At 69.6% G+C, this 230,686-nt stretch carries 203 protein-coding genes, 6 pseudogenes and 1 riboswitch (2 of these 210 running past the window's edge); of the genes and pseudogenes, 114 read left to right on the forward strand and 95 right to left on the reverse strand.

The annotated features are described in order from the left end of the window. The 3 genes from F4553_RS23960 to F4553_RS23970 all read left to right on the forward strand — a co-directional run. On the forward strand, positions 1-1,384 hold the 3' portion of the coding sequence (locus F4553_RS23960) for a glycosyltransferase family 2 protein (protein ID WP_221469994.1). The gene continues 179 nt to the left of window position 1, outside the view; only the last 1,384 of its 1,563 coding nucleotides appear in the window; the start codon falls outside the window, past its left edge; the stop codon is at positions 1,382-1,384. Positions 1,385-1,490: 106 nt separating this feature from the next. Continuing rightward, positions 1,491-3,575, forward strand: a complete 2,085-nt coding sequence (locus tag F4553_RS23965) for an acyltransferase family protein (protein ID WP_184839482.1) — start codon at positions 1,491-1,493, stop codon at positions 3,573-3,575. A 149-nt stretch (positions 3,576-3,724) separates the two neighbouring features. Continuing rightward, the gene (locus F4553_RS23970; RefSeq protein ID WP_184839485.1) at positions 3,725-4,606 is read left to right on the forward strand and encodes a glycoside hydrolase family 16 protein; all 882 of its coding nucleotides are present in this window, start codon (positions 3,725-3,727) and stop codon (positions 4,604-4,606) included. On the opposite strand, the gene F4553_RS23975 is transcribed toward F4553_RS23970, so the two are convergent. Next, positions 4,591-5,367 carry a DUF3109 family protein gene (locus F4553_RS23975; RefSeq protein WP_184839486.1) on the reverse strand — a complete coding sequence of 259 codons (777 nt, stop codon included), beginning with the start codon at positions 5,365-5,367 and terminating at the stop codon, positions 4,591-4,593. The two genes, F4553_RS23970 and F4553_RS23975, sit on opposite strands and share 16 nt — an antisense overlap. Positions 5,368-5,428: 61 nt before the next feature. Between F4553_RS23975 and F4553_RS23980 the strand changes: the two genes are divergently transcribed. The 3 genes from F4553_RS23980 to F4553_RS41150 all read left to right on the forward strand — a co-directional run bounded on the left by F4553_RS23980 (position 5,429) and on the right by F4553_RS41150 (position 8,367). Continuing rightward, complete coding sequence (locus F4553_RS23980) at positions 5,429-6,340, forward strand: Ppx/GppA family phosphatase (protein ID WP_184839488.1); 912 nt, start codon at positions 5,429-5,431, stop codon at positions 6,338-6,340. Positions 6,341-6,450: 110 nt separating this feature from the next. After that, positions 6,451-7,185, forward strand: coding sequence for a sugar phosphate isomerase/epimerase family protein (locus F4553_RS23985; protein ID WP_184839490.1), 735 nt, complete (start codon positions 6,451-6,453; stop codon positions 7,183-7,185). 111 nt (positions 7,186-7,296) lie between these two features. Next, entirely contained in the window at positions 7,297-8,367 is a 1,071-nt protein-coding gene (locus F4553_RS41150; protein ID WP_184839492.1) for a proprotein convertase P-domain-containing protein, read from the forward strand. Positions 8,368-8,415: 48 nt separating this feature from the next. Here the strand turns inward: F4553_RS41150 and F4553_RS23995 are convergent, their stop codons facing one another. Further along, on the reverse strand, positions 8,416-9,387 hold the full coding sequence (locus F4553_RS23995; RefSeq protein WP_184839494.1) for a LysR family transcriptional regulator: 972 nt from the start codon (positions 9,385-9,387) through the stop codon (positions 8,416-8,418). Positions 9,388-9,528: 141 nt separating this feature from the next. Here F4553_RS23995 and F4553_RS24000 point away from each other — a divergent pair, with 141 nt between their 5' ends. Continuing rightward, positions 9,529-11,895 (forward strand): ATP-binding cassette domain-containing protein, encoded by a 2,367-nt coding sequence (locus F4553_RS24000; RefSeq protein WP_184839496.1) that lies wholly within the window; start codon positions 9,529-9,531, stop codon positions 11,893-11,895. A 73-nt stretch (positions 11,896-11,968) separates the two neighbouring features. On the opposite strand, the gene F4553_RS41155 is transcribed toward F4553_RS24000, so the two are convergent. After that, positions 11,969-12,436, reverse strand: a complete 468-nt coding sequence (locus tag F4553_RS41155) for a YybH family protein (protein WP_184839498.1) — start codon at positions 12,434-12,436, stop codon at positions 11,969-11,971. A gap of 252 nt (positions 12,437-12,688) precedes the next feature. Here F4553_RS41155 and F4553_RS24010 point away from each other — a divergent pair, with 252 nt between their 5' ends. From F4553_RS24010 to F4553_RS24020, 3 genes are all read left to right on the forward strand, one after another. Then, on the forward strand, positions 12,689-13,741 hold the full coding sequence (locus F4553_RS24010) for a lysylphosphatidylglycerol synthase domain-containing protein (protein WP_184839500.1): 1,053 nt from the start codon (positions 12,689-12,691) through the stop codon (positions 13,739-13,741). A gap of 170 nt (positions 13,742-13,911) precedes the next feature. Then, a complete protein-coding gene (locus tag F4553_RS24015; RefSeq protein WP_184839502.1) occupies positions 13,912-14,910 on the forward strand; it encodes a glycosyltransferase family 2 protein in 999 nt (332 codons plus the stop codon). Positions 14,911-14,975: 65 nt separating this feature from the next. Next, positions 14,976-15,899: an oxidoreductase gene (locus F4553_RS24020; protein ID WP_184839504.1), complete on the forward strand. Its 924-nt coding sequence runs from the start codon at positions 14,976-14,978 to the stop codon at positions 15,897-15,899. A 38-nt stretch (positions 15,900-15,937) separates the two neighbouring features. Here F4553_RS24020 and F4553_RS24025 read toward each other — a convergent pair whose 3' ends face one another. From F4553_RS24025 to F4553_RS24035, 3 genes are all read right to left on the reverse strand, one after another. Then, entirely contained in the window at positions 15,938-17,734 is a 1,797-nt protein-coding gene (locus F4553_RS24025; RefSeq protein ID WP_184839506.1) for an AfsR/SARP family transcriptional regulator, read from the reverse strand. A gap of 206 nt (positions 17,735-17,940) precedes the next feature. Beyond that, a complete protein-coding gene (locus F4553_RS24030; RefSeq protein WP_246466508.1) occupies positions 17,941-18,963 on the reverse strand; it encodes a glycosyltransferase family 2 protein in 1,023 nt (340 codons plus the stop codon). A 191-nt stretch (positions 18,964-19,154) separates the two neighbouring features. Next, a complete protein-coding gene (locus F4553_RS24035) occupies positions 19,155-20,321 on the reverse strand; it encodes an endonuclease/exonuclease/phosphatase family protein (protein ID WP_184839510.1) in 1,167 nt (388 codons plus the stop codon). A 285-nt stretch (positions 20,322-20,606) separates the two neighbouring features. On the opposite strand from F4553_RS24035, the gene F4553_RS24040 reads away from it, so the two are divergent. Genes F4553_RS24040 through F4553_RS24050 form a run of 3 tightly spaced genes read left to right on the forward strand, consistent with a single transcriptional unit; the run spans position 20,607 to position 23,821 of the window. Then, a complete protein-coding gene (locus tag F4553_RS24040) occupies positions 20,607-21,638 on the forward strand; it encodes an NAD-dependent epimerase/dehydratase family protein (protein ID WP_184839512.1) in 1,032 nt (343 codons plus the stop codon). Between the two features lie 42 nt (positions 21,639-21,680). Further along, positions 21,681-22,646 (forward strand): UbiA prenyltransferase family protein, encoded by a 966-nt coding sequence (locus F4553_RS24045; protein WP_184839514.1) that lies wholly within the window; start codon positions 21,681-21,683, stop codon positions 22,644-22,646. A gap of 29 nt (positions 22,647-22,675) precedes the next feature. Continuing rightward, positions 22,676-23,821 carry a glycosyltransferase family 4 protein gene (locus F4553_RS24050; protein ID WP_184841148.1) on the forward strand — a complete coding sequence of 382 codons (1,146 nt, stop codon included), beginning with the start codon at positions 22,676-22,678 and terminating at the stop codon, positions 23,819-23,821. 7 nt (positions 23,822-23,828) lie between these two features. Here the strand turns inward: F4553_RS24050 and F4553_RS24055 are convergent, their stop codons facing one another. Further along, the gene (locus tag F4553_RS24055) at positions 23,829-24,386 is read right to left on the reverse strand and encodes a CGNR zinc finger domain-containing protein (RefSeq protein WP_184839516.1); all 558 of its coding nucleotides are present in this window, start codon (positions 24,384-24,386) and stop codon (positions 23,829-23,831) included. A 102-nt stretch (positions 24,387-24,488) separates the two neighbouring features. Between F4553_RS24055 and F4553_RS24060 the strand changes: the two genes are divergently transcribed. From F4553_RS24060 to F4553_RS24100, 9 genes and pseudogenes are all read left to right on the forward strand, one after another. Continuing rightward, entirely contained in the window at positions 24,489-25,409 is a 921-nt protein-coding gene (locus F4553_RS24060) for a proline dehydrogenase family protein (protein WP_184839518.1), read from the forward strand. 137 nt (positions 25,410-25,546) lie between these two features. Continuing rightward, the gene (locus tag F4553_RS24065) at positions 25,547-27,244 is read left to right on the forward strand and encodes a hypothetical protein (RefSeq protein WP_184839520.1); all 1,698 of its coding nucleotides are present in this window, start codon (positions 25,547-25,549) and stop codon (positions 27,242-27,244) included. Between the two features lie 68 nt (positions 27,245-27,312). Next, positions 27,313-28,626, forward strand: a complete 1,314-nt coding sequence (locus F4553_RS24070) for an efflux RND transporter periplasmic adaptor subunit (protein ID WP_312875328.1) — start codon at positions 27,313-27,315, stop codon at positions 28,624-28,626. Further along, positions 28,623-29,306 (forward strand): annotated as a pseudogene (locus F4553_RS24075) (ABC transporter ATP-binding protein); the annotation flags it as partial. The gene F4553_RS24070 and the pseudogene F4553_RS24075, both read left to right, overlap by 4 nt. Continuing rightward, positions 29,306-30,490 carry an ABC transporter permease gene (locus F4553_RS24080; protein ID WP_184839526.1) on the forward strand — a complete coding sequence of 395 codons (1,185 nt, stop codon included), beginning with the start codon at positions 29,306-29,308 and terminating at the stop codon, positions 30,488-30,490. The pseudogene F4553_RS24075 and the gene F4553_RS24080, both read left to right, overlap by 1 nt. 166 nt (positions 30,491-30,656) lie before the next feature. Then, on the forward strand, positions 30,657-30,866 hold the full coding sequence (locus F4553_RS24085; RefSeq protein WP_184839528.1) for a helix-turn-helix domain-containing protein: 210 nt from the start codon (positions 30,657-30,659) through the stop codon (positions 30,864-30,866). Between the two features lie 184 nt (positions 30,867-31,050). Continuing rightward, positions 31,051-31,152: a 30S ribosomal protein bS22 gene (locus F4553_RS24090; protein WP_007465623.1), complete on the forward strand. Its 102-nt coding sequence runs from the start codon at positions 31,051-31,053 to the stop codon at positions 31,150-31,152. A gap of 82 nt (positions 31,153-31,234) precedes the next feature. Continuing rightward, positions 31,235-32,281, forward strand: coding sequence for an NAD-dependent epimerase/dehydratase family protein (locus F4553_RS24095; RefSeq protein WP_184839530.1), 1,047 nt, complete (start codon positions 31,235-31,237; stop codon positions 32,279-32,281). Beyond that, positions 32,278-33,135 (forward strand): lysophospholipid acyltransferase family protein, encoded by an 858-nt coding sequence (locus F4553_RS24100; RefSeq protein WP_184839532.1) that lies wholly within the window; start codon positions 32,278-32,280, stop codon positions 33,133-33,135. The genes F4553_RS24095 and F4553_RS24100 overlap by 4 nt, the downstream gene beginning before the upstream one ends. Before the next feature lie 103 nt (positions 33,136-33,238). On the opposite strand, the gene F4553_RS24105 is transcribed toward F4553_RS24100, so the two are convergent. From F4553_RS24105 to F4553_RS24120, 4 genes are all read right to left on the reverse strand, one after another. Next, entirely contained in the window at positions 33,239-34,351 is a 1,113-nt protein-coding gene (locus tag F4553_RS24105; RefSeq protein ID WP_184839534.1) for a hypothetical protein, read from the reverse strand. Positions 34,352-34,379: 28 nt separating this feature from the next. Then, a complete protein-coding gene (locus F4553_RS24110) occupies positions 34,380-35,183 on the reverse strand; it encodes an HAD family hydrolase (RefSeq protein WP_312875329.1) in 804 nt (267 codons plus the stop codon). A gap of 99 nt (positions 35,184-35,282) precedes the next feature. Next, positions 35,283-36,314 (reverse strand): DUF5667 domain-containing protein, encoded by a 1,032-nt coding sequence (locus F4553_RS24115; RefSeq protein ID WP_312875330.1) that lies wholly within the window; start codon positions 36,312-36,314, stop codon positions 35,283-35,285. Between the two features lie 169 nt (positions 36,315-36,483). Beyond that, complete coding sequence (locus tag F4553_RS24120) at positions 36,484-37,461, reverse strand: ECF subfamily RNA polymerase sigma factor, BldN family (RefSeq protein WP_184839538.1); 978 nt, start codon at positions 37,459-37,461, stop codon at positions 36,484-36,486. 405 nt (positions 37,462-37,866) lie between these two features. Between F4553_RS24120 and F4553_RS24125 the strand changes: the two genes are divergently transcribed. The 8 genes from F4553_RS24125 to hemB all read left to right on the forward strand — a co-directional run bounded on the left by F4553_RS24125 (position 37,867) and on the right by hemB (position 46,219). After that, positions 37,867-39,489: an AMP-binding protein gene (locus F4553_RS24125; RefSeq protein WP_312875331.1), complete on the forward strand. Its 1,623-nt coding sequence runs from the start codon at positions 37,867-37,869 to the stop codon at positions 39,487-39,489. After that, entirely contained in the window at positions 39,476-39,706 is a 231-nt protein-coding gene (locus F4553_RS24130; protein WP_184839540.1) for a glutaredoxin family protein, read from the forward strand. The genes F4553_RS24125 and F4553_RS24130 overlap by 14 nt, the downstream gene beginning before the upstream one ends. A gap of 9 nt (positions 39,707-39,715) precedes the next feature. Continuing rightward, entirely contained in the window at positions 39,716-40,354 is a 639-nt protein-coding gene (locus tag F4553_RS24135; RefSeq protein ID WP_184839542.1) for an HAD family hydrolase, read from the forward strand. 311 nt (positions 40,355-40,665) lie between these two features. Then, positions 40,666-41,382 (forward strand): redox-sensing transcriptional repressor Rex, encoded by a 717-nt coding sequence (locus F4553_RS24140; protein ID WP_184839544.1) that lies wholly within the window; start codon positions 40,666-40,668, stop codon positions 41,380-41,382. Beyond that, positions 41,379-42,656: a glutamyl-tRNA reductase gene (locus F4553_RS24145; RefSeq protein ID WP_184839547.1), complete on the forward strand. Its 1,278-nt coding sequence runs from the start codon at positions 41,379-41,381 to the stop codon at positions 42,654-42,656. Before F4553_RS24140 ends, F4553_RS24145 begins: the two co-directional genes overlap by 4 nt. Beyond that, positions 42,653-43,612 (forward strand): hydroxymethylbilane synthase, encoded by a 960-nt coding sequence (hemC, locus tag F4553_RS24150; protein ID WP_184839549.1) that lies wholly within the window; start codon positions 42,653-42,655, stop codon positions 43,610-43,612. The genes F4553_RS24145 and hemC overlap by 4 nt, the downstream gene beginning before the upstream one ends. Further along, complete coding sequence (locus F4553_RS24155) at positions 43,609-45,189, forward strand: bifunctional uroporphyrinogen-III C-methyltransferase/uroporphyrinogen-III synthase (RefSeq protein WP_184839551.1); 1,581 nt, start codon at positions 43,609-43,611, stop codon at positions 45,187-45,189. The genes hemC and F4553_RS24155 overlap by 4 nt, the downstream gene beginning before the upstream one ends. A 55-nt stretch (positions 45,190-45,244) precedes the next feature. Then, positions 45,245-46,219 (forward strand): porphobilinogen synthase, encoded by a 975-nt coding sequence (gene hemB, locus F4553_RS24160; protein WP_184839553.1) that lies wholly within the window; start codon positions 45,245-45,247, stop codon positions 46,217-46,219. A 100-nt stretch (positions 46,220-46,319) separates the two neighbouring features. Here hemB and F4553_RS24165 read toward each other — a convergent pair whose 3' ends face one another. The 3 genes from F4553_RS24165 to F4553_RS42545 form a co-directional block, all read right to left on the reverse strand. After that, on the reverse strand, positions 46,320-46,541 hold the full coding sequence (locus F4553_RS24165; protein WP_184839555.1) for an FmdB family zinc ribbon protein: 222 nt from the start codon (positions 46,539-46,541) through the stop codon (positions 46,320-46,322). Between the two features lie 9 nt (positions 46,542-46,550). Next, on the reverse strand, positions 46,551-47,570 hold the full coding sequence (locus tag F4553_RS24170; protein WP_184841154.1) for a GNAT family N-acetyltransferase: 1,020 nt from the start codon (positions 47,568-47,570) through the stop codon (positions 46,551-46,553). A gap of 77 nt (positions 47,571-47,647) precedes the next feature. Beyond that, positions 47,648-48,649 (reverse strand): lytic murein transglycosylase, encoded by a 1,002-nt coding sequence (locus F4553_RS42545; protein WP_184839557.1) that lies wholly within the window; start codon positions 48,647-48,649, stop codon positions 47,648-47,650. A 280-nt stretch (positions 48,650-48,929) separates the two neighbouring features. Here F4553_RS42545 and F4553_RS24180 point away from each other — a divergent pair, with 280 nt between their 5' ends. Beyond that, positions 48,930-51,659 carry an ATP-binding protein gene (locus F4553_RS24180; protein WP_184839560.1) on the forward strand — a complete coding sequence of 910 codons (2,730 nt, stop codon included), beginning with the start codon at positions 48,930-48,932 and terminating at the stop codon, positions 51,657-51,659. Here the strand turns inward: F4553_RS24180 and F4553_RS24185 are convergent. The 3 genes from F4553_RS24185 to F4553_RS24195 form a co-directional block, all read right to left on the reverse strand. Continuing rightward, the gene (locus tag F4553_RS24185; RefSeq protein ID WP_184839562.1) at positions 51,640-52,164 is read right to left on the reverse strand and encodes a phospholipase; all 525 of its coding nucleotides are present in this window, start codon (positions 52,162-52,164) and stop codon (positions 51,640-51,642) included. The two genes, F4553_RS24180 and F4553_RS24185, sit on opposite strands and share 20 nt — an antisense overlap. 135 nt (positions 52,165-52,299) lie before the next feature. Next, positions 52,300-53,340, reverse strand: a complete 1,041-nt coding sequence (locus F4553_RS24190; RefSeq protein ID WP_184839564.1) for a 2-oxoacid:ferredoxin oxidoreductase subunit beta — start codon at positions 53,338-53,340, stop codon at positions 52,300-52,302. Continuing rightward, positions 53,333-55,177: a 2-oxoacid:acceptor oxidoreductase subunit alpha gene (locus F4553_RS24195; RefSeq protein ID WP_184839565.1), complete on the reverse strand. Its 1,845-nt coding sequence runs from the start codon at positions 55,175-55,177 to the stop codon at positions 53,333-53,335. The genes F4553_RS24190 and F4553_RS24195 overlap by 8 nt, the downstream gene beginning before the upstream one ends. Before the next feature lie 121 nt (positions 55,178-55,298). Between F4553_RS24195 and F4553_RS24200 the strand changes: the two genes are divergently transcribed. The 3 genes from F4553_RS24200 to F4553_RS24210 all read left to right on the forward strand — a co-directional run bounded on the left by F4553_RS24200 (position 55,299) and on the right by F4553_RS24210 (position 56,887). Next, a complete protein-coding gene (locus F4553_RS24200; protein ID WP_184839567.1) occupies positions 55,299-55,670 on the forward strand; it encodes an NADH-quinone oxidoreductase subunit A in 372 nt (123 codons plus the stop codon). 102 nt (positions 55,671-55,772) lie between these two features. Next, a complete protein-coding gene (locus F4553_RS24205; protein ID WP_221469998.1) occupies positions 55,773-56,429 on the forward strand; it encodes a DivIVA domain-containing protein in 657 nt (218 codons plus the stop codon). Further along, positions 56,426-56,887: an SRPBCC family protein gene (locus F4553_RS24210; protein ID WP_184839569.1), complete on the forward strand. Its 462-nt coding sequence runs from the start codon at positions 56,426-56,428 to the stop codon at positions 56,885-56,887. The genes F4553_RS24205 and F4553_RS24210 overlap by 4 nt, the downstream gene beginning before the upstream one ends. Here the strand turns inward: F4553_RS24210 and F4553_RS24215 are convergent. The 3 genes and pseudogenes from F4553_RS24215 to F4553_RS24225 form a co-directional block, all read right to left on the reverse strand. Further along, positions 56,882-57,088, reverse strand: a pseudogene (locus tag F4553_RS24215) (hypothetical protein); the annotation flags it as partial. The gene F4553_RS24210 and the pseudogene F4553_RS24215 overlap by 6 nt on opposite strands. A gap of 81 nt (positions 57,089-57,169) precedes the next feature. Next, the gene (locus F4553_RS24220; protein ID WP_184839573.1) at positions 57,170-57,964 is read right to left on the reverse strand and encodes an enoyl-CoA hydratase-related protein; all 795 of its coding nucleotides are present in this window, start codon (positions 57,962-57,964) and stop codon (positions 57,170-57,172) included. Between the two features lies 1 nt (position 57,965). Beyond that, positions 57,966-58,757 (reverse strand): PaaX family transcriptional regulator, encoded by a 792-nt coding sequence (locus F4553_RS24225; protein WP_184839575.1) that lies wholly within the window; start codon positions 58,755-58,757, stop codon positions 57,966-57,968. 258 nt (positions 58,758-59,015) lie between these two features. On the opposite strand from F4553_RS24225, the gene F4553_RS24230 reads away from it, so the two are divergent. From F4553_RS24230 to F4553_RS24255, 6 genes are all read left to right on the forward strand, one after another. Next, on the forward strand, positions 59,016-59,183 hold the full coding sequence (locus F4553_RS24230; RefSeq protein ID WP_084556858.1) for a DUF3117 domain-containing protein: 168 nt from the start codon (positions 59,016-59,018) through the stop codon (positions 59,181-59,183). A gap of 115 nt (positions 59,184-59,298) precedes the next feature. After that, a complete protein-coding gene (locus tag F4553_RS24235; protein ID WP_184839577.1) occupies positions 59,299-60,768 on the forward strand; it encodes a leucyl aminopeptidase family protein in 1,470 nt (489 codons plus the stop codon). 73 nt (positions 60,769-60,841) lie between these two features. Next, positions 60,842-61,435, forward strand: coding sequence for an O-methyltransferase (locus F4553_RS24240; RefSeq protein ID WP_184839579.1), 594 nt, complete (start codon positions 60,842-60,844; stop codon positions 61,433-61,435). A gap of 196 nt (positions 61,436-61,631) precedes the next feature. Further along, the gene (locus tag F4553_RS24245) at positions 61,632-62,834 is read left to right on the forward strand and encodes a S1C family serine protease (RefSeq protein ID WP_184841156.1); all 1,203 of its coding nucleotides are present in this window, start codon (positions 61,632-61,634) and stop codon (positions 62,832-62,834) included. Positions 62,835-62,942: 108 nt separating this feature from the next. Continuing rightward, positions 62,943-63,359: a twin-arginine translocase TatA/TatE family subunit gene (locus F4553_RS24250; protein ID WP_184841157.1), complete on the forward strand. Its 417-nt coding sequence runs from the start codon at positions 62,943-62,945 to the stop codon at positions 63,357-63,359. A gap of 221 nt (positions 63,360-63,580) precedes the next feature. Continuing rightward, entirely contained in the window at positions 63,581-64,723 is a 1,143-nt protein-coding gene (locus tag F4553_RS24255) for an Mrp/NBP35 family ATP-binding protein (RefSeq protein ID WP_184839581.1), read from the forward strand. Positions 64,724-64,981: 258 nt separating this feature from the next. Here F4553_RS24255 and F4553_RS24260 read toward each other — a convergent pair whose 3' ends face one another. Beyond that, positions 64,982-65,545, reverse strand: a complete 564-nt coding sequence (locus tag F4553_RS24260; RefSeq protein WP_184839583.1) for a DUF1003 domain-containing protein — start codon at positions 65,543-65,545, stop codon at positions 64,982-64,984. Then, positions 65,538-66,776, reverse strand: coding sequence for a magnesium transporter MgtE N-terminal domain-containing protein (locus F4553_RS24265; RefSeq protein ID WP_184839585.1), 1,239 nt, complete (start codon positions 66,774-66,776; stop codon positions 65,538-65,540). Before F4553_RS24265 ends, F4553_RS24260 begins: the two co-directional genes overlap by 8 nt. 30 nt (positions 66,777-66,806) lie before the next feature. Between F4553_RS24265 and F4553_RS24270 the strand changes: the two genes are divergently transcribed. The 10 genes and pseudogenes from F4553_RS24270 (at position 66,807) to F4553_RS24315 (ending at position 75,932) form a co-directional block, all read left to right on the forward strand. Then, positions 66,807-67,655 carry a PhzF family protein gene (locus F4553_RS24270; RefSeq protein WP_184839587.1) on the forward strand — a complete coding sequence of 283 codons (849 nt, stop codon included), beginning with the start codon at positions 66,807-66,809 and terminating at the stop codon, positions 67,653-67,655. 133 nt (positions 67,656-67,788) lie between these two features. Then, the gene (locus tag F4553_RS24275) at positions 67,789-69,435 is read left to right on the forward strand and encodes an ABC-F family ATP-binding cassette domain-containing protein (protein ID WP_184839589.1); all 1,647 of its coding nucleotides are present in this window, start codon (positions 67,789-67,791) and stop codon (positions 69,433-69,435) included. A gap of 330 nt (positions 69,436-69,765) precedes the next feature. Continuing rightward, the gene (locus F4553_RS24280) at positions 69,766-70,263 is read left to right on the forward strand and encodes a helix-turn-helix domain-containing protein (RefSeq protein ID WP_312875332.1); all 498 of its coding nucleotides are present in this window, start codon (positions 69,766-69,768) and stop codon (positions 70,261-70,263) included. 7 nt (positions 70,264-70,270) lie between these two features. Then, positions 70,271-70,379: riboswitch (TPP riboswitch) on the forward strand. Further along, entirely contained in the window at positions 70,372-70,968 is a 597-nt protein-coding gene (gene thiE, locus F4553_RS24285) for a thiamine phosphate synthase (protein WP_184839593.1), read from the forward strand. Its footprint overlaps the riboswitch before it by 8 nt. A gap of 11 nt (positions 70,969-70,979) precedes the next feature. After that, positions 70,980-72,068, forward strand: coding sequence for a glycine oxidase ThiO (thiO, locus tag F4553_RS24290; protein WP_312875333.1), 1,089 nt, complete (start codon positions 70,980-70,982; stop codon positions 72,066-72,068). Beyond that, entirely contained in the window at positions 72,065-72,262 is a 198-nt protein-coding gene (thiS, locus tag F4553_RS24295; RefSeq protein ID WP_184839597.1) for a sulfur carrier protein ThiS, read from the forward strand. The genes thiO and thiS overlap by 4 nt, the downstream gene beginning before the upstream one ends. A 5-nt stretch (positions 72,263-72,267) precedes the next feature. After that, positions 72,268-73,020, forward strand: a pseudogene (locus F4553_RS24300) (thiazole synthase); the annotation flags it as partial. A gap of 93 nt (positions 73,021-73,113) precedes the next feature. Further along, positions 73,114-73,902 (forward strand): bifunctional hydroxymethylpyrimidine kinase/phosphomethylpyrimidine kinase, encoded by a 789-nt coding sequence (gene thiD / locus F4553_RS24305; protein WP_184839601.1) that lies wholly within the window; start codon positions 73,114-73,116, stop codon positions 73,900-73,902. Further along, positions 73,899-75,425, forward strand: coding sequence for a phosphomethylpyrimidine synthase ThiC (gene thiC / locus F4553_RS24310; RefSeq protein ID WP_184839603.1), 1,527 nt, complete (start codon positions 73,899-73,901; stop codon positions 75,423-75,425). Before thiD ends, thiC begins: the two co-directional genes overlap by 4 nt. Before the next feature lie 291 nt (positions 75,426-75,716). After that, entirely contained in the window at positions 75,717-75,932 is a 216-nt protein-coding gene (locus tag F4553_RS24315; RefSeq protein ID WP_184839605.1) for a procyclic acidic repetitive family protein, read from the forward strand. Positions 75,933-76,484: 552 nt separating this feature from the next. On the opposite strand, the gene F4553_RS24320 is transcribed toward F4553_RS24315, so the two are convergent. From F4553_RS24320 to F4553_RS24345, 6 genes are read right to left on the reverse strand one after another with little or no spacing between them, the layout of a single operon-like run. After that, a complete protein-coding gene (locus tag F4553_RS24320; protein WP_184839607.1) occupies positions 76,485-77,603 on the reverse strand; it encodes a hypothetical protein in 1,119 nt (372 codons plus the stop codon). A 55-nt stretch (positions 77,604-77,658) separates the two neighbouring features. After that, a complete protein-coding gene (locus F4553_RS24325; RefSeq protein ID WP_184839609.1) occupies positions 77,659-78,744 on the reverse strand; it encodes a uroporphyrinogen-III synthase in 1,086 nt (361 codons plus the stop codon). After that, on the reverse strand, positions 78,741-79,073 hold the full coding sequence (gene nirD, locus F4553_RS24330) for a nitrite reductase small subunit NirD (RefSeq protein ID WP_184839610.1): 333 nt from the start codon (positions 79,071-79,073) through the stop codon (positions 78,741-78,743). The genes F4553_RS24325 and nirD overlap by 4 nt, the downstream gene beginning before the upstream one ends. Then, positions 79,070-81,541: a nitrite reductase large subunit NirB gene (gene nirB / locus F4553_RS24335; RefSeq protein ID WP_184839612.1), complete on the reverse strand. Its 2,472-nt coding sequence runs from the start codon at positions 81,539-81,541 to the stop codon at positions 79,070-79,072. The genes nirD and nirB overlap by 4 nt, the downstream gene beginning before the upstream one ends. Then, entirely contained in the window at positions 81,538-82,962 is a 1,425-nt protein-coding gene (locus F4553_RS24340; RefSeq protein ID WP_184839614.1) for an FAD-dependent oxidoreductase, read from the reverse strand. Before F4553_RS24340 ends, nirB begins: the two co-directional genes overlap by 4 nt. Further along, complete coding sequence (locus F4553_RS24345) at positions 82,959-85,040, reverse strand: molybdopterin oxidoreductase family protein (protein ID WP_184839616.1); 2,082 nt, start codon at positions 85,038-85,040, stop codon at positions 82,959-82,961. Before F4553_RS24345 ends, F4553_RS24340 begins: the two co-directional genes overlap by 4 nt. A 321-nt stretch (positions 85,041-85,361) precedes the next feature. Here F4553_RS24345 and F4553_RS24350 point away from each other — a divergent pair, with 321 nt between their 5' ends. Both F4553_RS24350 and F4553_RS24355 read left to right on the forward strand, forming a co-directional pair. Continuing rightward, positions 85,362-85,631: a DUF6364 family protein gene (locus F4553_RS24350; RefSeq protein ID WP_246466512.1), complete on the forward strand. Its 270-nt coding sequence runs from the start codon at positions 85,362-85,364 to the stop codon at positions 85,629-85,631. Continuing rightward, the gene (locus tag F4553_RS24355; protein ID WP_312875396.1) at positions 85,621-85,914 is read left to right on the forward strand and encodes a type II toxin-antitoxin system PemK/MazF family toxin; all 294 of its coding nucleotides are present in this window, start codon (positions 85,621-85,623) and stop codon (positions 85,912-85,914) included. Before F4553_RS24350 ends, F4553_RS24355 begins: the two co-directional genes overlap by 11 nt. A gap of 66 nt (positions 85,915-85,980) precedes the next feature. Here the strand turns inward: F4553_RS24355 and F4553_RS24360 are convergent, their stop codons facing one another. The 3 genes from F4553_RS24360 to F4553_RS24370 form a co-directional block, all read right to left on the reverse strand. Further along, entirely contained in the window at positions 85,981-86,484 is a 504-nt protein-coding gene (locus F4553_RS24360) for a MarR family winged helix-turn-helix transcriptional regulator (protein ID WP_184839620.1), read from the reverse strand. Between the two features lie 149 nt (positions 86,485-86,633). Further along, complete coding sequence (locus tag F4553_RS24365) at positions 86,634-87,224, reverse strand: malonic semialdehyde reductase (protein ID WP_184839622.1); 591 nt, start codon at positions 87,222-87,224, stop codon at positions 86,634-86,636. Positions 87,225-87,438: 214 nt separating this feature from the next. Further along, positions 87,439-88,803 carry an MFS transporter gene (locus tag F4553_RS24370; RefSeq protein WP_184839624.1) on the reverse strand — a complete coding sequence of 455 codons (1,365 nt, stop codon included), beginning with the start codon at positions 88,801-88,803 and terminating at the stop codon, positions 87,439-87,441. 290 nt (positions 88,804-89,093) lie between these two features. On the opposite strand from F4553_RS24370, the gene rplM reads away from it, so the two are divergent. The 3 genes from rplM (at position 89,094) to glmM (ending at position 91,498) form a co-directional block, all read left to right on the forward strand. Then, complete coding sequence (gene rplM, locus F4553_RS24375) at positions 89,094-89,537, forward strand: 50S ribosomal protein L13 (protein ID WP_184839626.1); 444 nt, start codon at positions 89,094-89,096, stop codon at positions 89,535-89,537. Between the two features lie 20 nt (positions 89,538-89,557). After that, a complete protein-coding gene (gene rpsI / locus F4553_RS24380; RefSeq protein WP_184839628.1) occupies positions 89,558-90,034 on the forward strand; it encodes a 30S ribosomal protein S9 in 477 nt (158 codons plus the stop codon). 135 nt (positions 90,035-90,169) lie between these two features. Then, positions 90,170-91,498: a phosphoglucosamine mutase gene (gene glmM / locus F4553_RS24385; RefSeq protein WP_184839630.1), complete on the forward strand. Its 1,329-nt coding sequence runs from the start codon at positions 90,170-90,172 to the stop codon at positions 91,496-91,498. Here the strand turns inward: glmM and F4553_RS24390 are convergent. Further along, the gene (locus tag F4553_RS24390) at positions 91,495-92,067 is read right to left on the reverse strand and encodes a hypothetical protein (protein ID WP_184839631.1); all 573 of its coding nucleotides are present in this window, start codon (positions 92,065-92,067) and stop codon (positions 91,495-91,497) included. The two genes, glmM and F4553_RS24390, sit on opposite strands and share 4 nt — an antisense overlap. 152 nt (positions 92,068-92,219) lie before the next feature. Further along, complete coding sequence (locus tag F4553_RS24395; RefSeq protein WP_184839633.1) at positions 92,220-92,795, reverse strand: hypothetical protein; 576 nt, start codon at positions 92,793-92,795, stop codon at positions 92,220-92,222. 130 nt (positions 92,796-92,925) lie between these two features. Between F4553_RS24395 and glmS the strand changes: the two genes are divergently transcribed. Next, complete coding sequence (gene glmS, locus F4553_RS24400) at positions 92,926-94,806, forward strand: glutamine--fructose-6-phosphate transaminase (isomerizing) (RefSeq protein WP_184839635.1); 1,881 nt, start codon at positions 92,926-92,928, stop codon at positions 94,804-94,806. On the opposite strand, the gene F4553_RS24405 is transcribed toward glmS, so the two are convergent. From F4553_RS24405 to F4553_RS24415, 3 genes are read right to left on the reverse strand one after another with little or no spacing between them, the layout of a single operon-like run. After that, a complete protein-coding gene (locus F4553_RS24405; protein WP_184839637.1) occupies positions 94,793-95,359 on the reverse strand; it encodes a Uma2 family endonuclease in 567 nt (188 codons plus the stop codon). The genes glmS and F4553_RS24405 overlap by 14 nt on opposite strands. A 58-nt stretch (positions 95,360-95,417) precedes the next feature. Then, positions 95,418-96,992, reverse strand: coding sequence for an alpha/beta hydrolase (locus F4553_RS24410; RefSeq protein ID WP_184839639.1), 1,575 nt, complete (start codon positions 96,990-96,992; stop codon positions 95,418-95,420). Further along, positions 96,989-97,285: a hypothetical protein gene (locus F4553_RS24415; protein ID WP_184839641.1), complete on the reverse strand. Its 297-nt coding sequence runs from the start codon at positions 97,283-97,285 to the stop codon at positions 96,989-96,991. The genes F4553_RS24410 and F4553_RS24415 overlap by 4 nt, the downstream gene beginning before the upstream one ends. Before the next feature lie 124 nt (positions 97,286-97,409). Between F4553_RS24415 and F4553_RS24420 the strand changes: the two genes are divergently transcribed. The 5 genes from F4553_RS24420 to tsaE are packed head-to-tail and all read left to right on the forward strand — an operon-like array spanning position 97,410 to position 101,971. Then, complete coding sequence (locus tag F4553_RS24420; protein WP_184839643.1) at positions 97,410-97,784, forward strand: holo-ACP synthase; 375 nt, start codon at positions 97,410-97,412, stop codon at positions 97,782-97,784. Between the two features lie 14 nt (positions 97,785-97,798). Further along, on the forward strand, positions 97,799-99,238 hold the full coding sequence (locus F4553_RS24425) for an NAD(P)H-hydrate dehydratase (RefSeq protein ID WP_184839645.1): 1,440 nt from the start codon (positions 97,799-97,801) through the stop codon (positions 99,236-99,238). A 9-nt stretch (positions 99,239-99,247) separates the two neighbouring features. After that, entirely contained in the window at positions 99,248-100,369 is a 1,122-nt protein-coding gene (gene alr / locus F4553_RS24430; RefSeq protein WP_184839646.1) for an alanine racemase, read from the forward strand. Further along, positions 100,362-101,513 (forward strand): alpha/beta fold hydrolase, encoded by a 1,152-nt coding sequence (locus F4553_RS24435; RefSeq protein ID WP_184839648.1) that lies wholly within the window; start codon positions 100,362-100,364, stop codon positions 101,511-101,513. The genes alr and F4553_RS24435 overlap by 8 nt, the downstream gene beginning before the upstream one ends. Further along, positions 101,510-101,971: a tRNA (adenosine(37)-N6)-threonylcarbamoyltransferase complex ATPase subunit type 1 TsaE gene (gene tsaE / locus F4553_RS24440; RefSeq protein WP_184839650.1), complete on the forward strand. Its 462-nt coding sequence runs from the start codon at positions 101,510-101,512 to the stop codon at positions 101,969-101,971. The genes F4553_RS24435 and tsaE overlap by 4 nt, the downstream gene beginning before the upstream one ends. A 134-nt stretch (positions 101,972-102,105) precedes the next feature. Here tsaE and F4553_RS24445 read toward each other — a convergent pair whose 3' ends face one another. From F4553_RS24445 to tsaB, 6 genes are all read right to left on the reverse strand, one after another. Further along, positions 102,106-102,309 (reverse strand): DUF397 domain-containing protein, encoded by a 204-nt coding sequence (locus F4553_RS24445; protein ID WP_184839652.1) that lies wholly within the window; start codon positions 102,307-102,309, stop codon positions 102,106-102,108. 129 nt (positions 102,310-102,438) lie between these two features. Next, on the reverse strand, positions 102,439-104,745 hold the full coding sequence (locus tag F4553_RS24450; protein WP_184839654.1) for a CBM35 domain-containing protein: 2,307 nt from the start codon (positions 104,743-104,745) through the stop codon (positions 102,439-102,441). Positions 104,746-105,034: 289 nt separating this feature from the next. Further along, positions 105,035-105,289, reverse strand: a complete 255-nt coding sequence (locus tag F4553_RS24455) for a hypothetical protein (protein WP_184839656.1) — start codon at positions 105,287-105,289, stop codon at positions 105,035-105,037. A gap of 58 nt (positions 105,290-105,347) precedes the next feature. Beyond that, positions 105,348-106,400 carry a tRNA (adenosine(37)-N6)-threonylcarbamoyltransferase complex transferase subunit TsaD gene (tsaD, locus tag F4553_RS24460; protein ID WP_184839658.1) on the reverse strand — a complete coding sequence of 351 codons (1,053 nt, stop codon included), beginning with the start codon at positions 106,398-106,400 and terminating at the stop codon, positions 105,348-105,350. Then, positions 106,390-106,827 (reverse strand): ribosomal protein S18-alanine N-acetyltransferase, encoded by a 438-nt coding sequence (gene rimI / locus F4553_RS24465; protein WP_184839660.1) that lies wholly within the window; start codon positions 106,825-106,827, stop codon positions 106,390-106,392. Before rimI ends, tsaD begins: the two co-directional genes overlap by 11 nt. Next, positions 106,824-107,492, reverse strand: a complete 669-nt coding sequence (gene tsaB, locus F4553_RS24470; RefSeq protein WP_184839662.1) for a tRNA (adenosine(37)-N6)-threonylcarbamoyltransferase complex dimerization subunit type 1 TsaB — start codon at positions 107,490-107,492, stop codon at positions 106,824-106,826. Before tsaB ends, rimI begins: the two co-directional genes overlap by 4 nt. Positions 107,493-107,568: 76 nt before the next feature. Between tsaB and F4553_RS24475 the strand changes: the two genes are divergently transcribed. From F4553_RS24475 to F4553_RS24485, 3 genes are all read left to right on the forward strand, one after another. Beyond that, on the forward strand, positions 107,569-109,449 hold the full coding sequence (locus F4553_RS24475; RefSeq protein ID WP_184839664.1) for an ABC transporter transmembrane domain-containing protein: 1,881 nt from the start codon (positions 107,569-107,571) through the stop codon (positions 109,447-109,449). Between the two features lie 5 nt (positions 109,450-109,454). Continuing rightward, positions 109,455-111,194, forward strand: coding sequence for an ABC transporter ATP-binding protein (locus tag F4553_RS24480; RefSeq protein ID WP_184839666.1), 1,740 nt, complete (start codon positions 109,455-109,457; stop codon positions 111,192-111,194). A gap of 132 nt (positions 111,195-111,326) precedes the next feature. Beyond that, on the forward strand, positions 111,327-112,298 hold the full coding sequence (locus tag F4553_RS24485; protein WP_246467362.1) for a glycosyltransferase family 2 protein: 972 nt from the start codon (positions 111,327-111,329) through the stop codon (positions 112,296-112,298). Positions 112,299-112,428: 130 nt separating this feature from the next. Here F4553_RS24485 and F4553_RS24490 read toward each other — a convergent pair whose 3' ends face one another. The 6 genes from F4553_RS24490 to F4553_RS24515 all read right to left on the reverse strand — a co-directional run bounded on the left by F4553_RS24490 (position 112,429) and on the right by F4553_RS24515 (position 118,678). After that, positions 112,429-113,607, reverse strand: coding sequence for an ROK family transcriptional regulator (locus F4553_RS24490; protein WP_184839670.1), 1,179 nt, complete (start codon positions 113,605-113,607; stop codon positions 112,429-112,431). A gap of 37 nt (positions 113,608-113,644) precedes the next feature. Then, complete coding sequence (locus F4553_RS24495; RefSeq protein WP_184841161.1) at positions 113,645-114,793, reverse strand: sugar ABC transporter permease; 1,149 nt, start codon at positions 114,791-114,793, stop codon at positions 113,645-113,647. A 44-nt stretch (positions 114,794-114,837) separates the two neighbouring features. Beyond that, a complete protein-coding gene (locus F4553_RS24500) occupies positions 114,838-115,623 on the reverse strand; it encodes an ATP-binding cassette domain-containing protein (RefSeq protein WP_312875334.1) in 786 nt (261 codons plus the stop codon). Between the two features lie 79 nt (positions 115,624-115,702). Next, on the reverse strand, positions 115,703-116,788 hold the full coding sequence (locus tag F4553_RS24505) for a sugar ABC transporter substrate-binding protein (protein WP_184839675.1): 1,086 nt from the start codon (positions 116,786-116,788) through the stop codon (positions 115,703-115,705). A gap of 228 nt (positions 116,789-117,016) precedes the next feature. Continuing rightward, positions 117,017-117,493: a Cys-tRNA(Pro) deacylase gene (ybaK, locus tag F4553_RS24510; RefSeq protein WP_184839677.1), complete on the reverse strand. Its 477-nt coding sequence runs from the start codon at positions 117,491-117,493 to the stop codon at positions 117,017-117,019. 18 nt (positions 117,494-117,511) lie between these two features. Further along, positions 117,512-118,678: a class I SAM-dependent methyltransferase gene (locus F4553_RS24515; RefSeq protein ID WP_312875335.1), complete on the reverse strand. Its 1,167-nt coding sequence runs from the start codon at positions 118,676-118,678 to the stop codon at positions 117,512-117,514. 322 nt (positions 118,679-119,000) lie between these two features. On the opposite strand from F4553_RS24515, the gene groES reads away from it, so the two are divergent. Continuing rightward, positions 119,001-119,309: a co-chaperone GroES gene (gene groES, locus F4553_RS24520; RefSeq protein ID WP_512698873.1), complete on the forward strand. Its 309-nt coding sequence runs from the start codon at positions 119,001-119,003 to the stop codon at positions 119,307-119,309. Positions 119,310-119,378: 69 nt separating this feature from the next. Continuing rightward, on the forward strand, positions 119,379-121,034 hold the full coding sequence (groL, locus tag F4553_RS24525; protein WP_184839683.1) for a chaperonin GroEL: 1,656 nt from the start codon (positions 119,379-119,381) through the stop codon (positions 121,032-121,034). A gap of 69 nt (positions 121,035-121,103) precedes the next feature. Here groL and F4553_RS24530 read toward each other — a convergent pair whose 3' ends face one another. Further along, complete coding sequence (locus F4553_RS24530; protein WP_184839685.1) at positions 121,104-121,997, reverse strand: septum formation family protein; 894 nt, start codon at positions 121,995-121,997, stop codon at positions 121,104-121,106. 143 nt (positions 121,998-122,140) lie between these two features. On the opposite strand from F4553_RS24530, the gene F4553_RS24535 reads away from it, so the two are divergent. Next, the gene (locus F4553_RS24535; RefSeq protein ID WP_184839687.1) at positions 122,141-123,637 is read left to right on the forward strand and encodes a molybdopterin-dependent oxidoreductase; all 1,497 of its coding nucleotides are present in this window, start codon (positions 122,141-122,143) and stop codon (positions 123,635-123,637) included. 6 nt (positions 123,638-123,643) lie between these two features. Here F4553_RS24535 and F4553_RS24540 read toward each other — a convergent pair whose 3' ends face one another. Beyond that, positions 123,644-123,997, reverse strand: a complete 354-nt coding sequence (locus F4553_RS24540) for a WhiB family transcriptional regulator (RefSeq protein ID WP_184839689.1) — start codon at positions 123,995-123,997, stop codon at positions 123,644-123,646. Between the two features lie 272 nt (positions 123,998-124,269). Between F4553_RS24540 and F4553_RS24545 the strand changes: the two genes are divergently transcribed. Beyond that, on the forward strand, positions 124,270-125,121 hold the full coding sequence (locus tag F4553_RS24545) for a response regulator transcription factor (protein WP_312875336.1): 852 nt from the start codon (positions 124,270-124,272) through the stop codon (positions 125,119-125,121). A 99-nt stretch (positions 125,122-125,220) separates the two neighbouring features. On the opposite strand, the gene F4553_RS24550 is transcribed toward F4553_RS24545, so the two are convergent. Then, positions 125,221-125,616 carry a DUF5319 domain-containing protein gene (locus F4553_RS24550; protein WP_184839691.1) on the reverse strand — a complete coding sequence of 132 codons (396 nt, stop codon included), beginning with the start codon at positions 125,614-125,616 and terminating at the stop codon, positions 125,221-125,223. A 125-nt stretch (positions 125,617-125,741) separates the two neighbouring features. Between F4553_RS24550 and guaB the strand changes: the two genes are divergently transcribed. The 8 genes from guaB (at position 125,742) to F4553_RS24590 (ending at position 136,565) form a co-directional block, all read left to right on the forward strand. Further along, on the forward strand, positions 125,742-127,256 hold the full coding sequence (guaB, locus tag F4553_RS24555) for an IMP dehydrogenase (protein WP_184839693.1): 1,515 nt from the start codon (positions 125,742-125,744) through the stop codon (positions 127,254-127,256). 10 nt (positions 127,257-127,266) lie between these two features. Next, the gene (locus F4553_RS24560; RefSeq protein ID WP_184839695.1) at positions 127,267-128,391 is read left to right on the forward strand and encodes a GuaB3 family IMP dehydrogenase-related protein; all 1,125 of its coding nucleotides are present in this window, start codon (positions 127,267-127,269) and stop codon (positions 128,389-128,391) included. Positions 128,392-128,455: 64 nt separating this feature from the next. Continuing rightward, complete coding sequence (locus F4553_RS24565; protein ID WP_184839697.1) at positions 128,456-129,895, forward strand: M1 family metallopeptidase; 1,440 nt, start codon at positions 128,456-128,458, stop codon at positions 129,893-129,895. Positions 129,896-129,927: 32 nt separating this feature from the next. Further along, positions 129,928-131,646, forward strand: a complete 1,719-nt coding sequence (locus F4553_RS24570) for an FAD-dependent oxidoreductase (RefSeq protein WP_184839699.1) — start codon at positions 129,928-129,930, stop codon at positions 131,644-131,646. 28 nt (positions 131,647-131,674) lie between these two features. Continuing rightward, a complete protein-coding gene (guaA, locus tag F4553_RS24575; RefSeq protein WP_184839701.1) occupies positions 131,675-133,228 on the forward strand; it encodes a glutamine-hydrolyzing GMP synthase in 1,554 nt (517 codons plus the stop codon). Positions 133,229-133,329: 101 nt separating this feature from the next. After that, positions 133,330-134,304, forward strand: coding sequence for an NUDIX domain-containing protein (locus tag F4553_RS24580; RefSeq protein WP_184839703.1), 975 nt, complete (start codon positions 133,330-133,332; stop codon positions 134,302-134,304). Between the two features lie 4 nt (positions 134,305-134,308). Then, complete coding sequence (locus tag F4553_RS24585; RefSeq protein ID WP_184839705.1) at positions 134,309-135,250, forward strand: NUDIX hydrolase; 942 nt, start codon at positions 134,309-134,311, stop codon at positions 135,248-135,250. Between the two features lie 412 nt (positions 135,251-135,662). Beyond that, on the forward strand, positions 135,663-136,565 hold the full coding sequence (locus tag F4553_RS24590; RefSeq protein WP_184839707.1) for a CDP-alcohol phosphatidyltransferase family protein: 903 nt from the start codon (positions 135,663-135,665) through the stop codon (positions 136,563-136,565). Between the two features lie 63 nt (positions 136,566-136,628). Here the strand turns inward: F4553_RS24590 and F4553_RS24595 are convergent, their stop codons facing one another. From F4553_RS24595 to F4553_RS24605, 3 genes are all read right to left on the reverse strand, one after another. Continuing rightward, entirely contained in the window at positions 136,629-137,867 is a 1,239-nt protein-coding gene (locus tag F4553_RS24595; RefSeq protein WP_184839709.1) for a phosphatidylserine decarboxylase, read from the reverse strand. A gap of 261 nt (positions 137,868-138,128) precedes the next feature. Next, a complete protein-coding gene (locus F4553_RS24600; protein WP_184839711.1) occupies positions 138,129-138,317 on the reverse strand; it encodes a hypothetical protein in 189 nt (62 codons plus the stop codon). After that, positions 138,314-139,621 carry a PspC domain-containing protein gene (locus F4553_RS24605; RefSeq protein WP_184839713.1) on the reverse strand — a complete coding sequence of 436 codons (1,308 nt, stop codon included), beginning with the start codon at positions 139,619-139,621 and terminating at the stop codon, positions 138,314-138,316. Before F4553_RS24605 ends, F4553_RS24600 begins: the two co-directional genes overlap by 4 nt. Before the next feature lie 180 nt (positions 139,622-139,801). Here F4553_RS24605 and F4553_RS24610 point away from each other — a divergent pair, with 180 nt between their 5' ends. Further along, the gene (locus tag F4553_RS24610; protein ID WP_184841165.1) at positions 139,802-141,001 is read left to right on the forward strand and encodes an ATP-binding protein; all 1,200 of its coding nucleotides are present in this window, start codon (positions 139,802-139,804) and stop codon (positions 140,999-141,001) included. Then, complete coding sequence (locus F4553_RS24615) at positions 140,998-141,651, forward strand: response regulator (RefSeq protein ID WP_184839715.1); 654 nt, start codon at positions 140,998-141,000, stop codon at positions 141,649-141,651. Before F4553_RS24610 ends, F4553_RS24615 begins: the two co-directional genes overlap by 4 nt. Before the next feature lie 60 nt (positions 141,652-141,711). Here F4553_RS24615 and F4553_RS24620 read toward each other — a convergent pair whose 3' ends face one another. Both F4553_RS24620 and F4553_RS24625 read right to left on the reverse strand, forming a co-directional pair. Then, complete coding sequence (locus F4553_RS24620) at positions 141,712-142,020, reverse strand: chorismate mutase (RefSeq protein WP_184839717.1); 309 nt, start codon at positions 142,018-142,020, stop codon at positions 141,712-141,714. 259 nt (positions 142,021-142,279) lie between these two features. After that, positions 142,280-143,995, reverse strand: coding sequence for a bifunctional metallophosphatase/5'-nucleotidase (locus F4553_RS24625; RefSeq protein ID WP_246466514.1), 1,716 nt, complete (start codon positions 143,993-143,995; stop codon positions 142,280-142,282). A gap of 280 nt (positions 143,996-144,275) precedes the next feature. Here F4553_RS24625 and pcrA point away from each other — a divergent pair, with 280 nt between their 5' ends. Next, positions 144,276-146,663: a DNA helicase PcrA gene (gene pcrA, locus F4553_RS24630; RefSeq protein ID WP_184839721.1), complete on the forward strand. Its 2,388-nt coding sequence runs from the start codon at positions 144,276-144,278 to the stop codon at positions 146,661-146,663. A 105-nt stretch (positions 146,664-146,768) separates the two neighbouring features. On the opposite strand, the gene F4553_RS24635 is transcribed toward pcrA, so the two are convergent. Further along, entirely contained in the window at positions 146,769-147,632 is an 864-nt protein-coding gene (locus F4553_RS24635; RefSeq protein ID WP_184839723.1) for a bifunctional methylenetetrahydrofolate dehydrogenase/methenyltetrahydrofolate cyclohydrolase, read from the reverse strand. A 434-nt stretch (positions 147,633-148,066) separates the two neighbouring features. Between F4553_RS24635 and F4553_RS24640 the strand changes: the two genes are divergently transcribed. From F4553_RS24640 to F4553_RS24660, 5 genes are all read left to right on the forward strand, one after another. Then, positions 148,067-149,701 carry a peptide ABC transporter substrate-binding protein gene (locus F4553_RS24640; RefSeq protein WP_184839725.1) on the forward strand — a complete coding sequence of 545 codons (1,635 nt, stop codon included), beginning with the start codon at positions 148,067-148,069 and terminating at the stop codon, positions 149,699-149,701. 139 nt (positions 149,702-149,840) lie between these two features. Next, positions 149,841-150,764 carry an ABC transporter permease gene (locus tag F4553_RS24645; protein ID WP_184839727.1) on the forward strand — a complete coding sequence of 308 codons (924 nt, stop codon included), beginning with the start codon at positions 149,841-149,843 and terminating at the stop codon, positions 150,762-150,764. Further along, positions 150,757-151,722 (forward strand): ABC transporter permease, encoded by a 966-nt coding sequence (locus F4553_RS24650; RefSeq protein ID WP_184839729.1) that lies wholly within the window; start codon positions 150,757-150,759, stop codon positions 151,720-151,722. Before F4553_RS24645 ends, F4553_RS24650 begins: the two co-directional genes overlap by 8 nt. Positions 151,723-151,729: 7 nt before the next feature. Continuing rightward, positions 151,730-152,773, forward strand: a complete 1,044-nt coding sequence (locus F4553_RS24655; protein WP_184839731.1) for an ABC transporter ATP-binding protein — start codon at positions 151,730-151,732, stop codon at positions 152,771-152,773. Then, complete coding sequence (locus tag F4553_RS24660; protein ID WP_184839733.1) at positions 152,757-153,767, forward strand: ABC transporter ATP-binding protein; 1,011 nt, start codon at positions 152,757-152,759, stop codon at positions 153,765-153,767. The genes F4553_RS24655 and F4553_RS24660 overlap by 17 nt, the downstream gene beginning before the upstream one ends. Before the next feature lie 90 nt (positions 153,768-153,857). On the opposite strand, the gene purH is transcribed toward F4553_RS24660, so the two are convergent. Both purH and purN read right to left on the reverse strand, forming a co-directional pair. Further along, positions 153,858-155,447, reverse strand: coding sequence for a bifunctional phosphoribosylaminoimidazolecarboxamide formyltransferase/IMP cyclohydrolase (purH, locus tag F4553_RS24665; RefSeq protein WP_184839735.1), 1,590 nt, complete (start codon positions 155,445-155,447; stop codon positions 153,858-153,860). Then, a complete protein-coding gene (gene purN / locus F4553_RS24670) occupies positions 155,440-156,060 on the reverse strand; it encodes a phosphoribosylglycinamide formyltransferase (protein WP_184839737.1) in 621 nt (206 codons plus the stop codon). The genes purH and purN overlap by 8 nt, the downstream gene beginning before the upstream one ends. A gap of 136 nt (positions 156,061-156,196) precedes the next feature. Between purN and F4553_RS24675 the strand changes: the two genes are divergently transcribed. From F4553_RS24675 to F4553_RS24685, 3 genes are all read left to right on the forward strand, one after another. After that, the gene (locus F4553_RS24675) at positions 156,197-156,718 is read left to right on the forward strand and encodes a DUF4190 domain-containing protein (protein ID WP_184839739.1); all 522 of its coding nucleotides are present in this window, start codon (positions 156,197-156,199) and stop codon (positions 156,716-156,718) included. 104 nt (positions 156,719-156,822) lie between these two features. Then, positions 156,823-157,110 carry a CD225/dispanin family protein gene (locus tag F4553_RS24680; protein ID WP_184839741.1) on the forward strand — a complete coding sequence of 96 codons (288 nt, stop codon included), beginning with the start codon at positions 156,823-156,825 and terminating at the stop codon, positions 157,108-157,110. 164 nt (positions 157,111-157,274) lie between these two features. Further along, complete coding sequence (locus F4553_RS24685) at positions 157,275-157,499, forward strand: hypothetical protein (protein WP_184839743.1); 225 nt, start codon at positions 157,275-157,277, stop codon at positions 157,497-157,499. Here the strand turns inward: F4553_RS24685 and F4553_RS24690 are convergent. Then, positions 157,496-158,893: a cell division protein PerM gene (locus F4553_RS24690; RefSeq protein ID WP_184839745.1), complete on the reverse strand. Its 1,398-nt coding sequence runs from the start codon at positions 158,891-158,893 to the stop codon at positions 157,496-157,498. The two genes, F4553_RS24685 and F4553_RS24690, sit on opposite strands and share 4 nt — an antisense overlap. 179 nt (positions 158,894-159,072) lie before the next feature. Between F4553_RS24690 and F4553_RS24695 the strand changes: the two genes are divergently transcribed. Further along, positions 159,073-159,348 (forward strand): hypothetical protein, encoded by a 276-nt coding sequence (locus F4553_RS24695; protein ID WP_312875337.1) that lies wholly within the window; start codon positions 159,073-159,075, stop codon positions 159,346-159,348. A gap of 57 nt (positions 159,349-159,405) precedes the next feature. Here the strand turns inward: F4553_RS24695 and sucD are convergent, their stop codons facing one another. From sucD to icmB, 3 genes are all read right to left on the reverse strand, one after another. Continuing rightward, complete coding sequence (sucD, locus tag F4553_RS24700) at positions 159,406-160,293, reverse strand: succinate--CoA ligase subunit alpha (RefSeq protein ID WP_184839747.1); 888 nt, start codon at positions 160,291-160,293, stop codon at positions 159,406-159,408. Between the two features lie 4 nt (positions 160,294-160,297). After that, positions 160,298-161,476 carry an ADP-forming succinate--CoA ligase subunit beta gene (sucC, locus tag F4553_RS24705; RefSeq protein WP_184839749.1) on the reverse strand — a complete coding sequence of 393 codons (1,179 nt, stop codon included), beginning with the start codon at positions 161,474-161,476 and terminating at the stop codon, positions 160,298-160,300. Between the two features lie 495 nt (positions 161,477-161,971). Continuing rightward, complete coding sequence (gene icmB / locus F4553_RS24710; protein ID WP_184839751.1) at positions 161,972-162,376, reverse strand: coenzyme B12-dependent isobutyryl CoA mutase small subunit; 405 nt, start codon at positions 162,374-162,376, stop codon at positions 161,972-161,974. Between the two features lie 504 nt (positions 162,377-162,880). On the opposite strand from icmB, the gene F4553_RS24715 reads away from it, so the two are divergent. The 4 genes from F4553_RS24715 to F4553_RS24730 all read left to right on the forward strand — a co-directional run bounded on the left by F4553_RS24715 (position 162,881) and on the right by F4553_RS24730 (position 166,513). Further along, on the forward strand, positions 162,881-163,450 hold the full coding sequence (locus tag F4553_RS24715; RefSeq protein WP_312875338.1) for a M23 family metallopeptidase: 570 nt from the start codon (positions 162,881-162,883) through the stop codon (positions 163,448-163,450). Between the two features lie 304 nt (positions 163,451-163,754). Beyond that, the gene (locus F4553_RS24720; protein ID WP_184839755.1) at positions 163,755-164,522 is read left to right on the forward strand and encodes a M23 family metallopeptidase; all 768 of its coding nucleotides are present in this window, start codon (positions 163,755-163,757) and stop codon (positions 164,520-164,522) included. Positions 164,523-164,751: 229 nt separating this feature from the next. Then, a complete protein-coding gene (gene mdh / locus F4553_RS24725) occupies positions 164,752-165,702 on the forward strand; it encodes a malate dehydrogenase (RefSeq protein WP_184839757.1) in 951 nt (316 codons plus the stop codon). A gap of 136 nt (positions 165,703-165,838) precedes the next feature. Beyond that, positions 165,839-166,513, forward strand: a complete 675-nt coding sequence (locus F4553_RS24730) for a uracil-DNA glycosylase (protein WP_184839759.1) — start codon at positions 165,839-165,841, stop codon at positions 166,511-166,513. Here the strand turns inward: F4553_RS24730 and F4553_RS40225 are convergent. Together F4553_RS40225 and F4553_RS40230 are read right to left on the reverse strand one after the other, a co-directional pair. Next, on the reverse strand, positions 166,500-167,405 hold the full coding sequence (locus F4553_RS40225) for a biliverdin-producing heme oxygenase (protein WP_221470459.1): 906 nt from the start codon (positions 167,403-167,405) through the stop codon (positions 166,500-166,502). The two genes, F4553_RS24730 and F4553_RS40225, sit on opposite strands and share 14 nt — an antisense overlap. Next, positions 167,397-168,050: pseudogene (locus F4553_RS40230) on the reverse strand (DUF3159 domain-containing protein); the annotation flags it as partial. The gene F4553_RS40225 and the pseudogene F4553_RS40230, both read right to left, overlap by 9 nt. Positions 168,051-168,203: 153 nt before the next feature. On the opposite strand from F4553_RS40230, the gene F4553_RS24740 reads away from it, so the two are divergent. Beyond that, entirely contained in the window at positions 168,204-169,421 is a 1,218-nt protein-coding gene (locus F4553_RS24740; protein ID WP_184839763.1) for an NADP-dependent isocitrate dehydrogenase, read from the forward strand. A gap of 156 nt (positions 169,422-169,577) precedes the next feature. Continuing rightward, on the forward strand, positions 169,578-171,122 hold the full coding sequence (locus tag F4553_RS24745) for an FAD-dependent oxidoreductase (RefSeq protein WP_184839764.1): 1,545 nt from the start codon (positions 169,578-169,580) through the stop codon (positions 171,120-171,122). Here the strand turns inward: F4553_RS24745 and galT are convergent. From galT to F4553_RS24765, 4 genes are all read right to left on the reverse strand, one after another. Next, positions 171,119-172,201, reverse strand: a complete 1,083-nt coding sequence (gene galT, locus F4553_RS24750; protein WP_184839766.1) for a galactose-1-phosphate uridylyltransferase — start codon at positions 172,199-172,201, stop codon at positions 171,119-171,121. The genes F4553_RS24745 and galT overlap by 4 nt on opposite strands. Next, the gene (locus tag F4553_RS24755; protein WP_184839768.1) at positions 172,198-172,980 is read right to left on the reverse strand and encodes a DeoR/GlpR family DNA-binding transcription regulator; all 783 of its coding nucleotides are present in this window, start codon (positions 172,978-172,980) and stop codon (positions 172,198-172,200) included. Before F4553_RS24755 ends, galT begins: the two co-directional genes overlap by 4 nt. Further along, positions 172,981-173,277 carry a Beta-galactosidase C-terminal domain gene (locus F4553_RS24760; protein WP_184839770.1) on the reverse strand — a complete coding sequence of 99 codons (297 nt, stop codon included), beginning with the start codon at positions 173,275-173,277 and terminating at the stop codon, positions 172,981-172,983. Positions 173,278-173,411: 134 nt separating this feature from the next. Then, entirely contained in the window at positions 173,412-174,254 is an 843-nt protein-coding gene (locus F4553_RS24765; protein ID WP_312875339.1) for a WecB/TagA/CpsF family glycosyltransferase, read from the reverse strand. Positions 174,255-174,327: 73 nt separating this feature from the next. On the opposite strand from F4553_RS24765, the gene F4553_RS24770 reads away from it, so the two are divergent. From F4553_RS24770 to F4553_RS24780, 3 genes are all read left to right on the forward strand, one after another. Next, positions 174,328-175,305, forward strand: a complete 978-nt coding sequence (locus F4553_RS24770; RefSeq protein WP_184839772.1) for a sulfotransferase family protein — start codon at positions 174,328-174,330, stop codon at positions 175,303-175,305. Further along, positions 175,302-176,216 (forward strand): glycosyltransferase family 2 protein, encoded by a 915-nt coding sequence (locus tag F4553_RS24775; protein WP_184839774.1) that lies wholly within the window; start codon positions 175,302-175,304, stop codon positions 176,214-176,216. The genes F4553_RS24770 and F4553_RS24775 overlap by 4 nt, the downstream gene beginning before the upstream one ends. 158 nt (positions 176,217-176,374) lie before the next feature. Then, complete coding sequence (locus F4553_RS24780) at positions 176,375-177,277, forward strand: endonuclease domain-containing protein (RefSeq protein ID WP_184839776.1); 903 nt, start codon at positions 176,375-176,377, stop codon at positions 177,275-177,277. Positions 177,278-177,377: 100 nt separating this feature from the next. Here F4553_RS24780 and F4553_RS24785 read toward each other — a convergent pair whose 3' ends face one another. From F4553_RS24785 to F4553_RS24815, 7 genes are read right to left on the reverse strand one after another with little or no spacing between them, the layout of a single operon-like run. After that, positions 177,378-178,382 carry a glycoside hydrolase family 26 protein gene (locus F4553_RS24785; protein ID WP_312875340.1) on the reverse strand — a complete coding sequence of 335 codons (1,005 nt, stop codon included), beginning with the start codon at positions 178,380-178,382 and terminating at the stop codon, positions 177,378-177,380. After that, positions 178,379-179,248, reverse strand: a complete 870-nt coding sequence (locus tag F4553_RS24790; RefSeq protein ID WP_246466519.1) for a class I SAM-dependent methyltransferase — start codon at positions 179,246-179,248, stop codon at positions 178,379-178,381. Before F4553_RS24790 ends, F4553_RS24785 begins: the two co-directional genes overlap by 4 nt. 23 nt (positions 179,249-179,271) lie before the next feature. Continuing rightward, positions 179,272-180,792: a lipopolysaccharide biosynthesis protein gene (locus tag F4553_RS24795; protein WP_184839778.1), complete on the reverse strand. Its 1,521-nt coding sequence runs from the start codon at positions 180,790-180,792 to the stop codon at positions 179,272-179,274. Then, the gene (locus F4553_RS24800) at positions 180,789-181,667 is read right to left on the reverse strand and encodes a sulfotransferase (RefSeq protein WP_184839780.1); all 879 of its coding nucleotides are present in this window, start codon (positions 181,665-181,667) and stop codon (positions 180,789-180,791) included. The genes F4553_RS24795 and F4553_RS24800 overlap by 4 nt, the downstream gene beginning before the upstream one ends. Further along, on the reverse strand, positions 181,664-182,920 hold the full coding sequence (locus tag F4553_RS24805; protein WP_184839782.1) for a hypothetical protein: 1,257 nt from the start codon (positions 182,918-182,920) through the stop codon (positions 181,664-181,666). The genes F4553_RS24800 and F4553_RS24805 overlap by 4 nt, the downstream gene beginning before the upstream one ends. Continuing rightward, positions 182,917-184,368, reverse strand: a complete 1,452-nt coding sequence (locus F4553_RS24810; RefSeq protein ID WP_184839784.1) for an O-antigen ligase family protein — start codon at positions 184,366-184,368, stop codon at positions 182,917-182,919. Before F4553_RS24810 ends, F4553_RS24805 begins: the two co-directional genes overlap by 4 nt. After that, a complete protein-coding gene (locus F4553_RS24815) occupies positions 184,365-186,137 on the reverse strand; it encodes a tyrosine-protein kinase domain-containing protein (RefSeq protein ID WP_184839786.1) in 1,773 nt (590 codons plus the stop codon). Before F4553_RS24815 ends, F4553_RS24810 begins: the two co-directional genes overlap by 4 nt. A gap of 281 nt (positions 186,138-186,418) precedes the next feature. Between F4553_RS24815 and F4553_RS24820 the strand changes: the two genes are divergently transcribed. Then, positions 186,419-188,491: a glycoside hydrolase family 26 protein gene (locus tag F4553_RS24820; RefSeq protein ID WP_184839788.1), complete on the forward strand. Its 2,073-nt coding sequence runs from the start codon at positions 186,419-186,421 to the stop codon at positions 188,489-188,491. On the opposite strand, the gene cysC is transcribed toward F4553_RS24820, so the two are convergent. From cysC to F4553_RS24850, 6 genes and pseudogenes are all read right to left on the reverse strand, one after another. Beyond that, positions 188,454-189,911 carry an adenylyl-sulfate kinase gene (gene cysC / locus F4553_RS24825; RefSeq protein WP_184839790.1) on the reverse strand — a complete coding sequence of 486 codons (1,458 nt, stop codon included), beginning with the start codon at positions 189,909-189,911 and terminating at the stop codon, positions 188,454-188,456. The two genes, F4553_RS24820 and cysC, sit on opposite strands and share 38 nt — an antisense overlap. A gap of 73 nt (positions 189,912-189,984) precedes the next feature. After that, a complete protein-coding gene (ppc, locus tag F4553_RS24830; RefSeq protein WP_184841173.1) occupies positions 189,985-192,762 on the reverse strand; it encodes a phosphoenolpyruvate carboxylase in 2,778 nt (925 codons plus the stop codon). A 122-nt stretch (positions 192,763-192,884) separates the two neighbouring features. Beyond that, positions 192,885-196,454, reverse strand: coding sequence for a transcription-repair coupling factor (gene mfd, locus F4553_RS24835; RefSeq protein ID WP_376776247.1), 3,570 nt, complete (start codon positions 196,452-196,454; stop codon positions 192,885-192,887). Positions 196,455-196,573: 119 nt separating this feature from the next. Next, positions 196,574-198,175 carry a DUF885 domain-containing protein gene (locus F4553_RS24840; protein WP_184839794.1) on the reverse strand — a complete coding sequence of 534 codons (1,602 nt, stop codon included), beginning with the start codon at positions 198,173-198,175 and terminating at the stop codon, positions 196,574-196,576. A 67-nt stretch (positions 198,176-198,242) separates the two neighbouring features. Continuing rightward, positions 198,243-198,944: pseudogene (locus F4553_RS24845) on the reverse strand (MazG nucleotide pyrophosphohydrolase domain-containing protein); the annotation flags it as partial. Between the two features lie 2 nt (positions 198,945-198,946). Then, positions 198,947-199,816 (reverse strand): hypothetical protein, encoded by an 870-nt coding sequence (locus F4553_RS24850; RefSeq protein ID WP_184839798.1) that lies wholly within the window; start codon positions 199,814-199,816, stop codon positions 198,947-198,949. Between the two features lie 109 nt (positions 199,817-199,925). Here F4553_RS24850 and F4553_RS24855 point away from each other — a divergent pair, with 109 nt between their 5' ends. Next, positions 199,926-201,047, forward strand: coding sequence for a hypothetical protein (locus F4553_RS24855; RefSeq protein WP_184839800.1), 1,122 nt, complete (start codon positions 199,926-199,928; stop codon positions 201,045-201,047). Further along, positions 201,044-202,009, forward strand: coding sequence for a GNAT family N-acetyltransferase (locus tag F4553_RS24860; RefSeq protein WP_312875341.1), 966 nt, complete (start codon positions 201,044-201,046; stop codon positions 202,007-202,009). The genes F4553_RS24855 and F4553_RS24860 overlap by 4 nt, the downstream gene beginning before the upstream one ends. Before the next feature lie 87 nt (positions 202,010-202,096). Here F4553_RS24860 and F4553_RS41165 read toward each other — a convergent pair. Beyond that, positions 202,097-202,540, reverse strand: a pseudogene (locus F4553_RS41165) (gamma-glutamylcyclotransferase family protein); the annotation flags it as partial. 91 nt (positions 202,541-202,631) lie between these two features. On the opposite strand from F4553_RS41165, the gene F4553_RS24870 reads away from it, so the two are divergent. Continuing rightward, positions 202,632-204,035, forward strand: coding sequence for an NAD(P)H-quinone dehydrogenase (locus tag F4553_RS24870; protein ID WP_184839804.1), 1,404 nt, complete (start codon positions 202,632-202,634; stop codon positions 204,033-204,035). Positions 204,036-204,152: 117 nt separating this feature from the next. On the opposite strand, the gene F4553_RS24875 is transcribed toward F4553_RS24870, so the two are convergent. Both F4553_RS24875 and F4553_RS24880 read right to left on the reverse strand, forming a co-directional pair. Beyond that, on the reverse strand, positions 204,153-205,592 hold the full coding sequence (locus F4553_RS24875; protein ID WP_184839806.1) for a GuaB1 family IMP dehydrogenase-related protein: 1,440 nt from the start codon (positions 205,590-205,592) through the stop codon (positions 204,153-204,155). 84 nt (positions 205,593-205,676) lie between these two features. Further along, positions 205,677-207,431, reverse strand: a complete 1,755-nt coding sequence (locus F4553_RS24880) for an acetyl/propionyl/methylcrotonyl-CoA carboxylase subunit alpha (protein WP_184841191.1) — start codon at positions 207,429-207,431, stop codon at positions 205,677-205,679. A gap of 138 nt (positions 207,432-207,569) precedes the next feature. Here F4553_RS24880 and F4553_RS24885 point away from each other — a divergent pair, with 138 nt between their 5' ends. The 4 genes from F4553_RS24885 (at position 207,570) to F4553_RS24900 (ending at position 211,319) form a co-directional block, all read left to right on the forward strand. Further along, a complete protein-coding gene (locus F4553_RS24885) occupies positions 207,570-208,187 on the forward strand; it encodes a PadR family transcriptional regulator (protein ID WP_312875342.1) in 618 nt (205 codons plus the stop codon). A 46-nt stretch (positions 208,188-208,233) separates the two neighbouring features. Continuing rightward, on the forward strand, positions 208,234-209,184 hold the full coding sequence (locus F4553_RS24890; RefSeq protein ID WP_184841197.1) for an ATP-binding cassette domain-containing protein: 951 nt from the start codon (positions 208,234-208,236) through the stop codon (positions 209,182-209,184). A gap of 3 nt (positions 209,185-209,187) precedes the next feature. Next, complete coding sequence (locus F4553_RS24895; RefSeq protein WP_184839808.1) at positions 209,188-209,943, forward strand: ABC transporter permease; 756 nt, start codon at positions 209,188-209,190, stop codon at positions 209,941-209,943. An 86-nt stretch (positions 209,944-210,029) separates the two neighbouring features. Next, the gene (locus F4553_RS24900) at positions 210,030-211,319 is read left to right on the forward strand and encodes an MFS transporter (protein ID WP_184839810.1); all 1,290 of its coding nucleotides are present in this window, start codon (positions 210,030-210,032) and stop codon (positions 211,317-211,319) included. Positions 211,320-211,382: 63 nt separating this feature from the next. Here the strand turns inward: F4553_RS24900 and F4553_RS24905 are convergent, their stop codons facing one another. From F4553_RS24905 to F4553_RS24915, 3 genes are read right to left on the reverse strand one after another with little or no spacing between them, the layout of a single operon-like run. After that, positions 211,383-212,045: an O-methyltransferase gene (locus F4553_RS24905; RefSeq protein ID WP_184839812.1), complete on the reverse strand. Its 663-nt coding sequence runs from the start codon at positions 212,043-212,045 to the stop codon at positions 211,383-211,385. Continuing rightward, positions 212,042-212,680 carry a Maf family protein gene (locus F4553_RS24910; protein ID WP_184839814.1) on the reverse strand — a complete coding sequence of 213 codons (639 nt, stop codon included), beginning with the start codon at positions 212,678-212,680 and terminating at the stop codon, positions 212,042-212,044. The genes F4553_RS24905 and F4553_RS24910 overlap by 4 nt, the downstream gene beginning before the upstream one ends. Positions 212,681-212,685: 5 nt before the next feature. After that, positions 212,686-212,892 carry an acyl-CoA carboxylase subunit epsilon gene (locus F4553_RS24915; protein ID WP_246466521.1) on the reverse strand — a complete coding sequence of 69 codons (207 nt, stop codon included), beginning with the start codon at positions 212,890-212,892 and terminating at the stop codon, positions 212,686-212,688. Between F4553_RS24915 and F4553_RS24920 the strand changes: the two genes are divergently transcribed. Beyond that, a complete protein-coding gene (locus tag F4553_RS24920; protein WP_246466523.1) occupies positions 212,891-214,288 on the forward strand; it encodes an HNH endonuclease signature motif containing protein in 1,398 nt (465 codons plus the stop codon). The two genes, F4553_RS24915 and F4553_RS24920, sit on opposite strands and share 2 nt — an antisense overlap. A 4-nt stretch (positions 214,289-214,292) precedes the next feature. On the opposite strand, the gene F4553_RS24925 is transcribed toward F4553_RS24920, so the two are convergent. From F4553_RS24925 to F4553_RS24935, 3 genes are read right to left on the reverse strand one after another with little or no spacing between them, the layout of a single operon-like run. Beyond that, positions 214,293-214,814 carry a hypothetical protein gene (locus F4553_RS24925; RefSeq protein ID WP_184839817.1) on the reverse strand — a complete coding sequence of 174 codons (522 nt, stop codon included), beginning with the start codon at positions 214,812-214,814 and terminating at the stop codon, positions 214,293-214,295. Between the two features lie 8 nt (positions 214,815-214,822). Then, on the reverse strand, positions 214,823-215,953 hold the full coding sequence (locus F4553_RS24930; protein ID WP_184839819.1) for a S8 family serine peptidase: 1,131 nt from the start codon (positions 215,951-215,953) through the stop codon (positions 214,823-214,825). Then, positions 215,950-217,215, reverse strand: coding sequence for a coiled-coil domain-containing protein (locus F4553_RS24935; protein ID WP_184839821.1), 1,266 nt, complete (start codon positions 217,213-217,215; stop codon positions 215,950-215,952). The genes F4553_RS24930 and F4553_RS24935 overlap by 4 nt, the downstream gene beginning before the upstream one ends. 121 nt (positions 217,216-217,336) lie before the next feature. Between F4553_RS24935 and F4553_RS24940 the strand changes: the two genes are divergently transcribed. Next, complete coding sequence (locus tag F4553_RS24940; protein WP_184839823.1) at positions 217,337-217,984, forward strand: hypothetical protein; 648 nt, start codon at positions 217,337-217,339, stop codon at positions 217,982-217,984. A 34-nt stretch (positions 217,985-218,018) separates the two neighbouring features. On the opposite strand, the gene F4553_RS24945 is transcribed toward F4553_RS24940, so the two are convergent. Continuing rightward, positions 218,019-219,596 carry an acyl-CoA carboxylase subunit beta gene (locus F4553_RS24945; RefSeq protein WP_184839824.1) on the reverse strand — a complete coding sequence of 526 codons (1,578 nt, stop codon included), beginning with the start codon at positions 219,594-219,596 and terminating at the stop codon, positions 218,019-218,021. Positions 219,597-219,671: 75 nt separating this feature from the next. On the opposite strand from F4553_RS24945, the gene F4553_RS24950 reads away from it, so the two are divergent. Continuing rightward, positions 219,672-220,481, forward strand: a complete 810-nt coding sequence (locus F4553_RS24950; protein ID WP_184841199.1) for a biotin--[acetyl-CoA-carboxylase] ligase — start codon at positions 219,672-219,674, stop codon at positions 220,479-220,481. Between the two features lie 36 nt (positions 220,482-220,517). After that, entirely contained in the window at positions 220,518-221,048 is a 531-nt protein-coding gene (locus tag F4553_RS24955; RefSeq protein WP_184839826.1) for a PH domain-containing protein, read from the forward strand. A 104-nt stretch (positions 221,049-221,152) separates the two neighbouring features. On the opposite strand, the gene F4553_RS24960 is transcribed toward F4553_RS24955, so the two are convergent. The 3 genes from F4553_RS24960 to F4553_RS24970 all read right to left on the reverse strand — a co-directional run bounded on the left by F4553_RS24960 (position 221,153) and on the right by F4553_RS24970 (position 224,936). Next, a complete protein-coding gene (locus F4553_RS24960; protein WP_184839828.1) occupies positions 221,153-221,785 on the reverse strand; it encodes a GtrA family protein in 633 nt (210 codons plus the stop codon). Positions 221,786-221,846: 61 nt separating this feature from the next. Then, a complete protein-coding gene (locus tag F4553_RS24965; RefSeq protein ID WP_184839830.1) occupies positions 221,847-222,377 on the reverse strand; it encodes a GtrA family protein in 531 nt (176 codons plus the stop codon). A gap of 9 nt (positions 222,378-222,386) precedes the next feature. Then, a complete protein-coding gene (locus tag F4553_RS24970) occupies positions 222,387-224,936 on the reverse strand; it encodes a sigma-70 family RNA polymerase sigma factor (protein ID WP_184839832.1) in 2,550 nt (849 codons plus the stop codon). 337 nt (positions 224,937-225,273) lie between these two features. Between F4553_RS24970 and F4553_RS24975 the strand changes: the two genes are divergently transcribed. From F4553_RS24975 to F4553_RS24995, 5 genes are all read left to right on the forward strand, one after another. Further along, positions 225,274-227,115: a phosphoenolpyruvate carboxykinase (GTP) gene (locus F4553_RS24975; protein ID WP_184839834.1), complete on the forward strand. Its 1,842-nt coding sequence runs from the start codon at positions 225,274-225,276 to the stop codon at positions 227,113-227,115. 78 nt (positions 227,116-227,193) lie between these two features. Next, positions 227,194-227,649, forward strand: a complete 456-nt coding sequence (locus F4553_RS24980; protein WP_184839836.1) for an RrF2 family transcriptional regulator — start codon at positions 227,194-227,196, stop codon at positions 227,647-227,649. Positions 227,650-227,682: 33 nt separating this feature from the next. Continuing rightward, positions 227,683-228,453, forward strand: coding sequence for an isoprenyl transferase (locus tag F4553_RS24985; protein WP_184839838.1), 771 nt, complete (start codon positions 227,683-227,685; stop codon positions 228,451-228,453). A 64-nt stretch (positions 228,454-228,517) separates the two neighbouring features. Further along, complete coding sequence (gene phoH2, locus F4553_RS24990) at positions 228,518-229,843, forward strand: RNA 5'-3' helicase PhoH2 (protein WP_184839840.1); 1,326 nt, start codon at positions 228,518-228,520, stop codon at positions 229,841-229,843. A gap of 189 nt (positions 229,844-230,032) precedes the next feature. After that, on the forward strand, positions 230,033-230,686 hold the 5' portion of the coding sequence (locus F4553_RS24995) for an aggregation-promoting factor C-terminal-like domain-containing protein (RefSeq protein ID WP_184839842.1). The gene runs 15 nt beyond the window's last position; 654 of the gene's 669 nt are visible here — the first part of the coding sequence; its start codon is at positions 230,033-230,035; its stop codon lies off the right edge, out of view.

The following is a 230,686-nucleotide window of genomic DNA, read 5'->3' on the forward strand; positions in this document are numbered from 1 at the left end:
GCTCAACATCGTGGCCTGGAGCATGTCGCTCGTGGACGGTCAGAAGCAGCGCCGCCTGACCCGGCAGTCCCATGAGCTGCTCGTGCGGTCCTGGGACCCGGTCGACAAACCGAGCATCGACGTCTTCCTGCCCAGTGCCGGGGAGCAGTTGGGGATCCTGCGGAACACGTACACCCACGTCAGCAAGCTGGAGTGGGACGGCCCGCTGGTGATCTGGGTGCTGGACGACGCGGCAAGCTCGGAGGTTCGGGCGCTCGCGGCCGAGTTCGGCTTCGAATATCGCACCCGGCCCGATCGGGGGCACCTCAAGAAGGCGGGCAATCTCAACTTCGGGTACGCCGAGTCGACCGGCGACCTCATCGCCATCTTCGACGCGGACTTCTGCCCTCGGCCGGACTTCCTGCGGCACCTCGTGCCCTACTTCGAGGATCCGACGGTCGGGATCGCGCAGAGCCCGCAGTGCTTCGACACCAGGTCGGAGATGACCTGGGTGGAGCGGGCGGCCGGTGCGGCGCAGGAGATGTTCTTCCGCTGGCTGCAGCCGTCGCGCGACGCCGACGACGCGGCGATCTGCTGCGGCACCAACGCGATCTACCGCCGGACGGCGCTCGCGGCGATCGACGGCTTCCCGAAGCTGTCGCACAGCGAGGACATGTTCACCGGCATCGAGATGCGCAAGGTCGGGTTCCGTACGCAATACGTCCCGGTCCTGCTCGCCAAGGGCCTGAGCCCGGACACGCTGACGGCGTTCGTCAACCAGCAGTACCGCTGGTGCATGGGCAACCTGGAGCTCATGGTCAACCGGGACTTCCACCGGATGAGGCTGCCGTGGCGGGTGCGGCTCGCGTTCTGGAACGGCTTCACCAGCTACTTCGTCAACGCGCTCAACGTCTTCACCGTGCCGCTGCCTGCGGTCATCATGCTCTGGTTCTACCCCGGCGACATCCGGCCGTGGCACATGGTGCCCTTCCTCGCCCCGGCGTGGATCTGGTTCGTGCTGCTCCCGGCCGTCTCCAAGACGCGCTGGCGGTTCGAGGTGACGCGGGCGCAGCTGCTCTACAGCATCGTGCACGCGGTGGCGATCGTGCACCTGATCCGGCGGCGGACAGCCGCGTGGGTGCCGACCGGCGCCGCAGCGGTGAAGTCGCCGCTGGCGCGGACGACGAGCAAGCTCGCCATCGGCTGGCTCCTCGCCAGCAACGCCGTGGCCTGGGGCGGGCTCGCCTACGCCATCGCGCTGCACGGGTGGGCCAACCTGTGGGCCGCCGGCGGCTTCATCCTCGCCAACACCTATCTCGCACTGCCCCTGATCCGTGACGCCGTGGTCACGCTGCTTCCTGATCGTCCACGTAGGACGCTGCTGACCGCGGAGGTCTCCTCATGAACCACTCGCTGAGCTGGCCGGATGCTCTCGCCATCACCGTCGCGCTCGCCCTCGTGGGCCTCGCCGCCTCCGGCTGGGTCGACGCGATGCTGCCCTGGGCGAAGTGATGTCGCGTCATCCCTTCCGGACCGACATCGAGGGCCTGCGGGCCGTCGCACTGCTCACCGTTCTCGGCTTCCACGCCTCGGTGCCCCTCCTGACCGGCGGCTACATCGGCGTCGACGTCTTCTTCGTCATCTCCGGCTTCCTCATCACCGGGCTGCTGCTGCGGCAGCTGCGCGAGGACGGCCGGATCTCGCTCGCCGAGTTCTACGCCCGCCGGGCCCGGCGCATCCTGCCCGCCGCCGCGGTGGTGCTGGTCGCGACGGGGGTGGCGAGCTGGCTGCTGCTGCCGCCGCTGCGCCAGCGTGACGTGGCGTGGGACGTGATCGCCGCCGCCGCCAACGTCGGCAACTGGCGCTTCATCGCCGCGCAGACCGACTACCTCGCGGCAGGGCAGGCGCACAGCCCGCTGCTGCACTACTGGTCGCTCGCGGTCGAGGAGCAGTTCTACCTGATCTGGGCACCGCTGCTGCTGCTCGTTGCGCTGGCCTTCCGGCGCCGGATCGCTATCCCGATCGTGATGGGCCTGGTCACGGCGGGCTCGTTCGCCCTGTCGCTGCACTGGACCCAGACGAGTGAACCGCTGGCCTACCTTGCGTCGCCCGCACGCGCCTGGCAATTCGGCCTCGGCGGCCTGGCTGCGGCGGCCGTCGCCTGGTCACGCTCCGCGCCCGGGTCACGCTCCGCATCCCGGTCACGCCCCGCGCCCTGGTCACGTTTTGCAGCAAAACGTGGCCTCGGCGCGGGAAATGGGCACGCTTTGCTGCAAAACGTGACCGGGGTCGCGGGGGTGCTCGCGATCGGGGTCTCGGCCGTGGCCTTCACGGCGGAGACCGCCTTCCCGGGCACGGCGGCACTGCTGCCGACCCTCGGCGCCGTCGGGGTCGTCCTCGCCGGTCCGCTCTCGGCCGTCGGCCGTGCGCTCTCCATCGGATGGGTACGCCGCATCGGCCGCCTCTCCTTCGCCTGGTACCTCTGGCACTGGCCGGTGCTCGTGCTCACCGAGGCACGCCTGGGCGAGCAGCCGTGGCCGGTCAAGCTGGCCCTGGTCCTCGCCTCGGCACTCCCCGCGTGGATCACGATGCGCCTCGTCGAGCGCCCGCTGCGGTTCTCCGCCGTGGTGAGCGCCCTCCCGAGGAGGGGCCTGTCGATCGGGCTCACCTCGATCGTCGCGCCGCTGGTCGTGGCCCTGCTGCTCGGCACGGCCGCGCTCAACGCGCTGAAGTCCAGTCCACCGCAGGCGGCCGTCAACGCGCTCACCGGCGCGCTCGACGGACCCAACCTCACCGTCACCCCGATCCTCACCGGCGTCTATCCCGGTCCGCTCCAGGCCCGCGACGACCTGCCGCCGGTCGGGGACTGCCAGGTGGACCCGGCCGCGACGACGAGCCCGGCCTGCCGCTTCGTGACACCGTCGGCGGCACCGGCGGACCGGATCGTGCTCTTCGGCGACTCGCACGCAGCCCAGTGGTACCCGGCCGCCGAACGGATCGCCGCAGCCCGGGGCTGGGCCGTGGAGGTGCTGACGAAGTCGGGCTGCCCGATCGCCACCCTGGAGATCACGAATCCGCAGCTGGGCCGGGCCTATCACGAGTGCGACGAGTGGCGGGAGAACGCGCTGCGCCGGATCGAGTCGGGCCCCGCGCCGAAGCTGGTCGTGGTGTCGTCGCTCAACCGGTACGAGGGCGACCCCGTGGCTCTGCTCGCCGCCTGGGACGGGCCGATGCGACGGCTCACCGCGACGGGAGCGCCGGTGGTCTATCTGCGGGACACGCCGTTCCCGGCGACCGACGTGCCGACCTGCCTGTCGGGGCACATCGCCGCACCGCAGGAGTGCGCTTTCGCCAGGTCGTCGGGGCTGTGGACGGATCCGCTCGCCGATCAGATCCTCGCGGGCAAGCGGCCGGGTGCGTATGTCGTGAGCGTCGACGACGTGCTCTGCCCGACGCCGAGCTGCCCGACGGTCCTCGACGGCGTGCTCCTCTACCGCGACGACGCGCACCTGACCAACACGGCCGCGACCCTGCTGGCTCCCCGGATCGAGCAGACCCTCATCAAGTACGGCGTCCTCCCGGGGAGGCTCGCATGACATGGGACCAACTCTTGAAGAGTTGCGGGGATCTTGTGCGGCGGTTTCGGCAGGGGCGCCCCTCAAAGCACCAACTCTTCAAGAGTTGCGGCGATCTTGGGCGGCGGGTGCTTGCGGTGGGCGTACCCGTCGGATGGGGGTTGGCTCTGGTGAGCGGGTGTGGCGCGCCTGCCGCGACCACGGCGGACCCGGTGCCGAGCAGCGCCGGGCAGCGGTGGGAGCTGGTCTTCCGGGACGACTTCGACGGGGCCGCCGGAGAGCGGCCGGCCGCCGCGAACTGGCGGTTCGACCTGGGGAAGTGCTACCCGGGGTGCTACGCGCCGGGGTGGGGGACCGGCGAGATCGAGACGGTGACGGACGACCCGCGCAACGTCTCGCTCGACGGAGCCGGCCACCTCGCGATCACGCCCCGGCGGGCGAAGGACGGCAGCTGGACCTCGGGGCGGATCGAGTCGCAGCGGTCCGACTTCGCCGCACCCGCCCACGGCACCCTGCGGGTCGAGGGCGCGCTGCGGCTGCCCGACGTCGACCCGCGCACCGGGGCGGGCTACTGGCCGGCGGTCTGGATGATGGGTGAGCCGATCCGGACCAAGGGCTACACCGGCTGGCCGCAGTGGGGCGAGCTGGACCTGGTCGAGCAGGTCAACGGCGCGGAGGGCTACCACTCCGCGATGCACTGCGGCTCGCTGCCCGACGGGCCGTGCCGCGAGGCGACCGCCGGGCTCGGCTCACCGGAGCTGCCGTGCCCGGGCTGCCGGGAGGGCTTCCACACCTTCGCGGTGGAGCTCGACCGCAGCGTCTCACCGCAGGAGGTGCGCTTCTCCCTCGACGGAGTCGTGCGCCACCGGGTGAACGAGGGCCAGATGGGCGCGCAGGCGTGGCGCGACGCGACCGATCACGGCTTCTTCCTCATCCTCAACGTGGCGATCGGAGGGCACCTCCCCAACGTTCGGGGAGGTGGGCCCAACGCCGCCACCGTGGACGGGCGGCCGCTGCTCGTGGATTACCTGGCTGTCTACGAGCGCGGCTGACCAGCGGGCGAGGCAGGGTGAGGGGCGATCAGGCCCCTCCTCTGCCTCGCTTGGCACAGCTCCGCCAGCTTGGCGTACGCCTTCTCGCCGATCAGGGCGATCAGCTCCGGCTCGTAGGAGTTGTAGACGGCCGTCTTGCCGATGTGCGCCTCCGGCGACGACGTGCACCACCAGTTGAGGTCGTGCCCGCCCGCGCCCCAGCCCCGCCGGTCGAACTCCGTGAGCACGGTGAGCTGCATCTCCGTGTCGTCGGGCCGCTTGATCGTGTCCATGTCGCGCCGGATCGGCAGCTGCCAGCACACGTCGGGCTTATATTCCAGCGGGTGTACGCCGTCGCGCAGCGCCTGCCCGTGCAGCGCGCAGCCACCCCCACCGGCGAAGTCGGGATCGTTGAGGAAGACGCACGGCTTGCCCGGGCCCGCCGTCGCCGTGCGCCGAGCCGGTGACTCGTCGTGCAGCTCGTCGAGCTCGGTCCACTCCTTGAACTTGGGCCGATAGTGCTGCCACGTCTCCGGGGAGAGCTTCTTCACCGCCGCCTTGACCCGCTTCTGGTCATCGTCGTCGGTGAAGAAGGCGCCGTGCGAGCAGCAGCCGTCGACCGCACGGTCCTTCAGGATCCCGTGGCAGCCCTGGCCGTAGATGCAGCTCCAACGGGACAGCAGCCAGGTCAGATCGGCACGGATCAGATGGCCGGGGTTCGATGGGTCGACGAACTCGATCCACTCGCGGGGGAAATCCAGGCCGACCTCAGTCTTCAGCACCTGCCGAGACTAGCTCCGCCACCGGACATGACAAGTGCGACGCGACGGATATGGTGACGGAATGCGGCTCGGCGTACTCGATGTCGGTTCCAACACCGTTCACCTGCTGATAGTGGACGCCTATCCGGGCGCCCACCCATGGCCCGCACATTCGGAGAAGAGCATGCTGCGCCTCGCGGAGCAACTCGGGCCCGACGGTGCGCTCACCAAGGCCGGTGAGACCTCGCTCGTCGAGGCCGTCGGCGCGGCCCGCGAGTCCGCCACCCGTCTCGGTGTCGACGAGCTGCTCGCCTTCGCCACCTCGGCGGTGCGGGACGCGACCAACTCCAGCGAGGTGCTCACTCGCGTACGCGAGGCGACCGGCGTCTCCCTGCGCGTCCTGCCCGGCGCCGACGAGGCGAGGCTCACCTTCCTCGCCGTGCGGCGCTGGTTCGGCTGGTCGGCGGGGCGGCTGCTCGTGCTCGACATCGGCGGCGGCTCGCTGGAGATCGCCTGCGGGATCGACGAGGAGCCGGGGCTCGCCATCTCGCTGCCGCTCGGCGCCGGGCGGCTCACCCGCGACCGGCTCCGAGGCGACCCGCCCACCGCCGCCAACATCGCCGAGCTGCGCGATTACACGATGTCTCACCTCACCAAGACCGACTTCTCGGTGGTGGAGGGTTGGGACCGGGCCGCCGCCACGTCGAAGACGTTCCGGTCGCTGGCGCGGCTCGCCGGTGCGGCGCCATCGGGCAAGGGTCTCTGGGCGCCGCGGATCCTGACCCGGACGGCGCTCTCCCAGGTGCTGAGCTTCATCTCACGGATCCCGTCCGATTCGCTCGCGGAGCTCGACGGGGTGAGCCCGCAGCGGTCACACCAGCTCCTCGCGGGCGCGGTGGTGGCGCACGCCACGATGACGCATCTCGGCGTGGATGTCGTGCACATCTGCCCGTGGGCGCTGCGGGAAGGACTCATCCTCGAGCACATGCGCTAGCGCGCTGAGATGCTTGTTTAGGAGGGCAGGGCTACCCTGGGGTCGTGTCAGTGCCTGTGTTGCTATCGAGTTCGTCCGTTTTTCCGGAGCCGACGTCGGCTGCGTTCGAGATGGCGGCCTCACTCGGTTACGACGGGGTCGAGGTCATGGTCTGGACCGACGCCGTCAGCCAGGACGCCGGGGCGCTGCGCGGCCTCGCCAAGCACTACGGCGTGAAGGTCGGCTCGATCCACGCGCCCTGCCTGCTCGTGACGCAGCGGGTGTGGAGCCCGGACCCGTGGGAGCGGCTGCGCCGGGCCGCTGAGCTGGCTCGTTCGCTCGACGCTTCGACCGTGGTCGTGCACCCGCCGTTCTCGTGGCAGCGGGATTACGCGCGCACCTTCAGCGACGGCATCTCGCGGCTGGGGGAGCAGTATTCGGACCTCAAGTTCGCGGTGGAGAACATGTTCCCGGTGCGCATGGCGGGGCGGGACTTCGTGCCCTACACGCCGGGCTGGGATCCGACGCTGACCGGGCACGACGCCTACACGCTGGACATCTCGCACTGTGCCGCCGCACGGGTCGACACGCTGCAGATGGCCGACTCGATGGGCGCCCAGCTCTCGCACGTGCACCTCGGCGACGGGACCGGTGAGGGGCGCGACGAGCACCTCGTACCCGGTCGCGGGAACCAGCCGTGCGCGGAGCTGCTCTCGTCGCTGGCCGGACGCGGATTCACCGGGTCGATCGCGGTGGAGGTCTCGACGCGGCGGGCCAAGAGCCGCGACGACCGGACGGAGGCGCTGGCGGAGGCGCTCGCGTTCGCCCGGCAGCACCTCGACAAACCCGCGGTGCCATCCCGATAGGAGAGCGCGGGCGCTCTGCGCATCGATGGTATGACGGCTTCGGGACTATGAGGACACTCGTCCCGGGGGCTAGAAACGGTTCAACCGTTCCCCTGCCCCCCGGGAGTGTCCATGTCCACCCCGCACCGCACCGCCTGGCTCATGGCGGCAACCCTCGCGCTGGCCGCGACCGCCACGGTGGTCGGGCTCGGCGTCGCGCAGCCCGCTCAGGCGGCCACGATCACGAAGCCGCTGCGTACGCTCATCGCCGACCTGCCCGTCGCCACCGAGGTCCGGACCGGCTACAACCGGGACCTCTTCCCGCACTGGATCGACGCGGACGGCGATGGCTGCAACACCCGTTACGAGGTGCTGATCGCCGAGGCGGTCACCGCCCCGACCGTCGGATCCGGATGCAGCCTCACCGGTGGCCGATGGTTCTCCTACTACGACGGCGTCTACTGGACGCTCCCGGCCGACCTCGACGTGGACCACTTCGTCCCGCTCGCCGAGGCGTGGGACTCGGGCGCGCGCAACTGGACCACGGCTCAGCGGCAGTCCTACGCCAACGACCTCGGCGACGCCAGGACGCTCGCGGCGGTGACCGACAACGTCAACCAGTCCAAGGGCGACAAGGACCCGGCCGAGTGGATGCCGCCGTTGACCAGCGTCTACTGCCGCTACATCGCGGAGTGGGCGGCGGCGAAGACCCGCTGGGGCCTCACCGTCGACACGGCCGAGAAGAGCTCGCTCACCTCGCGGGCGGCCGCCTGCACCAACGTCACGATCACCGTCGTGACCGTGCTCGGCGGCGGTGGCGGGAGCACCCCGACGCCCACCGCCTCGGCACCGGCGGCGTGCACCGGCACGAACGGCACCAACGTCACGATCCCCGACACCGGGGCGACCGTGAGCAGCACCATCACGATCTCCGGCTGCTCGCGTCCGGCCTCGGCGACGGCGACGATCGAGGTGCACGTCGTCCATGCGTATCGGGGCGACGTCGTCATCTCCCTCGTCGCGCCGGACGGGACGGCGTACTCGCTGAAGGCCTATGACAGCGCGGACAGCGCGGCGAACGTCGACACCACCTATACCCGGAACCTGTCGTCGGAGACCGCGGCGGGCGCCTGGAGCCTGCGGATCTACGACGCCTACACGGGCGACACCGGCTACCTCGACACCTGGACGCTCCGGGTGTGATCGCGGGGTCGATCGCGTGAGGTGGTGGTGCGGATCCGCACCACCACCTCACGCGGGGACCGTGGACTGCGCGCCGAGTTCGGGGTGGTCGCGGAGCCAGTCGGCATACCAGGGCCGGCTGCCGACCGTCTCCAGGTACGCCGTGGTCGCGTGCCCCAGCACGTCGTCGGCGACACCGGCCTCCACGCCGTCGCCGCGGTAACCGAGCAGATGGCGCCAGGTCAGCGGGGTCCCGGCGATGGGAACCATCGTGATCCCGGGGACCTGCCGGAAGGTGCCCTGGCAGAGCACCACGGCGGCGCCGCTGGTCAGCAGATCGATGCAGCCGCCGACATCGGTCTCGAAGACGTGCCGGGGGGTGAAGCCGGACCGGGCGCAGGCGGCGGCGAAGCAGTCGCTGAAACAGCTGTCGCCGGGTGCGTTCGCCCACTGCTCCCCGGCGAGCTCCCCGAGGTCGACCTCCGGCAGCCCGGCGAGCGGATGCTGGTCGGTCATGAGGATGAAGACCGCGTCGAGGGAGATCGTGCGCCAGATCAGGCCCTGCCCGGCCGGCGGCGCCGCATCGCCGCAGACACCGACGACCCCGAAATCGAGCTTGCCCGCCAGCAGCATCTCGGCCAGCTCCTCCGCCGACCAGCTCGCGTAGGTCGACACGTGCGCCTGCGCGTGCGCGAGGTTGAGCTGCTGGACCAGGCCGCCGACGATGGGCCCGTTGGTGGCGCCGATCCGGTAGCGGCTCAGCGTCTCACCGGTGGCGGCGAGCCGGTTGGCCTCGTCCTGGAGGTCCCGGACCGCCGGGAGCAGCACCCGGGCCCGCGCGAGCACGAATTCGCCGAGCGCCGTCGGCCGGGTCCCGCGCCGATCGCGGTCGAAGAGCACGCCGCCGACGGCCCGCTCGATGCGCTGCAGCTGGGCGGTGAGCGCGGACGGTGCCATGCCCAGAGCGGCGGCTGCCTTGGTCACGCTACCCATCTCCGCGATCACGCAGATCGTACGAAGGTGACGCAGCTCGATGTCCATAACGTGAAGGTAGGACCAAATAGGCGTGCGTGGAAGGCGCTGCCGGTAAACTTCCCGGGCCGATCAGCAATCGAGAAGCGCCGGTCACCGGGGTCACTTAGAGTGACCGACAACGGGCGGCCCCGGCCAGCGGATGGAGACATGATGAGCAAGTCTGAGATGCACGTCGCCGACAGCCACGGTCTGATCCGTGTGCACGGCGCCCGTGTGAACAACCTCAAGGACGTCAGCGTCGAGATCCCGAAGCGGCGGCTCACGGTCTTCACCGGCGTCTCCGGCTCGGGCAAGAGCTCGCTGGTCTTCGGCACGATCGCCGCGGAGTCGCAGCGGATGATCAACGAGACTTACAGCGCCTTCGTGCAGGGGTTCATGCCGACGCAGGCGCGGCCGGACGTCGACGTGCTGGAGGGCCTGACCACCGCGATCATCATCGACCAGGAGCGGATGGGCGCCAACGTCCGCTCCACGGTCGGCACCGCCACCGACGCCAACGCCATGCTGCGCATCCTCTTCAGCCGCCTCGGCAAGCCGCACATCGGCTCGCCGCAGGCGTTCTCGTTCAACGTCGCCTCGATCAGCGGGGCGGGTGCGGTCTCCATCGAGCGCGGCGGGCAGACCGTCAAGGAGCGCCGCAGCTTCAGCATCACCGGCGGCATGTGCCCGCGCTGCGAGGGCATGGGATCGGTCAACGACATCGACCTGACCCAGCTCTACGACGACAGCAAGTCGCTCAACGAGGGCGCCCTGACGATCCCCGGTTACAGCATGGACGGCTGGTTCGGCCGCATCTTCTCCGGCTGCGGCTTCTTCGACCCGGACAAGCCGATCCGCAAGTTCACCAAGAAGGAGCTGCACGACCTGCTCCACAAGGAGCCCACGAAGATCAAGGTCGACGGCATCAACCTGACCTACGAGGGACTGATCCCGAAGATCCAGAAGTCGATGCTCTCCAAGGATGTCGACTCGCTGCAGCCGCACATCCGCGCCTTCGTGGAGCGGGCGGTCGCCTTCAGCGTCTGCCCCGAGTGCCAGGGCACCCGGCTCAGCGAGGCGGCGAGGTCCTCCAAGATCAAGAAGATCAGCATCGCCGACGCCTGCTCGATGCAGATCAGCGACCTCGCGGAGTGGGTCCGCGGCCTGGACGAGCCGTCGGTGGCCCCGCTGCTGGAGACCCTGCAGCAGACCCTCGACTCCTTCGTCGGCATCGGGCTCGGCTACCTGTCGCTCGACCGCCCGGCGGGTACGCTCTCGGGCGGCGAGTCGCAGCGCACCAAGATGATCCGGCACCTCGGATCGTCACTCACCGATGTCACCTATGTCTTCGACGAACCGACGATCGGGCTGCACCCCCACGACATCCAGCGGATGAACGAGCTGCTGCTGCGGCTGCGCGACAAGGGCAACACGGTGCTCGTCGTCGAGCACAAGCCGGAGACGATCGTGATCGCCGATCACGTCGTCGACCTCGGTCCCGGCGCGGGGACGGCGGGCGGCACCGTCTGTTTCGAGGGCACCGTGAAGGGGCTGCGGACCAGCGGCACCATCACCGGACACCACTTCGACGACCGGGCCACGCTCAAGGAGAAGGTGCGTACGCCCTCCGGCGCGCTGGAGATCCGTGGCGCGACGGCGAACAACCTGCGCAACGTCGACGTGGACATCCCGCTCGGCGTGCTCGTCGCCATCACGGGCGTCGCCGGTTCGGGCAAGAGCTCCCTCGTCCGCGGGTCGATCACCGCCGGCGAAGGTGTCGTCCTCGTCGACCAGGGTGCGATCCGCGGCTCGCGGCGGAGCAACCCGGCGACCTACACCGGGCTGCTCGAACCGATCCGCAAGGCGTTCGCGAAGACCAACGGCGTGAAGCCCGCGCTCTTCAGCGCCAACTCCGAGGGCGCCTGCCCGACCTGCAACGGTGCCGGGGTCATCTACACCGACCTGGCGATGATGGCCGGCATCGCGACCGTCTGCGAGGAGTGCGAGGGGAAGCGGTTCCAGGCGTCGGTGCTGGAGTACCACCTCGGCGGCAAGGACATCAGCGAGGTGCTGGCGATGTCGGTGACGGAGGCGGAGGAGTTCTTCGGTGCCGGCGAAGCGCGTACGCCCGCCGCGCACGCCATCCTCGACCGGCTCGCCGACGTGGGGCTCGGGTACCTCAGCCTCGGACAGCCGCTCACCACGCTCTCCGGCGGCGAGCGGCAGCGCATCAAGCTCGCCACCCACATGGCCGAGAAGGCGACCGTCTACGTCCTCGACGAGCCCACCACCGGCCTGCACCTCGCCGATGTCGAGCGCCTGCTCGGCCTGCTCGACCGGCTCGTCGACTCCGGCAAGTCGGTGATCGTCATCGAGCACCACCAGGCGGTGATGGCGCACGCGGACTGGATCGTCGACCTCGGCCCCGGCGCCGGCCACGACGGCGGCCGGATCGTCTTCGAGGGCACGCCGGCCGACCTCGTCGCCGCCCGCTCCACCCTCACCGGGGAGCACCTCGCGGCGTACGTCGGCTGACCCGGCGCCCGACAGAGCACGACCCGCCACCCACCGGCGTACGGCCGGGCGGTGGCGGGTCGGGTGACGAGGGTCAGACGACCGGCAGCGGCGAGCTGACGTCCAGGACGATCTTCCACTTGCCGTGCTCGCGTACGAAGGTCAGCGCGTTGTAGAAGTGCTGCTTGACGTTGACCGACGGGATGGTCAGCGTGAAGTCGACCACCAGGGTCGCGGTGTTACACCCCTCGATAACCTTGACCTCGGGAAACGTTGCGATGAAATCAAAGGTGAAGAGGCGGCTGAAGTTGGCCTCGATCGCTGCCTTGTTCGGCCGGTAGGTACCGGCGGCGCCGATCTGCACTGCTTCGTCGTGATAGTAGGACATGACTGCGGGCAGGTCCTTGGCCAGGAAGACGGCATCGAAGTGAGCCACCGCCCGGTCGAAGTTCCGCTCGCATCCGCGCGCCGTGTATTCGCCATGCGCGCCCGCCGTGCCAGGCACCACGAGCAGTACCGCCAGGCTGAGCGCCGCCATTGCCCCCGCATACCACTTACGCACAGATCCTCCAGTAGTCAGGCGGGACCGGGTGGGTCCACATAGAACACGATCATACGAAGGCGTTCGATGCGAGCGGGCCGGATGATCGGCTGATCAATGCCGGACGGTCGGGGTACGAAACCGGTGGCTCGCCCGCCTCGCCGCACCTCGCTGGGCGGTTCGGTGCCGGGGCGAACCAAGGACTCGCCAAGCGGTCGCCCGCTAGCGTCGACCGCAAGGGTCCAGCCTCACAACGGATCGGGTCGGTGTGGAGTGTCGGCGATCGAACTGCAAGACGGCGGCGAACCCGACCTCGGCGGTGCCGAGGCCGGCGGCGCCGAGCCGGAGCGGCGCTGGCGGGTGCTGCGTCGCCGGGCGGTGACGGTGTTCTTCCTGGTGGCGACGGCGGCTGCGATCGCGGCGGTGCTGCACAGCCAGGACTGGTCGGTGCTGGCCACGACGATGCGCGATCGACCGGCCGGCTTCTTCGCGGTGATGGTGGGGTTGGCGCTGCTGGCCAACGGGGCCGCGCTGCTGGCGTCGATGCGGGCGTGGCTGTCGATGCTGTCGGGGGTCACCGGCGACGTGGCGGCCACGGACTCGGCGCGGATCTTCTTCGCGGGCCAGTTCGCCAAATACATGCCGGGCAAGATCTTCGGTTACGTGGTGAGCGTCCGCATGGGTAAGACCCTGGGCGTGTCGACCGTCCGGATGACATCGGCGTGGATGTTGACGCTCGTGATCGGCCTGCTGACCGGCGCCACTGTCGGGCTGCTGGCCGGGCCGCAGGTCCTGGGCGGCTCGGTGGCGTGGCTGGCACTGGCGGCGCTGCCGATCGTGGCGGTGCTGATCCGTCCGGACCTGATCTCCTGGGCCGCCGTCGTGGTGGCGAGGCTGCTGCGGCGCCCACCGCCGACGGTGCGCCTGCCGGGGTCGGTCATCCGCCGCAACGTGGTGATGCAGCTGATGTCGTGGCTGCTCGGCGGGGTCCAGTTGTGGTTTCTCGCGATCGCCATGGGTGCGCCCCCGGCGGGGTCGTTGCTCCTGTGCGTCGGCGCGTTCGGCCTCGGCACGGTGGCGGGGGTCTTCGCGGTGTTCGCCCCCGAGGGGCTCGGCGTGCGGGAGTTCGTGTTGCTGACCGCGCTCAGCGTGACCCTGTCCCTGCCCGCGGCGGGCGTGGTCGCGCTGGTCAGCCGCCTGGTGGTGATCCTGAGTGAGCTGGCGACGGCCGGCGTGGGCCTGCTGGTGATAGAGGTCCTGCGTCGGCGGCGGGCGCGTCGGCCCGGCGAGCGGCATCTGCTCGTGCCCGCGCCGGACTCGCTGTAACTCCGGCAATCGATGCCGAAGAGCACGATGAAGTACCAAGAATTGAACAAGGCAATGGCGCCGTTCGACCCACTAAATTCGTCACCATCGCATCCATCGACGCAGTGATGTCGATGAGGTGCAGTGCACATGCCCAACAAAGCAGATAGCACGAGCTGATCGGAGTAGCGATGCCAGAGCAACCGCTGGTCTCGGTGATCATTCCGAACTACAACTACGACCGGACGCTGTCGGCGTGTATAGAGGCGATCCAGCAGCAGACATACCCCTCGATCGAGATCATTGTCGCCGACGACTGCAGCACCGACGACTCGGTCGCCGTGGCCCGGCGTCTCGGCGTGACAGTGCTGGAGAGCGCCGTCAACAGCGGGGTGTCCACGGCGCGCAACCTCGGTGCCGAGCACGCTCGCGGCGAGGTGCTGTTCTTCGTCGACTCCGACGTCGCGCTGGAGCCCGACGCGGTCGCGAAAGCGGTGGAGGTCCTGCAGGCCGAGCCGGGACTCGGTGCGATCTGCGGGATGTACCAGCCGGAGCCGATGTTCCCCGACAGCCTGGTCAAGCGCTATCGTGCCATTCAGCAATACGTATGGTTCAATGAGATCGACGGGCCCATTCCGGGACTGCACTCGGCCCTGTTCGGCATCCGCGTGGAGGTGTTCCGTGAGATCGGCCCGTTCAACAGCCGGCTGCGGTGGACCGAGGAGCAGGATTACGGATTCCGCCTCAACGCCCGCTATGAGGTGCGCGCCGCCTCGTCGATCCGCGGCCGCCACGACCACGACGGCACCCTGCGCGTCATGATCACGAAGGTGTTCCAGCGGACGCGCCTCGGTGCCCCCAACTGGGTGCGGCTCAAGGCGCTGCCCGGCGGCGCGGGGACGAGCTATCGGGCACTGGGCAGTGGTTTCGTCCTCTCGGCGGTGCTGGCCCTGCTGTCGGCGGTCGTGCTCGGCCCCTGGGCGCTGGCCGCAGCGGGCGTGTTCGTCGGCATCGGCATGGCGCTGGACTGGCGGACCTACGCCTACGCCTACCGCCACCACGGTGTCCTGTTCGGACTACAGTTCACGGTGCTACACCTCCTGGTGACGCTGACGTCCGCGGTCGCCGCCGGCATCGGGATCCTGCAGGGACTGCTGTTCCCTGCCCGGATGCGGCGGCTCTACGTGTAGCAACGCCCCGACCTCCCACCGATCCACGGCGTTGGCCGACCTTGCCCGAAACCGGAGAGTTGAAGATGACCACACCACAGCCCGCTTTCACGATCGACAACACCGCCACCGACGTGCTTGCCGGCATCGACCTGCACGGCAAGCTGGCCATCGTCACCGGCGGCTACTCGGGCCTGGGACTGGCCACGACGCGGGCGCTTGCCGCAGCGGGCGCGCACGTCGTGGTTCCGGCCCGCCGCCCCGACAGCGCCAACCAGGCCCTCGCCGGGCTGGCCAACGTCGAGGTCGACGAGCTCGACCTCGGTGACCTGGAGAGCGTGAACAAGTTCGCCGACCGGTTCCTGGCGTCGGGCCGCACGATCGACATCGTGATCAACAACGCGGGGATCATGGCCTACCCCGAGACGCGGGTCGGGCCCGGGTGGGAGGCGCAGTTCGCCACCAACCACCTCGGTCACTACGCACTGGTCAACCGGCTCTGGCCGGCGATCGCGGCCAGCGGCGACGCGCGCGTGGTCGTCGTGTCCTCCGGTGTCAGCCCGGACGGCACCATCAACTGGGACGACGTGCACTTCGAGCACACCGAGTACAACAAGTGGGCCGCCTACGGGCAGTCGAAGCTGGCCAACGCCCTCTTCGCGGCGCACCTCGACCTGCTCGGCCGCTCGGCCGGAGTGCGCGCGTTCTCGGTGAACCCGGGCTACATCCTCACTCCGCTGCAGCGTCACCTCACCAAGGAGGAGATGGTCGGCGCCGGGTGGATCGACGAGGAGGGCACGCCCTTGCTGCCCGAGTTCCGGGCACCGGAGCAGGGCGCCGCGACCCAGGTGTGGGCCGCGACCTCGCCGCAGCTGGCCGGCACGGGCGGCTCCTACCTCATCGCCTGCGCTGTGGCGAGGCCCTTCGACACCGAGACGGACCGGGAGCAGGCGGCGCGGCTGTGGGCCTACTCCGCTGAGCTGACCGGGGTCGACGCGTTCGCCGCATAGGTGCGGCCCCACCGCGATGTTCGCCGCCGCACCCGGAGTCAATTGCCCTGTGGTGCGGCGTAGCGTTCTCGCGCATACAACCGCATCAGGTCGCCCATCCGATAGGTGCCCGGCGCGGAGGTCTCCAGCAGTTGGGCGTCGACGAGGCGCTCAAGGATGCGCTCGGCGCACGCCTCGGACTGAGCCAGCAGCCGAGCGGCGGTCGAGCGGCTCAGCTCCGGCTCGCCCGACGCGCCGAGCAGCGCGAACGCGGCGGCGGCGGCCCGTGCCGCCGGGTCCTTGCTGTCGGACAGCTGATGGTAAGAACCGGCCAGGCTCGCCCGCAGCCCGATCCCGTCGGCCTCCAGGTTGTCCAGCCGCTGGTGCTCGTCGGCCAGCCGGTCACGCAGCTCCGCGAGGGGCCAGCCGGGCCGGGCGACCAGGCGCGCTGCGGCGATGCGTAAGGCCAGCGGCAGGAATTCGCACCACTGCGCGATGGCGGCGGCGGCCTCCGGCTCGGCGGCGACCCGATCGGCTCCCTCGAGCTGGCCGAGCAGCGTCACGGCCTCGTCGACCGCGAGCGGGCCGACGGGCACCTGGCACACGTCGCCGAGGCCGGTCAGCGGCTGGCGGCTCGTCACCAGCAGACCGCAGCCGGTCCCGCCCGGAAGCAGCGGACGCACCTGGGTCGCGTCGGCGGCGTTGTCGAAGACCAGCAGCATGCGCCGCCCGGCCATCAGCGACCGGAACTGTGCCGCAGCCTCATCGACCTGCATGGACGCCGACGGCAGGTCGACGCCGAGCGCGCGCAGGAGCCGCGCCAGCGCGTCCATCGGGCTCAGCGGCGCGGTCCCGACACTGCAGCCGCGGAGTTCGAGATAGAGCTGTCCATCCGGGTACGCGTCGACGAGCTGATGCGCTGCGTGCACCGCCAGCGTGGATTTACCGACGCCGACTGCGCCATAGATCCCGACGATCGGCGTCAGCCCCTGCTGGCGGAGGGGCATCAGCCCCTCGTGGATGCGGGACAGCTCTCGGGTGCGCCCGACGAACCGCACCACGTCGGTGGGGAGTTGACGGGGCACCGGCGAGGCCGAGACCGCGGGGCTGACGACGCTTCCGGCGTAGGTGCCGTCGAGCTCGCCGCGTAGCACTGCCACGTGCAGGTTGCGCAGCTCCGGACCGGGTTCCATCCCGAGCTGCTCGGCGATCTGGGTGCGCCCGACCGCGTAGCACTGCAGTGCCTCGGAGGTGCGGCCCAGCGCGCACAGCGCTCGCATCTGCAGTGCTACCAGCGGCTCGGCGAGCGGGTTGGACTCGATGATGCGGGCCAACCGGTCCGCGACGACCTCGGCGTTGCCCAACCGCAGCTCCTCGGCTGCCCAGGCGGCGGCGACGCCGAGCAGTTGCGATTCGGCACTGCGACGGATCTTGACCGCCCAGTATCCGGCCAGGTTGGACAGGGGCTGCCCGCGCCACAGGTCCATCGCCTGGCGCAGAGCGACGATGCGCGTGTCGTTGTTCGGGACGGGTGCGACGCGGCATGCCTCCACGAGCTGCGTGACGCGGTGCAGATCCACCTGCTGGCGGTCGATGTTGAGCACGTAACCGTCGGCGTGGCGGCTCAGGCGTACCGGTTGGATGTCCCGGTCGGCGGTGGCCAGAAACCGTCTCAGCCGGGCGACGTGGGCGTAAAGCGCGCTGCGCGGTGCTTCGGGTGTCTGCGCACCCCAGACCCGTTCGGTTAGGGCGTCCAACGACACCGGATTGCCGGCGTCGACCGCCAGGGCTGCCAGGACCGCGCGGCGCTGCAGCGGTCCTATGTCCAGCGAACGCCCATCTGCCTCTACGTCCACTGGACCAAGGAGTCGAACTCTCATGCTTCCCCCTGCATGCTCGTCCCCCGCCGAACCATGCATGGGAGCGTTCCCATACTAAGAGCTCGGATTGATTTCCATATCTGTCGAACGGATAGACCGTAACGACTCTTATGATTGCGCGGGTGCCCGTTGGCGCGGCGGCCCGCAGCCGTTGTGCGCGTCCGGGCGAGCCGGCTCGATGATCACGACACGGCCACCGCACTCCGGTAGCGGCGCCGGAACCGCGGATCGATCAGGTATCGCACGGCACCGCTCACGCCGCCCAGGCCGACCGCCAGGCCGTAGACGTAACTGAGCACCATCGTCGCCGCGGCCACCCGCCAGCCCGCGTTGCGGCGCACGAAGCTCAGCAGCGGCAGGTTCTCCCAGACGAACCAGGCGAGGAACACCGCCGGGACCACGGCCAGATAGGGCGAGAGGATCGGCAGCGGAGCGCCCGCCGCGGCCAGCAGGATAGCGGCGATCTCCGGCGGCCGGTGCAGCGCCTCCCGCTCCGGCTTCAGATCGCGCTGCTTGAGGATCAGCGGCATCAACGACACCGCCCGGCCGAACCGCTTGCGCACGACCGGCCACATCTTGTCGTCGTCGTCGTGATAGCCGACGACGCCCAGCGCCCGCGTCACCGGGAAATTCTCGGCGATGCGCAGGCCGAACTCGTGGTCCTCGTTGGTCCACTGCCCGAACAGCCGCTCGTCGAACGCACCGATCGCCTCGACGACCCACCTGCGGACCGCACCGACCGCGAAGTGGCCGGTGTGGACCGGACTCGGCTGAATCTGGCGGTAGTGGCCGAAGAGCACCTGGACCTGCTCCACCACGCCGTCGTCGACCAGCGGCCGGTCACCATAGATGCCCCAGGCCGCGCCGTAGGTGGGATTCGCCTCCAGGACGCCAACCGCGTTCTCGACCGCCTGTGGCGCCAGCGCGACATCGGAATCGAGGAAGAACAGGATGCTGCCGTGGCTGGACTCGATTCCGCGGTTTCTCGCGATCCCCGCACCGACGTTGTCGGCCAACGGGACGACGGTGCAATCGTAGGCACCGGCGATCGCAGCCGTCTCATCGGTGCTGGCATCATCGACGACAATCAGTTCTATATGAGGATAGGTCTGCGCCAATACCGATTCGATGCATAGGGAGATGGTCTTCTTGCTGTTGTGGCAAGGCACGATCACCGACACAAGTGCAGGTCCCGCTTCAGTCATCGACACTCCAGAGGTCTGACGAATGCGACATGGGATGATGCGCGACTCGACCGGTTGCCCAACGCGGTCGAGTCGACTGTAGATGGACAGTGTTTCTGCGCCGTTATCTAATGTGGTCGATCAGCCGACGCCGTCGTCATCGACGTACGCGAGTGCGCTATGCGGCGGATGGATCCGGGCGCGGGTGGGCTTCAGTGAGCCGACAGCAGGACCTGCTGGACCTTGTGATCCGACAATCCCGCCGGCTCCAGCAGGTCATAGCTGGACACTTCGATGTCAGGCGTGGTGAACAGCCAGTCCAGGCGCCACGCCCGGTTGGTGGCCGGCCACGTCACCGGGTAGATCGACGACAGCGCCCGGGTCTGATCGACCAGGCGGTCGGGGATCATCGACAGGATGCCCATCGACGGCGAGGTGTTGAGGTCGCCGCCCATCACGATGCGGTTGGTGTTCTGCGCCATGTCCGCGGCGATGGCCCGGTAGCTGGCGCGGCGGATCTCGAAGTTGAACCGGTCGATGTCGAACATGCTGCGGTCCGGGTCGTTGCGCAACCGGAAGATCCGCTGCGGCGGCTGGTAGATGTGGGAGTTGTAGAACGACACGACCTGGCCGTTGACCCGGATGTCGGTGCGCAGCGTCTGCGATTGGTAGAACAGCGGCCGCTCGCGCAGGCCCGCCGGGACGGCTTTGAACTCCTCCGGCAGAAATGTGGTCGAGTCCAGCCAGCGGTGCCCCAGCACCGGGAGCCGTGACAGCGTGATGTCGCGCCCGGCGATGACGATCTCGTAGCCCGGGAACGCCGCGCGCAGCTGCGCCTCCTGGTCGATGGCGAGGGCCTGCGACGCCGTGTCGGCCAGCGTGAAGTCGACGTGGGCGTACTCCTGGAGCATGTAGACGTCGGCGTCGTGCCGGCGGAGGAAGGCGTAGAAGTCCTCGGTGCTGCGCGGCGCGCCGCCCTCCAGGTCCTGATCCCAGTACTCGGTGTTCCAGGTGATCAGCTTGATCGCGTCGGTCGGAGCCGCCGGCGGGGAATACCACAGGGTCGCGAAGTTGATCCCGCTGTAGCCGATGCCCAGCACCAGGGCCACCGCCACCACCGCGCTGAGGCGCCAGCGCACCGGTCGTGCCAGCAGCGCGACGACGAAGAGCGCCACCGGGACCGCCGCGAAGGCCAGCGGCGGCAGCAGGTCGATCGGCCCCCACCAGTAGGCCCGTCCGCTCAGGACGCGATGCGCGGTGACCAGGAGCAGCCAGAAGGTGCATGCGAACACGGCCAGGCGCACGAGCCAGCGCTTCCACCACCGCGGTTTCACGACGGGAGTCGGCTCGACGGCCGCGACGGGCTCGCTGACGATCAACTGGGCAACCGTGGCTTTCCCCACAACGGCACACCTCAATTCCCCGTATTGCTTTTGATCAACGACCGCCAATAGTGATCGGCTTGAAAAGTGTTCCACCGCGGTCTTGGCGGATTCTTGGTGCGATCACCAAGAGGTCGGCAATCGATGATCGGTAGGGTCCTATGTGTCGAACATTGGATCTTATCCGGGAGCCGATGTCCGCCGACGGCGCAATGTCCATTCGAAAGACAGCCGCATTCGGCTGTCGGCAGCAGCGTAGGGCGCCATGAATGGGAGGGCAATATGCACATCGTCGTTACCGGCGCGGCCGGCATGCTCGGCACAGCCCTGCTGACCCGGCCCTGGCCGGGCGTGACCTGGACCGGCATCGACGTGCGACCGCTCACCGCCCAGGCACACGCGCGGGCCCGGTTCATCGAGGCCGACGTCCGCGACACCGACACCATGACCACCGCCTTCGACACCGCCGACGTGGTCATCCACTCGGCCGCCGCGCTGCCCAGCCACCGCTCCGCCGAGATCCGGTCCGTCGATGTCGACGGCACGAGGTCGGTGGTGACGGCCGCGCAGCGTGCCGGTGTCGGGCGGCTCGTGCACATCTCCTCCACGGCCGTCTACGGGCTGCCGCGCCTGTGTCCCACCACCGAGGACTACCCGTGCGAGCCGGTCGACGCCTATTCGGCGGCGAAGCTCGCCGCGGAGTCCGCCGTCCTGCTCGGCCGCGGACAGGGCCTGTGCGCACCGATCCTGCGGCCCAAGACGTTCCTGGGCCGCGAGCGCCTCGGGCTGTTCGCGATGCTGTTCGAGTGGGCCGACGAGGGCCGGCACTTCCCGCTGCTCGGCGGCGGTCGCGTGGCCACGCAGATGCTCGACGTCGAGGATCTGTGCGACGCCGTCCAGCTCGCCTGCGAGCAGCCCGACTACATCGTGAACGACACCTTCAACATCGGCGCCCGCGAGTTCGGGACGCTCCGCGAGGACTTCCAAGCCGTCCTCGACGCGGCAGGCCATGGCAAGCGGATCGTCACCGTGCCGGTTGGGCCTGCCGTCGCGGCACTGCGTGTGCTGGCCGCCCTGCGGCTGTCGCCGGTCTACCGGCGGCTGGTGCACAAGCTGACCCGCGACTCGTACGTCTCGATCGACAAGGCGTGTGACCGGCTCGGCTTCAACCCTCAATTCAGCAACAAGCAGGCGCTGCTCAAGACGTATGACTGGTGGCACGAAACCGCCGGCGCGGCACGGCGCAGCACCGGGCGTACCCATCGCGACCCCTGGAAGCAGGGCGCACTCCGGCTCGCCAAGGCGCTGTTCTGACCGCACGTCGCTGGTAAGGAGAGGCTCCTCATGGATCAAGCCTTGAACAGACAGGCTGCCGTCATCTACGCATCACCGGACGCCGTCACCGTCGACAGCCCGACCGTCACCCGCGAGACACGACCCCTTCACCAGATCAGCGCCCACGTGGCGCTGCTCCGCCCCCGCCACTGGATCAAAGGCAGCCTGGTGCTGGTGGCGCCGCTGATCACCGCACCGGTCGCGTCGCTGTCGCACATCGCCACGATCGGGCTGACCCTGCTGAGCTTCCTCATCGCGGCCTCCACGGTGTATGTGGTCAACGATCTGCGCGACCGCGAGTCCGACCGGCTGCATCCGGTCAAGCGGCTGCGTCCGCTGGCCAGCGGACGGGTCAGCGTGCCCGCTGCGGTCGCCGTCCTGGTCGTCCTGCTGGTCGTGACGCTGGCGCTGCTCGTCACCGTGCCACCGCTGGTGGCGGCGATCATCGGCGTCTACCTGGTGATGAACCTCTGGTACAGCCTCTCGCTCAAACATCAGCCCCTGGTCGACGTGTCCGTCGTGGCCGGCGGTTTCGTCCTGCGGGTCCTCGCCGGGACCATCGCCGCCGGGCTGGACGTGCAGCCGATCCTGCTGATCTGCGTCTACTGCGCATGCGTCGCCCTGTCTCTGGGCAAGCGCCGCCACGAGTTGGCGGGCCTGGCCGCCGACGAGACGGCTGCTCGGCACCGGCCGGTGCTGGCGGCCTACTCCGTGCAGTTCCTCGACCACGTCGTCGTCGTCAATCTCGTCGCCGCCCTCGTCTGCTACGTGGCCTCGATGTCGCAGCTGCAAGCCCCCTACGGAGCGGCCGCCGCCGGGCTGACATTCCCCTTCGCCGCCTTCACCGTCTACCGCTACCTGCAGATGCTCATGGTGGAGCGGTCCGGCGGCGACCCCGTCGAGGATCTGATCCGCGATCGCTCCATGCAGGTCAACCTCGGCCTGTGGGCGGCGATCCTCATGCCGATCCTGATCCTGAGCTCGTAGAAACCGCCCGTGGAGGGACCTTCGTGAGCATGCCGGAAGCCCGCGACTACGACGTCTGCGTCGCGGTCAACTACTACACCCCCTATGTCAGCGGGCTGACCGAGGTCGCTCGGACCGTCGCCGAAGGCCTCGCCGATCGGGGCTGGCGGGTGGCCGTCGTGGCTGCCCGGCACGACCCCGCGCTGCCGCTGCGCGAACAGATCCGCGGCGTCGACGTGTACCGCTGCCCCGTCGTCGCCTCGATCAGCCGAGGACTGGTCAGCCCGTCGTTCGCCGCCACCGTGCGCCGTGTGGCCCGCCGCTCGCGGGTGCTCAACCTGCACCTGCCGATGCTCGAGGCGGGACTGATCACCGCCCGGCGGCTGCCGACACCGGTCGTGTCCACCTATCACATTGACCTGTGGCTGCCGCCCAGCCTCGTCACCCGGGCTGCGATGGCCGCAGTGAAGATCTCCTCCAGGATGGCCCTCCGGCGGTCGGCAGCCGTGGTCGTCAACAGCGACGACCAGGCCGAGCACTCGCAACTGTGGCCCGTGCTGCGCCAAGCACGGCGCTCGGCGATCTCGGCGCCCTGTGTGGACCGCCGCGGCGGTGAGCCGGCCTACCGGCAGAGCTCCGGGCCGCACATCGGCTTCCTCGGGCGCATCGTGCCCGACAAAGGCCTGGAGTACCTCATCGCCGCCTTCGCCGGGATCACCGACCCGCAAGCGCGCCTGCTCGTGGGCGGCGACTACCTCACCGTCGCGGGCGGCAGCGTGATCGACCAGGTCCGCCAGGCCGCGCAGCGCGACCCCCGGATCCAGATCCTGGGTCTGCTACGCGGCCGGCAGATCGACGACTTCTACGCCTCGATCGACGCGTTCGCGCTGCCGTCGATCGCCGAATCGTTCGGCATCGTGCAGGTCGAGGCGATGATGTGCGGCATCCCCTCGGTCACCACCGACCTGCCGGGCGGCCGCTACCCGGTGCTCGCCACCGGCATGGGCGCCATCGTGCAGCCACGTGATCCGGTCGGGTTGCGCGACGCGCTGCTCGACGTGCTCGGCTGGGACGACGTCACCCGCGCGCACGGGGCCAAGACGGCGAGGGAGCTGTTCGGCGCCGAGGGCTGCCTCGACCGATACGCAGCGGTCTTCCTCGAACAGTCGGAGGCCGCCGCGACAGCGCGCGGATGACGATCGATCAGCCGACGGGTGCCAGCTGCGTGAGCGTCTCGTCGACCGCCGCGCGCTTGCGGGCGCGGTGCGCCGCCACGTGCGACCGGGTGGCGCACCGCTCGGAGCAGAAGCGCCGGCAGTTGTTGGAAGACGTGTCGAGGTAGACGTTGCCGCAGCGTTCGTCGGCACAGACGCCGAAGCGGGCGCTGCCGTATTCGCAGAGCCAGACGGCGAGGCCCCAGGCCGCACCGGCGAGGTACTCCGCGCTGACCGAGGCGCCCCGGCTGGTCACGTGCATGTGCCAGTCGCCGGAGTCGTGCCCGGAGATCCGTGGCTGGATGGGGTAGGTCTCCAGCAGGATGTTGAGCTCGGCGACCGCCTCGGCGTCCCGTCCGGCCGCGCCGGACTCGAAGACGTCCCGGAGCCGCTTCTGGGCGCGTCGGAAAACGGCCACGTCCCGCTCCACCGCCTCCTCGCGCATCCAGCTGCGCTCATCGATGAAGACGGCGCGCAGGTCGTCCAGGTGCTCCAAGGGAGCGTTGACAAGGTCAACGGCGGTCTTGGCGTACGCGTCGAAGTCCACCCGATAAAGGTAGACGAATCGTCGCGTTCTTACACCTCCAGCGTGGGCCTAATCCGGATAGCTCGGCACATCGACCAACTGAGCGAGCGTTAGGCTGGGGTCATGCTCCGTTCGGTGATCCTCGCAGCGTCGCGATCCGCCAAGGTAGAGAGGGCTGTCGGCTCCGCGCCGATCAGCCGGGACGTCGTCCGGCGGTTCGTCGCCGGCACCACGACCGATGATGCCCTCAGGGCAACCAGGGAACTCCTCGACGACGGTCTCACCGTCACGCTGGACCATCTCGGTGAGGACACTCTCAACGAGGATCAGGCCAACGCCACCCGTGACGAATACCTCAATCTTCTCGCCGCCCTCGGCGAGCAGGGCCTCAGCCACGGCGCCGAGGTGAGCCTCAAGCTCTCCGCGCTCGGCCAGGCCTTCGACGAGGAGCGGGCCGAGTCCAACGCCCGCGCCATCTGCGCCGCGGCGGCCGCGGTCGGCACGACGGTGACCCTCGACATGGAGGACCACACCACCACCGACTCGACGCTGGCGATCCTGGCCCGGCTGCGCAAGGACTACCCGACCACGGGTGCCGTGCTCCAGGCCTACCTGCGCCGCACCGAGCAGGACTGCCGGGAGCTCGCGGGCAGCGGATCCCGGGTCCGCCTCTGCAAGGGCGCCTACAAGGAGCCGGAGCACGTCGCGTTCCAGGCGGCCCTGGATGTGGACAAGTCATACGTCCGCTGCATGAACGTGCTGATGGCGGGCGAGGGCTACCCGATGCTCGCGACGCACGACCCCCGGCTCATCGCGATCGGTGAGGACCGGGCGCGCTGGTTCGACCGGTCGCCCGACGAGTTCGAGTTCCAGATGCTCTACGGCGTGCGCCCGGAGGAGCAGCGGCGGCTCGCGGCGGCGGGTTACACCGTGCGGGTCTATGTGCCCTACGGCACGCAGTGGTACGGCTACCTCATGCGTCGTCTCGCCGAGCGCCCCGCCAACATGATGTTCTTCGCCAGGGCACTGACCTCGAAGAAGTAGCCCATTTTGGGACGAACGGGGGAGCTGGGGCCCGCCCGAATCGCGTAGCCTCGTCGCCTGTGCACACAGGGGACGAATATGGCTCGCCGGACCGTACCGAGACTGATCCATCGGTAACTCCGCATCAGCGGCCCCCGGTGGATCCGCCGGCGTACCCGGCCTATGCCCAGCCCTTCCCCGGTGCGCTGCCGCCGCCGACCGAGAACCCGCCGCCGGCGGCATCACCGGTACCGCCCTACGGCGCTCCGGTGTCGCCCTATGCACCGCCCCAGCAGCCGACCGCGCCGACGTGGCAGCCCGGTGCGCCCCAGGGCTATCCGCCGGTCCAGCCGGGCCATCAGGGGCAGCCCGGTTACCCGGCCCGGCCCGGCTACCCGCCGCAGCCGGTGTATCCGCCGCAGCCCGGCTACCCGCCGCAGCCCGGCTACCAGGGCCCGCCGACGTATCCGGGTCCGCCGACCTACGCGGGGGTTCCGCAGCAGTTCGGGGGTACGCCGTACCCGTACCCGCCGCCCCTGCCCCCGCAGCCGCCGCGCAGCCGCTGGAAGTTCTGGCTCTTCTCGGCGCTCGCCGCCGTGCTCGTGCTCTGCGTGCTGCCCGCCGCCGGTGCGATCGGCTTCTACTACTACAACGAGAGCACGAACCTCGACACCGGCAGCCCCCGGGCGTCGGCGACGAAGGGTTCGGCGCGCAGGCCGGTCGCGGGTGATCGCTGGGACGTCTACCGCGACTGGATGGTGGATCGGGTCAACGAGGCGCTCGCCGTCCGCGACAAGGCCCTGGTGCAGCACGACCAGGCCGCCTATCTCGCCTCCGGTGACGCGGCCAAGCCGCAGGCGATCGCCGTCCTCAAGCGGCAGTTCGCCTCGCTGCAGCAGCTGAAGGTCGCCTCGTGGCGCAGCGAGGTGAAGGGCCTGCCGATCAAGGAGTCCGGTGAGGGCTTCGACGCGGTCTGGAAGATGGATGTCGTCTCGCACCCCTGCTTCGGCACCGCGGTCTGCGAGGAGTCGGTGTCGACGCGGACGGAGCTGTGGCGCCTCGTCGCCGACAAGCCCCGGGTCCAGGAAATCAAGATCAGCGGCAAGGACCAGCTCGGCCCTCGCCCGTGGGAGGTCGCCGACCTGCAGGCCGTCGCGGGGGAGCGGACGATCGTGGCGACCACCCCGACCTACGCGAAGAACCTGGCCCAGCTCGCCGTCGACGCGGAGAAGGCGGCGAAGGTCTCCGACCGCCTCGCCTTCGGCAAGCCCCCGAGCCGCTACGTGATCTTCTACGCCAGCCCGTCCGAGTGGAACTCCTGGTACTCCTGGGCTCCGCCGACCTGGGCCGCCGGTGTCTCGATCTCCACCGGTGACCTGCGGACGGAGATCGTGCTCAACGCCGCCGTCGTCAGCAAGTCGCTGATCGACAACACGTTGCGCCACGAGATGACCCACGCCAGCACCGTGCCCGGCCGATCGGGCGACGTGAAGTTCTGGTGGCTCGAGGAGGGCATCGCCGAGTACGCCGAGATGGACGGCTCCCCGGTCCGCCTCTACGGCGAGCTCTACTACGTGCGCAAGTACGTCGGCGCGAGCAAGTGGGACGGCAAGGTCGCCGTGAAGGCACCCCGCGACAGCGACCCGGACGCCGATGTGGGCGCGAAGTACGGCATCAGCTTCCTCGCCGTCCGGCAGCTCGCCGAGCGTTACGGCGAGGCGAAGATGCTGCAGTTCTACACCTCGGTCGTGCACGACGGCGCCTCGGAGACGGCCGCTTCGCAGGAGGCCTTCGGCAAGTCGTGGTCCATTGTGGAGGGGGACCTCGTCTCCTACATCCGTTCCACAGTGAGATAACTAACAGCAATATCGACGACAGTCCCACTCCCTGGGCAGGGCAATAATGCAGTGTGCGCCGACCCCTCGTGTTGCTCACCGCATTCGTCTTCCTCACCGCCGCCTCCTGTGATGCGGAGGCGACCGGAATCGTCGTCGCCGATGTCACGCGTACCACCGTGACGGAGGTGGTGGACGCGCCCGCGGCGGTGGCCGCGCGTGCCGCGGCGACGATGACCGCGGCCGCCGACGGCACGCTGGCGAAGCTGCTGGTGGCGCCCGGCGCACAGGTCAAGAAGGGCCAGGTGCTGGCGGTCGTCGACTCGCCGTCGGCGCAGGCCCGGCTGGCGCAGGCGAAGCAGGCGCTCGCCGCCGCGAAGCGCTCGGGCGGTGGCGGGGTGAGCCTCAACCTCGGCGGTGCCACCGGCCGACTCGATGACGCCGCCGCGGACGCCTTCGCGCACGCGCGGGCCGCCGCCGGGCACATCGCGGATCCGGCGCTGAGAGCCGCGCTGCTGGCCCAGATCGCCGCGGCCGAGCAGAACTACCGGGCGGCGGCGAAGGCGGTCGCATCCGCCGTCAACGGCGTCGGCAAGGGCCTGTCGTCACTGGGTTCGGCGATGAGCGCGCTCGGCGCGGCACAGAAGCTCCAGGCGCAGCAGGCCTACGACCTCGCCAAGTCGACTGTGGACGCATTGACGCTGCGGGCGCCGATCCCCGGAGTGGTGCAGCTCGGCGGCGTCTCGGCAGCGCCGAGCGGTTCGAGCCTGACCGATCTGCTGGGCGGCCTCGCCGGTGGCGCGGTGCCGTCGGCGGGTGGTGCGCAGGGTTCGACTCCGGCGGGTGTCGAGCAGTCGGTTCCGGTGGGCGGCCTCGTCACGGCCGGTGCGGCGATCCTCACCGTCGTCGACGTGAGCGCGCTGAGCCTCGTGGCGGAGGTGGACGAGACCGACATCCTGCTGGTGAAGGCGGGGATAGCCGCCGAGGCGGAGCTCGACGCGGCGACCGGGGCGGTCTACGCCGCGACGGTGCAGTCGATCGATGTGCTGCCGACCGCCAACAGCCGGGGTGCCGTCGCCTACCGGGTGCGGCTGTCGCTGGGGGAGGGCAAGTTCGCCGACGGGTCGGTGGCGCCGACCCCGCGGCCGGGGATGAGCGCGGTGGCCCACCTGAAGGTCCGGGAGGCGCCGGACACCGTGGCGATCCCGTCGTCGGCGATCTTCAGTGCCGACGGTCGGGACGCGGTGTGGCTGGTCGACCCGGACGGCAGGGCGGCCCGGCGCGACATCCGCCTCGGCGTCGCCGGGACGCAGTCGGTGCAGGTCCTCGACGGGCTGAAGTCCGGCGACCGGATCGTCGTCAAGGGCGTCGACAAGGTCCACGCCGGGGACGCGCTGCCGTGACGGAGCCCGAGGTCCAGCTCGCGATCGAGGCGGTCGACGTCACCCGCTCCTACCAGCTCGACGGGGTGACGGTCGAGGCGCTGCGAGGCGTCTCGCTCACCATTCCCCGCGCCGACTACCTCGCCATCATCGGGCCCTCCGGTTCGGGCAAGTCGACGCTGATGCACCTGCTCGGCGGGCTGGACCAGCCCACGTCGGGGCGCCTGTCGATCGGCGGTCGCGATGTCTCCCAGCTCACGGCATCGGAGATGGCGGCCCTGCGCAACACCGAGATCGGCTTCGTCTTCCAGGCGTTCCACCTGCTGCCGAGGACCAGCGCCGTGGACAACGTCGCGCTGCCCCTCGTCTACCGCGGCCTCGGTGCCCGCGAGCGGCGGCGGATCGCCACCGAGACGCTCGCCAAGGTCGGCCTGGCGCACCGGGTCGACCACCGGCCCAACCAGATGTCGGGCGGCGAGCAGCAGCGGGTGGCGATCGCCCGCGCGCTCGTCACCGCCCCGGCCGTGCTGCTCGCGGACGAGCCGACCGGCAACCTCGACACGACGACCGGCGCTGCGGTGCTGGAGCTGCTCGAACGGCTCAATCGCGAGGACGGGGTGGCGGTGGTCCTGGTCACCCACGACCGCGATGTCGCGGCCCGGGCCTCGCGCCAGATCGCGATGCGCGACGGGGTGATCGTGTGAGGTTCGCGGAGGCGTGGCGGGTCGCGGTCGACGCGCTGCGGGCAAACCGGATGCGCAGCGGCCTGACGATGCTCGGCATGGTGATCGGCGTCGGCGCCGTCGTGGTCCTGGTCGCCCTCGGCACCGGTACGAAGAACGAGGTCGAGGCCCAGGTGGAGGGGCTCGGCTCCAACCTGCTGATCGTGGTGCCCGGCCAGGTCTCCTTCGGGGCTGCCCCGACGCAGTCCCGGCTCGACATGGACGACCTCGACGCGGTGACCCGGATCGTGGGGGAGCGGGACCGGGTCGCCGTCACGCTCGCCTCCGGGGAGACCGTCGCGGCCGGCACGTCGAGCAAGTTCACCAGCGTGCTCGGCGTCATCGAGACCACGCCGAAGGTCTTCGTCCGCGAGGTACGCAGCGGGCACTACCTGACCCGTACCGATGTCGACACCGCCCGACGGGTGGCGGTGCTCGGCGCGAGTGTCGCCCGGACCCTCTTCGGCGAGCGGGACGCCGTCGGCCAGCAGGTCACGATCGCGGGCGTGCGGTTCCGCGTCATCGGCGTCTTCCAGTCGGTCGGGCAGAGCCTCGGCGTGGACCGGGACGACGAGGTGCACATCCCGATCACCACGGCACACCGCCTCTACGCCACCAGCCGGATCGACGCCTTCGCGGTGAAGGCACCCGAGCGGGAGACGATCGCCGACCTGGGCGATCGGATCATCGCCGACCTGCACAAACGGCACCCGGAGTCGGAGTTCAGCGCGGTGACGCAGGAGCAGATCCTCGGCGTGCTCGGCGACATCCTGGGGGTGCTCACGAGCGTGCTGGCGGCGATCGCCGGGATCTCGCTGCTCGTCGGCGGGGTCGGCGTGTCGAACATCATGCTCGTCTCGGTCCGGGAACGGATCCGGGAGATCGGCCTGCGCAAGGCGGTCGGCGCCCGGCCCCGGGACATCTCCGTGCAGTTCCTGCTCGAGGCCATCCTGCTCACTACGCTCGGCGGGCTGCTCGGGATCGCCCTCGGGGTGGGATCGTCGCTGATCATCGCGGCGCTGACACCCGTACCGGCCGCTGTCACCTGGTGGTCGCTGGCGCTCGCCTTCGGCGTCTCGGCGGGAGTGGGGATCATCTTCGGGGTCGTGCCCGCGCAGCGGGCCGGCCGCCTGGACCCGGTCATCGCGCTGCGTTCGGAGTGAGACGGCTCCGCGCCAGGAATGGAGTGATATCGCGGGGGTGTTTCGCGAAGGAGTCGCGGCTGCCCCAACCGTCCCGTTACCGTACTAGTAACACGCGCGTCGCCCAGCAGCCGCGGAGCACCCCTTCGGCTGGGTCGCGCAGGAGACGGGATTGGGTGGCGGACCAATGCGCGGAACACCACATGACAGCGCTCTCGCCGAGGTGCGCTTCCTGACGGTCGCCGAGGTCGCGACGCTCATGCGGGTCTCGAAGATGACCGTCTACCGGCTCGTGCACTCGGGTGACCTGGCAGCGGTCCGGGTCGGTCGATCGTTCCGGGTGCCGGAGCACGCGGTGCACACCTACCTCCAGGATGCGCTCTCCAAGGCTGCCTGACCGGGCAGGACAGCCCTCGGTTTCACGATCACGTATGGGTACGGTTACCCTGGACACCGACTCTGACCGTGGCCGCCGCGTGGTTCTTACACGCCAGCGCTGGTAACGACCAGGGACTACTGTCCGAATGCCTGGCGCCCGACGGTGCCGGTGCAAACCGATGTTCATCTGAGAGGGCTGCCGTATGGGCTCCGTGGTCAAGAAGCGCCGCAAGCGCATGGCGAAGAAGAAGCACCGCAAGCTGCTGCGCAAGACCCGCGTCCAGCGTCGTCGCCTCGGTAAGTAATCGCATGACCGCCGCCCGGGCCAGTGCGATGTCGGTTCGGGCGGTTCGGTCATGATCGGCAATTGATGAGCCGGGGAGTGGGATGACGGCGACGCCCGAGGTTGTCTTCGTCACCGGCGTGAGCCGGTTCCTCGGCGCGCGGCTGGCCGGTCGGATCGCCGCTCACCCGGGGGTGAAGCGGGTCATCGGCCTCGATGTCCACCCCGTGCCGGAGCCGCTCGCGGCCGACCTGCACCGGGTCGAGCTCGTCACCGCCGACATGCGGACCCTCGCGGACATCATCGCCGACTCCAAGGCGCAGGCGGTGGTGCACCTCGCGGTCGTCTCGGCGCCGGAACCCGGCGGCCGGTCCGCGATGAAGGATCAGAACGTCATCGGCACGATGCAGCTTCTCGGCGCCTGCCAGCAGGTCCCCACGCTGCGTACTCTCGTCGTGCGCTCCTCCACGGCCGCCTACGGCGCCTCCTTCCGCGATCCTGCGGTCTTCACCGAGGACGCGGAGCCGCGCGAGGCTCCCCGGGGCGGGTTCGGCAAGGACATCCTCGACATCGAGGGCTACGTCCGCGGCTTCCGCAGGCGCCGTCCCGATGTCACCGCGACCGTGCTGCGTTTCGCACCCTTCATCGGCTCGGGCACCGAGACCGCACTCCTGAGATATTTCTCCCGCCCGATCGTGCCGACCGTGCTCGGGCGCGATCCCCGGCTGCAGTTCGTCCACGTCGACGACGCGCTGGAGATCCTGACCCGCTCGGTGTTGGAGCAGCATCCGGGCACATACAACGTCGCCGGACCTGGCGTACTCACCCTGTCCCAGGCGATCCGCCGGGCCGGGCGCCTCGCCGCGCCGATCGTGGAGCCGGGGCTGATCGCCGCCTCGGTCGTCGGCCGCGGCGTCATCAGCAAGGACCAGGTCGACCTCTTCGTGCACGGCCGCGTCGTCGATGTCAGCAAGCTGACCAGGGAGTTCGGCTTCACGCCGCGCCCCACGGCCGAGGCGTTCCGAGCCTTCGTGAAGACACACGAGACCGGTGCCGCATTCACCCCCGAACGGATCGCCGCCGTCGAGCAGACGCTGCTCGACATGATCGCCTCGGTCCGGTCCCGCGCGACGACAGGCGGTGGCGCATGATCGACGAACACGACGACGTCTGGGACCGGCGGGTCGCGGGCGGGCTGGCGTTCCTGCGTCGGCGGCTGTCCGGCGGCTACGAGGTCGACGAGTTCGGCTTCGACGAGGAGCTCACCAAGGCGCTCTTCCATCCCGGCCTGCGCAAACTCCAGCGCGACTGGTTCCGCACCGAGATCATCGGATCGAAGAACCTGCCGGAGGTCGGTGGCGGCCTCGTCGTCGGCAACCACTCCGGCACGGTCGCGCTCGACGCGCTGATGCTCGCGATGGCCTGCCACGACGAGTCGGTGGGCCACCGCCACCTGCGGCTGCTCGGCGCCGACTTCGTCTTCAAGATGCCGTTCCTCTCGGAGCTGGCGCGCAAGTCCGGCGGCACGCTCGCCTGCAACCCCGATGCCGAGCGCCTGCTCACCAGCGGCGAGTTGGTCGGGGTCTTCCCCGAGGGCTTCAAGGGTGTCGGCAAGCACTACCGCGACCGTTACAAGCTGCAGCGGTTCGGCCGGGGCGGGTTCGTCTCGGCGGCGCTGCGGACCGGTGTGCCGATCATCCCGGCCGCGATCGTCGGCGCCGAGGAGATCTACCCCCTGATCGGCGACATCAAGCCGCTGGCCCGGGTGCTCGGCGCGCCCTACTTCCCGGTGACGCCGACCTTTCCCTGGCTGGGGCCGCTCGGCATGATCCCGCTGCCGAGCAAGTGGCTGATCGAGTTCGGCGAGCCGATCCACACCGAGGAGTGGGCCGACCACGCCGACGATCCGATGGTCGTCTTCAACCTCGCCGACCAGGTTCGCGAGACGATTCAGTCGATGCTGCACGCCCTGCTGGAGAAGCGCCCCGACCCCTTCGGCGCCTAGTACTCGGCCGGTGGTGCGCAAGATCGTGCAGCTTCCCGGAAGCGAGCCCTACCGATCCCCTCCGAGGGGACTGTTTCCGCGAAACAGCGCGATCATGCCCCCACTAAGCAAGCCTGTGCAGGTCCAGGGCGTGCCAGGTGAGTGTCTCCTGCTGGCCGCTGGACCAGAAGAGCACCCCGGCTCGGCAGAGCACCTGCCCGACCCCGTCGGCGACCACGATCAGCCGGTGTGTGTCCAGGTCATAGACGAGCAGTTGCTGGCTGCTCAGCTCCGACCCGCCGATGCCCGGCCGCGAGTAGATCTCCCACCGATCGAGCACGCCGACATCCACCAGCGCGGCGGTCACCGCTCCGGCGGCGGCCCGCACCCGACCCGACCCGTCCGGGTGCATCACGTCGATCCTGGTGGCTCCGCCGTCGCCGCCGAGCACGAGCGCCCGGCACCACGCCGGTGAGCAGGTGATCAACTCGCTCGGCTGAGCATCGACCGTGATCCGAGTGGTGGTGACGACGTGGCGCAGCTCGGTCTGGTCGGTCTGGCCGGTGATCGCGCTGACGAGCCAGTCGCCGCCCGCCAGGGCGTACCCCCCATCGACCGTTGTCACGCTCACCGACCCACCGCCGAGCGGGACCGACCGGATCTCCGTGCGCGGCGTCTCGGTCGGTGCCGCGGCGGCCCAGAGCAGCCGGTCCCCGTTGATCACCATGTCGTTCATCGAGTTGAAGAAGACGAAGTCGCCGACATCGCCGGTGAGCACCCGCGCGGCACCGCCGATCTCGGCGGTCCAGATCTTGACATCCCCGCTGCCGTCGGCGCCCGCGGTCTGCTCCAGCCAGGCGATCCGCCGACCGTCGGTGACCACCCCGCCGAACTGCACCGCGTCGGACTGCCGCAGCGTGCGCAGGGTCCGCTCCCGGCCGTCGGCACCGAGCAGCACGAGCTTCACGACGCTCGCGTCGGGCGCGGTCGCCGCGCCCAGCGAGCTGCCGTCACCCAGGAAAACCATCGGCTGGTACGCCCACCCGCCCCCCACGAACCCCGCCACGTCCCGTGGCACGACGCCGGGGTAGGCCTCGCCGAGGGTCCACTCGGCACCGGGCGCCCGGGGTGGCGTGGGCTCGGGCAGCAGCAGCAACATGCCCACGGCGCCGAGCGAGACCAGGAGTGCCACGAGCGCCCCGAGCCGGGGAATGAAGCGGCGATGCCGACCGGTCACACGGCCAACCCTAGTGGCCGAGGGGCGCTCAGAGCCGGTGACGGCGCCGGTTGAGCGCGACACCGGAGATGACGGCACCGGCCACGACCCCGGCGGCGAGGGTGGCGGGGACGGCGACCTTGACCGCCTTGCGCCCGGACCGGAAGTCCTGGATGTCCCACTGGTTGGCACGGGCGTGGCGGCGCAGCGCGGCGTCGGGGTTGACCGCGACGGGGTGCCCGACCGAGCCGAGCATCGGCAGGTCGTTGACCGAGTCGCTGTAGGCGTAGCACTCGTCGAGGTCGAGCTGCTCGGCGGCGGCGAGGGCGCGGACGGCGACCTCCTTGGCCGGCCCGTGCAGCATGTCGCCGACGAGGTGCCCGGTGTAGAGGCCGTCGCGGATCTCGGCGACGGTGCCGAGGGCGCCGGTGATGCCGAGGTGCTCGGCGATGACCATCCCGAGCTCGACGGGCGCGGCGGTGATCAGCCACACCCGCTCGCCCCGGTCGAGGTGCGCCTGGGCGAGGGCACGCGTGCCGGCCCAGATCCGCTCCTTCATCAGCTCGTCGAAGATCTCCTCGCTGAGGCGGCGGACATCCTCGACCCGCCAGCCCTGGATGAAGGCGAGGGCGGCGGTGCGGGCCTCGGAGATGTCACCGGCGTGCTCGTTGGCGCTGAGGCGGAAGCGGAGCTGCTTCCAGCCGAACTTCACGAGGTCTCCCGTGGTGAAGTAGCGCCGCGCGGCGAGACCGCGGGCGAAGTAGTAGAGCGACGCACCCTGCATGACCGTGTTGTCCAGGTCGAAGAAGGCCGCCGAGGAGAGCCGCACCGGTGCCTCCGTCTGACTTCTCACGGGTCGAGATTAACCGCCCCATGCATCAGTTGCGCATACGAACAGATGAGAAACGGCCCCGCCCGAGGTGCGGGCGGGGCCGTCGAACGCTGTCGGACTCTAGCCGCCGAGCAGGTCGCCGAGGATGCGGCCGAGCCCGTCGAGCAGGCCGCCCTCCTCGGTGGGAGCCGGGCTGGGCTGCGGTGCCGTGCTGGCGGCCGGAGTCGCACCCGGTGAGGCTGCGGTGCCGGCCGATGGAGCGGTCTGAGGCTTCGTCGGAGCCGTCCCCGGCACCGACGGTGTGTTCTTGCTCTCGGTCACCTCGGCCGTCGAGCAGGCCGCCGCGATCGGACCGATCGAGTCGACCGCACCGGTCGAGCCCGCGCCGCAGCTGAGCGCCGTACGCAGCCCGTGCGAACGGTTGCCGATCGCCGTGAGCAGCGAGAGCGACACGTTGACCCGCTCGGCCGAGGTGCTGTCGACCCCGACCCCGAGCTGCCGGACGAGGTAGCGCTGGTCCTCGACGAACTTGTCGACGGTCGTGAGCGTCGAGGCGTCCCGGCGGTCGACGGCCGAACCGAGCAGGAGTTTGACACCCTGCAGCGTGTCGGCGTCCATGTCGCCCAGCGCGCTGACGAGGCCGAGACTGTCGGTCCGCACGGCGTGCGCCTCACCGACGCGGGTCCGGGCGAATTCGAGATAGAGCTGGCCACGACCGAGGTCGGAGCTGGCGAGCGCCAGCTGGGCCCGCTCGGTGGAGCGTTTGAAGCCGTAGAGCGTGTCGCCGGGATTGGCGTCGCCGCTCGCCACGGACATGGACGAGATCGCCAGGGCGCCGACTGCGACGCCTGAGAAGATCGCGATCCGGGCCCGGGACGGCCGGGTCGGCAGATGGTCTGGTTCGGGGTCGACGGCGGTGATGCCGATCCCCTCGCGCTCTGCGGTCGCCATGAGCTGTGCCCGCAGGTCACGCCGGAAGTCCGGCCGGACGCCGCCGGGCAGCGGAACGCTGCCGAGCTGCTGACCGACCGTGACGAGCTCGGTGAGCTGCTCGTCGATCCGGCTGCGGGTGTGATGACGACGGCCGCCTTGGACCTCGTCGATGAGCTGGGCGAAACGCTCGGCGCGCCGTCGGTCAAAGATCGTGTTCACCGCGGGCACCCCCATTCGCTGGTCGCGATGTCGAGCGCGAACGGGACATCGATGACGAGACCCCTGTCAGGGAGGGGTCCCGAGAATCCCGGTCGCACTTCGACAAACTGCGGTCGGGCACTATCGGTTACGGGGCCGAACGGTCGCTCCTGAGGAGTTGTGAGCGAGGTCACGGCTGGAATCCCTCCGGGAGCAGCCGTGCGAGCGCGCGGACGGCGCGGTACTGCAGGGCCTTGATCGCACCCTCGTTCTTCCCCATCGCCTGTGCCGTCTCGGCGACGGAGAAGCCCTGGAGGAAGCGCAGCACGATGCACTCCTGCTGCTCCGGGTTGAGCTGTTTCACCGCCGTGAGCAGCGCGACGTTGGTGATGTGGTCGACGACCGCCGCCTCGGGGCTGCCCTCGGGGCCGCGGTCCTCCCGGTCCGCGTCGAGCACATCGCCGGTCGTCACCTCCAGGCGGTAGCGCCCGGACTTGAAGTGGTCGGCGACGAGGTTGCGGGCGATCGTCACGAGCCAGGCGCCGAGGTCGCGGCCCTGCCAGGTGAAGCTGCCGATCCGCTTGAGCGCGCGCAGGAAGGTGTCCGAGGTCAGGTCCTCGGCGAGCGGGCGGTTGCCGACCCGGAAGTAGATGAAGCGGAACACCGTGTCGACGTAGCGGTCGTAGATGAGCCCGAACGCCGCGGATTCACCGGCCTGCGCCCGCTCGACCAGCCCCCACACCTCCGCGGCCGCGTCGCCGGGATCGGGCCGGCTCGGATAGCCGGTGCCGCCGGGCGCGCCGCCGCCGGTGGCGGGCTCCTCGGTGATGACCGGCAGCACCGTGGTCTCGGTCGCGTCGGGCGCGACGAGGGTCCCCGCGGGTCCCTGCTGGGTCGGCATACCGGGCCGCCCGTTGACCCGCCCGCCGACCGGTTTGAGCGCCGTGGTGGGGGAGTGCCGCCCGGCTGCGTCGTTCTGAGCCTTCGTCGTACGCGTGCGCTGGGTGCCCTCCCGGTCACCCGGCGAGCCGTCCCGGCTGCTACGTACCGCTACCGCATATAGATCGTTGAGTGAGGTGCGCAGGGCGGAGAGGCCATCGGTGAGCGCCCTTCGGGCGGCGAGCACCTCCGGACTCACAGGATCTGTCGCAAAAAACGCGCTGGTCATGCCGTCACCTCCGGGTCCCCGCAGAAAGCGCAGCGGATGTCCACGCAAACGGGGTATGTCCCACCATAAGCCGACAGATGCCCGTAAAACACGGGTTCGGTCGAAGAACGGGCACAAGTGCCTCCTCCGGTAGAGGGGTGTCGGATCATGCCAAAACGGGTGACCCGACCCTGAGATGATAGGGCCAACGTCACCCGGGTGTGTGGACTCCGTTACACAAGGCTGAAGTATTTCCGGTCCGCAAGGGATCTCGTCGCACAGCATGTGCGCTGCCCACGCCCGTGTTTCTCGGCGTGTCGGCAGGTGACACGCCGATTCTCTCGACACGCCACGGACAAACCGCGCATAGCGCACATTCATCCTGGCGGGTGACGTCACGGCTACAACATGGGAGACTCAGCGACCGTGCAGGATGCCAAAGCCAGCGCCACCGATGTGACCAACATGGCAGAGTTCGTCCGCCGTGCCGCGCAGTCGGGTGCCCAACGCCCCGCGCTCCACCACGCCGATCGCGTGATGACGTGGGGCGAGCTCGACGCCGCCGTGGACAGCGTCGCCGCCGGGCTGCGCGGGCTCGGCGCTCCCGCCTCCGACGGTCAGCCCGCCCGGGTGGCGATCGCCCTGCCCAACATCCCCGAGTTCGCGATCGCGTTCTTCGCCGCGCTCCGCGCCGGGCTCGTCGCCGTGCCGGTCAACCCCACCTTCACCGCTCCCGAACTTCGGCACGTGCTCGCCGACTCCGGCGCGTCGGTGCTGATCGCCACCGACGGCGTCGCGATGACGGTCTCGGGTGTCGCGGCCGAGCTGACGGCGCTCAAGTGGTCTTACACGTGCAGCGGCGAGGGTGCATCCATGCTGGCCAGAGGGCTTGCCCGGGATGCCACGACAGCGGTGCCGCCGCCGCTGGCGCCCGCCGGGGGCGAGGATGTCGCGGTGCTGCTCTACACGTCCGGCACCGAGGGGCGGCCCAAGGGCGCGATCCTGTCGCACCGGGCGCTCATCGCCAACCATCTCCAGCTCGACGCCATCGAGCCGCCGGTGCTCAGCGCCGACGACGTGGTGCTGCTCGCGCTGCCGCTCTTCCACGCCTACGGGCTCAACAGCGGTCTCGGTGCGATCGCCTACTACGGCGCGGCCGGGGTCATGCACGAGCGCTTCGACGCCGACGAGACACTCGCGCTCATCGAGCGCCACGGCGTGAGCGTCGTGGTCGGCGTACCCCCGATGTATGTGGGGTGGACGCAGAGCGACGCCGCCGCGCGGGCCTTGCGCACGGTGCGGCTCGCGGTCTGCGGCGCCGCGCCGCTCGACCCGGCCGCCGCCAAGCGCTTCACCGCGATCACGGGTCACCAGGTCTTCGTCGGGTACGGGTTGACGGAGACCGCTCCCGTCGTCGCCTCCACCGTGGCGAGCCCGGTGGCGAAGGTCGGCTCGATCGGGCGCCCCCTGCCCGGCATCGAGGTGCGCCTCGTCGGCGTCACCGGCGACATCGTCTGGGAGTCCGACGGCGCGGAGCAGGACGAGCACGCCTCCGACACGCTGGAGACCGAGGCGCCGGACAGCCCCGGCACCGACCCCGGCGAGATCGTCACCCGGGGCGCCAACCTCTTCTCGGGCTACTGGCCCGACGGCCGGGGCGGTCCCGACGCGGACGGCTGGTGGGCGACGGGCGACGTCGCCTACGCCGACGGTGACGGTGATCTCTTCCTGGTCGACCGGATCGGCGAGCTGATCCTCGTCAACGGCTTCAACGTCTACCCCCACGAGGTGGAGCTGGTGCTCGCCGCGCACCCGGGGGTGGCCGAGGCGGCGGTGCTCGGCGCGCCGCACGAGCGGACCGGGCAGACGCCGCAGGCCTACATCGTGCGGGCTCCCGGCACCCCGGTGACCGAGGCCGACCTCGTGAAACACTGCGAGCGCAATCTCGCCCGCTTCAAGTGGCCCACGCGATACTCGTTCGTGGCGGAGCTGCCGCACTCGGCGACGGGCAAGGTGAGAAAGGTCGTGCTGCGCGATGAACGAGCCTAGGGTCGGGCTCTACACCAGGTCCGGTTGCCACCTCTGTGAGAACGCGGCGGCCGAGCTCGACGCGGCGGAGATCGCGTTCACCGAGATGGACATCACAGGTGATCCGGGCCTCGAGGCGGACTACGGCGACCGCATCCCGGTGATCATGCTGGACGGGCGCGAGCACGGATTCTGGCGCGTGGAAATCGCTCGACTCCGGGCGGACCTCGCCAAGTAATCTGGCCGGATGGCAGCTAAACACCTGGTCTGGGACTGGAACGGCACCCTCCTCGACGATCTCCCCCTCGTTGTCACCGCGACCAACGCCGCCTTCGCCAGCATCGGCGGCCCCATCGTCAGCGCGGACGAGCACCGCCGTGATTTCCGTCGCCCGATCAGCGACTACTACGGCAGCGTGCTGGGCCGACCGGTCGACGATGCTGAATATCTCGTGCTCGACCGGGCTTTCCACGACGCGTACCGGGGCGGGGTCGCCGAGTGCCGGCTCACCGCGGACGCCCTCGCCGCGATGGAGCTCTGGACCGGCTCGCAGTCGCTGCTGAGCATGTGGTTCCACGCGGAGCTGGTGCCGACCGTGACGAGATACGGCCTGACCAGCTACTTCGCTCGGGTCGACGGGCTGCGGGCGGAGGTCGGCGGCGGTTTCAAGAGCGAGCACCTCATCGCGCACCTCGCCGAGCTCGGCATCGACGGCGCTGACGCGGTGCTGATCGGCGACTCGATCGACGACGCGGACGCGGCCGCCTCGGTCGGTGCCCGGTGCATCCTCTACACCGGCGGCTTCACCCATCCGGAGCAGCTCCGGGCCTCGGGTCGGGAGTCCGCCGACTCCCTCGTCGACGCCGTCCGGATGGCACTGGCCTGACTCCCGCACCACTTATCGATTCGTGCGCGACCTTCGTCGCCCAGTTGCGGCTTGTGTGGCTCTTTGGTCGATATGGTCGCACGACGCCGACCCGCCCGATGCAGCCCGTGAGAATGAGGGGAGTCGCTGCCGCGAGGGCATCTCTCGCCGGTCAGCGTCGGGCGGGTGCGCGTTCGCCACGCGGTCGACGCTCAAGATCGCGATTTGTGCACGTCTTCACAAGCGCATACTCTGTTGAAGCGATGGGCCCCGGTAGCACAGCCACAAAGGCGCTATGCAGCCAGGGGCACGCTTCTTCCGCACGGAGTCTCATGAGTCAGCAGCGATCCGGATCAGAATCCGGACTTACCACCCGCGACGGCGCGGCTCCGGATTTTCCGGATCTGCCCGAAGCGACGGTGGCACGGCTGCCCGAGTACCTGAGAGCTCTGCATCACCTCGCGGAAGCCGGCCACGACACCGTTTCGAGCGAGGCCCTCGCCGCCGCTGCGGGCGTCAACTCGGCGAAGCTGCGCAAGGACCTCTCCCACCTCGGCTCCTACGGGACCCGGGGCGTCGGCTATGACATCAGTCACTTGATCGCCCAGGTCGAGCACATCCTCGGCCTGCACCTGAGCCGCGCCGTCGCCCTCGTCGGCGTCGGCAACCTCGGCCACGCGCTCGCCGGTTACGGCGGCTTCGCCAGCCGGGGCTTCAAGATCGTGGCGCTCTTCGACGCCGACCCGACCCGCGTGGGCGAGCAGATCAACGGGCTCGACGTGCGGCACATCGACGAGCTCGCCACGACGGTCACCACGGAGCGGATCACGATCGGTGTGATCGCCACCCCCGCACCCGCCGCGCAGATCGTGGCGGACCTGCTGGTGAAGGCCGGCGTCACGAGCATCCTCAACTTCGCGCCCTGCGTGCTCAACGTCCCCGAGGGCGTCGACGTGCGCAAGGTCGACCTCGCGATCGAGATGCAGATCCTCTCCTTCCACGAGCACCGCAAGTCGGCGGCGCTCGCGAGCGGGGAGGCCGCAGCATGAACCTGATCGTCGTCGGCGCCTCCTACCGCAGTGCCTCCGTCTCCCTCCTCGAACGGCTCAGCGTCCCCGCCGCCGAGCAGGGTGCCGCGCTCTCCGCGCTCGTCGCCGGACAGCATGTCGCCGAGGCCGCGATGGTCTCCACCTGCAACCGGGTCGAGATCTACGCCGCGGTCCCCGCCTTCCACGCCGGGCTCGCCGAGATCGTCGCCATCCTCGCCCAGCGGGTCGGCGTCAGCGCCGACACCCTCGCCGAGGGCCTCTACGTGCACCACGGCGCCGAGGCGGTCAGCCACGTCTTCCGGGTCGCCGCCGGGCTCGACTCGATGGTCGTCGGGGAAGCGCAGATCCTCGGCCAGCTACGCGAGGCCTACGCCACCGCCACCGACGCGGGCTCCGCCGGACGCCTCCTGCACGAGCTGCTCCAGCAGGCCCTCCGGGTCGGCAAGCGGGCGCACGCCGAGACCGGTATCGACGCCGCACCCCGCAACATGGTCACCGCCGCGCTCGGCCTCGCCGGGCAGGTCGCCGGTGCCCGGGCGCTGGTGATCGGCGCCGGTGCGATGGGCTCGCTCGCCGCCGCCGCGCTCACCCGGGCCGGTGTCGCCTCGCTCGCCATCGCCAACCGCGATCTGCAGCGTGCCGGCCGGCTCGCCGACAACTACGGCGCCACCGCGCACGACCTCGCCGACCTGCCCTGGCTGCTGGAGGAGGCGGAGATCGTCGTCTCGGCCACCGCCTCGACGGGCTACGTGCTGACCCCCGAGGTGGTCAGCGGGCCGCTCACGATCATCGACCTCGCCGTGCCGCGCGATGTCGCGCCCGGCGTCGCCGACCTGCCCGGCGTCACCCTCATCGACGTCGAGCGGATGGCCGCCCTGCTGGACGGCGAGATCGCCGAGGTCGCCGCCGTCGACCGGATCGTCACCGCCGAGGTCGCCGGGTTCCTCGCCTGGCTGCGCGGTGCCGAGGTCGGTCCGACCGTGGCCGCGCTGCGCGCCCGCGCCGACGAGCTCGTCGCCGTGGAGCTGGCCCGCCTCAATCGGCGGACCGGCTTCTCCGACGAGGAGCGGGCCGAGGTGGCGCACGCCATGCACCGCATCGTCCAGCGGTTGCTGCACGAGCCCACGGTCCGCGCGCGGGAGCTCGCCGCCGGGCCCGACGGTGAGGCGTACCCCCGGATGTTGCGTGAGCTTTTCGGCCTGGCCGTGCCCGCGGAGACCCGGGTTGACCGAGTGCGTGAGATTTACGGCCCTCAGATCGTTGGTGAAGCATGACGCTAAGGCTTGGCACGCGCGGCAGTGCCCTGGCACTCGCCCAGTCGCAGATGGTCGCCGACGCGCTCACACGCGCGACCGGACGGCTCGTCCAGCTCGTGGAGATCGTCACTCCGGGTGATCGCAGCCTGGCCCCGGTGGCGCAGCTCGGCGTGGGGGTCTTCGTCTCGGCGCTGCGCGACGCGCTCGCCGACAAGGAGATCGACTTCGCGGTCCACTCCTACAAGGACCTGCCGACGGCACCGATGGACGGCCTCGTCATCGCCGCGATCCCGGAGCGGGCCGACGCCCGTGACGTGCTGATCGCCCGCGACGGGCTGACCCTGGCGGAGCTTCCGGCGGGCAGCACGATCGGTACCGGCGCTGTCCGGCGAATCGCCCAACTGCACGGGCTGGGTCTCAGTTTGAACACGGTGCCGATTCGTGGCAATATCGACACCCGGCTACGGAAAGTGACCGACGGCGAGCTGGATGCCGTCGTCCTCGCCCGAGCCGGCCTCGTCAGGCTCGGCCGAGCCGACGAGATCACAGAGACTTTGGACCCGATGCTGATGCTGCCCGCACCCGCCCAGGGGGCGCTCGCGGTGGAGTGCCGGGCCGACGATTTGGACCTGATCGAGGCGCTCAGCGTTCTCGATCATCGCGCCACCCGTGCGGCGGTCACCGCCGAGCGGGCTCTACTGGCGGCTTTGGAGGCTGGATGTTCAGCCCCGGTCGCCGGCATGGCGGAAGTCGCCGACGATGACGACGGCGGCGAAGAGATCTACCTGCGTGGTGCGGTCTTCAGCGAAGACGGCCAGCAGGCCGTCCGGCTGTCCCGCACGGGCACGCTGGCCGACGCCGAACAGATCGGCCGGCTTCTCGCCGCTGACCTGCTCGAACTCGGCGCCGACCGCCTCTTCGGACCGACACACGTCGGTTCGGAGGACGAGAATGTACCTGGGAGTGCACGATGACCCGCACCCGCAAGGCCCCTGGCCACATCGCGTTCGTCGGGGCAGGCCCCGGCGATCCGGGCCTGGTGACCCGTCGCGCCTATGACGCGCTGGCCGAAGCCGACCATGTGATCTTCGATCGGGGCGTACCCGAAACGTTGCTCGCCGCCCTGCGCGAGGAGGTGCGCCCGGAGACCGAGTGGTCCCCGGCCGAGGGCGCCTCCGGCGACGTGGCGAAGGTCCTGCTCACCGAGGCCCGCGCCGGACGCAATGCCGTTCACCTCGTCGGAGGTGATCCCTTCGGACACGAGTCCGTCGTGCGCGAGGTGCAGGCAGTGGCACGCACCGCTGTGCGCTTCTCCGTTGTGCCCGGCGTCGGCCAAGCCGCCGGTGTCGCCACCTACGCCGGTGTCCCGCTGCCCGGTGTGCGCACCGCCGCCGACATCGAGGACATCGCCGACGTCGACTTCACCGCGCTCGCCGCCGGGCTCCGACGGGGCTCCGTCGCGCTCGCCGTCGACGCCGGTGACCTCGCCTCGGTCCGCGACGGGCTGCTCGCCTCCGGTGTCGAGGGCTCGACCCCCGTCACCATCACCGGCGACGGCACCGGCGAGACGCAGTACACCACGGTCTCCACCGTCGACAGCTTCGTCGCCGCCGCGCTCGGCTTCACCGGCCGCGCCGTCCTCGCGATCGGCGTCGGCGTGCAGCACCGCGACAAGCTGGGCTGGTGGGAGAACCGCCCGCTCTACGGCTGGCGGGTGCTGGTGCCGCGCACCAAGGAGCAGGCCGGCGCCATGAGCGAGCGGCTGCGCGCCTACGGTGCCATCCCGTGCGAGGTGCCGACGATCGCCGTCGAGCCCCCGCGTACGCCGGCCCAGATGGAGCGCGCGATCCGCGGCCTCGTCGACGGCCGCTACGCCTGGACCGTCTTCACCAGCGTCAACGCGGTCAAGGCGGTGTGGGAGAAGTTCGCCGAGCACGGCCTCGACGCCCGCCACTTCGGCGGCGTCAAGATCGCCTGCATCGGTGAGCAGACCGCCGACGCCGTCCGCGCCTTCGGCATCCAGCCCGAGCTCATCCCGGCCGGCGACCAGACCTCCGAGGGCCTGCTCGCCGAGTTCGCGCCGCACGACGAGCTGCTCGACCCGGTGGGCCGGGTGCTGCTGCCCCGCGCCGACATCGCCACCGAGACGCTCGCCGCCGGCCTCACCGACATGGGCTGGGAGGTCGACGACGTCACCGCCTACCGGACCGTCCGGGCCGCGCCGCCGCCAGAGGAGATCCGCAACGCCATCAAGCAGGGCGGGTTCGACGCGGTGCTCTTCACCTCGTCGTCCACGGTGCGCAACCTCGTCGGCATCGCAGGCAAGCCGCACCAGCGGACCGTCGTCGCGGTGATCGGGCCGAAGACGCACGACACGGCGATCGAATTCGGCCTGCGGGTCGACGTCCAGCCCGAGCACGCCAGCGTGCCGGACCTGGTCGAGGCGCTCGCCGCCTATGCGGTGGAGTTGCGGGAGAAGCTGGCCGCGATGCCGGCGAAGCAGCGGCGTGGTTCCAAGGTGCAGGGTCCGACGGCGCTTCGGTTCCGTTAAGCGGAGTGGGGCCGCTACTCGTGGCGGCCCACACACCGACCTCAGGAGGGGCGAGATGCAGATCCGGATGAGGCGACTGCGGCGGACGGCCGCGCTGCGACGGCTGGTCAGCGAGGTCGCGGTCAGCCCGTCCGACCTGGTGCTGCCCCTGTTCATCCGGGAAGGGCTCGACGAGCCCCGGGCGATCGGGTCCCTGCCCGGTGTCGTCCAGCACTCCCGGGACTCGCTGCGCAAGGCGGTCGTCGAGGCGGTCCAGGCCGGTGTGGGCGGGGTGATGCTCTTCGGCGTACCGGAGACCCGGGACGCTGTCGGCTCCGGCGGCATCGACCCGGGCGGGGTGCTCAACCGCGCCATCCGCGACGTCATCGCCGAGGTCGGCGACTCGACGGTCGTCATGTCCGACCTCTGCCTCGACGAGTTCACCTCGCACGGCCACTGCGGCGTGCTGCGCTCCGACGGCACCGTCGACAACGACGAGACCCTCAAGGTCTACGGCGAGATGGCGCTCGCGCAGGCCGCCGCCGGTGCCCACCTGCTCGGCCCGTCCGGGATGATGGACGGCCAGATCGGCTACGTCCGTGAGGTGCTCGACCAGCACGGCCACGCCGATGCGGGGCTGCTCGCCTACGCCGTGAAGTTCGCCTCCGCGTTCTACGGCCCCTTCCGCGAGGCCGTGGAGTCGCAGCTCGACGGCGACCGGCGCAGCTACCAGCAGGACCCGTCACGCGTCAGCGAGGCGCTGCGCGAGGCCCGGCTCGACGTGTCGGAGGGCGCCGACCTCGTCATGGTCAAGCCCGGCCTGCCCTATCTCGACGTGATCTCCGCCGTCGCCGCCGAGGTGGACGTGCCCGTCGCGGCCTACCAGGTCTCCGGGGAGTACGCCATGGTCGAGGCCGCCGCCGAGCGTGGCTGGATCGACCGCGACGCGGTGATGCTGGAGACCCTGACGTCGCTGCGCCGCGCCGGTGCTCAGATCATCCTGAGCTACTGGGCAGTCCCCGCGGCAAGACTCCTCCGCGAGCGCTACTAGCCCTCCGCGCCGTCAAATTCGCGTTGATCAAGGGAAGACTCACCATGTCGGGTGTCCGATATGCGGCGAGTCTTCCCTTGATCAACGCGAATTAGGGCTGTCAGCTGCAGCAGCCTCCGCCGCAGCAACCGCCGCCGCCGGCAGGGGCGGGGACGCCTGCGCCGGTGCTGCCGGCCCGGCCGGAGCTGCCCGCCGTCGTCAGGAGCTTCACCGTGTCGGAGTGCCCGTCCGGGCACAGCGCCGGCTCGGTGGCGGCCTCCATCGGACGGTCGACATCAAAGGTGTCACCGCACGCGCGGCAGCGGAACTCGTACCTCGGCATGGGTGAAGGTTATCTCAGGCCCAGCCGGGCAGCGAGATCCGCGACGTCGGCCTCGTACTCCAGCCACTCGCGGTCGGGGATGAAGCCCAGCTCCTGATTTACTTTGATCATCGGTTCGTTGATCGCCGCGTTCCAGGTCTGGACCTCGGTGAGGCGCGGTTCGTGTGAGCGCAGCTCGAAGAGCATCAGCGCCTTGATGGCTCGGCCGACACCGTATCCGCGGTGCCCGGGGACCACGATCGTGTCGTACTGGTCGGCGCGGGACGGGTGCTGTGCCGGGACGACGACCTCGGTGAGGCCGACGACGTCGCCGGTCGGCTCGTGCACGGCGACCACGATGTAGGGGCGCAGGCCGCGGGCGTGCAGCGTGGCGAGGCTCGCCCGCAGCCGGTCCGGCTCGTGGGAGCTGGGCTTGAGGTCCAGATCGCCGAGATCGATGTCCTGCACCGAGGCCTTCGCCGAGGCGTAGGCCTCGATCAGGTCCTCCGGCGGGGCGTCCGGGCAGAACTGCAGCCTATAGCCTGCGGCGACACCGCTGGCGAACTCGCCCAGCGTGAACCAGTCGACCTTGTCGAGCTGCAGCACGCTGCGGATCTCGGTGAAGGCCCGCACGAATCCGAACGACTCGTAGAACGGCACGGCGTCGGTCTTGCCGGGCACCTCGACACCGAGCGCCGTGAAGCCCTCGGCGTGTGCCGTGGCCACCACCGTACGCAGCAGCTCGCGACCCAGACCCTGCTTGCGGGCGCTGGGGTGCACGATGATCTCCACGACGCCGATGTCACCCAAAAGGAGCATGCTGGCCATGCCGAGAATGGGTTCGCCCCGGGTGATGTCTCCCTCGTGCTCCTCTGCAATCCAACTCAGCTTTCGGGCGCCGGGCATGATCACCGACAGGTATTCGCGCATTAACGCATCGCGCCACGGAGGATCGTCCGGTAAATCAACCGCCATGCAATCGTTCAGCGTGGCGACCAGAGTGGTGATCTCCCTAGCGGTCGCGATCCGGGGATCCCATTCGCGAACCATCACCCGTTCAGCTTGCACCGTGCAAGCGTCGGAGGGAAGTGCCTGTTTCTCCAGAGTGTGGAGACCATTACTCTGAGTTATCCGCGACTCTTCTGCCCGTAGGTGTTCGCGGCGGCGTAAACATCCAGCAAATATTGAGAAACGTTGTTGTAACCGAGGATCGCCGCTTTCCAGTTGGCGATCACGGTCAAGTCCTTCGCCGAGGCGCAGAGTTGATTCGCGGCGGCGAGCGCGGCGTCGTCGATATCGGACGGATCGATGATCCCGTCACCGTCGGCGTCGGTGCCCAGCGCGCGCCAGGTCTTCGGGATGAACTGCATCGGTCCGACCGCGTGATCGAAGGCCCGGTCGTTGTCGAGAGCGCCCGCGTCGGTATCGGTGATCTTCTTCCGGCCGCCCTTGCCGTCCAGCGGCGGCCCGACGATCGGCGGCAGCGCCCGGCCGTCCGCGCCCAGCGTGGAGGCGCCGGTACGGCCGTGGTTGGACTCCACCTTGCCGATGGCGGCCAGCGTGGTCCAGGAGAGCTTGCAGGTCGGCTTGCGCTGGCCGAGGACCCATTCGGCGTACCCGTAGGCGCGGAGCGCCACCGGGGGGATCTCGACCTTCGTCGCGAGCCGGTCGGCCCACTCGGTCAGGCCGGAGTTGGCCGTGACCGGCGAGGCACTGGCCGTCGGTGACGACGAGGGCGAGGGGAGGAAGGCCGACTCGCTCGGCGTGGGCTCGATCGTCGTCGTCTCGCTCGCCTGCGCGGCCGGGCGCGGCGTGGCGCTCGCGGGGACGAGGATCGCGCCGAGCAGGGCGGTGATCCCGACGATGACGACGATCATCGCGCCGCCGACCGCGAGCTGGCCGTGCGGCTTACGGGCGGCCGTGGCGATCTTGGTCGCGGCGGCCGTCGCCGAGGCGGCGGTCGCACCGACCGCGGACACGCCGGCCGGCCGGATGCGGTGCTTGGCCGGTCCGCCCGGGGCGGTCGGCGCAGTCGCGGCCGTCGGCTGGGTCGCGGCGGTCGGCGAGGTTTCGGTGGTCGGACTCTCCACGGCGGGCGCGGTCTCGGGCTCGGGGGTAGGGGCCGTCACGCGATCGAGTATTGCTCAATCGGTGTGATCCTGCGAACCAACATCCGACTGGCTGGCCCCGGAGGTGATCTACATGTGACCATTTGGACCACATCGAGGAAGTCCGGGTCATCGTTACGTCACGCAGACAACCAGTTTCGACCTCGATCGTTAGCCGGTTCTTCACCTGTCTTGGCGGGTCAGGACCAAGGTCTGCGCTTCCTAAGCCGTTTCGGGGATGCAATCTTCCAGGTACATGCGACAGCATGAACCCGCGACTTCCAGGGGGTGGGGGTTAGGCGTGACGGCAGGGATGCGTCTGCCCAGTGGGCTGGTGACGTTCGTCTTCACCGACATCGAGGGCTCAACGCGGTTGGCCCAGATGCTCGGCCGGGACTACCGACCGGTGCTCAACGAGCACCGGCGATTGTTGCGGGCCGCGTTGGTCGACGGCGGTGGTGCGGAGCTCTTCACGGAGGGCGACTCGTTCTTCTTCGCCTTCGCCGATGCGTGGCGCGCCGTCGCCGCGTGTGCCGAGGCACAGCGGCTGCTCGCCGCCCACCCGTGGCCCAGCGAGGACGCGCGGCCGCGGGTCCGCATGGGCCTGCACACCGGCCACGCACAAGCACACGCCGGGGAGTACGCCAGCGCCGAGGTGCACCGTGCCGCCCGGGTCGCCGAAGCCGCACACGGCGGCCAGGTGCTCCTCTCCGGCGCCACGGCGGAGCATGCCGCACCCCTGCCCGACGACGCGTGGCTGCTCGACCTCGGCCTGCACCGCCTGCGTGGCTTCGATGGTCGTGAGCGCCTCCACCAGCTCGTCGCGCCCGGTCTGGAGCGCCAGTTCCCGCGGCCCCGCACGCTCGGCTCGGCCCCGCACAACCTGCCGGTGCCGGTGACCGGTTTCGTCGGGCGCGAGCGCGAGACGGCCGAGCTGCACAGCCTGATGTCGCATAACCGGCTCGTCACCGTGGTGGGTGCGGGCGGTGCGGGCAAGACCAGGCTCGCGGTCCGCCTCGCCGAGACGATCGCCGAGTCCTACTCGGACGGTGTGTGGTTCGTCGATCTCGCCCTGATCGGGATGGAGCTGGCGGCCCAGGGTCCGGTCACCGACCCCGGCATGGTCACGCTCGCCGTCATCGACGCCCTCGGCATCCGGCCCGAGCCCGGCCGCCCGGTCATGCAGACCCTGCTCGACCACGCCTCCACCCGCAAGATCCTGCTCGTCCTCGACACCTGCGACGCCCAACTCGGCGGCGTCACGCCCGTCGTCACCGCGCTGCTCGCCTGCGGCCTGGGTGTCAGCGTGCTCGCCACGAGCCGTGAGCCGCTCGGCGTCGCGGGTGAGGTGGTCTGGCGCATCCCGCCGCTCGGCCTGCACGCCGCGCCCGGCGATGCCCACTCCGACGCCGTCTGCCTGCTGCTGGAGCGCACCGCGGCGGCGCGTGGCGGCCGCCCCCTCATGCCGCACGAGGCCCGGCACCTGACCCGGGTGGCGGTCCGCCTGGACGGCCTGCCGCTCGCGCTGGAGCTCGCCGCGGCCCGGCTGCGGGTCCTGGACGCGAGCGAGCTCGCCGAGCGCCTCGAAGCGGAGCTCGACGGCCGCCAGCCCGATCCGCTGGGCGCCCTCGACGCCGGCCGCGGTGCCTCCGCCGACGCGATGGACGCCTCCTCGCGGCACGCGACGATGCAGGCGACCGTGATGTGGTCCTATCGCACGCTGAGCGCGGAGTCGGCCCGGCTGCTGCGCGCGCTCGCCGTCTTCGCGGGCCCCGTCGACCTCTCCACCGTCGAGTGGCTGATAGCGGGCGATCCCCTCGACGCCCTCGCCACCCTCGTCGACAAGTCGCTGATCCAGGCCTCCAGCGGCCCCAACGGCACCACCTATCGGCTGCTCGACCCGATCCGCGCCTTCGCCGCCCGCCGGCTCGTCACCGACGGGGAGGAGCGCTCGGCGCGGGACCGCCACGTCACCTGGGCACTGCACCGCCTGCAGCGGGTGAGCAGGGGCGCCGACGGCCGGGCCGTGACGCTCTCGATGTACGCGTTGGACCCGCTCGCCGCCGAGCTGCGGGCCGCCCTGCGCTGGTGTGTCACCGGCGGCAGTGCCCGAGTCGGTCTGACCATCGCCGCCGGTCTCGACCAGTGGTGGCGCGAGCGCGGCCTGGCCCGTGAGGGACGGCTCTGGCACTTCCGGCTCTACTCCCGACAGGCGGAGACCGGCGAGCAGATCCCCGACAGCGAGCTCGCCCTGGCCTACTACTCGCACTCGGTGCACTCGTGCGCCGACGGCGAGGTCGCCGAGGAGCTGCGCTTCGCCAAGCAGGCCGAGACGGCCGCCCGGCGCAGCGGCGACAACGGCACGATGGCCCGGGTGCTCGCGGGGCAGGCCGGTCCGCTGGTCTCGATCGGCAAGGCCGCCGAGGCCGAGTCGCTCTGCCGGACCCTGCTGACCTGGGCCGCCGCGCACAACGTGATGGCCGACGCGCTCTTCGCCGTCTACAACCTCGCCGAGCTGCTCTGGCTGCGCGGTGCCTATGACGAGGCGGCGGAGCTGCTCGCCAACGCGCGTCCGACGGAGGCGTTGCGGCCGGCGGAGCGGGGTCGGCGTACGGTCGACCTGCTCCTGGGCATGGTGGCGCTCGGGCGGCGGGATGTCGTCGCGGCGCACGACCACCTGTCGGTCGCCCTGCGCTCGCGGATGTCCTACGGCTTCCACTCGCGCGCCTGTGTCGCCGTCAACGCCATGGCGGTGCGCTGCCTCATCGGCGGCGATGCGCTGATCGCGGCGAAGCTCTTCGGCGCGGCGGCGGCCGCCAAGGCACGGCTCTGCCGCGGTTCCGGCCTCTTCGGCTCCTACTGGGCCGAGCAGCAGGACGCGATCAGGGCCGCGCTCGGCGACGCGGTCTTCGACGAGGCCTGGGCGCAGGGGTCGGTGATGTCGCTGGACGAGGCGGCGGCGCTGGCGCTCACGGTGGAGCACCCTGATCTCGCCGCCGACTCGGCCCGGTTCAGCGCGCTGAAGAAGTAGCCGGCAGCAGCTTCGCGGCCCGGTCGATGTCGGCGGGGGTGACCGAGGCGAGCGAGCCGAAGTTCTTGACCGCCTGGTAATAGGTCCAGGCGAGGCTGGTGCAGGCCGGCCGGACGAAGGCGTTGTAGGTCGAGCACTTGCGCTTGAGATCCTCGTAGAAGGCGCTGTCGATGCGGGCCTTGTTGGCGGGGAAGATCCCCAGCTCCTTGTGGTTGCGGTAACCGAAGTCGTGCCGCGCGCAGGAGAGCTTGAAGTCGAAGCCGAGCGGGTTGTCCGGCGAGGTGGAGCAGAGGTCGGTCGACCAGTTGAAGGCGTATGCGGCCCACGCGCCCTGGTTGTTGCGCGCGCTCAGCCAGGAGTTGTAGCTCGCGGCGCTGGTCTGGGTCCAGCTGGAGAGCACGGCGGGCTTGTCGGCGGGGACGGCGGCGGCGGCGGGCGCGGCCAGGGCCGCGACGAAGAGCGCGGCCAGGGGAAGGGCGAGCAGCACGGAGCGGGTGCGGGTCATCGCGTCACCTCAGGATCTAGGGGGTACGCCAGAGTGTCCGGGCCGATGCCGCCGAGGCTGTAGAGGTGCGCACACGATTTCGCGGGGACCGCACGAAACGGCGATCCCCGCGAAATGATGATAAATATAAATCTATTAGATAATCGTCCAGGTGTCGCCCGCGTTGAGCAGCGAGGTGAGCTGCTCCTCCTGGGTGGTGCTGGCGGCCTTGGCCTTGGCGCCGTCGACCTGGGCGCGGACCACGTCGTCATAGGTGTCCTTGACGACGCTGCGGAAGACGCCGATCGGGGTGTTGCGCAGCGTCAGCCCCGGCAGCCGGGAGAGTGCGAACGCGTAGGCCGGCTCCTGCACCGTCGCGTCGTGCACCACGATCTCGTCGGGCGTGACCGAGGAGGTCGCCCGGACCTCCAGGCCGAAGGCGCCGGGCGGGTGCACGACGCACCATTCCCGGTCCTTGCCGAAGGTGATCGGCTGCCCGTGCTCCAGATTGATCAGGTAATCGTCCCTGGTCTCGGAGTCCTTCAGCACCTCGAACGCGCCATCGTTGAAGATGTTGCAGTTCTGGTAGATCTCGACGAAGGCCGAACCGTTGTGCTCCGCCGCCGCCCGCAGCACCGACTGGAGGTGCTTGCGGTCGGAGTCGATCGTGCGGGCCACGAAGGTCGCCTCGGCGCCGAGCGCCAGCGAGATCGGGTTGAAGGGCGCGTCGGCCGAGCCCATCGGGGTGGACTTCGTGATCTTGCCCACCTCGGAGGTGGGGGAGTACTGCCCCTTGGTCAAGCCGTAGATCCGGTTGTTGAAGAGCAGGATCTTCAGGTTGACGTTGCGGCGCAGCGCGTGGATCAGGTGGTTGCCGCCGATCGAGAGCGCGTCGCCGTCGCCCGTCACCACCCAGACGTTGAGGTCGGGGCGGCTCACCGACAGGCCGGTCGCGATCGCCGGCGCGCGGCCGTGGATCGAGTGCATGCCGTAGGTGTTGAGGTAGTAGGGGAAGCGCGACGAGCAGCCGATGCCGGACACGAAGACGATCCGCTCGCGCGGGATGCCCAGCTCCGGCAGGAAGCTCTGCATCGCGGCGAGGATGGCGTAGTCACCACACCCCGGGCACCAGCGCACCTCCTGATCGGACTTGAAGTCCTTCATGGTCAGCGCAACGGGAACGGCTGTGTCAGACATTCTTCACGACCTCTTCCAGCATCGTGGCGAGCTCCGACGAGGTGAAGGGGAGCCCGCGTACCTGGTTGTAGGGGATGACATCGACGAGGTAGCGGCCGCGGAGGAGCTGGGCCAGCTGGCCGAGGTTCATCTCGGGGACCACGACGCGGTCGTAGCTGCGCAGCACGGCTCCCAGATTGGCGGGGAGCGGGTTCAGGTGGCGCAGGTGCGCCTGGGCGATCTTGTGTCCCGACTGGCGCAGCGCACGGGACGCGGCACCGATCGGGCCGTAGGTCGAACCCCAGCCCAGGACGAGTACGCGAGCCTCGCCCGACGGGTCCTCGATCTCGATGTCGGGCACCGGGATGCCCTCGATCCGCGCCGCCCGGGTGCGGACCATGAAGTCGTGGTTGGCCGGGTCGTAGGAGATGTCGCCGGTCTTGTCGGCCTTCTCCAGACCGCCGATCCGGTGCTCCAGACCAGGGGTGCCGGGGACGGCCCAGGGGCGGGCCATCGTCTCCGGGTCCCGCAGATAGGGCAGGAACTTGCCGCCCTCCGCGTTGGGCTCGGTGGCGAACGTCACCTGCAGGTCGGGCAGATCGTCGACCTCCGGCAGCAGCCACGGCTCGGAGCCGTTGGCGATGTAGCCGTCGGAGAGGAGCAGCACCGGCGTGCGGTAGGTGATGGCGATCCGGCAGGCCTCGATCGCGGCGAAGAAGCAGTCCGACGGCGACCGGGGCGCGATCACCGCGACGGGCGCCTCGCCGTGCCGGCCGTGCAGGGCCATGTTGAGGTCGGCCTGCTCGGTTTTGGTCGGCAGACCCGTCGAGGGGCCGGCCCGCTGCACGTCGACGATGACGAGCGGCAGCTCCAGCGCCACGCCGAGCGAGATCGTCTCGCTCTTGAGCGCCACGCCCGGTCCGCTGGTGCTCGTCACGCCGAGCGCACCGCCGTAGGAGGCGCCGAGCGCGATGCCGACCGCGGCGATCTCGTCCTCGGCCTGGATCGTCGTCACGCCGAACTTCTTGTGCTTGCTCAGCTCGTGCAGGATGTCCGAGGCCGGAGTGATCGGGTAGGCGCCGAGGACCACCGGCAGCTTCGCCCGGACACCGGCCGCGACCAGCCCGAGGGCGAGCGCGGTGTTGCCGGTGATGTTGCGGTAGTTGCCCGGCTTCATCTTGGCCGGCTTGACCTCGTAGCGGACCGCGAAGCCCTCCGTCGTCTCGCCGAACGACCAGCCGGCCTCGAAGGCGGCGATGTTGGCGGCGACGAGCTCGGGGCGGGCGGCGAACTTCTTGCGCAGGAACTCCAGGGTGGAGCCGTGCGGACGCGAGTAGAGCCAGCTCAGCAGGCCCAGCGCGAACATGTTCTTGGCCCGCTCGGCGTCCTTCTTGCTGACCGGGTGCTCCGAGAGGGCGCCGACGGTCATGCTCGTCAGCCCGACCGGGTGCACCGAGTAGGCATCCAGGGATCCGTCATCGAGCGGCGAGACCGCGTAGCCGACCTTGACCAGGTTGCGCTTGGTGAACTCGTCGGTGTTGACGATGATCGTCGCGCCCCGCGGCAGGTCGTCGATGTTGGCCTTCAGCGCCGCCGGGTTCATCGCCACCAGGACGTTGGGCGCGTCGCCCGGCGTCAGGATGTCGAAGTCGGCGAAGTGCACCTGAAAACTGGAGACTCCGGGAAGGGTGCCCGCGGGTGCGCGGATCTCGGCCGGGAAGTTCGGCAACGTCGAGATGTCGTTGCCGAGCTGCGCCGTTTCCGAGGTGAACCGATCGCCGGTGAGCTGCATGCCGTCGCCCGAGTCACCCGCAAACCGAATGACCACGCGATCGAGCTGCTGTATCTCCTTGGCCACCATCTACCTCCAAGCACGCCTATTAACGTGTCCGTCATGAAAAGCCTACGTCGTCACCATGAAGATCGATGACCCCAGGTGCGCCTGTCCCACCGTGCGGATCAAGGCATAGTCTGAGGCCGTGGACGGTTATCTCAGCACCTATGCCACCCTGGGTCTACTGCTGCTGGCGACGGGCCTTGTCTTCGTCGGTGCTTTCGGTGCCAACCGCCTGCTGCGACCTTCCTCCCCGGCGAGCCCGGCGGGCAAGTTCGAGACCTACGAGTGCGGCCTAGACCCTGTTGGGGGCGGCTGGGCACAGGTGCATATCCGTTATTACCTCTACGCATATCTCTACCTCCTCTTCGCGGTCGAGGCGGCGTTTCTCTTCCCGTGGGCAGTCGTCTATCTCGAGCAGGGCTCGACCACGGTGGTCGAAATGGCAATATTTGTCGGAGTCCTCGCGCTGGGTCTTCTCTATGCCTGGCGGAAAAAGGCTCTCACCTGGAGTTGAGCGGATTCGCCGAGCGCTGATCCGAGACGGATTAAGCGGGCCTTAGGCCTGATTTATCCTCGCTACTTTGCCAGCGCGGTTAATTCTGCCAGGATCGACATCATGGCCCAGTTGCTGCTCCTGCTCGTCGTGGCACTCACCGTCGGTGCCGTCGTCTTCGGCGTGATGGTGCTGGTCGGCGGCTCGGATCCCGGTTTGCGCGGGGTCGAGCCGGACGGCCGCTCGGTTCCGCTGCCGGGGAGCCGGCCGCTGGTCGAGAGCGACGTCGTGCAGACGACCTTCGACTCGGCGTCGGGATTCTTCGTCGCCCGCGGCTACCGGATGGCCCAGGTCGACCAGGCGCTGCGGCGGGTCGCCTATGACATCGGCTACAAGGACGAGCTGATCGGCGTGCTCTCCGCCGAGGTGGAGGCCCTGCGCGAGGGCCGCCTCGACGACGCGGACGCGCTGCGCACCGCTCGCCTCTCCGCTCTCGGCGAGGCGACGCCCGCCGAGCCCGGCGACGAGCTGCCGCTCGACCGGGGCGCGGCCGCCCCCGTGATCGACCTGGGCGAGGTGGCCGCTGCGCCGACCGCCGAAGCGGAGCCGGTCGAGGTCCAGGAGCCCGACACGAGCGTGCCCGACGGCCCGTTCGCGCCGTGGCCGGCCGAGGCGAAGGCCGACGATGAGGCCGACCACCCCGCTGACACCGAGGCCGACCCGGCTGTCACCGCCGAGAGCACCGACGCACCGGCTCAGAAAGTGACGACCCGCGGGTGACCGACACCAGATCCACCGGCGAGGTGACCGCGACCGTCATCGTCAACGCGCCCGCCGACAAGGTCTTCGCGGCCTTCGTCGACTGGGAGCGCCAGAGCGAGTGGATCCCGATGACCAAGGTCAGGGTCGTCTCGGGCGACGGCGGCGTGGGCAGCATGGTCGAGGCGGTGACGAAGCTCGGCCCCGGCGTGCTCCTCGACGAGATGCGGATCGAGCGGATCGACGCGCCCTACGAGGTGCGGGTGCTGCACTGCGGCAAGGTCCTGCGCGGCCCCGGTGTCGTCCGCTGCACCTCGATGGAGAACGGCCGCACCCAGGTCGTGCTGCACGAGTGGTTCGAGCTGCCGGGCGGCTGGGCGGGCAAGGCGATGTGGCCGCTGCTCTGGCCGGGATCCAAGCTGGGCTTCCGCCATGCGCTGGGCCGGTTCGCCCGGATGGTCGAGCGCGACGCGCTATAGCTCGCCGTCCTCCTCCGGGTCGAGGTTGGTCGGCTCGTCCAGCAGATAAGCGGTCATCGCGAGCTCGTCGCCGACCGGCGAGACGAAGGCGGGCAGCCCGGCGCTGCCGAGCTGCTCCACGTATTTCCAGTATTCGCGCACGGCATCCGCGGCCGAGGTCGCCTCGATGGGCAGCGCGACGCTCACCAGCCAAGCACTCTTCATGCTTTCATCCCACCACGAGCTGTATCTCCGGCGCGCCCTGCGGGGCTCACTCGCTCACTCCTCGTGCCGGCGCGAAGCTCATGCACCGACAAACCTCGGTGTGCGCTTCTCCACAAAGGCCATCGTCGACTCCACGTGGTCCTGCGTACCCCCGCAAAGGGCCTGCTCGGCGGCCTCGGATGCCAGCGCCTCGGCGAGCGTGCCCACCGACCCGATCGCGAGCTCTCGCTTGATCGCGCCGAAGGCGACCGTCGGCCCGGCGGCGAGCCGCGCGGCGAGCTCCTGCGCGGCCGGAAGGATCTCGTCGTCGGTCTCGGCGACCCGCGTCAGCAGCCCGAGCCGGTGCGCCTCGGCCGCGCCGACCGGCTCCGCGAGCAGCAGCAGCTCCAGCGCCTTCGCGTGGCCGACGAGGCGCGGCAGGGACCACGAGATGCCGCTGTCACCGGCGAGGCCGACCTTTGCGAACGCCATCAGCAGGCTCGTCGACGGCCCGCCGATCCGGAAGTCCGCGAGCAGCGCCAGCGAGGCACCCGCCCCGGCGGCGGCACCGCGCACCGCCGCGATCACCGGCACGTTGAGCTCGGCGAGCGCTGTGACCAGCGGGTTGTAGTGCTCGACCACCGTGCCCAGCGGCGACGGATCGCCCGACTTCAGGAAGCCGAGGTGCTCGCGCAGGTCCTGGCCGACGCAGAAGGCCCGCTCGCCCGCGCCCGTGATCACCACCGCGCGCACGCCGGGCTCGGCGTTGAGCTCGATCACCGCGTCGCGCAGCGCCTGCTTGAGCGCGACGTTGAGCGCGTTCATCGCCTCGGGTCGGTTGAGCGTCAGCGTGGCGACACCGTCGGTGTGGTCGATGAGCAGTGGGTCGGCCATGTCATGACTCCTCAAGGCAGGTGGCGACGAATCGGTCGGCTGCCGGTCGCAGCCGAGCCGCATGGCGATCGAAGAAGCTCGCTGCCGTCGCGCCCGGCCAGTCGTCGGGCAGCAGCGCCGCGGGCAGTTGCGGGTCGCGAAAGAGAAAACTACGCCACTCGTGTACGAGCACGAAGCGCGCCGCATAAGCCTGATCATCCGGCGATCGGCCGTTGACCGGGGCGACGACGGGCCGCATCCGCTCGACGAAGTCGGTGTAGGCGGCCCCGACCGCGGCGAGGTCCCAGGCGCTGCGGACCAGGGCCATCGAGCCCGGCACGCCGCGGTGGTGGCTCGCCGAGAAGCGCTCGGCCGGGATCCCGGCGTCGATGAGGAGCTGATCGACCTCGGCGGAGGGGCGCGCACCGACCCAGGTCTCGTCGCCGAGCCGGCCGTAGCCCAGGAAGGTCAGGTCGTCGGCGAGGCGCTCGCGGGCCCGGCGGTCGGCGGGCGGCACGACGATCAGCAGGTCGAAACGCCCGTCCCAGGCGGCCCGGGCGGTGCGATAGATCCGGCTGGCCGCCTCGTCGAGCCGACGGGATGCTTTCGGCGTCAATTGGTACCCAGGGCCACCGGTGAGTCGCGCGGGCGCGAGCCAACCTTGCCGTACCATCCGCGACACGGCGGTGCGCACAGCCGGTGCGGCGATCTTGACAGGTGCGAGCAGACGAACGAGCGCGGCGACGGGTGCGCGTCCACCGCGAACGCGGAGGTGATCCCCGTAGAGATCGAAGAGAGCCGACCGGGCCTGCATGACCGATTATTGTGACAGTTTGTAGGCATTTTTGCCAGGCACTGTCACATCCTAGGCGGCCCGGTTTGGGAAGTGTGGCCAGCATCAGGGAAAATCATTAATCGGCGCGGTGTGTCGGCCGACCCAGCCGGTCACGCCGCCGCCTAGACCACACGATTGCGCAGTGCCGCCAGCCCGTTCGCGGGGGCACCGCGATGCCGCGTGGTCGACCGTGGCGGGGCGAGCCCGTAACGGTGGGAAGTCTGAGGGGAGACAGAGATGGCGGCGATGAAGCCGCGGACGGGCGACGGTCCGCTGGAGGTCACCAAGGAGGGCCGGGGCATCGTCATGCGGGTGCCGCTGGAGGGCGGCGGTCGCCTGGTGGTCGAGATGACCCCCGACGAGGCCACGCGTCTTGGTGAAGCCCTCAAGGAAGCCGTCGGCTGACGACCGTTCCAGACACACAACTTGATCGAGCGCACTGGCACGGGTGAGTGGCGGCCCCCCGTGCTGGTGCGCTTGGCCGTTCTCTTTGGATCATCCCGCCCACTAAGGTGGGTGCATGCTCGATATCGCCTTCACCGCCGGTCCCGACGAACCCATCATCGGAGCCGCGCCCGGCGTGGTCGCGTTCCCCGTGTCGAAGCCCGAAGGCTCTGCCTCGGCAGCCGTGGTCGCCACCTCCCTTCCCGACGATCTCCGAGCCGAGGCCGAGGCCTTTCTCGCCCAGGTCGCGCACTCCGGTAAAGCCGGTGAAGTCCATATTCTGCACCGTCCGCTCCAGGAGACATCCAAAGTCCTGTTTGTGGGCATCGGCGAGGGCGACGAAGCCGGTTGGCGGTCCGCCGGAGCCGCTGTGACCAGGTCATCAGTAAAAGAGACCTCCGTCACGATCGAGATCACCTCGGCCCGGGAGCCGGCCGCCGCCGTCCGCGGTTTCGCCGAGGGCGCCTGGCTCGCCGAATACAAATTCCGCCTCGTCGAGCCAGGTCCTGACGACGGCCCCAAGCTGACCGGCCTGCGTCTGCACGCGCCCGGCGTGGACCAGCGGGCCATCGACACCGCTCGCATCGTCGCCACCCACACGCGCTTCGCCCGGGACCTCACCAACATGCCCTCCGGTGTGAAGACCCCCGAGTGGTTCGTCGACCAGGTCACCGAGCGGGGCGGCCGGATCGAGATCAAGGTCTGGGACCCCGCCGAGCTCGCGGCCGACGGCTTCAACGGCATCCTCGCCGTCGGTTCGGGCTCCTCCCGGGGTCCGCGCCTGCTCCGCCTCGACTACGCGCCCGAGGGTGCGACCCGGCACGTCGTGCTCGTCGGCAAGGGCATCACCTTCGACACCGGCGGCATCGACATCAAGCCCGCCGACGCGATGGCGCTCATGCGCAAGGACATGGGCGGCGGTGCCGCGGTCGTCGGTGCCACCCTCGCCGCCGCCGAGCTGGAGCTGCCGGTCCGGGTCACCGCCCTCGTCGCGCTCGCGGAGAACCTCGTCTCCGGCACCTCGTGGCGGCAGGGCGACGTGATCAAGCACTACGGCGGCCTCACCACCGAGGTGCGCAGCACCGACGCCGAGGGCCGCGTCGTGCTCGGCGACGCCCTCGCCTACGCCGTCGAGACCTACGACCCCGACTACCTGATCGACCTGGCGACGCTGACCGGCGCCTCCCGGGTCGCCCTCGGCAAGCGGATCGCTGCTCTCTTCTCCGAGGACGACGCACTGGTCAAGGCGCTCAGCGAGGCCGCCAAGGCGGCGGGGGAGTCGGTCTGGCAGCTCCCGCTCCCCGGCGACTACCGCGCCGCGGTCGTGAGCGAGATCGCCGACCTCTACAACTCGACCGAGGTCTCCGCGGCGGGCACCATCACCGCCGCGCTCTACCTGCGCGAGTTCACCGGTGAGCAGCACGACCGGTGGGCGCACATCGACATGTCGTCGCCGTCCTGGGCCGACTCCGCCAACGGCGAGCTCGCCAAGGGCGCGACCGGCTGGGGTGTGCGAACCCTGGTGCGCTGGTTCGAGTCCCTGTAACGCGCTTATCGCGTTCGCCTGGGTGGTCGGTCAACTACTACTCTCTCCGATCAGGAACGATCGGAGAGAGGTCATGATCAGGCAGTTCGGCCAGTCCATAGTGTCCGGCCAACAGGCCGAGTCCTTCGCGACGGAGGATCTCGTCCTGCAGACCGCTCGTGGCCTGGCCGGGGAGCTCGGTCTCACCACCGTCTCCGCCGCGACCGGTGCGCTGCTGCGCGTCCTCGCGGCGGCCTCCGGCGCCAAGTCCGTCATCGAGATCGGCACCGGTACCGGCTACAGCGGGCTCTGGCTGCTGCGCGGGATGCGCCCCGAGGGCGTGCTCACCACGATCGATCCCGACGCCGAGCACCAGCGGATGGCCCGGCGGATCTTCCTGGAGGCCGGGTTCGCCTCGGGCCGCAGCCGGGTCATCGCGGGCCGCGCGCTCGAGGTGCTGCCCCGCCTCTCCGACGGCGCCTACGACCTGGTCCTCGTCGACGGCGAGCCGACCGAGCGCGCTGCCTGCGTGGCCGCCGCCGCCCGCCTGCTCCGCCCCAGCGGCACCCTGGTGGTGATCGGCGCGGGCCGAGGCACTCTCGCCGAAGACGTCCGCGCCGACGACCGCACCTGGACCGCAGCCCTCCTCCCCAGCATCGACGGAGTCCTCACCGCAGTCCGCCGCTAACCCCTCCCCGCCCGCCCCCCGCCCCCAAAATTCGCGTTGATCAAGGGAAGACTCGCCGCAAATCGGGCACCCGGGATGGTGAGTCTTCCCTTGATCAACGCGAATTTTGGGGGTTACCTCGGCAATGCCGTGAAAAAACGTCGTGAAAGTCGCTTTCGTGTAATTGTGGACGGGAGAGACGAGAGGCGTTCACGTGATGCAGAGCAGCGGCAATGAGCGCGATGGCGCGCACTGGTGGAGCGACGCGGCCAATGATCCGTGGCGCGACCCGGAGTCGCCCGCGACCATGTACGCCGTCCCGGCCGCACCGGGCCAACCGGCTCCCGAGCAGCTGCCCGGACCGGCGTACCCGCGAAAGCGTCTTGTCGCCCTGGTGGCGCTCGCCGGAGTGATGACGCTGACCGCTGGCGCGCTCGGTGCCGCGATCGGGATCGGGCTGAGCAGCCCCGCCGAGCAGCGGGAGAACCTTCTCGGCGCGACCCACATGGCACCGGCGATCGCTCAACGTGCACCCGATTCCTACGCGGCCGTGATCGGCCGGGTGCTGCCGAGTGTCGTGACGGTACGCGTACCCGTTGCCGGCGGCACCGCGCTCGGCTCCGGGTTCGTGGTGAGCAAGGACGGCTACGTGATCACCAACGATCACGTCGTCTCGGGCGGATCCAACGTCACCGTGCTCTTCAACGACGGGAGCACGGCGCCTGCCAAGGTCGTCGGTACCGATCCGGAGTCGGACGTCGCCGTGATCAAGGTGAGTGCCGACGGGCTGACCCCGGTGCAGCTCGGCGACTCGGATCAGGTGGCGGTCGGCGATCCGGTGCTCGCGATCGGATCACCACTGGCCCTGACCTCGACGGTCACCTCCGGCATCGTCAGCGCGCTGGACCGGACCCTCGTCGCGGGGGATGCCGGGCAGCAGCGGTATTACGCGGCGATCCAGACCGATGCCGCCATCAACCACGGCAACTCCGGTGGCCCGCTGCTCAACAGCGGTGGTGAGGTGATCGGCATCAACTCGGTGATCAAGTCGCTGGCGACGGACGACGCGTCGTCGGGCAACATCGGCCTCGCCTTCGCCATCCCGATCAACCAGGCGAAACGGGTCGCCGAGGAGATCATCAAGACCGGGCACGCCCGGCGTACCGTCATCGGGGCGCGGCTGGAGGACTCGCACAAGGGCGTACGCCTCGCGACCGTCGACCCGGCCGGACCGGCGGCGGGGGCCGGCCTGCGCGGCGGCGACGTGGTCGTCACGATCGACGGGCACCAGCTCGCCGAGTCGGCCGACCTCATCGCCATGGTGCGCAAATACGCTCCCGGGACGGCGGTGACGGTGGAGTTCCTGCGGGGCTCCGATCGTCAACGGGTGACCGTCACGCTCGTCGCCGACGCCAAATAGCTGCGGAAGCCAACCTCTCGGTCGATAAGCGCAGTAGCCGCGGGCGGCAAGCGTGCGTACGCTGGGTCTGCCGGTCTGCGGCGCTGGTGACGAGAGGCAGTGATGGGGATCTTCGAGAATCTGAACGGTTGGGAGTTCTTCGCTCTCCTGCTGATCGCTCTGTTGATCTTCGGCGAGAAGCTGCCCAACGCCATCGCCGACGGCATGCGCATGCTGCGCAATCTGCGCAACATGGCCCGCAACGCCACGGGTGACCTGAGCCGCGAGCTCGGCACCGACATCTCGCTCGAGGACCTCAACCCCAAGACCTTCATGCGCAAGCACCTGCTCAGCGAGGAAGAAGAGGCAGCGCTGCGCAAGCCGCTGCAGGGGATGTTCGACGACGTCCGCAACGATGTCCGGTCGATCGCCGACGACGTGAAGTCGACGGCGGGTGAGTTCGACCCCCGCAAGGTCTCCTCCACCGCGCCGACCACGCCGGAGCCGCCGGCTGTCTCGGGAAGCCGGTTCGTCGACGCGACCTGATCGGCCGTTGAGCTGATCGCCGTACCCTCCTAGCAGCCAGTACTTCGCCGAAACCTGGACGGCGCCGGACGGCCATGCGACGATGTCCATAGATTGACCGCGCGCCCTGCCCCTTGCGGCGCGCGGTTTTTCGCGTTCGGGGGCGCCATCCGGTGGGGAACGTCTCACACCGGGCGCTGCGACTGCCGGTCCCGGGCCGGCCTGGACGTAGCATGGGGTCCATGTCCGCGCCTGTCACGACGCTCACCGAAGCGATCACCGCCAACCTGGCGAAGGTCAACGATCCCGAGATCCGCCGTCCCATCACCGAGCTCGGGATGGTCGACTCGGTCACCGTCGACGACGGCGTCGCCACGATCCGCATCCTGCTCACCGTGGCGGGCTGCCCGCTCAAGGACAAGCTGCGGACCGACATCACCGAGGCCACGATGCAGGTGGCCGGGGTCAGTGCCGTGGTGATCGACTTCGGCGTGATGAGCCCCGAGCAGCGGCAGGGACTCCAGGCCACCCTGCGCGGCCCCAAGGCGGCCGAGCCGGTCATCCCGTTCGCGCAGCCGGGGTCGAGGACCCGGGTCTACGCGGTCGCCTCCGGCAAGGGCGGCGTCGGCAAGTCCAGCGTCACGGTCAACCTCGCCGCCAGCCTCGCCGCCCGCGGCCTGAGCGTCGGTGTCATCGACGCCGACATCTACGGCCACTCGGTGCCGCGCATGCTCGGCGCCGACGGCCGCCCCACCCAGGTCGAAGACATGATCATGCCGCCCCAGTCGCACGGGGTGAAGGTCATCTCGATCGGCATGTTCACCGCGGGCAACGCCGCGGTCGTCTGGCGCGGCCCCATGCTCCACCGGGCCCTCCAGCAGTTCCTCGCCGATGTCTACTGGGGCGACCTCGACGTGCTCCTCCTGGACCTGCCGCCCGGCACCGGCGACGTGGCGATCTCCCTCGCCCAGCTCCTCCCCAACGCCGAGATCCTCATCGTCACCACCCCCCAGATGGCGGCAGCCGAGGTCGCCGAGCGCGCCGGCTCCATCGCCGTCCAGACCCACCAGCGCATCGTCGGCGTGGTGGAGAACATGTCCTGGCTGGAGCTCCCCACCGGCGAGCGCATGGACATCTTCGGCTCCGGCGGCGGCCAGACCGTGGCCGACTCCCTCACCACCCTGCTGGGCGCCAAGGTTCCCCTGCTGGGTCAGATCCCCCTGGACACCCTGGTCAGGGAGTCCGGCGACGCCGGCAACCCGGTCGTCCTGGCCGCTCCCGACTCCCCGGCGGCCAAGGCCCTCACCCAGGTGGCCGACCGCCTGGCCCTCCGCAAGGAGTCCCTCCTGGGCAAGTCCCTAGGCCTCAAGCCAGCAGGCCGCTAACGCGCGCATAACACCAACTCTTCAAGAGTTGCGACGATCAAGGATCGGCCGTGACAGGTGGTCAAGCGCTGGAACGCGACCACGATTCTGTCGAACCCAACGGAACACGGGCACCGTCTGTGCGGTTGATCCCGAACCGTAAGAGGCGCCCCCACCAGCAACTCTGGTCAAGCGGAGGTGTGGGGCGGGGACGACCACGACGGGATCAAGCCTGACCGCCCAGAGTGGTCGTCCCCGCCCCACACCGCCCCCACAAGATCACCCGTCAGTATCCGAGAAGTCGTCGAATGAATCACGCCGAGCAGCCTTCAGCTCCCGCTGATGATGCTTGCGATCCAACTGCTGACGCCGATGAGCGGCCTCATCCAACTCCTCGGCCAGCCGCGACAGCTCCGACCGCAGGAAGTCGCGAGTGGCGACCTCGCCCAGCGCGATCCGCAGCGACGCGATCTCCCGCGCCAGGAACTCCGTCTCGGCCTTCTGCATCGCCGCCCGCCGCCGGTCCTCCTCCATCGTCAACCGGTCGCGGTCCGCCTGCCGGTTCTGCGCGAGCAGGATCAACGGCGCCGCATAGGAGGCCTGCAGGGACAAGAGCAAGGTCAAGAACGTGAAGGTGTACGGGTCGAACTGCAGATCCGACGGCGCCAGCACGTTCCAGGCGAGCCACGCCAGGATGAAGACGGTCATGTAGACGAGGAACCGAGCCGTCCCCATGAACCGGGCGATCTGCTCCGACCAGCGGCCGAACGCCTCCGGGTTGAAGCGAGGAAGGGTCAGCCGCCGGGGCTCCCGGGGCTGGTCGAGGCGGCGGAGGTCACTCACGGTGCTCTCGCCAGTCGTCGGGGAGCAGATGGTCGAGCAGGTCGTCGACGGTGGCGGCGCCGACGAGCCGTCCCTTGTCGTCGACGACGGGCATCGCCACCATGTTGTAGGTCGCCATTCGCCGGGTGATCCCCTGCAGCGTGGTGTCGGGGTGCAGCGGGTCGACGTCGTTCTCGACGATGCTGCCGACCAGCGAGGCGGGCGGCTCGCGGAGCAGCCGCTGGAAGTGCACCATCCCGAGATAGCGGCCGGTCGGCGTAGCCATGGGCGGACGGGTCACGAAGACCTGCGCGGCGACGCACGGGGAGACCTGCGGCTCGCGTACCCGAGCCAGGGCCTCCGCCACCGTCGCGTCGGGGGTGAGGATGACGGGTTCGCTCGTCATGACCGCGCCCGCGGTGCCCTCGGCATAGATCATCAGCGCTCGGACCGGGCGGGATTCGTCGGGGTGCATGAGGTCCAGCAGCACCTCCTGCTCCGGCGGGGGCAGCTCGGCGAGGAGGTCGGCGGCGTCGTCGGGGTCCATCTCCTCCAGCACGTCGGCGGCGCGTTCCCGGTCGAGCGTGCCGAGGATCTCGACCTGGTCGTGCTCGGGAAGCTCGGACATCACGTCGGCGAGCCGCTCGTCGTCGAGCGCCTTGGCGACCTCGTTGCGCCGCGCATCCGACATCTCCTGCAGGGCATGGGCGAGGTCGGCGGGGCGCATCTTCTCCAGCACCGCCAGGAGGGACTCGGTGCCCTGGTCGGCGGGGGGTGCGAGGAGGCCGCTCACCTCGTACCAGTCGACTTGGTGTAACTGGCCGCGGCGGCTGAGGCGGCCGGTGACCTCGCGCACCGCGAGCCTGCCGAGGGTCCACTCGCCGCTGCGATCGGACTCCATCGCCACGTCGATCACGACGCCGGGGGAGCCGTCGTCGACGAAGGACACGCGGCGGTCGAGGAGCTCCTCCAGGATGAGCATCTCGCCGGCGCGCTTCTCGAAGCGGCGCAGGTTGAGGGTGCCGGTGTTGAGCACGACGCTCTCGGCGTCCAGTGAGGTCACCCGGCCGATCGGCAAAAAGATGCGGCGGCGCATGGGCATCTCCGCGATCAGCCCGACCACGAGCGGGGGTCGTCCGGCCGCGCGGACACGCGCCACGGCATCTCGCACCCTGCCCACCTGATCACCATTGGGATCGAAGACGGTCAGGCCGGCGAGACGGGCGACATATACCCTGTTCGACGAGGCCACCCACACAGCGTAATGGCCTACGGTGTCTGAATGATCAGCTTGGCGTACGAGATAGTCGACGTATTCACCGATCGACCCTTTGCCGGCAATCCATTGGCCGTGGTCTTCGGCGCCGACGACCTCTCCGGCCAGCAGATGCTCGTGCTGGCGAAGGAGTTCAACCTCTCCGAAACTATCTTCGTGTTGCCTTCGTCGCAGGCGACCTATCGAGCGCGGATCTTCACCCCGGACCGGGAGTTGCCGTTCGCCGGACACCCGAGCGTCGGGGCGGCGGTGATGGTGACCCGGCGCGGGCTCGCCGAGCCGGGCACGCTGACGCAGGAGTGCGGCGCGGGCATCCTCCCGATCGCGGTCGTCGGCGGTGCGGCGACGCTGACCGGCGGGGCGGCCACGGTCGGCGATCCGCTGGACCCGGCACCGCTGCTGGAGATCACCGGCCTCACCGGCGCCGATGTCGTCGGCGTGGTGCGCCGGGCGGGCTGCGGTCTGGAGTTCCCGTTCCTGCCGGTGACCGCGGAGGCGCTGGCCAGGGCGTCGGTCGACGGTGCGGCCGCCCGCCGCCACGGCCTCACCGATGTCTGCGCCTTCGCCTGGGACCCCGATTCCCGGTCCGCGCAGTCCCGGGTCTTCTGCCCGGGCCTCGGCGTACCGGAGGATCCCGCGACCGGCTCGGCCGCGCTGGGGCTCGGCGTCTGGCTCGTCACCTCGGGGCTGCTCCCGGCCTCGGGGACGGCGCGCTACACGGTCCACCAGGGCACCTTCATCGATCGGCCGTCGCTGCTGTCGTGCACGGTGACCGCGGTCGATGGCGTAGTGACGAACGCGACCGTCTCGGGCGAGGTGGTCCCGATCGCCACGGGCACGATCCGTGTTCCCTAGGCCAAGATCGTCGCAACTCTTCAAGAGTTGTGCTTAAGGCCTGGCGGCCTGAAGCCACAACTCTTGAAGAGTTGCGACGATCTTGGCGCAAAACGAGTCGCGGGATGGGTGCCTGATCAGGCAGGATGCGGCCGTGGGTTATGTGGATGTCTCGGGTGTCGGCTACGTGCTGCCGGATGGTCGCCAGCTCTTCTCGGAGGTCTCGTTCCGGGTGGGCGAGGGCGCCAAGATCGCGCTCGTCGGTCCCAACGGCGCGGGCAAGACGACGCTGTTGCGGATGGTCGCGGGCGACCTGCCGACCAAGACCGGCGGCATCGCGCGCGCCGGTGGCCTCGGTGTCATGCGCCAGTTCATCGGCATGATCGGTGACGACACCACGCTCGCCGACATGGCGCTGTCGCTGGCTCCGCCGACGGTCCGGGCCGCGGGCGAGCGCCTGGCGAAGGCCGAGCGCGCGATGCAGGCCGACCCGACCGAGCGGGCCCAGATCGCCTACGCCAACGCGCTCACCGCGTGGGGAGAATCCGGGGGGTACGACGCCGAGGTGCTCTTCGACACCGTGAGCATCCTCGTGCTGGAGCTGTCGTGGGACGCCTGCCGCGATCGCCCCGTTCGCACCCTCAGCGGCGGCCAGCAGAAGCGGTTCGCCCTGGAGATGCTGCTCCGGGGCCCCGAGGAGGTGCTCCTGCTCGACGAGCCGGACAACTTCCTCGACGTGCCCGCGAAACGCTGGCTGGAGCAGCGCCTGCGCGAGTCGACCAAGTCGGTGCTCTACGTCTCCCACGACCGGGAGTTGCTCAATCAGACCGCCGACCGGGTCGTGGCGGTCGAGGGCGGTTCGGCCTGGATCCACCCCGGTGGCTTCGCCAGTTGGCACGACGCCCGCTATGTCCGGCACGAGAAGATGGAAGAGAACCGTAAGCGCTGGGATGAGGAGCACGAGAAGCTCCGCCAGCAGATGCTGATGTACAAGCAGAAGGCCGCCTACAACTCCAAGATGGCCTCGCGCTACCAGTCGGCGATGACGAAGCTGGAGAAGTTCGAGGAGGCCGGTGCTCCGTCGCTGCCGCCGAAGGACCAGGAGATCAAGATGCGCCTCGCCGGCGGACGGACCGGCAAGCGCAGCGTCATCTGCGAGCAGCTGGAGCTCACCGACCTGACCTTCCCCTTCGACCTGGAGCTCTGGTACGGCGACCGCCTCGCCGTCCTCGGCGCCAACGGCACCGGCAAGTCACACTTCCTGCGGCTGCTCGCCCGGGGCGGGACCGACGGAGTCGAGTCGTCCGTCGACGGCGGCAAGCACACCTTCGTCCGGCACGAGGGCAACGCGCGGCTCGGCGCCCGGGTGAAGCCCGGTCACTTCTCGCAGACCCACGACCGGCCGGAACTCGTCGACCGCACGCTGGTGGAGATCCTCTGGCGCGGCGACGACAACCGGCAGGGCATGGACCGGCACGAGGCGATGCGCAAGCTCGACCGCTATGAGCTCGCCACGCAGGGGGACCAGAAGTTCGGCACGCTCTCCGGCGGTCAACAGGCCCGGTTCCTGGTGCTCATGCTGGAGCTGTCGGGGGCCACGCTGCTGCTGCTCGACGAGCCCACGGACAACCTCGACCTCGCCTCGGCCGAAGCGCTGCAGGAGGGGTTGGCGAAGTTCGAGGGCACGGTGATCACGGTGACGCACGATCGCTGGTTCGCGAAGTCGTTCGACCGGTTCCTGCTCTTCGCCACCGATGGTGAGGTCACCGAGACCCCGCAACCGGTCTGGGATGTCCGCTAGCCGGACCTGACGGCACCGCCAACCTTCATCGGCCTCGGGTCGGTCGTCGTTCACGGCGATCACCCGGGGCCGATCGCCGTCCACAGCCGGCAACGGGTTGTCCACATGCGGCGCGAGGGAGCGCACGCCCATCACCTAGCTCGCGCGACGCTTTGCTCTGCTTACACCTGCGCATCACCGGGAATGTCCGGACTTAGCCGGTGATGCGTCCGTGTAAGCAGAGCAAAGCGCGGCGCAGACTTACCCGGAGACCGCCGGGTGAGCTGTGGATATCTCCTGAGTTATCCACAGCCGATGGTGAACCTCCGCAAATATGGCGATGCTGTTGGCGTGCCGAGAAGCCAGCCCGCGATTCCGATCTGCCCGCCCTTCCCGATCTCCGGGATCCTGCGGGCGGCGCGGCGGCGCTCCGACCTGAGCCAACGCGAGCTGGCCCGGGCCGCGAAGGTCTCCGCCGCGACCGTCGGCCGGTCCGAGTCGGGCACGATCCTGCCGAGCATCAACACCTTCGCCACCCTGCTGGCAGCGGCCGGGTTCTTCCTGGCGGTGGTCGATCCGGACGGCAACGTCCTGCAGCCGATGAAGACGAGGGACGACCTGCGCGACGGCGCCGAGCGGCTCTACCCCGCGCACCTCGACGTCATTCCTGATCCCGAGCCGGGCGAGTGGTGGGCCGACATCTACGGGCTGGCCAGACCGCCCGAGACCTTCTACCGCGACCGGCGCAGGCGGGACTATCAGCGGAGGTTGAGCCAGTGGCAGGTCCGAGTCTCGAAGCACCGACACCTGCCGGAGCCACGGTTGCATCATTACCGCGATGCGCCGTAGGCTCCGGCAGGTAACCCACGGGAGTCCGGTGCACCGGGCTGAGAGGGGGCTCTGTAGCCCCGACCGTCGAACCTGATCCGGATCATGCCGGCGCAGGAAGGATTCTCGATGGATATTCCGCGGCTTCATGTCGTCACCGACTCGCTGGAGATAGCGCGAGCGGCGCTCTCCGCAGGTGCCCCCCTCATCCAGGTGCGCGTGGCTGACGACGTCACCGACCGGGAGGCGTTCGAGCTCTCCGTCAAGGTAGCGCACGAGTGCGAGGCCCGCGGTGCCGTCTGCCTGATCAATGACCGGCTCGACGTTGCGCTCGCGGTGGGGGCGACCGGTGCCCACGTCGGTGCCGACGACCTGCCGATCGAGGTGAGCCGCCGCATCCTCGGCGATCGGGCCGTCCTCGGTGCGAGCGCGCGTCGGCCCGGACGGGCGGCCGAGGTGCTGGAGCACGCCGACTACCTGGGGTGCGGGCAGGTAAATCCGAGCTTCACCAAGGACGTTGCGGCTGCCGTGATCGGGCTGGCCGGGCTTGCGGAGGTGGTGGCGGCTGCCGGGCGTACCCCTGTGATCGCCATTGGGGGACTGACCGTGCGGGACGTGCCGGCGGTGCTTGCGGCGGGCGCGCACGGGCTGGCCGTGATCGGCGCGATCCGCGACGCGGCCGACCCGGCGCGCGCGACCGCCGAGCTGCTCCGGGCACTGGGGTGACGGGCTCCGGCGTGACCGGGGTCGATGTCGTGGTGCTGGGAGCGGGGCCGATCGGGCTCGGCATCGCCTGGCAGTGCGCGCTGCGCGGCTGCTCGGTGACCGTGCACCACGACGGCAGCCTCGGCGCGTGGCACGCTTCGGCGGGGATGATCGCACCGGTGGCGGAGGCGACCTTCGGGGAGTCGCCGCTGACCGCGCTGCTGGTCGAGTCGACGCGGCGCTGGCCGGAGTTCGCGGCGGCGCTGGGGCGGGAGATCGGCTACCGGGAGTGCGGCTCGTTGATGGTGGGCCTGACCGGCGACGACCATGCCGAGATCCAGCGATCCGCGTCCTATCAGGAGAGTCTCGGGCTGCCCGTCGAGCGGCTCAGCGGCGCCGGGTTGCGCTCGCGGGAGCCGATGCTCGCGCCCCGGGTGCGCGGCGGTGCCTTCGCGGGCATCGACGCGCAGGCCGATCCCGGCCTGCTGCACTCCGCGCTGCTCGCCGCGTGCCGGGCGGCGGGGGTGCGGTTCCAGGACACCGGCGCGCAGCGGCTGGCCGAGGTGATCGACCGGCGCCCGGCTGTCGTCGTGGTCGCCGCCGGGACCGGCACGGCCGCGCTGCTCGATCTTCCGATCCATCCGGTACGCGGGGAGACGCTCCGCATCCGCCTCACCGAGGAACCCCTGCGACACATGCTGCGTTACATGGTCCGCGGCATCGTCGACGGCCGGCACGTCTACCTCGTGCCCCGGGCGGGCGGCGAGATCGTGATCGGAGCCACCTCGTCCGAGGAGACGCTGACCCAGCCGACCGCCGGAGGGGTGCACACGCTGCTGCGGGACGCGTTCATGCTGCTGCCGGAGCTGGAGCGGGCGGCCTTTGAGGGCGTCCGGGTCGGGTTCCGGCCCGGTACGCCGTCCAACGCGCCCTACCTCGGTGAGCTGCCGCCGCGCGACGGGGTGCGGATCGTGGTCGCCGCCGGGCACTACCGCAACGGGATCGCGCTCACCCCGATTACGGCGACGGCGATCGCGGAGCTCGTCACGACCGGGCGTGCCCCCGCGGAGATCACGGCGTTCGGGCCGCCCTCCGCTGATCCGAGAGGCGTTGCGGAGTGATCTGGATCAACGGTACGGAGTCCGAACTCGGGAACGGCACGACGGTCGCGACGATCGCGGCTGAGCTGGAGCTGCCGGAGCGGGGCGTCGCCGTCGCGCTCAACGGCGAGGTCGTGCCCCGTGGCGGCTGGCCCGCCGCGGTGCTCCGTGACCACGACCGCCTGGAGATCCTCACCGCGACGCAGGGCGGCTGATCATGATGGACACGTTGGCGATCGGCGACGCGAAGCTCGGCTCGCGCCTCATCCTCGGCACGGGCGGCGCCACCAGCCTCGATGCGCTGGAACGGGCGATCACGGCGAGCGGCACCGAGCTGGTGACCGTTGCGCTGCGCCGGTTCGGCCACCACACCCACGGGCTGCTCGGACTGCTGGAGCGGCTCGGTGTCGGCGTGCTGCCGAACACGGCCGGCTGCTACACCGCGGCCGACGCGTGCTGGACCGCCCGGATGGCGCGGGAGGCGTTCGCCACAGACTGGATCAAGTTGGAGGTGATCGGCGACGAACGTACGCTGCTGCCCGACGGCGTCGAGCTGCTGCGCGCGACCGAGGAGCTGGTCGCCGACGGGTTCACCGTGCTGCCCTACACCAGCGATGATCCGATCCTGGCCCGGCGGCTCGCCGACGCTGGTGCCGCCGCGGTCATGCCTGCGGGGTCGCCGATCGGGTCCGGTCTGGGTGTCGGCAATCCGCACCACATCGCGCTCATCCGCGAGATGGTGAGCTGCCCGGTGATTCTCGACGCCGGGATCGGCACGGCGAGCGACGCGGCGATCGCGATGGAGCTCGGGTGCGATGCCGTCCTCGTCGCCAGCGCCGTGACCAGGGCAATCGAGCCAGAACTCATGGCCGGGGCGATGCGCCACGCGGTGATCGCCGGTCGGCTGGCACGGCTCGCGGGCCGCATCCCGCGCCGGTTCCACGCCCACGCGTCCACGTCGGAGAGTGGCCGCGCCGTCTGGGAAACCGCCGCCTCTCACGCCCCAGCGGCGGCGGTTTCCCAGGTAGCCATAGGCGATCATGATTGAAGATGCAAGGGTGAGCTCATGACTCCTCCCGTTGCCCTCACCATCGCCGGCTCCGACGCGAGCGGCGGTGCCGGAATCCAGGCCGATCTCAAGGTCTTCGTCGCGTACGGCTGCTACGGCGCCAGCGTGATCACAGCGCTGACGGCACAGAACACGCTCGGCGTGCACGATGTCTTCGCCGTACCCGGCGCGGTGGTCGGCACGCAGCTCGCAGCGGTCCTCGACGACCTGCCGGTGGCGGCGGCGAAGGTCGGGATGCTCGGATCGAGCGAAGCCGCCGCGCAGGTGGCGGCGCGAGCGCGCAACGGCGCCTTCAAGCACCTCGTCATCGACCCGGTGCTGGTCTCGTCGACCGGCCAGCGGCTCGGCGTGCGGGGGGCGATCGAGCGGCTGCTGCCCTACGCCACCGTCGTCACCCCCAACCGCGAGGAAGCATCCGCGCTGCTGGGCTGGCGGGTGGAGACGCCCAACGACATGGCCGGCGCGGCGGCGCAGCTCTCCAACAGCAACTCGACCTATGTCGTCATCACCGGCGGAGATCTCGGCGGTCCCGATTCGGTGGACGCGATCTGGACGCCGAAGGGTGCGCAGTTCCTGCGATCCCGGCGAGTCAATACCCGCAACAACCACGGTACGGGCTGCACGTTCTCCGCCGCGATCACCGCGATGCTCGCCCGTGGCGAGACCGTCGACAACGCCGTGCGCCGCGCCAAGGACTACGTCAGCCGAGCGCTCGCGGGCGCCATGGACTGGAAGCTCGGCGCGGGGCCGGGACCGCTTGATCACAACGAATGGGGACCGTCATGAGGAACAAAGTCTACGTTTCGGAGCTCCGGGTGCCGTTCGCCGAGGTGGAGCTCGCCGACGGCAACGCCCCGGTGCGGCTCTACGACACGTCGGGGCCGACAGATTTCGAGCAGCTGCCGCGGAAGGACTGGGTGGCGGCGCGGGCGGCGGCAGGCCTGCCGGTGACGCAGTTGCAGTGCGCACGGGCGGACATCGTCACCCCCGAGATGGAGTTCATCGCGATCCGCGAGGGCTTGCCCGCCGAGGTGGTCCGCGCCGAGGTCGAGGCCGGTCGAGCGGTGATCCCGGCCAACATCCACCACCCCGAGCTCGAACCGATGATCATCGGTTCCCGTTTCCTCGTGAAGATCAACGCCAACATCGGCACCAGCGCCGTCACCTTCGACGTGGCCGAAGAGGTCGAGAAGATGCGCTGGGCGACCAGGTGGGGCGCCGACACCGTGATGGACCTCTCGACCGGCCCGTCGATCCACGCCACCCGCGAGGCGATCATCCGCGCGTCGGCCGTCCCGCTCGGCACCGTCCCGATCTATCAGGCCCTCGAAAAGGTCAAGGGCGACCCGCTCAAGCTCACCTGGGAGATCTTCCGGGACACGGTCATCGAGCAGGCCGAGCAGGGCGTCGACTACATGACCGTGCACGCCGGGGTACTGCTCGCGCACGTACCGCTCGCCGCCGACCGGGTCACCGGCATCGTCTCGCGCGGCGGCTCGATCATGGCGGCCTGGTGCCTCGCCCGCCACGAGGAGAACTTCCTCTACACGCACTACCGCGAACTCTGCGAGATCTTCGCCCGCTACGACATCACCTTCTCGCTCGGCGACGGGCTGCGGCCCGGGTCGATCGCCGACGCCAACGACGCGGCTCAATTCGCAGAGTTGCGTACGCTGGGCGAGCTGACGTCGATCGCGTGGGAGTACGGCGTACAGGTGATGGTCGAGGGCCCCGGTCACGTGCCGATGCACAAGATCAAGGAGAACGTCGACCTCCAGCAGGAACTCTGCCACTCCGCGCCGTTCTACACCCTCGGGCCGCTCACGACGGACATCGCACCCGCGTACGACCACATCACCTCGGCCATCGGCGCCGCCATGATCGCCATGTACGGCACCGCGATGCTCTGCTACGTCACGCCCAAGGAGCACCTCGGGCTGCCCAATCGCGACGACGTGAAGGCGGGGGTCATAGCCTACAAGATCGCTGCTCATGCCGCCGACCTCGCGAAGGGTCACCCGACGGCGCAGGCCTGGGACGATGCGCTCTCCAAGGCCCGGTTCGAGTTCCGCTGGCAGGATCAGTTCAACCTGTCGCTGGACCCGGAGACCGCGCGGTCCTATCACGACGAGACGCTGCCCGCGGAGCCGGCGAAGACCGCGCACTTCTGCTCGATGTGCGGGCCGAAGTTCTGCTCCATGAAGATCAGCCATGACCTGAAGGAGTATGCGGCCCAGGGGATGCGTGCCAAGTCCGCTGAGTTCGTTTCTTCCGGGGGGCAGGTCTACCTGCCCGTGGTCGCTGGGTGATCGTCTCCACGCCGGCTCGGGCGGCGTGTTCAGCGCCACCGTGACCGAGGGGTCGAGCGGGCCCATGATCGCGCTGTTTCCCGGAAGCAGTCCCTTCACCGTGCCCCGGTAGGGCTTGCTTCCGGGAAGTAGCGCGATCATCGCCGAGCCCTGGGCCGAGCGCCCTACGCCCGACCCGTCCCTGCCCAGCGCTGGGTGGGGTGGGGTGGGGTGGGCGTGCTGTAGGTGCTCGCCGGGCCCATGATCGCGCTGTTTCCCGGAAGTAGCCCCTTCACCGTGCCTCGGTAGGGCTTGTTTCCCGGAAGCAGCGCGATCATCGCCGAGCCCGAGCCCGAGCCCGAGCCCGAGCCCGAGCCCGAGCCCGAGCCCGAGCCCGAGCCCGAGCCCGAGCCCGAGCCCGAGCCCGAGCCCGAGCCCGAGCCCGAGCCCGAGCCCGAGCCCGAGCCCGAGCCCGAGCCCTGCGCTGGGTGGGGTGGGGTGGGGTGGGGTGGGGTGAGCGTGCTGTAGGTGCTCGCCGGGCCAATGATCGCGCTGTTTCCCGGAAGTAGCCCCTTCACCGCGCCCCGGTAGGGCTTGTTTCCCGGAAGCAGCACGATCATCGCCGAGCCCGGGGCCGAGCACCCCTCCCGCCCTGTCCGGGCCCCGCGCTGGGGGTTGGTGGGGCGAGGCGAGGCGAGCGCGCTGCACATCCTCGCTCCGCACTTGATCGCGCTATTTCCGGGAAAGTAGCCCTTCGTCGTGCCCTGGTAGGGCTTGCTTCCGGGAAACAGCGCGATCATGGAGCGTCGGCCTGTGAAGGAGCGGCGCGAGCAGACACGCGTGCCGCCCGTCACACTTTTCTCGCCGAGCCCTTGATCGTGCTATTTCCCGGAAGCAAGGCCTTCCACGCTGCTCTGATCGGCCAGAATCACGGAAATAACGCGATCTTGCGCCGCCGCACCGCACCGCCGCACCGCACCGCCGCACCGCCGCATAGCGCCGCCGCACCGCGACGCCGCACCGCGCCGCCGCACCGCACCGCACAGCGCCGTCGCATCGCGGCACAGCGCCGCGGCGAGGTCAGGGCTTGCCGTGGCGGGGGCGGCGGGACGTCGGGGGCAGGGACTCCGTTGTGGACTCCGTGAGTGCCGGATTCGGCAGATCGGCCGTGGGCTCGTCGCGGCGCAGGCTGCGCAGGGCGCTGTCGCGAGCGCTGCTCTCACTGGAACGGCGCTGCCGGGGCGGCATCGGACGGTCGCCGGAGGAGTCGGTCAGCCCGGAGACCCAGCCGACGTGCTCCGCGTCCCGCTCGGAGACGGGGATCTCCGCGGTGATCGTGGTCCCGTCGGGCCGGATCGGCCGGACCGGTCGCTCGGGGCGGAGTTCCGGCTCGTCGGAGCGCGACGGCCATACGCCGACGATGAGCGAACCGAGCAGCCCCGCCCCGACAGCGATCATCGCCGCGAGCCACGGCCGGTGCTGGTAGTCGCCCTGCCCGGGACCGGCGATGGCGTAGGCGAAGCCGATCAGCGCGGGCCCGACCGAGCCGCTGATCGCGACGACCGCGCGGTGGTGGTCCTGTCGGCGTGCCGTGAAGCTGGTCGCGATGCCGATCAGACCGGCGATGACGGGCAGCGCGAAGGGGACGAGGCTGTTGCCCAGCGAACCATCCGTGTGGACGACGCCGAGCTGCGGTGCCGCATCGGGTTCCAGTCCGACGGAGGCGCCGAAGAGCAGCCAGCCGACGGCGATGGTGGCGATCGTGTTCCAGCCGAAGGACCGGTGCGAGAGCACGACGATCGCGGCGAGCAGGCCGATCGCGGTGCCGACTCCCATCGTCACGGCGGCGAGGAAGACCGGATCTCCGCTGGGGAGTTGGGCCCGCCGGGCCTGGAGCAGCGCGGGCGCGAGGGCGGCGGCGGTGCCGATCGCGGCGGCGAAGGCCGACGCGACCCGCGCACCGAGTCCGGCGCCTGGGAGGTGATGTCGGGCGGCGACGGCCCCGGCAACGGTCCCAGCGAGCACGGAGAGGCCCGCAAACCAGACGAGCCACACCAACTGCGAGCTCCACGTATCGATCGTCTCGTGGGCGTCGCTGAGGTGGACGGCTCCGGTGGCGGCGGCGAGGCCGAGCTGTGCGAGGCCGACGAGCGCGGCGAACCAGGCCGCTGTTCCGACCACACGTCCCCAGGTCTTCATGGCGGGCAGGTTATGCGCAAACGGCCTCTTTGCGCTACCCGAGAGCACGGAGACTTCAATCGACGGGCAACCGGTAGCCGCGCTTGACGACGGTCTGCACGAACGCGGGACCGCCCAACCCGGCGCGGAGCCGCGCCACGGCCATCTCGACGGCGTGCTCGTCGGCACCTCGGGGCAGCGACGGCAGCAGCGCGGCCCGGGAGAGCACCCGGCCCGCGCGGTCGGCGAGCGCCCGCAGCACCGCCATCGGGGCCGGTGCCAACGGTTTCAGCTCGCCGTCGACGACTGCGGCATGACCGCGCAGGACCACCTCGTGCCCGGCGACCTGGATGGTGACCGCGCGCTGCGGCAGCTCCTCGGCGAGCAGCCGGACGAGGGCACCGAGCCGGGCCCGGGCCGGTGCGATCACCGGGATCTCCAGCGCCTCCAGCGGAGCCGCGGTGACGGGTCCGACGCAGGCGGCGACGACATCGCTGCGCAAAGCGGCGATCACCGAGTCGCGGGCCGGTCCGGCGGCGTCGAGCAGGGCACCGACCGCCGGTGACGAGGTGAAGGTGACCGCGTCGATGAGCCGGTTGTTGATGAGGTCGACGAGCCGGTGCAGCGGGGCGGAGTCGATCGGGGGTGCCCAGCGGTAGACGGGTACCTCGATCACCTCGGCACCGGCCGCCCGCAGCGCGGTGCAGAACTCCGGCTGCTGGTCGCCGTGGAGCTGGGCGGCGATGACCTCGCCGCCGACACCTCGGGCCATCAGGTGGAAGAGCACCTCGTCGCAGCTCTCCGAGTCGGGCGACCACTGGTCGTGCAGCCCGGCCGCGCGGACCGCGCCCCGGGCCTTGGGTCCCCGCGTCACCAGGTACGCCTGGGAGAGCGCGCTGCGCAGCGAGTCGCCCAGCCCCCAGCCCTCGGCGGCCTCGAGCCAGCCGCGCATGCCGATCCCGGTGTTGGCGATGACGATGTCCGGCGGGCGGGCCACGCAGCGCCGGGTGGCGTCGCGCAGTTCCGCGTCGTCGGGCAGCGGCACGATCCGCAGTGCCGGGGCGATCACGACTCGGGCGCCACGGCGTTCGAGCAGCGCGCCGAGTTCGTCGCGCCGCCGGTCGGCCGTGACGCCGATGGTGAAGCCGGACAGCTCACTCACGTGGTCACGCCGATCTCGACGGCACCGTCACGCAGCCGGATGGGCCATGTACGCACACTGACGCCCGGCATGTCCAGGCACTCGCCCGTACGCAGGTCGAATGCCTGCTTGTGCATGGGCGACGCGACGATCGGCGCCTCACCCCGGGACCCGACGATCCCGCGCGAGAGCACCGATGCCCCGCTGATCGGGTCCTTGTTGTCGATGGCGAACAGCGTCCCGTCGTAGGTCCGGAAGACGGCGACGGCGTCCCCCTCGACGAGGGCTGCGACACCGCGCTCCGGCTCGAGGCGCTGCTCGGGACAGACATAGATCCATGCGTTGGTCATGACGGCATCCCCAGGAGAATCGGCTGCTTGCGGACCGGGATGTGCTGGCCACGTTCGACCTCGAACGTGATGGAGGGGTCGGGGACCTCGGGGGCGTTGACGAAGCTGACGAAGCGGGAGCGGCGCTCGGGGTCCTCGATCGTCGCCTTCCACTCGTCCACATAGGAGCTGACGTGCTGCGCCATCGCCCGGTCGAGCTCCTCGGCGAGGCCGAGCGTGTCGTGCACGATGACGTCGCGCAGGTGCTCCAGACCGCCCTCCAGGGCTTCGAGCCAGGCGGCCGTGCGCTGGAGCCGGTCGGCGGTGCGGATGTAGTACATGAGGAAGCGGTCGATCGTCCGGACCAGGTCCTCGGTGCTGAGATCGCTCAGGAACAGGTCGGCGTGGCGCGGGCGGAAGCCGCCGTTGCCGCCGACGTAGAGATTCCAGCCCAGCTCGGTGGCGATGATGCCGAAGTCCTTGCTGCGCGCCTCGGCGCACTCGCGGGCACAGCCCGAGACCGCCGACTTCAGCTTGTGCGGCGAGCGCAGCCCGCGATAGCGCAGCTCCAGAGCGATGGCCAACCCCACCGAGTCCTGTACGCCGTACCGGCACCACGTGTCGCCCACGCAGGACTTCACCGTGCGCAGCGCCTTGCCGTAGGCGTGCCCGGACTCGAAGCCCGCGTCGACGAGCCGCTGCCAGATCTCGGGGAGCTGCTCGACCCGGGCGCCGAAGAGGTCGATCCGCTGCCCGCCAGTGATCTTGGTGTAGAGGCCGAAGTCGCGGGCCACCTCGCCGATGACGATCAGCTTCTCCGGCGTGATCTCCCCGCCCGGGATGCGCGGCACCACCGAGTAGGTGCCGTCACGCTGGATGTTGGCGAGGAAGTGGTCGTTCGTGTCCTGCAAAGCCGCCTGCTCGCCGTCGAGCACGTAGCCGTTGGTGAGCGAGGCGAGGATCGAGGCGACGACCGGCTTGCAGACGTCGCAGCCCCGGCCCTGGCCGTGATCGGCGATGAGCTGCGAAAACGTCGTGACCCGGCGGACCCGGATCAGGTCGAAGAGCTCCTGCCGGGAGTAGGTGAAGTGCTCGCAGAGCGCCGTCGACTGCTTCACGCCGCACTCGTGCAGCAGCTGCTTGAGCGCCGGTACGCAGGAGCCGCAGGTCGTGCCGGCCCGCGTACAGGCCTTGATCGCGGGGACGTCGTCGGCACCGGCGCTGATCGCCAGTGTGATCGCGTCCTTCGTCACCGCATTGCAGGAGCAGATCTGCGCCGAGCCCGGCAGCGTCACCTTCGTGCCGTCCCCGGCCGGTGCCAGCAGCGCCAGCGGCGGTCCCGGCAGCGGTCCGCCCAGCGCCGCCCGCAGCAGCGGATAGGCGGTGGCGTCGCCGACCAGCACCCCGCCGAGCAGGGTCTTGGCGTCATCGGAGAGGAGCAGTTTGGCATAGGTGCCGTTGGCGCCGTCGTGGTAGACGACATCGAGTGGACCGTCGAGCACCCCGAAGCTCGCCACGTCGACGCCGAGCAGCTTGAGCTTGGTGGCGGTGTCGGGGACCGCCATCGAGGCGTCGCCACCGAGGAGCCGGTCGGCGACGACCTCCGCCATCGCGTAGCCCGGAGCCACCAGCCCGTAGCAGCGGCCCTGGTCGCCGTCGAGGGCGAGCGCGGCGCACTCGCCGATCGCCCAGACCGCGTCGTCGGCGGTCCGGCAGGCGGAGTCGACGAGGAAGCCGCCCCGGGGTCCGAGCTCCAACCCGCCGGTGGCGGCGAGCTCGTCGCGGGGGCGGATCCCGGCCGCGACGACCACCACGTCGACCGCGAGGGTGCCGCCGTCGGCGAAGACCATGCCGTCGACCGTGCCGTCGGCACCGGCGGTGATCGTGGCGCAGGAGCGCCCCGTGTGCACGCTGACGCCGAGCCGCTCGATGTGCTGCTTCAGCACGCCACCGCCGCCGTCGTCGACCTGCAGCGGCATCAGCCGGGGCGCGAACTCCACGACGTGCGTGGCGAGCCCGAGCAGGCGCAGCGCGTTGGCGGCCTCCAGCCCGAGCAGTCCGCCGCCGAGGACCGCGCCGACCCGCTTGCCCGAGCAGTAGGCCCGCAGCGCCGACAGGTCGTCGATGGTCCGGTAGACGAAGACGCCGGGCAGGTCGGCGCCGGTGATCGGGGGGACGAAGGGGCGGCTGCCGGTGGCGAGCACCAGGTGGTCGTACCCATAGTCGGCGGCCGGGGTCGTGACGACCCGGCGGCCGCGGTCGATGCCGAGCACCGGCTCGGCGAGGCGCAGCTGCACCGGCTCGGGGACCCCGCCCAGGTCGAGCTCCTCGCCGTCGAAGAACGACGTCAGCCGGACCCGGTCATAGGCCCGCTGGCGCTCCTCGGCGAGCACCGTGATGTGGAACTCGGATCCGGTGTCCCGGGCCGTCAGCGCCTCCGTGAAGCGCTGCGCGACCATGCCGTGCCCGACGACGACGATGCGTTTCATGAGGCGACTCCCTGAGTGGCGAGCCAGCCGAGGATGCCGCCGACCGCGTCGACGCAGCTTCCACAGCCGGTGGTTGCTCTGGTGCAGGCCGCGACGTCGGCGATGTCGTGCGCGCCCCCCTGCCAGGCGCGGATGATCGCGCCCTTGGTCACGGTGTTGCACTGGCAGACCGTGGCCGCGTCCGGCATCAGCGCCGGTGTGACGGCCTCGACCGCGTCCGAGCCGCCGAGCGTCCGGCCGAGCAGCAGCGCCCGGCGGTCGGCGGGCACCTGGGCGCCGCGGTCGAAGAGCTGGATGACCTGCCCGACGCTCGGGTTGTCGCCGAGCAGCACCGCGCCGGTGACCCGCCCGTCGCGGATGCGCAGCCGGGCATAGGTACCCCGGCTCGGGTCGGCGAACCGCAGGTCCTCGGTGTGCGCCGAGCAGTCGTCGCCGCTGAGCGTGCCCATCGCGGCGAGGTCGATGCCGGTCGCCTTCAGCCGGGTGATCAGCGGGGCGGCTCGATAGATCGCGTCCGGGTCGGTGCCGGTGAGGATCCGGGCCACGACGCTCGCCTGGGCCCAGGCCGGTGCGACGAGGCCGGAGAGGCCCTCGCGGTGCTGGGCGCAGTCGCCGATCGCCGAGATGTCCGGGTCGGAGGTGCGCATCCGGTCGTCGACGACGACGCCCCGGTCCACGGTGAGCCCGGCTGCTCTGGCGAGGGAGGTCTCCGGGCGTACCCCGCAGGCCAGGACGAGCAGGTCGGCGCGGAGCTCGCGCCCGTCGGTGAGGGTGAGCACCACCCCGTCGGGCGTCTGCGCGAAGCTCGCGCCCATCGCCTCCAGGTGGACCCCGATGCCGTGCCCGGCGAGGGTGGCGACGAGGACCTCACTCGCGCCGTTGTCGAGCTGGCGCTCCATCAGGAAGCCCATCGGGTGCACCACCTCGACGGCGAGCCCTCGGGCGGCGAGCCCGCGAGCGGCCTCCAGGCCGAGCAGGCCGCCGCCGAGCACCAGGGCGCGCTCGGCGCCCTCGGCGTCGGCGAGGATGCGCCGGCAGTCGTCGAGCGTGCGGAAGACGCTGACCCGGTCCGGCAGGTCGTCGGGGTCGATGCCGGGCAGCGGCGGGATCCAGGCGTGCGATCCGGTGGCGAGCACGAGGTGGTCGTAGTCGTGCAGCTCGCCGTCGGCCGTGGTGACCGTCTTGCCGGCGGTGTCGATGGCGGTGACCTCGGTGCCGAGCTCGGCGTCGACACCGCCGTCGGCGAGCGCGATGCCGGCCTCGGTGACCTTCCCGGCCAGCAGGGACGACAGGAGGATTCGGTTGTAGGCCTGGTGCTGCTCAGCGCCGAGCACGGTCACCTTGACGGAGCCGAGCGCGCGCAACTCCGCGGCGCATCGGGCGCCGGCCATGCCATAGCCGACGACGACGACTCTGCTCATAGGTCTTCTCCTGGCTCCACCCGGACGGCGCAGACCTTGAACTCCGGCATCCGGGAGATCGGGTCCAGGGCGTCGCCGGTGAGTGAGTTGGCGCGTGCGGCGCCGGGGAAGTGAAAGGGGGTGAAGACGGTGTCCGGGCGGATGTGCTCGGTGAGCCGCGCCGGTGCGGTCATCGTGCCGCGCCGGCTGGTGACCCGGCATTCCTGGCCTGCCACGATGCCGAGGCTCGCGGCGAGATCGGGGTGCATCTCGACGAACGGCTTGCCCTGCAGACCCCTGATGCGGCGCGTCTGTGCGCCGGACTGGTACTGCGTGAGGACCCGGCCGGTGGTCAGGTAGAGGGGGTAGTCGGCATCCACGTCCTCAGCGACCGGACGGTGCTCGACCGGGACGAACCTCGCCCGCCCATCGGGCGTGGCGAACGAAACTTCGAAGAGCCGCGGCGTGCCCGCCCGGTCCACTGACGGGCAAGGCCAGAACACGCCGTCCTCGGCGTCCACCCGCTCCCACGTGACGCCCGCGTAGTCGGCCACACCGCCAGCGGTGGCACGCCGCAGCTCCTCGAAGACGACTCGCGGATCGGAATCGAACCGCGCGCCGTAATCGCCACCGAGCCGGCTAGCCAGCTCGGTGATCACCGCCAGATCCGTCCCTGTCCCCGGCGGTGGCTTGCGGAGGGCCCGGCGCCGAAGCACTCTGCCCTCAAGGTTGGTCATCGTGCCGTCTTCCTCGGCCCACTGCGCGGTCGGGAGGACCACATCAGCGAGGGCCGCGGTTTCACTCAGCACGAAGTCCGCAACTAGGAGCAACTCTAAGTCACGAATGCGCGCTTCTGTGTAAACAGCATTAGGCGCGGAGATTACCGGATTGGACCCGAAGACCAACATTGCCTTGGGTCCGTCCACTGTGCCAAGGGCACTGAGCAGCTCATATGCGGAAATCCCGGGTCCCGGAATCTCGTCGGGTGACATGCCCCACACCTCGGCCATATGGGCCCTGGCGGCGGGATCGTCAATTTTCCGATAGCCGGGCAATTGGTCGGCCTTCTGGCCGTGCTCGCGCCCGCCCTGTCCGTTTCCCTGGCCGGTCAAACAGCCATAACCGCTGCCAGGACGCCCTGGCAGCCCCAGTGCGAGAGCCAGGTTGATGAAAGCCGTGACGGTGTCGACACCCTTGCTGTGCTGCTCGGCGCCGCGAGCTGTGAGAATGATCGCTCTTCCGCTCGCGAGTGCGCGCGCCGTCGTTTCCAGATCCGCGATGGGTACGCCGGTGAGCCGCTCGACCCGCGCCGGCCAGTAACCCGCGACCGCCTTGCGCACCTCGTCGAAGCCGGTGGTCCGCGTCGCGATGTAGTCCTCGTCGATGAGGCCTTCCATGATCGCGATGTGCAGCAGCCCGTTGGCGAGCGCGAGATCCGTCCCCGGCGTCGGTGCGAGGTGCAGTGTCGCCGCCCGAGCCGTAGCCGTGGCCCGCGGATCGATGGCGATCTGCACGCCGCCCCGGGCCCGCTGCTCGGTCAGGTAGCGCGCGAACGGCGGCATCGTCTCGTTGACGTTGGCCCCGACGATCAGGATCGTGTCGGCGTGGCTCAGCTCGGCCATGGGGAAGGGCAGGCCGCGGTCGACCCCGAAGGACCGGATCTGGGCGGCGGCGGCGCTCGACATGCAGAAGCGCCCGTTGTAGTCGATGTTCTTGGTCCGGAGCGCGACCCGGGCGAACTTGCCCAGCGCGTAGGCCTTCTCGTTGGTGAGTCCGCCGCCGCCGAAGACGGCGATCGCGTCCCGGCCGTGCCGCTCCTGGATGCCCTTGATCTTCGTGACGATGAAGTCGTAGGCGTCTTCCCAGCTGGCGGGCTTGAGGACCCCGTCTTCGGGGTCGCGCAGCAGCGGGGTGGTCAGCCGGTCGGGGTGGTCGAGCAGCTCCGCCGCGGTCCAGCCCTTCTGGCAGAGCCCGCCCCGGTTGGTGGGGAAGTCCCGTGCGACGACCTCGACCCGGCGGTCGGCGTGCTCACGCAGGATCATCCCGCACTGCAGCGCGCAGTACGGACAGTGCGTGGCGACCTCAACGGGGGTGGTCATGCCGTCGAGCGTGACTTCCGGCAGTTTCACTCCAGAGTCCCGTCTGTTTCCGCCGTGCTAAGTCCCACTCACCCGTTCGGACGAGGACCGTGAGGTCGGTTCCGCGCCGCAACTCGCCCCGTACGGTCTGAACAGCAGGTGTCGCCTTCATGACCAGGACGTCCGGATGACCCTGGATGGATGAAAAGATCAATTCACGGTTGAGACATTCGTAACTCTCTGCGACGGTTGTTTATACCGGCTGTGAGCTGGGGATTCATTCATCGTAAGGATCTTGGTGAAGGGATGACTATTGGTCATACCGCTAGTAACCTTCTCCTCATGACTGCGAAGGTGACTCTCTCGTTTTCGGACGACACGATTGCCGAAGCCCGGCGCTACGCCGAACGCGACGGCATGTCCTTGTCGGCCTGGATGGATCGGGCGGCAAAGGAGAAGGCACTGCGCGAGCTCTTTGAGGCTCATGCCAATGTGATGCGGCGCGCGGGATGGGACACGTTGGAGAAGCAGGCGCTCGCGGATGAGGCCGACTTCGAAGTTGCATCCGCAGCGCTGCGAGGGCGCGGTGGAAAGGCCGGGCGTGCTGCGTAGAGGCGAGATCTGGCGAATCGAAGGTGCGAGGGAGAGGCTCGGGCTGGTCATCAGCTCCGACGTCTACAACGGCACGGATGTGCCGATCGTGATCGTGGCCGAGGTGGTTGACGAGGAAGAACTGCGTGACTCGCCGCTCGCCGTCTCCATGGGGGAGTTCGTGATCATGCCGGACCGAGTTTCGTCACCGATGAAGAAGTGGTTCACCGACCTCGTGGACGTCGCCGACACCGACACCATGAACCGGGTGGCCCGAGCTTTGAAGATCATCCAAGATCTGTAGAAACGCCGCAGAGCCGGTTGATGCCGCGACTCGTCAGAGTCGCGGCATCGGCCGTTCCGGGGCCTCTTACTCGTCGGCGAGGGCGCGCTCGGCTTCGACACAGGCCGGTGAGTGCTGGATTCGGTCCGCGACCAGGGCGAACGTCTCCTGCAGCGCCGCCAGCTGCTCCGGGGTGATCAGGTCGAAGAGGCGCCGGCGCACCTCGGCCACGTGGAACGGGGCGACCCGCTCGATCGTCTCCAGACCCGTCGGGGTGAGAACCGCATACTGCCCGCGCCGGTCGCCGGGGCAGCTCTCGCGGGCCACCAGGCTGTCGCGCTCCATCCGGGTGATCTGATGCGACAGCCTGCTCTTCTCCAGCAGTGTCGCCCTGGCCAGCTCGCTCATCCGCAGCCGCCGCTCGGGCGACTCGGACAGGTGCACCAGGATCTCGTAATCACTCATCGAGAGGCCGTGCTTCTGCAGCTCGCGCTCGAGGTGAAGGGTGAGAAGTCGGCTGCCGGCGAGGTAGGCACGCCATGCACCCTGCTCACTGTCGGTGAGCCAGCGAGGTTCAGTGATCACCGGCATGGCAGCAACACTACACATTTTCGCCCTTCCTCCTCTTCGTGCTTTTCGCCACCTCGACACCGTCGAGTGGCTCGCTGTTCCGGCCATGATCACTTGACCAAGATCGCCGCAACTCTTCAAGAGTTGCGGCGATCTTGGAGGGCCACAGCTCAGACCGTCGTGACGACGTCCTCGAAGTCGAGCCGCGGGTTGCGGTTGAACCACGCCTGCTCGCCCGGCTTGCCGATGTTGACCACCGCGAGCACCGTGTGCTCGCCATCACCGAAGAACTCCTTGTTGAGCGCCTCGGCGTCGAAGCCGGTCATCGGGCCCGCGGCGAGCCCGGCCGCGCGTACGCCCAGGATGAAGTAGCCCACCTGCAGCGCGCCGTTGAACTTCGCGGCGTCCGCGCGGGTGGTGTCCTCGAGGAACCAGTCCTTCGCGCCCGGGAAGTGGGGGAAGGTGCGGTGGAACTTCTCGTGGAAGTTCAGGTCGGCCGCGAGGATCGCCGTCAGCGGGGCGGTCGAGGTCTTCGCCCGGTTGCCCTCGCCGAGGGTGTTGACGAGGCGCTCGCGGGCCTCGGCCGAGCGGACCAGCACGACGCGCAGCGGCTGCATGTTGAGCGAGGTCGGCGCGAACTTGACCAGGTCGTAGATCGCCTGGACCTGCTCGTCGGTGACGGGCTCGTCCGTGAACGTGTTGGCGGTGCGGGCCTCGCGGAAGAGCAGGTCCTGAGCGGCGGGGTCGAGGACAAGGCTCATGGTGTTTCTCCAAGGGTGCGGCGTTGGTGAAGCGTGCAGCTCTATCTTGATGAACCTTCAATTAGTTCGCCAGCAGAAGTTGAAAGTGTCACTGAGGGGAATATGCGCTCGGCCGCATAGCACCAACTCTTCAAGAGTTGGTGCCGAAGCACGGGGCTGCCCGCCCGGCTTGGCGGCGGGCGGGCAGCGTGCCTGCGTCTCTGGAGGAAGGAGGTCAGACGCGGGCGGGGGCGAGGCTGGGGACCTGCTCGGTGAGGATGCGCTTGCGGAGGTAGAACCACCACGTGACGGCGAGGCAGGTGGCGTACATGATGCCGAACCAGGTGAAGGCCGTCGCGATGCCGCCGGTGGCGGTGTAGGAGTCGCTGATCGCGCGGGGGAGATAGAAGCCGCCCATCGCACCGATGGCACCGGCGATGCCGAGCGTGGCGGCGCTCTCCCGCTTGGCGGTGATCAGGTCGGGGGACTTGGCGGCGAAGATCGCCGGGATCATGCGGTAGGTGGAGCCGTTGCCCGCGCCGGCTGCGGCGAAGAGCAGCCAGAACGAGGCGAGGAAGAGCGGCATGATCTTGTCGGCGACGGAGGTGACCACACCGTACGAGCCGATGCCCATGAGAATGAAGCAGGCGGCGGTGATCCTGGCGCCACCGATGCGGTCGGCGAGCCAGCCGCCCAGCGGGCGGGTGAGCGAGCCGATGAGCGGGCCGGTGAAGGCGAGCGTGATCGTGGCGAGGCCGACCTTGCCGAGGATCGGCGCCTGCGGGAACTGCAGTTTCAGCACCAGCGGGAAGGCCGCGGAGTAACCGAGGAACGAGCCGAAGGTGCCGATATAGAGGAACGACATGATCCAGGTGTGCGGGCGCTTGATCGTGGCGAACTGGGCCTTGATCGGCGACTTCGCGACATCGAGGTTGTTCATGAAGAAGCGGGCGCAGAGCGCGGCGGCGAGCACCAGCGGCACCCACATCAGCCCGCCGTAGACGAGCCCGGCGGCGAGCGCCATCGGTACGAAGAGCTGCATCGTGCTGATGCCGATGTTGCCGCCCGCGGCGTTGAGGCCGAGCGCGACGCCCTTCTCCTTCTCCGGGAAGAAGAAGGAGATGTTCGTCATGGAGGAGGCGAAGTTGCCGCCGCCGAAGCCCGCGCTCGCCGCGATCGCGAGCACCGCCCAGTAGGGCGGGGCCGTCGTCACCGCGAAGATCATGCCCGAGAGCGGGATGAAGAGCAGCAGGGCGCTGATCGTGGTCCAGGTACGCCCACCCAGCCGCGTCACCGCGAACGTGTAGGGGATCCGCATCAGCGCGCCGATGAGGTTGGGCAACGCCACCAGCCAGAACTTCTGGTCGACCGTGTAGGGGAAGAGTGTGGCCGGGAGTGCGACGACCACCACGCTCCAGAGCGTCCAGACGGAGAAGCCCAGGTGCTCGGCGAAGATGGAGAAGATGAGGTTGCGCCGCGCGATCCGGCGACCCGTCGCGGCCCAGAAGCGCTCGTCTTCGGGGTGCCATTCGGTGATGGTGCCCGGGCGCGACGCTGCGCCGGTCTGAGTCACGGCCGGAGCCGTCTGAGTGGCGGTCATGGCGAGCAAGTTACGAACGTGTGATTGCCACGTTGTTCCAATGGGCGTACCGGTGGTGTGAATCCGGCCGCACCTTGCGGGCCCCGACCCTGTGAGATGGGACGTCGTGTCCGTTATCTCCACAGGCGGGGGGCCATTTTGACCAGGCGGAAGGCCTACGGGTATCGTTAACCGCTGTTGTGCGAAAAGGCGGCACGGACCTGTCAGGTACGCTTGTCGTTCGTGCGTCGGTCCGGTCTGGACTGGCGAGCATCGCAGTAGACAGTCCGACGACCAGACAAGGTAAACCTGTGCGTACGTACAGCCCTAAGCCGGGTGAGATCGAGCGTCAGTGGCACGTGATCGACGCTTCTGACGTCGTTCTGGGCCGGCTCGCCACCCACGCCGCCGATCTCCTGCGCGGTAAGCACAAGCCGATCTTCGCGCCGCACGTTGACACCGGTGACTTCGTCATCGTCATCAACGCGGGCAAGGTCGCACTCACTGGCAACAAGCGAGCCACCAAGGTCGCGTACAGCCACTCCGGCTACCCGGGCGGCCTTCGGGCTGTTCGCTACGACGAGCTGCTGAGCAAGCGCCCGGAGCGGGCGATCGAGCTTGCGGTGCGGGGCATGATCCCCCACAACAAGATCGGCCGTCAGATCATGTCGAAGCTGAAGGTCTACGCGGGTCCTGAGCACCCGCACGCCGCTCAGCAGCCGGTGCCGTTCGAGTTCAAGCAGATCGCGCAGTGAGCGCGGGCGAAGGAACCACTATGACCGAGACCGATATCGAGACGTCGGTGCAGACTCCGGCTGCCGTCGCGACCGTCGAAGCGCCTGTCGTCACCCGCGCGCCGCGCGGTGACCGGCCGATCCAGACCGTTGGCCGCCGCAAGCAGGCCATCGTCCGGGTTCGCCTGATCCCGGGCACCGGCAAGATCACCTGCAACGGCCGCGACCTCGAGAACTACTTCCCGAGCAAGGTTTCGCAGCAGACTGTGCGCGAGCCCCTCGTGATCGCCGAGAAGGCCGAGCAGTTCGACGTCTTCGCGAACCTGCACGGCGGCGGCATCACCGGCCAGGCCGGCGGCCTGCGTCTGGCGATCGCCCGCGCGCTGATCGAGTTCGAGCCCGATGACCGTCCCGCCCTGAAGAAGGCCGGCTTCCTCACTCGCGACCCGCGGGTGAAGGAGTCCAAGAAGTACGGTCTGAAGAAGGCCCGTAAGGCTCCGCAGTACTCGAAGCGTTGATCTTCGCTTAATCATCGGCCGGGTCGGCTCCCTGGGATCCAGGGTGCTGCCCGGCCTTTGTGCACGTCGGGCATCATCGTTGTAAGGACCGCTGCACTCCCCGCAGCTTCATACCCCCAGAAAGTAGGCACGCGCATGGGCCGCCTGTTCGGCACCGACGGAGTCCGTGGCCTGGCCAACGGAGACCTCACTCCGGAGCTCGCCATGTCGATCGCGCTGGCGGCCGTCCGGGTCCTCACCCAGGCCGACAGCTCGCGTGCGCCGATCGTCGTTCTCGGGCGGGACCCGCGAGCCAGCGGGGAGATGCTGGAGGCTGCGGTCGTGGCCGGGCTGACCAGCGCGGGGGCCAATGTGGTCCGGGTCGGCGTGCTGCCCACCCCCGGCGTGGCCTACCTCACCGCGGAGACCCGTGCCGACTTCGGCGTGATGATCTCTGCCTCGCACAACGACATGCCCGACAACGGGATCAAGCTCTTCGCCGCCGGTGGGCACAAGCTCCCCGACGATGTCGAGAACGCGATCGAGGCCCGGATCGGCGAGTCCTTCAAGCGCCCGACCGGCGCAGCCGTGGGACGCGTGCACGACCTGGTCGACGGCATCGAGCACTACGTCACGCACCTCGTCGAGTCGGTCGACACCCCGCTCGACGGGATCAAGGTCGTGATCGACTGCGCCAACGGTGCGGCCTCGGAGTCGGCCGTCGCCGCGTACGAGCAGGCCGGGGCGACGGTCATCTCGATCAACTCCGAGCCCGACGGCCTCAACATCAACGAGGACTGCGGCGCCAACCATCGCGAGCAGCTCATCGCCGCGGTCGCCGAGCACGGCGCGGACCTCGGGCTCGCCTTCGACGGCGACGCCGACCGCTGCCACGCGGTCTCCGCCGAGGGCGAGGACGTCGACGGCGACAAGATCATGGGCATCCTCGCGCTGGCGATGCGCGATGCGGGCACGCTGACCGACAACACCCTGGTCGCGACCGTCATGAGCAACCTCGGCCTGCGCATCGCCATGCGCGAGGCGGGCATCACCCTGATCGAGGCGAAGGTCGGCGACCGCTACGTCCTCGAGGAGCTGCGCAGCCGTGGACTCGCCCTCGGCGGCGAGCAGAGCGGCCACATCGTCGTGCCGGCCTACGCGACCACCGGGGACGGCGTACTCACCGGTTTGCTGCTCATGGCCCGGATGGCCGAGACCGGCGAGACCTTCGGCAAGCTCGCGGCGGTCATGACCAAGCTGCCGCAGCGGCTCATCAACGTCCCCGCGCCCAAGACCACCGTGGACCACCCGGCGGTCACGGCCGCGGTGAGCGAGGCCACCGCGGCGCTCGGCGCCACCGGTCGCGTCCTGCTCCGCCCGTCCGGAACAGAGCCGCTGGTACGCGTGATGGTGGAAGCCCCGACCATGGAGCTGGCCGAGTCCATCGCCGAGCGGATCGCCGCCACGGTTCGGTCCGCCGCCTAGCCGAAGTCGGCGGTGCACTCCACGGAGCTCGTGCCGGTCCGCGAGATCGCCTCGTCGCCGTCGATGAAGATCTTGCAGGAGAGGCCCTGGTCGATCGGGGTCCCGCCACCGGCGTCCTTGCCGTAAGCGGTGAGCTTCAGCCCGCCGTCGCCCTCGTTGAGGGTGACCTCCTTCGACCACGGGACGGTCGCGTCCTGGTTGTCGTTGCTGCCGCCGAAGGCGGACCAGGTGACCAGCACCTTGCCCTTGCCCTTCACCTCGTAGCGGACCTTGTGCGGCTTCGAGGTCTTCTCCTCGCCGCCACCGCTCGCCGCGGCCTTGGTCTTCGTGGTGGTCACGCGCGGCGTCGTCGTCACGGCGTCGGAGTCGTCGGAGTTGGTGGCGAAGTAGCCGCCGACCCCGCAGACGGCGCAGATGAGGACCACGACCGCGGCGATCAGACCGACCAGCAGGCCGCTGTTGGACGAGGGCTGCGGTGGCGGTGCGGACGACGGCTGCTCCCACGGCGGCCGCCCCGGCGGGAAGCCAGGCGGGGTGGGATCGGGGCCGGGAGGGACCGGGTAACTCATGCTCCGACGCTAAACGGGGCTGCTCGCGCATCGATCCAGGTGCGCTCGTCGGCCGCTCGGATGGTGCGCTGACCAGGGCCGGTCGGTGGTGCGCCGACCGGCTGGCCCTCCGCGGTCATGCCGGAGGGCGCTACGCACGTCCGCGGTGAGCGTCAGCTCACGAAGATGACGGTGCACATGGCCGACTTGGTGCCGCTGCGCGACGACTTCTCTTTGCCGTCGATGAAGACCTTGCAGGTGACCTGCTGGTCGTCGAGGCTGCTGTCCCGGCCGATGACCGAGAGCACGCCGCCGAACGAGTCGTCGGTGATGACGAACTCCTTGGTCCACGGGAGCTGGGCGTCCTCGGACTCGGTGCTGCCGGAGCTCTTGCTCCAGGTCACCCGAGCGGCACCGGTGCCACCGACCTGGTAGGTGATCGTGTGCGAGTCCGCCTTGTCGCCGGTCGTCACGCCGAGGCTGGACTGGATCTCGTCGACCTTGTCGCTCGCCGTGTCGTAGAGGAAGTAGAAGCCGCCGGCGCAGAGGGCGCACACGAGCAGGAGGACACCGGCGATGATGCCGATGATCATGCCGGCTTTGCTCTTCTTCGGCGGCGGCACCGGCTGCCCGTACGCGGGCTGGCCATAGCCGGGCTGTCCGGGCGGCGGCTGCTGCGGCGGGAAGCTCGGCGGGATGGGAGCGCCGTACTGGGGCTGCTCGGGGCTTGATGGGGGTGGGTAGCTCATGCCGACACGGTAGGCCCACGGTCAACTTCGTGGCCAGTGGACCTACCCGTATGGGTTCGATCAAATTGCGTGCGTGAAAGTGTGCCATCCGCGCATGCAAAGTGAGCGGAACTCGGCTACGCTACGGAACATGTGTGGGATCGTGGGGTACGTCGGCAGCCGGCCAGCGCTCGACATCGTCGTCGATGGGCTGCGCAAACTGGAGTACAGGGGCTATGACTCCGCCGGTGTCGCGGTGGTCGCCGAATCAGCAGACGTCGATTTGATCGTCGCCAAGCGGGCGGGCAAGCTCGCCAACCTGGATCGCGCTCTCGCCGAGGAGGCGATCGAGGGGATCGAGGCCGGTTTGACGGGAATCGGACACACGCGATGGGCCACCCACGGCGGCCCGACCGATCGCAACGCCCACCCGCACGTCTCGGCCGACGGCCGGGTCGCCGTCATCCACAACGGCATCATCGAGAACTTCGCCCGGCTCCGCGCCGAGCTGGAGGCGGCCGGGGTCGAGTTCGCCTCCGACACCGACACCGAGTGCGTCGCGCACCTGCTCGCGGCCGAGGTCGCCGCGATGCCCGTCGCCTCGCCCGCCAACCTCGCCGAGGCGATGCGCCGCGTCGTCGCCCGGCTCGAAGGGGCATTCACGCTGCTCGTCGTCGACCGCCTGGTGCCCGGCGCCGTCGTCGGCGCCCGGCGCAACTCACCGCTCGTCGCCGGCCGCGGCGTGGGGGAGAACTTCCTCGCCAGCGATGTCAGTGCCTTCATCGAGCACACCCGGGAGGCGGTCGAGCTCGGCCAGGACCAGGTCGTGCTGATCACCGCGGACGCGATCGAGATCACCGACTTCGACGGCAAGCCGGTCGAGGGCCGCGACTACCACGTGGACTGGGACGCCCGTGCCGCCGAGAAGGGCGGCCACGACTGGTTCATGCTCAAGGAGATCGAGGAGCAGCCGCAGGCGGTCGCCGACACGCTGCGCGGCCGTATCGGCATCAACGGCGGCATCGTCCTCGACGAGGTCCGCCTCACCGACCAGGACCTGCGCGATGTCGACAAGATCTTCATCGTGGCGTGCGGCACGGCTTACCACGCCGGTCTCGTCGCGAAATACGCCATCGAGCACTGGACCCGCATCCCGTGCGAGGTCGAGCTCGCCAGCGAGTTCCGCTACCGCGACCCGGTGCTCGACCGGTCGACGCTCGTCATCGCGATCTCCCAGTCCGGCGAGACGATGGACACCCTGATGGCCCTGCGCCACGCCAAGGAGCAGAAGGCCCGGGTCCTCGCCGTCTGCAACACCAACGGTTCGACGATCCCGCGCGAGTCCGACGCCGTGCTCTACACCCACGGCGGTCCCGAGATCGCCGTCGCCTCGACCAAGGCCTTCCTGACCCAGCTCGCCGCCTGTTACCTCGTCGGCCTGCACCTGGCCCAGGTCCGCGGCATCAAATACGCCGACGAGGTGGCCTCGGTCATCGACCAGCTGCAGCGGATGCCCGACGCGATCACTGAGGTCCTCTCCACCATGGACGAGGTCCGCGCGCTCGCCAGGCTCCTCGCCGATCAGGACACGATGCTCTTCATCGGTCGGCACGTCGGTTACCCGGTGGCGCTGGAGGGTGCGCTGAAGCTGAAGGAACTCGCCTACACCCACGCGGAGGGCTTCGCCGCCGGTGAGCTCAAGCACGGGCCGATCGCGCTGATCGACGAAGGCACCCCGGTGGTCTGTGTGGTGCCGTCACCGGCGGGCCGCAGCGTGCTGCACGACAAGATCGTTTCAAACATCCAGGAGGTACGCGCACGGGGCGCCCGCACCATCGTCATCGCGGAGGAGGGTGACGACGCCGTCATCGCCTATGCCGATCACCTGATCCGCGTGCCGAGGACGCCGACCCTGCTCGCCCCGTTTGTCACCACCGTGCCGCTGCAGGTGCTCGCGTGCGAGATCGCGACGGCTCGTGGCCACGATGTCGACCAGCCCCGCAACCTCGCCAAGTCGGTCACTGTCGAATAGCGCCGCGGCGCTTCCCGGGGTCGATCAGTGCCACCGGCAGCTTGATCGGCCAGGGTCGCTCCACCGCGACGACCTCGGTGAAGGAGCCGGTCGGCAGATAGGTGCCGGTGCTGTGGTCCAGTGTGTAGGTATGGACCGTCAGCTCCGGCTCCTGCTCGATCCGCCAGAAGCACTCGATGCCCGCCTGGGCGTAGTGGCGTGGCTTGCGGACCCTGTCCATGGGTCGAGATCCGGGTGACACGATCTCGACCGCCAGCAGCACCTCGGCTGGAGTCACCGGACTGTCGCGGGTCTCCCCGGCACGCACGGCCACCAGCACGTCCGGGATGAAGGACTTGAAGCGACTGACGTGCATATCGATAGCCTGAGCTGCCGTCATGCCGTCGGGTGCGTTGTCGAAGAGCCAGCTGAAGAGGAAACCTGAAACGGCTTGATGGGGATGGGTGGGAGCTGGGGACACGTGGAGGACTCCGTCGATGAGCTCGTAGCGCTTGCCGTCATACGGAATTGCGTCGAGGTCGTCGATCGTCAACAGGCGTCCAGGCTGGTCCATCCTGTTCAGGGTAACGGTCATCTCAACCCTCCGGGGAAGGACCGACACTAGCTGCTTGTCACTTTAACCTGTCGTCATGACCGGAAGCAATGGCACCCACTGCCGCCAGCCCCGGATTGCCGCTGTCCCAATAGGACGAGTGAGCGTGCCCGAGCTCGCCCCCGTCGGCGCTGGTGAAGCGGTGCCCGCCGAACCCCGTGTCCGAGGGGTTCACCCCGTGCCACAGCCGCGTCATCGGATCACCGAGGTAGGGTCCGAGCATCTGGTCCAGCGCCGCCTGCAACGGATTGGGCGCGGCGAGCTGGATGGGATCGTGTCGGGCATGGCTGGACCAGACGGCGCCGGGATCGAGATGCAGGTCGGCGGCGTGGTCGACCCCGACGCCGGCCGAGCCGAGGAAGACCAGATCGTCGGCGGCGACACCCCGATCGCGGGCCGTCTCGCCGATGACGAGCGAGCCGTAGCTGTGCCCGACGAGTGTCTGCTGGCCGATCTCGCCGTCATGGGTGATCGTCAGCCCCTGCTGGAAGTCGTGCAGTGCATGCTGGGCCGCGTGGGCATAGGCGGCGGAGGTGGCCTGCATCGCGTCGGGGCTGTCGAAATCGAGCCAGAGGATCGATGAGGTGCTCAGGGTCGGGTCGGCTGCGGTGGCGGCGGCCGACATCGTCGCCGTGCGGTCGATGAGCCCGGCGACACCGCCGTTGAGCTCGCTCCCGGCACCGGGAACGTAGGTCAGCACGTTGTCGGAGCGATCCGGGTCGCCGAGGGCGAGGATCACCCTGCCGTCGCCCCGGGTGTCGAGGCCGAGCAGATAGCCACGGGGCTCGCCGCCGTCCAGACGCCGTTCGAGCGCGCTGAGACCGGCGAGGCGGGACTCGATCCTGGCCAACTCGTCCTCGGCTCCCCGCTTGCCGTGCAGGGCGTCGCGCAGTCCGCTCAGCCGGGCGTGCTCCCGGCTGAGCCATTCGCGATTGGCGAGGTCGCGATCGGCGGCGGGCACCCCGTCGAGCGACCCGATGACGTCCGGCTGGTGCGCGATCAGCCAGCGGCGCTGCGCCGGGGTGAGCCCGGACCACCAGAGCCGCACCGCACCCGCCCCGCCGCCGGGCGGGCAGCTCGGCGGCGCCTCGGTCCAGTGGGTCTCGGCCGCCTTGGCCAGCTCGCTGAGCGCCCGGCTGGTCTCGGCGTCGGCTCGGCTCGCCATCGTCAGGGCGGCGCTGATCCGCTCGGCGGTCCTCGCGGCGAGTGCGGCCTCCCACGGTGCGGGCGGTGCTCCGCGCACATCGAGCTCGACACGACCCTCGGCGGTCACCACCACGCGGGTGTCCTCGACCCCGTCCACCCCCGCGATCAGCAACCTCCTGGCCCGCTCGATCGCCTCGGCGTGCGTGGCGAGCACCTGCTGGATCTGCGTCAACGGCACCCGCAGCGCGGCGAGGTCCGCGCCGATCGCGGCCACCTGGGCGGTCGCGGCGGTCGCGGCCGGACCCGCCCAGTCGGCCCGCAGGCCCTGCCCGGAGCCGGTGATGTGCGCCTCGCCGTCGCCGACCGAGGCGGCGAGCCGCCGCCACGCATCGCCCGCGGACCGCCACGCGTCGATGTCGGCGCTCGCGAGTCGGGCGAAGGTGATCACCGGCCGCCGCCCATGGCGGACCGGTCGGACTCCTCATAGGCCGCTGCGGCCCGGCGCAGGGCCCGGCCCGTGGTCTCGGTCCGCTCGGCGAAGAGGGTCATCGATGACGCGATCGCGATCGAGAGCCGCTCAAGGGCGATCGATGCCGCCCATCCCGGCGGCACGGCGGCCAGCTCGTGACCGCGCCGCGTCTCCTGCGCGAGCTGGGCTGCGGCATCATCGAGACGGTCGGCGGTCTGCCGCAATCGCCCGGTGTGGACGGTGATCGTCTCGGCGGAGTTCGGTGGTCTCATGACGACGATGCTGCTGGGCCGCGCGAGCTGGAGAAAGGCCTGTGGATAACCGCGGAGGCCACATCGTGGCCGGTTATCCACAGCTATTGCCCGGCTCCCCCCACGCGACTATAGGGTGGTCGCTGTGATCGTGGCCGTGGGTAATGACGTGGTGCTGGTTGATCGGTTCGCGCGGGCGCTCCAACGCACGCCGCTGCTGGTCGACCGCCTCTTCACCGAGGCCGAGCGGACGACGCGGTCCGGCAACCAGCGCGGGCCCGAGTCGCTCGCCGCCCGGTTCGCGGCGAAGGAGGCCGTCGCGAAGGCGCTGGGCGCTCCGACCGGGCTGCACTGGCACGATTGCGAGATCGTCGTCGACCCGGACGGTCGCCCGTGGTTGACGGTCTCGGGCACGGTGGCGGCGGCTGCGGCCGAGCGCGGCATCCATCGCTGGCACCTCTCGCTGTCCCACGACGGCGGCATCGCGGCCGCTGTGGTGATCGCGGAGCGTGACGGCTGATCAGGGGAGGATCCATGCGGGAAGCCTGGCGGTCGGCGGAGGTCCGCGCGGCCGAGAAGGTGCTGATGAGGAGCCTGCCCGAGGGCACGCTGATGGCGCGGGCCGCAGCGGGTCTCGCGCGGCGCTGCGTCGTGACGCTGCGGGAGGGACGGCCGGGCAGGGTCTACGCGGCTCGCGTCGCCATCCTGGCGGGCCCCGGTGACAACGGCGGCGACGCCCTCTACGCCGGTGCGGAGCTCGCCCGGCGGGGTGCCCAGGTGACGGCGGTCCCGCTGCATGCGGATCGGCTGCACCCCGGTGGTCTCGCGGCGTTCCGAGCGGCCGGTGGACGCCTCGCCGAGCGGTTGCCGGCCGAGGTGGACCTCATCGTCGACGGGCTGCTCGGCATCGGGGCCAAGGGTGCGTTGGCCGGCCGGGCGGCGGAGCTGGCCGAGGCCGCCAACGAGTCGACCGCGCTGGTCATCGCCGTCGACCTGCCGTCCGGGGTCATCGCCGACACCGGTGACGTGCCCGGTCCGGCCGTGCGCGCCGACGTGACCGTGACCTTCGGTGCGCTCAAGCCCGCGCTCGTCGTCGGCCCGGCCGCCCCGCTCGCGGGCCAGGTGGAGCTGGTGGAGATCGGGCTGACCCTGCCGGGGACACCGGCGCTGCGGATCGCCGACGCGGCGATGATCGCCGAGTGGTGGCCGGTCGCGGGCCCGCACGACAACAAATACTCGCGCGGTGTCGTCGGGCTCTCGACGGGCTCGGCGACCTTCCCCGGCGCGGCGCTGCTCTCGACCCGGGGTGCCCTGGCCGGCCCGACGGGACTGGTGCGCTACGCCGGCCCGGCGCACGCGGTCGTCGTGACACTGCACCCGACGGTGATCGGCTCGCCCCGCGTCGCCGACACGGGCCGGGTCCAGGCATGGGTCTGCGGCAGCGGTCTCGGCCAGGACAAACGTGCCGGTGACGAGCTGCGGGCGGTGCTGGCGTCGCCCGTCCCGGCGGTCCTCGACGCCGACGCGATCACCCTGCTCGTCGACGGCACCCTCGCCAATCACCTGCGCGCCCGCAACGCACCGACCGTGATCACCCCGCACGACGGCGAGTTCACCCGCCTCGCCGGGGAGGCGCCCGGGGAGGACCGGGTGGCCGCGGCGTTGAAGCTCGCCGCCTGGACCCGCTCGGTGATCCTGCTCAAGGGCGATCGCACGATCGTCGCGGATCCGAGCGGCGAGGCCTGGGTCAACCCGACCGGGCACCCCGCGCTCGCCACGGGCGGCTCGGGGGATGTGCTCGCCGGGCTGCTCGGCTCGCTGCTCGCGGCGGGGCTGCCCGCGACCAGGGCGGCGGTGGCAGCGGCGTTCGTGCACGGGCTGGCGGGGCGGCACGCCGCCGAGTCCGGTCCGGTCACCGCCACGGAGATCGCCGAGGCGCTCCGCTCAGGCATCAACCTCGTGACCGGTGGGTAGGCTGAGGGCATGTGGCAGGCCGAGGTACTAGTTGACCTGGATGCGATTCGCTCAAACGTGACTAAACTGCGCGCGGCAACCACGGCGCAGGTGATGGCGGTCGTCAAGGCCGACGGCTACGGGCACGGTGCTGTGCCCTGTGCCCGGGCGGCGCTGGAGGGCGGGGCGACCTGGCTCGGTGTCTGCACGCTCGCCGAGGCGCTGGAGCTACGCGCGGCGGGGATCGAGGCGCCGGTGCTCGCCTGGCTGATCGGTCCGGGCCAGCCCCTGCACCAGGCTATCGAGGCCGACGTCGATCTCAGCGCCGCCGGGGTGGACCAGCTCGCCGAGATCGTCACGGCGGCGACGGTCGTCGGGGAGCCTGCTCGCGTACACCTCAAGATTGACACCGGCCTGCACCGCAACGGCGCGACAGCTCAGACGTGGCCGGCCCTGCTGGAGGCCGCGGCGAAAGCCGAGGCCGACGGTCTGATCGAGGTCATCGGCGTCTGGAGCCACTTCGTCTATGCCGACGCGCCGGGTCACGAGACGATCGACCAGCAGCTCGTCGCCTTCGGCGAGGCGCTCGACGTGGCCGAGAGCTTCGGCATCACCCCGCAGCTGCGTCACATCGCCAACTCGGCGGCCACGCTGACCCGCACCGATGCCCACTTCGACCTGGTCCGCCCGGGGATCGCGGTCTACGGACTCTCGCCGATCGCGGGGGAGACCTTCGGCCTGCGCCCCGCGATGACCGCGCACGCCCGGGTCCTGCTCACCAAGCAGGTCGGTCCGGACGAGGGCGTCTCCTATGGCCACACCTATCAGACGAGGTCCGACACGACGCTGGCGCTGGTCCCGCTCGGCTATGCCGACGGGGTGCCCCGGGCCGCCTCCAACGTGGGTCCGATCGCCGTCAACGGCAAGCGCTACACGATCGCCGGTCGGGTCTGCATGGACCAGGTGATGCTCGACTGCGGCGATGACGGGGTGCACCCCGGCGACGAGGCGATCCTCTTCGGGCCCGGTGACCGGGGCGAGCCGACGGCGACCGACTGGGCCGACGCGATCGGCACGATCAACTACGAGATCGTGACCCGCTTCGGCAGCGGCCGGGTGCCGCGGACCTTCGCGGGTGAGCGGCATGGCTGACGCGGTGGTCCCGGCGGCGTCGACGCCGGCGAAGGCGGCCAAGCCGTCCGGAGGCAGGTCGACAGCGCGCAAGGTCGGGCTGATCGGTGCGATCGTGGGTGTCGCGGCGGCGGGGATCGCCGCGGGAGTGGCTGCGGAAAGGGCGTGGGTGCGGCGATCCAGGGCGGGTGTCGAGGACCCCTATGCGGATGAGCCCTTCGGCAGGCTGCCCTTCGACGAGTCGCTGACGGTCACGACGGCCGACGGTGTCGATCTCTATGTCGAGATCGTGGAGCCGGCCGACGGTGTGACGCTCGACTTCAACGATGCCGATCCCGAACCTACCGTGATCTTCGTGCACGGGTTCTGCCTCGACATGGGGACCTTCCACTTCCAGCGGCGGCTGCTCGACGGCGGCGAATACCGCATGGTCCTCTATGACCAGCCGGGCCACGGCAAGTCCGGGCGGCTGTCGGACGGGGAGTACGACCTGCCAGCGCTCGGTGAGGCCCTGCGGGACGTGATCCGCGAGACGACCACGCCCGACAGCGACATCGTGCTGGTGGGGCACTCGATGGGCGGCATGGCGATCATGGCGTGTGCTGAGCGCTACCCGGAGATCTTCGCCAACCGGGTCGTCGGCGTGGCTCTCATCAGTACGTCCGGCGGCCGGGTCCAGGGCGTCAAGCTGGGCGGCCTGCCCGAGCTGATCTCCCGCACGAGCGCTCCGCTGCTGCCGGTGCTCTCCGGCGCGTCCCGGATGAGCGGCCCGATGATCGACAAGGCCCGGCAGGCCTCGTCGGACCTGGCATGGCTGCTGACTCGGCGGTACGGCTTCGGCGGCAAACAGCCGAGCCCGGCACTCGTCTCCTACGTGGAGCGGATGAACTCCGGCACGACGACCGAGACCGTTGCCCGCTACCTGCGGACGCTCTCCAGCCACGCGAGGTACCCGGCGCTCGCGGCGATCGCCGACAAACCCGTCCTCGTCATCGTCGGCGACAAGGACCCGATCCTGCCGCTGAAGCACTCCGAGGAGATCGTTCGCCACCTGCCGCAGGCGGAGATGGTCGTCGTCCCCGACTCCGGCCACGTCGTCCTGTTGGAGCACGCCGACGCGGTCAACGAAGCCCTGCTCGCCTTCCTGGCTAAAGTCATGCCGTGAAGTTGTCGACTGTTGAGGAGACTCGCGCCTTCGGCACCCGGCTCGCCGGGCTGCTTCGGGCCGGTGACCTCGTCATTCTTGGTGGCCCCCTCGGTGCGGGCAAGACGGCGCTGGCTCAGGGGATCGGGGAGGGGCTGCGCGTCGTGGGCGCCGTCACCTCGCCGACGTTCGTCATCGCGCGGGTGCACCGGCCCGATCGCGAGGCCGGTGGGTCGGTGCCGATGGTGCACGTCGATGCGTACCGGTTGGGGACCGTGACCGATCCGCGGGCCGAGATCGACGATCTCGACCTGGACGCGGACCTGGAGGACTCGGTCACGCTGGTGGAGTGGGGCGAGGGGTTGGTGGAGCAGCTCTCCGACGCGCACCTCGAGGTGCGGATCTCGCGGCTCGACGACGACACCCGCGTCGTGGAGCTCGTCGGCCACGGCGGCGACTGGGCCTCTCGACTCGCCTGAGCCGTGTTCCGCGGTTTGATCACACCGTTTTCCCGCAAGATGGCCTGATCATGGTGCTTGATCGCACCATGTTGGGGGAAAACGGTGTGATCACGCGCTCGCTGCCCGCCGAAATCGACGTGATCTTCGGAGGCTCAGGCGGGAATCGTGAACTCGTCCTTCATGGCTCCATCGAGGAACGCGTCCCATTCGGCGGGGGTGAACTCCAGGACGTGGCCGTCCTCGCCGAGCTTGCTGTTTCGCACGCCGATGCTGCCATCGGCGGCGAAGGCCACCTCGACACCGTCTGACGTGGTCGCTGTGAACCAGCGGCCATCGAACTTCTCCGTGGAACTCATGTGTTCGTCGACTCCGATCGGCTCAGGGGAGCGGACATGGCGGGCTCCTCGAGGAGTGATGATCGCAGATCTTGGCGGCGACGGCCCGCCTTGGCGAGCCCATCACGCCAAGATCTGCGATCACTGGAGCTACGGGACCCAGTAGTTGCCGCTCGCGACGATCATGACCTGCAGCTGGATACTCGTGGAGTAGTAGTCGGAGCTGCTGAACCCCGTGTTCACCATCTTGGTCCACAGCGCGTCCAGCCACGCCTGGCTGCCCGGATCGGTCATCGCCGCCACCGCGAACGGCGCGAAGAACGCCGGCTCGCTCCCCGACGAGATCTGCGTCCCCGCCAGCGAATACCCCACAGCGATGCTGTTCGGATTCGAGCCGGTCTTCGCCTTCACCCAGGTGTTCAGCTTCCGAGCCGAGGTGAGCGAAGCACTCCCGCCCCCGGTGACGGCGTCGGTTCCGATCCGCCACGGCACCCGGCAGGAGTTCCACCAGTATTTGCCGTCGTTCGGGTCCTCCAGCACCTCGCCCGGTGCGGGCTTGGGGGTGGTGTTGGTCGTGACGACGAAGTCCGGCAGCAGGCCCGTACCCGACGCGTAGTTGGTTTGAAGGTTTGTGATCAAGGTCTGGTGGGCGGTGCGGATCGTGTCCCAGGCCGTGTCGCCCGTGGCCGTGCGGAAGGCGCGGAAGTGATCCAGGTGGAAGTCCGACGGACGGGTCGTCCAGTAGAGGGCGTCGCCCGACGTGCTCCAGTCTCCGAGCAGCATCAGGTGCATGGTCGGGTTGACCTCGCTGGCCTTGATCGCGTTGATGTGCCGGATCGCGAGCTGCTTGTAATTGTAGGTCCCGGCGCTGCCCCACTGCTTGTCGGCGAGGAGCAGGCCCATCGCGACATCGAGGTCGCCGTCGGTCGCGGAGTCGGAACCGTTGACGCTGACGCAGGAGGTGTTCTGCTCGGCCGCGAGCAGGTCGGCGTTGTTGACCGACGGGTGCGCGAGCATGTATTTCACCATGCCGTCGAAGATGGTCTTCGCGTTGGCGTCGGCACCGGCCATCGTGGCGACGATGACCATGCCGTAACCCTGCGCCTCGGCGACGTAGGGGTGGTCGGCGTCGGGGGAGATCACCTCGTACCAGCCGTTGCCGCAGTTCTGCTTGACGAAGGCGGCCTTCCACTGGTTGTAGTAGTTCACCACCGCAGCATCCAACGTGGACTGTGCGCCGGACGGCTTCAACGTGCCCGCGACGTAGGGGAAGAGGTGGCTGCCGAAGGGCACCGCCGGTCCGCCGCTGCTCGCGCTGGTCGTCGCGGTGACGGCGTTCGACGCCGGCGAAGTGTTGCCGGCCGCGTCGCGCGCTCGCACAGTGAAGGTGTACGCCGTGCTCGCGGCCAATCCGGTGACGCTGGTGCTCGTGCCGGTCACGGTCTTGGCGACGGAGGAGCCGTTGTAGACGTCGTAGGCGGTGACGCCGACGTTGTCGCTCGACGCGGACCAGGAGAGGTTCACGCTGCTGCTGGTGACACCCGTCGACGCCAGACTGCCCGGGGCGGTGGGGGCCTGCGTGTCGCCGCCGGAACCACCGGTGACGGTGAGGCGGTCGACGTTGGGACCGCCGTTGGGGGTGGTCGCGGTGGCCCGGATCGTGTTGGTGCCCGCGGCGAGCGCGGCGGTGACCGACTTGTCGACCCAGGTGTCCCAGTTGGCCGTGGCGCCGAAGGAGAGGCCGGTCGCGACCGCGGTGCCGTTGACCGTGATGGTGAGCGGCCGGTCGACCGTGGTGCCGTTGCTGTAGCGCAGGGTCAGCGACTGGCTGCCCGCGCTCGCGGCGGTGACGGTCCACTCGATGTAGCCGCCGGTCACGTTGGTGTAGTCGACGAATCCGGTGCCGGTGTAGCCGGTGTGGTTGGTCGCGACGGCTGCTTGTGCCAGAGCGGCGCTCTCGGCCTGGTACTCCGCGGCGGGCGTCGTCGTGGCGACCTCGAAGTCCACATAGTCCAGGTTGGCGGGGCCGTTGGCGCTGGTGGCGGTGACGCGGATCGTGTTGCCGCCCGCGGTGACCGGCGCGGTGAAGGTGCGGTTGGCCCAGGTGTCCCAGGTGGTGGTGCTGTTGAATGCCGCCGCCGCCAGGACCACCGTGCCGTTGACGGCGATGTCGGCCGGGCGGGCGAGCGTGGTGCCGTTGCTGTAGCGGATCGTGATCGTCGCGGTCCCGGCGGTGGCGGCGTTCACCGTCCACTGGGTGTAGCTGCCGACGACGTTGTCGTTGTTGACGAAGCCGGTGCCGGAGTAGTTGAGGTGATTCGCCTCGACCACTCCGCTGACCACGGTCGCGCTCTCCGCCTCGTAGCGGGTCGGTGCGGCGTGCGCGATGCTCGCCGGCACCAGGGCCGCGACCAGGCCCAAGACCACAGTGGATGCTGCCCACCGTCTGGATCCCATGGTTCCTCCCTCAATAGTTAGGCAACCTGTCTAACCATTGACATGGATATGACCATCCAGCGAACGGACTGTCAAGGGTCGCCTTAGCACCAACTCTTCAAGGGTTGGTGCTAACGGGGCGCGTTGCCTGCGGCACGATCGCGTTGTTTCCCTGTTCCTGGCCCCTCGGAGGACACGCGAGGGCCTTGTTTCCCGGAAACAGCGCGATCATGCACCGCAAGCGCCCGACGCGCAGGACCCGGTGCGCCGGTTTTAGCACCAACTCTTGAAGAGTTGGTGCTAAAGGGGGTCAGCGGTCGACGGGGGTGAAGTCCCAGGCGTGTGCGGAGCGGGCGACCAGCGCGGCCGGGGGGTCCGGCAGCGGCGTCGGGGTGCCGTGCCAGCGGGAGATCACCACGATCCGGCCGTCCGTCGAGGAGAAGACCTCGCTGGAGACGTGATTGGGCTGGATCTCCAGGCCGGGCACGGCGATGTCGCTGACCCAGTTGAGCAACTCGGGAAAATGGTTGGGGTAAGCCCTGATCTCCCACATGCGCACGATCACGCTAGGCAAACTACACCGCTCTCAACGAAGCGGCTCAGTCGCTGCGCTCCTTCACTCCTCATGCCGGCACCGTCACGAGGGTGATGGGCATCGCCGAGTCCGCAGGCAGATCCAGCTTGCTCGGAGCCACTCCCGCCGCGACGAGGTGGGAACCGAGTGCCGCGACCATCGCGCCGTTGTCGGTGCAGAGCTTGGGGCGCGGCACCCGGACCGTGATCCCGTGCTTGACCGCGCGCTCCTCGGCGAGGAGTCGCAGGCGGGAGTTGGCGGCGACACCACCACCGATGACCAATGTGGAGACTCCGTTGGCGAGGCACGCGTCGATCGCCTTGCGGGTCAGCACGTCGCAGACCGCCTCCTGGAACGAAGCGGCCACATCGTTGACCGGCACCGGCTCCCCGCTGCGTTCGCGAGCCTCGACCCACCGCGCGACCGCCGTCTTCAGCCCCGAGAAGGAGAAGTCGAACCGGTGCTCCACCATGTCCCGCGGCATCGTCAGCCCGCGCGGGAACGCGATCGAGACCTTGTCGCCCTCGCGAGCGGCCCGATCGATGTAGGGGCCGCCGGGGAACGGCAGTCCGAGCAGCCGGGCCACCTTGTCGAAGGCCTCACCGGCCGCATCGTCGATCGTCGAGCCGAGCGGCGTCACCCCGTGCGCCAGGTCCTCGACGAGCAGCAGCGACGAGTGCCCGCCGGAGACGAGCAGCGCGATCGCGGGCTCGGGCAGCGGCCCGTGCTCCAGGGTGTCGACGGCGACGTGCGCGGCGAGGTGGTTCACGCCGTAGATCGGCTTCTCCGCCGCGAGTGCCAGGCCCTTCGCCGCCGCGACGCCGACGAGCAGCGCGCCTGCGAGGCCGGGACCTGCGGTGACGGCGATGGCGTCGATGTCGGCGAGCGTCACCCCGGCGTCGGAGAGCGCCCGGCGGATCGTCGGGACCATCGCCTCCAGGTGGGCGCGGCTCGCCACCTCGGGCACCACGCCGCCGAAGCGGGCGTGTTGATCCACACTGGACGCGAGCGCGTCGCCGAGCAGGGTGTGCCCCCGCACGATGCCCACGCCCGTCTCGTCGCAGCTCGTCTCGATCCCCAGGACCAGTGGCTCAGTTGTCACGCGACATCACCCATGCGTCAGTGTTGCTTGGCTGGTAATAACCCTTGCGTACTCCGATGAGCTCGAAACCGAAGCTCAGGTACAGCTTCTGTGCCCCCGTGTTGTCGGCGGCCACCTCCAGCAGCGTCTGGCGGGTCCCCGCTCGCCGGGCGTGCTCGATCAGCGCCTCGACGAGCATTCGCCCGATCCCTCGGCGCTGGGCGTCGCGGCGTACGGCGACGTTGTTGATCCACGCCTCGTCCGGCGGGCTGACGGCGAGTCCGGCATAGCCGAGCAGCTCCTCGTCCTCCACCGCGGCGAGGTAGAGGTGCCCGTTGGCGAGCTCGTTCCAGAACATCGGCGCGCTCCACCGCTCCTCGCCGAAGAGATCGGTCTCGATCGGCAGCACGTCCTCGATCTGCCACCAGCGCAGGCGCTGCAGTCTCATAGCACCGTCTTGCGCGCGCTCGGCTCGACGGCGTCCGGCCGTCGCAGATAGAGCGGCTGCAGCGTCTCGGTCGGGGCCGCGGCGCGCACCCGAGCAGCGGCGCCACGGGCAAGTTCCAACGCCGACGGGTACGCCGAACCCGCCCCGACGGGTAGGCCCAGCTGGTCGGCGTACCGGACGGCGCCCTCGCCGACCGCGCTCGCCGCGCCGAACTGGCTGACGGTGACCCCGACGGTGGCCGGGTTGTCCACGCTGGGACCGTGCAGCCGCACCCCGTCGCGGTAGACGGCCCAGTAGACCTCCTTGCGCCGTGCATCCGTCGCCACCAGCAACGGCACAGCACCCGCCAGCGCGCCCAGCCCGTCGAGCGAGCACACCCCGTAGGTCGGGATCCCCAGCGTGTCGGCCATGACGACGGCGGTGACGAGACCGACCCGCAGGCCGGTGAAAGGGCCGGGGCCGAGGCCGGCGACGATCGCGGCCAGGTCGCGCGGCTTGGCGCCCGCCTCGGCGAGGGCCGCGTCGATTCCCGGCGCGAGCTGCTCGCCGTGCGCCTTGCCGTCGATGGTGACCCGCTCGGCGAGGAGCGTGACCGAGGTCGGCGCTATCTCCACCACGGCTGCGGTGATGGCCGGCGTCGACGTGTCGAGAACGAGGATGAGCACACGGCCAGGATATCTGTGGCGAATCGGCCCGAATAATCGGTTGCCCGCTGTCATATGATCTCGTAACGTCAGAATCGTGCCCCGCCCCTTACCCCTTCCTGACCCCGGCGTGCCCGACAGCAGATCAGCGCTGCGATTCCTCTTCTGGTTGGTGCGGCAGCAGTGGCGCACGCTCATCATCGGCATGGGCTTCGGGATCGCGTGGATGGTGGCGCAGGCGCTGTGGCCCTACACGATCGGCCGCGCGATCGACCTGGGCGTGCGCGGTGAGGACACCCGCTCACTGATCATCTGGGCGACGGCGTTCTTCCTGCTCAACGCGGTGATGGCGGCGTCGGGCATCATGCGGCACCGGTTCGCCGTCTACAACTACCTCAACGCTTCCTACCGGGTCATCCAGCTCACGGTGAATTCGGCCAACAAGCTCGGTGCGACGCTGCCCAAGCGGATCGCGGCCGGCGAGGTCATCAGCATCGGCAACTCCGACGTCAACCACATCGGCGGCGCGATCGACATCATGCTGCGGGGTTCCGGCGCGGTCGTCTCGCTCGTCGTCGTCTCGGTCATCCTGCTCAACATGTCGTGGCTGCTCGGACTGGTCGTGCTCATCGGCGTACCCGTGATGATGTCGGCGGTCGGGCTCCTGATCAAACCGCTGCACGTGCGGCAGGCCGCCTACCGGGAGCAGCAGGGCAAGCTGATGAGCCAGGCGAGTGACATCGTCGCCGGGCTCCGGGTGCTGCGCGGGGTCGGCGGCGAGTCGGTCTTCTCCGGGCGCTACTTCTCCCAGTCGCAGGACCTGCGCAACGCCGGTGTCCGGGTCGGCAAGGTCGACGCCCTGCTCGAATCGGCCCAGGTGCTGCTGCCGGGGCTGTTCCTGGCGCTGGTCACCTGGCTCGGCGCGCGGTTCACCATGTCCGGCGCGATCGAGCTGTGGCAGTTCATCGCGCTCTACGGGTACGCGGCCTTCCTCGTCATCCCGCTGCGCACGATCGTCGAGGCGACCGACAAGATCACTCGCGGTCACGTCGCCGCGCGGCGGATGGTGCGCCTGCTCCGGCTGGAGCCCGAGATCACCGATCCGGCGGAGCCCGCGGAGCTGCCCGCGGGCGGTTTCGAGCTGCACGACCCGGCGTCCGGGCTGACCCTGCCGGGTGGACGCTTCACCGTGCTCGCCGCGTCGGCTCCCGAGGACGCGACGGAGATCATCGAGCGGCTGGGGCGGTACGTCGACTCCGACGTCATCGCCCGCCCCTTCGTCCGCCTGCCGAGCCAGGGCGGCCGACCGGCACCGGCTCCAGACCGGATGACACCAACTCTTGAAGAGTTGCGGCTGGTGGAGAGCGTCCGGCGGGAGGGTGCACTGCTGTCGGAGGTGCGCGAGCAGGTGCGGGTCGAGGAGAGGCAGGCCGAGGAGGTGGCTGGTGGCGTACCCCTCCGGTTGGTCGGACGGCGCACCCTGCGTGAGCTGATCCTCGTGACCGACAACGACGGCCAGATCTTCGCCGGGCCGCTGCGCGCGGAGCTGGACCCGACCGATCGCGCGACCGACTCCCAGATCTGGGCGGCGCTCGCCGCCGCCAGCGCGACCGACGTGGTCGAGGCGCTGCCCGAAGGGCTCGACGCGGTCGTCGCCGAGCGCGGCCGGGAGTTCTCCGGCGGCCAGCAGCAGCGGCTCCGGCTGACGAGATCACTGCTCACCGGGGTGCCGACGCTGCTCATGATCGAGCCGACCAGCGCCGTCGACGCGCACACCGAGGCCCGGATCGCGGGCCGGATCGGCGACTACCGGCAGGGCTTGACCACGCTCGTCGCCTCCACCAGCCCGCTGATGCTCGACCGCGCCGACCACGTGATCTACGTGGAGGACGGTGCGGTCGTCGCCGAGGGCACGCACCGCGAACTGCTGCGCACCGAACCGCGATACCGCGCGACGGTCACCCGAGCGGAGGACTGACCACGATGAGGGAGATCCTTCCCATCGCGGACGGCAAGGCTGTCCGCGCCTATGCCGTCAAGCTGATCCGCACCCACCGGCGCGGTCTGGGCTGGACCGTCGGCCTGCACAGCCTCGCCGCCATCGCGATGCTCGCCGGACCCAACCTGCTCGGCCGGATCATCGACAGCGTCAGCCACCCCGGCGGCACCACCGGCCGGGTCGACCTGCTCGCGCTGCTGCTCGTCGCATCGATCGCCCTGCACGCGTTCATCATCCGATTCGCCGTCTACCAGGGCGCCAAGACCGGTGAGCACATGCTCGCCGACGTGCGCGAGGAGTTCGTCGACCGCGTCCTGGCCGTGCCGCTCTCCACCGTGGAGAAGGCCGGCACCGGCGACCTGATGGGGCGGGTCTCCCGAGACGTCGGCTCCCTCAACCACAGCGTGCGGCGGGGAGTGCCGGAGATCTTCGTCGCCGTCGTCACCGCGCTGCTCTCAGCCGCCGCGCTGATCCTGGTCAGCCCGCTGATGACGCTGCCGTTCCTGCTCGGCATGCCGCTCGTCGTCGCCTCCTGCCGCTGGTACCTGCGCCGCGCCACCCCCGGCTACCTGCGGGAGAACGCCGCCTACGCCGACATCACCGACTCGCTCTCCGAGACCGTCGAGGGTGCGCGGACCACCGAATCGCTCGGCTACGGCACGCGGCGGCGCACGGACATCGACAGGAAGATCGCCGGATCGTACGCCGCCGAGCGCTACACGCTGGGTCTGCGGACGCGCCTGTTCCCCTTCTTCGACGCCGGGTTCGCCGTCTCGATCACCGCGACGATCCTCTTCGGCGGCTACTTCTACTACCGCGGCTGGGTCTCGATCGGCCAGGTCGCCGCCGCCGTCACCTACACCCAGCAGCTCGTCTGGCCGATCGAGCGGATGCTCAACTGGCTCGACGAGCTCCAGGTCGGCGGTGCCGCGCTCGCCCGGCTCATCGGCGTCGGCCTCGTCGCCGACGAACGCAGCGACTCCGGACTGCGACCCGGTGACGAGCCGCTGCGCGCCACCGATGTCCGCTACTCCTACGTGGCCGGCCGTGAGGTGCTGCACGGGGTGTCGCTGCAGCTCAAGGCGGGGGAGCGGCTCGCCATGGTCGGCCCGTCCGGCGCTGGCAAGTCGACGCTGGGCCGGCTGCTCGCCGGGATCCACCCGCCCACGCAGGGCCGCGTCACCGTCGGCGGCGCGGACATGTCGGCGCTGCCGCTCGCGGTCCGCCGCAGCGAGGTCGCCCTCGTCACCCAGGAGCACCACGTCTTCCTCGGCACCCTCCGCGACAACCTGCTGCTCGCCCTGCCCACGGCGGCCGACGAGGAGCTGTGGGCGGCGCTGCGCGCGGTCGACCTCGACGGGTGGGTCGCCGGGCTGCCGGAGGGGCTCGACACCGAGGTCGGATCGGGCGGCTTCACCGTGCCGCCCGCGCAGGCACAGCAGCTCGCGCTCGCCCGGCTGGTGCTGGCGGACCCGCACACGCTCGTGCTCGACGAGGCGACCTCGCTGATCGATCCGCGGGCGGCCCGACACCTGGAGCGTTCGCTGGCGGCGGTGCTCTCGGGGCGTACGGTGATCGCGATCGCGCACCGGCTCTTCTCCGCCCACGACGCGGACCGGGTCGCGGTGATCGAGGACGGCCGGATCGCGGAGCTCGGTTCGCACGACGAGCTGGTCGCGGCCGACGGTTCCTATGCCGCGTTGTGGCGTTCCTGGAACGCGTAGCCTGCTTTGGGGCGCGGCCCTGTCACGTTTTGCAGCAAAGCGTGGCCATTTCGCTCCGCGAGGCCACGCTTTGCTGCAAACGTGACAGGAGGCGGGACGGACGCCGATATCGTTGACCATGTTGTGACAGACATGCTGCTCAGCGTCGTGATCGCGGTTCACGGAGTCGAGGACTACCTCAAGGAGTGCCTCGACTCGATCCTCTGCGACCTGCGCACGGATGTCGAGGTGATCGCCGTCGACGACGCCTCGCCCGACGGCTGCCCGGCCCTGCTCGACTCCTATGCCGACCCCCGCCTCCGCGTGATCCACCTGACCGCCAACGTCGGGCTCGGTCCCGCCCGCAACGTCGGGCTCGACGCCGCCCGGGGCCGCTACGTCTGGTTCGTCGACTCCGACGACTGGCTGCCCGCAGGGGCCGTCGCCGAGGTGCGAGCGGCGCTCTCCACCGAGCCGGACGTACTCCTCATCGACCACGACCGGGTCTCCCCGCGCGGCATCCACCGGCCCAGCCAGACCTCGGCCGTGCTGCGCGAGGCGATCGGCTCGGTCACGGTCGCGGACCAGCCCTCGCTGCTGCGCGCGCACACGACCGCCTGGAACAAGGTCGTCCGCCGCTCACTGCTCGCGGAGGCCGGGCTTCGTTTCCCACCCGGCTGGTACGAGGACCTGCCCTACTCCCAGCCGCTGCTCCTCGCCGCGCGGCGGATCGAGGTGCTGGACCGGGTCTGCTACCACTACCGGACCAGGGCCAGCGGGGCGATCACGAGGACGGCGAGTGACCGCCAGTTCGAGGTGTTCGGGCAGTACGACCTGCTCTTCGCGAAGCTCCGGCCGCAGGACGAGCAATTTCGGGGCCTGCTGTGCGAGCTGATGGTCAACCAGCTCCTGGTGATGCTGGGCAGCCCCGAGCGGGTCGCGGCCGACCGCCGCCACGCGTTCTTCCGCGAGATCGTCGCGGTGACGCGTCGGCATGCCCCGGCGAGCGGCTATCCGATCCCGCCGGGCGTCATCGGCGCGAAGCACCGAATGGTCGCCTGGAACGCGTACCCCGCCTACGCCGCGTCCCGCCACATCTTCCGCGCCCTGAAGTCGAAGCCCTGACGCATTCCGCGCCCCGCCCTCTTCGCGCCCCACCATAATTCGCGTTGATCAAGGGAAGACTCGCCATCCGGGGTGTCCGATTCGCGGCGAGTCTTCCCTTGATCAACGCGAATTTAAGGGCGGGTGGGGGTTAGCCCAGGGGGTCGGTTAGGAGTTGCTCGAAGGCTAGCTCTGCCGCGCCGATCAGGGAGGCGTCGTCGCCCAGGCCGGGCGTACGCAGGCGGACGTGCTCGCGGCAGGCGGGGAGGGCCATCGTGTTCAGGCGGGTCCGGACCTGTGCCGCGGCTGCCAGATAGACGTCCCGCAGCCCGCCGCCGAAAATGATCATCTCGGGGTTGAAGATGTTGACAAGGTTGGCAACGCCGAAGCCGAGCCAGTCGCCGACGTGGCGGACGCCCTCCTTCGCCTCGATGTCGCCCCGGGCGGCGGCGTCGATGACGGTGAGGACCGCGTCGTGGCCGAAGTGCCCGTGCCGCCCCGACTCCCGCAGCAGCGCCGCCTCGCCGATCTCGGTCTCCCAGCAGCCACGGGAGCCGCAACCGCAGCCGTGCCCGCCCGGCCGGACCACCATGTGGCCGACCTCGCCGCCGTAGCCGCCGTGGCCCGTCACCCGTCGGCCGCCCGCGATGATCCCGGCGCCGACACCGACGTCGCCGTAGAGGTAGATGATGTTGTCGCAGCCCACGGCGGCACCCCGGACGTGCTCGGCGAGAGCGGCCAGGTCTGCCGCGTTGCCCACGGAGATCGGATGGTCCACCGGCAGGGAACCGCGCAGGGCGGCACCCAGCGGTTCGTCCACCCAGCCGAGGTTGGGGCCGAGGCGGACCAGGCCGTCGACACGGCGTACCAATCCGCTGACCGCGACCCCGGCCCCGACGCACACGGAGTTGGCCGCGACCCCGCGGTGCATCTGCGTCACCAGGTCCGCGATCGGGCCGATCGTGTCGGCGGCCGTGACCACACCCCGGTCGTGCGGCGCCTCGCGCCGGTCCAGCACCACGCCGCCGAGGCCGATCCGGGCCGCGCGGACCCGGTCGACCTCGATGGAGAAGGCGTAGGCGTAGACCCGCTCCGACTCCGGCCGGACGACCGGGGAGGGCCGTCCGGCCCGACCGGTCTCCCGCGGAGCGCCCTCGCTGACCAGCCCGGCGTTGGCCAGGTCGGTCGCGAGGGCGCCGATCGTCGAGCGGTTGAGCCCCATCGCGGTGGTGATCTCGGCCCGGGAACTCGGTCCGTGCGCGTGCACGTACCGCAGCAGGGCACCGAGGTTCTGCCGCCGGATCTCCTCCTGGCTGGGGGCTGCTGGCATGGCGACTATGACACTCCAGAGTGGATGGTCGTGGCGGTCAGCGTGTGACGACGGCGCGACGGCGGGACAGCGCGTCGACACCGGCCGCCAGCAGCAGCACCGTGCCGGTGATTATGTACTTGGTGCTGGCGTTCTGGTTGAGCAGGGCCATACCGTTGATGATCACAGCGATCACCATGCCGCCGAGCACTGCGTCGATCATCCGACCGCGACCGCCGAAAAGGCTGGTCCCGCCGATGACCGCGGCGCCCACGGCGTAGAGCAGCACGTTGCTGCCACCGGTGTTGGAGTCGACCGAGCTGTCGTGCCCGGCCGCGACGATGCCGCCGACCGCGGCCATTCCGGAGCAGATGACGAACGCCGAGATCTTGATGCGGTCGACGTTGATGCCGGCCCGCCGGGCCGCCTCGGCGTTGCCGCCGACGGCGTAGATGTGCCGGCCGTACGCGGTGCGCCGGAGCACGAAGGTCCAGACGATGAGCATGACGCCGATCACCGGAACGATCACCGGAACACCCTTGACCGTGGCGAAGAGCGGGTTGGCGGCGCGCTCCAGGGTGAGTACCCAGGCGAGGAAGGTGATCATCGCGCCGACGGTGACGATCCGGGCGACCACGACGCTGATGGGGTCGGTGGTGACGCCGCGCCGGTTGCGCCGCATCCAGCGGATCAGCTCGATCGCGGTGAAACCGACGATGACGACGACCGCCAGCACCCAGCTCAGGAGCGGGGTCATGTTGCGGTTGCCGATCCCGACGATCACCTCGTCGCGGATGGAGATGTTGGTGCCCTCCTTGAGCAGCGCCAGACCGACGCCCTGGAAGGCGAGGAAGGCTGCCAGGGTCACCACGAACGAGGGGATCCCCATCTTCGCCACGAGCAGTCCGAGGATCAGGCCGATCACCGTGCCGGTCACGATCGCGGCGAGGCAGGCGGCGTACCAGGGCCAGCCGTGGTTGGTCAGGGTGACGCCGAGGACCGCCGCGCAGACGCCGCTGGCGAAGCCGGCCGACAGGTCGATCTCGCCGATCAGCAGGACGAAGACGAGGCCCATCGCGATGATGGTGACCTGCGCGCCCTGGGTGAAGAGGTTGGCGATGTTGCCCGGGCTGAAGAAGACCGGTCGCACGATGCCGAAGACGGTGCAGAGGACGACGAGTCCGAGGACCGCCGGCAGCGAGCCCATCTCGCCGCCGCGAACGCGGGCCCAGTAGTTGAGGAGGTGGTCTTTCACTGGCCGTCTCCGTTCAAGACCTCGGCGGGCAGGCCGAGGTTGCCGCTGCGTCCAGACGTGATGAGCTCGACGATCTGGGAGTGGGTGACATCGGTCGTGTTGACCTGGGCGACCATCTGCCCCAGGTAGAGCGCGGCGATCCGGTCGGAGACCGCGAAGACGTCGTTGAGGTTGTGCGAGATCAGCACGACGGCGAGGCCGTTGTCGGCGAGCCGGCGGACCAGCTCCAGCACCTGGGCGGTCTGCGCGACACCGAGGGCGGCGGTGGGCTCGTCGAGGATGACCAGCTTGCTGTTCCACAGCACGGCCTTGGCGATCGCCACCGTCTGGCGCTGACCGCCGGAGAGGCTGGCGACCTGCTGGCGGATCGACTTCACCGTCCGCACGGAGAGGCTGGCCAGCGTCTGCGTGGCCATCTCCTCCATGGTGGCGTCGTCGAGGATGATGCCGCCGACGGCCTTCTTCTCCCGGCCGAGGAACATGTTGGAGACGATGTCCAGGTTGTCGCAGAGCGCGAGGTCCTGGTAAACGATCTCGACCCCGAGGTTGGCGGCGTCCCGGGGGTTGCCCACGGAGACCTGCTTGCCCTCGAAGAGGTACTCGCCCGAGTCGCTCGGGTAGATCCCGCCGATGCACTTGACCAGCGTGGATTTTCCGGCGCCGTTGTCGCCGACGAGTGCGGTGACGCTGCCGGCTTCAGCGGTGAAGGCGACATCGCGCAGGACATGGACGGGACCGAAGCTCTTGTTGATCCCGCGCAGTTCGAGGAGGGGTGTGGACACTCGGGTGCTCCTAGGGGTGGGGTCACCAGTCTGATGCGGGGTGCCGTCGAGACGGCACCCCGCATCAGGGTTGATCAGATTAGGCGACGCCGGCCTTGGTGCAGAGCGCGGCGAAGTCGGCGGTGCACAGCTCGGCCTTGGTGACGTAGCCGTCGGCGACGACATCCTTCACCGAGTCGAAGAAGATCGCCTTCGGGATGAGCAGGACGGCGGGGACATCACGCTTGCCCTCGCTGTCGTTCACCGTCTGGGTGGTCGACTTCTTCTCGCCCTTGGCGAGACCGATCGCCAGCTCGGCGGTCGCGTCGGCCTCCTGCTTGACGGCCTTGTAGACGGTCATGCACTGGTCGCCGGCGAGGATGTTCTGCAGGCCCTGCACGGTGGCGTCCTGGCCGGTGACCGGGACCTTGCCGTTCAGCTTCTGCTTCTTGAGGACCGCGATGGCCGCGTTGCCGAGGCCGTCATTGGCGGCGAGAACGCCACCGATCTTCGGCTGAGCGGTGAGCATCTGCTCGAAGATCTTGCCACCCTCGGTGTTGTCCCAACCGGGAACCGGCGTGACCGGGCCCTTCACGTAGTCGCCGGAGGCGTACTTCGGGTCGAGGACCGACTCGGCACCCTTGCGGAACAGGGTGGCGTTGTTGTCGGTCGGGGAACCGGCGAGCTGCGCGATGATCGGCTTGGTGACAGCCTTCTCGGTCAGGCACTTGCCGAGGCCCTCACCCTGCAGCTTGCCAACGGACTCGTTGTCGAAGCTGACGTAGTACGAGGCCGAGCCGCCCAGGGTCAGGCGGTCGTAGTCGATGGTGGGGATGCCCTGCGCCTTCGCCTTGTCCAGGACGGCCTTGCCGGTACCCGAGTCCAGGTTGACGATGACGAGGACGGTCACGCCATTGGTGATCATCTGGTCGGCGATCGTCTGGAACTGGGCCTTGTCACCCTGGGCGTTCTGGATGTCGTAGGCGATGTTCGCGGACTTGAACGCCGCCTCGAGGTACTTGCGGTCAGCGGTCTCCCAGCGGGCAGAGGACTTGCTGTCCGGCAGGATGACGCCGATCTTGGGGGTCTTGGCGGCGGGCGTGCCGGTGTCGTCGGAGTCGCCACAGGCGGCGAGGCCCCCGAGGAGCAGCGCTCCGGTAGCAGCGATGGTGAGGAGCCTACGCATCGGTGCAGGTCCTTTCGAGTGAAGGGGTGTGTTGCCGGGAAAGAGAGCCGCGCGCCTTCCGGAAGCGCGCGGTTCAGATAAGTGAGACCGGTCACTCGCTTGTTTGTTGTGTCCGGCAACGTATTGCCCAGCCGGGGGTTTGCGCAAGCCTAGAGTTTGTTGGTGGGGATAACAATTTAGAAACGTGCCCGCAACCAGGCGTTGGGGAGATCGCTTTCTACCTCGGAATTACCCTTTGGCGATCTCCGCGACGGTTGCGGCGGTGAGTCGGACGAGCGCCTCCGGTGCGAGCCGGACCTGGAGCCCGCGCCGCCCGGCCGAGACGAAGATCTGATCCGCGTCGAGGGCCGAGGCATCGATGACCGTCGTCAGCTTCGTACGCTGTCCGAGCGGGCTGATGCCGCCCCGCACGTAACCGGTCGCCTTCTCGGCCGCGGCCCGCTCGGCGAGGGCTCCCTTCTTGCCGCCCACGGCCGAGGCGAGCGCCTTGAGGTCCAGCTCGCCGGTGACGGGCACGACGGCGACGGTGAGCGCGCCGTCCACGGTCGTGATCAGTGTCTTGAAGACCCGGGCCGGGTCGGCGCCGATCGCCTCGGCGACGACGGCACCGTAATTCGGGGTCTCCGGGGAGACCTCATAGGTATGCAGCGAGTGCTCGACCTTCTGCTTGCTGAGCAGGACGGTCGCAGGGGTTCCGTTGGCCACGGACCCGAGTCTAGAAGCTCAAACGGGGTTGGCGATGATCGCGAAGGGCCGCCCGGCGACCATGGTGAGCAGCACCGATGCTCCCGTCGGCCCGGCGAGGCGGAGCTCGCGGCGCAGCTGCTCGACGTCGAGCGCCGATCCGCGCTTGAGGATCTCGACCCGGCCGACCCCGCGGTCGCGCAGCGCCGTGCGGAGCCGCTTGAGCGAGAAGGGGAGCAGCTCGTCGACGGCGAAGCAGCGGCCGAAGGGCGAGGAGACCGGTTCGTCGCTCCAGACGTAGGCGATGGTGGGGTCGCCGATCCATCCGCCGTGCGCCTGCGCGAACTCGGCGACGAGGTGCGACCGGACCACCGCGCCGTCGGGGTCGGTGATGAAGGCCCCGGGCTTCGCGACCGGCGCCTCGGCGAGGCCGCCTCCGGTGAGCTGGTGCGCGATCGTGCCGCGGATCACCGTCGCCCGGCGGGGCACCGTCGCGAGGGGGCCGCACCAGGCCGCCGCCTCCACCACCTCGCCGTCGACGCTGACGAGCTCCAGCTCGGCGCCGTGGGGGAGCAGCGCCGGATCGATGCCCGGTGCGAGCTTCAGCACGGTGATCGGCACCCGCCCGGCGAGCCCGACCACGAAGTCCCACGGCGGCGAGTATGCGGCCGGATCGAAGACCCTGCGCCCGCCGCTGCGCCGGGCCGGATCGCAGAAGGCCGCGTCGTATCCGTCGAGGTCGGCGGCGGTCGCGTCACCGTGCCGCACGTCGATCAGGCTGTCGAGCCCCAGCGTCGCGACGTTCGCGCCGGTCACGGCCGCGGTCTCGGCATCGGCCTCGATCGCGGTCACCCTGATGCCGGCCCGCGCGCAGGCCATCGCGTCGGCCCCCAACCCACAACCGAGATCGATGAGGGTACGCACACCCGCACCCCACAGCCGCTGCGCCCGTCGAGCCGCCACCACGGGCCGGGTCGCCTGCTCGAGACCGGCCCGGGTGAAGAGCAGCCGCTCGGCGTCCGGGCCGAACTTCCCGACCGCCCTGCGCCGCAGCGCGACCTGGGTCAGCGCCGCCGAGGCGAGCTCGGGATCGATGCCCTGCCCGCGCAGCCGGCTCGCCGCCGCCAGCGGATCGACCTCGCCGAGCTGATGAGCGGCGAGCAGCGCGGCGTGGCCGGCCGGTGTGGTCAGGGGAAGGGGATGCACCCGCCGATTCTCCCTGACCCGGGCACCGCGCCGACCCCCGGTCACGTTTTGCAGCAAAGCGTGGTCTCCTGGCGCAGCCAGGCCACGCTTTGCTGCAAAACGTGACCGGGGGCAGCTCAGGAAGCGTTGTGTTGGCACTCTGCTTGACGGAGTGCTAACTCCCGACATAACCTTCGCTTAGCACTCTCGAACGTCGGGTGCTAACTTCGGGTTAGCGCTCACGACCTCGTGAGGGCATTGGAATCGACCGGAACCGGCACCCGCGACGACGGGACCGATCGATAGTCAGGTTCGTTTACAAGTACCCCAGGAGGGTATGCCCGTGACTACCGCGACGAAGGTTGCGATCAAGCCGCTCGAGGACCGCATTCTGGTCCAGGCGAACGAGGCTGAGACCACCACCGCGTCGGGCCTCGTGATCCCCGACACCGCCAAGGAGAAGCCCCAGGAGGGCACCGTCATCGCTGTCGGCCCCGGCCGCTTCGACGACAACGGCAAGCGGGTTCCGCTTGACGTTCAGGTTGGCGACAAGGTCGTCTACTCGAAGTACGGCGGCACCGAGATCAAGTATGCCGGCGAGGAGTACCTGGTGCTCTCCGCCCGCGACGTCCTCGCGGTCATCGAGAAGTGACCTGCTGACGCCCCGGCACTCCACGCACGTGGAGGGCCGGGGCGTCGCTAATAGGGAGAGAAAGAATTTATGGCGAAGATCCTGAGCTTCTCGGATGACGCCCGGCACCTGCTGGAGCACGGCGTCAACGCGCTCGCCGACGTGGTCAAGGTCACCCTGGGCCCGCGCGGGCGAAACGTGGTGCTGAGCAGGTCGTTCGGCGCCCCGATGATCACCAATGATGGTGTCACCATCGCCAAAGAGATCGAGCTGAGCAACCCGTACGAGAACCTCGGTGCGGCGCTGGTCAAAGAGGTCGCCACCAAGACCAACGATGTTGCCGGCGACGGCACCACCACGGCGACCGTGCTCGCACAGGCGCTGGTCAAAGAGGGTCTGCGCAACGTGACCGCGGGCACCAACCCGATGGGCATCAAGCGCGGCATCGACCTGGCTGCCAAGGCGATCAGCGACGCGCTGCTCGCGAAGGCGACCCCGGTCGCCGACAAGCACGACATCGCGCAGGTCGCGACGATCTCGGCCCAGGACGCCACGATCGGCGAGCTCATCGCCGAGGCGATGGACCGGGTCGGCCGCGACGGCGTCATCACCGTCGAGGAGGGCTCCACCCTCACCACCGAGCTGGAGGTGACCGAGGGCCTGCAGTTCGACAAGGGCTTCATCTCCCCTCACTTCGCCTCCGACGCGGAGGCGGGCGAGGCTGTTCTCGACGACCCCTACATCCTCATCACCACCTCGAAGATCTCGTCGATCGACGAGCTGCTGCCGCTGCTGGAGAAGGTTCTCCAGACCAACCGGCCGCTGCTGATCGTCGCCGAGGACGTCGAGGGCCAGGCGCTCTCCACGCTGGTGGTCAACTCGATCCGCAAGACCGTCAAGGTCTGCGCGGTCAAGGCCCCGGCCTTCGGCGACCGCCGCAAGGCGATGCTGCAGGACCTCGCGGTGCTGACCGGCGGCGAGCTGATCGCCTCCGAGCTCGGCTACAAGCTGGACTCGGTCGGTCTGGAGTCGCTGGGCCAGGCCCGTCGCATCGTGGTCACCAAGGAGAACACCACCATCATCGAGGGTGGCGGCAAGGCTGACGAGGTCAAGGGCCGGGTCGAGCAGATCCGGGCCGAGATCGCGGCCGCCGACTCCGACTGGGACAAGGAGAAGCTCGCCGAGCGGCTCGCGAAGCTCTCCGGCGGCGTCGCCGTCATCAAGGCGGGCGCGGCGACCGAGGTCGAGATGAAGGAGCGCAAGCACCGCATCGAGGACGCGATCTCGGCGACGAAGGCGGCTGTCGACGAGGGCATCATCCCCGGCGGCGGCGCGGCGCTCGCGCAGATCGCCAACGTGCTCGACGGCAACCTGGGTCTGACCGGCGAAGAGGCGGTCGGTGTCGCGATCGTTCGCAAGGCGCTCGACGAGCCCCTGCGCTGGATCGCCCAGAACGCCGGCTTCGACGGCTACGTCGTCGTGCAGAAGGTCCGCGAGTCCGTGTGGGGCGAGGGCCTCGACGCGGCGACCGGCACCTACGTCGACCTGGTCAAGTCCGGCATCGTCGACCCGGTGAAGGTGACCCGCAACGCGGTCGTCAACGCCGCGTCGATCGCCGGTCTGCTGCTCACCACCGAGGGTCTCGTGGTGGAGAAGCCGAAGAACGCCGAGCCTGCGGGCGCCGGCGGCCACGGGCACTCGCACGGCGCCGGCGGCCACGGCCACCAGCACGGCCCGGGCTTCTGATCGACGAAGCACCAGCAACACTTCGGCCCCGGCGCTCCCTCACGAGCGCCGGGGCCGCTTGCTGTCAGATCACGACCAGCGGGGTACGCCCTTGCCGCCCGTACCCTTCGCCGACTTCGTCATCGAGCTGTTGCGGATGTAGACGAAGCACCGCATGATCCGCCGACCCTTGTCCCAGTGGGTCTTGCTGTAGGTCGAGTAGGCGTAGTCGGTCCACTGGGACCGGGCCCGGTCGAGGCTGACCCCGATGTAGCCGGCGACGAGCTTCATGCAGCGGCTGTGGATGGGCGCCCAGGAGGCGTCGGTGCCGGCCGTCGGGGCCTGGGCGGGAGTGAAGGCGAAACCGCCGACGAACTCCGTGTTGTGCTTCGCCGTGCAGCTGACGATCGGCCACTTGTCGTTCTTCATGTTCACGCAGACCGGCGTGGCGGGCTCCGCCTTCAGGCTCTTGCTCCGCGAGGCGGCGCTGTTGCTGCTGCTGTTGAAGGGGTACTGGCCGAGGTCGCAGCGGTACCAGTGGACTCCGGCAGACCAGGCGCTGTTGGTGGGGAGCGCGATGTCGATGTAGGTGTCGAGCGAGTACCACGACCGGCCCAGATACGCCGTCGCCTGCTTGTCGCACTCCGCGAATGCCGTCGCCTGTGCCGCGATCGCCGCCGGGTCCTTGGACGACAGCGACGGCGGCGACGTGAGCCGGGCCGCCGCACCGGTGAACTCGCCGACGAAGGCAGTCTCGGCGAAGTGGGTCGAGTCGCACGGCACCACGTTGTCGTCGCGGCGCGCGTCCTGCTCGAGCCAGCTCGACCGGTAGCAGTCGCCGGCCTTCGGCAGGTACGCCACCGCGGCCGGCAGGGCGGCCCATTCGTTGCCGACATCGCCGTCCGTGCCGGGCGGTGGCGACGCCGAACAGCCCGCCAGTGCCGCCATGAGTAGGGCCGCCAGAACCGCAGGCGCTCTCCGCATCCGTGTCTCCCCGGGTCATCGGCCTGGTCGGGGGTCGATCAAGCCGCTGTGGTCGCGGATTCTAGCGACTCCCCGCATCCCGTAAGACCCCGGTAAGGGGCGTCGATGTTGAGGTCTCTTACCTTCAGGCGGAGACTGATGTCATGGTGGGCAGAGGAAGAGCAGCGATCGCCGGTGTCGTGGCGGCCGCGGTCGCGTTGGGTGCGGGCGAGCTGATCGCGATCATCACCGGCGCGCAGAGCGGTCCCGTGGTGGCCGTCGGCGGCTGGATCGTCGACCACGTGCCGGAGGGCGGCAAGGAGCTGGCGATCCGGCTCTTCGGGACCTATGACAAGATCGCGCTCCAGATCGGCACCGTCATCATCCTGGCCGGGTTCGCCGCGCTCATCGGCATCCTGGCGGCGCGCCGGTTCGCCCTCGGCATCGCCGGGATCGGACTCTTCGGGGTCGTCGGCGCCGCTGCCGCGCTCACCCGGCCGCACGCCGATCCCGCCTGGGTGCTGCCGTCGCTGATCGGTGCCGGGCTCGCCGTCGTCGCCCTGAAGCGGCTGCTGCTGCTCGCCGAGACGACCGATGCGGCCCAGGCCGCCGGGCAGCCCGACGGGCGGCGCCGCTTCCTGCGTATCGCCGGGTGGACCGGGGTCGCCGCGGTCGTCGTCGGCGGTGCGGGGCGCATGTTCACCCAGCGCCGGGGTGTCGCCGAGGCGCGGGACCAGGTGACCCTGCCGGCGCCGACCAACTCGCCGCTGCCGTTGCCGGACAACACCCTGCCGGGCTATGTGACCAGCAATGACGACTTCTACCGCATCGACACCGCGCTGATCGTGCCGCAGGTCGACCCGAAGACGTGGAAGCTGCGGATCCACGGCATGGTCGAGCAGGAGATCACGATCACTTACGACGAACTGCTCGCGATGCCGATGATCGAGCGCTACATCACGATCGCCTGCGTCTCCAACGAGGTGGGTGGCGACCTCATCGGCAATGCGCGCTGGCTCGGCGTACCCGTCAAGGATCTGTTGGAGCGCGCGAAGCCGCTGCCCGGCGCGGACCAGGTGGTGAGTCGGTCCGTGGATGGCTGGACCTGCGGCAGCCCGACGGCGACGCTGATGGACGGCCGGGACGCGCTGCTCGCGGTCGGGATGAACGGCGAGCCGCTCCCGATCGACCACGGCTTTCCCGTGCGGGTGATCGTGCCGGGGCTCTACGGCTATGTCAGCGCGTGCAAGTGGATCGCCGAGTGGGAGGTCACGACCTTCAACGCCTTCGACGCCTACTGGGTGCCGCGGGGCTGGTCGGCGCAGGGGCCGATCAAGACCGAGTCCAGGATCGACACGCCGCGCGGCTCGAAGTCGGCGGGCGAGGTCGTGATCGCCGGGGTGGCGTGGGCGCAGCACCGGGGCATCGACAAGGTCGAGGTTCAGGTCGACGAGGGGCCGTGGCAGGTCGCGGAGCTGCTCGGCGCGGTCTCCGAGGACACGTGGCGGCAGTGGCGGCTGAAGTGGCAGGCGACGCCGGGGGAGCACCGGCTCACCGTGCGGGCGACGGATCGCGACGGCGTCACGCAAACGCAGGACGAGGCCCCGCCCGCCCCGGACGGAGCCACTGGCTGGCACTCCGTCCGGGTGAGCATCAAGTAACGCGGGCTATCGCTGGCTCGGCACCAGACGCGCCTCGAGGCGGCGGACGTCGACTCGGCCATGCCGGCGATCGGCGAGGTCGAGCCATCCGACGTTCTGCAGGCGCAGGCGCTCGGTCTCCGTGAAGCCGCCCCAGACGCCGTAAGGCTCTCTGGATTGAAGTGCATGTGCGGCACATTCCGCACGAACAGGACAATTGGTGCAAACCTTCTTGGCGGCTATCTCGCGACGTCCTCGTGACGAACCGCGTTCACCATCCGGGTGGAAGAACTGAGCGCTGTCGCGTCCGCGACAAGCACCCTCATGTTGCCATTCCCAGATGTCAGCGATTGGACCAGGAAGTCTGCGGACGTTGGTCATCGGACTCCTCCCGATGGCTTGAGCGTCGCAGGCGGCGCAGTGGGGTCGTTTGACCAAGTAATCCCCCGTGGGCGCGGGACTCAAACATCGGTCCTCAAGCACCGTCGGAATACGCTACTCCTCCTACGGACGGCTGTCACACGCCATCTGTCACGGTCATCCCGCCTCGCCCGATCCGGCGAGGGATCAAAGAGTTTTCGACAGTTTCCGGGGATTTCGCGTAATGATCTGGGTTTCTCGTGGTCTTCTCCGTAGAGGAGAGGGGGATAACCGTGCAGACCGTCCTCGTATGCGTCCGCTCCGTGCCGGCCGCCCAGAGTGTCGCCGCCTGTGCCCACCGTCTGGGGATCGGGTCCGCAGTGCGGACCGCGGTCACCACGACCGACGCTATCGCCCAGCTAGTCAGCCACCCTGCCGACATCATCCTGGTGGATACCGGGCTGAGTCGGCCGGACACGGTCGGCTTCACCCGAAGGGTCCTCGCGGTGGCTCCGGCCGCCACGATGGTCCTCTTCGGCTCTGAGGACCCGCAGACCGCGCGGGCCGCGATCGACGCGGGCGCGCGCGGCCTGATCGGTGGTGGCGACCATGAGGTGGTCGCCGCCGCGGCCAAGGCGCTCTTGCTGGTGATGGAGAGAATCCCAGCCGGTACGCCGGCCGGCCGCCACGTCGGCCAAGCGATGTCCACCCAGTCCCTGACGAGGCCGACCGGCCAGACATCGTCGGGTGCCTGGACCAGTGCGCCGGTCGGCAGATCGGCGCCCGGTGTCAACGGGCCGGTACGGGCGGGGTGGCCGACCCGGCCGCCGCTGCCCGGGCAGACCGGCACGTCCACGATGGTTCCCGCGCAGCGTGCCGATGCCACGCTCGACGGTGACCAGATCTCCCTGGAGACCCGGCAGCTGCCGGTGGGGCGCCCCGTGCGTTCCGTCACCCTGACCGAGCGGGAACTGCAGGTCCTGCGCGGCATGGCGGACGGGCGAAGCAATGCGGAGATCGGGCGCGAGCTCTTCGTCTCCGAGGACACCGTGAAGACCCATGCCCGCCGCCTCTTCCGCAAGCTCGGTGCTCGTGACCGGGCGCACGCGGTGGCGGCGGGTTTCCGCCAGGGTCTCGTGGTGTGACCCTGGCTCGTGGTGCGACACGTGCTGGTCGCGCCACGAACGCATGACCGATGCCGGTGTGACGCCCATCCCGCACTTGGGCGCCCCACCGGCATCGTTCTAGCTGGTGGGCTCGTCCATGCCCTCGGCCATGTCGTCGACGGCGTCGGCGTAGCCGCGGGCATATTCCCAGCTCACATAGCGTTCTGGATCCGGATCGTAGGCCGGCTCGTGCACCCGTGGGCGGCCCGAGTCGAGCAGGTGGCGCAGGTTGCCCCGCAGCAGGTCCCAGTCGAAGTAGTGCGGCTCCTGGCAGTCCTGGCAGTCGATGACCAGGCCCCGAATGCCACGCGGCCCCAGCAGCACCTGGAAGACCTCGAGCTCGCCGAGGTCGTCCATCAGGTCCTGGCGTTCCTGCTGGGTCAGCTCGTCGAACTCTTCGCCGTCGAGGGCGCCGAGGTCAGCGGCCGGGTCCGTGGGATCGCCGTGGAATGGGTCGAGCGGCTCATCGTGCACCCCTTTACGGTAGTGCCCCCCGGCCTCCGGTGGGATGTCGACCTCCGGCCGTCGGTAGGATAAGCAGGGAAAGCAAAGCTGCGCGGTGTGTCGCGCGCGCTTGCACCGGGCTCGAAGGGGATTTCATGGACCTGACCGGCGACTCGACTTTTGATTCCGACTCCGCACGCTCGATCCCGCTCGGGCTGACCTTCGACGACGTGCTGCTGCTGCCGGCCGAGTCGGACCTGATCCCGAGCCAGGTCACGACGGTGACCCGGCTCACCCGCAACGTGACCCTCCAGATCCCGCTCGTCTCCAGTGCCATGGACACGGTCACCGAGGCCCGGATGGCGATCGCGCTGGCCCGTCAGGGCGGTCTGGGCGTGCTGCACCGCAACCTCTCGGTCGAGGACCAGGTGGCGCAGGCCGATCTCGTGAAGCGCTCCGAGGCCGGCATGATCACCAATCCGGTCACCTGCTCGCCCGATGACACGCTGCGCGACGTGGACGCGCTCTGCGCCCGCTACCGGATCTCCGGCGTGCCGGTGACCGATGCCGCGGGCACGCTCGTCGGCATCGTGACCAATCGCGATATGCGCTTCGTCACCGAGCTCTCCACCCCGGTCCGCGCGATCATGACGACGACGCCGCTGATCACCGCGCCGGTCGGGGTGAGCAAGGCCGACGCGCTGGAGCTGCTGCGGACGCACAAGGTCGAGAAGCTGCCGCTCGTCGACGACGCGGGCAAGCTGCGCGGGCTGATCACGGTCAAGGACTTCACCAAGAGCGAGCAATATCCTTTCTCGGCGAAGGACCCGGCCGGCCGGCTGCGCGTCGGTGCCGCGGTCGGCGTCGGCGAGGACGGCTACAAGCGGGCCCGCGCGCTCGTCGAGGCCGGTGTCGACGTGATCATGGTGGACACCGCGCACGGGCACAACCGCGCGGTCCCCGAGCTCGTCGCCCGCCTCAAGAAGGAGACCGAGGTCGACATCGTCGGCGGCAACATCGCCACCTTCGAGGGCGCGATGGCGCTCGTCGAGGCCGGTGCCGACGCGGTCAAGGTCGGCCTGGGCCCGGGTGCCATCTGCACCACCCGGATCGTCGCCGGTGTCGGGGTCCCGCAGATCACCGCGATCATGGAAGCGGTCCGGGCGTGTCGGCGCCACGGCGTTCCGGTCATCGCCGACGGCGGCATCCAGTTCTCCGGCGACATCGCCAAGGCGATCGCGGCCGGTGCCGACACCGTCATGCTCGGCGGGCTGCTCGCCGGCTGCGAGGAGTCGCCCGGCGACCTCGTCTTCATGAACGGCAAGCAGTTCAAGGCGTACCGCGGCATGGGCTCGCTCGGTGCGATGACCGCCCGCGGTCCGGCCGCGCAGTCCTACTCCAAGGACCGCTACTTCCAGGCCGACGTCACCCAGGCGGATCGGATCATCCCCGAGGGCATCGAGGGCCAGGTGCCCTACCGCGGCACCGTGGCGGCCGTCGCGCACCAGCTCGTCGGCGGGCTGCGCCAGGCACAGTTCTACTGCGGCGCGGAGTCCATCGCGGAGCTGCAGAAGCGTGGCAAGCTCATCCGGATCACCGCGGCGGGGCTCAAGGAGAGCCATCCGCACGACATCCAGATGACCGTCGAAGCCCCCAACTACCACCGCTGAGGACACGCTAATGCGCGACATTGTGGAGATCGGCCTCGGAAAGACTGCTCAGCGGGGATACCACCTCGACGAGGTGGCGATCGTGCCGAGCCGGCGGACTCGTGACGTCGACGACGTCGCCACGACGTGGCAGTTGGATGCCTACCGGTTCGAGATTCCCTGCGTGGCCCACCCGAGCGACGCGACGATGTCCCCGGCCTCGGCGATCGCGCTGGGCCTGCTCGGCGGCCTCGGCGTGCTCAACGTCGAGGGGCTCTGGACGCGCTACGAGGACCCGACCAAGCTCCTCGCCGAGCTGCGCGCCCTCGCCGACGCCGACGAGCCGCTCACCCCGCGCCTGCAGGAGATCTACGCCGAGCCGATCAAGCCGGAGCTGATCGCCGAGCGGGTCCGCGAGATCCGCGAGGGCGGCGTGACGGTGGCGGTGCGGGTCAGCCCGCAGCACACGCTGGCGCTCGCACCGGTCATCCTCGACGCGGGCGTCGACCTGCTCGTCATCCAGGGCACCGTCGTCTCCGCCGAGCACGTCTCCACTGAGGACGAACCGCTCAACCTCAAGGAGTTCATCGCCGACCTGGACCTGCCGGTGATCGTCGGCGGCTGCACCAACTACCAGACGGCGCTGCACCTGATGCGTACCGGTGCGGCCGGCGTCATCGTCGGCATCGGCGCGGACTACCTCTCCACCAGCGACTCCGTGCTCGGGATCCGGGTGCCGATGGCGACCGCGATCGCCGATGCGGCAGCGGCCCGCCGTGACTACCTCGACGAGACCGGTGGCCGCTATGTCCACCTGATCGCCGACGGCGGCATGCACACCTCGGGCGACATCGCCAAGGCGATCGGCTGCGGTGCCGACGCCGTCATGCTCGGCGCGCCGCTGGCGCAGGTCGAGGGCGCACCTGGTGGCGGCCTCTGGTGGCACTCCTCGGCGAGCCACCCCAAGCTGCCGCGCGGCGCCATCGGGATCGTCCAGGAGCCGCTCGGCTCGCTGGAGCAGGTCCTTTATGGCCCGGCCGACGACCCGGACGGTCAGCTCAACCTCTTCGGCGGGCTCCGGCGGGCGATGGCGAAGTGCGGTTACCGCGATGTCAAGGAGTTCCAGAAGGTCGGTCTGGTCCTCGATCGAGCCTGACCGTTCCACGGGAGTCGCCCTCCTTCGGTAGCGTGTGGTCTACACGCGATGCGGGGAGGGCTCCATGGATCGACGATTCGGCGCTGCGGCGGCCTGTGCGGCGCTGATCCTGGTCGGCTGCTCGGCAGGCCGACCGATCGCGCTGCCCGATCCACCGGAGCCGCAGTCGGTCTCGTCGTCCCCGTCCGTGCCCGGCGTCGGCGACCCGGGCGTCCACGATCCCTATTTCGCTCATTACGGCAACGGCGGATACGACGTCACGGCTTACGCGCTGAAGATCAAGTATGACCCGGCCTCGGGTAACCTGACCGGCGACGTGACGATCACCGCGACCGCGAAGCAGGAGCTGCGACAGTTCAATCTGGACCTGCACGGCTTCACCATCGACAAGATCGAGATCGACAAGGCGGCCGCCACCTTCAGCCGCGCCGCCGACGAGCTGACGGTCAAGCCCGCCACCGCGATCGCGTCCGGTGCCACCTTCGCGACCCGGGTGACCTATGCGGGCATCCCGCAGCCGATCACCGGCTCGGGGCTCGGCAGCACCGGCTTCCTGAAGTCGGACGAGACGGTCTTCGTCGCGGGGCAGCCCGAGGCGGCGAGCACCTGGTTCCCGGTCAACGACCACCCCAGCGACAAGGCGCTCTACACGATCGCGATCACCGCGCCGACCGCCAGCGAGGTGATCAGCAACGGTGTCCTGGAGGGACAGGACAAGCAGCCCGGCTGGACGACCTGGCGCTGGCGCGAGGATCAGCCGATGGCGTCTTACCTGGCGACGCTCGCGATCGGCAAGTTCCGGGTCGTCGAGAGCACGCACAAGGGCAAGCCGGTGCGCATCGCCATCGCGGCCAGGATTCCGGTCGGCCAGGTCGATGAAGCGGTGGCGAAGACTCCCGAGATCTGTGACTACCTGGGCGGCTTCTTCGGCGATTACCCCTTCGACGCCTACGGCGCCATCGTCATCGACGATCCGAGGGTCGGCTTCGCACTGGAGACCCAGAGCCGCCCGATCTATGCCGCCTCGATGATCGGCGGCGGCGACCGGGGCGGGATCGTCGCCCACGAGCTGACCCACCAGTGGTTCGGCGACAGCGTCTCGATCGCCGACTGGCGCCAGATCTGGCTCAATGAGGGCTTCGCGACCTACGGCCAGTGGATGTGGGTGGAGCACGTCGGCGGCGACACGGTCGACGAGAGCTTCGAGGACAATTTCAGCAACGCGTCGAGCGCGATCTGGCAGGTCGCACCGGGGGATCCGGGGCGGACCAGGGTCTTCGACCGGTCGGTCTATTACCGGGGTGCGATGACGCTGCACGCGCTGCGGCTGACGGTCGGCGACGACAAGTTCTTCCAGATCCTCAAGACCTGGGCGGCCGAGAAGCGCAACGGCAACGCCACGACGGCCGAGTTCGTCGCGCACGCCGAGAAGATCAGCGGTGCCGAGCTGAGCGCGCTCTTCGACGCCTGGCTCTTCGGCAAGGGCCGCCCCGCGCACCCGTAGCCAAGTGGTTACCTGGCGGTAATAATGTCGCCATGCGCTACGACGTGGTGGTGATCGGGTCCGGGTTCGGTGGCAGTGTCGCCGCGCTGCGGCTCGTGGAGAAGGGCTACTCGGTCGCCGTCCTGGAAGCCGGACGCCGGTTCGCCGACGCGGACTTCGCCAAGACGAGCTGGCGGACCCGCCGGTTCCTGTGGGCGCCCGCCCTCGGCTGCTACGGCATCCAGCGGATGACACTGCTGCGCGCCGATCGAGGAGCCAAGGGCGCCGGGGTGCTGGTGCTCTCGGGTGCCGGGGTCGGCGGCGGCAGCCTCGTCTACGCCAACACGCTCTACCGCCCGCCGGCCGCGTTCTTCAACGACCCGCAGTGGAGCGGCATCACCGACTGGGCCGGCGAACTGGATCGGCACTATGACCAGGCCGAACGGATGCTGGGTGTGGTCTCCTACGACCGGATGACCGCCGCCGATGGCGTGATCAAGGCGGTCGCGGAGCGGATGGGCGTGGGGCGGACGTTCCGGTTGACGCCGGTCGGCGTACACCTGCAGGCCCCGGCGGGGCAGACGGTGCCGGACCCCTACTTCGGCGGCGCGGGACCCGAGCGGTCGGGTTGCCTGCACTGCGGCGAGTGCATGACGGGCTGCCGCCACAACGCCAAGAACACCCTGGTCAAGAACTACCTCCACCTCGCCGAGCAGGCGGGTGCCGTGATCCACCCGTATACGACGGCGAGCACCGTGCGGTCGCTGCCGGGCGGTGGCTACGCGGTCGAGGTGACCCGGACGGACGCCCGGTTCGCCAAGCGGCGCCGCGCCGTCGGGGGCGGGGTGATCGAGGCGGACCAGGTGATCTTCGCCGCCGGTGCGCTCGGTACGCAGCGACTCCTGCACCGCTCCCGCGAGGCGGGCCACCTGACCGGCCTGTCGGCCAGGCTGGGCGTGCTCACCAGGACCAACTCCGAGGCGCTCCTCGGTGCCGCCGTCGCCCGCGGTGACGCCAAGCGGCGGAACCTGGACTTCACCCACGGTGTCGCGATCACCAGCTCCTTCCACCCGGATGAGAGCACCCATGTCGAGCCGGTGCGGTACGGCAAGGGTTCCAACGTGATGGGGCTGCTGCAGACGCTCCTCGTCGACGGCGGGCCCCGGCGGAAGTGGCGGGCGTTCAAGGCGATCGTGACGCAGCCGGGGCTGACGCTGAAGGCGGTCACCGTGCGCGGCTGGTCGGAGCGGACGATCATCGCCCTGGTGATGCAGACGCTGGACAACTCGCTCACCACGGTGTGGCGTCGGGGCGGTCTGCGGGCGACCCGGGGACACGGGGAGCCCAACCCGACGTGGATCCCGGTCGGCAACGAGACGGTCCGGCAGATCGCCGACGAGATCGGCGGCTTCCCGGGCGGTTCCCTGCCGGAGGTCTTCGACGTCCCGATCACCGCGCACATCCTCGGCGGTGCCGTGATCGGTGCCTCGGCGCAGGACGGGGTCGTCGACGCCTATCACCGGGTCTTCGGGCAGCCGGGCCTGCACGTCGTGGACGGGGCGGCGGTCTGCGCCAACCTCGGCGTCAATCCATCGCTGACGATCACGGCGCAGGCGGAGCGGGCGATGTCCTTCTGGCCCAACGCCGGTGCCGACGATCCGCGACCGGCGCTCGGGTCGGCGTACACCCGGATAGAAGCGGTTGCACCGATCAATCCGCAGGTCCCCGCGGGCGCGCCCGCCGCGCTGCGCTGGGGCTCCCAGAACGGGTGACGCCTCGGGCGGTCGGTAAGGTTGGGGCGTGACTACGCCGCGCCCGGTCCTCGTCGTCGATTTCGGTGCCCAGTACGCCCAGCTCATCGCTCGCCGAGTGCGTGAGGCGAGGGTCTATTCGGAGATCGTGCCGCACTCGATGCCGGTGGCGGAGATGCTGGCGAAGAACCCCGCCGCGATCATCCTCTCGGGCGGCCCGTCCAGCGTTTACGAGGCGGGTGCACCGCAGGTCGACGCCGCGCTCTTCCAGAGTGACGTGCCGGTCTTCGGCATCTGCTACGGCTTCCAGGCGATGGCGCTGGCGCTCGGCGGCACGGTGAGCAAGACCGGGCTGCGCGAGTTCGGCGGCACGAAGATCGAGGTGGCCGACGAGGCCGGTTGCCTGCTCGGCGGCTGGTCGACGGGGCAGGACGTCTGGATGAGCCACGGCGACAGCGTGAGCGCGGCGCCGCAGGGCTTCGCCGTCACCGCATCGTCGCCGGGTGCGCCGGTCGCCGCCTTCGAGGACCTCGTCGGCAGGCGGGCCGGGGTGCAGTTCCACCCCGAGGTCGCGCACACCCGCAACGGCCAGCAGGTGCTGGAGCGCTTCCTCTACGAGATCGCCGGCATCGAGCCGACCTGGACGATGGGCAACGTGCTCGACGACCAGGTCGCGCTGATCCGCGCGCAGGTCGGCGACGCCCAGGTGATCTGCGGCCTCTCCGGCGGCGTCGACTCGGCGGTCGCCGCGGCGCTGGTGCACCGCGCGGTCGGCGACCAGCTGACCTGCGTCTTCGTCGACCACGGCCTGCTGCGGGCGGGCGAGGCCGAGCAGGTCGAGCAGGACTACGTGGCGGCGACGGGCATCAAGCTCAAGGTCGTCGACGCGGAGGAGCGCTTCCTCACCGCGCTCGCCGGGGTGACCGACCCGGAGCAGAAGCGCAAGATCATCGGGCGCGAGTTCATCCGGGTCTTCGAGGTCGCCGCGCGGGAGATCGCCGCGAGCGGTGACGTGCGGTTCCTGGTGCAGGGCACGCTCTACCCCGATGTGGTCGAGTCGGGTGGCGGCACCGGCACCGCCAACATCAAGTCGCACCACAACGTCGGCGGGCTCCCCGACGACCTCCAGTTCGCGCTGGTGGAGCCGCTGCGCACCCTCTTCAAGGACGAGGTGCGCGCGCTCGGCGCCGCGCTCGACCTGCCGGAGGCGATGGTGTGGCGGCACCCGTTCCCCGGTCCGGGCCTCGCGATCCGGATCATCGGCGAGGTCACCCGCGACCGGCTCGACGTGCTGCGCGCAGCCGATCTGATCGCCCGCGAGGAGCTGACCGCGGCGGGCCTCGACCGCGACGTGTGGCAGTTCCCGGTGGTGCTCCTCGCCGACGTGCGCTCGGTCGGCGTGCAGGGCGACGGCCGCACCTACGGCCACCCGGTGGTGCTGCGGCCGGTGAGCAGCGAGGACGCGATGACCGCCGACTGGTCCCGCCTGCCCTACGACCTGCTCGCGAAGATCTCCACGCGGATCACCAACGAGGTTCCCGAGGTCAACCGGGTGGTTCTCGACGTCACGTCGAAGCCGCCGGGCACCATCGAGTGGGAGTAGCGTGAATCACGCGAAGCGGGCGGTGTCACGTTACCGTCACTCTTCTCGGCATTAAACGGACATCTTGTCATGATCTTCGAGGCGCGGGAGAATCAAACCTCGTGACCACCGATGTAGCACTTGAGCCGTTGCGCCGCATCGCCGCTTATGCCGTCATCGTCGACGAGCAAGACCAGGTTCTCCTGGTCCGCAACTCCCCGCACTCCGGCACGCCCGGTGTCTGGTCCCTCCCTGGTGGGGCCGTGGACCATGGCGAGCACCCCAACGACACCACGGTCCGGGAGACCGCGGCCGAGACGGGGCTCTCCATCACCATCACCGGTCTCCTCGATGTCCTCTCCGACCTGCGGTCCATGCCGCATCGCCGGGTGACCATCCATACCGATCGCCTGATCTACACCGCCACCATCCGCGGCGGAGCCCTGCGCGAACGGGCCGGCCAGCCGACCGACCTGGTCCGCTGGGTGCCCCGGCAGGCAGCCGCCGAGCTGCTCCTGCGCCCGTTCACGGCGACCGCGCTCGGCCTCGGCACGGGACACCGTGTCGAGCGCATCCTCTCCGCCGATCTGCTCCCCGATGAGGTGCCGGAGTTCCCGAGCTTCCACATCATGGAGGGGCCCGACGGGCTGCACCGGGCGCAGCGCTTCGCGGCCTACGCGGTGGCGACGGACATCGACAACCGGGTGCTGCTGACCAGGGTCTCCCCGGGCTACCCCGGCGAGGGCCGCTGGCACCTGCCGGGCGGCGGGACCGACTTCGGCGAGCAGCCCAGCACCGCTCTCATCCGGGAGCTGCTCGAGGAGACCGGCCAGGCCGGCCGCCTCGGCAAGCTGCTCGGCGTGGCGAGCCACCGTGACCCGGCGTCGCTGGGTCCCGAGGGCTACCCGATCGACTGGCACGGCGTCCGGGCCTTCTACCGGGTCATGGTCGACGCGGCCACGACGCCGCTCGTGCACGACAAGGGCGGCTCCACCTCGGGCGCCTCCTGGCTCGACCGCGCCGAGGTCGAGGCACTCGCCGATCATGAGATGACCGAGGTGACCGCGGAGGCGTTGCGCGCGGCCGCTATAGGTTAGGGGCGTGGAGAAGAGACGGCGGATCGGGGCCTACGGCCTCGCCTATGACGAGCGCGGCCGGGTGCTGCTCGTCCGATCATCGATTCGGTCGAACACCCCCGGCACGTGGTACCTCCCCGGTGGCGGCATCGATCACGGGGAGGATCCCCGCGTCGGTGTGGTGCGGGAGTTCATGGAGGAGACCGGCCTCGTCGTCGAGATCTCCGGGCTCCGCGATGTCAGCTCCGACGTCGTCGAGTTCCCCTGGCGCGGCGTCCTGCTGCACCACGATCGGGTGATCTTCGACGTCGTCGTGACCGGCGGCGAGCTCACCACGGAGACCGACGGCTCCTCCGACCTGCCCGAATGGGTCGACCCGGCCGACCTGTCGAGTCTCGATCTGGTGCCCTTCGCCGCCCGGCTGCTGGGCCTCGGTGACGGCGCCGTGCCGGTGCCGGAGACGCCCGAGAATCCGGTCGGGGACGACAGCGGCGAGACGGATCTCAGCGGTCGCCCGCCGTCCGACGCGACGAGCAACAAGATCAAACGCTTCGGCGCGTACGGTGTGGTCACGGACCCCGACAACCGCATCCTGCTGTCGCTGATCGCCGCCGGTTACCCCGGCGCGGGGCTGTGGCACCTCCCCGGCGGCGGGGTCGACTTCGGCGAGCAACCCGCCGAGGGTCTCGTCCGGGAGGTCTTCGAGGAGTCCGGCCAGCGTGGCGTGGTCGCCGACCTGATCGATGTCTCGTTCTTCCACGACCCGGCCGCGGTGGGCCCGGAGGGTGTCCCGCTGGACTGGTATTCGGTGCGCGCCCTCTACCGGGTCGCGGTCGCCGAGCCCGCTCCGACCAGGGTGACGGAGGCCACGGGCGGCTCCACCGAGCAGGCCCGCTGGTTCACTCCCGCCGAGGTGGCGGGGCTGACGCTCACCGATTTCGCCCTGTCCGCTTTGCGTCATCTGTGATCTTGCGAACGGCCCGCACCATATTGATCAGGTAGACTTGTGGGCTGTGAGCGTCCGTCCAGTGGCCGCCGGCGGCGTTGCCCGCCATCTGTGCGTGAAGTGCGCACACGGCGGCGCAGTGCGCCTGGCCAGCGACGATTTGACGGGCGCTCGATGTGAGACGACATGATCGTCGGGGGTAACCGACCCCCAGCGAGAATTGTCCAAATCGGTGAACGGAGCAGATCATGCTCCGCCGTGGGGTATCGCCAAGGCGTGCCCGGGTGTGCGATCGTGTAGCTCGCGCCGGACGGCCGCCGAGGCGGCGGAGAGGAACCGTTCGGCAATGGAGGGACACGTGCCGAGAGCCATTTGGCGTCGGCGTCGCACGACGGACAGCCCGCGCCCCGCAGGGCGGCAATGGGCAGGCCGGTTGCGTCAGGGTGGCCACGCCGCCCGACAGATGCTGCTGGTCCGGGTCGGTCGTCGACGGACCGCACCGCTCAACAGCGCTCCCACTCTCAGCTCTGCCAGCATCGCTGAGATCAACAGCATCATGCCGATCAGCCCCGCGCCGATGGGTGTGGCGACGAAGCCACTCGACCCGCCGGCTCCCGGCCCTGTCGTCATCCCGCTGCTGCCAGGCGAGCGCACGCTCGACCGGCGGGTCAAATTCTGCCTCGTCCAGGCGTGCACGCTGGCGAGCCTCTTCCTGGGCATGACCGCGATCATGCTGGCGATCGGTGGCGCCGACCCCCGCTGGGGCGCGGCCTGCCTGCTCGCCTGCATCACCTTCGACGGTGTCGACGGCGCGCTCGCTCGGAAGTTCGGCGTGGCCAGCCCCTTCGGCGTCCAGATGGACTCGCTGGGCGACATGACCAGCTTCGGCATCGCCGCGCCGATCGTCATCTACTCCTCGCTGCGGGGTGACCTGCCCAACGGGCTGCTCATCGCCGCCTGCGCCATGATGGCGGCGTGCGCCGCGATCCGGCTCGCCCGGTTCAACGTCTCGCCTAAGGACGGCCGCTTCTTCAGCGGTGTCCCGACGACGATGGCCGCGACCGTGCTCGCCCTCGGCGTTCTGCTCAACCTGGGTCTGCCGCCGGTCGCCATGGTCGTCGGTGTGGTGCTGATCGCGGTCGCGATGGTCTCCAGCTTCCCCTACGCCAAGCTGGTCAAGGTCTTCAAGCTGCCGCCGTGGATGCTGCTGCTCGTGCTCTTCGGCGCCATGTTCAGCGCCAAGCTCACCTTCGGCCTCGTCGTCCTGGCCTACCTGGTCAGCGGTCCGCTGCTCTGGCTCCACCAGCGCAAGCAGCAGCAGCCCGCCGCCGTCTAGACAAAGCTCCACGAGAAAGGGCCCGCCCCACAGGGGGCGGGCCCTTTCTCGTTGCTTCGTCTACTAGAGCCAGCGGGCGATCACGGTCTTGGCACCGACGACGCGGTCACCGGGCGCCACCAGCGCCTCGGCCTTGTCAGCGGGCAGGTAGACGTCGGTACGCGAGCCGAAGCGGATCAGACCGAAGCGCTCACCTTTGGCGAGCAGGGAACCGATCGGCGCCCGCTGCACGATCCGGCGGGCGATCAGCCCGGTCCGCTGGGCGACGACGACCCGGCCCTGGCCGTGTGCCGACTCCAGCACGGTGTAGGCGGCGACGTTGTGCTCCGCCTCCGGCTTCATCGCGGCCGCGTAGCCGCCGTCCTCGACGAAGTAGTCCACCACCTTGCCCGCGATGGGCGCCCGGTTGACGTGCACGTCGAGCACCGAGAGGAAGACCGCGATGCGGAGGAACTCCTCGTCGGCGAAGCGCTCGTCGTAGAGGCGCTCGACCGAGAGGACCTTGCCGTCGCTCGCCGCGACGACCGAGGCGACGTCCGAGGGGACCTCGCGCTCCGGGTCGCGGAAGAAGGCGGCGACCGGGGCGGCGGCGATGGCGGGCACCAGCCACGCCTTCGACTTCGGCCGGATCAGCTTCAGCAGGGCGGCCACGCCGAGGGTGATGCCCGCTGCGGCGACACCGTTGGAGTCGATGTTCATCGAGCCGGCGAGCGGCACGGACGAGGGCCGGTACGCCGGGGCCAGCTTCGCGGCCAGCTTCGCGTCGGCGTCGCTGAACCGGAGGCGGTGCACGCGTACCGGAGGAGTGTTGCGCAGGACCAGGTCGGAGCCGACGCCGTTGAGCGCGGCCTGCCGGTCGAGCTCGTCGACTGCGCCACCGGCGATCCCCGGCACGGCGACCGCCGCGATGACGAGCACACCGCCGTCGCCCACCAGGTGCGTGACGCTGTCCATGATCGATCGCGCGTCGTCCGCCGTGCCCACGACCGCCTCGCCGACGACCACGATCTCGGCGGGCTTGGCGTCACCGGTCGAATCGACGACCGTGACCAGGTCGGCGACATCAGGGCTGAGCGAGGCGATGTAGGCCCGCAGCACGGGTGCGCGCTCGTCACCGACGATCGTGAGGGTGTCGCCCTCGCGCAGCGCGGTGAGCGCCTCGGCGAGGACGAGCGAATCGGGAGAGACACCGATCAACAGGGCGGTCTTGGGCCCGGAGCGGCGGTGCAGCTCGGCGGTGAGCGTGCGGGCGGCGCGGTCGCCGATGCGAACCTGGCCGAGCGGTCCGACTGACTGGGACATGAGAGCGGGCTCCTTGATCGTGGTGCGGGTTCGTCCTACCCGACGCGCCAACCGTGATCCTAGACCGTTCACCGAAGCCCGGCCTGCCAGCCAGCTTCCTCGCGCTCTCCGGTCACGTTTTGCAGCAAAGCGTGGCCTCGCTTCGCGTCCAGGCCACGCTTTGCTGCAAAACGTGACCGGGTCGGGTTCGGGCCGGGACAGCCGGACGGCGTGCCACCGAGGAGGAAAGCTCGGTGGCACGCCGTCCGGTGGCGCGTGGTGCTACTTTCGCGAGCCGCGCAGCGCGCCGGCCAGGCCGATCAGGCCGACCACGATCAGGCCGCCCGCGACGAACCAGCCGAAGTCCGGCAGCTCGATCGAGATGGTGTGCCGCAGCAGCCAGCCGGTGGCGATGACCACGAAGACGAGACCGAAGACGAGCGAGAGGACATCGGTGCTGTGCTTCTTCATCGGGATACCTCCGCGTGCCCTGCAGTGACGTTGACAGTGATCCGGAGCTTGCCGCCGCCGGCGCCGTCCTCACCGAGGTCGGTCACGGTGAAGTCGTTGACCCGGACCCCGCTGGAGTCCCGATCGAAGAGCTTGACATCGCCGAGCTTGACGTTGGCGATCGCCTCGACGTCCACATTGTCGGGGAGCTTGATCTCGAACTCGCCCCCCTCGATCTGGACCGTGAGGTCCCGGTCCTGGCCGGTGAAGTCGAGCTCGCTCAGGTCGAGCGTCGCCTGGCCGAACTGGTGCTCGTAGCGGTCGTTGAGCTGGCTCAGGCTCGTCGGCTGCCAGGTCACGTCACCACCGGCGCTGCGTGAGCGCTTCCAGTCGCCGGACGGGCCGACGATGGCGAGCGCCACCGTGAGGACGATGCCGAGGGCGATCAGGCCCCGGGCCCGACCGATGAAGGCACCGACGACGAGGCCGAGACCCACGGTGATCAGCCCGGCCGCGATGTAGCCGCCCGCCGGGATGGAGGCGACATTGCTCAGATCGATCATGCCGAGTACGCCGATGACCAGCAGCCCGATCGAGAAGACGATGCTGCCCAGGCGGGAGTGCTCCTTCGGCGGCAGCGGCAGCACCACGGCCGGCGGCGGAGCTGCCGGTGCGTAGGGGCCGTGCGGTGCGAAGGGGGGACGGTAACCGGCTGACGCCGACGCGGCGGTCGGATCCTCCGACCCGTCGGCGGGGGGTGTCCAGACAGGCTGTTCTTCCATGACCGGTACCTGACCTCCTCGATTGCGGTTGGAGAGCGCGACCACGAGCCCGACGATGAGCGCGCCGATCACCGCCACGTGCCAATTGTCGGTGACACCACCGAAGGCGATCAATGCGATGACGCCGATGATCACCGTGAGAACCGGTGAGGTGCTGGAGCGGCCCCGGCCGAAGAGGGACTCGATCGGTGAGGCGGAGTCGCCGTCGGCCGGCGTACCCAGCCAGAGTGCGAGATAGAGCAGGATGCCGAGACCGCTGAAGAACGCGAGCGCGATGAACAGCACCCGCCACAGGATGGGATCGGTGTTCGTCGCCCTGCCGATGGCGCCCGACACACCGGCGAAGACGCGCGGTTGGCGCGGGCGGATCAGACCGTACCGGGCGGCGAAGGCACCACTGGGTGGCGGTGCCTGTGCCCCCGGCGGAGGGGTACCACCGGTCGGCGGGCTGGGTTCAGCCGTCGATCCGGCCTCCGTCGGGGCGTCGGTGCCCTCCGGGGTCGGGGTCGCACCGGGCGGCGGCGCGTCGTGATTATCGGTCATGGCTAAATCCTGGGGTACGACGTTGCCGAGCCGCCTCCGGCACCGACCCTGAGGCCACCCTGATCCTGCGACCCTGAGCGCATCCCGCAAGGTCAGGGTCGCATCCGGTGGTCATCGGCCGATGGGCGTGTGACGATCGGAGGAAGCCCGGAATCGTCCGCTCAGACCGAGGAGCTCGTCATCACCGTCCCCCCGCTGCGCCGCAGCCGCTCCGACCGCATCGTGGCCGGAGTGGCCGGAGGCATCGCCGCGCACACGCGGGTCTCCCCGGCCATCGTCCGGCTCGCCTTCGTCGCCCTGCTCGCCTGGAACGGCATCGGCGCGGTGATCTACGCCATCTACTGGGCCGTGGTGAAGGACGACGTCGAGGGCCCACCCGTCGAGCGCGACCGGCGCCGCGTGCTGTCGTATGTCGCGCTCACGATCTGCGTCGTCCTCGGCGTCTACTTCCTGCTGCACTCCGACACGATGGCGGCCGCGACGGGTCTGCTGATCGCCCTCGTCGCGGTCGGCGCCGGGGTCATCTGGCACCAGGCCGACCCGGGGCGAGCCCGGTCCACCTGGATCGGCCGAGCCCTGGGCGAGCGCGATCGCCCCGCCTTCGTGGTGCGCTTCATCGGCGGTGCGATCCTCGTCTCGGTGGGCGTGATCGGGGTCGCCCTGATCAACTGGCCGCTCAAGGGCGGTGGGCCGGACACATCCTCGCTGATCACGGCACTCGTCTTCACCCTCGTCGCGCTCGCCGGGGTCGGCGTGGTCGTGGCGCCGATGCTGTGGCGCACCTTCGGCGCGCTGCGGTCGGAGCGGGAGGGCCGCATCCGCGAGCAGGAGCGGGCCGAGCTCGCCGCCATGATCCATGACCAGGTGCTGCACACGCTCGCCCTGATCCAGCGCAACGCCGGTGATGTCGCCACGGTGACCCGGCTCGCCCGCGGGCAGGAGCGCTCGCTGCGCAGCTGGCTCTACAAGCCGACCGGTTCGGCGGAGGAGTTCTTCGCGGCCGGCATCGAGCAGGCGGCGGCCGAGGTCGAGGACACCTACGCCATCGTGGTCGAGACCGTCGTGGTCGGCGATCGAAAGGTCGACGAGCACACGGCGGCACTCGTGGCGGCGACGAGAGAAGCGCTTGTCAACGCCGCCCGGCACGCTAAGGTCACCACCGTCGCCCTCTACGCGGAAGTGGAGCCCACGGAGATCAGCGTCTTCGTCCGGGACCGCGGAGTCGGCTTCGACATGTCGACTGTGGAGGAGCACCGGCACGGCGTACGCGGGTCCATTGTGGGCAGAATGGCGCGGCACGGCGGCAAGGCGGAGATCCGCAGCGAACCGGGCGAGGGCACCGAGGTCCGCCTCACCCTGCCAACGAAGGAGAACTCATGAGCACGGAAGAGCGGCGCCTGCGGGTCTTCCTCGTCGATGACCACGCGATGTTCCGGGCGGGGGTCCGCGCGGAGCTCGGCGTCCACGTCGACGTCGTGGGGGAGGCGGCCACGGTGCAGGAGGCGATCGCGCAGATCGCCCGGCATACCCCCGATGTCGTGCTGCTCGACGTCCACATGCCCGACGGCGGTGGCCGGGCGGTGCTGGAGGCGATCCGCAAGACCACGCCCAACGTCAAGTTCCTCGCGCTCAGCGTCTCCGACGCCGCCGAGGACGTGATCGGGCTCATCCGTGCCGGGGCCAGGGGTTACGTCACCAAGACCATCTCGCCGGACGAGCTCGCCGGCGCGATCCGCCGCGTCGCCGACGGTGACGCGGTCTTCAGCCCGAGGCTCGCCGGGTTCGTGCTCGACGCCTTCGCCGCCCGGCCCGATGCCGCGCTCGCCGATCCGGAGCTGGACCAGCTCACCAACCGCGAGCGCGAGGTGCTGCGCCTGCTGGCGAGGGGCTACGCCTACAAGGAGATCGCGAAGGAGCTCTTCATCTCCATCAAGACGGTCGAGACGCACGTCAGCAATGTCCTGCGCAAGCTGCAGATGTCCAACCGCTACGAGCTGTCCCGCTGGGCGGCCGACCGCCGCCTGGTGTGACGAGGCCGGGTCGCCGGCCCTACCGGGTCATGAGGTAGGGCCCTTCCACTGACAGCTTGCTCAGAGCGCGCCTCGGCCCGCTCGGAGGATGAGCAGGGCGAGCTGGGTGCCGTCGGCCCCGAGCTCCTGGCGGAAACGGTCGAGGATCTCGCGCTCGCGCGACAGCACGAGCCTGGTGCCGCCGGACGCGACCCGGGTCGCCCCGACCCGCTGGGAGATCGCCGCGCGCTCCCGCCACAGGGCGATGATCGTGGCGTCGATCTCATCGATTCGTTCTCGCAGAGCGACGATCTCCTCTGCCGCGGCGTGCTCCTTGGTGCCGGTGCCGCTGATGCCGTCGGCCAGTTTCGGTGCGGTGGTGATGCTCATCTCTCGTTCTCCTAGCTGAAGGTCGGGATTGACGAGCCCGGACGCAAAAAAGCCCCGGACTCTTCGGGAGTCCAGGGCTTGGCAGGTCTGTGTGATCAGACGCGACCAGCGGCTGGGGAAGCTCCCGAAGCCGCAAAATAAAATCGCACCTGCTTGATCACGCTCCCCATCTTGCCACAGCCAACGGGGTGTGCGCGAGCCCTCCCAGCAAATGGGAGAGCTCGCGCACACGGCGATACGCATACCGGGAGATGAATCCTTACGGCAGGCGCGTGATCCGGTTGGCAGCCGTCGGGGAGACCGGAGCCGCCCCGAGGTAGGCGACGAGCGCGTCCACGTCGAAGCCGGGCGCGAAGACCCGACCGGTGCCGAGCTTCAGGTTGGTGAAGCCGTCACCGCCGTTGGCGAGGAAGTCGTTCGTCGTCACCTTGTAGGTCGCCGCGGGGTCGATCGGCGTCCCGTTGAGCGCGATGTTCGACACGCGGGAGCCGAGGGGGCCGGAAGCGGTGTAGGTGTAGGTGAAGCCGCTGCTCACCTGCAGGATGCGCGTGGTGCTCTGGCCCGCGTACCCGGCGAACTGCTGCTCCAGCACCTCCTTGATCTGCGCTCCGGTGAAGGCCTGCGTGACGACCAGGTTGTTGAAGGGCTGGACCGTGAAGGCCTCGCCGTAGGTCACCGCGCCGGCGGGCTCGCCACCGGGCGAGGCCGAGTAGGCGATGTCGGCCCGGACGCCGCCGGGGTTCATGAGGGCGATCACGGCACCGTTGGACGCCGCGGTGTAGGCGAGCTGCGCGTCGGCGATGACATCGCCCATCACGCTCTCGCCGCTCGGCAGGGCCGTGCGGGTGATGTCGGCGGTGATGGCGCCCACCACGCGGTTGGCGAGCGGTGCGACGGCGACGCGGTACTTGTCGGCGATCACCTTGGCGGCCGGGTCCACCAGGGCGGGGTTGCGCACGAAAACGCCCGGCGCGGAGGTCTGCCAGGTGCCGTCGGGGTTGCGTACGCCGTTCTCCGCGATCACGTTGCTCGCCGAGACGGACGTGAACTTGAAGGTCCGCTTGTCGAGCGTGTAGTCGATGTTCGTGACGAGCTGGCCGTTGGTGCCGGCGCTGGTCACGACCGTGCTGGCGCCCGAGGAGTTCGGCAGCGCGCAGGAGTAGAACCGGTGCGTGTGGCCCGAGACGACGATGCCGTAGGCCGGGTCGAGGCCGCCGACGATGTCGGTGATGGGTCCGGCGAACGAGGCACAGCTCGACGGGTCGGCCGGCGTGACGTTCTGCGTACCGCCCTCGTGGATCAGCAGCACGAGCGACCTGATGCCGATGAAGCGCAGCAGCTTCGCGTAGAAGTTGGCGACCTCGATCTCATCGCGGAACTCGACCGTGGTGATGCCGGCCGGGTTGACGATGGTCGGCGTCGCCTCCAGGGTCATGCCGACATAGGCGACCGGCACGCCCTGGACGATCCGCAGCGAGATCGGGTCGAGGATCGGCAGCTTGGTGTGCTTGTCGAGAACGTTTGCAGCGAGGTAGCGGAAGTCCGCTCCGCTGAACCCGTCGCCGTCGGCGCAGCCGTCGGTCGGGTGACAGCCGCCGCGCTGCAGGCGCTTGAGCTCGGTGATGCCCTCGTCGAACTCGTGGTTGCCCACGGAGCTCAGGTCGAGCCCGGCGTTGTTCATCAGCTCGATCGCCGGCTCGTCGTGGAACGCGGCGCTGACCAGCGGCGACGCGCCGACGAGGTCACCGGCGCCGACGGTCAGCGACGACTTGCCCGCTGCCGTCGCCTCCGAGCGCAGCCGCTTCACCAGCGTGGTGAGGTACTCCGCGCCACCCGCGGGAGTGCCGTTCACCGCCGCGCCGCTGCCGGTCGGCGGGTCGATGGCGCCGTGGAAGTCGTTGAACGCGAGCAGGTTGCCGCGCGCGGTGAGGGCCTGTGCCGTGGCCGCCCCGTAGGTCACCGAGACGGGGGTCATCGGGGTCCAGCGCTCCGCAGCCGCAGTGGGCTGCGAATTCGCCAGCGGTAGCGTGGCGATGACCGCGGCAGCGAGGGCGGGAACGCCCAGGGTGCGAACGAGGCGGGTAAGCCTGGTTTGCGGTTGCCTCTGCCGACCAAGATCGGACATTGGGGATGCCTCCGATAGGAAGGGAAACGATCGTCACCGATCATCATGGTGCTCCGGAGGTAACAGCGCCAGGAGCGTTCGGTGTTGTCTTGATGGCGATGTCGGTGCGCCGGAATAGACTCGGCGCACCATGCATGCACTCTTTGACCTCCCCGCAGCCACACCCGCTGAGAGCGCCGCTTCGCCGTCGGCGGCCGTCGTGCCGTCATCGCCGGAGCCGAGACGCCCGGCCGTCGATCCGGAGAAGCTGCTGGAGGGTCTCAACGACCCGCAGCGTGCAGCCGTCATGCACAGCGGATCGCCGCTGCTGATCGTGGCGGGCGCCGGCTCCGGCAAGACCCGGGTGCTGACGCAGCGCATCGCCTACCTGCTCGCCGCGCGCCACGTGCACCCGGGCGAGGTGCTGGCGATCACGTTCACCAACAAGGCGGCCGGCGAGCTCAAGGAGCGGGTCGCGCAGGCGGTCGGCCCCCGGGCCAGGATGATGTGGGTCTCCACCTTCCACTCGTCCTGCCTGCGGATCCTGCGTGCCGAGCACGAGCACGCCGGGCTGAAGAGCACCTTCTCGATCTATGACGCGGACGACTCGCGGCGGCTGATGACGATGGTCTCCCGGGAGCTCGACATCGATCCCAAGCGCTACCCGCCGCGCGGGCTCGCGGCGCAGGTCAGCAACTTGAAAAACGAGCTGATCGACCCGGAGTCCTTCACCCCGGCGGGCCCGCAGCAGCGCATCCTCGGCGAGGTCTACACGCTCTACCAGGCGAAGCTGGCGCAGGCGCACGCGCTGGACTTCGACGACATCATCATGCGCACCGTCCACCTGCTCCAGTCGCACCCCGACATCGCGGAGAAATATCGCCGCCGCTTCCAGCACGTCCTCGTCGACGAGTATCAGGACACCAACCACGCGCAGTACACGCTGGTCAAGGAGCTGGTCGGCCAGACCGGCGAGCTCTGCGTCGTCGGTGACGCCGATCAGTCGATCTACGCGTTCCGCGGTGCCACGATCCGCAACATCCTGGAGTTCGAGCGCGACTACCCGCAGGCGCGCACGATCCTGCTGGAGCAGAATTACCGCTCCACCCAGACGATCCTCACCGCCGCCAACGCGGTGATCGACCGCAACACCGGCCGCAAGGCCAAGCGGCTCTGGTCCGACCAGGGCGAGGGCGAGCGGATCGTCGGCTATGTCGCCGACACCGAGCACTCCGAGGCCGACTGGGTCGCCCGCCAGATCGACAAGCTCGCCGACGCCGGTGAGGCGCGCCCGGGTGACGTCGCCGTCTTCTACCGCACCAACGCGCAGTCCCGCGTCTTCGAAGAGGTCTTCATCCGCTTCGGCCTGCCCTACAAGGTCGTCGGCGGTGTCCGCTTCTACGAGCGCAAGGAGGTCCGTGACGCGCTCGCCTACCTGCGGTCGGTCTCCAACCTCGACGACACGGTCTCGGTGCGCCGCATCATCAACACGCCCAAGCGCGGGATCGGCGAGCGGGCTGAGGCGTGCGTCGAGGCGCTCGCCTCCCGCGACCGGATCTCGTTCGGCGCCGCGATGCGCCGCGCGGGTGAGGCGCCGGGCATCTCCGCGCGCGCGGCCAACTCGATCGGCGGGCTGGTGGAGCTGCTCGACGAGGCGCGGGTGCTCGCCGAGACCGCCCCGCCGGAGCAGGTTCTGGAGCTGCTGCTGTCGCGCTCGGGCCTGCTCGCCGAGCTGGAGACGAGCGTCGATCCACAGGACGAGGGCCGCCTGGAGAACCTGCAGGAGCTCGTCAGCGTCGCCCGCGAATACACCGAGCGGCTCGAGGCGTCCGAGGGCGATGAGCTGCCCACCCTCGCGGGGTTCCTGGAGCAGGTCGCGCTGGTCGCCGACTCCGACCAGGTCCCCGAGGACGATCCGGACCACCAGGGCGTGGTCACGCTGATGACGCTGCACACGGCGAAAGGGCTGGAGTTCCCGGTCGTCTTCCTCACCGGTCTCGAGGACGGCGTCTTCCCGCACCAGCGCAGCCTCGGCGACGCCAAGGAGCTGGAGGAGGAGCGGCGCCTCGCCTATGTCGGGATCACCCGCGCCCGCCGGCGCCTCTTCCTCAGCCGGGCGGTGACGAGGTCCGCCTGGGGGCAGCCGTCCTACAATCCGGCGTCGCGGTTCCTGGAGGAGCTGCCGCCCGAGGTGACGGATTGGGAGCGCACCCAGGGGGCGTACACCTCATGGGGTGGTGGGATCGGCGGGCGTGAGCGCAACGCGGGCGCGACCAGCACCTTCACCGGCGGCACGAGCCGCGCCGCGGCGATCGCCTCCAAGATCGGGATCGACCCGTCGAAGCTCGCGACCGCGAGCGACCTCGCGGCCGCCTCGGTGCCGTCGCTGGCGGCGGGCGACCGGGTGCTGCACCAGCGCTACGGCATGGGCCGGGTGCTCGCGGTCGAGGGCAACGGCCCGCGCGCGCAGGCTCAGGTCGACTTCGGCGAGCAGACCGTCTGGCTCGTCCTTCGCCACGCCTCCATCGAAAAGATCTGAGAGCGGCCCGTCAATCGGCGCCTGGCGGCGTTGCTCGTCGCCTTGTGTCCAAAGGGCGCACACGGCGGCGCCGCGCGCCTTGCCGGCCGCCAATTGACGGGCGCTCTACGCTTCGGCGAGGGTGACCACGTTGGCGAGCAGCATCGCCCGGGTCATCAGGCCGACGCCGCCGGGGTTGGGGGAGAGGTGCCCCGCGACCTCGGCGACGGCCGGGTCGACGTCGCCGAGCAGCCGTGCCTTGCCGTCCGGGTCGGCCGACTCGACGCGCGTCACGCCCACGTCCAGTACGGCGGCGCCGGGCCGCACCATCTCAGGCTTGATGAGGTGGGGGACGCCCGCGGCCGCCACGATGATGTCCGCGCGCCGGGTGTGCGCCGCGAGGTCCCGGGTGCCCGTGTGGCAGAGAGTGACCGTGGCGTTCTCGCTGCGCCGGGTGAGCAGGAGCCCCAGCGGCCGCCCGACGGTGGTGCCCCGGCCGACCACGACCACCTCGGCTCCGTCGAGCGGCACGCCATAGCGGCGGAGCAGCTCGACGATCCCGAGGGGCGTGCACGGCAGCGGTGCGGCGACGCCGAGCACGAGGCGGCCGAGACTGATCGGGTGCAGCCCGTCGGCGTCCTTGGCGGGGTCGATGAGCTCGAGCACCCGGTTCTCGTCCAGCCCCCGCGGCAGGGGCAGCTGCACGATGAACCCGGTGCAGGCGGGGTCCGCGTTGAGCTCGGCGACGGCTGCCTCGACCTGGGCCTGGGTCGCATCGGCGGGCAGGTCGACGCGGATGGAGGCGATGCCGACCTCGGCGCAGTCGCGGTGCTTGCCGGCCACGTAGGCACGGGAACCCGGATCGTCACCGACCAGCACGGTCGCGAGCCCGGGCGTGATGCCTCGTGCGGCGAGCGCCGTGACGCGGGAGCGGAGCTCGTCCTTGACCGCCGCAGCGGTCGCCTTGCCGTCCAGGATCGTTGCGGTCACGTGGCCAGATCCTACCGACCGCCCCGGCGGCGGCGACCTCGGCCATTCATGATCGAAGTACTATCGATGTTGTTATGACTTTATGAACAAGCTCACCCTGTGTGCTCTGCGTTAATCGATTCCACAGCGTGAGACGACAAATAGGCACATAATTTCTGGGTTGCTACGACGGAGGAGCACGGACCTCTCTCGGCGACAGCGGCACGGGTTACGGCCTATTACGACATAATCCGGTACTATTCGCCCGACCGGCTGGGCGGCGTCCTAATACCAGGACGAGGGGAAGACAGGCAAGTCAACGTGCACCGATCGTCACTGACCTGTGATAGTCGAAGTTGTGCGGGCCACCTGCTCCGACCTACCTTTGCCGGACGTTGTGCGGTCGCCACCCCTCGCGGTGGTGACTACGCAGCGTGAGGACATGAGGAGGCTCAATGCAGGTTCGTAGGCTCGCTTCTTGGACCGCGATCCCGCTCGTCGCAGCGCTCGGCTTGGCGGCCTGCGGTAGCGGCAGCGACAGTGGTGGCAGCTCGGCCGGTGTGGTGAGGATCGGCATCGCCGAGCCCAAGCACCTGATCCCGACCAACACCTCGGAGGTCAGCGGTTCTCAGGTGCTGGCGGCGCTCTTCGCGCCGCTGGTCGACTTCGACGCGGACAACAAGCCCGTCGAGGTGCAGGCCGAGTCGGTCAAGACGACCGACAACAAGGTCTGGACGATCAAGCTCAAGGACGGCTGGACCTTCCACAACGGTGAGAAGGTCACGTCCGACAGCTACATCAACGCCTGGAACTACGGCGCCTACGGCCCGAACGCCCAGGACAACAACTACTTCTTCGAGAAGATCGACGGCTACGCCGCGATGAACCCGCTCGACCCCGACGGTACGGGTCCGCAGACCGCGCCGGCGCCGTCCGCCAACAAGCTCAAGGGCCTGGCGAAGGTCGACGACACGACGTTCACGGTGACGCTGAGCGCGCCGTTCAGCGAGTTCAAGTCGATCATCGGCTACACCGCCTTCTACGCGCTGCCGCAGGCGGCGTGGGAGTCCGAGGGCAAGCTGAAGGCCGACTTCGAGAACGCGCCGATCGGCAACGGCCCCTTCAAGATGAAGGGCACCTGGAAGCACGACCAGCAGATCGAGGTCGAGAAGTACGACGGCTACGCCGGCTCCGTCAAGCCGACGATCTCCGGTGCGCAGTTCAAGGTCTACCAGCAGCCCTCGGCCGAGTACGCCGCGCTGCTCGCCAACGACAACGACGTGATGAAGGCGATCCCCGCCGAGAACCTGTCGACCGTCGAGGGCGACCTCGGTGACCGCTACCTGCACAGCCCGGCCTCGGCGCTGAGCATCCTGGCGTTCCCGACCTACGACAAGAACTACTCGAACCCGAACGTCCGCAAGGCCATCTCGATGGCGATCGACCGCGACGCGATCGTGACCCAGATCTTCAAGGGCACGCAGAAGTCGGCGCGCTCGTTCGTCTCCCCGGTGGTGGCGGGTTACCGCGACAACACCTGCGGTGCGGCGTGCGAGTACAAGCCGGGCGACGCCAAGACGCTCTACCAGGCCAACCAGGGTCCGGCGAAGCTCACCATCAGCTACAACGCCGATGGCGCCGGTAACAAGGACTGGGTCGAGGCGACCTGCAACCAGCTCAAGACCAACCTCGGCGTCGACTGCACCGCGCTCGCCGAGCCGAAGTTCGCCGACCTGCTGACCAAGGTCCAGAACAAGGAAGCGGTCGGCATGTTCCGGATGGGCTGGTCCATGGACTACCCGTCGATGGAGAACTACCTCGGCCCGCTCTACACCACGCGCGGCTCGTCGAACTACTACGGCTACAGCAACCCGGCCTTCGACGCCCTGGTGGCGGAGGGCTCGGCGGCTGCGACGCAGGAGGCGGCGATCGCCAAGTACCAGCAGGCCGAGGACATCCTCGCGCAGGATCTGCCGGTGCTCCCGCTGCGCTTCGGCCAGAACAACTACGGCATCTCGACCAAGGTCAAGAATGTCGAGATCGACCTCTTCAACCGGGTCGACCTGATGAAGATCGAATACATCGGCTAGCCCAGCCGTAGCTCTCTTGTGGCGCTGTCCGGTCCCTTCCGGAGCCGGACAGCGCCACAGTCATGTCCGGCCAAGTTCTGCCACCCCCAATTTGGCGGAATCCACCGGGAACCCTCCCAAATACGGAGAGACTTGACACATGTTCCGCTTCATCGTGCGGCGCCTGCTCCAGGGGGTACTCACCTTCTTCGGGGCCACGCTGGTCGTATTCGCGCTGATGTTCGCCGGTCAGGGCGATCCGATCCAGGCGCTCGCCGGTGAGAAACCGGTCAGCGCGTCGCAGCGCGCCCAGCTCACCGAGCGTTTCCACCTCAACGACGGCTTCTTCCAGCGCTACTACTACTTCCTGCGGGATCTCTTCAGCGGCGACATCCTGAACTTCAACGGCCAGCCGGTCTTCGACCGTCTCGGCGAAGCGCTGCTCCTCACCAGCAAGGTCGCCCTCATCGCGATCATCGCGACCGTGCTCTTCGGTGTCACCGCCGGCGTCATCTCGGCGCTGCGGCGCGGCGGCATCTTCGACAACTCCACGCTGATCCTGACCCTGATCGTCATCGGCATCCCGGCGATCGTGCTGGCGCCGCTCGCGCAGTTCATCTTCGGCATCAAGTGGAAGATCTTCCCGGTCATCTACACCTCCGACCAGCCGGTCTGGTCGTTGATCCTGCCCGGCCTCGTGCTCGGCTCGCTCTCCCTGGCGACGGCGATGCGGCTCACGAGGGCCTCGGTGGGGGAGAACCTCCGGGCCGACTACGTGCGGACCGCGACCTCCAAGGGCATGACCCGCAAGCGGGTGATCGGCGTACACGTGCTGCGCAACTCGCTGATCCCGATCGTCACCTTCCTCGGTGTGGAGCTCGGCAACCTGATGGGCGGTGCGATCGTCACCGAGGGCATCTTCAACATCCCGGGGATCGGCGGGCTGCTCTACCGCGCGATCGGCGTCGAGGACGGCCCGACGGTGGTCACCATCGTCAGCGTCCTGGTGATCATCTACATCGTGGTGAACCTGATCGTGGACCTCCTCTACGCCGTACTCGACCCGAGGATCCGTTATGAGTGATTTCGAGACCGTCGGCGCCACCGAGCTGCACTCGGCCACCCCCGGCCTGGCGGGCGAGCCCGGCGCGCCCGGCCAGCCCACCACGCCGTCGGAGCAGGCGAAGGTACGCAGTGCCGCCGCCGACGCCTGGCGGGTGCTGCGGCGCAATCCGATCTTCTGGATCGCCTCGCTGATCGCCGTCGTCGTCATCGTGATGGCCTGCTGGCCGTCACTGTTCACCAGCGCCGATCCCAACGCGTGCAGCCTGGACAAGCAGATGGCGGCACCGAGCGGCTCCGCGATCTTCGGTTACAACTTCCAAGGCTGCGACGTGTACGCCCACGCGGTCTACGGCGCCCGCAACTCGCTGCTGGTGGGTGGCGGTGCCGCGATCCTCGCCGGGATCATCGCCATGGTCATCGGCATGCTCTCCGGATACTTCGGCGGCTGGGCCGACGCGATCATCTCCCGGATGGTCGACATCGTCCTGGCGATCCCCCTGCTTCTCGGCGCGATCGTGCTGATGAAGCGGGTGCCGACCGGCAACCAGGGGCTGCGCGTCGCGACGCTCATCCTCATCCTCGGCCTGCTCGGCTGGACGACCGCCGCCCGCGTGGTGCGGTCCTCGGTGATCACGGCGAAGCAGCAGGACTACGTGTCGGCGGCCCGGATGCTCGGTGCCGGCAACGGCCGGATCATGTGGCGGCACATGCTGCCCAACGTGGTCGCGCCGTTCCTCGTGATCATCACGATCGCGCTGGGCGCCTTCATCGCCAGCGAGGCGACGCTCTCCTTCCTCGGCGTGGGCCTGAAACCGCCCAGCATCTCGTGGGGCATCGACATCTCCGACTCGCGCGGTCACATGCGGGAGAAGGTGACGCCGCTCGCCGTACCCTCCATGTTCTTGGCCTTGACCGTGCTCGCGTTCATCATGCTCGGCGACGCGATCCGCGACGCCTTCGACCCGAAGCTGCGGTGAGGACCAGATGACTGACATCTCTGTGAGCGGTGGGCCCGCGGCCCACGCCGACCGCTTCGGCGGCGGGCACCTGCTGGAGGTCGACAACCTCTTCGTCGAGTTCCACACCCGCGACGGCGTCGCCAAGGTGATCAACGGAGTCTCCTACCACCTCAACCCCGGCGAGGTGCTGGCGGTGCTGGGGGAGTCCGGCTCGGGCAAGTCCGTCACCGCGCAGACGATCATGGGCATCCTCGACATGCCGCCGGGCAGGATCACGGGCGGCCGGATCCTCCTGGAGGGCCGGGACCTGCTCGCGATGAGCGCCGACGAGCGGCGGCAGATCCGCGGCGCGGAGATCTCGATGATCTTCCAGGACGCGCTGAGCGCGCTCAACCCGGTCTTCAACGTCGGTTACCAGATCTCGGAGACGCTGCGGCGCCGGGCCGGGATGTCCAAGTCGGACGCGACCCGCCGGGCGATCGAGCTGATGGAGCTGGTGAAGATCCCGGGCGCCAAGGACCGGATCAAGGACTACCCCCACCAGTTCTCCGGCGGTATGCGGCAGCGCGTCATGATCGCGATGGCGCTCGCCATGGACCCGAAGGTGCTCATCGCCGACGAGCCGACGACCGCGCTCGACGTCACGGTGCAGGCGCAGATCATGGATCTCCTCGCCGGTCTGCGCCGCGATCTCAACATGGCGATGATCCTGATCACCCACGACCTCGGCGTCGTCGCCGACGTGGCGGACCGGATCGCCGTCATGTACGCCGGCCGCATCGTCGAGCACGCCGACGTGCGCGCCCTCTACAAGCAGCCCGCCCACCCGTACACGAAAGGGCTGCTGGAGTCGATCCCGCGCCTGGACCACAAGGGCACCGAGCTCGCCACGATCAAGGGCCTGCCGCCCAACCTGATGCGCCCGCCGACCGGCTGCGCGTTCCACCCCCGGTGCCCCTATGCGAAGGACATCTGCGTCACCGAGGTGCCGGTCTCGCTGGAGCTGGGCGAAGGCCGCACCAGCGCCTGCCACTTTGCGAAGGAGCTGCTCGATGGCCGTCTCTCCTGACACGATTCTGCAGGTCGAGAACCTGGTCAAGCACTTCCCGATCACGCAGGGCATCCTCTTCAAGTCCAAGGTCGGCGCGGTCAAGGCGGTCGACGGGGTCACCTTCGAGCTGCAGCGCGGCGAGACGCTCGGCATCGTGGGGGAGTCCGGCTGCGGCAAGTCGACGCTCGCCAAGCTCCTGATGCGACTGGAGAACCCGACCGCGGGCAAGGTCCTGCTCAACGGGCGCAACATCTACCAGATGGGCGGCTCCGAGCTGCGGAAACTGCGCCGCAACGTGCAGATGGTGATGCAGGACCCGTATACGTCGCTCAATCCCCGGATGACCGTCGGCGACATCGTCGGCGAGCCGTACGAGATCCACACCGACGTGGCCCCGCGCGGGGACCGGCAGAAGAAGGTGCAGGAGTTGCTCGACCTCGTCGGGCTCAATCCGGAGCACATCAACCGCTACCCGCACCAGTTCTCCGGCGGCCAGCGGCAGCGCATCGGCATCGCCCGGGCGCTCGCGCTGCGGCCGGAGGTGCTCGTCTGCGACGAGCCGGTCTCGGCCCTCGACGTCTCGATCCAGGCACAGGTCATCAACCTGCTGGAGCGGCTGCAGAACGAGTTCAACCTCAGCTACATCTTCATCGCGCACGACCTGTCGGTGGTGCGGCACATCAGCGACCGGGTCGCCGTCATGTACCTGGGCAAGATCGTCGAGCTGGGGACCGAGGACGAGATCTACGGACGTCCTACCCATCCCTATACGCAGGCGCTGCTGTCGGCCGTACCGGTGCCGGATCCGGAGGCCCGGGCGCACCGTGAGGTGATCCGGCTGGAGGGCGACGTGCCGTCACCGGCGAACCCGCCGTCCGGGTGCCGGTTCCGCACGCGCTGCTGGAAGGCTCAGGAGCGCTGCGCGGCCGAGGAGCCGCTGCTCATCCGGCGGGCGGTGGACCCGCACCCGTCGGCCTGCCACTTCGCCGAGCTCCGCCAGGTGGTGGCGTAACGCGAAGATCGTCGCAACTCTTCAAGAGTTGTCGCTTCAGGCCGCCAGGCCTTAAGCACAACTCTTGAAGAGTTGCGACGATCTTGTCGCTCAGTGCCAGAAGTGCCGTGCGCCGGTCAGGTACATCGTGATTCCGGCGGCGTTGGCCGCGGCGATGACCTCCTCGTCGCGGATGGAGCCGCCGGGCTGGACGACCGCCGACACCCCCGCGTCGATGAGGATCTGCAGGCCGTCGGCGAAGGGGAAGAACGCGTCCGAGGCGGCGACCGAACCGCGAGCGCGCTCCGCACCGGCCCGGCCCACCGCGAGGCGGGCCGAGTCGACCCGGTTGACCTGGCCCATGCCGATGCCGACGGTCGCACCGCCCTTGGCGAGCAGGATCGCGTTGCTCTTCACCGCACGGCAGGCACCCCAGGCGAACTCGAGGTCGTCGAGCTGCGCGTCGGTGGCCGGCTCGCCCGAGACGAGGCGCCAGTTCTCCACGTAGTCGCCCTCGGCGGTCATGAAGTCGCGAGCCTGGGCGAGGAAGCCGCCCGAGATCTGCTTCAGCTCGATCGGCGCGGGCACGTAGGGCGGCGCGACCAGGATGCGCAGGTTCTTGCGCTCGGTGAGGATCGAGATCGCCTCGGGATCGAAGGCGGGTGCCACGATGACCTCGGTCAGCACCGCCGCGACCTGCTTGGCCATCTCGGCCGTGACCGGCACGTTGGCCGCGATGACGCCGCCGAAGGCGGAGAGGGGGTCGCACTCGTGGGCGAGCCGGTGCGCCTCGGCGACGTTGTCGGCCGAGATCGCGATGCCGCACGGGTTGATGTGCTTGACGATCGCCACGCACGCCACGCCCTCATAGGCGTTGGCCGCAGCCCACGCCGCGTCGGCGTCGACGAAGTTGTTGAAGGACATCTCCTTGCCGCCGAGCTGCTCGGCCCGCACGAGGCCGGGCGGGGCCCAGGGGTCGAGGTAGAGCGCGGCGGACTGGTGCGGGTTCTCCCCGTAGCGCAGGGAGGTGAGCCGCCACCCGGCGTTGCCGGTGAACTCCGGCCACGTCTCGCCCGGCTGCGGCACCTCGGCGACGTCGTCGACGAGGTGGGCCGCGCTCCAGCGGGCGATCGCCATGTCGTAGTCGGCGATCTCGGCGAAGGCGCGAGCCGCCATCCTGCGACGCTCGGCGAGGGTGAAGCCGCCGGCGTCGAGGGCCGCCATCACCGTGTAGTAGTCCTGCGGCGCCATCACCACCGCGACGCTGCGGTGGTTCTTCGCGGCCGAGCGGACCATCGCGGGGCCGCCGATGTCGATCTGCTCGACGCAGGCGTCGATGTCGCCGCCCGCGGCGACCGTCTGCTGGAACGGGTAGAGGTTGGAGATGAGCAGGTCGAAGCCCTCGATCTCGAGCTCGGCGAGCTGAGCCACGTGGTCGGGGTTGTCCCGGTCCGCCAGCAGTCCCGCGTGCACGCGCGGGTGCAGCGTCTTCACCCGGCCGTCGAGGGTCTCGGGGAAGCCGGTGAGCTGCTCGACCCGGGTCACGGGCGGGCCCATGCGCTCCAGGAAGGCAGCGGTGGAGCTGGTGGCGACGATCTCCACGCCGTGTTCGCGCAACGCGTTGACCAGGGCGTAGAGCCCGGTCTTGTCGGTGACGCTGATGAGGGCACGCTTGATCGGCTTGCGCTCCTGGTCAGACACCCAAAACAACCTTTCGTCCGGAGATGGTCCATCCGTAGCGGGCGAGGCGCCCGACGTAATCAACGAGCTGGGCCCGTTCGGCTTCCTTGATCCGCTCGGTCAGCGTCTCCTCGGTGTCGCTGTCGAGCACCGGGACGGCCACCTGCGCGATGATCTGCCCCGTGTCGATGCCCTCGTCCACGAAGTGCAGCGTCGCGCCGGTGATCTTCACGCCGTAGGCGAGCGCGTCGCGAGGACCGTGGATCCCGGGGAAGGCCGGCAGCAGGGCGTTGTGGGTGTTGATGTAGCGCCCGCCGAAGCTCGCCAGGAACGCCGGGCCGACGAGCTTGAGGAATCCGGCCCCGATGATCAGGTCAGGTTCGTGACCGCCGACCGTGTCGGCGAGGTGCTTGTCCCAGGCGGCGCGGTCTGTGAAATCGGCCACTCGGGCCACGAAGGTGGGCAGGCCCGCCGATTCCGCGATGTCGAGTCCCAGGATCCCCGCCCGGTCCGCGCCGACGGCGACGACCTGCGCACCGTAGGCGGGGTCCGCACAGGCGTCCAGGAGGGCCTGCAGGTTGGAGCCGGAACCGGAGACCAGGACGACGAGGCGGGCGGCCGCGCGAGCTGTCACGCGGTCACCCTATAACGCCTGGTGCTGGCTCTTGACACCGGGAATCCCTTATTGATCGAGCAAATCCACCAGACAGAGCCGGTAAATGTCATATCTTGTGCAAAAGCGGCAAAAGCGGCCACGAATGGAGAGTTAGATGACTCAGCCACCTGAATCCGTGCCTGGTGGGGTGCCCTCGGGCTCCGTGCCGCCGGTGCCGCCTGCGCCCCCGCTCCCGCCGGAGCTGCCGCCACTGCCTCCCGCAGCGCCCGGAGTCGGGTCCGGAGCGGCGATGCCCGGCGGCCCGACCTACGCACCGCCACCGCCGCCGCCGATCATCCCGGGTGGCGGTGCGATGAATCCGCCGCCCAGCGGTGCCGCCGGCGTCTATCAGCGGATGGGCGGCCAGAGCAACCTGCTGGGCTGGCTCTCGCTGGTCTTCGGCATCATCGCCACCGGTTGCTGCTGCTGCTGGTGCATCGACGGCGCACCCTTCATCGGCGGCATCCCCGCGCTCATCCTCGGCTTCCTGCACCTCAAGCGGGTCAAGGACGGCCGGGCCAGCATGAAGTGGACCGCGTGGGTCGGCATCATCCTCGCCGTCATCGCCATCATCGGTGCACTCGTCGGATTCGCGACGCACTGGCAGGACGATTTGTACGACCAGTACAAGCCCTGACCGGAAATCGCTGATGGGGGTGGCCGCAGGGAGGGGCCGCCCCCATTGACCCCATCAGTAAACTCCTGTCACGTCTACACCTCTCGCTTCAGGAGTACCCCACCATGACATACCCGCCTCAGCAGCCGCAGGTCGACAACAACATGACGATGTCGATCATCGCCATCTTCCTGTTCTGGCCGCTCGCCATCCCCGCCATCATCAACGCGTCGAAGGTCAACCCCCTTCTCGCCGCAGGTGACTTCGCCGGTGCCCAGAACGCGGCGACCGAGTCGAAGAAGTGGTCCAAGCTCGCACTCATCGTCGGCATCTCGTGGTACGTGCTGGTCTGCATCTGCTGCGCCGCCTGGTTCCTCTTCTTCGCGAGCGACGCCGCGACGACCAGCTACTAAAACTCCTGCACAGCTCCGGCGACGGCGGTCCACTTCGGACCGCCGTCGATCTTTTGGCCTCGGTCGGCTCCTCCGAATGGCCGTTGACCCGCACTGCGAATATGCGGAATATGACACTCCGCTGGTGACGGGGTTACCGGCGTATCTGCACCCATGGAGGAAACGTGACCATCCCCCCCTCGGCCCCCGCGGTCAAGGACAACACCAAGCTGTTCGGCATCCTCGGCATCGTGTTCTCGATCTGCGGCGGCTGGCTCGGCCTGGTCTTCGCGATCCTGTCGCTGCTGCAGGCGAAGAAGCACGGCAAGCCGGCGACCCTCGCGTATGTCGCTTTCGGCATCCTGGCGCTCTGGGTGGTCGTCATCATCGGCTACTACGCCACGGCTTAGCCTTCGACGGGCCGTTCCGCACTCGCGGGGCGGCCCGTCAGCGCGCCCAGGCCGCCGAGGCCTCGCGCGGCTCGGGTGCCGATCGCGCCGAGCACCGTCCCGATGGTGATCACACCCGTCGCGACCAGCGCCACCCGTAGCGCATCGGGCCCGATCTGGGCCAGCTTGCCATCGCCGAGCGGCCCGCCCGAGAAGAGGCAGGCGATCCCCAGCAGCACCCCGGCGACCGGACCGGCCACGATGGAGCTGGTCAGCACATGTCCCCAGTGGACCACCGGAACGAGCCCCTGGCGCGGGCGCAGGCGCCGTCGGACCAGCAGCCAGCCCGCGGTCATCCCGGCGAGCACGGGCACTCCGAGCAGCATCGTGGCGACTCCGGTGAGCGGCCCGGTGGGCAGCGCGGCGAAGGCCGGGATCGCGGGGAGGCCGCCGATCGCCACGCCGGAGGCGCGCACGACGGAATCGGTGCCGAGCGCGAAGCCCGGTCCCACCAAGTAGGACGCCGCCCAGACGGCGAAGTTGGGTGCGAGCACGAGGGAGGCGAGCGTCACCCCGGCCTGGTTGCCCGCGCCACCCGGCTTGTACTGCTCCAGGATCTTCCCGGCCACCTCGTAATGGGTCGCGATGGCGAGGCCGATCACGCCCGCGCCGGCTCCGATCACCAGAAGAGCAGCGACCACGCCGGTACGCGTACCGTCGCGCACCACCCGGGGGACCCGTCGAGCGAGAGTACGCGTGGACCCCGTCGCCTTGATCGCGCCGAGGATGCCGGCGACACCGCCCAGCACCAGCCCCTGCAGGGCGGCTCGCAGCGGCGCCACGCCGACGACGTCGGAGTTGACGAACCAGCCGACGAGTCCGGCGAGCACCCCGTAGACGAGCCCGCACGCGGCGCCGATGACGACGGCGTGCCGAGGCCTGCCGTTGCCGCGTGCCCCGATCGCCCTCGTCGTGTGCACGCCCGCCCGCATCACCCGCCACAGGGCGAAGGCGCCGATGCCCAGGGGCGCGAGAGCGATCGTGCCGACGGAGGTGGACAGCGGCGTACCAAGGCTGAGCAGCCACATCGCCAGGCCGATCCGGGCGGCGCCGAGCGAGGGCCCGGCGCTCCAGATGGCGGGGGCGAGCAGGGCGAGGGCGAGGATCGGGACCACGACGACGGCTGCGGCCCAGAACGTGTTGATCACGGCGGCCACCGCGAGCGGGGCTCGGCGGCGATCGGGCACCGGCTCGCGCTGCCGGGGGACCCCCGGCGGGCCGACGGGCGCCCGGCCGCTGTGCGGTCGGCGCGCCTCCACCTGGCGGGACCGGCGTGGATCATCGGGCCCGGCGGGCCGGGAGAGGTCGAGCGGCACGGTGTCGTGCCGGCCGGCCGACTCCGAGCGGTCGCGCACGCGCAAGTGCTCGGCCTCGGCAGAGCTCAGGCTCGCTTCGGTCGGCCATTCGGGCTCGCGCGGGGTGACCATCAAGCGCTACCTAACCACAAAGGACCACGGATAACCACGAAGTACCCGTCGCGCCCGATTTATGGGGTTTAGGCTCAGCTCAAGGTCGCCTTTCCAAGGAGGTCGTCGTGACCTACAACCCGCCACCGTCATCGCCGGTGCCGTCATCGTTTCCCCCGCCCATGCCCGGTACGCCCGCCAAGAAGGACCGCACCGAGCTCTTCGGCTGGATCGGCATCGTGGTCGGTTTCATCTGCTGCCCGATCGTGGGCCTGATCCTCGGCGCACTCTCCATCCGAGACGCGAAGGCCTCCGGCAAGTCGCCGGTGCTCGGATACGTCGCGATCGCGGCGAGCCTGGTGAGCGCCATCGTCGGCGGCATCTGGGCGATCAACCGCAACTGACGGCAGCGGGAGCCGACATCACGCCGGCTCCCGCTGCTGTTCTGTTCCAACCGGTCCCTACAGGCCGGCCATGACCTCGCGCATGAGGCGAGCGGTCTCCGACGGCGTCTTGCCGACCTTGACTCCCGCAGCCTCCAGCGCGACCTTCTTCGCGTCCGCCGTGCCCGACGAACCCGAGATGATCGCGCCGGCGTGGCCCATCGTCTTGCCGGGCGGGGCCGTGAAGCCCGCGATGTAACCGACGACCGGCTTCGTCACGTACTCCGCGATGAAGTCCGCAGCCCGCTCCTCGGCGTCGCCGCCGATCTCGCCGATCATCACGATCGCGTCGGTCTCCGGGTCGTCCTGGAAGGCCCGCAGAGCGTCGATGTGGGTCGTCCCGATGATCGGGTCGCCGCCGATGCCCACCGCGGTCGAGAAGCCGATGTCGCGCAGCTCGTACATCATCTGGTAGGTCAGGGTGCCCGACTTGCTCACCAGGCCGATGCGGCCCTGGCCGGCGATGTCGGCCGGGATGATGCCCGCGTTGCTCGCACCGGGCGAGGCGATGCCCGGGCAGTTGGGCCCGACGATGCGGGTCTGCTCGCCCTTGGAGACGTTGTAGGCCCAGAACTCGGCCGTGTCGTGCACCGGCACGCCCTCGGTGATGACGACAGCGAGGCCGATGCCCGCGTCGATCGCCTCCAGCACGGCGGACTTGGTGAACGCCGGCGGCACGAAGATGACCGTCACGTCGGCGCCGGTCTGCGCCATCGCCTCGGCGACCGTGCCGAAGACCGGGACGTCGGTGCCGTCGAACTCGACGGTCGTGCCCGCCTTGCGCGGGTTGACGCCGCCGACGATGTTCGTGCCGGCCTTCAGCATCCGCCGGGTGTGCTTGGAGCCCTCGGAGCCCGTCACGCCCTGCACGATGACCTTTGATTCCTTGGTCAGCCAGATAGCCATCGTCTTACACCCCTGCCGCAGCGAGCTCAGCGGCGCGCTTGGCGGCGCCGTCCATCGTGTCGACCCGCTCGACGAGCGGGTTGTTGGCCTGGTCCAGGATCGCCCGGCCGGCCTCGGCGTTGTTGCCGTCCAGCCGGACGACGAGCGGCTTGGACACGTTCTCGCCGCGCGAGGAGAGCAGCTCCAGTGCCTGGATGATGCCGTTGGCGACCGCGTCGCAGGCGGTGATGCCACCGAAGACGTTGACGAAGACGCTCTTCACCGACGGGTCCGACAGCACGATCTCCAGACCGTTCGCCATCACCTCGGCCGACGCGCCGCCGCCGATGTCGAGGAAGTTGGCCGGCTTGACGCCGCCGAACTCCTCACCCGCGTAGGCCACCACGTCCAGCGTGGACATGACCAGGCCCGCGCCGTTGCCGATGATGCCGACCTCGCCGTCGAGCTTGACGTAGTTGAGGTCCTTGGCCTTGGCGGCCTGCTCCAGCGGGTCCACCGCCGACTTGTCCTCGAGCGCCTCGTGGTCGGGGTGCCGGAAGCCGGCGTTCTCGTCCAGCGTGACCTTCGCGTCGAGCGCGAGCACCCGGCCCTCGGCCGTCTTCGCCAGCGGGTTCACCTCGACGAGCGTGGCGTCCTCGGCCTTGAACGTCGCCCACAGCTTCACGGCGATGTCCACGACCTGGTCGGCGATCTCCGCCGGGAACTGCGCGGCCGTGACGATCTCGCGCGCCTTCGCCTCGTCGACACCCTTGCTGGCGTCGATCGCGATCTTGGCGACCTTCGACGGGTCCTCCTCGGCGACCTGCTCGATCTCCATGCCGCCCGCGACGCTGGCGATGCAGAGGAAGGTCCGGTTGGCCCGGTCCAGCAGGTAGGAGAAGTAATACTCCTCCGCGATGTTCGCCGTCTCGGCGAGCATCACCCGGTGCACGGTGTGCCCCTTGATGTCCATCCCGAGGATGTCCGCAGCACGCGCCTGCGCCTCATCGGCATCGGCGGCGAGCTTCACGCCACCGGCCTTGCCCCGGCCGCCGACCTTCACCTGAGCCTTGACAACGACCCCGCCGCCGAGACGTTCGGCGATCGCGCGGGCCTCTTCCGGGGTCTCCGCGACGCCGCCACCGAGCACGGGCAGACCGTGCTTCTCAAAGACGTCGCGCCCCTGGTACTCGTACAGGTCCACTGGTACCTCTTCGCTCGCTCCCGCGCCTTCTCCGACGGCGGGCTCCTGGGGGAGCAGCCTAACCGCCGATACCCGCCCGAACGCCCGTTCGGGCCTGCAATGTGCACGATCCCACACGTGCCTTGAACGAGCCTCGAAGAAATTCCTGGGGACCCGCGTAACCCGCCAGGTCAGGCGTCGTTGAAGTGGATGTCGGAGCGAGAACACACCGCGAAGACGAGAAAGCGGCCGATGCCCTGTCGGTCGAGGGGTGGCGGCGGGGCATCGTGCATATGAGGAGCCGGACGTGTGAGGGGTGCGTCCGGCTCCTCTCTATAACTTGGTGTCGCCTCCGGCGACACGGCGGTGTCCCTCTGGACCCGCTAGTTCGCGATCCTTCTGCGCCTTCGGCGCAGCAGAATCCCGAACAGCGGCGGGACACCGCGGGCCCAAGCTGCCGTCAGTTTCAAGACCATCAGGTGGGTACGGCCCCCGATGGTCTTTCTTCATCCCTGCTTAGGCGACTGCTGTTCTTACGTTGGCCCGTACCCAGTCGACTATCGACTGGGTGGTGGCGCCGGGGGTGAAGATCCTTTTGACGCCCAGGGACTCGAGTTCGGGGAGGTCGGCGTCGGGGATGATGCCGCCGCCGAAGACGACGATGTCGGTGGCGTTGCGCTCGGTGAGCAGTTCGGAGACTCGCCGGAAGAGAGTGAGGTGTGCGCCGGACAGGACGGAGAGGCCGACCGCGTCGGCGTCCTCCTGGATGGCGGTCTCGACGATCTGCTCCGGCGTCTGGTGCAAGCCGGTGTAGATGACCTCCATGCCGGCGTCGCGCAGCGCTCGTGCCACCACCTTGGCGCCTCGGTCGTGTCCGTCGAGCCCTGGTTTGGCGACGACGACCCTGATCCGCTCGGTCATGCTGTTGCCCCTTCACCCGCACTAGGGAGCGCGCCCGGCTGGTCGGCGCACCTTAACGAACGGTAACCCGTGGCATGCTCCGACGTGTCGTCGGCCACGGAATCACGTTGTGCATGGATCGATACTACGGAGGGTAGTTAACGAATATCCCCGCATATAGTGACGGAAACGGTCTTAATGCGACGGACAGCCGCACTCAGCGTATGCCTATCTGCCTGCGAAGCTTGTGCTCACCCCTAGGGGTTCGTTAAGTTGTCCGTCAGTGCCAGTAAAGGTGTCATCCATAACAACGGGGTGTCGGATTTCCGAGACCCGGCGCCGGGAGATACCGGGGCCACCGATGACGGAGGTAGTGCGTTGCAGTACCGGCCAGAGCCGCTACGCGAGCGCGAGAAGTACCGAGGTCGCCGACGTGTCCCTACTCCACCGCGCAGCCGCTACGCGGCCGTGGTCACCACCGCACTTGTCGGCGCCGGTGTCGTAGCGCTCGCTTCGGGCGCGGCGATGACCGACGCCAAGGACGCGAACTCCAATGCTCTGACGGGCATGGAGTACTCCTCTACCGAGGGCGGGCAGGACGCCGATAGAACGGCGGCCGCCGAAAAGGCCAGCCGCGCGATGGACCGCAGCGGCGGCATGAGCACCTCGATGACCGAGGCTCCCGACGCGTGGATCCTCCCGCTGCAGGACTACCAGTTCACCTCGCCGTTCGGCCGCCGCTGGGGCAAGCTCCACGCCGGCGTCGACCTGGCCGTGCCCGAGGGCACTCCTTATTACGCGGTGCACGGTGGCAAGGTCATCCTCGCCAAGTGGTTCGGCGGCTACGGCTACTGCGTGATCATCGACCACGGCAACGGCCTCCAGACGGTCTACGGCCACTCCTCCAAGCTCATCGTCAAGGAGGGCCAGGAGGTCAAGACCGGCCAGCTGCTCGCACTCGCCGGCAACACCGGGCACTCCTTCGGCTCCCACGTGCACCTTGAGATCCACGTCAACGGGACGCCGGTCGACCCGATTCCGTGGTTCAAGCAACACGGAGTCGACATAAAACTTCACGTCGTCGGGGCCTACTGACCCAGGCACGTTGCGCTAACGCCCACACCGCGAGGTGTGGGCGTTTTCGTTTTGTCTGCCATGTCCGCGCAGGTCGAAGCCTGTGATCTGATGTCTGATTTCGATGCCTCACGGTGCGTAGTGGGCCTGATTCGGGTCGTGACACTGTGTGACGCACGTCTCTTACCCCTAGGGGTTTAGGCACTCAGGGTATCGACCGTTATTGCCCGTTTTGCCGTTCGAGGCAGCGCTCCGGCGGTGGCGAAAGCCCAGGTCAATCGGCAACATGGGTCGTCCGAGTCAGTGTCGACGACGGAGGATAACCGTGACGGAGAGTAAGTTCAGCACCACCCTGAAGACCGCTCGCGAGCAGTTCGCAATCGGAACCACTCAGGTTCGTGAGAGCCTCGCCGGTCGGAGCAAGCAGGTCGTCGGAATCGTGGCCCTCGCGGGCATCGCCGGAATCGGCATCACCGCGGCAAGCGTTGCCAACCCCTCGAGCGTCACCCCCGAAGCAGTCGCCTCGACCGTCGGCGTGACTGTCGACCGCCAGAACGCCGCAGATCGCGCGAACCGCGACTCGCGTGCGGACGCATCCAAGAGCCCTTCTGCCAAGGCCACCACCCCCGCGCCTGGCACGAAGTCCCCCGCCAAGGCCGCCGCCCCCGCGACGACCAAGGCCGCGGCCCCCAAGCCGAAATACGCCAACCCCCTGCCCGGTGCCGTGATCACCTCCTGCTACGGCCAGCGCTGGGGCGTCCTGCACGCCGGCATCGACTTCGCGGCTGACGAGAACACCCCGATCCACGCCGTCGTCGGCGGTACTGTTACCAGTGCGGGCTGGGCGTTCTCCGGCTACGGCATCTCGGTCGTGGTGGACCACGGCAACGGCTACTTCACGCACTACGCCCACATGAACAAGGCCGCCGTCAAGGTCGGCCAGAAGGTCGCCGCCGGTGCCGTCCTCGGCTACGAGGGCTCCACGGGCGACTCGACCGGCCCCCACCTGCACTTCGAGGTGCACAAGGGCATGTGGAACCAGATCAACCCGGCCAGCTGGCTCGCCGCCCGTGGCATCAGCACCGGCTGCTGATCACCCCCATTGAGCTGGGCGCCGCCGGCCCTCCCTCCCCCCTGAAGGCCGGCGGCACCCATCACCCCCTGTAACACCCATCTCCTCCCCAACGGCGCAGAGGTCCCCCCGGGCCTCTGCGCCGTACTCGTGTGCCGGGTTGAGCTGGGTCATAGAGCGGTAACCCGACGGAAACCATCGTTCAGTCGCGGGCTATGGTGCGGTTCTACCCTGTGGAAAGGTCAGATTCATGGGCAAGAAGGTCACCGTCGTAGGCGCCGGTTTTTACGGCTCCACGACCGCACAGCGGCTCGCCGAGTACGACGTCTTCGAGACCGTGGTGCTCACCGACATCGTCGAGGGCAAGCCGGAGGGCCTCGCCCTCGACCTGAACCAATCGCGGGCGATCGAGGGTTTCGAGACCAAGGTCGTCGGCGTCTCCACCGGTCCGAACGGTGAGGGCTACGAGGGCATCGCGGGTTCGGACGTCGTCGTCATCACCGCAGGCCTGCCCCGCAAGCCGGGCATGAGCCGGATGGACCTCCTCGGCGTCAACGCCAAGATCGTCCGCGGCGTCGCCGAGCAGGTCGCCAAGCACGCTCCGGACGCCGTGATCATCGTCGTCTCCAACCCGCTCGACGAGATGACCGCGCTCGCGCAGATCGCCAGCGAGTTCCCGAAGAACCGGGTGCTCGGCCAGGCCGGCATGCTCGACACGGCCCGCTTCACCAACAACGTCGCCGAGACGCTCGCCGTGCCGGTGGGCAGCGTGCAGACCCTGACCCTGGGTTCGCACGGCGACACCATGGTGCCGGTCCCGTCGCGCTGCACGGTCAACGGCAAGCCGCTCGCCGACCTGCTTCCCGCCGAGAAGATCGAGGAGCTCGTCGTCCGCACCCGCAACGGCGGTGCCGAGGTCGTCGCGCTGCTGAAGACCGGTTCCGCCTACTACGCGCCGTCGGCCGCCGCCGCCCGCATGGCGAAGGCGGTCGCGGAGGACTCCGGCGCGATCATGCCGGTCTGCGCGTGGGTCGACGGTGAGTACGGCATCTCCGGCGTCTACCTGGGCGTCGAGGCCGAGATCGGTGCGACCGGCGTCCGCAAGGTCGTCGAGACCGAGCTGACCGCTTCGGAGCTGGAGGGCCTCAAGGAGGCTGCCGAGGCCGTCCGGGCCAAGCAGGCTGACGTGGCTTCGCTGTAATTCTTTGTGGTGTGCGCTCGAAGGGCGGGGTCGACCGGTACGGGTCGACCCCGCCCTGTCGTGGTCCGGGTGCGCTCTGTCCCGACGCCGGGGTGTATTTCGAAAGTGTCGGACATGGACAGTAGGGTTGCCCGTTATGGCGTTGGATCTCCTTGAATTGCTGCCCGGGGCTTGGCTTGATGCGGTGAAGCCCTATGTCGACCCGGATGCGGTCGCCCGGCTCTCGTCCTTCGTTGAAGGCGAATATGCGTCGTCCACCGTCTTCCCGCCCAAGGAAGACCTGTTCACCGCGCTGCGCTACTTCGAGCCGGCGGGGACTCGAGTTCTCATCCTGGGGCAGGACCCCTACTTCAAGCCCGGTCAGGCTCATGGCTTGAGCTTCAGTGTGCGGCCCGGGGTGTCGGTGCCGCCCAGCCTGCGCAACGTCTACAAGGAGCTGCAGGACGACCTGGGGGTCACTCCGCCGTCGAACGGCGATCTGACTCCCTGGGCGCAGCAGGGTGTGCTGCTGCTCAACGCGGTGTTGACCGTGCGGTCGGGGACGCCGAACTCGCATGCGGGCAAGGGCTGGGAGGAGTTCACCGACGGGATCATCCGCGCGGTCAACGACTCGCCCTACCGGGTGGTCTTCGTGCTGTGGGGCTCCTACGCGCGGAAGAAGGCGCCGCTGGTGACCAACTCGCAGCACGTGGTGCTGGAGGCCGGTCACCCGAGCCCGATGAACCCGCGCGGCTTCCTCGGAAGCAAGCCGTTCAGCAAGATCGAGGCGGCGCTCGCCGAGGCCGGACGCGGCTCCATCACCTGGTCGTGAGCTGCTCCAGCACCTCGATGTTGAGCTCGTAGGCGATCCGCGACTCGACGACGATCCGCTCCCGCTCGGCGTCATCCCACGTGGTGGCGTCGAGCAGGTGGCGGTAATCCTCCTTGAAGGCCGCGAGGTCGCCGAGGTCGCTGAAGTCATAGAAGGACGTGCCCGCGCCGATCGTGCGGTCCACCACCTTGCGGATGAACTGCCCGCCGGAGAGGTCCCCGAGGTAACGCGTGTAGTGGTGGGCGACGAAGCCGCCCGGCCAGTCGGTGCAGACCTCGCGGATGCGGGCGGTGTAACGCAGGGTCGCTTCGTTCGGCGTGATCAGGTCCTGCCACTGCGGACCAAGCAGCGAGGCGAGGTCGTCCTCGATCTTCGGCAGCCGGGTCAGCGGCGGCAGGTGGAAGGCCTGCACGATCGGGTCGCCGGGGTTGGCGACGACGATCGCCTCCAGCTCGCGGTAGGCGTACCAGTGCTGGGCGACCATCTCCGCATAGGCCACGGCGTCGAGCTTCCCCCGCATCAGCTCACCGAGGTAAGGCACCCGCGTCGCCTTGTCGTGCAGGTCGGCGGTGGCGTCGCGGAGCTGGACGGAGAAGGCGGGCTTGATCCCGAGCACCGCCTGCGCCTCGTGGAACAGCCGCGTCACCTCGCCCCGGACCTGCGGGCGGGCGGTGAGCGTGGTGCCGAAGGGCACGCGGGCGATCGCGCCGCCGTCGATCTCGAACTCGATCCCCGTCGCGTCCAGCCCGCTCATGACCGCGCTGGTCGCGGCCGGGTGACCGCCGAAGGCCCGCACGATGAGCACGTTGTCTGCGGCGTGGTCGCTGTTCATGTGGTGTGCGATCTGCGCCACGACGTCGGGGGTGAAGGGATCGGCGGATGCTGTGCTCATCGGTTCTGCGCCTTCGACAAGGGGGTGACGGATACCGGGGTGCCCAGCGGGCAGGCTTCGCCGCAGGACCCACCAGCTCGCACCGAGGCAGGCTGCGATGAGCGGCCAGCTCAGGGCGAACCGGGCCATGCCGAGGGCGATGACGGAGTCGGCGGCGTAGAGCGGGAGGAAGACGGCGAGGCGGACGACGTACTGGCCGACCCACACCCAGCTCGCCCGGGAGTAGGCCCGCAGCAGTGCCGGGTCCTTGCGCCAGCGGGTCTTCTGGCCCAGCGCCGCCCCGGCGATGATGCCGAGCAGGGGCCACCGGACCGCGATGCTGACGGCCCAGGCGAGCGCGCTCGCGGCGTTGGTGGCGAGCTGTAGGAGGAAGACGTCGGCGACCCGTCCCGTACGCGCGGCGATGAGCGCGCCCACCGCGACGCCGAGCGCGCCGATGAGTGCCGCACGGGATTGCTCGTCGCGGCGGTAACGCCAGCCGGCGACCGCCACCGCGACCACGATGGCGGCGACGGTGCCGGCGATGAGGGAGCGCCCGACGAGGACCCAGCCGAGCGCGAAGGCGAGCGGCGGCAGGCTCGCGTCGATCGCGGCTCGTCGGCCGCCGAGCAGCTCGGCAAGATCGCCAGAAGGCACAGTCATCATCTCCGCAGACTCCGGGCGTTAGCCAGGGCAGCCTAACCTAAGCCCAACCGGCGTGTCGAGGATCCGACCGGCCGCCCGTGTGCTCATCCAACCATGCAGTACGCTTGTACTGTTTGAGCCTGATGATGGAACGCCGAAGGGAGCGCCTACGACATGGCGAAGATCAAGGTAAACAACCCGGTCGTCGAGCTCGACGGCGACGAGATGACCCGGATCATCTGGAAGCAGATCCGTGAGCAGCTGATTCTGCCCTACCTCGACGTCGAGCTGGAGTACTACGACCTCGGCATGGAGCACCGCGACGCCACCGACGACCAGGTGACGATCGACGCTGCCAATGCCATCAAGCAGCACGGCGTCGGCGTCAAGTGCGCCACGATCACTCCGGATGAGGCACGCGTCGAGGAGTTCGGCCTGAAGAAGATGTGGCGGTCGCCGAACGGCACCATCCGCAACATCCTCGGCGGCGTGATCTTCCGCGAGCCGATCATCATGAGCAACGTGCCGCGCCTGGTGCCGGGCTGGACCAAGCCGATCATCGTCGGCCGCCACGCCCACGGCGACCAGTACAAGGCGACCGACTTCGTCGTCCCCGGCCCGGGCAAGGTCACCGTCACCTACACCCCCTCCGACGGCAGTGAGCCGGTGGAGTTCACCATCGCCGACTTCCCCGGCGGCGGTGTCGCGATGGGCATGTACAACTACGACGACTCGATCCGCGACTTCGCGCGGTCGTCGTTCAGCTACGGTCTGCAGCGCAACTACCCGGTCTACCTCTCGACCAAGAACACGATCCTCAAGGCCTACGACGGTCGCTTCAAGGACATCTTCGCCGAGGTCTTCGAGGCCGAGTTCAAGGCCGACTTCGACGCCAAGGGCCTCACCTACGAGCACCGGCTCATCGACGACATGGTCGCCGCCGCGCTCAAGTGGGAGGGCGGCTACGTCTGGGCCTGCAAGAACTACGACGGCGACGTGCAGTCCGACATCGTCGCGCAGGGCTTCGGCTCGCTCGGCCTGATGACCTCGGTGCTGATGACCCCGGACGGCAAGACCGTCGAGGCCGAGGCGGCCCACGGCACGGTCACCCGGCACTACCGCCAGTGGCAGAAGGGCGAGAAGACGTCGACGAACCCGATCGCGTCGATCTACGCCTGGACCCGCGGCCTCGCCCACCGCGGCAAGCTCGACGGCACCCCCGACGTGACGGCCTTCGCCGACACGCTGGAGCGCGTGATCGTCGAGACCGTCGAGGGTGGAGCGATGACCAAGGACCTCGCGCTCCTCATCTCGCGGGACGCGCCGTGGCAGTCGACCGACGAGTTCCTCGCCACGCTGACCGACAACCTGTCGCGCGAACTCAAGGCGTAACCATCGGGGTGGGGCGTCGTTGATCCTGGTGAGAGCGGGGCCAGCCGCCCTCACCTGAAGCAAGACTCCACACCGCACGTCCCTTTTCGAGCCCGGTCTCCCAGAGACCGGGCTCGGCCCCTTTCACGCGGCCGTATCGTCAACTAAAGTTGACGCATGAGCGATGAGGTCGACGTCGTCATCGTCGGGGGCGGCCCGACCGGTCTGATGCTCGCCTGCGAGCTGCGGCTCGGCGGCGCGCGCCCGCTGCTGCTGGAGCGTCTCGACCTCCCCGACGAGCACCCCAAGGCCAACGGCCTCGTCGGCCAGGTCGTGCGGCTCACCGATCACCGCGGCCTCTATCGGCAGCTCGCCGCAGGTGGACCCTGGTGGCAGCGGCGCAGCGCGCCGTCGCCCAGCCCGGCCTTCATGTTCGGCGGGTTCCGGCTCGACCTGCGCGGGCTCGGCGATCACCCGCTCAGCATCCTGCCGGTGCCGCAGCAGCGGCTCGAACGCGTCCTCGCCGACCGGGCCCGCGAGCTCGGCGCGGAGGTCCGGCGCGGGCATGAGGCCACCGGCTTCACCCAGGACGCCGACGGCGTCACGATCAAAATCCAAGGCCCCCACGATGAGTACGCCGTACGCGCCCCCTACCTGGTCGGCTGCGACGGGGCGCACAGCCGGATCCGCAAGCTCGCCGGGATCGGGTTCCCCGGTGAGACGACCCAGGACCACGTCTCCCGCAACGCTCACGTGGTGCTGCCCCGGTCGGTGCTGACCCGCACCGGCGGGCTGCGGGCGGGCGGGCGGCTGTTGCGGCCCTACCTGTTTCACCGCACGCCGCACGGCGTCTTCTCCTTCGCGCCGTTCCGCGACGGGTTGCACCTGGTCAACACATACGAGTGGGGTGACGCCCCGGTCGACGACGAGACACCGATGAGCGTCGCCGAACTCGCCGCCAGCCTGCGCCGGGTGCTCGGTGACGAGATCGAGCTGCGGGCGCCGACCACCGCCGGTCGGCATGTCCTGCGCCGGGTGACGACGCGCAACTCCCGGGTCGCCGAGCACTACCGGGCGGGCCGGGTCTTCCTCGCCGGGGACGCGGCGCACGTGCTCACCGGCTTCGGCGGTCCCGGGCTGAACCTCGCCCTGCCCGACGCGGTGAACCTGGGCTGGAAGCTCGCCGCCGCAGCGCGCGGCACCGCACCGACGGGACTGCTCGACAGTTACCACACCGAACGCCGACCGCTCGCCGAACGGGTCCTGGCACAGCTGCGGGAACAATCCTCGCTGCTCGCACCCGGTGCGGCCACCGACGCGCGGCGGGTCGCATTCACCCGGCGGCTCACGGATCCCGCCTTCCGCCGCGGTCTCGCCGAGACGATCGCCGGTGCGGATCTGCCCTATGACATGGGCGGGATGATGGGGGAGGTGCCGCTGGTCGGCCGGCTCGCACCCGAGTTGCCGCTGGTGGTGGCTGGTCGGCGTACCCGGCTGGGTGTTCTGCTGCGGCGAGCGCGACCGATCCTGCTGGACCTCACCGGCGGACCCGGTCTTGCCGACGCGGCCCGCGAGCTGGGCGACCGGGGTGACCACGTCGTGGCGCGGTGCTCGCGACCGGCACCGGCGGCGATGCTGATCCGGCCCGACGGGTGGGTCGCCTGGGCCGGCGACGGCGACGGCGAGGGGCTTCGCGCCGCCCTCGCCGCCTGGTGCGGCTAACCCGCGGCGCGCAGCGCGGCTGCGGAGTCCTCGGGGGCGATGTCGTTGACGAAGGCGCCCATCGCCGACTCGGAGCCGGCCAGGTATTTGAGCTTGCCCGGTGCCCGCCGGATGCTGAAGATCTGCAGGTGCAGGTAGCCCAGGTCGCGATCGATGCGCACCGGGGCCTGGTGCCACGCGGCGATATAGGGCATGGGCTGGCCGAAGAGTCCGTCGAGCCGCCGCAGCGTGGAGAGCCACAGGGGCGCGCAGGCGTCGCGCTCGGCCTCGGTCAGCGCCGCGACGTCGGGGACCTGCCGGTGCGGTGCCACGTGGATCTCGTAGGGCCAGCGGGCGGCCGCCGGCACGAACGACGTCCAGTGCTCGTTGCTCTCGATCACCCGGATGCCGGCCGCCCGCTCGGCGGCGAGCACGTCGGCGTAGAGGATGCGGCCGGTGCGCTCGCGGTGGCGGCGAGCGGCGGCCAGGTGCTGTGTCGTGCGGGGCGTGACATAGGGGTAGGCGTAGATCTGGCCGTGCGGGTGGTGCAGCGTCACACCGATCTCGACGCCGCGATTTTCGAAGCAGAAGACCTGCTCCACCCCGGGCATGGCGGAGAGCTCGGCGGTCCGCACCGCGAGCGCGGAGAGCACCGTGCGGACCCGCTTCTCGTCGAGCGCGGCGAAGGAGGCGTCGTGGTCCGGTGTGAAGCAGACGACCTCGCAGCGGCCGTCACCCGGCCGGACCACGGGGTATGCGGTCTCGTCCACGGTGAACCCGCCCGCATCGGCGGCGGTGGCGAAGGAGGGGAAGCGGTTCTCGAAGATCGCCACGTCGTAGTCGTCGGCGGGGATCTCGGTCAGCCGGTCCTCGGTGGACGGGCAGAGCGGGCACTCGCTGCTCGGCGGCAGGAACGTGCGCGACTGCCGGTGCCCGGCGATCGCCACCCACTCCTCCGTGAGCGGGTCGAAGCGCAGCTCGGACGGGTGCGGCGGCGGTGGCAGCTCGCGCCGGTCGAGCGGATTGCGGACCGCGTCGTCTGACTCGTCGAAATAGGTGATCTCCCGGCCATCGGCCAGCCTGCCCGGTTGAAGCTTCATGTCACCCTCATCTGCGCGATCACAAGTTCGCCGACACTCTCGGCGAGGGCAGCTCTGGCCTCGCCCTCCAGCGCGTCATCGGTCACCAGCACATCCGCGTCGGTCAGCTCCGCGATCGAGGAGAGGCCGACGGTGCCCCACTTGGTGTGGTCGGCGAGCACGATCAGGCGTTCGGCCGCGCCGACGAGCGCCCGGTCCGTCTCGGCTTCCATCAGGTTGGGCGTGGTGAACCCGGCGCCCTCGGTCATTCCGTGGACGCCGAGGAAGAGCACGTCGACGTGGAGCGAGCGGATCGCGGCCACCGCCACCGGGCCGACGAGCGCGTCGGAGGGCGTGCGGACGCCGCCGGTCAGCACCACCGTCTGGTCGGAGCGCCCGGCTCGATAGAAGACGTCGGCGACCGGGATCGAGTTGGTCACCACGGTGAGCCCGGGCACATCGGTCAGCCGGTGCGCGAGACGAGCCGTCGTCGTGCCCGCGGAGAGTGCGATCGCCGTGCCCGGCCGCACGAACTCGGCGGCCCGCAGCGTGATGGCGATCTTCTCCTGGGTCTGCAGCTCGGTCTTCGCCGCGTAGCCGGGCTCGTCGGCCGCTCCGGGCAGGACCGCGGTCGCGCCGCCGTGCACCTTGTGGATGACGCCGCGATCGGCGAGCACCTCCAGGTCGCGACGGATCGTCATGTCGGACACGTCGAACTCCGCGACGAGGTCCGCGACGCGGACGCCGCCGGTCGCCGTGATGCGATCGAGAATCGCGGCCTGCCTCTGCTGTGCCAACATCTATCTCTCCTCCACCGTGAGCCGGATGACCGCGACCCCGCCGCCCGCGAGGGTGCCGGTGAACGCCGCGCCGGTGAGCAGGTCGACGCTGCTCGCGTCGACCACCGCCGGGTCGTCACGATGATTCAACAGGAAGAGATGGTCGATGCCGTCGGCAGATCGACGGACGACACGGTCGACCCCCGATCGACGGGGGCCGGTCTCCGGCACGGCCCAGACGTGCTCCGGCCACTGCTCGGGGTTGTCATCGCCGCCGAAGCAGCGGCCCGAGGCGAGCGGGGCGGTCGGTCCTGCCATGGGTGATGTCTCCCGAACGAACGTAAACCAACAAGTTCGAACATACCTTAGCCCGGACCGGGGGTGAAACGGAAGTGATCCAACACGAAAGGGCCCCCCGGCAGGGGCCCTTTCGTGTGGTTCGGGTGGCTCGCTCAGCCTCGGCGCAGCGCGGCTCCGGCGAGGAGCTTCATGGCGTAGGGGGCGTCGTGGCGCAGGTAGCGCGAGGCGAGCCGCCTCGGCTCCTGGGCCAGCCGGTGTGCCCACTCCAGCCCGCTGCGCTGCATCCAGGTCGGCGCTCGCCGCTGCTCGCCGGCGACGAAGCCGATCGCGGCACCGCAGCCGAGGAACCAGGCGTGCGGGAGCACCCCGCGCAGGTCGGAGATGACCCGCTCCTGCCTCGGGAAGCCGATGCCGACGAAGACGAAGTCCGGGCGGGCCTCGACGATCTCGGTGAGCGTCTCGGCGTACACGTCGGGGTCTTCGTCGAAGCCGAACGGCGGCGCGGCGTAACCGGCGATCCGCAGGCCCGCGCAGCCCGCGGCGAGCTCGGCCGCGGCGAGCGCCGCGCCGTCGACGGGCTCGGGCTTCCCGGCGTCGACCCCGACCACCGCGGCCATGAGCAGCCAGTCGTCGTCCTCATCCGCCTCGGTCGGCACCGGGGCGCCACCGAGGAGATAGATCGAGTGCCCGGCCTCGCCGAGCGCCTGCGAGATCGTCCAGATGAGATTGGAGCCGGCGACGCGCTCGGGGAGCGGATTGCCGGCGAGGCGGCTCGCCCACACCAGGGGCATGCCGTCGGCGACGACCAGCGTCGCGTCGTCGATGAATGCGCCGACCTCCGCGGAGGAGTCGGCGAGTCGCAGGATGTCAACGTTCGGCGTGATGATCCGACCGCCCTCGCCCTTGGCCAGGGCGTCGACGACGTAGGCGGCCACCTCCTCCTCGGTCATCGCGTCGAATTCCCGGCCCCGCAGTGTCACACGTTCATTCGCCACAAATTCGGACAATACAGCTCCAATACGGGCGGATTGGTCGTTAGGTGTGGTGACACGAATGGAGATGCGGCGAATGACTCGAGTGATCTTCCTCGGCGGGCTGGGTCGCAGCGGCACGACGCTCATCGAGCGGGTGCTCGGCCAGCTGCCCGGCGTCTGCGCCCTCGGCGAGGTGGTTCACCTCTGGCAACGAGACCTGCGCGACGACGAGCGCTGCGGCTGCGGCGAGCACTTCTCCGCCTGCGACTTCTGGGAGCGCGTCGGCATCGCGGCCTTCGGCGGCTGGCACCGTGTCGACGTGCACCGCGTCCTCGCGCTGCGCGACCTCGTCGAACGCACCCGGCACATCCCGCGCCTCGCCAGCCGCTCGCCCCGCGCCCACGTCGAGCTGATCCGGGAGTACGCCGACTACTACAAGCGCATCTACCTCGGCGCCGCCCGGGTCGCCGGTGCGAGCGTCGTCATCGACTCGTCCAAGCACTCCGCCCTCGCCCACGTGCTCCGCTACGCCGACCTCGACCTGCGCGTCGTGCACGTGGTCCGGGACGCGCGCGGCGTCGCCTACTCCTGGACCAAGCAGGTCCGGCGGCCGGAGACGGACCACGCGGAGGAGATGACGCGATATACGCCGAGCCGGTCGGCACTGCTCTGGCTCGCGCACAACAGCGCATTCGGGCTGCTCCGCCGACGCGGGGTGCCGGTACGCCGACTCCGCTACGAGGAGTTCATCGCCGATCCCGTCGCCGCGATCCGCAGGCTCGCCGGATTCGCCGGGCTCGATCCCTCCATGATGGACCTCACCTGGCTCGGCGAACGCCACGTCGACCTCGGCGTCTCGCACAGCGCGGCGGGCAACCCCATGCGCTTCGCCACCGGCCGCATCGACCTGCGTCAGGACAACGCCTGGACCACGAAGCTCCCGCCCCGGCAGCGAGCCGTCGTCAGCGCCGTCTGCAGCCCGATGCTGCGCGCCTACGGCTACCCGGTCTTCTCTCCGTCGTCCCCGCCCGCATCGTCGCCCGTCGCCTCCCAGTCCCAGGAGCGTTCATGAAGCCGTCCGTCGGGGTGGTCATCCCCACGCGCAACCGTCCCGAGCTGCTGCTGAGGGCGATCGAGGGCGTCCTCGCCCAGGATTACTCCGGGCCGATCCTGCTCGTCGTGGTCTATGACAACGAGCCGCCCTCGCCCGATCTCGACGTGCTGCCGATCGTCGTGATCACCAACTCGCGTACCCCCGGTCTCGCCGGGACGCGCAACACCGGCATCCTCGCGCTCGACACCGACCTCGTCGCCTTCTGCGACGACGACGACGTCTGGGCGCCGGAAAAGCTGCGCAAGCAGGTCGAGGCTCTCGGCCGTCGGCCCCGCGCGGAGATGGTCACCTGCGCCATCGAGGTGGAGTACGCCGACCGCGTCGTCCCCCGCCTCGCCGGCACCTCGACGGTGACGATCGACCAGCTCGCCCGCTCGCGGATGGCGATGCTCCACTCGTCCGGCTTCCTCTTCCGCCGCTCCGCCCTCGTCCCGGACCGGTCCGAAGACGGCATCGGCCTCGTCGCCGAGGACGCGCCGGGCAGCCAGAACGAGGACTGGGACCTGCTGCTGCGTGCCTCCCGGCGCCACGACATCGTGCACGTCGACGAACCGCTGGTCCGCGTCCTGTGGGGCCGCAGCTCCTTCTACGCCTACGAATACGCCACCAAGATCTCCTCGCTGCGCTGGATGATGCGGCGCCACCCCGAGATCAAGGGCTGCGCACCGGGGGCGGCTCGGGTCTACGGGCAGCTCGCGTGCTGGTCGGCGGCGTCGGGCAATCGCAGCGAGGCCTGGAAGTGGACCCGCAAGACGGTCAAGGCCAACTGGAAGGAGCCCCGGGCGGCGATAGCGCTGGCGGCTCTGGTGGGCGGCGTCCCGGTGGACAAGGTCCTCCACAACCTCCACAAGCGAGGCAGGGGCATCTGACTCCGTCCCTGCTCGTCATGATCGGGCCATCTTTGGGGAAAATGGTGTGATCAAGGTCCATGATCAGGCCTTCTTGCCCAAAGATGGCCCGATCATGGGGCGTGGGTGGTTATCCACAGGGCGTTGTGGCGGCTCAATACGCGTGCCAGGGTCTAGCGGTGCCTCGTCGACCAGCCAAGCCGGCCGCGCTCCAGCGCCGGGTCTTCCGTGGGGCGGATGCGATCCGAGCCGGTCTCATCACGCGCGATCAGCTCCGAAGCAGCGCGTGGCGGACGATCTTCCGGGACATCTATGTCGAGCGCGACGCCACCACGAGCCACCGCACTCGCTGCATCGCGGCCCTCGCCTACCTGTTGCCGCCAGAGGCTGTGATCACCGGCCGGTCTGCGGCGCTGGTCCACGGCGTCGATCTGATGCCGGACGGTGATCCCGTCGAGGTGCTCATGCCGACACCGTTCGGGCCGATCGCGGGGGTGAAGGTGCTCTTCGGTCGAGCCGCCGAGGACGACATCCATCGTCGGGCGGATCGGCTGCGGCTCGCGTCGCCGCGGCGAACCTGCTGGGACCTGGCTCAGCATCTCGACGCCGTCGAAGCGGTGGTCTACGTCGACGCGATGATCGCCCGAGGGCTGGTCACGCGTGCCGAGCTCGAGGATTACGCCTGGTCCCGCAGCGGCGAGAAGGGCTGGCGCAAGATGCTCACGGCGGCCCAGCTCGCAGATCCGGCAGCCCAGTCGCCGCAGGAGTCCCGACTGCGCGTCAACCTGGTGCTGCGAGGCCTCCCTCGGCCGGTCACCCAGCATGTCATCAGCCGCGATGGGCACTTCGTCGCCCGCGTCGACCTGGCCTGGCCCGACCTAAAGATCGCCGTGGAGTATGACGGCCGCTGGCACGGCGATCCGGCCCAGCTCGATCGCGATCGGGCCCGCCTCAATCGGATCCTCGGCGCGGACTGGCTGGTCCTTCACGTGACGGCCAAACGTCTCCGCGATGATCTGGACGGCTTCGTCACAGAACTCTCCGCGGCGATCGCCGCTCGCCGAGCCCGCTCCGCCCGCTGATGATCGGGCCATCTTGGGGGAAGAAGGGCTGATCATGGACCTTGATCACACCGTTTTCCCTGAAGAAGGTGTGATCTTGCGAAGCGCGGGGGAGGGGGCGCTAGGAGGGGGAGAAGTAAGGCGTGGTGGCGGCCTGGGCGAAAGCCGCCAGCGCTACCGGGTCGGGGCTCAGGCTGAAGCTGCGCTTGTCGTCGCGCCCGTCGGGGTCGGACTCGAAGTAGACGACGGCCTTGATCTGCGGGACTGTGCGTACGTAGGTGAACGCCGACCGCAGCCACTCGGCCCGGGCCTGCGGTCCCCAGCCGCGCCCGATGCCGAACTCCCCGACGACGATCGGCTTGGCGTGCGCGCTCGCCCACTCGACGAACGGCTGCATCAGTGAGGCGAAGGGCGCCAGCGTCCCCCCGGCGTAGGTGTCCACGCAGATCCAGTCCACTGCCGAGTCCCCGGGGTAGAAGTCACCGGCCCGGCCGGCGGCGAAGCCCTCGACGGTGGGGCACCAGACCCAGGCGACGTTGCGGGCGCCCTCGGCGGCGAAGAGTTCTCGGGTGTGCCGCCACGCCTCGACGTAATCCTGCGGTGTCCAGATCGACGGGGTGAGGTTGGGGCGGTCCATCTCCCAGCGGAACCGCAGCATGACGGGTTTTCCCAGGTCACGTAGCTTGCGGGCGCGGTCGCGGAGGATGTCGTCCTGGCGGCCCATGGTGATCGAGCGGGTGTCGCCGACCGCCCAGCTGACCATCAGGGTGGCGCCGCTCTTGAGGAAGCGCCGGTCGGCGGAGGTGGCGAAGTCCTCGCCGAGCCGCCGGTAGGTGTTGACGATGGCGAGCTTCCGGCCGAGCTGCTCCTCGAAGCCGCGGACGGCGGCGACGCGCTCGACATCGGAGAGGCGGCGGGGGCGTACCCATGCTCCGAGCAGTGCACCCGCCTCGGGCGCGCGGACCGCGCCGCCGCTGAACGGTCCGGGGTGACCGGTGGCGGCGGGGGCCGGTGGCGCGGTGGTGGTGACGGGCGCGGGCGGCGCGGGCCGGGCCGAGCACGAGGCGAGCGCGCCGATCGTGATCAGCCCGGCCAGCGTCAGGCAGGCCGCGCGGACGCCGTTCACCAGGATTCGCCGTCCCGATCGACCGGCTTGCGCGGCGGCGTGGCCGCATCATCGGGGAGGGGAGCGTCCGGCAGCGCGTCCAGCATCGGATCGGTCGCTCCGACCGGCATCGTGCCCAGCGTCGGCCGGGTACGCCGGGCGATGTAGAGGACGTTCACCGCTGAGCCGTTGAACAGGCCGGTCCTGGCGACCACGTCGTCGATGAGGGAGGCGAAGGGGCGCAGCCAGCCTCGGCCGTACCACCCCTGGGTGAAGAGCGAGAAGCCGCGGCGCTCGACGACCGTGAATCCGTGCCGGTCGAGCAGCTCGGTGATCTGCTCGTGGGAGAGCTCGGCGAACCAGGGGCAGGTGTCGTGGCGGCGGTGCCGCAGGTGGCGCAGCGACGAGCGGTTGCCGTGGTTCTCGACGATGAGCAGCCCGGCGTCGTAGTGCGGCAGGGCTTTCGCGGCGAAGGCGATGGCCCGGTCCCGGACGCTGTCGTCGACGTTGAGCAGAAGCCGGAAGACGGTGACGATCGCCGGGCTCTCGGTCGCGACGGGCAGGGGTCCCTCGCCGTCCTCGGCGATCCGGTGCAGCTGGGCATAGGCGCCGACCTCGTGGGCCTTGTCGAGCATCGCCTGGCTGGTGTCGTAGCCGTGCGCGCCGCGGACGAGGCCGTGCAGGATGCGGATCGCCCGGCCGGTGCCGCAGGCGAAGTCGTGCTGCACCGGGCGGCGATAGGGGAAGGCCCGCCGGGCGAGCCCGCGCAGGTAGTCGCGCTGTCGTCGGTTCACCGCCGACGCGTAGCTGTCGGGTGCGTAGACGACGTTCTCGTACTTCTCGACGTTGGCGGCGTCCCGGAAGATCTCGGTGTAGTCAGTGCGCATGTCGTTCCTTCACGAGTCGTTGCTCAAACGGGCCGGTGAGTACGGGAGATCAACGAGGGCAGGTGCAGAACAGCACGGAGAAAGTATAGGCAAATGGTATAAATTGCCCCGCTGAGCGGGATCGCTACCAGCGGAGATGCGATCAGCAGCGGCAGAACGCCGAAGCAGCCCACGGTCAGCGCGGCGGCGATCGTGGTGTGCCGACCGAACGGGTGCAGCTTGAGCGAGACCATGATCTGGGCGAGCGGCGCAAGGTTGTTGATCGCGATCGCGCAGGCGAGCCCGATCGCGGCACCGAGCGCGCCGAGCCGGGGGATGAGCAGCAGATCGATGCCGACCATCACGGCGAGCGCCAGCAGCACGTTGGTGAGGTTCCACGCGGTGCGCCCGGCCATCGTGAGGACCATGTCGACCATGCCGCAGCCCGTGGCGAGCAGCATCGCGGCGGCGAGCGTGCGCACGATCGGCGCGGCGTCGCGGTAACCGGTGCCGAAGAGGCCGAGGTACTGGGTGGCGTATCTGATCACGAGCAGGTGCAGGGGCCAGGTCGTGAGGATCAGCCACGACGTCGCGGTTCGGTAGAGCACCCGCGCGGTGCCGGTCTCCCCGACGGCGAGGGCCTCGGCGAGCCGCGGCTGCACCGCCTGCGAGATCGACCCGTTGGCGAGCTGCCCCAGCACCACGAAACGCCCGGCCACGGCGTAGACGGCGGCGGGCCCCAGTCCCGCCAGCGACGCCACGAGCAGCACGTCCACCCGTTGCAGCGCGGTCTGCGCCGCGTTGGCGACGGCCCGCGGCGCGGTGAACCGCCAGAACGCCCTGCTCACACCGGTCACCGGTGCGGGAGGCGGTGTCGGGCGCGGGGCGGGCCGCCGCTTCGGCGTCGCCGACGGCAGCGCCCGCCACACGGTGAACGCGGCGATGACCAGCACCGGCAGGTAGGGCACGGACCAGGCCAGCGCCCACAGCTCCAGGCCCGCGTCGGGCGCGAGCAGGGCCAACCCGAAGATCAATCCGATTTGTACGCCGGGCCGCACCAGCTTGTCGAGGAGCACGGTCGGCCGCATCATCCGCATCCCCCGGCTCGCCGCGAGCAGGGCGTCCGCCAGCGCGGCGATCGGGATGAATACGGCGAGGGCCCGCAGCGGTGTGGCGTAATCGGGCACCGCATAGGGCGCCGCGAACCCGATCGCCAGGGCGAGCAGCGTGCCGAGCACGGCCACCGGAACGAGCCCGGCACGGAGGTAGGCACCGGTCAGCTCCGGGGTCCGCTGGGCCCGCATCCGGGTCGGCCAGTAGACGAGGCCGGTGCTCGTACCCAACCGGGCGAAGCCCCCGACCAGCACGAAGGCCGAGGTGGCCGCGAAGAACGACCCGGCCTGAGCCGGCCCGAGGGTTCGGGCGACCGCGAAGGTGACACCGAGCCCGGCGACCCCCGCGAGCGCGGCGCCGACGAGGTTCGCCGCGCCGAGCCGAGCGGTCCGGCCCAGCGGCGCTCTGGCCGGTGTGGCGGTCCGCGCCGGGGCCAGCTCCGTTGTGCTCATGCGCGCCAGGAGGGAGTTCGCCCCAGCCACTGCGTCAGCGCCGCGTCCCACGGCGCGAAGTGAGCGGTGAGCATCGCCCGGGTCTCGTCGGACATCGGCGCGGGCCGGGGCCGGGCGTTGTGCTGGTCGAACTCGGGGTAACCCAGGTGCGGGATGCCGAGGAATTCGAGCACGCTGTCATAGACGGGTTTGGGATCGGCGAAGAACAGCTCCGCGTCGAGCACGAGCATCCGGTCCCGCCCCACCTGGTGCGCCATGTGCTCCAGATAGGTCGAGTACTCACCGCGCGCGGTGTATGCGTGGTGCTGGTGCGAGAAGGAGTAGGCGTGCGGGTCGGCGACGAGCCGGGCGTGCTGCCCGCGCAGCCGGGACGGTTCGAGCGCGAGGGCGCGGTTGAAGTCGTGCTCCATCTCGAAGCCCCGTGCCACCTCGTGCGCGTGCTGGGAGTAGGCGCGCTCGACCGGGTTGCGGACCAGCACCAGCACCCGGGCGCCGGGCAGGTCCCGGCCGATCCGCGACGCCGCGTGCGGGTGGTAGAGGTAGTAGGGGCTCGACTCGAAGGTCTGCCCCTGCACCCCGTGCAGGTCCATGATCCGTTCGGCGTGGCGGCGCAGTGGGAAGTGCCCCCTGTACCAGGCCGGTCCCTTGTGGTAACTGGTGTCGAAGTAGTGCACGCCCTTGTGCAGGACCGCCTTGAGGATCGCCGGGTGCGCCGCGAGCGAGCGGTAGAGCGACGTGGTTCCACACCGCTGACCACCCGTGATCAGGAACGACGGCAGCAGCCGGGCGGGCGCGGTGAGCCGGCCGAACGACCGCGACCCCATGTGGATCACGTGCTTGACGGGCTCGGGCAGGGTGTTCGAGAGCGAGATCATGCGAGCCTCCGGACGCGGTCGATGAGGACGGGGAGCAGCCAGGTGCCGAGGACGCCGAGGCGGGCGCCCGCCTCCGCCTGCCGGTCGGTGAGGTAGCGCGCGGCGAGGTCGACCAGGTAGAGCAGCGCCGTCACCTCGCAGCCGTCCGGCACGACGTCGAAGGGCGCGAGCAGCCCGGCGGCCTGGCGTACGACCGCCTCGACGGCCGCCTTCGCGTCGCCCTGCTCCTGGATGCGGCGCTGCAGCTCGTAGTGGATCGCGTCGAAGCCCAGCGGGACGCCCGGCGTGAACCGCTCCCAGTCCCAGACGAGCAGTTCGTCCTCGAGGTTCGCCATGTTCCAGGGCGCCCAGTCGCCGTGCCACGCGCCGTAGCGCAGCGGCACGTCGCCGCAGTGCTCCATCAGGATCCGCGCCGCGTCGTTGAGCTGCACCCCTTCGGGCTGGTCGGCGAGCTGGCCGAGCCGGTTGCGCAGATCCGCCCAGTAGGGGCTCGTCGCGAGCCAGCCCCGGGTGATGCCGACACAGCCGGAGACCTCGACCATCGCGGCGGCGAGGCGCTGCGGGCTCAGCGGTGCCCGGGGCCGCCAGATCGGCAGCGCCGACTGCACCAGCACCTGGTTGCCGCGCCACTGCCCGGCGTGCAGCACCTTGGGCACGCTGAGCTGCTCGAACGTGATGTGTGACAGCGCGGTCAGAGCCGCGGTCTCGGCCCGCACGAGGCGTCGCGTCAGCGGTCCGGTGCCGAGCTTGGCGAATCCGAGGGTACGCCCGGTCGGCGTCAGCAGCTGCAGGACGGGCTTGCGGTTGGCGCGTGCCGGGCCGATGTGGACGCTCAGGTTCAACGGCAGCCCCAGCGACGCGCCCAGGTAACCGTCGATCGTGTCGGCGGTGCCGTGGGGTGCGGTGATGCGTACCCGATCGCGCATCACGGCCGGCCACGCACCGGTCCGCAACGCGGCGACCACGGCATTGCGCTTGAGCCGAGCCATCCGGCCCTGCGGTTCGGCGAACCGGCGTACGGCAGCCGCAGCGACCCGGGGCGACCCGACCGGGACGAGCAGCTTCGGCCGCCGCGCGTCGGGGATCACGAGGTACTCCACGACCTGGCGGGACTGCGGGCCGCCACCGCCGCCGCTCGTCGAGTGCACGCACGGCTCCGGGTAGAGCAGGGCCAGCACCTCGGTCAGGTACTGGTGGCGCAGGTCCGCATCGGCGGCGGTCAGCTGCGCTGGTGCTGTCTTGACCGGACTCATCCAGGGACCCCCGAGGTGTTGTTGTTTGGTTGTGCGCTGGCACGAGGAGTGAAGGGAGCGAAGCGACCGGAGCCCCGCAGGGCGCGCTCAGGGGATGCTGCGCTGGCACGAGGAGTGAAGGGAGCGAAGCGACCGGAGCCCCGCAGGGCGCGCGGGGATTGCAGCCAGTTCCGCCAGAGCAATGCGTAGGCGAGGAATGTGAAGGCCAGGGGGGTGACGAGCGCGTTGTACCAGAACATCGCGACGAGGGTGCCGACGATCGCGGCCGACCCGGCGATGCCGATCGGCGTCGAGTCGCGCCGGAAACGCCACAGCCCCAGACCGAAGAAGCCCAGATAGGACACGGTGCCGACGATCCCGTGGGCGAAGAGGAGCTGCCACAGCTGGCCGTTGCCGCCGACCGTGAAGTTGCCGCAGCGCTCGCAGCCCTTGCTCTCGCCGACCGTGATCGACTGCCGTCCGCCCACCGTGTTGCGGGTCGAGCCGTAGCCGATCACCGGGGACTGCTGCATACCGGTGATGGCCCGCTCGGTGAGGAACATGCGTACGCCGTTGGACTTGCCGTTCTCCAGCCGCCGGTTGACCACGTCGCCCAGCGGCGAGGCGACGAACGCCACCCCGAGCACCGCCACCGCGGCGGCACCGGCGATCAGCACCGCGAAGCGGCCCCGCAGCGCCTGGCGCAACGCCACATAGGCGACCGCGACACCGAGCCCGATCCAGAGCCCCCGGTTGAGCGAGTGGACGACCGGCACGATCGCGGCGAGCAGCGTCCCCGCGGCGAGCACCTTCGTCCGGCGCCGGGTGGGGTAGCTCCAGACCGCGACGACGAACCACACCACGAGCAGGCAGAAGTTGTTGCCCCACGTGTTGGTGTAGCCCCACGGCGCGGCGGGCCGGGGCTGCGGATCGCCGACGAGGTCCATGATCTGCGCTGCGTAGGGGTGCACCAGCGACTGCACGAAACCCTTGGACCGGACGCCGTGCGGCAGCAGCAGCTCCACCGGCGAGGTGAAGCCGAACTCCCCGGCGAAGGTGCCGAGCAGCCCACCGGCGACGGTCACCGCGAAGAGCCAGGCGAGCAGCCCGACGAGCCGCCGCTGCGACATGCCCCCGGTGGCCGGCAGGTTGCCCGCGTAGAGCAGCAGGACGGTGAGGGAGGCGTACTCGATGAGCCGGAACGCGACACCGAGGATCCGGTCGCCCGCGCCACCGTCGACCACCCCGACGGGGTCCGAGCTGAGCGCGCCGACCCCGATCACCACCGCGGCCAGGAAGATCAGCCACAGCACGAAGTAGGGCGGCAGTCGCAGCCCGATGCCCTGCCGATGCTGCCGGAGCAGGGCGTACGCCATCGGCACCGCCATGATCGGGAAGATCAGCACGGCGAGCCCCAGCGCCCACCAGAGTGGATAGAGCGCGAGGAGAGCGACGAGGGGCCACGTCATTTGACCTCAGCGCCCTCCTGCTGGGCGGCGTGCTCGGTCGTGTCGCTCTCGTGGTGTGACGCGGTCTCCTGGTCGGGAGCGGTCTCCTGGTGGGGTGCGGTGAACCCGTGCTCCGCGTCCAGCGCCGCCAGGGTCTCGGCGTCCAGCTTCGCGAGCATCACGGTGTCGATCGACGGCGGCACCGGCGGGAGCTCCGCGACGGGCTTCAACTTCGGGGTGAGCACGGCACCGAGGACCGGGGTGCCGACGCGGTGCAGCTGGTCGGCCGCATCGCGTACCTGCGGATAGGTGGTGCGGCGCAACTCGACCGCGATGATCGCCGCGTCGGCGACCCCGGCGAGGCTCTGCGCGTCGGCGCCGCTCGCGGTGGACGGCGCCTCGATGACGACGAACTCGCAGCGTGCGCGCAGCGCGGCCATCGTGTCCCGCAGGGTCTGCGACTGGAGCACCCCGCCCGCGCTGGCGGTGCCGCCGGTCGGCAGCACGCGCAGGGAGGGGAGCCGCGGCGCCCGCTGGATCGCGGTGTCGAGCGAGCAGCGACCGGTGATCACGTCGGAGAGGCCGGGCGTGGGCGCGACACCGACGAGCCGGGCGAGCGGCGCGAGGCCGACCATGCTCTCCGGCTGGCGCGCGCCGACGAGGATGACGTCACTGCCGGTCCGGGCGAGTGCGGCGGCGAGGTTGCTCGCGACCACGGTGGAGGCGGTGCCCCGGCTGGCACCGGTGACGACCAGGACCCGAGCACCGCTCCTGCCGTCGCCGGGAGCAGCGCTTCCCGGCGCGCCCTGCGGGGCTCGCTCGCCCCCTCCCTGCGTCAGCGCCGCCAGCACCTCGTTGCGGAGCCGGTTGAACGTCCGTCCGCCGAGGTCGTTGGGGGCGAAGATGTCGTCGAAGCGGAGTCGCGCCTTGCCCGGGATCTCGGCGAGGACCGGAACGTCGGCCCGGCGGCTCACATCGCTGCGGCGGCGGCACCGTCGGTCGAGGCGCTGGCGCAGCGCGGCGAGCCCGAGCCCGCCGAGCAGGCCGGCCATCGCCCCCGTGGCCAGATTGATCATCACGTCGGGCTTGACCGAGCGGTTGGGCAGGCCGGCGTCGCTGATGATCCGGCCCGCGCTCACCGTCGCGGTGGTGAGCTGGTTGAGCTGGCCGGTGAGCTGGTTGAGCTGCGTCAGGACGGTGCTGCGCTGCGTCTCCAGCGTCTCCTGGGTGGGGGTGCTCTTCGCCGTCTCGTCGAGCCTGGCATTGATCGTGCCGAGCTGGCCGTTGAGCTGCTTGACCTTCGCGGTGAGCGAGGTGATCTGCCGCGTCAGCTCGAACTTGGCGTTGGCGTCGCGGTTGCGCAGGTAGGACTCGGCGAAGGCGTGCGAGCCGGCCTGCGCCTCCGTCGGGGTCGGCGCGGCGAACTTGATCTGCAGGACCGTCGAGTTCGGCGGCACCTCGACGTCGACGCGCGCGGCGAGCTCCCGGGCGTCGGTCTTGATCCGCAGCAGTTCGGCGGCGCCGTTGGCAACGGCGGTCGACTGGAGCAGCTGTGCCTCGGTGTCCAGGTTGATCTCGCCGCGGGTCCGGCCGCCGACCGCGTTGGCATCGCCGCCCGCGGGCTGGACCAGCACCGAGGTGACCGAGACGTACTCCTTCGGCAGGTGGGACGTGAGTGCCGAAGCGCCGCCGATTCCCGCTGAGACGGTGAGGGCGACGATCCACCAGTGCCGCCGGGCCATCCCTAGGTAATCGGAGATGTCGAGCGACGGGGGGCGCATGACATCCATGGGTGACTTTCCTCCTCGACCGCTGCACTCTCACAGGGCTAACGGCGGCAGAGTGCGGAGGAAACTGGCAAATCGCTCTGTGAGCGCTCCATGACCCTGTGTAGTCGATTGGGGTGTTTCCGTAACTTTGGATGGGAAGTTCCGTTAGTCCTCTACATCCCTCAGAGTTCGTGTTTATGCTGGTCCATGGCGTTAACCCAGTCGGTGTCCGAGCAGGAACACCCGGGTTGGCAGTCCGGTCGGCTCGATGCCGGCTCCGCCACCTTGCGGGAGGGCATGGCATGACCACAGCACGGCCGTTCATCGCGGCAACCGCCGTCCTAGGCGCGGTGACCCTCGCGGTCACGCTCGGTTACATCGGCGGGCGCGTCGGCCGCCCACATCGATCCGTGCCGGTCTCCGCCGACACCTTCGCGGTGAGCTGGTCGCCGCAGGCGTCCGAGGGCAAGGCGGCCTACCTAGCCGCGGGTGGCGCGGACGGCGGCGCCGCGATCACCTACCTCAAATTCACGATCGACCTGCCGGCCGGCGCGCCGCCGACGCTCGCCGAGCTCTGGCTCGCGCGCCACAGCGGCCCGCTGCCGGAGCTGGTCGAGCTCACCCACGTGCCGTCGACCGTCTGGGACGAGAACCGCCTCACCGCGGCCACCGCGCCCCGCCTCGGCGCCGTCGTGGGTTCCATAGCCCCTCGGGGGTACGAGTCGGCGCTGCGCTTCGACGTCACCAAGGTGATCCGCAAATCCGGCACGTACGCGTTCGCGGTGACCGCACCGACCGGCGCCTCGATCGCCCGCTTCATCGCCCGGGACGACCTGGTGGCGGCGAAGGCGCCCACGATCACGATCTCCTTCGATCCGGCTGCGACGGCATCCGCCTCGTCCACGTCGGTCGCCTCGTCCATGGAGTCGTCGGCGGTGTCGCCGGGCGGGGTGACCGTGCCGGAGCCCTTCCCGAGCCTGCCGCCGTGGCCCCTGGGTACGCCGACGTCACTGCCGCCGAGCCTGCCCGGCCTGCCCAGCCCGCCGAACCCGACCTTCAGCATGAGCCCGCTGCCGCCGAAGCTGCCGAGCACCTGGCCCCCCACACCGAGCGGCTGGCCGATCCCCGACCCGCCGTCGCCGACCGGCCCCGGCGTGCCGTCGCTGTCGCCGTCGCTCCCACCGTCGCTCTCGCCGTCGCCCGGTGGCCCCGGCTCCCCGTCGCCGTCCGACGCCGTTTCGCCCTCACCGTCGGAGCCCGGCTCGCCGTCGCCGTCAACCTCACCGTCGGAGCCGGGCCTGCCGTCCGAGTCGCCGTCGTCCTCGCCGTCATCATCACCGTCGTCCTCGCCGTCCGGGTCGCCGTCGGCCGCACCGGGCAGCCCGTCGCCGTCGCCGAGTGAGAACCCGGACCCGAAGTGCGAGCTCGGTGCGGCGCTCGTGCCCAGCTGCGGTGTGCTGTGGGGAGTCGCTCCGGCCAGCCACACCGACGTGCCACGCCGCCAGGCCATCGTCGACTTCGAGACCTCGACCGGTCGCAGGCAGGCGCTCTTCCACGCCTACCACCGCGGTGAGCAGCTCTTCCCGACACCGGACGAGATCGCGATCGCCCGCAACGCCGACAAGCCGCGCCTGCTCTTCCTGAGCTGGAAGCCGACCACCTTCAACTGGGCCGAGATCGCCCGCGGCCGGGCCGACGCCTACCTCGCCCGGCTCGCCGCGCACATCCGCGCCAACTACACCGACCAGTTCTTCTTCACGATGTACCACGAGCCCGAGGACAACGTGGTCGCCCGGGTGGGCTCGGGGATGACGGCGAAGGACTTCGCCAGGGCGTTCCGCCACGTGGTGCTGGAGCTGCGGGCGAAGGGCGTGACCAACATGGTCACCGCGATCTGCTACATGGCGTACGTCCCGTGGAACACGCAGCCCTGGTTCGAGGACCTCTACCCCGGTGACGACGTCGTCGACTGGGTCGCCTGGGACGCCTACGCCTACTCCGACCCGGGTTACGGTCACGGCGACTTCGCCGAGATGATGAACCGCAAGGCGGCGAGCCGGCCGTCCTGGCCGGGCTTCTACAACTGGGCGGCGAAGAGCTTCCCCGACAAGCCGCTCATGGTGGCCGAGTGGGGTGTCTGGTTCTCCCAGCGCAACCCCACGCACCAGGCGACCTTCTTCGACTCGGTCGGCAAGCAGATGGAGCTCTTCCCCCGGGTGAAGGCGATGATGTATTTCGACACGCCGTCCCAGCAGCAGGGGCGTGACTCCCGGGTCGCGGCGACCAGCGGCGGGCTGCGGGCCTACCGCAAGCTGGGCCGGTCGCCGGTCTTCCAGGTCATGCCGGCAGCCAACCGCCGTGGATCAAGCTATTGAGCACGACCTTGACGCCGTCGTCGATGGTCCCGGTCGAGGTGTCGATGCGAAGCTCCGCATCGGTCGGCACCTCGTAGGGATCGTCGATGCCGGTCATCCCGGTGATCAGACCGGCCCGGGCCTTGGCGTAGAGACCCTTGCGGTCCCGCGCCTCGCAGACCTCCAGCGGGGTCGAGACGTGGACCAGCAGGAAGTCGGCACCGGCGGACCGAGCCATGGCCCGCGCGGTCGCCCGGGCCCCCGCGTACGGCGCGATCGGGCAGCAGATCGCGATCCCGCCATGCCGGCCGACCTCGGCGGCGACCCAGCCGATCCGGCGGATGTTGAGATCCCGGTCGGCCTTGCTGAAGGTCAGCCCGGCCGAGAGCTCGCGGCGCACCACGTCGCCGTCGAGGAGCGTGACGGAGCGGGTGCCCGACTCGCGGATCTCGTCGGCGACCGCGTGGGCGATCGTCGACTTGCCGGAGCCGGACAGGCCCGTGAAGAAGACGACCAGACCCCGGTGGCGGCGCGACGGGCGAGCCCGGGCCAGCTCGCGGGCGACGGCGGGCGGCGTGTGCCACTCCGGCAGCGTCACCCCGTCGTCGAGCATGTCGTTGATCTCGTCGCTGGTGAGCGGATCGCGCTGGAAGCGGTCCGGCACGTCGTCGCGCCAGCGCCACTGCCCGTCGCGAGCGTCGTAGGCGAACTCCCGCGACACGATCACCCGGGGTCCGCCGCCGGTCAGCATGTCGCCGGCCGCCAGCAGGTGGGTGACGCCGTAGGCAGCCGCGACCCGGGAGCGCAGCAGCGCGTCATGGATCTCGTTGCCGCGGTGCGGCAGCGGCACCGCCACGATCGTCGCGCCGTTGAGCCGGTCGTTAGCCGCCAGGATGCAGCGGATCAGCGCCTCCGGCGCCAGCCCGTCGGGTCCGGCCGTGCCCACCGGGATCAACACCACCGCATCGGCGGCGAGGCTGCGGGCAGCCTGAACCACCTGCGCGATCTGCGGCCGGTGCATGACCCGATCGGCGAAGAACCCGACGACCCGGTCACCGCCGAGCGACCCGCGGACATCGGCGGCCGGTCGGTGCAGCCGGGCGAAGGGCGGCCGGCCGCCGTCACCGGTCCGCCGGACCGGCCCCGCGATGCCGACGCGGCCCTCCCGGACCGGCCAGCGCTCGGTCACGGTGACCGTGGCGAGCGGCGCGCCCTCGGGGTCGGTCAGGATCAGCTCGGCGTGCTCGGCGAGCCCGGACGGGACGGTCAGCGTCACCGGCACCGACCACGTGGTGCCGTCGGCGAGCTTGCCCGTCCGCGACATCGAGGACAGATCGGACTGGCCGAGGAATCCCGTCAGCGGTGCTAGAGCACCCGCCAACAGCAACTCCAGGTCGGCCAGTTCAACGGCGCTCGGCGTATGCGTCGGCACCTCTGTCATCGGGCTTCCTTCCTCCCCAGGCTGAGAAGCCCCAAGTCTCGCATGCGTAGGGAAGCCCGACCATCAACCGCTCTTAGCCAGTGTTGCGCATCCCGGCTGCGATTCCGTTGACAGTGGTGAGCAGGGCTCGCTCCAATGTCGGGTCCGTGCTCGGCTGCCGCCGGGTGCCGGGTGCCGTCGTGTTGGAGTGGCGCAGGCCGCCGTGGTCCCGATACTGGCGGAGCAGCGCGACCTGCAGGTGGTGCAGCGGCTCCAGGTAGCTGTCCCGAACGCCGAGGGTCCGCTGCAACTGCGGCTGCGCCTCGAGCAGTCCCTCCTCGCCGGTGATCGCGAGGAGCTCGGTGACGGTCAACGCGTACTCCTCCTCGATCTTGCCGAAGATCGGCTGGAGGTGCTCGGGGACCAGGGTGTGCACGTAGCCCCGGGCGATCGTGAGGTCGGTCTTCGCCAGCATCATGCCCACGTTGGAGAGGAACGTGCGGAAGAAGTGCCAGCGCTCGTGCGCGTCCTTCAGCGTGTCGGTGAGACCCGCCTCGCGAGCAGCACGCAGTCCGGAACCGACGCCATACCACCCCGGGACGATCTGGCGGGACTGCGTCCAGCCGAAGACCCACGGGATGGCCCGCAGGCCGCCGAGCCCGGCGTCGGAGTCGGGGCGCTTCGCCGGGCGGGACCCGATGTTGAGCGCACCGAGCAGCTCGGTCGGGGTGGCGGCCCAGAAATACTCCGGGAGCTGCGGGTCCTCGACCAGCTCGCGATAGGAGGCGAAGGCGGCGCTGGAGACCGAATTCATCGCCGAGTCCCAGCGGGCCAGGTCGTCGGCGGGCTGGCGCGGCGCGGTGTGCAGCAGCGTCGACTGCAGCACGGCGGCGACCGTCAGCTCCAGGTTCTCCCGGGCCAGGGCCGGCAGCGTGTACTTGTCGGAGATGACCTCGCCCTGCTCGGTCACCTTGATCGCGCCGTCGAGCGTGCCGTAGGGCTGGGCCAGGATCGCCTCGTGGGTGGGGCCGCCGCCGCGGCCGACGGTGCCGCCGCGGCCGTGGAAGAGCCGCAGCCGGACGCCGTGGCGCGCCGCGACATCGCGGAGCTGGCGCTGAGCCTTGTGGATGGCCCACTGGCTGGTGGTGATGCCGGCTTCCTTGTTGGAGTCGGAGTAGCCGAGCATGACCTCCTGCACGTCGCCGCGCGCACGCACGATCGCCCGGTAGGTCGGCAGGCTCAGCAGCTCGTCGAGGATCGCGCCACCGGCGTCGAGCTCGCCGACCGTCTCCAGCAGCGGGACCAGGCCGATCCGGGCCCGCGGGGTGTGCGGGTCGACGAGACCCGCCTCGCGGGCGAGCACGGCGGCGGCGAGCACATCGTCGACGCCCCGGGTCATCGAGATGATGTAGGACTCGATCACGTCGGCGCCGAAGCGCTCCTGCGCCTCACGGATCGTGGTGAAGACATCGAACGTCTTGCGAGCCGCCTCGGTGAGCGGCGTGTCCAGGTGCGACAGCGGCCGACGGCTCGCCAGCTCGCGGGTGAGCAGCTCGGTGCGCTCGTCGCGGTTGAGGGTGGCGTAGCTGTTGACCTCGCCGACCCTCGCGTAGAGCTGGGCCAGGCAGGCGTGGTGCGCGTCGGCGTGCTCGCGGACATCCATCGTCGCCAGGTGCAGGCCGAAGGCGCTGACGGTCCGGATGATCGTGGCGAGGGTCCCCATCGCGGTGAGCTGTCCGGCGTTGCGGGCCAGCGAGGCGCGGATCAGCTCCAGGTCGGCGACGAGGTCCGACGCGCCCAGGTAGTCGCGCCCCGGCACGTGCGGGGTGCCCTTCGCCAGGCGCTCGCGGGTGTTGGCGAGTTTCGCCTTGATGCAGCGCGCCTTCAACCGGTAGGGCTCCTCGGCATTGACCCGGCGGAACCGGGGCGCCACCTCGGGCAGCGCATCGAGGTCCTTGGCGAGGCTGGCGGAGAGGTCGAGGGAGACGTTGCGCATCCGCCGCGAGACGCTGATCTGGTTGATCAGCTCCTCCAGCGCCGCCTCGGTGGCCCGGATGCCGTGCTCGTGCTGGATGAGCAGCACGTCACGGGTGACCGCGGGCGTGACGTAGGGGTTGCCGTCGCGGTCGCCGCCGATCCAGGTGCCGAAGCTGAGCGGCTTGGCGCCCGGAGCGGTCTCGACGCCGAGCGACTTGAGCGTGTCGGCGAGATCGTCGAGCACCCTCGGCGCCGCGTCGGCGTAGAGGTCGCGCAGGTAGTAGACCGCGTTGCGGGCCTCATCGGTCGGGTCCGGCCGGTCCAGCCGCAGCTCGTCGGTCTGCCAGAGCAGGTCGAGCAGCTCGGCGAGGCGGCGGTCGGCCTTGTCGGTGCCGGGCGCGGCGCCGTAGAGCACCGCCTCGGCGGCCTCCCGGTCCAGCTCGTCGGCGACCGAGCGCAGCTTGGTGAGGATCGACCGGCGGGCGGCCTCGGTCGGGTGCGCCGTGAAGACCGGACGGATCGCCAGGCGGCGCGCCGCGGCGGCGATCTCGTTGGGCGCGACGCCCTTGTCGGCGATGAGCCGCCCGGCGCGGTCCAGCCAGCCGCCGACCTGCGCCCGCTGGCGTCGCAGCTCGCGGGCCCGGTGCACCTGCTCGATGACGTTGGCGAGGTGGAAATAGGTGGAGAAGGCCCGGGCCAGCTTCGTGCCGGTGGAGACATCCAGACCGGCGAGCTTGGCCGCCGCGCTCTCGGGGTCGGTGCGGACTAGGGCCCGGACCTCCTCGACGAGATCGAGCAGCCCGCGACCCTCCTGACGCACCAGGGTCTGTCCGAGCAGGCCACCGAGCCGACGGATGTCGGCACGGAGCGCGGTGTCGCGCTCTGCTGAGTCCACCTCAGACTGGTCAATATCGGTCACAGCGGACACCTCTCACAGTGCTGAGGACGGCGCTGTCCGGGGGCTGCGCCAACTATATCGAACCAGCCTGGGCCTTCAGATCGCTTGAGTGACGTCACTCACCCCAGAATGTCTTTGATCGTTTGGGCGCACCAGTCGAGCAGCGCCTGGTCGCGCAGCGGCTCGCCGCCGATGCGACGGGTCATCGGGTGCGGGATGCTCACCTGCGAGGACGCGGGCTTGTAGACCGCGTCGGGGTGGTAGCGCTTGAGGCGCATCTGCCGGGAGTCGGGCAGCACGAGCGGCGAGAAGCGGATGTGCTTGCCCTGCAGGCCCACCTCGGAGAGGCCGTAGTCCTTGGCGACCAGCCGGAACCGGGCCACCGAGACGAGGTTGACCACCTCGGCCGGCGGCTCGCCGTAGCGGTCGGTGAGCTCGGCGACGACCGCGTCGAGCTCCTCGTGGGTACGTGCGGAGGCGAGCTTGCGGTACATCTCCAGCCGCAGCCGCTCCACCTCGACGTAGGTGACCGGAAGGTGCGCGTCGACCGGGAGATCGATCTTGACCTCGACCGCCTCCGCCTCGTCCGCGTCGTCAGCCGGGTTGTTCTTGAACGCCCGAACCGCATCCCCGACCATCCGGACATAGAGATCGAAACCGACGCCCTCGATGTGGCCGGACTGCTCACCGCCGAGCAGGTTGCCCGCGCCCCGGATCTCCAGGTCCTTCATCGCGACATACATGCCCGCGCCGAGCTCGGTGTGCTGGGCGATCGTCGCCAGCCGCTCGTGGGCGTGCTCGGTGAGCGGCTTCTCCGGCGGGTAGAGGAAGTAGGCGTACGCCCGCTCGCGACCACGGCCGACCCGGCCCCGGATCTGGTGCAGTTGGGAGAGACCGAGCAGGTCGGCGCGCTCCAGGATCAGCGTGTTGGCGTTGGGGATGTCGATGCCCGACTCGATGATCGTGGTCGCGACGAGGACGTCGAACTCCTTCTCCCAGAAGCCGACCATCACCTTCTCCAGCGCGTCCTCGCCCATCTGCCCGTGCGCGGTGACGATCCGGGCCTCGGGGACGAGCTGCCGCAGCCGCTGCGCCGTCCGGTCGATCGACTCGACCCGGTTGTGCAGGTAGAAGACCTGACCGTCGCGGAGCAGCTCGCGGTGGATCGCGGCGGCGACGGTCTTGTCGTCGTAAGCGCCGACGTACGTCAGGACGGGGTGCCGCTCCTCCGGCGGGGTCGCGATCGTCGACATCTCCCGGATGCCGGTGATCGCCATCTCCAGGGTGCGCGGGATCGGCGTCGCCGACATCGTCAGCACGTCGACGTTGGTCCGCAGCGACTTCAGGTGCTCCTTGTGCTCGACACCGAAACGCTGCTCCTCGTCGACGATGACGAGACCGAGCTGCTTGAACCGGGTCGCCTGCTGGAGCAGCCGGTGGGTGCCGATGACGATGTCGGCGGTGCCCTCACCCGCCATCTCGATCGTGCGGGCCGCCTCGCTCGGCGTCTGGAAGCGGGAGAGCTGCTTGATCTGGACGGGGAACTGCGCCATCCGCTCCGAGAACGTGTTGAAGTGCTGCTGCGCCAGGAGCGTCGTCGGCACCAGGATCGCCACCTGCTTGCCGTCCTGCACCGCCTTGAACGCCGCCCGCACCGCGATCTCGGTCTTGCCGTATCCGACGTCGCCGCAGATCAGGCGGTCCATCGGCATGGGCTTCTCCATGTCCTCCTTGACCTCCTCGATCGCGGAGAGCTGATCGGGCGTCTCGGTGAACGGGAAGGCGTCCTCCAGCTCGCGCTGCCACGGCGTGTCCGGCCCGAAGGCGTGACCCTTCGCCGACGTACGCGCGGCGTAGAGCTGGATGAGCTGCGCGGCGATCTCCCGGACCGCCTTGCGCGCCCGCGCCTTCGCCTTGGACCACTCCGAGCCGCCCATCTTGTGCAGCGTGGGCGCCTCGCCGCCGACATAGCGGGAGAGCTGGTCGAGCGCATCCGTCGGCACGAAGAGCCGATCGCCGGGCTGCCCGCGCTTGGAGGCGGCATATTCGATCACGATGTACTCGCGGTCCGCGCCGTTGACCTTGCGCTGGACCAGCTCGACATAGCGGCCGATGCCGTGCTGCTCGTGCACCACGAAGTCGCCCGCCCGCAGCTCCAGCGGATCGATCGTGTTGCGCCGCCGCGACGGCATCTTGCGCATGTCCTTGGTCGAGGTGCCCCGGCCGCCGGAGATGTCGTCGCCGGTGATCACCGCGAGCTTCACCTCGGGGTCGACGAGCCCGCCGAGCAGGGAACCCGTCGTCACGACGAGGCTGCCGGGGGTGAAGACCGGCTCATCGGTGAGGGTCGCGCCGATCCCCGCGTCGCGCAGCACCTCCGCCGAACGCTGCGCCGGGCCGTGTCCGGCGAAGACGAGCGCCACCCGCCAGCCCTCGCTCAGCCAGCCCCGCAGATCGGCGATGAGCTTCTCGGTGTCGCCGTGGTAGAGCGGAGCGGCCTGCGCACCGAGCGTCAGCACCGTCGAGTCCTCGTCGATCGGTCCGACATCGATCGGGTCCAGCCACGGCGTGTCGTCAGCCTTCGCCGAGGGGGCGTCCAGGCCGAACGGGGAGACCGTCCACCAGGACTGGCCGCGGTTGAGCGCCGAGGTCCTGACCTCCGCGAGGGTCTTGAAGGACGCGCTGCCGACATCGACCGGGGCCTTGCCCCCGACGGCGGCAGCGGCCCAACTCGCCTGGAGGAACTCCTCGCTGGTGCGGACCAGGTCGTGCGCCCGGGTGCGGATGCGCTCCGGGTCGCAGAGCAGCACGATCGTGTCCTTGGGCAGGCACTCGACGAGCAGCTGCATGCTGTTGGGGCCGGCGAGCGTCGGCGCGAGCGACTCCATGCCCTCGACCGGGATGCCCTCGACCAGCTTGTCGAGGATCTCGGCGATCTCCGGGTGGTCGGCGAGCACCTCCGCCGCGCGGGCCCGGACGGCCGGGGTGAGCAGCAGCTCCCGGCACGGCGGGGCATAGACGGAGTCGGCCGCGGCGATGGTGCGCTGGTCGGCGACGGCGAAGGAGCGGATCTCCTCGACCTCGTCGCCCCAGAACTCCACCCGCAGCGGGTGCTCCTCGGTCGGGGGGAAGACATCGAGCAGGCCGCCGCGGACCGCGAACTCGCCACGCTTGGTCACGAGGTCGACCCGGGCGTAGGCGAGGTCGACGAGGTCGTGCGCCACCCGCTCCAGCGGCGCGGTCTGCCCCGGGCGCAGCTCCACCGGGGTCAGGTCGCCGAGCCCCACGAGCTGCGGCTGCAGCAGGCTGCGCACCGGCGCGACGACGACTCGTAGCGGCCCGCGCTCGCCCGGGTGGGCCAGCCGCCGGAGCACCGCGAGCCGCTTGCCGACCGTGTCGGAGCGGGGGGAGAGGCGCTCGTGCGGCAGCGTCTCCCAGCTCGGATAGGCCGCGACCACGCCCGGGTCGAGCAGCATGCCGAGGGTGTCGGCGAGATCGTCGGCCTCCCGGCTCGTCGCCGTCACCGCCAGCACCGTCCGCTCGCTCGCGGCGACCGCCGCGAGGAAGGGCCGCAGGCTGGGCGGCGCCGTCACGTCCAGGTTGTCGCCTGCGAATCGACGGGTACGCGTGAGCGCCGGATCCGCCAACGCCGCATCGAGCAGACCGCTGAGCCGCACCGTAACCCCCACATGATCGCCTGAAGAGCACACGCCGAACACCCCCGAACCGGAACCGGTGGGGGCTGTGTTTCGACGACGTGTGTCGACTCCAATCTAACCCCGGGCTGTGACAGACCCGGTCGGATGGGTCAGATGCCGAGCAGAGTGCGCAGGTGGCGAGGGCTGGGGGAGCCCTGGGCGAGCATCGCGTCGTGCCACTGCCGCAGGCTGACCCCGGCCGGCCGGGAGCGCCCGATCGACGAGACCTCGGCCCAGCCGACGAAGTATGTCGAGAGCTGCGTCGAGGTGAGCAGCGACCGGCGCCACTTGCCCGCAGCCTCGCCGCGCTCCTGGAAGCCCCGCCCGACGAGCATGTCCATCGCCTCGTCCTCGCTGAGGTTCTCGCAGTGCACGAGCTGGTCGAGGATGGCGTTGATCGTCATCCGGAGCTGCATCTTGAGCTGGTGCAACCGCACCGGCAGGCCGCCGAAGCCGTGGTCGGCCATGATCTCCTCGGCGTAGACCGCCCAGCCCTCGACGAAGACCCCGGAGAAGCCGAGCGCCCGCACCCTGGTGGATCCCCGGTAGCGACGGCCGTGCGCGAGCTGCAGGAAGTGACCCGGCATCGCCTCGTGAACCGTCAGGTTGCGGATCATGTGGTTGTTGTACTCGCGGTAGTAGGACTCGACGAGCTCCGCCGACCAGCCGGCCGGCGTCGGTGAGATCGAGTAGAAGGTCGGCACGTCGGCCGTCTCCAGCGGTCCCGGCGCCGAGCAGTAGGCACCGGCGACACCGCGGGCGAACTCGGGCATCTCCTCGATCACGCACGGGTCGTCGACGAGCGAGACCAGGTCGTTGCGGCGGACGAACTCCGTCGTCTCGGCGAGCGTGGTCTCGGCGAGCGCCACGATCGTGGCGTCGTCGGGGTGCTCGGCCGAGAGGCTCGCGAGCGCGGTGCGGACCGTCTCATCGGTGGGCGGGCCGCCGATCAGCGCGGCCGATGCGTCGCGGATCTCGGCCATCACGCGGGCGAGATTGGCCTCGGCCCGATCCAGGACGGCCGCCGCCGAGAGCTCCGTGTCGAGGGTGTGCCAGAGGCGGGCCTCCCAGAGCTTGCGGCCCAGGCGCGGGTCGCGGCCACCGGTCTGCTCCCGCAGCCAGCCCGAGAAGTCGGTGAGCGCGGCGGCGGCCCGATCGACGGCGGGCTGCACGCTGCCGGTCATGCTCGGCTCCTGCGCCAGCAGCCCCGGCACCTGCTCGCGCAGCAGCGCGGCGGCGCCCTCGAACTGGCCGACGGCCGTCTCCAGGTGGATCTCGGGGCAGTCGCGCAGCACCTCGCGGGCGGTGGCGAGGGCGTCGGGGATCGCCGAGACCCGGTGATAGAGGCTGTCCAGGCGCACCGCAGCCGGGGCGAAGGGCCGGGCGAGCAGCTCGTAGAGGAAGGGGCCCGGGTTGTGGGCCAGCGGGTTCCACTCGTGCTCGCGGACCTCGGTCAGCTCGAAGATGCTCCGGTCGACGATGCCGCTGAGGATCTCGTGGTCGACCCGGTCGGCGAGCTCCAGGGCGTCGGCGTCCACCTGAGACAGAGCCAGCGCGGCGTCGCGCAGCATCCCCACGTCGGACGAGACGCCCTCGGCGGAGAAGTCGGGCAGCCGATCGTCGAAGCGGTGGTCACCCGCATCGAGGGCGCGGCCCGGGTCGCTCTCCAGGATGGCATCGGCGATCATCTCAGCCAGCGGCGCGAACTCCATGGGGAGACCCTACCCGTCGGCACCGACAGCCGGTCCCTCAGCGCTCCGCGCGACGGCCGGCCCGCTCCGCCTTTTCCTGGGCCTTCACCCGTTCCCAGACCTCGAGGATCTGGTCCATGTCGTCGGTGGCGTGCTCGGGTCCGCCGAAGATGTGCGGGTTGCGGCGGATCATCTTCGCGACGTAGTCCCCGGCGACGTCGTCGATGGTGAACCGCTCGTCCCCCGGCAGCTCCTCGGCCATGCGGGCGTGGATGAGTACCTGGAGCAGCACGTCACCGAGCTCCTCGCGGAGCGCCTCATGATCGTCGGTCTCGATCGCCTCCACCGCCTCGCGGGCCTCCTCCAGCATGAAGCGGGCGAGGCTGCGATGGGTCTGCGCGGCACGCCAGGGGTCCGCGCTCAGCCGCTCGGTCACCGCCACGGCATCGAGCAGGCGGGCTCCCGGGGGGTCCCAGGAGCCGTACATGAGCTCCATCTCGGCGAGCGAGGGCTCGCGCGCCAGGCGCATGCCCAGCTCCCGGGCGAGCCGCTCGTCCCCGGTCGGTCCGGCGAGCCAGATCACGGTCTGCCCGGCCGTCGCGAGCAGGGCATCAGCACTGGGTACGGGCAGGATCGTCACCTCGGCACCGGCGATGCGCAGCGCGGTGGTCTGATCGCTCTCCTGAGCCGCCAGGACCGGATGAGCGCGGCAGGCGTCCCAGGCTTCGGCGGAGAGCAGCCCGGCGGGGAGCCGGGGTGAGGTGACGAGCAGGACGATCCGTCGGGTCATGCCTACGCGGCGGGTGCTTCGGTGCTCGCGACCGCGGGTGCATTGGAGACGGCACCGATCGGGGCCAGCATGACCTGGATCTTCGTCTGCGCCTGAAGCTGCTGGAGCTGGATCTGAAGGTCCTGGGCGGCGCCCGTGTAGCGCGGGCTCACCGACGACTTGGCCTCGTCGAGCGCCGTGACCAGCAGGTCGCGCACCCCGACGGCCGAGCCCATCGCCTCCTGGGTGAAGTTGCCCTGGAGCGTCTCGAAGGAGGGCTTGACGGTGCCGGGCTGCACCTGGAGGTTGTCGTAGGCCTCGTGCTGGTCAGCCTCGCTGGGCGCGGTCGACTTGGCCGTGGTGGCGAGGGCGTTCAGCGTCGTGCTGTACTCCGCGAAGAGCTTCACCAGGTCCGCGTCGGCGGGCAGGTTGTTCTGCGCTGCCGCGGTCGCCGTGTCGGCGGGCGGGACGGTGATGTTGTGCGACTTGGCGTAGATGTTGCCCGCATCCCGGACGACGAGCATGCGGATCACGGTCTGGCGCAGGTCGCCGAAGTTCTTGAGGGTCGTCGCCTGCTGGTCGGCGACTGCCTTGTCGACCTGGGCGGCGGCGTCCTCGGGCTTGATCTGACCGGCCTTGACGGCCTGATCGGTCTGGGTCTTCGCCTGCACCCGGATCTGGGCGACCAGCTTGGCGTCGAAGTCGTTGATGAGGTTGTCGACGTAGGTGTCGGTGTACTTCTCCGACCCGACATAGGCGGCGATCCCTGGCGTGGACCGGCAGGCGCTCAGCCCGGTGAGCGCCAACGCCGAGATGGCGACGACGGAGACGAGACGGCGACGCGACAGCACGGCATCCTCCAGGTGGTCATGAGACTCGGGCCACTGTCTCATGTTCCCGATCTCAGGGACATCTCGGGGGCGGATGGGTACCCATGACGGCGTGTCGCAGTGCAGAATCTCCGAGCAAGAACCCCTTGCCTGCTGCTGAAGATCACAGGACGTGACTGACGTGACCACCTCGACATTGCCGCGCACCGTCGCCGATTGGAAGACGCTGGCGCTGGCGGGCCCCAACGACGACCAGCGCCCGACCATGCTCAAGGTCGTCTACCGGTTCTGGTTGGTCGCCCTGGCGTTGAAGCTGATCGGGTCGACCTGGGACATGTCGTGGCACTTCAAGTGGCTCCGTGACGATCTGGCACCCCCGCACGACGTCAACACGGTGGGCACCGTCATCGCGGTCGCGCTCGTGATCTATCAGGTCCGTACGGGCCTGGGCCTGGACAAGATCAGCAAGTGGCTGCTGATCTGGGGTACCGGCACCTTCCTCATCGCGCTCCCGATCGACGTCCTCAACCACAAGATCAACGGGCTGGACATCACCGCCTGGAGCGGCAGCCACTCGCTGCTCTACACCGGCACGGCGCTGATGATTCTCGGCGTGGCGAGAAGTTGGCACATCACCACCCCGCCCGGCCGGGGCCGGACGATCGTCTCCATCGTGCTCTGGGGCTTCTTCCTGGAGAACGTGCTCTTCCCCAACCAGCACCAGGAGTACGGCGTGCTCTCCTTCGCCGCCTGGCTGCGCGGCGAGCCCTATGCCGAGCCGATCCTGCTGAAGTTCGCCGCCGACCAGCTCGGCCGCCCCGTCGACGACATCGCCGTACACGGCTTCGCGCTGCCGGTCGCCGACTGGGTCTACCCCGCGTGGATCGTCGGCGCCGCGCTGCTCTCCCTCGTCGCGGCCCGCAAGTTCGTCGGCTTCCGCTGGACCGCCACGGCGATCGCGGTCGGCTACGTCGCCTACCGGTGCCTCGCCTGGGAGCTGCTCACCCTCGCCCACTTCCCGCCGTCGGCCGTGCCGTTCGCGCTGATCGCCGGTGCCGTCGTCATCGACCTGGCGTTCCTGCTGAGCGCAGACGGGATCTCCGGCATCGCCGCCGCGGTGGGCGGAGCGGCCGGTGCGTCGGCCGCCTTCGCGGGCGCGCTGTGGCTGCAGGGCCGCTACCTGGAGGCGCCGCCGTCGACGTGGGCCGCGATCCCGATCGCCGGTGTCGTGCTCGCGATCGGCTGGGTGCTGGTGGAGAAATACGCTGGACAGCGCCGTTCTAATGAAGCGTGACCGACACACTGTCTGCAGACACGCTGCCTGAGGGGTGGAGCCTCCGCCACCCCACCCTGGACGACGTTCCAGCGATCCTGGCCGTCGCCCACGCGAGCGACATCGCCGCCGTCGGCGCGCCCGACTTCTCGACCGAGGACGTGCTGGAGGCCCTCACCGGTCCGTATGTCGATCCGGCTAAGGACAGCTGGGTGGCGCTCGATCCGGACGGCGCGATCGTCGCGTGGGCGTTCATCGAGAACGGCGCCGGGGGACCCCGCGAGTTCGTGGAGGTCTATGTCGACCCCGCCCGTGGCGCTGCGGCTCGGCGTACCCTGCTGATGCTCGCCCTGGCCCGGGTGCCGCAGCGCGCGGCGGAGCTCGGCCACCCGCGGATCACCGCGCGGGCGGGTGCGATCCCGACCGAGACGGAGTACATCGCGCTGCTGAAGGAGGTGGGTTTCACCTTCATCAAGCGGTACGCCAGGATGCTGATCGAGCTGCCCGTGTCGCTCCCGCAGGAGCTGCCCGAGGGCGTGGAGATCCGCACCATCACCCGCGACGACCTGCCGGTCTTCCACCGGGTCTTCGACACCGCGTTCCGCGACACGCCGGATTACCAGCCCGCGCCCCTGGACGTGTTCCTGCAGCGCTACGTCGACTCGGCCGAGGTCCGCTGGGACGAGTGGTTCCTCGCCACGGTCGACGGCGAGCCGGCCGGTGTCCTGCAATCATCGGACCAGGCGCTCGACCAGAACGAGGGCTGGGTCAAGCACCTGGCCGTGCTGAAGGAGCACCGTCGGCGCGGTGTCGGGCAGGCCCTGCTGGCGCGCGCCTTCGGCGTCTACGCGAGCAAGGGCCGCACCCTGGCCGGCCTCGGTGTCGACCTCGCCAATCCGACCGAGGCGGTCCGGCTCTACCACGCCGTCGGCATGCACGCGAAGTACGAAGCCGACATCTTCGAGCTGCCCGCCGAGGACTGATCGTCAGGCCGGATCCGGGTCCTGGGTCGGATCCGGAACCGGGTCCGTGATCGGATCGGCTCCGGTCGGCTCGGGCGGCAGGCCTCCGCTGCTGGTGGGGCGGGCGCGCAGCGCGGTGACGTAGTCGTCGGGTGCGCCCGCCTTCGCCGCGGCACTGGCTATCTCGTTCAGGTACCACGAGGTCGGCATGCCGCCCTCGTAACCGTCGAAGATGTAGACCCAGGCGGTGACCTCACCGTCGAGGGTGGCGACGCGGACGGTGAGCTTGCGGTACGCGCCCGCGTCCACACCCTCCACCTCGTCCAGGCCGGTCTCGTCCCACGGGTGGACGTCATAGAGGGACACGAAGACGCGGTCGCCCTCTGACTCGACAATGGTGGTGACCGCACCTTCCCAGCCGAAACCTTCTTCGCCTGCGAACGTGAGTCGCCACCCTTCCAGCCAGCCAACGCCGATCATGGGAGAGTGTGGGCAGTAGGCTCGCATCCGAGCGGGATCGAGGTTTGAGCCGTACGCAGCGTAATGACGCACGGCGATGACGATAGTCGGTGTGCGGCGTACGAGAGAATACGGCGTGGCGTGTCGCGTCTGGAGTGACGATGGTGCAAGTGGGGGAAATGCCGTGAACCGGATTGTGATCATCGGTGGTGGACCGGCCGGATACGAAGCCGCGCTCGTCGCCGCACAGCTCGACGCCGATGTCACCGTGGTCGAGAACGACGGTGCCGGCGGTGCCTGCGTGCTGCACGACTGCGTGCCGTCGAAGACCTTCATCGCCAGCTCGGACGTGGTGACGGGCTACCGGGACACCGAGGATTTCGGCGTACACTCGGATGGTCTTGAAGCGATCACCGTGGATGCGTCGGCGGTGCACGGTCGCGTGAAGCGACTCGCGCTCGCTCAATCCACGGACATCCATAACAAGTTGATAAAAGCTGGTGTGACGGTCGTCCGCGGCAGCGCGAGATTGGGCGAGGACACCCTCGGCCACTCCCACCGCGTGAAGATCAAGCCGCAAAGTGGTGACGCTGAGTATTCGGTCGACGCCTCAACGGTCTTGATAGCCACCGGGGCGACGCCGCGACAGCTCCCCGACGCCGTCCCGGACGGCGAGCGCATCCTCACCTGGCGACAGGTGTACGACCTGCCCACACTCCCTGCGCACCTCGTCGTCGTCGGCTCCGGCGTCACCGGCGCGGAGTTCGCCTCGGCCTATCTCGCGATGGGCGTCCGCGTCACGCTCGTCTCCAGCCGCGACCGGGTCATGCCGCACGAGGACGCCGACGCCGCGATGGCGATCGAGCGGGTCTTCCGCAACCGCGGCATGAACATCATGAACAACTCCCGCGCCACCGCCGTCCGCCGCAACGGCGACGAGGTCGTCGTCGAGCTCGCCACGGGGGAGACGGTCACCGGCTCGCACGTCCTGATGGCGGTCGGTTCCGTGCCCAACACGGCCAACCTCGGCCTCGCCGAGTACGGCGTGGCGATGTCGCCGGGCGGCTACATCGCCGTGGACCGGGTCAGCCGCACCAACATCTCCGGCGTCTACGCCGCGGGCGACTGCACCGGCGTGCTGCCGCTGGCGAGCGTCGCGGCGATGCAGGGCCGGATCGCGATGTGGCACACCCTCGGCGAGGCGGTCGCGCCGCTGCGCCTGAAGTCCGTCGCCGCGAACGTCTTCACCGACCCCGAACTCGCCACGGTCGGCGTCAGCCAGACCGACGTGAGCACCGGAAAGGTGCTGGCCCGCGAGGTGATGCTGCCGCTGGGCGGCAACGCCCGGGCCAAGATGTCCGGTCAGGAGGACGGCTTCATCAAGCTCTTCTGCCGCCCCTCCTCGGGGCTCGTCATCGGCGGCGTGGTCGTCTCCCCGAAGGCGAGCGAGCTGATCATGCCGATCACGATGGCGGTCGCCAATCACATGACGGTCGACCAGCTGGCCCACACGATCACGATCTACCCGTCCCTGACGGGCTCGATCGCCGAGGCCGCCCGCCAGTTGATGCAGGCCGAGCCCGACTGAATTTTAATGCTGGACACGCCGTGAAAACCGCAACAAAAGTCAGGATCAACTCGCGCTGGAGTTGATCCTGACTTTTGTTGCACTCCTGACGGCGTGTCCAGCATTAAAATTCAGGGGCTACCAGCCGGCGGGCAGGGGCTTGCCCTCGCTGTAGCCGGCCGCGCTCTGGACGCCGACCAGGGCCCGCTCGTGGAGCTCGGGCAGGCTGCGGGCACCGGCGTAGGTGCAGGCGCTGCGTACGCCGCTGATGATCTCGTCGATGAGGTCCTCGACGCCGGGCCGCTTCGGGTCCAGGTACATCCGCGCCGACGAGATCCCCTCCTCGAAGGTCGCCTTGCGGGCCCGGTCGAACGGCGAGTCGTCGGCCGTACGCGCGCTCACCGCCCGTGCCGAGGCCATGCCGAAGGACTCCTTGTACCGCCGCCCCTCGGCATCGGTGAAGAGGTCGCCGGGTGACTCGAAGGTGCCGGCGAACCACGATCCGATCATCACGTTGGCGGCCCCGGCGGCGAGCGCGAGGGCCACGTCGCGGGGGTGGCGTACGCCGCCGTCGGCCCAGACGTGCCGCCCCAGCTCCCGGGCCGCCGCCGCGCAGTCGAGGACGGCGGAGAACTGCGGCCGCCCCACACCGGTCATCATCCGCGTCGTGCACATCGCACCGGGCCCGACACCGACCTTGACGATGTCCGCACCGGCCTCGATCAGGTCGCGGGTGCCGTCGGCGGTGACCACATTGCCCGCCGCGATCGGCACGCCCGGGTCGAGGGCCCGGATGGTGCGCAACGCGCTGATCATGCGCTCCTGGTGACCGTGCGCGGTATCCACGACCAGCGTGTCCACCCCCGCCGAGAGCAGGGCCGCCGCCTTGCCCGCCACGTCGCCGTTGATGCCGACCGCCGCCGCGATCCGCAACCGGCCCTTGTCGTCCACGGCCGGCTTGTAGATCGTCGCCCGCAGCGCTCCGGGCCTGGTCACCACGCCGACGAGCCGGCCGTCGTGGTCGACCACCGGAGCCAGGCGGTGCCGTCCGGCGTAGAGCAGGTCGAACGCCTCGCGGGGGGTCGCGTGCGCGGGGACCGTCGTCAGCTCCGTCGACATCACGTGCTTGAGCTGGGCGAACCGGTCGACGCCGAGAGTGTCGGCCTCGGTCACCACCCCCTCGGGGCGCCCCTGTTCATCGACGACGATCACCGCGTTGTGGGACTTCTTGGGCAGCAGGTGGATCGCGTCGCCGACAGTGTCGCCCGGAGCGAGCGTGATCGCGGTGTCGTGGACCAGGTGGCGCCGCTTGACCCAGCTGACGACCTCGGCCACCACGTCCAGGGGGATGTCCTGCGGGATGATGACGAGCCCGCCCCGGCGCGCCACGGTCTCGGCCATCCGCCTGCCCGCCACGGCCGTCATGTTCGCGACGACCAGGGGGATCGTGGTGCCCGTACCGTCCGAGGTGGATAGATCGACGTCGAGCCGGGAACCGATCTCGGACCGGACCGGCGCCATGAAGACGTCGTCATAGGTGAGATCGTGCGCCGGTGCGTTGCCCGTGAGAAACCGCATGACGCCATCCTGCCCGGCGAGGCCGGAGATTGCGTCGCAATCCGGGGGACTGCGCAACCTGGAGAGTCGTGCGGCGGGTCACGGTCACTTGATGTCGCAGATCACCGTGCCCGGGGTCAGGACGTCGCCGACCTTGGCGGAGAGCCCGCTGATCACACCGGCCTTGTGGGCGGTGAGCGGCTGCTCCATCTTCATCGCCTCCAGGACGACGATCAGGTCGCCCTCGGCCACCTCGTCGCCCTCGGCCACACCGATCTTCACCAGGGTGCCCTGCATCGGGGCGGCGAGCGAGTCACCGCTGGCGGCGGCCTTCGCCCCGCCCTTGCCTCGGCGCTTCGCCGAACCCGTGCCTGCGGTGGCGGGGGCGGCGGTGTGCGTACCCCCGAAGGTTGCGGGCAGGGAGACGGCCAGGCGGCGGCCGGCGACCTCGACCACGACGGTGGTCCGGGCCTCGCCCTCGGTCGGGACCTCGGCCGCGTGGTCGAAGGGCGGGACGGTGTTGTCCCACTCCGTCTCGATCCATCGCGTGTGGACGGTGAAGGGCTCGCCGGTGAAGGCCGCGTCGCGCACGATCAGCCGGTGGAACGGCAGCGCGGTCGCCATGCCTTCCAGGACCATCTCGTCGAGTACGCGACGGGAGCGCTCGAGTGCCTCCTGACGGGTCGCGCCGGTGACGATCACCTTGGCGAGCAGCGAGTCGAAGTTGCCGCCGATGACGCTGCCGCTCTCGATGCCGGTGTCCACCCGGACGCCGGGCCCGGCGGGCAGGACCAGCCTGGTCACGGTGCCCGGCGCGGGCAGGAACCCGCGGCCGGGGTCCTCGCCGTTGATCCGGAACTCGATGCTGTGGCCGCGCGGAATCGGGTCCTCCGTGCTGTGCAGCCTCTCGCCCGCGGCGATGCGGAACTGCTCGCGGACGAGGTCGATGCCCGCGGTCTCCTCGGTGACCGGGTGCTCGACCTGGAGCCGGGTGTTGACCTCCAGGAAGGAGATCGTCCCGTCCTGGCCGACCAGATACTCCACCGTCCCGGCACCGTGGTAGCCCGCCTCGCGGCAGATCGCCTTGGCGCTGGAGTGGATCTCGCTGCGCTGCGCGTCGGTGAGGAAGGGCGCGGGCGCCTCCTCGACCAGCTTCTGGTGCCGGCGCTGCAGCGAGCAGTCGCGGGTGCCGACGACGATGACGTTGCCGTGCGTGTCGGCGAGGACCTGTGCCTCGACGTGCCGGGGCCGGTCGAGGTAGCGCTCGACGAAGCACTCGCCCCGGCCGAACGCCGCGACCGCCTCGCGGGTGGCGGAGTCGAAGAGCTCCGGGATCTCCTCCATCGTGCGGGCGACCTTGAGGCCGCGCCCGCCGCCGCCGAAGGCCGCCTTGATCGCGACCGGCAGCCCGTGCTCCTGCGCGAACGCCGTCACCGCCGCCGCGTCGGGCACGGGATCCGGCGTGCCCGGGACGAGCGGTGCACCCGCCCGCTGCGCGATGTGCCGCGCGGTGACCTTGTCGCCGAGGTCGCGGATCGCCTGCGGGGTCGGCCCGATCCAGGTCATCCCGGCGTCCATGACCGCCTGGGCGAACTCGGCATTCTCGGAGAGGAAGCCGTAGCCGGGGTGCACGGCATCGGCACCGGCGCGTCGCGCGATCTCGATGATCTTGTCGATCCGCAGGTAGGTCTCGGCCGCCGTCTCGCCCTCCAGGGCGAACGCGTCGTCGGCGAGCGTGGCGTGCAACGCGTCGCGGTCGGAGTCGGCGTAGATCGCCACGCTGCGCAGACCTGCGTCGCGGCAGGCGCGGATGACGCGGCAGGCGATCTCGCCGCGATTGGCGATCAGCACAGTGGACAGCACGTTCATATGCTCCTCCGGGCGGGGTCCTCTCCGGAGCCTATCGGCATTGTTGATCATTAACGAGCGGTAAGGTTCTGTGTGATCGGATGCACAGGTGGGCGCGGACTACTCAAAGTTGAGTATTACGCTTAAGTCGTGTCCACAACTCGCATGATGATTCTCGGCATCGTCTCCTGGATGCAGCCGGTGCACGGCTACGACGTCCGCCGCGAGCTCGTGAGCTGGAACGCCGACAAGTGGGCCAAGATCCAACCTGGCTCGATCTACCACGCGCTGAAGAAGCTGACCGAGGAGGGCCTGCTCCGCGAGGTCGGCACGGAGCAGATGGGCGCCCGGCCGGAGCGGCGGACCTACGAGATCACGCCGAAGGGTCGCGATGTCTTCGAGGAGCTGCTGCGCGGGGAGTGGTGGGAGCTCAACCTGCCGATAGACCCGTTCCAGGCTGCCTTCGCCTTCCTGCCGGCGCTGCCGCGCAAGGAGGCCGCCGCCGCGCTCCGGCACCGGGCCAGGATGCTGCGAGCTGCGACCGAGGGCTTCCGGGACATGATCGACACCGGAGTGTCGGGTATCAACAAGCCGATCCACGTCCGGTGGATGTTCGAGCTGTGGATCGCCCGCTCCGAAGGGGAGATCGCCTGGTGCGATCGAGTGGCTGAGCAGGTCGAATCGGGAGTGTCGTACCTGCCTGACACAGTCACCTCCGAGGAGCAGGCGGAGGGCTGGGACGGCTTCCGTGATCAACTCACGGAATAATCAAACTTGACGAAAAAAGTTATATCGCGTTAGGCTCGCGGTCATGATGATCGAAACGAAGGGTCTGCGGAAGTCGTTCCGCTCCCGGGAGGGCCGCGACACCAAACTGGTCGAGGCCGTCCGCGGGGTCGACCTCGTCGTCGAGCCGGGAGAGATCTTCGGGTTCCTCGGCCCCAACGGCGCGGGCAAGACCACGACGCTGCGCATGCTCGCCACCCTGCTCACCCCCGACGACGGCACCGCCACCATCGCGGGCGTCGACCTGCGCCGCGACCCGGGTGAGGTCCGCCGCCGCATCGGCTATGTCGCGCAGGGCGGCAGCACGTGGGACGACTCGACGGCCCGCGAGGAGCTCGTCCTCCAGTCCCGCCTCTACGGCTTCAGCAAGGCCGACGCCGCCCGCCGGGCCGAGACCGCCCTCGCGGCCTTCCAGCTCACGGAGTATGCGGACCGCAAGTGCAAGACCTACTCCGGTGGTCAGCGCCGCCGGGTCGACATCGCGCTCGGCATCATCCACGAGCCGCAGATCGTCTTCCTCGACGAGCCGACCACCGGCCTCGACCCGCAGAGCCGCGCACACATGTGGGACGAGGTGCGCCGCCTGCGTGACGAGGGCATGACGATCTTCCTCACCACGCACTACCTCGACGAGGCCGACGCGCTCTGCGACCGCATCTCGATCATGGATCACGGTCAGATCGTGGCCGAGGGCACACCGGAGTCGCTCAAGCAGGAGATCTCCGGCGACGTGGTCAACGTCTCGCTCGCCTCGCCGACCGCTGCGGCCGAGCTGCTCGACACGGCCGAGTTCGTGCGCAAGCTCGAGACGATCGACGGCGGTCTGCGCCTCTACGTCGAGGACGGCGGCACGGCGATCCCGCTGATCCTCCGGGCGCTCGACGGCGCCGGCATCGCGCTGGGCTCGGTGGAGCTGCACCGGCCGAGCCTCGACGACGTCTTCCTGACCAAGACCGGCCGCACGCTTCGGGAGAGCTGAGCCATGAAGATTTTCCGCGATACCTGGCTCATCTTCTCCAGGCAGTTCCAGCTGCTGCTGCGCAACCCGGTCTGGCTGATCGTCGGCATCGTCCAGCCCGTCTTCTACCTCTTCCTCTTCGCCCCGCTGCTCAAGCCGGCCCTCGGCGCGCAGACCAACGCGGAGGCCTACCAGGTCTTCGTGCCGGGCCTGCTCGTCATGCTGGCGATCTTCGGTGCGCTCTTCACCGGCTTCGGTCTCATCGCCGAGCTGCGGGCGGGCGTCATCGAGCGCAGCCGGGTCACCCCGGTCAGCCGGGTCGCCCTGCTGCTCGGCCGCTCGCTTCGCGACGTCGTCTCGCTGCTCTTCCAGGCGGTGCTGATCACGGTGCTGGCGATCCCGTTCGGGCTCTCCGTCAACATCGGCGACGTGCTGCTCGCCTACATCCTGCTCGGCCTGATCACTCTGCTCTGCTCCGCCGTGTCCTACGGTGTGGCGCTCAAGGTGCGCAGCGAGGACGCGCTGGCCCCGCTGCTCAACACGGTCAGCCAGCCGGTCCTGCTCACCGCGGGCATCCTGCTGCCGCTGACACTGGCACCGGTCTGGCTGCGCAACGTCTCCAAGTGGAACCCGTTCTCCTGGGCGGTCGACGGTGTGCGGGCGCTCTTCGCCGGTGAAGCCGCTTCCGCCGTCGTCTGGCAGTCCGGGCTGATCATCGTGGGCCTCACCGCCCTCGCGGTCTTCTGGGCCGCTCGCTCATTCGCCAAGTCGGTCCGCTGACGGGCCCAGCCTCCGTTGTGAGGTAGCGCAGGTCACAGCGTTTCGGCTGAGGTGCCACGCTGTGACCTGCGCGTAGCTTTGATCACGTGCCCCGCCTTCTCCGCGACCCGATCACCTGGTTGATCTACGCTCAGTTAGCCCTCTGGGGCTACTTCAACTACGGGTTCGGGCCGATCGTGCCGCTGCTGCGCGACGAGGAGCACACCTCCAGCGGGGTCGCCAGCCTGCACAGCACCGCCATCGCCGCCGGAGCCATGATCGGCGGCGCCACGTTCCCCGTTCTCGCCCGTCGATGGGGTCGCGGTAACGTCATGTGGGCCGCCGTCGCGGCGATCGCGCTCTGCACCGTCGGCTTCGTCGCTCTCCCGGCCCGGCTGCCGCTCACCCTCAGCCTCGCCGCGATCATCGCGGTCTTCGGGATCCTGCTCGTCAGCGGTGTCGTCTCCGCCCTCTCCGAGCACCACGGCCCGGCCGGGCCCGCCGCGCTCAGCGAGGCCAACGCCGCCGCCTGTGCGGCCGGCCTCGTCGCGCCGCTCGTCATCGGCGCCACGGTCAACGCCGGCTGGGGCTGGCGTCCCGGCCTCGCCGTCCTGATCGCGCTCGTCGTGATCGTCGCGGTGATCGCGTTCACCCGGGGGGTACGCGTGCCGTCCGGCTCCGTCGCCCCGGCCACCGCGAAGGGTGTGACCCGAGGCGCTCTGCCCAGGGCATACTGGATCGCCTGGACCATGATGGCCGTCACCGGCTCGGTCGAGGTCGGCCTCTCGATGTGGACCGTCGACGTGCTGCGGACCAACGTAGGCATGGCCTCCGGTTCCGCCGCCGCGCTGATCTCCGCCATCCTCGCCGGCATGTTCATCGGCCGGCTCTTCGGTGCCCGGCTGACCCTGCGGCTGCCGGTGATCCCGCTCTATCTCGCCGCGCTCGCCACCAGTGCGGTCGGCTTCGCGATCTTCTGGACGGCGGGTTCGCCGGTTCAGGCGGGGGCTGGTCTCGTGGTTCTCGGACTCGGGAATGCGCTGCACTACCCGCTCGTGATCGCGCTGGCGGTGCAGGTGTCGCCGGGGCAGGCGGACCGAGCGGCAGCCGCGTCGGCGTACTCGATGGGGCTGAGCTTCGGGGCCGGTCCGCTGGTGTTGGGGCTCATCGCGGACCGGGTCGGCGCGCACGCTGCGTTTCTGCTGGTGCCGTTGCTGCTGCTGCTCGCCGGGTTCCTGGCGTGGCGGTTGAGCCTGGCGCTACGACCTGCTGCCCCGGATTCGTCGGCTGCCGGTGCGGCCTCGGCGGCTGAGCTGCTGGCGGAGGCTCCGATCATCGAAAGCCTGACGCCGGCTGTGGCATCGTCGGCATCGTCGTCGGGCTCGGTTCGCGGCTGATCGTTCAGCCGCGAATCCGTACCCGGCCGGCATTGGTCTTCAGGTTTTGATCTTTGTTTGCTGCTAGAGCTTGCGGGCCAGGGTCAGGCCGTCGCCGATCGGCAGCATCGTGGCCTGGACCCGCTTGTCCGCGGCGACCATGTCGTTGAAGGCGACGATCGCCGCGGTGCTCTCGTCGTGCTCGCTCGCCGGGTCGAGCACCCGCCCGGACCAGAGCACGTTGTCGACCGCGATGATCCCGCCCTGGCGAAGCCGCGGCACCAACTCGCCCCAGTAGGTCGCGTAGCCCGGCTTGTCGGCGTCGATGAAGACGAAGTCCAGGTAGGCCTCGTTCGGCAGCTCCGGCAGAAGCTCTGCCGCCGCGCCGAGTCGCAGCTCGATCCGGTCGTCGACACCCGCTCGTGCCCAGTAGCGCCGGGCGATCGACGTGTACTCCTCGGAGATGTCGAAACAGACCAGCTTGCCGCCCGGCGCCATGCCCCGCGCCAGGGCGAGCGAGCTCAGCCCGGTGAACGTGCCGACCTCGACCGCGTTACGCACGTTGAGCGACGCCGCCAGCAGGGTGAACAACGCCGCCTGCTCGGGCGAGATCTGCATCCGCGACACACCGCCGAGTGCCCGAGCGGTCTCCTCGGCGAGCTCGGTGAGGATGTCGTCGGGCGGTGTGCCGTGCGCGACGAGGTAGTCGTGCATCGCGGTGTCAAGGGTGATCGACTGGCGGCTCATGCCTTCAGATTAGTGCGCCAGAGCGCCGAGATCGCGATATCCAGCTCTCCGAGCAGGCCACGCAGCGTGGGCAGCGACAGGCCGATGACGTTGCTCGGATCGCCCTCGATCCTGTCCACATACGGCGAGCTGAGCCCGTCCAGCGTGAACGAGCCGGCCACGTGCAGGGGTTCGCCGGAGGCGACGTACGTCTCGATCTCGTCATCGCTGACGTCGGCGAAGTGCACGACCGTCGAAGCGACCCGCTCCACCGCCTTGCCCGTGGCGAGCTTGATCAGGCAGTGTCCGGTGTGCAGCACACCGGACTTGCCGCGCATCGCCTGCCAGCGGTGGAACGCCTCGTCAGGGTCCTTGGGCTTGCCCAGCGCCTGGCCCTCGAAGGCGAGCAGCGAATCGCAGCCCAGGACCAGCAGGCCGCCCGCCGGGCGCTCGGTGTGCTTGAGGCGATCGGCCACGGCATGTGCCTTCATCCGGGCCAGCACTCCGCAGAGCGTCTCGGGCCGGTTGGCGTTGACGCTCTCCTCATCGACCCCGCTGACCAGGATCTCAGCGTCGATGCCCGCGTCGCTGAGCAGCTTGCGACGGGCAGGGCTCGCCGAGGCGAGGATGATCGACGGGGCGTGGTGTGCGTACACCCCGGTCACCTGGGCAGACCGCTGACGCGCCAGGCGTCCGGACCGCGAGTCGCCGATGCGCTGGGAAGACCGCTGGCCCACCAGGCGGAGACCGCCGTCGGCGCGGCCGGCTCGGTCCGTGCTCCAGCCCATCCGACGAGTACGCCCACCAGCGCGGCGATCTCATCGGTGGTGGGGTTGCCCCGCAGAACGGTGATCACATCATCACTCATGGCGTTCATCCTGCCAGAGGTGTGCCCGATCGGTCGTGAGGGATTGTTGTCGTACGGGCGTTCTAATGTGGTGAGCGTGATGACGGGGGTCGTTGAGCTGGGCTTGGGCTTGGATGCCTGTTCCGTGAGCTCGCCGATCTACCTCTCCGACGACGAGCTGGTCGAGTCGGCCGACGCAGTGATGGTGGCCGTGTCGCGCCTGGCGGCGGTTCAGGCCGGGCTGGTGCGTGAGATCGACGGGCGCGGGCTGGCGAAGAAGTTGGGCGCGTCGTCGACCCTGGCATGGCTGAAGGCGCGATATCTGCTCGCCGGTCCGTCGGCAGCGCGGTTGGTGAAGCTGGCCGTCGAGGCCGAACACGACGCTCCGGCCGCGTCGGCGGCGCTGGCTGACGGTGCGGTCAATGCTGATCAGGTGCTGGCGATCGCTGCCGCGGTGCGTGAGCTCCCCGGTGAGTTGGATGCGGAGACGCGGCATAAGGCTGAAGCGCAGCTGGTCGAGTTCGCCGCCATCCATGATCCGGTGACCCTCTCCACCCTGGGTCGGCGGATTCTCGACACGGTCGATCCCGAGGCCTCCGAGGCACGGGAGGCGGAGTTGCTGCGCAAGCAGGAAGAGCGGGCCTACAACGCGCGAGCCTTCAACCTGTCATCTGATCACTTGACCGGTCGGGTGAAGGTCTCCGGATGGCTCGACGGTGAGAGCGCGGCGATTGTGCGGGCGGCGATCGATCCGCTCTGCGCCCCAGGGCGGTCCCGACTGCGTTCGGGTGCCTCTGCCGAGTCATCGGTTGCCGAGGGCGGACCGGCAGAGTCGGATGTGGTCGATGACCGCTCGCCGACGCAGCGACGCGCCGATGCTCTCGTCGATGTGTGCCGCCTCGCGCTGGCGACCGGGGATCTGCCCGACAACGGCGGCGAGCGGCCGCAGTTGGCAGTGATGGCGGAGTTCGACGTGCTGACCGGGCAGCTGAAGGCCGGGACCCTGGAGACGGGGGAGCGGTTGTCGCCGGAGGCGGTGCGACGGATCGCGTGCGACTGCGGTCTTCTGCCGGGTGTGATGGACGGGACCGGCTCGGTACTGGATCTGGGTCGGGAGCGGCGGGCGTGGACGGGAGCCGCACGTAAGGCGATCCTGCTGCGGGATCGTGGATGCGTGTTCCCGGGGTGTGACCGGCCGCCGCGCTGGACGGATATTCACCATGTCGCCCAGTGGCAGCATGGCGGTGGCACGGATCGGGACAACGGGGCTGCGTTCTGCGGTCACCACCACCGGGTGATTCACCAGGGGCACTGGCAGGTGCGGATTGCTTCGGACGGATTGCCGGAGCTGATCCCACCTGCCTATGTCGACCGTCAGCGCAGGCCGCGGCGCAACAGGTACCATCGGCGGCCCTAGGCAGTTAGTACAGCGGCTTTCCATCCGGTCCGAGCGCGGTTGTGCCGGAGTTGTCGGTGCTGCCGGTGGTCGCCGGTACCTGCGTCGTCGGCAGGATCGGTATTGCGGTGCTGCTCGGCTGTGTGCTGCCATCGTCGCGAGCGGCGGGCGCATCCGCCATGAGCCGTTCGACATAGCCGACCTTCGCGCCTGAATACGCGTCGGCCTCACCGTAATTGTTGCTGATCTCCTTGGCCGCGCTGCCAAAGGCGAAGATCCCGTCCGCGTGTCGGGCGAGACTGGTGGTTGTCTCGACACGGACCGTTCGATGAGTGGCGAGGGCGTCGACGAGCTCGAAGAACTCCGCTGAGGAATAGCCGTCCGGGACGCTCATGTCATCGAATATCTTCATTGCATGCGGCTTGTAGTCCAGATCGAGCTCGGCGATGAGCGAGTTGCCAAACTTAAGTAGAGTAGCCACGTCGACGTTGACGTCGCCGTAGTCTCGCAGCCAGCGAGGTCCGAGGTCTTCCTCCGAAATGGCCATTGCTTCTCCTAGGACTTCCGGTTCCGCCGCCGACGAGCGACGGCGACGATGGCCATGACGGCTATGACAAGCAGGCAAGCGATCGCCATGAGGATGATCGACGCGCCGACGCCATCCGGCTGTGTCGGCGCCTCAGCCGTGCTGGTCGGTGCTGTGACGCTGAGGCTGCCGGTCTCACGCGAAGTTATAGACGGCGAAGGAAGAACGGCATCTGCGGTTAGCGCGGCGACGATGTCGACGAGACCGTTACCAGTCTGCTCGTCCTTGCCTCTGGTCCCCTTGTCAACAGCTGTAGCCAAGAGCCGGTAGATGACCTCGTCACGGCTGAGGGTGGGGTACCTCGACCAGATGAGAGCTAGCGCGCCCGCGATGATCGCAGCCGAGTCGCTGGTGCCAGTTCCGGTTCGATAGGAGTTACTGCTGCTGGTGGAAGTTATGTCGACTGCGGGCGCGGCAATGTCGAGGGCCTTGCCGGTCACGGACTTAGTCCAGTGATTCCCATTGCGATCTGTGCCACCAACCGCGAGCGCGAATCCGTCGTAGCTCGCCGGTGCCGCGACGAATGAATCGTCAGGTGCGTTCCCGGCGCTGCCGACGACGATGACGCCGGCCGCGTGAGCTCTCTTCACCGCTTCGAAGTCGCCTCCGGCAGTGTTGGCGGAGATCGAAATAATCTTGGCACCGTGGGCAACCGCCCAATCTATGGCCTTTGCATAGAAATTGCCGGGTATGGGTTCGTTGTCGTTGATGAAGACACGGATCGGTAGAATCCGCGCCTTCGGTGCGACGCCTAGGGCGCCGTCCTTGCCGCCGCTCCCGTGTCCATGAGCGGCAATCAATCCAGCCATGCCGGTTCCATGGCCTGACTTGTCGCCCCATCCGTTACCGGCGCCACCGGCAACGATATCCGTGCCGGGTAACACGTTGCCGATGAGATCCGGATGATCTTGCTCTACTCCAGAGTCGATCACGGCGACGATGACGCCGTTGCCCTGTGTGATCTGATGAACTTCAGCGAACCGCAATGCGGTGGCGAACCACTGCCGATCGCGCGTCGCATCCGCATAGGAAGGAACGGCGGGGAGCAGTGTCGCAAAGCTGAGTGATGCAACCAGTGAGGCGGCGAGGATGCGTTTCATCGGCGGCCAATCGACGGACCGGGATCGATAGGGCCCGGCTCTGCGGGTGCCTCAATGACCGGGGCCACTCCTTCGGCGACCTCCCAAGGGTTTTCGGGGTCCCAACCGCGTTGTTCCTGCTTGGAGCTGCGTGAGTCGACCCTTGCGCCTGCGCCAAGAGGCAATCCGTGCGATACTCCACCTCGCACGCCAGCATTTGACGGTGTGGCGCCAGAGCGTCCGGCAGTCAAACCGCTGATTACGCCGCCGACAGGATTGACCATGCGGCTACCTGTGGCTGCTGGAGTCCGTCCGGCAGCACCACCGATGACACCGCCGGTCATGCCACTGTTCTGTCGTGTGCTGCCACCGATGACTCCGCCAGGCGGGATCGGTAGGGGAGGCGCAGCTCCGGGTCCTCCAGGAAGGGGAGGCGGTGCCGGTAGGCCGCCGATCGGAGACGGAATACCGCCGGGAGGTGTCGTGGGCGATGGTGTGGCGCCGCTGAGGATCGGGCCACCGCCGTGCGGGTGCGGCGTCGGCTCGTGCACCGTAATCGGTGCGGGGATGAAGGGTGGAATGAGTCCGGCACCATCGCTGCCACCATTGCCGGGTTCGTCGCGGTCTCGTGCGCGACCTGTGGGCGGTGTGTATGTCGGTGGGACGACCATTCTGCTGTTGGCTGAGCTCAGATCTGTGCTGACGCCCCACATGATCCCGCGTGCCTCGGTTGTGATCTCCTGCTGGCGTCCAGCTACCCCCGGGTTGCGGTTCCGCTGCTGCCAGAGGCTAATTGCCTGTACGTAGCCCAGATTCTGCTGATGCCCGAACCGCTCCAGCAGCTCCTGCTTCTTCGTCGCTAGCTTATTATCATAGGTTACCTGGCGGGCAGCATTCGCCTGATACTCCTCATAGAGCGGCTTCAGCTTCCCCTTGGCGAGCCCAAGGCTCAGCGCCATATCGCTGGCGCTCGCCTTGTTGATCACCGCGGAGTCGAAGACCGCCTCTACATTGGCGATGAGCTCGTCGAGCTTCGCGACATAGACCCGGGCAGCCTCACTCTTCTCCGGTGGCCACGCCGTTGCGAGCTTGCTACGGAAGTCCTTGAGCCGGTAAAGGTTTGCGCTCGCCAGCTCGTGGGTCTTGGTCCAGCCGGCCGAGTGCGTCCACATCGGATCAAGGTCGAGTTGGCCGATGTAACCCCAGATCGTCGGGACATCCTTGTCGTTCCAATTTGTCCAACGGCTGGTGGATCCACCGCCACCGCCAGCGTCGTGGACCATGCTGACCTCCCCGCCCGCACTACCGCCCAGTGCAGCCCCCGTCGGCCGAAAGCGTATCGAAAGGCGCCCACTCGTGGCGACCCCTCAGTACCCGATTGCCGGTTTTGGTCGTTCTTACCGAGTGAAGCGCTTTGTGGCCGTACCCGTCGCGGTGTTGGTGTTGGGTCTTGCGGCGTGCGAGCCGGGAGCACCGCGCGCGGCCGATGGGAGATCGGCGAGCCAGAGCGGTCGGGCGGCGACGGTCGACGAGAATACCGGAATCCCGGACCGGATGCTCGTGACCAGGCGGGACCTCGGCGGGGCGGGCTGGGACGAGGTGGCGCTACCCGCGTCGTCCGGCTGGAGCTTCGCGCTGCGGGACTGCGTCGGCTATCACGACGCCGATTATCCGGCGCAGCGGCGGCGGCTCGCGGTCCGCGGCACGGCCTTCAGTCAGGGGCGCGCGGGCCGCTTGGTCCAGGCGTTGATCGAGCTCTACCCGCCGGGCTGGTCGGCCGAGGCACTCGACGACGTGCGCGGGGTTGTGCAGAACTGCGGCCGGTACGAGCACATCGCGAGCCTGCACAGCCACTCCATCGTCGAGGTGGACTTCGCGGGGCAGGAGGCATTGTTGGTGCACAGCACGGAGATCTGGCCGTACGAGGAGCCGACGGAGTGGTGGACGGCCGTGGTCCGCCGCGACGACCTCGTCGCCACGGTGACCGGCCACGGCCTCACCGACACCGAGCTACGCAAGATCGCCATCAAGGCGGCAGCAAGGCTGAACTAGGAAGGGAGCAGGAGCGGCTGGGGAGCAGGAGCGGCTACAGCGGGATGTTGCCGTGCTTCTTCGGCGGCAGCGTCTCCCGCTTGTTGCGCAGCACCCGCAGCCCGCGCACGATCTGCGCCCGGGTCGACGACGGCTGGATGACGGCGTCGATGTATCCCCGCTCGGCAGCGATATACGGGTTGGCGAGCGTGTCCTCATACTCCGTGATGAACCTGGCCCGCTCCGCCACCGGATCGGCGGCCGAAGCCAGCTCGGACCGGTAGAGGATGTTGACGGCTCCCTGCGCCCCCATGACGGCGATCTGCGCGGTCGGCCAGGCGAAGTTGAGATCGGCACCGAGGTGCTTGGAGCCCATCACGTCGTATGCGCCGCCGTACGCCTTCCTCGTGATCACGGTGATCTTCGGGACGGTGGCCTCGGCGTACGCGTAGATCAGCTTGGCGCCACGGCGGATGATCCCGTCCCACTCCTGCCCGGTGCCCGGAAGGAACCCGGGTACGTCGACGAACGTGAGCACCGGCAGGTTGAACGCATCACATGTGCGCACGAAGCGAGCCGCCTTCTCGCTCGCCGCGATGTCGAGCGTGCCGGCGAAGTGCAGCGGCTGGTTGGCGACGATCCCGACCGGCCGCCCCTCGACCCGCCCGAACCCGACGACGATGTTCTGCGCGTAGAGCGAGTGGACCTCGAGGAAGTCTCCCTCGTCGACCACCGCCTCGATGACGGCATGGATGTCGTAGGGCTGGTTGGCGGAGTCCGGGATCAGCGTGTCCAGCGCGAGGTCCGACTCGGACGACTCCAGCGAGGCCACGACGGGCAGCGCGGGGGCGGCGTCCATGTTGTTGGACGGCAGGTGCGCGAGCAACGCCTTGACGTAGTCGATCGCGTCCTCCTCGTCGGTGGCGAGGTAGTGCGCGTTGCCCGACTTCGTGTTGTGGGTCCGGGCGCCGCCGAGCTCCTCCATGCCGACGTCTTCGCCGGTCACCGTCTTGATCACGTCGGGACCGGTGATGAACATGTGGCTCGTCTGGTCGACCATGACGGTGAAGTCGGTGACGGCGGGTGAGTACACGGCCCCGCCCGCGCACGGGCCCATGACGAGGGAGATCTGCGGGATGACCCCGCTGGCCCGGACGTTGCGGAAGAAGATCTCTCCGTAGAGGCCGAGGCTGACCACGCCCTCCTGAATCCGGGCGCCGCCGGAGTCGTTGATGCCGATGACCGGGCAGCCGGTCTTCATCGCCAGCTCCATCACCTTGACGATCTTCTCGCCGAAGACCTCGCCGAGCGAGCCGCCGAAGACGGTGAAGTCCTGCGCGAAGACGCAGACGGGCCGACCGTCGATCGTGCCGTAGCCGGTCACGACACCGTCGCCGTAGGGCCGGGTCTTCTCCAGGCCGAAGGCGATCGACCGGTGCCGGGCGAGCTCGTCGAGCTCGACGAACGAATCCGGGTCGAGCAGCAGCTCGATCCGCTCCCGCGCGGTCTTCTTGCCGCGCGCGTGCTGCTTCTCCACAGCCCGGGCGGAGCCCGCGTGAACGGCCTCCTCGGCACGGGAGGCCAGCTCCGCGAGCTTGCCTGCGGTCGTATGAGGATCAACAGCGGACGTCATGCGGCTGATATTAGCGATCGTTCAGCAGGCTTGTGACAGCCTGACGGTGTGAGATTGCGAGCACCCCTGGACCCGATGGACCTGACCCTCCCCGCCGGATGGCGGTTACACGCCGTGACCGAGACCGGCTCGACCAACGCCGACGTCGCCGAAGCCGCCCGTCGCGGTGCGCCGGAGGGCCTCGTCGTCACCGCCGAGCGCCAGACCGCGGGCCGGGGCCGCCTCGACCGGTCCTGGGAATCACCGGCCGGAGCCGGGCTCATGTTCTCGGTCCTGCTGCGCCCGGCCGTCCCGGTCGCGCGCTGGGGGTGGCTTCCGCTGCTCGCGGGCGTCGCGCTTGCTCATGCGGTACGCGGGACCGCAGCCCTCGACGCCGAGCTGAAGTGGCCGAACGATCTGCTCGTGGGGGGACGCAAGTGTGCCGGCATCCTCGCCGAGGCGGTGCCGGACGGCGTGGTGATCGGGATCGGCCTCAACGTCTCGCTGACCGAGGAGGAGCTGCCGACCGGTCCGACCGGGCTGGCTCCCACCTCGCTGCTGCTCGCCGGTGCCGATGACGGCCGGGCGAACCGGGCCGCTCTGCTCGAAGCGATCCTGCGCGGGCTCGCCGAATGGGCGGTGATCTGGAACTCGATGGGCGGGGACCCGGTGGCGTCCGGGCTGCGCGAGGCCTACCTGGGCTGCTGCGGGACGATCGGTCAGCAGGTCAGGGCCGTGATACCCGGCGGCGGCGAGAGTGGTGGCGAGATCATCGGGCTCGCCGACACGGTGGACGCCGACGGTCGGCTGGTGATCATCGATGCGAGCGGTGCCCGGCAAGCCGTCGCGGCGGCCGATGTTATCCATGTCCGACCGCATGAGGCGGGACTGGACGGCAGGCACTAGCCTCGGCGCGTACGTATTCGCTAGGAGGTAGGGCTCGTGGCATTTCCCGAGGACATTCTCACCGAGGGTGAGCATGTCGACATGCATCTCCACCCTCACTGGAAGGCTCTGATCTGGCCCGTCGTCGTGCTGGTGGCGGCTATCGCCGGCGTCGCAGCGACCGCGATCTGGATCGGCGGTGACATCCCCGTCTACATCGCCGCCGCCATCGGACTGATCCTGGTCTTCTGGCTGACGGTGTGGCCGTGGCTGGTCTGGAAGACGACACACTACGTCTTCACCAACGAGCGGGTGCTGCTGCAGACCGGCGTCTTCTCCCGCGACCGTCGTGACATTCCGGTGAGCCGGATCAACGACCACTCGATGTCCCAGTCCTTCGTCGAGCGGATGCTGAGCTGCGGCACGCTGACCATCGAGTCGGCGGGCGAGCGCGGCCAGTCCGTGCTCAACGACATCCCCAACGTGGAGAAGGTGCAGACCCGCCTCTACGAGATCGTCGAGCGCGACCGCGATGCACACAGCTTCAACGACGACGAGCGGGCCAAGCCGGTCACCCCGTCGGCTTAGGCGCTGGTCAAGCGTCGGTCAGTCAGATCAGCTCTCGGTGTCCCGGTCCGGGGCACCGAGAGCTGCGAAGACTCAAGTCCGAGAGGCCTTCTCAGCGCGAAGGCTCAGCGCGAAGACTTGGCGGGACGCTTGCGCAGGGTCGGGCGCTGCGGTGCGGCGGCCGACTTCTTCTCCAGCTCCCGCTCCAGCTCATCCGTGAGCTCCTCGAACTCGTTCTCATTCGAGAGCTGACCGGTGACCGCGACGGCGGCCAGCAGCGCCGCCTCCTCGGACAGCGGCTCCGGGATGTGCGCGGTGATCGTCGGACTGGTGAAGACGAATGTCCGGTAGGACCAGAAGCGGAACGCCGTGCCGAGCACGAGGCCGACCATCTTCGCGATGTTGACGGCGATGATGCCCGTCAGGCCGAGCAGGTAGACGGTGCCGCCGAGCAGCGCGGACTCGATGCCCAGGCCGATCAGGTTGAAGACGAAGAAGAGCACGAATTCGCGGCGGGTGGAGTGCCCGCTCGGCCGGTCCTTGAAGGTCCAGTGCCGGTTCATGAAGTAGGCGAAAACCGTCGCGACGACCGTCGCCACCATGTTGGCCTTGAGCCGGCCGACGTTGTCGATGCTCAGCAGCAGGGCATTGAACACAGCGAGGTTGATCAACGTGTTCAAGACGCCCACTGCGCCGAACTTCACGAGTTCGTGAGCGAGCTTCTGCCAGCGCTCCGGCAGGTACTGGACAAGACGCACGCGTCAAACCTTACGCGAACATCGGTGAACCGAGACATCCAGCAGCCAAGTGCGGGCCAGGTCACGCCTCTTCGGTCACGGGGGCAGCGTTCGGGGCCAGGAAGACAAAGCGGCGATAAGCCCAGAACCGGAAAATCGTCCCGAAGACGTTGCCGACGACACTTCCCGCGATCAGGCTGGCGAGCTTCGTGTCGAAGACCTCGGGCCAGATGCCGCCCAGGCCGTATTTCGAGATCGCCACGCAGATGAGGGCGATGCCCAGGCCGACGAGGTTGAAGAAGAAGTAGAGCGCGTACTCCCGGCCCAGGCCGGAGCTCTCCCGGTCGCGCCAGGTCCAGTAGCGGTTGCCCGCGAAGGCGAGGGTCGCCGCGATCGTGGTGGAGATCGCCTTCGCCGCCAGGTCCTCGACGCCCTGGGCGAGCAGGATCGCGTTGAGCCCGAAGTCGACGCCGAAGCAGAGCCCGCCGACGACACCGAACTTGCCCAGCTCATGCACCAGATGGCTGAACCGGTCATAGAGCCCGGCGATCAGCCCGGCCTCCCGCGCGGGTGCGGGTGCGGACGGCGGGGGCGGGCTGGTCAGGGTGGACACGCACCGAGCCTACCCAATCCGGCCGGAAGGCGCTTCTACCGTCCCGATCCGGGTAGATACCGCTAGCAGGCCCAATACGAATGGATCATCGCCGGCCTTGAGGGAGATCACACCCGTCGAGTCGACGACGCCCGCATGGCTGTCGATGTCCAACCCCGGGGTACGCCACGGGCAGGTGCCGGTGATCGCGGCGCAGAGGAGGGCGTTGGCGCTGGTCGAGGTGCCGTTGGCGAGGTTGCCGGGTTCTCCGACGACCCGGCTGCCCAGGGACAGGGTGTCGCCGAGGAGGTTCCGGTCGCCGTCGAAGATGGCATACCCGACCGAGGTCTGGTGGTCGGCGGGAACGCGTACCGACAGCGGGGTCTTGCCCTGGAGCGCGACCTGCCCGAGGTGCACGGCGACCTCGACCACCGGGGCGCCGGGCAGCTCGTAGGCGACCGCCAGCGTCCAGCCCGCGTATGCGGCCGCGCCCTTGGGGAGCTGCTTCGCCGCTGCGGCGACCCACCAGTTGCCGCCCTCGCCCCGCCGCAGCAGCGCGGTCACGTCGGCGAACCCGTTCATCGATGCCCGAGGCCCGCTGCCCTTGGTGACCTTGAGCCGCTGGGGCTGCCACTCGCCGCTCGGTCCGTGCAGCACGACCAGGTCGGGCGCGGTCCGGCCGCCGGTCACCAGGGTGAGACCGGCCCAGCGCACCTTGGCGCCTTTGGGCAGGTCGAGCTGCGCGCCGCTCACGGCCTTCGGCCCCGCCGGGGCCGCGACCTTCGCCAACCCCGCAGGCGCGTCGGGCTCACCGACCGTCGGCAGCAGCGGGCTCATCGGCAGCAGATTATTGTCGGTACGCAGACACGCCGGCCGATCAGCGCAGCTCACGAGGGTGTTTCCCGCGAGCGCGACGGCGAGCCGACCGGTGCCCGCATAGGCGACCCGCATCCCGGCCGGTGCGATCGGCACCCGGAACTCCCGGACCACGTCGTCGACGTTCGCAACGATCTTCTGGTAACCCGTGACCTCGGCGGCGACCCGGATCGGCAGCCGCGCCGTGCTCCCGGAGGTGGTCCGCTTCCGCGTGCAGGTCGCCCCCGAGGGCGCAGCAGCGCAGACCCATCCGTCACCGGCCTGCTTCCCCGCGAGCACCACGCCCTGCGGAAAGCTCACCCGCAACGTCCACGGCGCAGCGGCCTGCTTCGAAACCGCGGCCGGCTCTGCAGCCGCTGCCGGCTCCAGGGCAGCCGTCGGCTTCAGGGGCGCCGCCGGCTTTAGGACCAACTCTTCAAGAGTTGTTGATTCGGTGGTTGATTCGCCGCGTCCGCCGACCGTGATCGGCAGGGTGCCCGGCGACCCGGCGACGAGGTCCCCGGCGGAGATGTCCGGCCGCAGCGCCACCGGTGCAGCGGGCACCGGACCCTTGGTCGGACCGGGCCTGGCCGGATCGGTCCTGGTCGGAGCCGGTGTGGGCCGGGTGGATTTCGTCGGCGTGAGCCTGGTCGGCGGCAGCACCGGCTTCATCACCGGCTGGCTGGGCTGCGGCTCGATCGGCGGTGGCACCACCGGCGGCGTCTGCGCGGGTGCGGGCAGCGGGAGTTGCGCCGAGTAGCGCGGCCCGCTGGGCTGCATCATCGCGATACCGGTGAAGATGGAGATGCCGAGGAACGCCGCGAGGAGGATGCCCGCCGCCGCCGCGACGTTGCCGCCTCCGTAACGCTGCGCCAGCCGGGTCGGCAGGGTGCTCAGCCACCACCAGGCTGTCTTGGCCGTGCCGACGACGGTCGCGGTGAGACCCGTGAACCACGCGGCGATGCCGACCTTGGCTGATGCGCCGGCGAGATAGCCGGGCGCGGCGGCGCCCAACAGGATAGGGGCGAGCACTCCCCGTAAGCCCACGTTCGCCTCGGTCAGCTCGCGGTGCAGGCGGCGGCACTCGGCGCACTCGGAGAGGTGGTCCTCTACTTTGGAGCGCTCCCGACCGGCCAGGCCCGCCCGGACATAGCCGGGCAGGTGCTCGCCGGTCCAGTGGCAGCGCGGGGAACCGGTGAGCGTGATGTGCTCGGCGAGGTACCCCTGCCGCAGCCGCTCCCGGGCCCGGTAGGCGAGGGCGGCGACGGCGTTGGCGGTCAGCCCGAGCAGCGGCGCGACCTGAGCCGGGCTCTCACCCTCGACCTCGGTGTGCCAGAGCACCGCGCGCCAGCGCTCCGGCAGTTTGGAGAAGGCCCGTGCGGCGTAGGAGCGCTCGAGTGCGTCGATCGTCGGGTCGATCTCACCCTCCACCGCCTGCTCGAACGACTCGATGTCGTCGGTCGTCTCGACTCGTTTCTCCCGCCGGGCGCGGTCGTAGCGGACGTGCCGCACCGTCGTCAGCAGGTAGGCCCGGAAAGCCTGCTCCGGTCCGCCGCCGCCGCGCAGCCCGGCGAGCACCTTGGTGAAGGCCTCGGCGACGAGGTCCTCCGCGTCCGAGGTGTTGCCGGAGAGCACGTGGGCGAGGCGCCGGGCCGAGGTCACATGCCGCGTGTAGAGCTCGCCGAAGGCTTCCGAATCTCCTTCACGTACGCGTGCGATGAGCATGACGTCAGAGTCGAGTTGCGTGGTCAAGTCCGCCTCCGGGGGAGTTTGGAGCGGTAAGTCCGGTTTCGACCTTAGTGGTGCCGGAGTGATCGCGGAACCCCTGAGTTTTGGCAGCTATCTGGCGCGCAGTGCGTGACGGCGAGTGACTTACGTCCCCCTGTCCTTGAATCTGCAGTTTCGTGAGCGCAAAACCGCGAAAGTGCGCGGACAAGCGCATAAACGCGTTTGCCTGTGCACTTGTTCACAAACGCCAGCCGACATACTTCCTGCACCAGGGCTTACGCTGAGGAAACGTTAAGCCTCTACCCGGTCAACGCCGACCACATAGGAGCCAGTCATGACCGCGCCGACCGTCATCATGGGTCTGGAACAGGCCCCGACCACCCATCCGAAACTGCTCGCCTGGGTCCGCGAAGTCGCCGAACTCACGACTCCGGATAGCATCGTCTGGTGCGACGGATCCGAGGCGGAGTGGACGCGTCTGACCAGCGAACTCGTCGCCGGTGGTTCGCTGGTGCCGCTCGACGCGGAGAAGCGGCCCAACTCGTTCTGGGCCCGGACCGATCCGTCCGATGTCGCCCGTGTCGAGGAGCGCACCTACATCTGCTCGGTGGATGAGGACGACGCCGGTCCGACCAACAACTGGATGGCGCCGGCCGAGATGAAGCGGCTGATGACCGAGCTCTACCGGGGTTCGATGGCCGGTCGCACGCTCTATGTCGTGCCATTCTGCATGGGACCGATCGAGGCCGAGAACCCGATGTTCGGCGTCGAGATCACCGACTCGGCATATGTCGTCATCTCCATGCGAATCATGACGCGGATGGGCTCTCACGTTCTGGAGGCGATGGGCGACGACGCGGACTTCGTGCCGGCCCTGCACTCCGTGGGCGCGCCGCTGCGGGCGGGCGAGGCAGACGTGGCCTGGCCCTGCTCGCCGACGAAGTACATCTCGCACTTCCCGGAGGAGCGGCTGATCTGGTCGTTCGGCTCGGGCTACGGCGGCAACTCGCTGCTCGGCAAGAAGTGCTACTCCCTGCGCATCGGCTCGGTGATGGGCCGCGACGAGGGCTGGCTCGCCGAGCACATGCTGATCCTGCGCCTCACCAGCCCGCAGGGCCGGGTCTATCACGTGACGGGTGCCTTCCCGTCGGCGTGCGGCAAGACCAACCTCGCCATGCTGGAGCCGACGATTCCGGGGTGGAAGGTCGAGACGCTCGGCGACGACATCGCCTGGATGCGCTTCGGTTCCGACGGCCGGCTCTACGCCGTCAACCCCGAGTTCGGCCTCTTCGGCGTGGCGCCCGGCACGGACTGGCGGACCAATCCCAACGCGATGCGTACCCTCGCGAAGGGCAATTCGCTCTTCACCAACGTCGCCCGGACCGACGACGGCGACGTCTGGTGGGAGGGGATGGGCGAGCCGCCCGCGCACCTCACCGACTGGAAGGGCAACGACTGGACCCCCGACTCGGACGAGCTCTCCAGCCACGCCAACTCGCGTTTCTGCACCCCGATCAAGCAGTGCCCGATCCTCTCCGACGCATACGACGACCCGCGCGGCGTGCCGATCGACGCGATCCTCTTCGGCGGCCGCCGCAAGACCACGATCCCGCTCGTCACCGAGGCGCGCGACTGGGTGCACGGTGTCTACATGGGCGCCACGCTCTCGTCGGAGACGACGGCCGCCGCCGTGGGCCAGGTCGGCGTCGTCCGCCGCGACCCGATGGCGATGCTGCCCTTCATCGGCTACAACGCCGGTGACTACTTCCGGCACTGGATCGAGATGGGCAAGGGTGCCGGGGACGGTGCCGGGCAGTCCGCACTGCTCCCCAAGATCTTCTATGTCAACTGGTTCCGCCGCGATGCCGACGGCGGCTTCCTCTGGCCGGGATACGGCGAGAACTCCCGCGTGCTCAAGTGGGTCATCGAGCGGCTGGAGGGCACCGCGGCGGCGGTCGACACCCCGATCGGCTACGTGCCGACGCCGGAGTCGCTCGACCTCGACGGGCTGGAGATCACCCCCGAGCAGGTGCGAGCGGTGCTCGCGGTCGACAACGACGAGTGGCGTGCCGAGATCCCGCAGGTCACCGAGTGGTTCGAGAAGTTCGGTGACAAGCTGCCGGGCGTTCTCTGGGCCGAACTCGACGCTCTGAAAGCCCGCCTGGGCGTCGAGTGACTTATCCGACCGTGCCCTGGACACGAAATGTCCGGTAGCAAGCGTTGATCCCTGCGCTGGATAGCGCATAATCCCCACGTGCAGGTATCCGCGCGTGGGGATTATGCGGTCCGGGCGGCGTGCGAGTTGGCGTCGGCCTATCCGACGACTCTGTCTGCCCAGGCACTGGCTGATGCGCAGGCGCTGCCGCGCAAATTTCTCGAGGCGATCCTCGCCGATCTGCGTCGGGGCGGGGTGGTGCTCGCCATCCGGGGTGCGGAGGGCGGCTACTGCCTGACCCGCCCGCCGGCCGAGGTGACCGTCGGGATGATCCTGCGGGCCGTCGACGGGCCGCTGGCCGGCGTCAGGGGCCACCGGCCGGAGCAGACGGCCTACACCGGCACGGCGGAGCACCTGCCGACGCTCTGGGTGGCTGTTCGCGCCGCCGTTCGCGGGGTCGTCGATGAGGTCAGCCTAGATCAACTGGTCAGGGGCGAGATCCCCCGGAGCATCGTCGCGTTGACCGAAGCACCCGACGCCTGGCAACCGCGCTAACACCGGATCGGGATTAGGTCTATCCTGCGGTGGATGAACGTGCGTGACCTGGTCTATTCGGTGTACGAGCGGCGGCTCACCGCGAAGCTCGCGGGCAAAGCGCGTCCCAAGCACGTCGGCGTCATGTGTGACGGCAACCGGCGCTGGGCTCGGGAGATGGGTTATGTCGACCCCAACGACGGCCACCGGGTCGGTGCCCGCCGCGTGATCGACATGCTCAACTGGTGTGACGAGGCGGGGATCAAGCACGTCACGCTCTATCTGCTCGCGACCGACAACCTGCGCCGGCCGGCCGCCGAGCTCGATCCGCTGCTCCAGATCATCGAAAACCTCGCGACCGAGCTCGCCGAGGAGGGAAACCCCTGGCGGTTGCGGATGGTCGGCGCGCTCGACCTGCTGCCCTCCTCCAACGCGGCCGCCCTCAAGGGTGCCGAGGAGCGCACGGCGGATCGGATCGAGGGCGCTCAGGTCAACATCGCCGTGGGCTACGGCGGGCGGCGGGAGATCGCCGACGCGGTCCGGTCGCTTCTTCAGGAGCATGCGAAATCGGGCGGCACGATCGAGGAGCTCGTGGAGGTCCTCGACGTCGAGCACATCGCCGAGCATCTATACACGAGGGGCCAGCCGGATCCCGATCTGATCATCCGTACCAGTGGTGAGCAGCGGCTCTCCGGATTCCTGCTGTGGCAGTCGGCGCACTCGGAGTTCTACTTCTGCGATGCCAACTGGCCTGATTTCCGGCATGTCGATTTCCTTCGGGCACTTCGAGCATATGCCCACCGACAGCGACGTTTCGGCCAATAAGCATCAATAAAGACATATCAGCGTGGCTCTAGGCGAAGGTGTGCAGAGCCAGCTACTTTGAATCATGGTTGCCTCTGCGACTCAGTCATCACACGACGAACCCAGACACACCTTCGTCCTGGACACCTCGGTCCTGCTCGCTGACCCGGCGGCGGCTTTCCGCTTCGCCGAGCACGAGGTCGTCCTTCCACTCGTGGTCATCAGCGAGCTTGAGGGCAAGCGGCATCACCCGGAACTGGGCTGGTTCGCACGTGAGGCGCTCCGGCGTCTCGACGAGCTCCGTGTCCGGCATGGACGATTGGACGAGCCGATACGCATCAACGATGCGGGCGGCACGTTGCGGGTCGAGCTCAACCACTCCGACTCGGCGAGCCTGCCGATAGGGCTGCGCAACGGCTCGAATGACACCAGGATCCTCGCGGTCGCCCTCGGGCTCGCCGCGGACGGGCTCCGGGTGACGCTCGTGAGCAAGGACATGCCACTGCGGGTGAAGGCGGCGGCCGTCGGCCTGCCCGCCGACGAGTACCGGCACGGTCAGGCGGCCGATCCGACCTGGTCCGGGCTGGTGGAGGTGGGGATCGGTGATGACGATCTGCAGGCGCTCTACAACGGTGAATCCATAGATCTGGACGGTGCGGCGGGGCTCCCTGTCCACACTGGACTCGTGCTCAGCACCGGCCGGGCCTCCGCGCTCGGGCGGGTGCAGGCCGACAAGACCACCCGGCTGGTCCGGGGCGACCGCGAGGCGTTCGGCCTGCATGGCCGCTCCGCCGAGCAGCGCATCGCCCTCGACCTGCTCCTCGACGACTCGGTGGGCATCGTCTCGCTGGGCGGCCGAGCCGGCACGGGCAAGTCGGCGCTGGCGCTCTGCGCCGGTCTGGAGCAGGTGATGGAGCGGCGCAAGCACCGCAAGGTGATCGTGTTCCGCCCGCTCTACGCCGTCGGCGGCCAGGAGCTGGGCTACCTGCCCGGCAGCGAGGCCGAGAAGATGTCGCCCTGGGCGCAGGCGGTCTTCGACACGCTCGGCGCGGTCGTGCACGACAACGTCCTGGACGAGGTGATGGCACGCGGCCTGATCGAGGTCCTGCCGCTCACCCACATCCGGGGCCGGAGCCTGCACGACGCGTTCGTCATCGTCGATGAGGCGCAGTCGTTGGAGCGTAACGTCCTGCTGACCGTGCTCTCGCGGATCGGTCAGGGATCACGGGTCGTGCTGACCCACGATGTTGCTCAGCGTGACAATCTGCGCGTGGGGCGTCACGACGGAGTCACCGCGGTCATCGAAGCATTTAAGGGTCACCCGCTCTTCGCGCACGTGACGCTGACCCGTTCCGAGCGATCTCCGATCGCGGAGATGGTCACCGACCTGTTGGAGGACATCCCCCAATAGCCTTACCCCTCGTCCGGATTGCGGGCGATTTGTGGCGTGACAGCTGCCACAGTCGCCCGCCCGAGGGATGCACGGCGCCGGATGGCTAGGCAGGGTAGTCGGGGTCACCCCCAGACTGTGGCCAACGGAGACCGTCGTTAGAGGTCGATCTTCGTCGCGCCACGGCCTCCGACGAAGGGATTACCCCCCGTGACGAGACCATCCCTCGGTCGATTAGGCATTCGCGCCCTCGCGATCGCCGTACTCGCCAGTGGCATCGGCGCCGGACTATATCTCGACCAGCCGGACCGTCCGGTGACCGCCGTTTTCGGCAGCGAGCTCACCGCAGCCGAGGTGGAGCTGGCCAAGCAGGGCGTGCGCGACTCCGCTGTGGAACGGGAGAAGCTCGCCGAGGCCGCCAGAGCGCAGGCCGCCGCGGCAGCGGCACTCGCCGCTGCCCGAGTGAAGGCTGCGAACGACGAGGCGAGCCGGCGTGGTGCCGCCCGCAACACCGGCGGCTCGACCACACCGACGAAGCCGCCCGTCTACGGGCCGATCCCGGCCTCCTGCAACGCGTACAAGGGCGCTCGCGCGACCGGTTGTGCGCTGCTGCTCAAGGCCGGCTTCGGGCTCGACCAGATGCCGTGCCTCGACAAGCTCTGGAAGCGCGAGAGCGGCTGGAACTACAAGGCCTACAACGAGGGCTCCGGCGCCTTCGGCATCCCGCAGGCGCTCCCCGGCGACAAGATGAAGTCGGCCGGCGCGGACTGGAAGACCAACCCGGCCACGCAGATCAAGTGGGGCCTCGGCTACATCAAGGGCCGCTACAAGACGCCGTGCAAGGCCTGGCAGCACTCCGAGGAT

The sequence above is a fragment of the Allocatelliglobosispora scoriae genome, from assembly GCF_014204945.1.
Classification (GTDB): domain Bacteria; phylum Actinomycetota; class Actinomycetes; order Mycobacteriales; family Micromonosporaceae; genus Allocatelliglobosispora; species Allocatelliglobosispora scoriae.

Coding starts and splice junctions, on each gene's coding strand:
- F4553_RS24085 (WP_184839528.1), top strand. CDS start 30,657: ATGCGCGGAACACCACATGACAGCGCTCTCGCCGAGGTGCGCTTCCTG.
- F4553_RS24480 (WP_184839666.1), top strand. CDS start 109,455: ATGAGGGAGATCCTTCCCATCGCGGACGGCAAGGCTGTCCGCGCCTAT.
- F4553_RS24170 (WP_184841154.1), bottom strand. CDS start 47,570: ATGGTTCGCGAATGGGATCCCCGGATCGCGACCGCTAGGGAGATCACC.
- F4553_RS24220 (WP_184839573.1), bottom strand. CDS start 57,964: ATGGCCGACCCACTGCTCATCGACCACACCGACGGTGTCGCCACGCTG.
- F4553_RS24060 (WP_184839518.1), top strand. CDS start 24,489: ATGCTCCGTTCGGTGATCCTCGCAGCGTCGCGATCCGCCAAGGTAGAG.
- F4553_RS24675 (WP_184839739.1), top strand. CDS start 156,197: ATGACTCAGCCACCTGAATCCGTGCCTGGTGGGGTGCCCTCGGGCTCC.
- F4553_RS24255 (WP_184839581.1), top strand. CDS start 63,581: ATGTCCGCGCCTGTCACGACGCTCACCGAAGCGATCACCGCCAACCTG.
- F4553_RS24985 (WP_184839838.1), top strand. CDS start 227,683: ATGAACGTGCGTGACCTGGTCTATTCGGTGTACGAGCGGCGGCTCACC.
- F4553_RS24485 (WP_246467362.1), top strand. CDS start 111,327: ATGCTGCTCAGCGTCGTGATCGCGGTTCACGGAGTCGAGGACTACCTC.
- F4553_RS24650 (WP_184839729.1), top strand. CDS start 150,757: ATGAGTGATTTCGAGACCGTCGGCGCCACCGAGCTGCACTCGGCCACC.
- guaB (WP_184839693.1), top strand. CDS start 125,742: ATGGACCTGACCGGCGACTCGACTTTTGATTCCGACTCCGCACGCTCG.
- rimI (WP_184839660.1), bottom strand. CDS start 106,827: ATGAGACTGCAGCGCCTGCGCTGGTGGCAGATCGAGGACGTGCTGCCG.
- F4553_RS24145 (WP_184839547.1), top strand. CDS start 41,379: ATGAACCTGATCGTCGTCGGCGCCTCCTACCGCAGTGCCTCCGTCTCC.
- F4553_RS24020 (WP_184839504.1), top strand. CDS start 14,976: ATGACCACACCACAGCCCGCTTTCACGATCGACAACACCGCCACCGAC.
- F4553_RS24230 (WP_084556858.1), top strand. CDS start 59,016: ATGGCGGCGATGAAGCCGCGGACGGGCGACGGTCCGCTGGAGGTCACC.
- F4553_RS24970 (WP_184839832.1), bottom strand. CDS start 224,936: ATGCTCATCGCACGCGTACGTGAAGGAGATTCGGAAGCCTTCGGCGAG.
- F4553_RS24945 (WP_184839824.1), bottom strand. CDS start 219,596: ATGACGTCCGCTGTTGATCCTCATACGACCGCAGGCAAGCTCGCGGAG.
- thiC (WP_184839603.1), top strand. CDS start 73,899: ATGAGGAACAAAGTCTACGTTTCGGAGCTCCGGGTGCCGTTCGCCGAG.
- hemB (WP_184839553.1), top strand. CDS start 45,245: ATGCAGATCCGGATGAGGCGACTGCGGCGGACGGCCGCGCTGCGACGG.
- F4553_RS24605 (WP_184839713.1), bottom strand. CDS start 139,621: ATGACCGATAATCACGACGCGCCGCCGCCCGGTGCGACCCCGACCCCG.
- F4553_RS24345 (WP_184839616.1), bottom strand. CDS start 85,040: ATGACCACCCCCGTTGAGGTCGCCACGCACTGTCCGTACTGCGCGCTG.
- glmS (WP_184839635.1), top strand. CDS start 92,926: ATGTGTGGGATCGTGGGGTACGTCGGCAGCCGGCCAGCGCTCGACATC.
- F4553_RS23965 (WP_184839482.1), top strand. CDS start 1,491: ATGTCGCGTCATCCCTTCCGGACCGACATCGAGGGCCTGCGGGCCGTC.
- F4553_RS24165 (WP_184839555.1), bottom strand. CDS start 46,541: ATGCCGAGGTACGAGTTCCGCTGCCGCGCGTGCGGTGACACCTTTGAT.
- F4553_RS24405 (WP_184839637.1), bottom strand. CDS start 95,359: ATGGACCAGCCTGGACGCCTGTTGACGATCGACGACCTCGACGCAATT.
- F4553_RS24135 (WP_184839542.1), top strand. CDS start 39,716: ATGGCAGCTAAACACCTGGTCTGGGACTGGAACGGCACCCTCCTCGAC.
- F4553_RS24790 (WP_246466519.1), bottom strand. CDS start 179,248: ATGCGCACTGACTACACCGAGATCTTCCGGGACGCCGCCAACGTCGAG.
- F4553_RS24800 (WP_184839780.1), bottom strand. CDS start 181,667: ATGATCTCGCTCTCGAACACCCTGCCCGAGCCCGTCAAGCACGTGATC.
- F4553_RS24645 (WP_184839727.1), top strand. CDS start 149,841: ATGTTCCGCTTCATCGTGCGGCGCCTGCTCCAGGGGGTACTCACCTTC.
- F4553_RS24050 (WP_184841148.1), top strand. CDS start 22,676: ATGCCGGAAGCCCGCGACTACGACGTCTGCGTCGCGGTCAACTACTAC.
- F4553_RS24365 (WP_184839622.1), bottom strand. CDS start 87,224: ATGAGCCTTGTCCTCGACCCCGCCGCTCAGGACCTGCTCTTCCGCGAG.
- F4553_RS24660 (WP_184839733.1), top strand. CDS start 152,757: ATGGCCGTCTCTCCTGACACGATTCTGCAGGTCGAGAACCTGGTCAAG.
- F4553_RS24570 (WP_184839699.1), top strand. CDS start 129,928: ATGCGCTACGACGTGGTGGTGATCGGGTCCGGGTTCGGTGGCAGTGTC.
- F4553_RS24740 (WP_184839763.1), top strand. CDS start 168,204: ATGGCGAAGATCAAGGTAAACAACCCGGTCGTCGAGCTCGACGGCGAC.
- F4553_RS24875 (WP_184839806.1), bottom strand. CDS start 205,592: ATGCGGTTTCTCACGGGCAACGCACCGGCGCACGATCTCACCTATGAC.
- F4553_RS24415 (WP_184839641.1), bottom strand. CDS start 97,285: ATGAGACCACCGAACTCCGCCGAGACGATCACCGTCCACACCGGGCGA.
- alr (WP_184839646.1), top strand. CDS start 99,248: ATGTGGCAGGCCGAGGTACTAGTTGACCTGGATGCGATTCGCTCAAAC.
- F4553_RS23985 (WP_184839490.1), top strand. CDS start 6,451: ATGGCGGCCTCACTCGGTTACGACGGGGTCGAGGTCATGGTCTGGACC.
- hemC (WP_184839549.1), top strand. CDS start 42,653: ATGACGCTAAGGCTTGGCACGCGCGGCAGTGCCCTGGCACTCGCCCAG.
- F4553_RS24935 (WP_184839821.1), bottom strand. CDS start 217,215: ATGGTCCACGACGCTGGCGGTGGCGGTGGATCCACCAGCCGTTGGACA.
- F4553_RS24930 (WP_184839819.1), bottom strand. CDS start 215,953: ATGAAACGCATCCTCGCCGCCTCACTGGTTGCATCACTCAGCTTTGCG.
- galT (WP_184839766.1), bottom strand. CDS start 172,201: ATGAAGCTTCAACCGGGCAGGCTGGCCGATGGCCGGGAGATCACCTAT.
- F4553_RS24815 (WP_184839786.1), bottom strand. CDS start 186,137: ATGGATGTCATGCGCCCCCCGTCGCTCGACATCTCCGATTACCTAGGG.
- F4553_RS24730 (WP_184839759.1), top strand. CDS start 165,839: ATGGCGTTGGATCTCCTTGAATTGCTGCCCGGGGCTTGGCTTGATGCG.
- F4553_RS24340 (WP_184839614.1), bottom strand. CDS start 82,962: ATGAGCAGAGTCGTCGTCGTCGGCTATGGCATGGCCGGCGCCCGATGC.
- F4553_RS24490 (WP_184839670.1), bottom strand. CDS start 113,607: ATGCCAGCAGCCCCCAGCCAGGAGGAGATCCGGCGGCAGAACCTCGGT.
- F4553_RS24540 (WP_184839689.1), bottom strand. CDS start 123,997: ATGACCAACGTCCGCAGACTTCCTGGTCCAATCGCTGACATCTGGGAA.
- F4553_RS24240 (WP_184839579.1), top strand. CDS start 60,842: ATGATCAGGCAGTTCGGCCAGTCCATAGTGTCCGGCCAACAGGCCGAG.
- F4553_RS24795 (WP_184839778.1), bottom strand. CDS start 180,792: ATGAGCACAACGGAGCTGGCCCCGGCGCGGACCGCCACACCGGCCAGA.
- F4553_RS24530 (WP_184839685.1), bottom strand. CDS start 121,997: ATGCGGAGAGCGCCTGCGGTTCTGGCGGCCCTACTCATGGCGGCACTG.
- F4553_RS24850 (WP_184839798.1), bottom strand. CDS start 199,816: ATGAGACAGTGGCCCGAGTCTCATGACCACCTGGAGGATGCCGTGCTG.
- F4553_RS24435 (WP_184839648.1), top strand. CDS start 100,362: ATGGCTGACGCGGTGGTCCCGGCGGCGTCGACGCCGGCGAAGGCGGCC.
- F4553_RS24390 (WP_184839631.1), bottom strand. CDS start 92,067: ATGAGTTACCCGGTCCCTCCCGGCCCCGATCCCACCCCGCCTGGCTTC.
- F4553_RS24155 (WP_184839551.1), top strand. CDS start 43,609: ATGACCCGCACCCGCAAGGCCCCTGGCCACATCGCGTTCGTCGGGGCA.
- F4553_RS24445 (WP_184839652.1), bottom strand. CDS start 102,309: ATGAGTTCCACGGAGAAGTTCGATGGCCGCTGGTTCACAGCGACCACG.
- F4553_RS24100 (WP_184839532.1), top strand. CDS start 32,278: ATGATCGACGAACACGACGACGTCTGGGACCGGCGGGTCGCGGGCGGG.
- F4553_RS24245 (WP_184841156.1), top strand. CDS start 61,632: ATGCAGAGCAGCGGCAATGAGCGCGATGGCGCGCACTGGTGGAGCGAC.
- sucD (WP_184839747.1), bottom strand. CDS start 160,293: ATGGCTATCTGGCTGACCAAGGAATCAAAGGTCATCGTGCAGGGCGTG.
- F4553_RS24320 (WP_184839607.1), bottom strand. CDS start 77,603: ATGAAGACCTGGGGACGTGTGGTCGGAACAGCGGCCTGGTTCGCCGCG.
- F4553_RS24350 (WP_246466512.1), top strand. CDS start 85,362: ATGACTGCGAAGGTGACTCTCTCGTTTTCGGACGACACGATTGCCGAA.
- F4553_RS24615 (WP_184839715.1), top strand. CDS start 140,998: ATGAGCACGGAAGAGCGGCGCCTGCGGGTCTTCCTCGTCGATGACCAC.
- F4553_RS24360 (WP_184839620.1), bottom strand. CDS start 86,484: ATGCCGGTGATCACTGAACCTCGCTGGCTCACCGACAGTGAGCAGGGT.
- mdh (WP_184839757.1), top strand. CDS start 164,752: ATGGGCAAGAAGGTCACCGTCGTAGGCGCCGGTTTTTACGGCTCCACG.
- F4553_RS24095 (WP_184839530.1), top strand. CDS start 31,235: ATGACGGCGACGCCCGAGGTTGTCTTCGTCACCGGCGTGAGCCGGTTC.
- F4553_RS24090 (WP_007465623.1), top strand. CDS start 31,051: ATGGGCTCCGTGGTCAAGAAGCGCCGCAAGCGCATGGCGAAGAAGAAG.
- F4553_RS24270 (WP_184839587.1), top strand. CDS start 66,807: ATGATCAGCTTGGCGTACGAGATAGTCGACGTATTCACCGATCGACCC.
- F4553_RS24130 (WP_184839540.1), top strand. CDS start 39,476: ATGAACGAGCCTAGGGTCGGGCTCTACACCAGGTCCGGTTGCCACCTC.
- F4553_RS24140 (WP_184839544.1), top strand. CDS start 40,666: ATGAGTCAGCAGCGATCCGGATCAGAATCCGGACTTACCACCCGCGAC.
- F4553_RS24015 (WP_184839502.1), top strand. CDS start 13,912: ATGCCAGAGCAACCGCTGGTCTCGGTGATCATTCCGAACTACAACTAC.
- F4553_RS24040 (WP_184839512.1), top strand. CDS start 20,607: ATGCACATCGTCGTTACCGGCGCGGCCGGCATGCTCGGCACAGCCCTG.
- nirD (WP_184839610.1), bottom strand. CDS start 79,073: ATGACCAACGCATGGATCTATGTCTGTCCCGAGCAGCGCCTCGAGCCG.
- F4553_RS24915 (WP_246466521.1), bottom strand. CDS start 212,892: ATGAGTGATGATGTGATCACCGTTCTGCGGGGCAACCCCACCACCGAT.
- F4553_RS24760 (WP_184839770.1), bottom strand. CDS start 173,277: ATGGCAGGACCGACCGCCCCGCTCGCCTCGGGCCGCTGCTTCGGCGGC.
- F4553_RS24680 (WP_184839741.1), top strand. CDS start 156,823: ATGACATACCCGCCTCAGCAGCCGCAGGTCGACAACAACATGACGATG.
- F4553_RS24625 (WP_246466514.1), bottom strand. CDS start 143,995: ATGACCCCCGTCTCGGTGACCTACGGGGCGGCCACGGCACAGGCCCTC.
- F4553_RS24120 (WP_184839538.1), bottom strand. CDS start 37,461: ATGACCAGCGCGTTTTTTGCGACAGATCCTGTGAGTCCGGAGGTGCTC.
- F4553_RS24775 (WP_184839774.1), top strand. CDS start 175,302: ATGAAGCCGTCCGTCGGGGTGGTCATCCCCACGCGCAACCGTCCCGAG.
- F4553_RS24505 (WP_184839675.1), bottom strand. CDS start 116,788: ATGCGTAGGCTCCTCACCATCGCTGCTACCGGAGCGCTGCTCCTCGGG.
- F4553_RS24235 (WP_184839577.1), top strand. CDS start 59,299: ATGCTCGATATCGCCTTCACCGCCGGTCCCGACGAACCCATCATCGGA.
- glmM (WP_184839630.1), top strand. CDS start 90,170: ATGGGCCGCCTGTTCGGCACCGACGGAGTCCGTGGCCTGGCCAACGGA.
- F4553_RS24495 (WP_184841161.1), bottom strand. CDS start 114,793: ATGGGCTCGCTGCCGGCGGTCCTCGGACTCGTCGTCCTCTGCACCGTC.
- thiD (WP_184839601.1), top strand. CDS start 73,114: ATGACTCCTCCCGTTGCCCTCACCATCGCCGGCTCCGACGCGAGCGGC.
- F4553_RS24600 (WP_184839711.1), bottom strand. CDS start 138,317: ATGAAGAAGCACAGCACCGATGTCCTCTCGCTCGTCTTCGGTCTCGTC.
- F4553_RS24920 (WP_246466523.1), top strand. CDS start 212,891: ATGGCGTTCATCCTGCCAGAGGTGTGCCCGATCGGTCGTGAGGGATTG.
- F4553_RS24820 (WP_184839788.1), top strand. CDS start 186,419: ATGACCACAGCACGGCCGTTCATCGCGGCAACCGCCGTCCTAGGCGCG.
- F4553_RS41150 (WP_184839492.1), top strand. CDS start 7,297: ATGTCCACCCCGCACCGCACCGCCTGGCTCATGGCGGCAACCCTCGCG.
- F4553_RS24370 (WP_184839624.1), bottom strand. CDS start 88,803: ATGACCGCCACTCAGACGGCTCCGGCCGTGACTCAGACCGGCGCAGCG.
- F4553_RS24190 (WP_184839564.1), bottom strand. CDS start 53,340: ATGTCTGACACAGCCGTTCCCGTTGCGCTGACCATGAAGGACTTCAAG.
- F4553_RS24450 (WP_184839654.1), bottom strand. CDS start 104,745: ATGGGATCCAGACGGTGGGCAGCATCCACTGTGGTCTTGGGCCTGGTC.
- F4553_RS24840 (WP_184839794.1), bottom strand. CDS start 198,175: ATGGAGTTCGCGCCGCTGGCTGAGATGATCGCCGATGCCATCCTGGAG.
- F4553_RS24895 (WP_184839808.1), top strand. CDS start 209,188: ATGAAGATTTTCCGCGATACCTGGCTCATCTTCTCCAGGCAGTTCCAG.
- F4553_RS24770 (WP_184839772.1), top strand. CDS start 174,328: ATGACTCGAGTGATCTTCCTCGGCGGGCTGGGTCGCAGCGGCACGACG.
- F4553_RS24535 (WP_184839687.1), top strand. CDS start 122,141: ATGGTGGGCAGAGGAAGAGCAGCGATCGCCGGTGTCGTGGCGGCCGCG.
- cysC (WP_184839790.1), bottom strand. CDS start 189,911: ATGACAGAGGTGCCGACGCATACGCCGAGCGCCGTTGAACTGGCCGAC.
- F4553_RS24425 (WP_184839645.1), top strand. CDS start 97,799: ATGCGGGAAGCCTGGCGGTCGGCGGAGGTCCGCGCGGCCGAGAAGGTG.
- nirB (WP_184839612.1), bottom strand. CDS start 81,541: ATGAAACGCATCGTCGTCGTCGGGCACGGCATGGTCGCGCAGCGCTTC.
- F4553_RS24030 (WP_246466508.1), bottom strand. CDS start 18,963: ATGACTGAAGCGGGACCTGCACTTGTGTCGGTGATCGTGCCTTGCCAC.
- F4553_RS24745 (WP_184839764.1), top strand. CDS start 169,578: ATGAGCGATGAGGTCGACGTCGTCATCGTCGGGGGCGGCCCGACCGGT.
- phoH2 (WP_184839840.1), top strand. CDS start 228,518: ATGGTTGCCTCTGCGACTCAGTCATCACACGACGAACCCAGACACACC.
- F4553_RS24810 (WP_184839784.1), bottom strand. CDS start 184,368: ATGACGTGGCCCCTCGTCGCTCTCCTCGCGCTCTATCCACTCTGGTGG.
- F4553_RS24560 (WP_184839695.1), top strand. CDS start 127,267: ATGCGCGACATTGTGGAGATCGGCCTCGGAAAGACTGCTCAGCGGGGA.
- F4553_RS24975 (WP_184839834.1), top strand. CDS start 225,274: ATGACCGCGCCGACCGTCATCATGGGTCTGGAACAGGCCCCGACCACC.
- F4553_RS24950 (WP_184841199.1), top strand. CDS start 219,672: ATGGACCTGACCCTCCCCGCCGGATGGCGGTTACACGCCGTGACCGAG.
- F4553_RS24655 (WP_184839731.1), top strand. CDS start 151,730: ATGACTGACATCTCTGTGAGCGGTGGGCCCGCGGCCCACGCCGACCGC.
- F4553_RS23995 (WP_184839494.1), bottom strand. CDS start 9,387: ATGGACATCGAGCTGCGTCACCTTCGTACGATCTGCGTGATCGCGGAG.
- groL (WP_184839683.1), top strand. CDS start 119,379: ATGGCGAAGATCCTGAGCTTCTCGGATGACGCCCGGCACCTGCTGGAG.
- F4553_RS24225 (WP_184839575.1), bottom strand. CDS start 58,757: ATGCAGGCCCGGTCGGCTCTCTTCGATCTCTACGGGGATCACCTCCGC.
- rpsI (WP_184839628.1), top strand. CDS start 89,558: ATGACCGAGACCGATATCGAGACGTCGGTGCAGACTCCGGCTGCCGTC.
- F4553_RS24565 (WP_184839697.1), top strand. CDS start 128,456: ATGGATCGACGATTCGGCGCTGCGGCGGCCTGTGCGGCGCTGATCCTG.
- F4553_RS24905 (WP_184839812.1), bottom strand. CDS start 212,045: ATGAGCCGCCAGTCGATCACCCTTGACACCGCGATGCACGACTACCTC.
- F4553_RS24620 (WP_184839717.1), bottom strand. CDS start 142,020: ATGAGCATCACCACCGCACCGAAACTGGCCGACGGCATCAGCGGCACC.
- F4553_RS24755 (WP_184839768.1), bottom strand. CDS start 172,980: ATGTTGGCACAGCAGAGGCAGGCCGCGATTCTCGATCGCATCACGGCG.
- pcrA (WP_184839721.1), top strand. CDS start 144,276: ATGCATGCACTCTTTGACCTCCCCGCAGCCACACCCGCTGAGAGCGCC.
- F4553_RS24640 (WP_184839725.1), top strand. CDS start 148,067: ATGCAGGTTCGTAGGCTCGCTTCTTGGACCGCGATCCCGCTCGTCGCA.
- icmB (WP_184839751.1), bottom strand. CDS start 162,376: ATGACCGAGCGGATCAGGGTCGTCGTCGCCAAACCAGGGCTCGACGGA.
- F4553_RS24595 (WP_184839709.1), bottom strand. CDS start 137,867: ATGTCCCAGTCAGTCGGACCGCTCGGCCAGGTTCGCATCGGCGACCGC.
- F4553_RS24000 (WP_184839496.1), top strand. CDS start 9,529: ATGATGAGCAAGTCTGAGATGCACGTCGCCGACAGCCACGGTCTGATC.
- F4553_RS24805 (WP_184839782.1), bottom strand. CDS start 182,920: ATGAGTCCGGTCAAGACAGCACCAGCGCAGCTGACCGCCGCCGATGCG.
- F4553_RS24925 (WP_184839817.1), bottom strand. CDS start 214,814: ATGGCCATTTCGGAGGAAGACCTCGGACCTCGCTGGCTGCGAGACTAC.
- F4553_RS40225 (WP_221470459.1), bottom strand. CDS start 167,405: ATGAGCACAGCATCCGCCGATCCCTTCACCCCCGACGTCGTGGCGCAG.
- F4553_RS24205 (WP_221469998.1), top strand. CDS start 55,773: ATGGCCCAGTTGCTGCTCCTGCTCGTCGTGGCACTCACCGTCGGTGCC.
- F4553_RS24185 (WP_184839562.1), bottom strand. CDS start 52,164: ATGACCCGCACCCGCTCCGTGCTGCTCGCCCTTCCCCTGGCCGCGCTC.
- thiE (WP_184839593.1), top strand. CDS start 70,372: ATGGATATTCCGCGGCTTCATGTCGTCACCGACTCGCTGGAGATAGCG.
- F4553_RS24395 (WP_184839633.1), bottom strand. CDS start 92,795: ATGAGCTACCCACCCCCATCAAGCCCCGAGCAGCCCCAGTACGGCGCT.
- F4553_RS23980 (WP_184839488.1), top strand. CDS start 5,429: ATGCGGCTCGGCGTACTCGATGTCGGTTCCAACACCGTTCACCTGCTG.
- F4553_RS24890 (WP_184841197.1), top strand. CDS start 208,234: ATGATCGAAACGAAGGGTCTGCGGAAGTCGTTCCGCTCCCGGGAGGGC.
- F4553_RS24715 (WP_312875338.1), top strand. CDS start 162,881: ATGACCGACGCCAAGGACGCGAACTCCAATGCTCTGACGGGCATGGAG.